The organism is Nocardia sp. NPDC052316 (genome assembly GCF_044547795.1).
Classification (GTDB): domain Bacteria; phylum Actinomycetota; class Actinomycetes; order Mycobacteriales; family Mycobacteriaceae; genus Nocardia.
Genome location: NZ_JBIUBB010000001.1, coordinates 573,186 through 798,445, shown reverse-complemented (window position 1 = coordinate 798,445; position 225,260 = coordinate 573,186). Strand labels below are relative to the sequence as shown.

Annotated in this window: 221 protein-coding genes and 1 riboswitch (2 of these 222 cut by a window edge); of the genes, 104 read left to right on the top strand and 117 right to left on the bottom strand. The window is 68.0% G+C overall.

Features of this window, described 5'->3' with window-relative positions; genetic code table 11:
- From ACIHA7_RS03685 to ACIHA7_RS03675, 3 genes are all read right to left on the bottom strand, one after another.
- Window positions 1–735: the 5' portion of a serine hydrolase domain-containing protein gene (locus ACIHA7_RS03685; protein WP_397285190.1), read on the bottom strand. 690 nt of this gene lie to the left of the window's left edge; only the first 735 of its 1,425 coding nucleotides appear in the window; the start codon lies at window positions 733–735; its stop codon lies beyond the left edge, outside the window.
- A gap of 104 nt (window positions 736–839) precedes the next feature.
- Complete coding sequence (locus ACIHA7_RS03680; protein WP_397285188.1) at window positions 840–1,151, bottom strand: helix-turn-helix domain-containing protein; 312 nt, start codon at window positions 1,149–1,151, stop codon at window positions 840–842.
- 1 nt (window position 1,152) lies between these two features.
- Window positions 1,153–1,554, bottom strand: a complete 402-nt coding sequence (locus ACIHA7_RS03675) for a type II toxin-antitoxin system RelE/ParE family toxin (protein WP_397285185.1) — start codon at window positions 1,552–1,554, stop codon at window positions 1,153–1,155.
- A 447-nt stretch (window positions 1,555–2,001) separates the two neighbouring features.
- Here ACIHA7_RS03675 and ACIHA7_RS03670 point away from each other — a divergent pair, with 447 nt between their 5' ends.
- Together ACIHA7_RS03670 and ACIHA7_RS03665 are read left to right on the top strand one after the other, a co-directional pair.
- Entirely contained in the window at window positions 2,002–3,408 is a 1,407-nt protein-coding gene (locus ACIHA7_RS03670) for a three-helix bundle dimerization domain-containing protein (protein WP_397285183.1), read from the top strand.
- Between the two features lie 129 nt (window positions 3,409–3,537).
- Entirely contained in the window at window positions 3,538–3,873 is a 336-nt protein-coding gene (locus tag ACIHA7_RS03665) for a hypothetical protein (protein ID WP_397285181.1), read from the top strand.
- Between the two features lie 78 nt (window positions 3,874–3,951).
- On the opposite strand, the gene ACIHA7_RS03660 is transcribed toward ACIHA7_RS03665, so the two are convergent.
- From ACIHA7_RS03660 to ACIHA7_RS03650, 3 genes are all read right to left on the bottom strand, one after another.
- Entirely contained in the window at window positions 3,952–4,566 is a 615-nt protein-coding gene (locus tag ACIHA7_RS03660; RefSeq protein WP_397285179.1) for a DUF305 domain-containing protein, read from the bottom strand.
- A gap of 84 nt (window positions 4,567–4,650) precedes the next feature.
- On the bottom strand, window positions 4,651–5,202 hold the full coding sequence (locus ACIHA7_RS03655) for a DUF6153 family protein (protein WP_397285177.1): 552 nt from the start codon (window positions 5,200–5,202) through the stop codon (window positions 4,651–4,653).
- A 58-nt stretch (window positions 5,203–5,260) separates the two neighbouring features.
- The gene (locus ACIHA7_RS03650) at window positions 5,261–5,839 is read right to left on the bottom strand and encodes a hypothetical protein (RefSeq protein ID WP_397285175.1); all 579 of its coding nucleotides are present in this window, start codon (window positions 5,837–5,839) and stop codon (window positions 5,261–5,263) included.
- A 164-nt stretch (window positions 5,840–6,003) separates the two neighbouring features.
- On the opposite strand from ACIHA7_RS03650, the gene ACIHA7_RS03645 reads away from it, so the two are divergent.
- The 3 genes from ACIHA7_RS03645 to ACIHA7_RS03635 all read left to right on the top strand — a co-directional run bounded on the left by ACIHA7_RS03645 (window position 6,004) and on the right by ACIHA7_RS03635 (window position 8,869).
- Window positions 6,004–6,609 carry a hypothetical protein gene (locus ACIHA7_RS03645; RefSeq protein WP_397285174.1) on the top strand — a complete coding sequence of 202 codons (606 nt, stop codon included), beginning with the start codon at window positions 6,004–6,006 and terminating at the stop codon, window positions 6,607–6,609.
- Window positions 6,610–6,727: 118 nt separating this feature from the next.
- Window positions 6,728–7,879 carry a class I SAM-dependent methyltransferase gene (locus ACIHA7_RS03640; RefSeq protein ID WP_397285172.1) on the top strand — a complete coding sequence of 384 codons (1,152 nt, stop codon included), beginning with the start codon at window positions 6,728–6,730 and terminating at the stop codon, window positions 7,877–7,879.
- Window positions 7,880–8,005: 126 nt separating this feature from the next.
- Window positions 8,006–8,869 (top strand): Bax inhibitor-1/YccA family protein, encoded by an 864-nt coding sequence (locus tag ACIHA7_RS03635; protein WP_397285170.1) that lies wholly within the window; start codon window positions 8,006–8,008, stop codon window positions 8,867–8,869.
- 94 nt (window positions 8,870–8,963) lie between these two features.
- Here ACIHA7_RS03635 and ACIHA7_RS03630 read toward each other — a convergent pair whose 3' ends face one another.
- From ACIHA7_RS03630 to ACIHA7_RS03620, 3 genes are read right to left on the bottom strand one after another with little or no spacing between them, the layout of a single operon-like run.
- The gene (locus ACIHA7_RS03630) at window positions 8,964–10,184 is read right to left on the bottom strand and encodes an acetyl-CoA C-acetyltransferase (protein WP_397285168.1); all 1,221 of its coding nucleotides are present in this window, start codon (window positions 10,182–10,184) and stop codon (window positions 8,964–8,966) included.
- A gap of 40 nt (window positions 10,185–10,224) precedes the next feature.
- Window positions 10,225–11,100, bottom strand: coding sequence for an SGNH/GDSL hydrolase family protein (locus ACIHA7_RS03625; RefSeq protein WP_397286492.1), 876 nt, complete (start codon window positions 11,098–11,100; stop codon window positions 10,225–10,227).
- Window positions 11,101–11,134: 34 nt separating this feature from the next.
- A complete protein-coding gene (locus ACIHA7_RS03620) occupies window positions 11,135–11,614 on the bottom strand; it encodes a hypothetical protein (protein WP_397285166.1) in 480 nt (159 codons plus the stop codon).
- Window positions 11,615–11,723: 109 nt separating this feature from the next.
- Here ACIHA7_RS03620 and ACIHA7_RS03615 point away from each other — a divergent pair, with 109 nt between their 5' ends.
- Window positions 11,724–13,115: a cystathionine beta-synthase gene (locus ACIHA7_RS03615; RefSeq protein ID WP_397285164.1), complete on the top strand. Its 1,392-nt coding sequence runs from the start codon at window positions 11,724–11,726 to the stop codon at window positions 13,113–13,115.
- A gap of 80 nt (window positions 13,116–13,195) precedes the next feature.
- Here ACIHA7_RS03615 and ACIHA7_RS03610 read toward each other — a convergent pair whose 3' ends face one another.
- Both ACIHA7_RS03610 and ACIHA7_RS03605 read right to left on the bottom strand, forming a co-directional pair.
- Window positions 13,196–14,002: a DUF72 domain-containing protein gene (locus tag ACIHA7_RS03610; protein WP_397285161.1), complete on the bottom strand. Its 807-nt coding sequence runs from the start codon at window positions 14,000–14,002 to the stop codon at window positions 13,196–13,198.
- Window positions 14,003–14,031: 29 nt separating this feature from the next.
- Window positions 14,032–15,420: a purine-cytosine permease family protein gene (locus ACIHA7_RS03605; RefSeq protein ID WP_397285159.1), complete on the bottom strand. Its 1,389-nt coding sequence runs from the start codon at window positions 15,418–15,420 to the stop codon at window positions 14,032–14,034.
- Window positions 15,417–15,532: riboswitch (TPP riboswitch) on the bottom strand. (Overlaps the previous gene by 4 nt.)
- Before the next feature lie 245 nt (window positions 15,533–15,777).
- Here ACIHA7_RS03605 and ACIHA7_RS03600 point away from each other — a divergent pair.
- Window positions 15,778–16,911: an AbrB family transcriptional regulator gene (locus tag ACIHA7_RS03600; RefSeq protein WP_397285157.1), complete on the top strand. Its 1,134-nt coding sequence runs from the start codon at window positions 15,778–15,780 to the stop codon at window positions 16,909–16,911.
- 92 nt (window positions 16,912–17,003) lie between these two features.
- On the opposite strand, the gene ACIHA7_RS03595 is transcribed toward ACIHA7_RS03600, so the two are convergent.
- Window positions 17,004–17,462 (bottom strand): DUF4254 domain-containing protein, encoded by a 459-nt coding sequence (locus ACIHA7_RS03595; protein ID WP_397285155.1) that lies wholly within the window; start codon window positions 17,460–17,462, stop codon window positions 17,004–17,006.
- Window positions 17,463–17,897: 435 nt separating this feature from the next.
- On the opposite strand from ACIHA7_RS03595, the gene ACIHA7_RS03590 reads away from it, so the two are divergent.
- On the top strand, window positions 17,898–18,773 hold the full coding sequence (locus ACIHA7_RS03590; protein WP_107660926.1) for a hypothetical protein: 876 nt from the start codon (window positions 17,898–17,900) through the stop codon (window positions 18,771–18,773).
- A gap of 79 nt (window positions 18,774–18,852) precedes the next feature.
- Here the strand turns inward: ACIHA7_RS03590 and ACIHA7_RS03585 are convergent, their stop codons facing one another.
- Both ACIHA7_RS03585 and ACIHA7_RS03580 read right to left on the bottom strand, forming a co-directional pair.
- Window positions 18,853–19,227 carry a DUF6401 family natural product biosynthesis protein gene (locus tag ACIHA7_RS03585; RefSeq protein ID WP_397285153.1) on the bottom strand — a complete coding sequence of 125 codons (375 nt, stop codon included), beginning with the start codon at window positions 19,225–19,227 and terminating at the stop codon, window positions 18,853–18,855.
- A gap of 212 nt (window positions 19,228–19,439) precedes the next feature.
- On the bottom strand, window positions 19,440–20,615 hold the full coding sequence (locus ACIHA7_RS03580; RefSeq protein WP_397285151.1) for an acyl-CoA dehydrogenase family protein: 1,176 nt from the start codon (window positions 20,613–20,615) through the stop codon (window positions 19,440–19,442).
- 187 nt (window positions 20,616–20,802) lie between these two features.
- On the opposite strand from ACIHA7_RS03580, the gene ACIHA7_RS03575 reads away from it, so the two are divergent.
- Entirely contained in the window at window positions 20,803–21,948 is a 1,146-nt protein-coding gene (locus ACIHA7_RS03575; RefSeq protein ID WP_397285149.1) for a cystathionine gamma-synthase, read from the top strand.
- Between the two features lie 144 nt (window positions 21,949–22,092).
- Here the strand turns inward: ACIHA7_RS03575 and greA are convergent, their stop codons facing one another.
- Window positions 22,093–22,587: a transcription elongation factor GreA gene (gene greA, locus ACIHA7_RS03570; RefSeq protein WP_040738717.1), complete on the bottom strand. Its 495-nt coding sequence runs from the start codon at window positions 22,585–22,587 to the stop codon at window positions 22,093–22,095.
- Between the two features lie 299 nt (window positions 22,588–22,886).
- Window positions 22,887–23,408: a DUF4307 domain-containing protein gene (locus ACIHA7_RS03565; protein WP_397285147.1), complete on the bottom strand. Its 522-nt coding sequence runs from the start codon at window positions 23,406–23,408 to the stop codon at window positions 22,887–22,889.
- A gap of 119 nt (window positions 23,409–23,527) precedes the next feature.
- On the opposite strand from ACIHA7_RS03565, the gene mca reads away from it, so the two are divergent.
- Entirely contained in the window at window positions 23,528–24,394 is an 867-nt protein-coding gene (gene mca, locus ACIHA7_RS03560; protein WP_397286490.1) for a mycothiol conjugate amidase Mca, read from the top strand.
- Window positions 24,394–24,660 carry a hypothetical protein gene (locus tag ACIHA7_RS03555; protein ID WP_397285145.1) on the top strand — a complete coding sequence of 89 codons (267 nt, stop codon included), beginning with the start codon at window positions 24,394–24,396 and terminating at the stop codon, window positions 24,658–24,660. Before mca ends, ACIHA7_RS03555 begins: the two co-directional genes overlap by 1 nt.
- Window positions 24,661–24,669: 9 nt before the next feature.
- Here the strand turns inward: ACIHA7_RS03555 and rnc are convergent, their stop codons facing one another.
- Window positions 24,670–25,401 carry a ribonuclease III gene (gene rnc, locus ACIHA7_RS03550; RefSeq protein ID WP_397285143.1) on the bottom strand — a complete coding sequence of 244 codons (732 nt, stop codon included), beginning with the start codon at window positions 25,399–25,401 and terminating at the stop codon, window positions 24,670–24,672.
- A gap of 407 nt (window positions 25,402–25,808) precedes the next feature.
- Here rnc and ACIHA7_RS03545 point away from each other — a divergent pair, with 407 nt between their 5' ends.
- The gene (locus tag ACIHA7_RS03545; RefSeq protein ID WP_397285141.1) at window positions 25,809–26,099 is read left to right on the top strand and encodes a hypothetical protein; all 291 of its coding nucleotides are present in this window, start codon (window positions 25,809–25,811) and stop codon (window positions 26,097–26,099) included.
- Window positions 26,100–26,114: 15 nt separating this feature from the next.
- On the opposite strand, the gene ACIHA7_RS03540 is transcribed toward ACIHA7_RS03545, so the two are convergent.
- The gene (locus ACIHA7_RS03540; protein ID WP_397286488.1) at window positions 26,115–26,507 is read right to left on the bottom strand and encodes a VOC family protein; all 393 of its coding nucleotides are present in this window, start codon (window positions 26,505–26,507) and stop codon (window positions 26,115–26,117) included.
- A gap of 432 nt (window positions 26,508–26,939) precedes the next feature.
- Between ACIHA7_RS03540 and ACIHA7_RS03535 the strand changes: the two genes are divergently transcribed.
- Window positions 26,940–27,518 (top strand): TIGR03086 family metal-binding protein, encoded by a 579-nt coding sequence (locus ACIHA7_RS03535; protein WP_397285139.1) that lies wholly within the window; start codon window positions 26,940–26,942, stop codon window positions 27,516–27,518.
- A 10-nt stretch (window positions 27,519–27,528) separates the two neighbouring features.
- On the opposite strand, the gene ACIHA7_RS03530 is transcribed toward ACIHA7_RS03535, so the two are convergent.
- Complete coding sequence (locus ACIHA7_RS03530; protein ID WP_397285137.1) at window positions 27,529–27,714, bottom strand: hypothetical protein; 186 nt, start codon at window positions 27,712–27,714, stop codon at window positions 27,529–27,531.
- Between the two features lie 344 nt (window positions 27,715–28,058).
- Here ACIHA7_RS03530 and ACIHA7_RS03525 point away from each other — a divergent pair, with 344 nt between their 5' ends.
- Complete coding sequence (locus ACIHA7_RS03525; protein WP_397285135.1) at window positions 28,059–28,979, top strand: serine hydrolase; 921 nt, start codon at window positions 28,059–28,061, stop codon at window positions 28,977–28,979.
- Here the strand turns inward: ACIHA7_RS03525 and ACIHA7_RS03520 are convergent.
- Window positions 28,931–29,875 (bottom strand): LysR family transcriptional regulator, encoded by a 945-nt coding sequence (locus tag ACIHA7_RS03520; RefSeq protein ID WP_397286486.1) that lies wholly within the window; start codon window positions 29,873–29,875, stop codon window positions 28,931–28,933. The genes ACIHA7_RS03525 and ACIHA7_RS03520 overlap by 49 nt on opposite strands.
- Window positions 29,876–29,997: 122 nt before the next feature.
- On the opposite strand from ACIHA7_RS03520, the gene ACIHA7_RS03515 reads away from it, so the two are divergent.
- The 3 genes from ACIHA7_RS03515 to ACIHA7_RS03505 all read left to right on the top strand — a co-directional run bounded on the left by ACIHA7_RS03515 (window position 29,998) and on the right by ACIHA7_RS03505 (window position 33,083).
- Window positions 29,998–30,936, top strand: a complete 939-nt coding sequence (locus tag ACIHA7_RS03515; RefSeq protein WP_397285133.1) for an MBL fold metallo-hydrolase — start codon at window positions 29,998–30,000, stop codon at window positions 30,934–30,936.
- A gap of 114 nt (window positions 30,937–31,050) precedes the next feature.
- On the top strand, window positions 31,051–32,151 hold the full coding sequence (locus ACIHA7_RS03510; RefSeq protein WP_397285131.1) for an FAD-dependent monooxygenase: 1,101 nt from the start codon (window positions 31,051–31,053) through the stop codon (window positions 32,149–32,151).
- A gap of 215 nt (window positions 32,152–32,366) precedes the next feature.
- The gene (locus tag ACIHA7_RS03505) at window positions 32,367–33,083 is read left to right on the top strand and encodes a DUF3558 family protein (protein WP_397285129.1); all 717 of its coding nucleotides are present in this window, start codon (window positions 32,367–32,369) and stop codon (window positions 33,081–33,083) included.
- 104 nt (window positions 33,084–33,187) lie between these two features.
- On the opposite strand, the gene ACIHA7_RS03500 is transcribed toward ACIHA7_RS03505, so the two are convergent.
- Entirely contained in the window at window positions 33,188–34,462 is a 1,275-nt protein-coding gene (locus ACIHA7_RS03500; protein ID WP_397285127.1) for an ATP-binding protein, read from the bottom strand.
- A 404-nt stretch (window positions 34,463–34,866) separates the two neighbouring features.
- On the opposite strand from ACIHA7_RS03500, the gene ACIHA7_RS03495 reads away from it, so the two are divergent.
- On the top strand, window positions 34,867–36,015 hold the full coding sequence (locus ACIHA7_RS03495) for a hypothetical protein (RefSeq protein ID WP_397285125.1): 1,149 nt from the start codon (window positions 34,867–34,869) through the stop codon (window positions 36,013–36,015).
- Window positions 36,016–36,900: 885 nt separating this feature from the next.
- Window positions 36,901–38,949 (top strand): thioredoxin domain-containing protein, encoded by a 2,049-nt coding sequence (locus tag ACIHA7_RS03490; RefSeq protein WP_397285123.1) that lies wholly within the window; start codon window positions 36,901–36,903, stop codon window positions 38,947–38,949.
- A gap of 5 nt (window positions 38,950–38,954) precedes the next feature.
- Here ACIHA7_RS03490 and ACIHA7_RS03485 read toward each other — a convergent pair whose 3' ends face one another.
- Window positions 38,955–40,541 carry an adenylate/guanylate cyclase domain-containing protein gene (locus ACIHA7_RS03485; RefSeq protein ID WP_397285121.1) on the bottom strand — a complete coding sequence of 529 codons (1,587 nt, stop codon included), beginning with the start codon at window positions 40,539–40,541 and terminating at the stop codon, window positions 38,955–38,957.
- Between the two features lie 96 nt (window positions 40,542–40,637).
- Entirely contained in the window at window positions 40,638–41,261 is a 624-nt protein-coding gene (locus ACIHA7_RS03480; protein WP_135237588.1) for a hemolysin III family protein, read from the bottom strand.
- A gap of 214 nt (window positions 41,262–41,475) precedes the next feature.
- Here ACIHA7_RS03480 and ACIHA7_RS03475 point away from each other — a divergent pair, with 214 nt between their 5' ends.
- Both ACIHA7_RS03475 and ACIHA7_RS03470 read left to right on the top strand, forming a co-directional pair.
- Window positions 41,476–42,255, top strand: a complete 780-nt coding sequence (locus tag ACIHA7_RS03475; protein WP_107659192.1) for an isoprenyl transferase — start codon at window positions 41,476–41,478, stop codon at window positions 42,253–42,255.
- Window positions 42,256–42,285: 30 nt separating this feature from the next.
- Window positions 42,286–42,900 (top strand): hypothetical protein, encoded by a 615-nt coding sequence (locus tag ACIHA7_RS03470; RefSeq protein ID WP_397285119.1) that lies wholly within the window; start codon window positions 42,286–42,288, stop codon window positions 42,898–42,900.
- Window positions 42,901–42,906: 6 nt separating this feature from the next.
- On the opposite strand, the gene coaA is transcribed toward ACIHA7_RS03470, so the two are convergent.
- Window positions 42,907–43,839: a type I pantothenate kinase gene (gene coaA / locus ACIHA7_RS03465; protein WP_107659191.1), complete on the bottom strand. Its 933-nt coding sequence runs from the start codon at window positions 43,837–43,839 to the stop codon at window positions 42,907–42,909.
- Window positions 43,840–44,074: 235 nt separating this feature from the next.
- Between coaA and ACIHA7_RS03460 the strand changes: the two genes are divergently transcribed.
- The gene (locus tag ACIHA7_RS03460) at window positions 44,075–45,271 is read left to right on the top strand and encodes a DUF885 domain-containing protein (RefSeq protein WP_397285116.1); all 1,197 of its coding nucleotides are present in this window, start codon (window positions 44,075–44,077) and stop codon (window positions 45,269–45,271) included.
- 331 nt (window positions 45,272–45,602) lie between these two features.
- Here the strand turns inward: ACIHA7_RS03460 and ACIHA7_RS03455 are convergent, their stop codons facing one another.
- Together ACIHA7_RS03455 and ACIHA7_RS03450 are read right to left on the bottom strand one after the other, a co-directional pair.
- On the bottom strand, window positions 45,603–46,052 hold the full coding sequence (locus ACIHA7_RS03455; RefSeq protein ID WP_397285114.1) for a nitroreductase/quinone reductase family protein: 450 nt from the start codon (window positions 46,050–46,052) through the stop codon (window positions 45,603–45,605).
- A gap of 18 nt (window positions 46,053–46,070) precedes the next feature.
- Window positions 46,071–46,529: a PaaI family thioesterase gene (locus ACIHA7_RS03450; protein WP_397285112.1), complete on the bottom strand. Its 459-nt coding sequence runs from the start codon at window positions 46,527–46,529 to the stop codon at window positions 46,071–46,073.
- 95 nt (window positions 46,530–46,624) lie between these two features.
- Between ACIHA7_RS03450 and ACIHA7_RS03445 the strand changes: the two genes are divergently transcribed.
- Window positions 46,625–47,257, top strand: coding sequence for a TetR/AcrR family transcriptional regulator (locus tag ACIHA7_RS03445; RefSeq protein WP_397285110.1), 633 nt, complete (start codon window positions 46,625–46,627; stop codon window positions 47,255–47,257).
- Window positions 47,258–47,266: 9 nt separating this feature from the next.
- Window positions 47,267–48,562 (top strand): serine hydroxymethyltransferase, encoded by a 1,296-nt coding sequence (glyA, locus tag ACIHA7_RS03440; protein WP_397285108.1) that lies wholly within the window; start codon window positions 47,267–47,269, stop codon window positions 48,560–48,562.
- Between the two features lie 36 nt (window positions 48,563–48,598).
- On the opposite strand, the gene ACIHA7_RS03435 is transcribed toward glyA, so the two are convergent.
- From ACIHA7_RS03435 to ACIHA7_RS03415, 5 genes are all read right to left on the bottom strand, one after another.
- Entirely contained in the window at window positions 48,599–49,342 is a 744-nt protein-coding gene (locus ACIHA7_RS03435; RefSeq protein WP_397285107.1) for an ESX secretion-associated protein EspG, read from the bottom strand.
- Window positions 49,339–50,568, bottom strand: coding sequence for a hypothetical protein (locus ACIHA7_RS03430; RefSeq protein WP_397285105.1), 1,230 nt, complete (start codon window positions 50,566–50,568; stop codon window positions 49,339–49,341). Before ACIHA7_RS03430 ends, ACIHA7_RS03435 begins: the two co-directional genes overlap by 4 nt.
- Window positions 50,569–50,590: 22 nt before the next feature.
- Window positions 50,591–51,175, bottom strand: coding sequence for a DUF3558 domain-containing protein (locus ACIHA7_RS03425; RefSeq protein WP_397285103.1), 585 nt, complete (start codon window positions 51,173–51,175; stop codon window positions 50,591–50,593).
- Window positions 51,172–51,561 carry a hypothetical protein gene (locus ACIHA7_RS03420; protein WP_397285101.1) on the bottom strand — a complete coding sequence of 130 codons (390 nt, stop codon included), beginning with the start codon at window positions 51,559–51,561 and terminating at the stop codon, window positions 51,172–51,174. The genes ACIHA7_RS03425 and ACIHA7_RS03420 overlap by 4 nt, the downstream gene beginning before the upstream one ends.
- Before the next feature lie 170 nt (window positions 51,562–51,731).
- Window positions 51,732–52,928, bottom strand: a complete 1,197-nt coding sequence (locus ACIHA7_RS03415) for an FAD-dependent monooxygenase (RefSeq protein WP_397285099.1) — start codon at window positions 52,926–52,928, stop codon at window positions 51,732–51,734.
- Between the two features lie 111 nt (window positions 52,929–53,039).
- Between ACIHA7_RS03415 and ACIHA7_RS03410 the strand changes: the two genes are divergently transcribed.
- Both ACIHA7_RS03410 and ACIHA7_RS03405 read left to right on the top strand, forming a co-directional pair.
- The gene (locus tag ACIHA7_RS03410) at window positions 53,040–53,771 is read left to right on the top strand and encodes a TetR/AcrR family transcriptional regulator (protein WP_397285096.1); all 732 of its coding nucleotides are present in this window, start codon (window positions 53,040–53,042) and stop codon (window positions 53,769–53,771) included.
- A gap of 53 nt (window positions 53,772–53,824) precedes the next feature.
- Entirely contained in the window at window positions 53,825–54,244 is a 420-nt protein-coding gene (locus ACIHA7_RS03405) for a limonene-1,2-epoxide hydrolase family protein (RefSeq protein WP_397285094.1), read from the top strand.
- A gap of 10 nt (window positions 54,245–54,254) precedes the next feature.
- Here ACIHA7_RS03405 and ACIHA7_RS03400 read toward each other — a convergent pair whose 3' ends face one another.
- Window positions 54,255–54,965, bottom strand: coding sequence for a helix-turn-helix domain-containing protein (locus ACIHA7_RS03400; protein WP_397285092.1), 711 nt, complete (start codon window positions 54,963–54,965; stop codon window positions 54,255–54,257).
- A 240-nt stretch (window positions 54,966–55,205) separates the two neighbouring features.
- On the opposite strand from ACIHA7_RS03400, the gene ACIHA7_RS03395 reads away from it, so the two are divergent.
- Both ACIHA7_RS03395 and ACIHA7_RS03390 read left to right on the top strand, forming a co-directional pair.
- Window positions 55,206–56,390, top strand: coding sequence for a cytochrome P450 (locus ACIHA7_RS03395; RefSeq protein WP_397285090.1), 1,185 nt, complete (start codon window positions 55,206–55,208; stop codon window positions 56,388–56,390).
- A 13-nt stretch (window positions 56,391–56,403) separates the two neighbouring features.
- Window positions 56,404–56,610, top strand: a complete 207-nt coding sequence (locus ACIHA7_RS03390) for a ferredoxin (RefSeq protein WP_397285088.1) — start codon at window positions 56,404–56,406, stop codon at window positions 56,608–56,610.
- Window positions 56,611–56,649: 39 nt separating this feature from the next.
- Here ACIHA7_RS03390 and ACIHA7_RS03385 read toward each other — a convergent pair whose 3' ends face one another.
- Entirely contained in the window at window positions 56,650–56,922 is a 273-nt protein-coding gene (locus tag ACIHA7_RS03385; RefSeq protein WP_107659177.1) for a hypothetical protein, read from the bottom strand.
- A gap of 316 nt (window positions 56,923–57,238) precedes the next feature.
- Between ACIHA7_RS03385 and ACIHA7_RS03380 the strand changes: the two genes are divergently transcribed.
- The 3 genes from ACIHA7_RS03380 (at window position 57,239) to ACIHA7_RS03370 (ending at window position 60,319) form a co-directional block, all read left to right on the top strand.
- Window positions 57,239–58,624 carry a PhoH family protein gene (locus ACIHA7_RS03380; RefSeq protein ID WP_135233215.1) on the top strand — a complete coding sequence of 462 codons (1,386 nt, stop codon included), beginning with the start codon at window positions 57,239–57,241 and terminating at the stop codon, window positions 58,622–58,624.
- 169 nt (window positions 58,625–58,793) lie between these two features.
- Window positions 58,794–59,360: an esterase gene (locus tag ACIHA7_RS03375; RefSeq protein ID WP_240772394.1), complete on the top strand. Its 567-nt coding sequence runs from the start codon at window positions 58,794–58,796 to the stop codon at window positions 59,358–59,360.
- 101 nt (window positions 59,361–59,461) lie between these two features.
- Entirely contained in the window at window positions 59,462–60,319 is an 858-nt protein-coding gene (locus tag ACIHA7_RS03370; RefSeq protein WP_397285085.1) for an acyl-ACP desaturase, read from the top strand.
- A gap of 347 nt (window positions 60,320–60,666) precedes the next feature.
- On the opposite strand, the gene ACIHA7_RS03365 is transcribed toward ACIHA7_RS03370, so the two are convergent.
- On the bottom strand, window positions 60,667–62,070 hold the full coding sequence (locus tag ACIHA7_RS03365) for a class II fumarate hydratase (RefSeq protein WP_397285083.1): 1,404 nt from the start codon (window positions 62,068–62,070) through the stop codon (window positions 60,667–60,669).
- A 190-nt stretch (window positions 62,071–62,260) separates the two neighbouring features.
- Window positions 62,261–63,304, bottom strand: coding sequence for a class II fructose-bisphosphatase (gene glpX, locus ACIHA7_RS03360; RefSeq protein WP_135233212.1), 1,044 nt, complete (start codon window positions 63,302–63,304; stop codon window positions 62,261–62,263).
- A gap of 191 nt (window positions 63,305–63,495) precedes the next feature.
- On the opposite strand from glpX, the gene ACIHA7_RS03355 reads away from it, so the two are divergent.
- Together ACIHA7_RS03355 and ACIHA7_RS03350 are read left to right on the top strand one after the other, a co-directional pair.
- The gene (locus ACIHA7_RS03355; RefSeq protein ID WP_397285081.1) at window positions 63,496–64,062 is read left to right on the top strand and encodes a DUF4245 domain-containing protein; all 567 of its coding nucleotides are present in this window, start codon (window positions 63,496–63,498) and stop codon (window positions 64,060–64,062) included.
- Between the two features lie 102 nt (window positions 64,063–64,164).
- Window positions 64,165–64,383 carry a hypothetical protein gene (locus ACIHA7_RS03350; protein ID WP_397285079.1) on the top strand — a complete coding sequence of 73 codons (219 nt, stop codon included), beginning with the start codon at window positions 64,165–64,167 and terminating at the stop codon, window positions 64,381–64,383.
- Here the strand turns inward: ACIHA7_RS03350 and ACIHA7_RS03345 are convergent.
- The 4 genes from ACIHA7_RS03345 to ACIHA7_RS03330 all read right to left on the bottom strand — a co-directional run bounded on the left by ACIHA7_RS03345 (window position 64,380) and on the right by ACIHA7_RS03330 (window position 67,063).
- Window positions 64,380–64,724, bottom strand: coding sequence for a VOC family protein (locus ACIHA7_RS03345; RefSeq protein WP_135233209.1), 345 nt, complete (start codon window positions 64,722–64,724; stop codon window positions 64,380–64,382). The genes ACIHA7_RS03350 and ACIHA7_RS03345 overlap by 4 nt on opposite strands.
- Window positions 64,721–64,969: an exodeoxyribonuclease VII small subunit gene (locus ACIHA7_RS03340; RefSeq protein ID WP_397285076.1), complete on the bottom strand. Its 249-nt coding sequence runs from the start codon at window positions 64,967–64,969 to the stop codon at window positions 64,721–64,723. Before ACIHA7_RS03340 ends, ACIHA7_RS03345 begins: the two co-directional genes overlap by 4 nt.
- A 2-nt stretch (window positions 64,970–64,971) precedes the next feature.
- On the bottom strand, window positions 64,972–66,204 hold the full coding sequence (xseA, locus tag ACIHA7_RS03335; protein WP_397286483.1) for an exodeoxyribonuclease VII large subunit: 1,233 nt from the start codon (window positions 66,202–66,204) through the stop codon (window positions 64,972–64,974).
- Window positions 66,205–66,385: 181 nt separating this feature from the next.
- Entirely contained in the window at window positions 66,386–67,063 is a 678-nt protein-coding gene (locus ACIHA7_RS03330) for a lipid droplet-associated protein (RefSeq protein ID WP_397285074.1), read from the bottom strand.
- A 163-nt stretch (window positions 67,064–67,226) separates the two neighbouring features.
- Between ACIHA7_RS03330 and ACIHA7_RS03325 the strand changes: the two genes are divergently transcribed.
- Together ACIHA7_RS03325 and ACIHA7_RS03320 are read left to right on the top strand one after the other, a co-directional pair.
- Window positions 67,227–68,237 carry a 4-hydroxy-3-methylbut-2-enyl diphosphate reductase gene (locus tag ACIHA7_RS03325; RefSeq protein WP_397285072.1) on the top strand — a complete coding sequence of 337 codons (1,011 nt, stop codon included), beginning with the start codon at window positions 67,227–67,229 and terminating at the stop codon, window positions 68,235–68,237.
- A gap of 600 nt (window positions 68,238–68,837) precedes the next feature.
- The gene (locus tag ACIHA7_RS03320) at window positions 68,838–69,785 is read left to right on the top strand and encodes an aminoglycoside phosphotransferase family protein (protein ID WP_397285070.1); all 948 of its coding nucleotides are present in this window, start codon (window positions 68,838–68,840) and stop codon (window positions 69,783–69,785) included.
- Window positions 69,786–69,795: 10 nt separating this feature from the next.
- On the opposite strand, the gene ACIHA7_RS03315 is transcribed toward ACIHA7_RS03320, so the two are convergent.
- Window positions 69,796–70,674 carry a DUF6542 domain-containing protein gene (locus tag ACIHA7_RS03315; RefSeq protein ID WP_397285068.1) on the bottom strand — a complete coding sequence of 293 codons (879 nt, stop codon included), beginning with the start codon at window positions 70,672–70,674 and terminating at the stop codon, window positions 69,796–69,798.
- A gap of 57 nt (window positions 70,675–70,731) precedes the next feature.
- Entirely contained in the window at window positions 70,732–71,889 is a 1,158-nt protein-coding gene (locus ACIHA7_RS03310; protein WP_107659166.1) for a DNA recombination protein RmuC, read from the bottom strand.
- Window positions 71,890–72,282: 393 nt separating this feature from the next.
- Here ACIHA7_RS03310 and ACIHA7_RS03305 point away from each other — a divergent pair, with 393 nt between their 5' ends.
- The gene (locus ACIHA7_RS03305; RefSeq protein WP_397285066.1) at window positions 72,283–73,461 is read left to right on the top strand and encodes an exonuclease SbcCD subunit D; all 1,179 of its coding nucleotides are present in this window, start codon (window positions 72,283–72,285) and stop codon (window positions 73,459–73,461) included.
- Between the two features lie 79 nt (window positions 73,462–73,540).
- Window positions 73,541–76,927 carry an AAA family ATPase gene (locus tag ACIHA7_RS03300; protein WP_397285064.1) on the top strand — a complete coding sequence of 1,129 codons (3,387 nt, stop codon included), beginning with the start codon at window positions 73,541–73,543 and terminating at the stop codon, window positions 76,925–76,927.
- Window positions 76,928–77,027: 100 nt separating this feature from the next.
- On the opposite strand, the gene ACIHA7_RS03295 is transcribed toward ACIHA7_RS03300, so the two are convergent.
- The 4 genes from ACIHA7_RS03295 to ACIHA7_RS03280 form a co-directional block, all read right to left on the bottom strand.
- The gene (locus tag ACIHA7_RS03295; RefSeq protein ID WP_397285062.1) at window positions 77,028–77,600 is read right to left on the bottom strand and encodes a methylated-DNA--[protein]-cysteine S-methyltransferase; all 573 of its coding nucleotides are present in this window, start codon (window positions 77,598–77,600) and stop codon (window positions 77,028–77,030) included.
- Window positions 77,597–79,210, bottom strand: coding sequence for a DNA-3-methyladenine glycosylase 2 family protein (locus ACIHA7_RS03290; RefSeq protein ID WP_397285060.1), 1,614 nt, complete (start codon window positions 79,208–79,210; stop codon window positions 77,597–77,599). Before ACIHA7_RS03290 ends, ACIHA7_RS03295 begins: the two co-directional genes overlap by 4 nt.
- A gap of 169 nt (window positions 79,211–79,379) precedes the next feature.
- Window positions 79,380–79,559 carry a YbdD/YjiX family protein gene (locus ACIHA7_RS03285; protein WP_194836379.1) on the bottom strand — a complete coding sequence of 60 codons (180 nt, stop codon included), beginning with the start codon at window positions 79,557–79,559 and terminating at the stop codon, window positions 79,380–79,382.
- 80 nt (window positions 79,560–79,639) lie between these two features.
- Window positions 79,640–81,934: a carbon starvation CstA family protein gene (locus tag ACIHA7_RS03280; protein ID WP_397285058.1), complete on the bottom strand. Its 2,295-nt coding sequence runs from the start codon at window positions 81,932–81,934 to the stop codon at window positions 79,640–79,642.
- Between the two features lie 370 nt (window positions 81,935–82,304).
- Between ACIHA7_RS03280 and ACIHA7_RS03275 the strand changes: the two genes are divergently transcribed.
- Genes ACIHA7_RS03275 through ACIHA7_RS03265 form a run of 3 tightly spaced genes read left to right on the top strand, consistent with a single transcriptional unit; the run spans window position 82,305 to window position 85,359 of the window.
- A complete protein-coding gene (locus ACIHA7_RS03275) occupies window positions 82,305–83,588 on the top strand; it encodes an ABC transporter substrate-binding protein (RefSeq protein WP_397285056.1) in 1,284 nt (427 codons plus the stop codon).
- A gap of 47 nt (window positions 83,589–83,635) precedes the next feature.
- Entirely contained in the window at window positions 83,636–84,511 is an 876-nt protein-coding gene (locus ACIHA7_RS03270; RefSeq protein WP_397286480.1) for a carbohydrate ABC transporter permease, read from the top strand.
- Window positions 84,508–85,359 (top strand): carbohydrate ABC transporter permease, encoded by an 852-nt coding sequence (locus ACIHA7_RS03265; RefSeq protein ID WP_397285054.1) that lies wholly within the window; start codon window positions 84,508–84,510, stop codon window positions 85,357–85,359. The genes ACIHA7_RS03270 and ACIHA7_RS03265 overlap by 4 nt, the downstream gene beginning before the upstream one ends.
- A 107-nt stretch (window positions 85,360–85,466) precedes the next feature.
- Here the strand turns inward: ACIHA7_RS03265 and ACIHA7_RS03260 are convergent, their stop codons facing one another.
- On the bottom strand, window positions 85,467–85,889 hold the full coding sequence (locus tag ACIHA7_RS03260) for a VOC family protein (RefSeq protein ID WP_397285052.1): 423 nt from the start codon (window positions 85,887–85,889) through the stop codon (window positions 85,467–85,469).
- A 4-nt stretch (window positions 85,890–85,893) separates the two neighbouring features.
- Window positions 85,894–86,736: a helix-turn-helix domain-containing protein gene (locus tag ACIHA7_RS03255; protein ID WP_397285050.1), complete on the bottom strand. Its 843-nt coding sequence runs from the start codon at window positions 86,734–86,736 to the stop codon at window positions 85,894–85,896.
- Window positions 86,737–87,148: 412 nt separating this feature from the next.
- Between ACIHA7_RS03255 and ACIHA7_RS03250 the strand changes: the two genes are divergently transcribed.
- On the top strand, window positions 87,149–88,072 hold the full coding sequence (locus tag ACIHA7_RS03250) for a zinc-binding alcohol dehydrogenase family protein (protein ID WP_397285048.1): 924 nt from the start codon (window positions 87,149–87,151) through the stop codon (window positions 88,070–88,072).
- A gap of 97 nt (window positions 88,073–88,169) precedes the next feature.
- Entirely contained in the window at window positions 88,170–89,249 is a 1,080-nt protein-coding gene (ychF, locus tag ACIHA7_RS03245; protein ID WP_135233193.1) for a redox-regulated ATPase YchF, read from the top strand.
- Window positions 89,250–89,264: 15 nt separating this feature from the next.
- Here the strand turns inward: ychF and ACIHA7_RS03240 are convergent, their stop codons facing one another.
- On the bottom strand, window positions 89,265–89,762 hold the full coding sequence (locus ACIHA7_RS03240) for a hypothetical protein (RefSeq protein WP_397285045.1): 498 nt from the start codon (window positions 89,760–89,762) through the stop codon (window positions 89,265–89,267).
- A 47-nt stretch (window positions 89,763–89,809) separates the two neighbouring features.
- Here ACIHA7_RS03240 and ACIHA7_RS03235 point away from each other — a divergent pair, with 47 nt between their 5' ends.
- Window positions 89,810–90,412, top strand: coding sequence for a MerR family transcriptional regulator (locus ACIHA7_RS03235; protein ID WP_397285043.1), 603 nt, complete (start codon window positions 89,810–89,812; stop codon window positions 90,410–90,412).
- A 225-nt stretch (window positions 90,413–90,637) separates the two neighbouring features.
- The gene (locus tag ACIHA7_RS03230) at window positions 90,638–91,078 is read left to right on the top strand and encodes a hypothetical protein (RefSeq protein ID WP_397285041.1); all 441 of its coding nucleotides are present in this window, start codon (window positions 90,638–90,640) and stop codon (window positions 91,076–91,078) included.
- Between the two features lie 45 nt (window positions 91,079–91,123).
- On the opposite strand, the gene ACIHA7_RS03225 is transcribed toward ACIHA7_RS03230, so the two are convergent.
- On the bottom strand, window positions 91,124–91,507 hold the full coding sequence (locus ACIHA7_RS03225) for a hypothetical protein (RefSeq protein WP_397285039.1): 384 nt from the start codon (window positions 91,505–91,507) through the stop codon (window positions 91,124–91,126).
- A 49-nt stretch (window positions 91,508–91,556) separates the two neighbouring features.
- Complete coding sequence (locus ACIHA7_RS03220) at window positions 91,557–91,817, bottom strand: VOC family protein (protein WP_397285037.1); 261 nt, start codon at window positions 91,815–91,817, stop codon at window positions 91,557–91,559.
- A gap of 231 nt (window positions 91,818–92,048) precedes the next feature.
- On the opposite strand from ACIHA7_RS03220, the gene ACIHA7_RS03215 reads away from it, so the two are divergent.
- Together ACIHA7_RS03215 and ACIHA7_RS03210 are read left to right on the top strand one after the other, a co-directional pair.
- Window positions 92,049–92,630, top strand: a complete 582-nt coding sequence (locus ACIHA7_RS03215; protein ID WP_397285035.1) for a TetR/AcrR family transcriptional regulator — start codon at window positions 92,049–92,051, stop codon at window positions 92,628–92,630.
- Window positions 92,631–92,738: 108 nt separating this feature from the next.
- Window positions 92,739–93,314 carry an NADPH-dependent FMN reductase gene (locus ACIHA7_RS03210; protein WP_397285033.1) on the top strand — a complete coding sequence of 192 codons (576 nt, stop codon included), beginning with the start codon at window positions 92,739–92,741 and terminating at the stop codon, window positions 93,312–93,314.
- Window positions 93,315–93,524: 210 nt separating this feature from the next.
- Here ACIHA7_RS03210 and ACIHA7_RS03205 read toward each other — a convergent pair whose 3' ends face one another.
- The 3 genes from ACIHA7_RS03205 to ACIHA7_RS03195 form a co-directional block, all read right to left on the bottom strand.
- A complete protein-coding gene (locus ACIHA7_RS03205; RefSeq protein ID WP_397285031.1) occupies window positions 93,525–95,360 on the bottom strand; it encodes a lipase family protein in 1,836 nt (611 codons plus the stop codon).
- Window positions 95,361–95,702: 342 nt separating this feature from the next.
- Window positions 95,703–96,020, bottom strand: a complete 318-nt coding sequence (locus ACIHA7_RS03200; protein WP_397285029.1) for a hypothetical protein — start codon at window positions 96,018–96,020, stop codon at window positions 95,703–95,705.
- Window positions 96,021–96,101: 81 nt separating this feature from the next.
- Window positions 96,102–97,004: a DMT family transporter gene (locus tag ACIHA7_RS03195; RefSeq protein WP_397285027.1), complete on the bottom strand. Its 903-nt coding sequence runs from the start codon at window positions 97,002–97,004 to the stop codon at window positions 96,102–96,104.
- A 64-nt stretch (window positions 97,005–97,068) separates the two neighbouring features.
- Between ACIHA7_RS03195 and ACIHA7_RS03190 the strand changes: the two genes are divergently transcribed.
- Window positions 97,069–97,899, top strand: a complete 831-nt coding sequence (locus ACIHA7_RS03190) for an AraC family transcriptional regulator (RefSeq protein ID WP_397285024.1) — start codon at window positions 97,069–97,071, stop codon at window positions 97,897–97,899.
- 46 nt (window positions 97,900–97,945) lie between these two features.
- Here ACIHA7_RS03190 and ACIHA7_RS03185 read toward each other — a convergent pair whose 3' ends face one another.
- Entirely contained in the window at window positions 97,946–98,428 is a 483-nt protein-coding gene (locus ACIHA7_RS03185; RefSeq protein ID WP_397285022.1) for a MarR family winged helix-turn-helix transcriptional regulator, read from the bottom strand.
- 75 nt (window positions 98,429–98,503) lie between these two features.
- On the opposite strand from ACIHA7_RS03185, the gene ACIHA7_RS03180 reads away from it, so the two are divergent.
- On the top strand, window positions 98,504–99,961 hold the full coding sequence (locus ACIHA7_RS03180) for an MFS transporter (protein ID WP_397285021.1): 1,458 nt from the start codon (window positions 98,504–98,506) through the stop codon (window positions 99,959–99,961).
- Window positions 99,962–100,116: 155 nt separating this feature from the next.
- Here the strand turns inward: ACIHA7_RS03180 and ACIHA7_RS03175 are convergent, their stop codons facing one another.
- Window positions 100,117–101,085: a helix-turn-helix transcriptional regulator gene (locus ACIHA7_RS03175; RefSeq protein ID WP_397285019.1), complete on the bottom strand. Its 969-nt coding sequence runs from the start codon at window positions 101,083–101,085 to the stop codon at window positions 100,117–100,119.
- Between the two features lie 92 nt (window positions 101,086–101,177).
- Here ACIHA7_RS03175 and ACIHA7_RS03170 point away from each other — a divergent pair, with 92 nt between their 5' ends.
- A complete protein-coding gene (locus tag ACIHA7_RS03170) occupies window positions 101,178–101,825 on the top strand; it encodes a TIGR03086 family metal-binding protein (protein WP_397285017.1) in 648 nt (215 codons plus the stop codon).
- A gap of 36 nt (window positions 101,826–101,861) precedes the next feature.
- Here ACIHA7_RS03170 and ACIHA7_RS03165 read toward each other — a convergent pair whose 3' ends face one another.
- The 6 genes from ACIHA7_RS03165 to ACIHA7_RS03140 form a co-directional block, all read right to left on the bottom strand.
- A complete protein-coding gene (locus ACIHA7_RS03165; RefSeq protein WP_397285015.1) occupies window positions 101,862–102,836 on the bottom strand; it encodes a glycine betaine ABC transporter substrate-binding protein in 975 nt (324 codons plus the stop codon).
- Window positions 102,833–103,615 (bottom strand): ABC transporter permease, encoded by a 783-nt coding sequence (locus tag ACIHA7_RS03160; RefSeq protein WP_397285013.1) that lies wholly within the window; start codon window positions 103,613–103,615, stop codon window positions 102,833–102,835. The genes ACIHA7_RS03165 and ACIHA7_RS03160 overlap by 4 nt, the downstream gene beginning before the upstream one ends.
- Entirely contained in the window at window positions 103,612–104,811 is a 1,200-nt protein-coding gene (locus ACIHA7_RS03155) for an ABC transporter ATP-binding protein (RefSeq protein ID WP_397285011.1), read from the bottom strand. Before ACIHA7_RS03155 ends, ACIHA7_RS03160 begins: the two co-directional genes overlap by 4 nt.
- Window positions 104,804–105,454 carry an ABC transporter permease gene (locus ACIHA7_RS03150; RefSeq protein ID WP_397286478.1) on the bottom strand — a complete coding sequence of 217 codons (651 nt, stop codon included), beginning with the start codon at window positions 105,452–105,454 and terminating at the stop codon, window positions 104,804–104,806. Before ACIHA7_RS03150 ends, ACIHA7_RS03155 begins: the two co-directional genes overlap by 8 nt.
- A gap of 105 nt (window positions 105,455–105,559) precedes the next feature.
- Window positions 105,560–105,952 carry a type II toxin-antitoxin system VapC family toxin gene (locus tag ACIHA7_RS03145; RefSeq protein WP_397285009.1) on the bottom strand — a complete coding sequence of 131 codons (393 nt, stop codon included), beginning with the start codon at window positions 105,950–105,952 and terminating at the stop codon, window positions 105,560–105,562.
- Window positions 105,949–106,212: a type II toxin-antitoxin system VapB family antitoxin gene (locus ACIHA7_RS03140; RefSeq protein ID WP_397285007.1), complete on the bottom strand. Its 264-nt coding sequence runs from the start codon at window positions 106,210–106,212 to the stop codon at window positions 105,949–105,951. The genes ACIHA7_RS03145 and ACIHA7_RS03140 overlap by 4 nt, the downstream gene beginning before the upstream one ends.
- A gap of 157 nt (window positions 106,213–106,369) precedes the next feature.
- Between ACIHA7_RS03140 and ACIHA7_RS03135 the strand changes: the two genes are divergently transcribed.
- From ACIHA7_RS03135 to ACIHA7_RS03125, 3 genes are all read left to right on the top strand, one after another.
- Window positions 106,370–107,020 carry a CHAP domain-containing protein gene (locus ACIHA7_RS03135; protein ID WP_397285005.1) on the top strand — a complete coding sequence of 217 codons (651 nt, stop codon included), beginning with the start codon at window positions 106,370–106,372 and terminating at the stop codon, window positions 107,018–107,020.
- Window positions 107,021–107,231: 211 nt separating this feature from the next.
- Window positions 107,232–108,455: a hypothetical protein gene (locus ACIHA7_RS03130; protein WP_397285003.1), complete on the top strand. Its 1,224-nt coding sequence runs from the start codon at window positions 107,232–107,234 to the stop codon at window positions 108,453–108,455.
- Window positions 108,456–108,721: 266 nt separating this feature from the next.
- Window positions 108,722–109,432, top strand: coding sequence for a DUF1906 domain-containing protein (locus tag ACIHA7_RS03125; protein ID WP_397285001.1), 711 nt, complete (start codon window positions 108,722–108,724; stop codon window positions 109,430–109,432).
- A 10-nt stretch (window positions 109,433–109,442) separates the two neighbouring features.
- Here ACIHA7_RS03125 and ACIHA7_RS03120 read toward each other — a convergent pair whose 3' ends face one another.
- Both ACIHA7_RS03120 and ACIHA7_RS03115 read right to left on the bottom strand, forming a co-directional pair.
- Window positions 109,443–109,802 carry a hypothetical protein gene (locus ACIHA7_RS03120; protein WP_397284999.1) on the bottom strand — a complete coding sequence of 120 codons (360 nt, stop codon included), beginning with the start codon at window positions 109,800–109,802 and terminating at the stop codon, window positions 109,443–109,445.
- 119 nt (window positions 109,803–109,921) lie between these two features.
- Window positions 109,922–110,707: a hypothetical protein gene (locus ACIHA7_RS03115; protein WP_397284997.1), complete on the bottom strand. Its 786-nt coding sequence runs from the start codon at window positions 110,705–110,707 to the stop codon at window positions 109,922–109,924.
- Between the two features lie 341 nt (window positions 110,708–111,048).
- Here ACIHA7_RS03115 and ACIHA7_RS03110 point away from each other — a divergent pair, with 341 nt between their 5' ends.
- The gene (locus ACIHA7_RS03110) at window positions 111,049–112,275 is read left to right on the top strand and encodes a mannosyltransferase (RefSeq protein WP_397284995.1); all 1,227 of its coding nucleotides are present in this window, start codon (window positions 111,049–111,051) and stop codon (window positions 112,273–112,275) included.
- Window positions 112,276–112,278: 3 nt separating this feature from the next.
- Here the strand turns inward: ACIHA7_RS03110 and ACIHA7_RS03105 are convergent, their stop codons facing one another.
- Complete coding sequence (locus tag ACIHA7_RS03105) at window positions 112,279–112,575, bottom strand: 4a-hydroxytetrahydrobiopterin dehydratase (RefSeq protein WP_397284993.1); 297 nt, start codon at window positions 112,573–112,575, stop codon at window positions 112,279–112,281.
- A gap of 97 nt (window positions 112,576–112,672) precedes the next feature.
- The gene (locus ACIHA7_RS03100; RefSeq protein WP_167768842.1) at window positions 112,673–112,849 is read right to left on the bottom strand and encodes a hypothetical protein; all 177 of its coding nucleotides are present in this window, start codon (window positions 112,847–112,849) and stop codon (window positions 112,673–112,675) included.
- A 153-nt stretch (window positions 112,850–113,002) separates the two neighbouring features.
- Between ACIHA7_RS03100 and typA the strand changes: the two genes are divergently transcribed.
- The 6 genes from typA to ACIHA7_RS03070 all read left to right on the top strand — a co-directional run bounded on the left by typA (window position 113,003) and on the right by ACIHA7_RS03070 (window position 119,866).
- Window positions 113,003–114,901: a translational GTPase TypA gene (typA, locus tag ACIHA7_RS03095; RefSeq protein ID WP_397284991.1), complete on the top strand. Its 1,899-nt coding sequence runs from the start codon at window positions 113,003–113,005 to the stop codon at window positions 114,899–114,901.
- 20 nt (window positions 114,902–114,921) lie between these two features.
- Window positions 114,922–116,715 carry an ABC transporter family substrate-binding protein gene (locus ACIHA7_RS03090; protein WP_397284989.1) on the top strand — a complete coding sequence of 598 codons (1,794 nt, stop codon included), beginning with the start codon at window positions 114,922–114,924 and terminating at the stop codon, window positions 116,713–116,715.
- Complete coding sequence (gene mshB / locus ACIHA7_RS03085; protein WP_397286476.1) at window positions 116,712–117,587, top strand: N-acetyl-1-D-myo-inositol-2-amino-2-deoxy-alpha-D-glucopyranoside deacetylase; 876 nt, start codon at window positions 116,712–116,714, stop codon at window positions 117,585–117,587. Before ACIHA7_RS03090 ends, mshB begins: the two co-directional genes overlap by 4 nt.
- A 180-nt stretch (window positions 117,588–117,767) precedes the next feature.
- The gene (locus ACIHA7_RS03080; RefSeq protein WP_397286474.1) at window positions 117,768–119,237 is read left to right on the top strand and encodes an amino acid permease; all 1,470 of its coding nucleotides are present in this window, start codon (window positions 117,768–117,770) and stop codon (window positions 119,235–119,237) included.
- A 45-nt stretch (window positions 119,238–119,282) separates the two neighbouring features.
- Window positions 119,283–119,441 carry a hypothetical protein gene (locus ACIHA7_RS03075; RefSeq protein WP_397284987.1) on the top strand — a complete coding sequence of 53 codons (159 nt, stop codon included), beginning with the start codon at window positions 119,283–119,285 and terminating at the stop codon, window positions 119,439–119,441.
- A 26-nt stretch (window positions 119,442–119,467) separates the two neighbouring features.
- Window positions 119,468–119,866 carry a hypothetical protein gene (locus ACIHA7_RS03070; RefSeq protein WP_397284985.1) on the top strand — a complete coding sequence of 133 codons (399 nt, stop codon included), beginning with the start codon at window positions 119,468–119,470 and terminating at the stop codon, window positions 119,864–119,866.
- On the opposite strand, the gene ACIHA7_RS03065 is transcribed toward ACIHA7_RS03070, so the two are convergent.
- Window positions 119,863–121,371 (bottom strand): PH domain-containing protein, encoded by a 1,509-nt coding sequence (locus tag ACIHA7_RS03065; RefSeq protein WP_397286472.1) that lies wholly within the window; start codon window positions 121,369–121,371, stop codon window positions 119,863–119,865. The two genes, ACIHA7_RS03070 and ACIHA7_RS03065, sit on opposite strands and share 4 nt — an antisense overlap.
- A 56-nt stretch (window positions 121,372–121,427) precedes the next feature.
- Window positions 121,428–121,925: a PH domain-containing protein gene (locus ACIHA7_RS03060; RefSeq protein WP_397284983.1), complete on the bottom strand. Its 498-nt coding sequence runs from the start codon at window positions 121,923–121,925 to the stop codon at window positions 121,428–121,430.
- Between the two features lie 261 nt (window positions 121,926–122,186).
- Between ACIHA7_RS03060 and ACIHA7_RS03055 the strand changes: the two genes are divergently transcribed.
- From ACIHA7_RS03055 to ACIHA7_RS03035, 5 genes are all read left to right on the top strand, one after another.
- Entirely contained in the window at window positions 122,187–124,787 is a 2,601-nt protein-coding gene (locus ACIHA7_RS03055; RefSeq protein WP_397284981.1) for a bifunctional FO biosynthesis protein CofGH, read from the top strand.
- A gap of 150 nt (window positions 124,788–124,937) precedes the next feature.
- Entirely contained in the window at window positions 124,938–125,261 is a 324-nt protein-coding gene (gene fdxA, locus ACIHA7_RS03050) for a ferredoxin (RefSeq protein WP_107659126.1), read from the top strand.
- Between the two features lie 7 nt (window positions 125,262–125,268).
- A complete protein-coding gene (dapC, locus tag ACIHA7_RS03045; RefSeq protein WP_397284978.1) occupies window positions 125,269–126,378 on the top strand; it encodes a succinyldiaminopimelate transaminase in 1,110 nt (369 codons plus the stop codon).
- Between the two features lie 77 nt (window positions 126,379–126,455).
- Window positions 126,456–128,090 (top strand): L-glutamate gamma-semialdehyde dehydrogenase, encoded by a 1,635-nt coding sequence (pruA, locus tag ACIHA7_RS03040; protein WP_397284976.1) that lies wholly within the window; start codon window positions 126,456–126,458, stop codon window positions 128,088–128,090.
- Between the two features lie 5 nt (window positions 128,091–128,095).
- Entirely contained in the window at window positions 128,096–129,052 is a 957-nt protein-coding gene (locus ACIHA7_RS03035; RefSeq protein WP_397286470.1) for a proline dehydrogenase family protein, read from the top strand.
- Window positions 129,053–129,074: 22 nt separating this feature from the next.
- Here ACIHA7_RS03035 and ACIHA7_RS03030 read toward each other — a convergent pair whose 3' ends face one another.
- Window positions 129,075–129,944 (bottom strand): oxygenase MpaB family protein, encoded by an 870-nt coding sequence (locus ACIHA7_RS03030; protein ID WP_397284974.1) that lies wholly within the window; start codon window positions 129,942–129,944, stop codon window positions 129,075–129,077.
- A gap of 156 nt (window positions 129,945–130,100) precedes the next feature.
- On the opposite strand from ACIHA7_RS03030, the gene ACIHA7_RS03025 reads away from it, so the two are divergent.
- On the top strand, window positions 130,101–130,733 hold the full coding sequence (locus ACIHA7_RS03025) for a TetR/AcrR family transcriptional regulator (RefSeq protein WP_135233162.1): 633 nt from the start codon (window positions 130,101–130,103) through the stop codon (window positions 130,731–130,733).
- A 39-nt stretch (window positions 130,734–130,772) separates the two neighbouring features.
- On the opposite strand, the gene ACIHA7_RS03020 is transcribed toward ACIHA7_RS03025, so the two are convergent.
- Window positions 130,773–131,480 carry a hypothetical protein gene (locus tag ACIHA7_RS03020; protein ID WP_397284971.1) on the bottom strand — a complete coding sequence of 236 codons (708 nt, stop codon included), beginning with the start codon at window positions 131,478–131,480 and terminating at the stop codon, window positions 130,773–130,775.
- A gap of 113 nt (window positions 131,481–131,593) precedes the next feature.
- Window positions 131,594–132,448, bottom strand: a complete 855-nt coding sequence (locus ACIHA7_RS03015) for an oxygenase MpaB family protein (protein WP_397284968.1) — start codon at window positions 132,446–132,448, stop codon at window positions 131,594–131,596.
- Window positions 132,449–132,593: 145 nt separating this feature from the next.
- Between ACIHA7_RS03015 and ACIHA7_RS03010 the strand changes: the two genes are divergently transcribed.
- Window positions 132,594–134,021: an acyl-CoA synthetase gene (locus tag ACIHA7_RS03010; RefSeq protein WP_397284966.1), complete on the top strand. Its 1,428-nt coding sequence runs from the start codon at window positions 132,594–132,596 to the stop codon at window positions 134,019–134,021.
- Window positions 134,022–134,122: 101 nt separating this feature from the next.
- Here ACIHA7_RS03010 and dapD read toward each other — a convergent pair whose 3' ends face one another.
- A complete protein-coding gene (gene dapD / locus ACIHA7_RS03005) occupies window positions 134,123–135,070 on the bottom strand; it encodes a 2,3,4,5-tetrahydropyridine-2,6-dicarboxylate N-succinyltransferase (protein WP_397284964.1) in 948 nt (315 codons plus the stop codon).
- 134 nt (window positions 135,071–135,204) lie between these two features.
- On the opposite strand from dapD, the gene dapE reads away from it, so the two are divergent.
- The 9 genes from dapE to ACIHA7_RS02960 all read left to right on the top strand — a co-directional run bounded on the left by dapE (window position 135,205) and on the right by ACIHA7_RS02960 (window position 145,567).
- Window positions 135,205–136,311 (top strand): succinyl-diaminopimelate desuccinylase, encoded by a 1,107-nt coding sequence (dapE, locus tag ACIHA7_RS03000; protein ID WP_397284962.1) that lies wholly within the window; start codon window positions 135,205–135,207, stop codon window positions 136,309–136,311.
- 248 nt (window positions 136,312–136,559) lie between these two features.
- Window positions 136,560–137,369, top strand: a complete 810-nt coding sequence (locus tag ACIHA7_RS02995) for a TIGR00730 family Rossman fold protein (RefSeq protein ID WP_397284960.1) — start codon at window positions 136,560–136,562, stop codon at window positions 137,367–137,369.
- Window positions 137,363–137,932 (top strand): TIGR00730 family Rossman fold protein, encoded by a 570-nt coding sequence (locus ACIHA7_RS02990; protein ID WP_397284957.1) that lies wholly within the window; start codon window positions 137,363–137,365, stop codon window positions 137,930–137,932. The genes ACIHA7_RS02995 and ACIHA7_RS02990 overlap by 7 nt, the downstream gene beginning before the upstream one ends.
- A gap of 15 nt (window positions 137,933–137,947) precedes the next feature.
- Window positions 137,948–139,705 carry a long-chain-acyl-CoA synthetase gene (locus tag ACIHA7_RS02985; protein WP_397284955.1) on the top strand — a complete coding sequence of 586 codons (1,758 nt, stop codon included), beginning with the start codon at window positions 137,948–137,950 and terminating at the stop codon, window positions 139,703–139,705.
- A 47-nt stretch (window positions 139,706–139,752) separates the two neighbouring features.
- Entirely contained in the window at window positions 139,753–140,637 is an 885-nt protein-coding gene (folP, locus tag ACIHA7_RS02980) for a dihydropteroate synthase (RefSeq protein WP_397284953.1), read from the top strand.
- Window positions 140,634–141,572: a glucosyl-3-phosphoglycerate synthase gene (locus tag ACIHA7_RS02975; RefSeq protein WP_397284951.1), complete on the top strand. Its 939-nt coding sequence runs from the start codon at window positions 140,634–140,636 to the stop codon at window positions 141,570–141,572. Before folP ends, ACIHA7_RS02975 begins: the two co-directional genes overlap by 4 nt.
- 280 nt (window positions 141,573–141,852) lie before the next feature.
- The gene (locus ACIHA7_RS02970) at window positions 141,853–142,320 is read left to right on the top strand and encodes a (2Fe-2S)-binding protein (RefSeq protein WP_397286468.1); all 468 of its coding nucleotides are present in this window, start codon (window positions 141,853–141,855) and stop codon (window positions 142,318–142,320) included.
- A complete protein-coding gene (locus ACIHA7_RS02965) occupies window positions 142,317–143,327 on the top strand; it encodes an FAD binding domain-containing protein (protein ID WP_397284948.1) in 1,011 nt (336 codons plus the stop codon). The genes ACIHA7_RS02970 and ACIHA7_RS02965 overlap by 4 nt, the downstream gene beginning before the upstream one ends.
- Entirely contained in the window at window positions 143,324–145,567 is a 2,244-nt protein-coding gene (locus ACIHA7_RS02960) for a xanthine dehydrogenase family protein molybdopterin-binding subunit (protein WP_397284946.1), read from the top strand. Before ACIHA7_RS02965 ends, ACIHA7_RS02960 begins: the two co-directional genes overlap by 4 nt.
- Window positions 145,568–145,907: 340 nt before the next feature.
- Here the strand turns inward: ACIHA7_RS02960 and ACIHA7_RS02955 are convergent, their stop codons facing one another.
- The 8 genes from ACIHA7_RS02955 to sigE all read right to left on the bottom strand — a co-directional run bounded on the left by ACIHA7_RS02955 (window position 145,908) and on the right by sigE (window position 152,133).
- Window positions 145,908–146,984, bottom strand: a complete 1,077-nt coding sequence (locus tag ACIHA7_RS02955) for an XdhC family protein (RefSeq protein WP_397284944.1) — start codon at window positions 146,982–146,984, stop codon at window positions 145,908–145,910.
- A gap of 90 nt (window positions 146,985–147,074) precedes the next feature.
- The gene (locus ACIHA7_RS02950) at window positions 147,075–147,296 is read right to left on the bottom strand and encodes a hypothetical protein (protein WP_397284942.1); all 222 of its coding nucleotides are present in this window, start codon (window positions 147,294–147,296) and stop codon (window positions 147,075–147,077) included.
- 22 nt (window positions 147,297–147,318) lie between these two features.
- A complete protein-coding gene (locus ACIHA7_RS02945) occupies window positions 147,319–147,891 on the bottom strand; it encodes a hypothetical protein (RefSeq protein WP_397284940.1) in 573 nt (190 codons plus the stop codon).
- A 149-nt stretch (window positions 147,892–148,040) separates the two neighbouring features.
- Window positions 148,041–148,898 carry a hypothetical protein gene (locus tag ACIHA7_RS02940; RefSeq protein WP_135233149.1) on the bottom strand — a complete coding sequence of 286 codons (858 nt, stop codon included), beginning with the start codon at window positions 148,896–148,898 and terminating at the stop codon, window positions 148,041–148,043.
- Window positions 148,899–149,051: 153 nt separating this feature from the next.
- Window positions 149,052–149,468 (bottom strand): Sec-independent protein translocase protein TatB, encoded by a 417-nt coding sequence (tatB, locus tag ACIHA7_RS02935; protein ID WP_397284938.1) that lies wholly within the window; start codon window positions 149,466–149,468, stop codon window positions 149,052–149,054.
- Window positions 149,469–149,501: 33 nt separating this feature from the next.
- Window positions 149,502–151,013, bottom strand: coding sequence for a S1C family serine protease (locus tag ACIHA7_RS02930; RefSeq protein ID WP_397284936.1), 1,512 nt, complete (start codon window positions 151,011–151,013; stop codon window positions 149,502–149,504).
- A 10-nt stretch (window positions 151,014–151,023) separates the two neighbouring features.
- Window positions 151,024–151,413: a zf-HC2 domain-containing protein gene (locus tag ACIHA7_RS02925; protein ID WP_397284934.1), complete on the bottom strand. Its 390-nt coding sequence runs from the start codon at window positions 151,411–151,413 to the stop codon at window positions 151,024–151,026.
- Between the two features lie 63 nt (window positions 151,414–151,476).
- Window positions 151,477–152,133, bottom strand: a complete 657-nt coding sequence (gene sigE / locus ACIHA7_RS02920) for an RNA polymerase sigma factor SigE (protein WP_397284931.1) — start codon at window positions 152,131–152,133, stop codon at window positions 151,477–151,479.
- Window positions 152,134–152,429: 296 nt separating this feature from the next.
- Between sigE and ACIHA7_RS02915 the strand changes: the two genes are divergently transcribed.
- The 3 genes from ACIHA7_RS02915 to ACIHA7_RS02905 all read left to right on the top strand — a co-directional run bounded on the left by ACIHA7_RS02915 (window position 152,430) and on the right by ACIHA7_RS02905 (window position 153,999).
- Entirely contained in the window at window positions 152,430–153,062 is a 633-nt protein-coding gene (locus ACIHA7_RS02915) for an O-methyltransferase (RefSeq protein WP_397284929.1), read from the top strand.
- Window positions 153,063–153,170: 108 nt separating this feature from the next.
- Complete coding sequence (locus ACIHA7_RS02910; protein WP_397284927.1) at window positions 153,171–153,398, top strand: hypothetical protein; 228 nt, start codon at window positions 153,171–153,173, stop codon at window positions 153,396–153,398.
- Between the two features lie 385 nt (window positions 153,399–153,783).
- A complete protein-coding gene (locus tag ACIHA7_RS02905; RefSeq protein ID WP_397284925.1) occupies window positions 153,784–153,999 on the top strand; it encodes a hypothetical protein in 216 nt (71 codons plus the stop codon).
- Here ACIHA7_RS02905 and ACIHA7_RS02900 read toward each other — a convergent pair.
- Genes ACIHA7_RS02900 through glgC form a run of 3 tightly spaced genes read right to left on the bottom strand, consistent with a single transcriptional unit; the run spans window position 153,980 to window position 156,928 of the window.
- Window positions 153,980–155,149 carry an MAB_1171c family putative transporter gene (locus ACIHA7_RS02900; protein WP_397284923.1) on the bottom strand — a complete coding sequence of 390 codons (1,170 nt, stop codon included), beginning with the start codon at window positions 155,147–155,149 and terminating at the stop codon, window positions 153,980–153,982. The genes ACIHA7_RS02905 and ACIHA7_RS02900 overlap by 20 nt on opposite strands.
- 19 nt (window positions 155,150–155,168) lie before the next feature.
- Window positions 155,169–155,669, bottom strand: coding sequence for a hypothetical protein (locus ACIHA7_RS02895; RefSeq protein ID WP_397284921.1), 501 nt, complete (start codon window positions 155,667–155,669; stop codon window positions 155,169–155,171).
- Window positions 155,670–155,713: 44 nt separating this feature from the next.
- Window positions 155,714–156,928, bottom strand: a complete 1,215-nt coding sequence (glgC, locus tag ACIHA7_RS02890) for a glucose-1-phosphate adenylyltransferase (protein WP_107659100.1) — start codon at window positions 156,926–156,928, stop codon at window positions 155,714–155,716.
- 138 nt (window positions 156,929–157,066) lie between these two features.
- Between glgC and glgA the strand changes: the two genes are divergently transcribed.
- A complete protein-coding gene (gene glgA, locus ACIHA7_RS02885) occupies window positions 157,067–158,224 on the top strand; it encodes a glycogen synthase (protein ID WP_397286465.1) in 1,158 nt (385 codons plus the stop codon).
- A gap of 209 nt (window positions 158,225–158,433) precedes the next feature.
- On the opposite strand, the gene ACIHA7_RS02880 is transcribed toward glgA, so the two are convergent.
- The 9 genes from ACIHA7_RS02880 to ACIHA7_RS02840 all read right to left on the bottom strand — a co-directional run bounded on the left by ACIHA7_RS02880 (window position 158,434) and on the right by ACIHA7_RS02840 (window position 166,221).
- Entirely contained in the window at window positions 158,434–159,285 is an 852-nt protein-coding gene (locus tag ACIHA7_RS02880; protein WP_397284918.1) for a putative RNA methyltransferase, read from the bottom strand.
- Window positions 159,272–159,439: a DUF3117 domain-containing protein gene (locus tag ACIHA7_RS02875; protein WP_011211259.1), complete on the bottom strand. Its 168-nt coding sequence runs from the start codon at window positions 159,437–159,439 to the stop codon at window positions 159,272–159,274. Before ACIHA7_RS02875 ends, ACIHA7_RS02880 begins: the two co-directional genes overlap by 14 nt.
- A 141-nt stretch (window positions 159,440–159,580) precedes the next feature.
- Window positions 159,581–160,192 (bottom strand): DNA-3-methyladenine glycosylase I, encoded by a 612-nt coding sequence (locus tag ACIHA7_RS02870; protein WP_397284916.1) that lies wholly within the window; start codon window positions 160,190–160,192, stop codon window positions 159,581–159,583.
- Window positions 160,189–160,509 (bottom strand): DivIVA domain-containing protein, encoded by a 321-nt coding sequence (locus ACIHA7_RS02865; RefSeq protein WP_387714969.1) that lies wholly within the window; start codon window positions 160,507–160,509, stop codon window positions 160,189–160,191. The genes ACIHA7_RS02870 and ACIHA7_RS02865 overlap by 4 nt, the downstream gene beginning before the upstream one ends.
- A 201-nt stretch (window positions 160,510–160,710) precedes the next feature.
- Entirely contained in the window at window positions 160,711–161,847 is a 1,137-nt protein-coding gene (locus ACIHA7_RS02860) for an Mrp/NBP35 family ATP-binding protein (RefSeq protein ID WP_397284913.1), read from the bottom strand.
- Window positions 161,848–161,866: 19 nt separating this feature from the next.
- A complete protein-coding gene (locus tag ACIHA7_RS02855; RefSeq protein ID WP_397284910.1) occupies window positions 161,867–162,727 on the bottom strand; it encodes a lytic transglycosylase domain-containing protein in 861 nt (286 codons plus the stop codon).
- 113 nt (window positions 162,728–162,840) lie between these two features.
- Window positions 162,841–164,031: a lytic transglycosylase domain-containing protein gene (locus tag ACIHA7_RS02850; protein WP_397284907.1), complete on the bottom strand. Its 1,191-nt coding sequence runs from the start codon at window positions 164,029–164,031 to the stop codon at window positions 162,841–162,843.
- Between the two features lie 350 nt (window positions 164,032–164,381).
- The gene (locus ACIHA7_RS02845; RefSeq protein ID WP_397284904.1) at window positions 164,382–164,942 is read right to left on the bottom strand and encodes a DUF1003 domain-containing protein; all 561 of its coding nucleotides are present in this window, start codon (window positions 164,940–164,942) and stop codon (window positions 164,382–164,384) included.
- The gene (locus ACIHA7_RS02840; RefSeq protein ID WP_397284902.1) at window positions 164,935–166,221 is read right to left on the bottom strand and encodes a magnesium transporter MgtE N-terminal domain-containing protein; all 1,287 of its coding nucleotides are present in this window, start codon (window positions 166,219–166,221) and stop codon (window positions 164,935–164,937) included. The genes ACIHA7_RS02845 and ACIHA7_RS02840 overlap by 8 nt, the downstream gene beginning before the upstream one ends.
- A gap of 57 nt (window positions 166,222–166,278) precedes the next feature.
- Between ACIHA7_RS02840 and ACIHA7_RS02835 the strand changes: the two genes are divergently transcribed.
- Genes ACIHA7_RS02835 through ACIHA7_RS02825 form a run of 3 tightly spaced genes read left to right on the top strand, consistent with a single transcriptional unit; the run spans window position 166,279 to window position 168,330 of the window.
- On the top strand, window positions 166,279–167,241 hold the full coding sequence (locus ACIHA7_RS02835) for an HpcH/HpaI aldolase/citrate lyase family protein (RefSeq protein WP_397284900.1): 963 nt from the start codon (window positions 166,279–166,281) through the stop codon (window positions 167,239–167,241).
- Between the two features lie 12 nt (window positions 167,242–167,253).
- Window positions 167,254–167,745 (top strand): general stress protein, encoded by a 492-nt coding sequence (locus ACIHA7_RS02830; RefSeq protein WP_107659091.1) that lies wholly within the window; start codon window positions 167,254–167,256, stop codon window positions 167,743–167,745.
- Between the two features lie 3 nt (window positions 167,746–167,748).
- Window positions 167,749–168,330 (top strand): suppressor of fused domain protein, encoded by a 582-nt coding sequence (locus ACIHA7_RS02825; protein ID WP_397284897.1) that lies wholly within the window; start codon window positions 167,749–167,751, stop codon window positions 168,328–168,330.
- Between the two features lie 6 nt (window positions 168,331–168,336).
- Here ACIHA7_RS02825 and ACIHA7_RS02820 read toward each other — a convergent pair whose 3' ends face one another.
- Window positions 168,337–169,407 (bottom strand): magnesium and cobalt transport protein CorA, encoded by a 1,071-nt coding sequence (locus tag ACIHA7_RS02820; RefSeq protein ID WP_397284895.1) that lies wholly within the window; start codon window positions 169,405–169,407, stop codon window positions 168,337–168,339.
- A 140-nt stretch (window positions 169,408–169,547) separates the two neighbouring features.
- Here ACIHA7_RS02820 and ACIHA7_RS02815 point away from each other — a divergent pair, with 140 nt between their 5' ends.
- From ACIHA7_RS02815 to ACIHA7_RS02800, 4 genes are all read left to right on the top strand, one after another.
- Window positions 169,548–170,402 (top strand): PHP domain-containing protein, encoded by an 855-nt coding sequence (locus ACIHA7_RS02815; protein WP_397284893.1) that lies wholly within the window; start codon window positions 169,548–169,550, stop codon window positions 170,400–170,402.
- The gene (locus tag ACIHA7_RS02810) at window positions 170,399–170,665 is read left to right on the top strand and encodes a hypothetical protein (protein ID WP_397284891.1); all 267 of its coding nucleotides are present in this window, start codon (window positions 170,399–170,401) and stop codon (window positions 170,663–170,665) included. Before ACIHA7_RS02815 ends, ACIHA7_RS02810 begins: the two co-directional genes overlap by 4 nt.
- A gap of 108 nt (window positions 170,666–170,773) precedes the next feature.
- Window positions 170,774–172,669 (top strand): FAD-binding protein, encoded by a 1,896-nt coding sequence (locus ACIHA7_RS02805; RefSeq protein ID WP_397284889.1) that lies wholly within the window; start codon window positions 170,774–170,776, stop codon window positions 172,667–172,669.
- Window positions 172,670–173,142: 473 nt separating this feature from the next.
- Window positions 173,143–174,339 (top strand): NADP-dependent malic enzyme, encoded by a 1,197-nt coding sequence (locus ACIHA7_RS02800; protein WP_397284887.1) that lies wholly within the window; start codon window positions 173,143–173,145, stop codon window positions 174,337–174,339.
- A gap of 4 nt (window positions 174,340–174,343) precedes the next feature.
- On the opposite strand, the gene ACIHA7_RS02795 is transcribed toward ACIHA7_RS02800, so the two are convergent.
- Window positions 174,344–174,565 carry a hypothetical protein gene (locus ACIHA7_RS02795; protein ID WP_397284885.1) on the bottom strand — a complete coding sequence of 74 codons (222 nt, stop codon included), beginning with the start codon at window positions 174,563–174,565 and terminating at the stop codon, window positions 174,344–174,346.
- Between the two features lie 41 nt (window positions 174,566–174,606).
- A complete protein-coding gene (locus ACIHA7_RS02790; RefSeq protein ID WP_397284883.1) occupies window positions 174,607–175,494 on the bottom strand; it encodes a glycine betaine ABC transporter substrate-binding protein in 888 nt (295 codons plus the stop codon).
- A 136-nt stretch (window positions 175,495–175,630) separates the two neighbouring features.
- Between ACIHA7_RS02790 and ACIHA7_RS02785 the strand changes: the two genes are divergently transcribed.
- From ACIHA7_RS02785 to ACIHA7_RS02755, 7 genes are all read left to right on the top strand, one after another.
- Window positions 175,631–176,623, top strand: coding sequence for an ABC transporter substrate-binding protein (locus ACIHA7_RS02785; protein WP_397284881.1), 993 nt, complete (start codon window positions 175,631–175,633; stop codon window positions 176,621–176,623).
- A 10-nt stretch (window positions 176,624–176,633) separates the two neighbouring features.
- Entirely contained in the window at window positions 176,634–177,797 is a 1,164-nt protein-coding gene (locus ACIHA7_RS02780) for an ABC transporter ATP-binding protein (RefSeq protein ID WP_397284879.1), read from the top strand.
- Window positions 177,794–178,462 (top strand): ABC transporter permease, encoded by a 669-nt coding sequence (locus ACIHA7_RS02775; RefSeq protein ID WP_397284877.1) that lies wholly within the window; start codon window positions 177,794–177,796, stop codon window positions 178,460–178,462. The genes ACIHA7_RS02780 and ACIHA7_RS02775 overlap by 4 nt, the downstream gene beginning before the upstream one ends.
- Window positions 178,459–179,175: an ABC transporter permease gene (locus ACIHA7_RS02770; RefSeq protein WP_397284875.1), complete on the top strand. Its 717-nt coding sequence runs from the start codon at window positions 178,459–178,461 to the stop codon at window positions 179,173–179,175. Before ACIHA7_RS02775 ends, ACIHA7_RS02770 begins: the two co-directional genes overlap by 4 nt.
- A gap of 239 nt (window positions 179,176–179,414) precedes the next feature.
- Complete coding sequence (locus ACIHA7_RS02765) at window positions 179,415–180,104, top strand: PadR family transcriptional regulator (RefSeq protein WP_397284873.1); 690 nt, start codon at window positions 179,415–179,417, stop codon at window positions 180,102–180,104.
- A gap of 61 nt (window positions 180,105–180,165) precedes the next feature.
- Window positions 180,166–181,647: a DHA2 family efflux MFS transporter permease subunit gene (locus ACIHA7_RS02760; protein ID WP_397284871.1), complete on the top strand. Its 1,482-nt coding sequence runs from the start codon at window positions 180,166–180,168 to the stop codon at window positions 181,645–181,647.
- A 122-nt stretch (window positions 181,648–181,769) separates the two neighbouring features.
- Window positions 181,770–182,075, top strand: a complete 306-nt coding sequence (locus tag ACIHA7_RS02755; protein ID WP_397284869.1) for a hypothetical protein — start codon at window positions 181,770–181,772, stop codon at window positions 182,073–182,075.
- A 33-nt stretch (window positions 182,076–182,108) separates the two neighbouring features.
- Here the strand turns inward: ACIHA7_RS02755 and ACIHA7_RS02750 are convergent, their stop codons facing one another.
- From ACIHA7_RS02750 to ACIHA7_RS02725, 6 genes are all read right to left on the bottom strand, one after another.
- Complete coding sequence (locus ACIHA7_RS02750) at window positions 182,109–183,677, bottom strand: molybdopterin-dependent oxidoreductase (protein WP_397284867.1); 1,569 nt, start codon at window positions 183,675–183,677, stop codon at window positions 182,109–182,111.
- Window positions 183,678–183,708: 31 nt separating this feature from the next.
- A complete protein-coding gene (locus ACIHA7_RS02745; RefSeq protein WP_397284865.1) occupies window positions 183,709–184,377 on the bottom strand; it encodes a hypothetical protein in 669 nt (222 codons plus the stop codon).
- Between the two features lie 239 nt (window positions 184,378–184,616).
- Window positions 184,617–186,410, bottom strand: coding sequence for an AMP-dependent synthetase/ligase (locus tag ACIHA7_RS02740; RefSeq protein ID WP_397284863.1), 1,794 nt, complete (start codon window positions 186,408–186,410; stop codon window positions 184,617–184,619).
- Window positions 186,411–186,529: 119 nt separating this feature from the next.
- Window positions 186,530–187,444, bottom strand: coding sequence for an alpha/beta hydrolase (locus ACIHA7_RS02735; RefSeq protein ID WP_397284861.1), 915 nt, complete (start codon window positions 187,442–187,444; stop codon window positions 186,530–186,532).
- Window positions 187,445–187,458: 14 nt separating this feature from the next.
- The gene (locus ACIHA7_RS02730; protein WP_397284859.1) at window positions 187,459–188,289 is read right to left on the bottom strand and encodes an SDR family NAD(P)-dependent oxidoreductase; all 831 of its coding nucleotides are present in this window, start codon (window positions 188,287–188,289) and stop codon (window positions 187,459–187,461) included.
- 73 nt (window positions 188,290–188,362) lie between these two features.
- Complete coding sequence (locus ACIHA7_RS02725; RefSeq protein WP_397284857.1) at window positions 188,363–189,898, bottom strand: flavin-containing monooxygenase; 1,536 nt, start codon at window positions 189,896–189,898, stop codon at window positions 188,363–188,365.
- Between the two features lie 68 nt (window positions 189,899–189,966).
- Here ACIHA7_RS02725 and ACIHA7_RS02720 point away from each other — a divergent pair, with 68 nt between their 5' ends.
- The 5 genes from ACIHA7_RS02720 (at window position 189,967) to ACIHA7_RS02700 (ending at window position 196,497) form a co-directional block, all read left to right on the top strand.
- Window positions 189,967–190,599 carry a TetR/AcrR family transcriptional regulator gene (locus ACIHA7_RS02720; protein ID WP_397284855.1) on the top strand — a complete coding sequence of 211 codons (633 nt, stop codon included), beginning with the start codon at window positions 189,967–189,969 and terminating at the stop codon, window positions 190,597–190,599.
- A 161-nt stretch (window positions 190,600–190,760) separates the two neighbouring features.
- Complete coding sequence (locus ACIHA7_RS02715) at window positions 190,761–191,378, top strand: LysE family translocator (protein ID WP_397284853.1); 618 nt, start codon at window positions 190,761–190,763, stop codon at window positions 191,376–191,378.
- Between the two features lie 56 nt (window positions 191,379–191,434).
- Window positions 191,435–194,875, top strand: coding sequence for an aminotransferase class I/II-fold pyridoxal phosphate-dependent enzyme (locus ACIHA7_RS02710; RefSeq protein ID WP_397284851.1), 3,441 nt, complete (start codon window positions 191,435–191,437; stop codon window positions 194,873–194,875).
- 10 nt (window positions 194,876–194,885) lie between these two features.
- Window positions 194,886–195,647, top strand: coding sequence for an SDR family NAD(P)-dependent oxidoreductase (locus ACIHA7_RS02705; RefSeq protein ID WP_397284849.1), 762 nt, complete (start codon window positions 194,886–194,888; stop codon window positions 195,645–195,647).
- A gap of 136 nt (window positions 195,648–195,783) precedes the next feature.
- Window positions 195,784–196,497, top strand: coding sequence for a GAP family protein (locus ACIHA7_RS02700; RefSeq protein ID WP_397284847.1), 714 nt, complete (start codon window positions 195,784–195,786; stop codon window positions 196,495–196,497).
- A gap of 127 nt (window positions 196,498–196,624) precedes the next feature.
- On the opposite strand, the gene ACIHA7_RS02695 is transcribed toward ACIHA7_RS02700, so the two are convergent.
- The 12 genes from ACIHA7_RS02695 to ACIHA7_RS02640 form a co-directional block, all read right to left on the bottom strand.
- Window positions 196,625–197,137, bottom strand: a complete 513-nt coding sequence (locus ACIHA7_RS02695; RefSeq protein WP_397284845.1) for a hypothetical protein — start codon at window positions 197,135–197,137, stop codon at window positions 196,625–196,627.
- Between the two features lie 29 nt (window positions 197,138–197,166).
- Entirely contained in the window at window positions 197,167–197,502 is a 336-nt protein-coding gene (locus tag ACIHA7_RS02690; protein ID WP_397284843.1) for a hypothetical protein, read from the bottom strand.
- The gene (locus ACIHA7_RS02685; RefSeq protein WP_397284841.1) at window positions 197,502–198,905 is read right to left on the bottom strand and encodes a hypothetical protein; all 1,404 of its coding nucleotides are present in this window, start codon (window positions 198,903–198,905) and stop codon (window positions 197,502–197,504) included. The genes ACIHA7_RS02690 and ACIHA7_RS02685 overlap by 1 nt, the downstream gene beginning before the upstream one ends.
- 3 nt (window positions 198,906–198,908) lie before the next feature.
- Entirely contained in the window at window positions 198,909–199,208 is a 300-nt protein-coding gene (locus ACIHA7_RS02680) for a WXG100 family type VII secretion target (protein WP_397284839.1), read from the bottom strand.
- Window positions 199,205–199,546, bottom strand: coding sequence for a WXG100 family type VII secretion target (locus ACIHA7_RS02675; RefSeq protein ID WP_397284837.1), 342 nt, complete (start codon window positions 199,544–199,546; stop codon window positions 199,205–199,207). Before ACIHA7_RS02675 ends, ACIHA7_RS02680 begins: the two co-directional genes overlap by 4 nt.
- A 210-nt stretch (window positions 199,547–199,756) precedes the next feature.
- Window positions 199,757–200,401, bottom strand: coding sequence for a hypothetical protein (locus ACIHA7_RS02670; RefSeq protein WP_397284835.1), 645 nt, complete (start codon window positions 200,399–200,401; stop codon window positions 199,757–199,759).
- A gap of 396 nt (window positions 200,402–200,797) precedes the next feature.
- Complete coding sequence (locus ACIHA7_RS02665) at window positions 200,798–204,583, bottom strand: multifunctional oxoglutarate decarboxylase/oxoglutarate dehydrogenase thiamine pyrophosphate-binding subunit/dihydrolipoyllysine-residue succinyltransferase subunit (protein ID WP_397284833.1); 3,786 nt, start codon at window positions 204,581–204,583, stop codon at window positions 200,798–200,800.
- Window positions 204,584–204,709: 126 nt separating this feature from the next.
- Window positions 204,710–208,390: an ABC transporter ATP-binding protein gene (locus ACIHA7_RS02660; protein WP_397284831.1), complete on the bottom strand. Its 3,681-nt coding sequence runs from the start codon at window positions 208,388–208,390 to the stop codon at window positions 204,710–204,712.
- A gap of 71 nt (window positions 208,391–208,461) precedes the next feature.
- Window positions 208,462–209,244, bottom strand: coding sequence for an ABC transporter permease (locus tag ACIHA7_RS02655; RefSeq protein ID WP_397284829.1), 783 nt, complete (start codon window positions 209,242–209,244; stop codon window positions 208,462–208,464).
- Window positions 209,241–210,248: an ABC transporter ATP-binding protein gene (locus tag ACIHA7_RS02650; protein WP_397284827.1), complete on the bottom strand. Its 1,008-nt coding sequence runs from the start codon at window positions 210,246–210,248 to the stop codon at window positions 209,241–209,243. The genes ACIHA7_RS02655 and ACIHA7_RS02650 overlap by 4 nt, the downstream gene beginning before the upstream one ends.
- Window positions 210,245–210,976: a hypothetical protein gene (locus ACIHA7_RS02645; RefSeq protein WP_397284825.1), complete on the bottom strand. Its 732-nt coding sequence runs from the start codon at window positions 210,974–210,976 to the stop codon at window positions 210,245–210,247. Before ACIHA7_RS02645 ends, ACIHA7_RS02650 begins: the two co-directional genes overlap by 4 nt.
- A 97-nt stretch (window positions 210,977–211,073) precedes the next feature.
- Window positions 211,074–212,096, bottom strand: coding sequence for a glutathione S-transferase family protein (locus tag ACIHA7_RS02640; RefSeq protein WP_397284823.1), 1,023 nt, complete (start codon window positions 212,094–212,096; stop codon window positions 211,074–211,076).
- A gap of 38 nt (window positions 212,097–212,134) precedes the next feature.
- Here ACIHA7_RS02640 and ACIHA7_RS02635 point away from each other — a divergent pair, with 38 nt between their 5' ends.
- A complete protein-coding gene (locus tag ACIHA7_RS02635; protein WP_397284820.1) occupies window positions 212,135–212,929 on the top strand; it encodes an enoyl-CoA hydratase/isomerase family protein in 795 nt (264 codons plus the stop codon).
- Window positions 212,930–213,021: 92 nt separating this feature from the next.
- Window positions 213,022–214,290 (top strand): class I adenylate-forming enzyme family protein, encoded by a 1,269-nt coding sequence (locus tag ACIHA7_RS02630; protein WP_397284818.1) that lies wholly within the window; start codon window positions 213,022–213,024, stop codon window positions 214,288–214,290.
- 7 nt (window positions 214,291–214,297) lie between these two features.
- Here the strand turns inward: ACIHA7_RS02630 and ACIHA7_RS02625 are convergent, their stop codons facing one another.
- Window positions 214,298–215,044, bottom strand: a complete 747-nt coding sequence (locus ACIHA7_RS02625; RefSeq protein WP_397284816.1) for a tyrosine-protein phosphatase — start codon at window positions 215,042–215,044, stop codon at window positions 214,298–214,300.
- 416 nt (window positions 215,045–215,460) lie between these two features.
- On the opposite strand from ACIHA7_RS02625, the gene ACIHA7_RS02620 reads away from it, so the two are divergent.
- The gene (locus ACIHA7_RS02620) at window positions 215,461–215,940 is read left to right on the top strand and encodes a TetR family transcriptional regulator (protein WP_397284814.1); all 480 of its coding nucleotides are present in this window, start codon (window positions 215,461–215,463) and stop codon (window positions 215,938–215,940) included.
- 84 nt (window positions 215,941–216,024) lie between these two features.
- On the top strand, window positions 216,025–217,203 hold the full coding sequence (locus ACIHA7_RS02615; RefSeq protein WP_397284812.1) for an amino acid deaminase/aldolase: 1,179 nt from the start codon (window positions 216,025–216,027) through the stop codon (window positions 217,201–217,203).
- A 1-nt stretch (window position 217,204) separates the two neighbouring features.
- Here the strand turns inward: ACIHA7_RS02615 and ACIHA7_RS02610 are convergent, their stop codons facing one another.
- Both ACIHA7_RS02610 and ACIHA7_RS02605 read right to left on the bottom strand, forming a co-directional pair.
- A complete protein-coding gene (locus ACIHA7_RS02610; protein ID WP_397284810.1) occupies window positions 217,205–220,570 on the bottom strand; it encodes an AAA domain-containing protein in 3,366 nt (1,121 codons plus the stop codon).
- A 259-nt stretch (window positions 220,571–220,829) separates the two neighbouring features.
- Window positions 220,830–222,623 carry a DEAD/DEAH box helicase gene (locus ACIHA7_RS02605; RefSeq protein WP_397284808.1) on the bottom strand — a complete coding sequence of 598 codons (1,794 nt, stop codon included), beginning with the start codon at window positions 222,621–222,623 and terminating at the stop codon, window positions 220,830–220,832.
- Between the two features lie 62 nt (window positions 222,624–222,685).
- Between ACIHA7_RS02605 and ACIHA7_RS02600 the strand changes: the two genes are divergently transcribed.
- Together ACIHA7_RS02600 and ACIHA7_RS02595 are read left to right on the top strand one after the other, a co-directional pair.
- Window positions 222,686–223,534 (top strand): carbon-nitrogen hydrolase family protein, encoded by an 849-nt coding sequence (locus ACIHA7_RS02600; RefSeq protein WP_397284806.1) that lies wholly within the window; start codon window positions 222,686–222,688, stop codon window positions 223,532–223,534.
- A 135-nt stretch (window positions 223,535–223,669) separates the two neighbouring features.
- Complete coding sequence (locus ACIHA7_RS02595; protein WP_397284804.1) at window positions 223,670–224,293, top strand: phosphoribosyltransferase; 624 nt, start codon at window positions 223,670–223,672, stop codon at window positions 224,291–224,293.
- 47 nt (window positions 224,294–224,340) lie between these two features.
- Here the strand turns inward: ACIHA7_RS02595 and ACIHA7_RS02590 are convergent, their stop codons facing one another.
- Both ACIHA7_RS02590 and ACIHA7_RS02585 read right to left on the bottom strand, forming a co-directional pair.
- On the bottom strand, window positions 224,341–225,114 hold the full coding sequence (locus ACIHA7_RS02590; RefSeq protein WP_397284802.1) for an ESX secretion-associated protein EspG: 774 nt from the start codon (window positions 225,112–225,114) through the stop codon (window positions 224,341–224,343).
- A protein-coding gene (locus tag ACIHA7_RS02585) for a hypothetical protein (protein WP_397284800.1) crosses the window boundary here: on the bottom strand, window positions 225,111–225,260 show its 3' portion. 1,164 nt of this gene lie beyond the right edge of the window; 150 of the gene's 1,314 nt are visible here — the last part of the coding sequence; its start codon lies beyond the right edge, outside the window; it ends in the stop codon at window positions 225,111–225,113. The genes ACIHA7_RS02590 and ACIHA7_RS02585 overlap by 4 nt, the downstream gene beginning before the upstream one ends.

Sequence of the window (225,260 nt, the reverse complement as noted above, 5' to 3'; positions counted from 1 at the left end):
CAGATCGGCGACGGTGCCTATCGGCGTGCCGCCGGCCGGCCCCCAGGTGTCGGGCAGCGTGAACATGCGAGTCGGCTCGGCCGTCATCGTCTCGGGATTCAGGAAATGCCCCACCGCGGTGCTGCGCAGGATGGCCTGCTCGGCCGAGGTGCTCGAATTCCGCATGCCGACGGGCCCATAGATATCGCGCTCCAGCAGTGCGTGATACGACAGCCCGGTCACCACCTCCAGCAGCCGGCCCGCGACGATCATGCCGCCATTGGAGTAGCTGAGCTGCTCGCCTGCCTCGAACAGGGTCCCGTTGTCCGCAAGGCCCGCCACGTACTTCCGCAGCGCGTCTGGTCCCTCGGCATCCGGAAAGTACAGGTCCGCGTCGATGCCATTGGTGTGCGACAGCAGATGCCGAACCAGAATCTTGTCCGCCGCACCCGGCGTGGACAGCGCGAACTCGGGAAGGTATCGCACCACTGGCGCGTCTAGCTCGAGCTGCCCACGCTCCACCTGCTGCAGGACGAGCGTGGTTGTCAGCACCTTGGCGACCGAACCGAACAGAAACCCGGTGTCCGCCAGCATCGGTGCGCCCGTAGCGACATTCGCCGTGCCATGCGCGACGACAACCTGCTCACCCGCCTGGTAAACACCGGCAACGAACCCGGGCACCCGGTTGGCCGAGCAGTAGGCGGCGACCTGTTCACGAATCTGAGCTTCGACGATCTGAAGTGCGTTGTTGTTCATGGCAGCAATTCTCAAACCTTGCCCCGGGGGCAAGGTCAAGCCCGGCCGTGCACCAACCTCGCGAACGCGTCGGCTGCGCGGTCGGCGAAGCCTGAGCGCCTCGATCAGGCCGCCCGCTGCGTGAACCGCACCGCCAGTTCCTCGCCGTGGAACGAAAGGTTCAACTCCGCCTCCAGCGCGATAGACAACCGATGCAGCAATGGCAGCGTCGGCGTCACATCGCCACCTTCCATCCGACTGACCTGCGGCTGCGTCATCCCGGCACGCCGAGCGAGCTCAGCCTGAGTGAGGCCGAGCGTCATCCGCCGGTCGTGGACCGCCTGGCCGAGCGCGAACGCGTCCGCAGCGGCGACATAGTCGGCGTCCGCCCGGTGTTCGGGCGGAATCTTCCAGCTGGTGTGCGTTCCCCGAGACATCTCACTCCTCCTCGAAGCTGCGGTCGTAGATATGGGTAGCGGGATCATGCTCTGTCGCGCATACCTTTTGGGCATGCAGGGCGCGGTCGACTTCCAGCCGTTCACGCATGCGTGTCTTCGCGAAGACGGTCAGCAATACCAGCCGACGGCCGGGAGCAAGCCAGTAACTTATGCGGATTGCCTTGCCGCTCAGATGGAACCGCAACTCGCGAACGGAGCCGCCTAGGTGCCGAGTCCATGGCTCTCCCAACGTTGTCGGGTTGTCAGCGAGACGGTCTGCTTTGAACTCGACCGCCCGGTACTCGGCTTTTGTCAGCGTGTCCAGCCACGCTCGCACCTCCGGCTCGAGCTCGATTCCGTACGGCTGGTTCTCGCCGTGCATCGAATATACCACGGAATGCATAACTGCTGCTCCCCCATTCTGTCCTCCCCTTTGACTCGGCTGCGCGGTATAGGGCAGCAGCCGAGTCGATGTCATTGGTTATTCGGAGACGCAGGGCTGCTGGGGTGGATATCGATCGAAGGGGTCGGCGACTCGCGCGCGGCCGGTGATTCTTCGGGGGCAAACGGGGGCGCAACGGGGGGTGGCTGGTTGGCGATGGTGTCTTGAATTCTGTGGGCGGGGTGGTTGGGGACTTGGGGTGTTGGCGATTTTGTGGTGGGCAAATGTCCAGTGCTCTGATCTGGGGCGACGGAGGGTGGGGTGGTCGTGGGGGGTGGGAGAGAGGGTGGTCAGGGGTGGTTTCGGGCGGGTTTCGGGGTGGGTGGGTTGGGGCTAGGGTTGGCCGGCGCGGTGGGGCTCGGTTGCCGTCGCGAGGATATGTCGGTTGCCGGATGCCTAGGAGATTTTGTGGTTGTCGACACTGTTCGGGAGGAACAGGCGCTGCGTCAGGTGACGGAGCGGTTGGTCGAAAACTTCGGCGGCACTTACTCTGCGGAGTACATCGAGGGGGCGGTCGCGGCGGCGCGGCGGCGGTTCGCGGGGCATCCGGTGCGGACCTTCATTCCGATTCTGGTGGAGCGGTACGTTCGTCGGCAATTGGCGGCCGCGGGGGAGGAGGCGGATACTGCCGTCGAACCCGAGACGGGCAGGGCGCGCAAGCCGAAGCACCAAGCGGCGGTTGATGATAGTTCGCCGGAAACATGGCTTGGGAGTAGGCGTTTCGCTCCGGCAGCCGTCGCGGCCGTGATCGCGGCGTTGGTGGTGGTGACCGTGGTCGCGGTGGCGCTGGCGGTGCGCCAGCCCGGTGGTGCGCCGAATACGGCAGCGCCGGTGGCGCCGATAACGGTGGTGCGCGGCGTGGTCGGGTCCGAGAAGATGGCATTCTTCCAAGACCCGAAAGTAGTTGCGGCGCTGGCCCGGCACGGGGTGAAGGTGGAGATCGAACCGGCGGGGTCACGGCAGATCGCGACGTCGATAGACCTCGCGAAGTACGACTTCGCGTTTCCGTCGAGCGAGCAGGCGGCGGAGCGAATCCAGCGGCAGCGCAACGTGACTGCGAAGTACATCCCGTTCTCGTCACCGATGGTGATCGCCACGTTCACGCCGATCGCCGAGCTGCTCGCGAAGGCGGGCGTGGTGCACCAGGGCGCGGTGTCGACCTTCGACATGGGCCCCTACCTGCGCATGGTCGGCAACAACACACGGTGGGACCAACTCGACGACAACACCACGTATCCGGTGCGCAAGAACGTACTGATCTCCACCACCGACCCGCGCAGCTCCAACTCCGCGGCCATGTACCTGGCGATCGCCGGCTACGTGGCCAACAACAACACCATCGTGCAGGGGTCGGACGCCGAGCAGAACATCCTGCCCACGGTGGCAAGGCTTTTCGTCGGCCAGGGCTACACCCAGAGCAGCAGCGAAGGCCCGTTCGAGGCCTATCTCGCGACCGGAATCGGGCCGACACCCATGGTGTGGATCTACGAGTCGCAATACGTGGACGCCAGTGTGCGCGGGCAGACCAAGCCCGACATGACGATGCTGTACCCGTCGCCGACCATTCTGTCCCGGCACACTCTGGTGCCGTTCGGCGAGCCGGGCGAGCGCCTCGGCCGCCTGCTGTCCACCGACCCCGACCTGCAACGCCTCGCCGCCGAGCACGGCTTCCGCACCGGCGCGACCGACCAATTCGCCGAAGTGACGGCCGCACACAACATCCCGGTGGCCAAGGACGTGCTCGACGTGATCACCACCCCCACCTACGACACCCTGGAACGGCTGCTCGACGGAGTCACCAAGTCCTACAACTGATCTGACCTACCCGAAACACCATGCCGGACAACGAGTGCGGGTCGTCCCGTTTCGGATGCGAAGATCAGGGCATCCCTGTCGCATCAGATACCGGCCGACCAGCCGGTATCGCGGCGTCGAGGTAGCAGCATGACAGTGGATGGCCCGTACGAGATCCCCCCGCTCGACAACGCGGCGGACATCTCCCGGACGACGGCGCCGCAGCCAGGCGAGACCTTGGCCGACACCCGGAACTGGGCAGGCTTCGGCTTGTTGTTCATCGGCGTGCTGCTCGCCGTCGCCGCCGCCGTGGTGGCGCTGTGGAGTTTCGGTACGGCGGCCCTGGTTCTCACGGTCTTGGCCGTGATGACGGTGCTCGCCGGCGTGGCGCTGATAGTCGTCGAGCAGTTACGTAGGCGCGCCCGCGACAGCGCGGCACCGGAGGACGCGCCCGCCTGGCAGGCAATCGTCCCGCCGGGATCCTGAGCCGGGATCAGTCGGGTCCGGTTACCTATCGCACCGAGTCCGTTGGGCCTCGGTGCGATAGGCGCCGATCGGTCAGGACTAGCCGAGCATCCCGCGCATCGTGTCGATTTCGGCACGCTGGCTGTCGATGATGCTGCGAGCCAAGGCCTTCGACTCCCCGTTGGTGCCCTGGGCGAGCTCGGTCTCGGCCATGGCGACCGCGCCGGTGTGATGCTCGATCATCATGGTCAGCCACTGGCGGTCGAAGTCCGGGCCGGACGCGGCCTGCAGGGCGTTCATCTGATCGGGGTTCATCATGCCCGGCATGGTGTGGCCGCCGTGGCCGCCGCCGGTGGTCGGTGCGGGCTTGCCGAAGCTTTGCAGCAGCGTGGTGATCTGCTGCATCTCCGGTGCCTGGGCCTGCTCCACCTTGGCGGCCAGCGCCAGCAACTGCTGGTTCTGGCTGTGGCTCGGCACCAGCTTCGCCATGTCGACCGCCTGCGCGTGATGCGGGTACATCATCTGCAGGAAGGTGACGTCGGCGTCGTTGAAGTCAGTGCGGGCCGTCGGCGCGCTCGATGGGGCGGGCGCGCTCGACGTGCTGTGCTGCATCCCGGACATGTCGTCGTTGTCGCTGCAGCCCGTCAGGACGAGGGCGGCGGCAGCGGTGCTCGCGGCGAGGACGGTGGTGATTCGGGTACGGCTGATGACCATGGTTGTGCTCCTTGGGAATTGCGCATGACTGGGTTTCGGGCAGGGCAACGCCGGCGACCGTCGAGAACGGTCGCCGCAGAGCTGTCAGATCCGCAGAATCGACAATTCGGCCAGGGTGAGCACGGTCCACGGCGGTGACCGTTCCCGCCGTGGTCGCCGATGACGCAGCCGCGCGACATCATTGCCCGGCCGATCGAGAGCCATCCGATAGAGCAGCACCAGTGCGAACAGCAGCACGGCAGCGGCCAGGATGAATACGCAACCGTGCATTCCGCCGTGGGTGCCGCCGCAACCGTCATCCGCGCAGTCCATGTCCGGTGCGGCATGTTCGCCGAGGGGCGAGGCGACGGACTGGGCGACGGTCGGCATCGCGGTGCTGGCCAGGTCATGACCGTCGTCGACCGCGTCGTGCCGGTCGACGAACACCACGGTCGCCGTCGCTTCGGTGGGCATCGCCACCGCAGGCAGCGGGACTGTGCTGTCCTTGCTGTCCGTCGAGTGATGGTCGACCGCACCGGCGTGACTCGGCGTCGCGAACACCACCGCATGCATGACGACGATCCCGGCGAGCAGCACCAGCACACCGAGCGCCCGGGCGAGCCCGGCGATGCGCGGTGATAGCTGCTGTTCGACCACGCGGCCAGTGTAATGACGGCGGCCAGGTCGATGGCAATACCCCCTGGCGGTACGGGTACTACTCGCTGGCGACGTCGATGACCAGCCGGGTCGGGTTGGTCAGCGTGGTGACGGTGAACCCGGGCCGGTCGCTGTTGACGCCGATGAACGACTGGGTGGTGCCCTCGAACACGGTGGTCCGATAGACCCCCGCGATGCCGGGCGCGCTCGGTTCGGTCGCGGGATCGGGTCCCGCGTAAGGCGTCTCGGCGCTGTCGAACGGGTAGGCCGAGCCGAGGATCTGCACCTCGAGGATCGACTTGCCGGCCACCTCGATCGGCTTGCCGCTGCCGTCCTGCACGGCCCGGTCGGTGTACTGCACGATCCAGCCGGGGGTGCCCTTGCCGCCGAGGTCGTAGACCACCCGATCGAAGCCGGGCTGGTGGCCGATGCGAATACCGGTGACGGTCAGGCCCGCGTCGCCGGATGCGGTGCCCCGCTTGGGCGCGGTGTCGCGCGGGGCGGTCGGCGCTTCGGCCAGGGTGCCCGTGGTCGAGGTGCTCGGCGCAGACGTGTTCGCGGTGGTTCCTGCGTCGTCGCCGCAGCCCGCGAGCAGCGCCGTCACCGCGACGATGGCCAACACCATCCTGTTACGCATGGGGCTGATGGTAAACGCCGGACGGGGCGTCGCGCGGGATTTGCGGGTTTCTCGATGTTTGCCGTCGGAATTTCCGCTCAGTGAACCGGTCGCGGGGCTGGCTCGTGGTTGTCGATGACCGGACGCGAATCGCGCGTCATCGATCGATCCGGAGGATCTGAAAAATGCTCTCGACCAAGCACTTCCAGCGAGCCGCACGGCCATTGGCCGCTGCCTCGGTGGTTCTCGCCGGTTTGCTGAGTGCGTGCACGAGTGCCGAGACGGCGCAGCCCGCGCCCTCGCAGGCGCCGACCTCGGCGGTGTCGGCCTCGGCCTCGGCGGCGGCCGGTGCGCCGCAGAACCAGGCGCCTGCCAAGACCCAGGACTGGCTGAAGATCTACCACGGAACGGCGCCGACCGGCACGAATGCGGTGCAACTGCGCCTCGCGGACAATAGCGCTGTCGGACAGCACGTTACGGCCGCCGACCGCGCGCTGTACCGATTCGACAAGGACACCGCCAAGCCACCCACCTCGAATTGCTCGGGTGATTGTGCCGCGAAATGGCCGCCGCTGATCGCGCAGCGCGGGCAGGCCGTGTACGCGGCGGGCGTCGATCCGCAGCTCGTCGGCTTCATCGAACGTGCTGATGGCGCATGCCAAGTCACCATCGCGGGGTGGCCGGTCTACTTCTTCGCCAAGGACACGAAGCCGGGCGACCTGCTCGGTCAAGGCGTCGGTGGGGTCTGGCACGCGGTGACCGCAACGGGTGGCAAGGCGGGTGCCAACTGAGCTGAACCCGTTGTGACGCTACGCTTTACGGCCGCTCGACCGGGGTACGCAATACGCGCCGGAACCGGTTTGCCGGGGCCGATGTGACGTTGGGGCAACGATCTAGCACACTTGAGGCGTGGCAGCCATCGAGGACGTTCTGAGCCGACTGCGGCGGTATCCAGATGTGGAGGCGTTAAACCTCTACGCTGTGGATGCCGCCGATCGGCTGATCCTCGATGTCGCCGACGAGGCGCTCGCCAGCACTGATAGCGGAAAGATAGCCATAGTCGGCGACGCGTACGGCGCGCTGACCATCGGCGCGATCACCGCTCACGACCTGCGCGGGGTCCGTGTGCACCAGGATCTGCTCACCGGCGAACTCGCTCTGGCCAACAATGCCCGCGCGCTCGGTCTCACCGACCGCTACACCGCGTATCCACTCGGCCGCGACTTGCTCGCCGATGTCCGGGTGGTCCTGCTGCGGCTGCCACGGGCGCTGGCCGGCCTGACCGAGGTCGCCGACGCCATCGCGCGCTACGCCGATCCCGAGGTGGTAGTGGTCGCGGGCGGCCGGGACAAGTATCTGACGAAGTCGATGAACGACGTGCTGGCCCAGTCGTTTTCCGAGGTCCGGGCCAGCCGTGGCCGGCAGAAGTCGCGCACCCTGCTGGTCAGCGGGCCGAAACCGGTCGGTGACCCGCCGTTCCCGGTGCGCGACCGGCTCGACGACCTCGATCTCGACGTGGTCGCCCACGGTGCCGCCTTCTCCGGCGCCCGGCTCGACATCGGCACCCGGTTCCTGCTCGAGCACCTGAAGTGGATGAAACCCGATGCGCGCGAGGCCATCGACCTCGGCTGCGGCACCGGGATACTGGCCGTGCAGCTGGCCAAGGCCAGGCCCGCCCTCCGGGTGCTCGGCACCGATCAGTCGGCGGCCGCGGTGGCCTCGGCCAAGGCGACGGTGGCGGTCAACGGCGTTGCGGACCGGGTGACGGTGGTGCGCGACGACGCGATGTCCTCGGCCGCCGACAACAGCGCCGACCTGGTGCTGTGCAACCCGCCCTTCCACGTCGGCGCCGCCGTGCACACCGGGTCGGCGATCAAGATGTTCGCCGAGACCGGACGGGTGCTTCGCCCCGGCGGCGAGCTGTGGACGGTGTTCAATTCCCACCTGAACTACCGTGGCGTGATCGAGCGCATGGTCGGGCGCACTGAGGTGGTCGGTCGCAACCGCAAATTCACGGTCACTCGATCCGTGCGTGGCCTACACGACGCGCAGCAGCGGTAGAGTCCGTTTTGTCCGCCTGCGCGCGGGTCTTTCGGGAACTAGCGCCGGGCAGTAAACGTTGTACCCAGCAGTTGGATATCGAGCGCGAGCTCGACGAACAGCGGCAACGACCAGAAAGGGACGCAGGTGCGTAGCACAAGCAATCCGGTTTTCCGAAACTTGCCCAAGCAAGAGGGCAATGGCTACGCCAACTTCGGCTCAGGCGTGGCCGGGGCGGGCCAGTTGGGTCAGCAGTTCGGTAATCAGTACGGACAGCAGTACCAGCAGCCGCAGCCATACCAGCAGGCGCCGGGCACCACCCGGGCGATGACCATCGACGACGTGGTGACCAAGACCGCCATCACGCTGGGTGTGCTCGCGCTGTCGGCCATCGTCTCCTACGGCTTCAGCAACGCCGATCCCTCGCTGGCGAAGTGGTTCGTCATCGGCGGCGGTCTGATCGGCCTGGTGCTCGTCCTCGTCGCGACCTTCGCCAACAAGATGGACAACCCGGTTCTGGTGCTGTCCTACGCGGTGTTCGAGGGTCTGTTCGTCGGCGCGCTGTCGTTCATGTTCACCGACATCAGTTTCGGCGGGGCCGGCGGCAGCGGGATGATCGCGCAGGCGGTGCTCGGCACCTTCGGTGTCTTCGCAGGCATGCTCGTCGTCTACAAGACCGGCGCTATCCGTGTCACGCCGCGCTTCACCCGGATGATCGTCGGCGCCATGATCGGCGTGCTGGTCCTGGTGATCGGCAACCTGGTCGCCAGTTTCTTCATCTCCGGCGGCCTCGGCCTGCGTGACGGTGGCCCGATCGCCATCATCTTCAGCCTGGTGGTCATCGCGATCGCCGCGTTCAGCTTCCTGCTCGACTTCGACGCCGCCGATCAGCTGATCCGCGCGCAGGCGCCGGAGAAGGCGGCCTGGGGCGTCGCCCTCGGCCTGACCGTCACCCTGGTCTGGCTGTACGTCGAGATCCTGCGCCTGCTGAGCTACTTCAACAACGACTAGTACCAAGCGGCTTCGACCGCCTGAGCTGACAACGGGTGGTTGCCGGAGACGGCAACCACCCGTTGTGCGTCCCGAGACGGAAGAGGGCGGTATCTCAGCTAAGCCGCTCGATGACCATCGCCATACCTTGGCCGCCGCCGACGCACATGGTCTCCAGACCGAACTGCTTGTCGTGGGTCTGCAGGTTGTTGATCAGCGTGGTGGTGATGCGGGCACCGGTCATGCCGAACGGGTGGCCCAGCGCGATGGCGCCGCCGGAGACGTTCAGCTTGTCCTCGTCGATCTTCAGCTCACGGGCCGAGCCGAGCACCTGCACCGCGAACGCCTCGTTGATCTCGACCAGGTCGATATCGTCGATCGACTTGCCCGCCAGGGCCAGTGCGCGCTTGCACGCCTCGATCGGGCCGAGACCCATGATCTCGGGGGACAGACCCGAGACACCGGTGGACACGATGCGGGCCAGCGGGGTGAGGCCGAGTTCCTTGGCCTTGGTGTCGCTCATGATGACCAGCGCGGCGGCGCCGTCGTTGAGCGGACAGCAGTTGCCCGCGGTGATCGTGCCGTCGGGGCGGAACACCGGCTTCAGCTTGCTGACCGCCTCGTAGGTGACGCCGGCGCGCGGGCCGTCGTCCTTGGACACCACCGAGCCGTCGGGCAGCGTGACCGGGGTGATTTCGCGCTCGAAGAAGCCGTTCTTGATGGCTTCCTCGGCCCGGTTCTGCGACCGGACGCCCCAGTGGTCCTGCTCCTCGCGGGTGATCCCGGTGAAGCCCGCGACGTTCTCCGCGGTCTGGCCCATCGCGATGTAGGCGTCGGGGATGAGGCCGTCTTCGCGCGGGTCGTGCCAGACGCCCGCGCCGCCCTCGGCGGCCTTCGCGGTGCGGGCCTGCGCGTCGGCGAAGAGCGGGTTCTGGGTGTTGGGCCAGCTGTCGGCGGAGCCGTTCTTGTACCGGGACACCGTCTCGACGCCGGCGGAGATGAAGACGTCGCCCTCGCCCGCCTTGATCGCGTGGAAGGCCATCCGGGTGGACTGCAGCGACGACGCGCAGTAGCGGTGCACGGTGGTGCCGGGCACCAGGTCGTAGCCGAGCTGGACCGCGACGATCCTGGCCATGTTGAAGCCGGACTCGCCACCGGGGGAACCGCAGCCGAGGATCAGGTCATCGATCTGGTTGGGGTCAAGGGCGGGTACCTTGTCGAGCGCCGCGCGGACGATCTGGGTGGTCAAATCGTCGGGCCGCATGTCGACCAGCGATCCCTTGGCCGCCCGGCCGATGGGGGAGCGGGCGGTCGAGACGATGACAGCCTCAGGCATGAGGACTCCTTTGTCTGAAGGAACGTGCGAACCGCGGTTGTTACTCGCGGGTTCCTATCGAATCTACGTCGCGCCCCAGGGGACTGGCAGCCGGGGTCGCCTCGCCCAACGCCTCGAGCAGGACCGGAAGTAGCTGGGCCGCGGCCAGCTCGTAACCAGCGGCCGAGGGGTGGAAACCGTCGGCCGCGAACAGGAGTTCGGGCTGGGCGCGGAATTCCGGAGCGAGCAGATAACCCATCGGCACCGGACGGCCGCCCGCGACGGCGGTGGCCACCGTCTGCGCCTTGGCCAGCCGGACGCTCCAGTTGTGCACCACCGTGCGCAGCGGCTGCGGAATCGCGGTCACCGTGCCGAGATTCGGGCAGGTACCGACCACCACCACACTGTCGGCCCGGCGCAGTCGCGAGACCGCGGCGGCCAATCTGCGCGCGGAGGCGCGCACCGAGTGCTTCTTGGTGATGTCGTTGGCTCCGATGAGAATGACCGCGGCGTCCGGCGGCGGCCCGGCCACGAACATGGCGTCCACCTGACCGGACAGGCCCTTGGAGGTGGCGCCGGAGATCGCCTTGGTGCTCAATCGAATTCGCTGTCCGGTAGCCAGCGCCAGGCCACGGGCCAGGCGGACGCCGGGTACCTCGTCGGCGACCGCGCACCCGACACCGGCCGCGGTGGAGTCGCCGAAGATCATCAGGTGCAGGTCCGCGTGCTTGCCGGTGCGCCAGCGTTCCGGCGTCAGGCAGCCCGCCGTGTAGATCCCGTCGGCTTCCGGCGGTTTCGAGGTGTCGCGGCCGATCACGCCACGCGCCGCGCCTGCCTGCGCCATCAATAGTCGAGAGGCCGCCCACCATGCGGTGCCCGCGCCGGAACCGGCCAAGACTGTTGCGGCACCGGTCACCGCGGCCGTCCGCCAGCCCATGCGTGGTGCACTCACACCAGAAAATGTACCGACTTCACGCAGTCGCGGCAGCCGGAGCGGGAACCTGGAACCAGCCGCGGGCGGGAATGTTCGCGTGATCGGTGGTGACGGTGACCTCGACCAGGCCGGGGCCGGTGTCCTGGAGCAATGAGTACTGCATGCTGCCGTAGAGACCGGACACGATGGTCTCCTCGTAGCTGCCGACCGCGCCGGTGCTGGTGTTGCGCCAGGCCACCGTGGTGCGGACCTCGCACAGCGGGGCCAGCGGATAGTCGCCCGGTCCGATGCCCGCGACGGGCAGCGCGCGCATATTGAGAATCGCCCGGCCCGGCCACGCCGGTCCGACATCGGCCCAGGTGCGGATGGTGGTGCCGCACCAGCCGCCGTAGGCGAGCGTTGGCACCTGCGGGAACTCGATGGTCGCTGCGTTCGCCTGCGCGCCCGGTCCGGCCAGCGCGGCAAGTGCCGCGCCGGCCAGCACAACGCCGGCCTTGGCGATGTTCGGCTGCTTCATGGTTCGGATCCTAAATGGGCGTTTGCTGGAATCCCGGTTTGTCGAGTCGGCGGGGCTTGCGCGTGGCGTGCGCGAACTCACACCGGGACCATCTGGAACTATGGGTCGCATGCGCATCGCCGACCATGTAGTGGACCTCATCGGCAATACGCCGCTGGTCCGGTTGAACTCTGTTGTAGGCCCGAACGCCGGACTGGTGGCGGCCAAGATCGAATACCTGAATCCGGGTGGTAGCTCCAAAGATCGGATCGCGGTCAAGATGATCGACGCGGCCGAGCAGTCCGGGGCGCTACGGCCCGGTGGCACCATCGTCGAACCCACCTCCGGCAATACCGGTGTCGGCCTGGCGCTGGTCGCCCAGCAGCGCGGCTACCACTGTGTCTTCGTCTGCCCGGACAAGGTGAGCGAGGACAAGCGCAACGTGCTGCGCGCCTACGGCGCCGACGTCGTGGTGTGCCCGACCGCCGTCGCGCCGGAGGACCCGGCCAGCTACTACAGCGTCTCCAACCGCCTGGTCGGCGAGATCGACGGAGCGTGGAAGCCGGACCAGTACTCCAACCCCGGCGGCCCGGACAGCCACTACGAGACCACCGGTCCGGAGATCTGGCGCGACACCGAAGGCAAGGTCACGCACTTCGTCGCGGGCGTCGGCACCGGCGGCACCATCACCGGCGTCGGCCGCTACCTCAAGGAGGTGTCCGGCGGGCAGGTCAAGATCATCGGTGCCGACCCGGAGGGCTCGGTGTACTCCGGCGGCACCGGACGGCCGTACCTGGTCGAGGGGGTCGGCGAGGACTTCTGGCCCTCCGCCTACGACCCGGCGATCCCGGACGAGATCATCGCGGTCTCGGACGCGGACTCCTTCGACATGACCCGGCGCCTCGCCCGCGAGGAAGGCCTGCTGGTCGGCGGCTCGTGCGGCATGGCTGTGGTCGCGGCCATCGAGGTCGCCAAGCGTGACCCGGACGCGGTCGTGGTGGTGCTGCTGCCCGACGGCGGCCGCGGCTACCTGTCCAAGATCTTCAACGACCAGTGGATGAGCTCCTACGGTTTCCTGCGCGAGCGCCTCGACGGCAGCACGGTCGAGCCGCTGGTCGGCGACGTGCTGCGCGGCAAATCCGGCGAACTGCCCGACCTGGTGCACACCCATCCCTCGGAAACCCTGCGCGACGCCATCGAGATCCTGCGCGAGTACGGGGTGTCGCAGATGCCCGTGGTCGGCGCCGAGCCGCCGGTGATGGCGGGCGAGGTCGCGGGCAGCGTGTCCGAGCGCGACCTGCTCTCCGCGGTGTTCGAAGGGCGTGCGCACCTGACGGATTCGGTCGGCAAGCACATGAGCCCGTCGTTCCCGCTGATCGGTGCGGGCGAGCCGATCTCGGCGGCGACCAAGGCATTGTCGGATACCGACGCGCTGATGGTCGTCGAGGAGGGCAAGCCGGTCGGCGTCATCACCCGCCACGACCTGCTGGGCTTCTTGAGCATCGGCACCCTCGGCCACTGAAAGCGCTTTCGCGCATACCTTTTCATTTTCCGCACCGGAACGGCATGCGATTCCGGTGCGGAAAATCAAGACAGCCTTGACTATTCGAGGCGGGCGCGCAGGGCCAGGGCGTCGCGTGGTGCCATGACTTTGGCGTCGTTGTCGAAGTAGCAGTAGACGTCGTGGCCGGCCGACCAGGCGCGGATCTTGGCGGCCCACATGTCGAGGCCCTCGTCGGTGTATCCGCTGACGTAGAGCTCGTCGTGACCGTGCAGCCGAATGTAGACGAAATCGGCGGTGACCTCCTCCATCAGCGGGTATTTGCCTGCGGCGTCGGCGATGACGAGCGCGATCCGGTGCTTGGTCAGCAGCTCGGTGAACTCCGGTGTGACGAAGCTGGGATGCCGGATCTCCAGCGCGTGCCGCAGCGGCCGGTCGGCGTCGGTGGTCGTGAACGCCGGGTCCACCCGATGATCGTGCCGTTTCGCGATCTCGACGGCGTGTGTGGTGCTGCGGGGGAGGTGGGTGAAGAAGGTGGCGAGCAGCTCCGGGTCGAACTGGAGGTTCGGCGGCAGCTGCCAGAGGATGGGGCCGAGTTTCGGGCCGAGGGCAAGCAGCCCGGAGGCGAGAAAGTTCGCCAGCAGCTCGTCACCGTCGCGTAGGCGCTTCATGTGCGTGATGAATCTGCTGCCCTTCACCGCGAAGACGAAGTCGTCCGGCGTCTGACTCGACCAGTTCTGATAGCTCGACGGCCGCTGCAGCGCGTAGAAGGAGCCGTTGATCTCGACGCTGTTCAGCTGCTCGGACAGGTAGGCGAGCTCGCGCTTCTGCGTGACGCCCTTGGGGTAGAAGACGCCACGCCACGGCGGATACACCCAGCCCGAGGTGCCGATCCGGATCTCACCCATGACTCCATCGTGGCAGCCGAGGCCCCCGGCTAGCCGGATTTGCCGACCGCGGCCCGCCGTTTCCGCAGCGTGGCGATCCGGCCGACGGCCCACGCGACCAGCACCGCGGCCAGGAACGACAGCAGCGACGCGCTCATCCACGCCTGCTTGGTGAAGTGCAGCTTCTCCTGCACATTCACCCAGAAGTCGGTCCACACACCGGCATCGCCCGGGTTGATGAGCTGATAGACCGAGAGTCCGGCCAGCCAGGCGGCGATCATCCCCCAGCGCGGTGGGGCATCGTCGGCGGTGTTCCACTCGCCCTGCGCGCGCAGGAAGAAGTCGGCGACCAGCACCCCGAGCAGCGGCACGAACACCGAACCGATCAGGCCGAGGAAGGCGAAGTAGTTCGCCATGTTCAGCTGCAGCGCGAGCAGCGTGATCAACGCGCCGAGGCCGATCGACAGGATCCGCCGGTCGACGCGCGGCGCGAGATTCTGGATCGAGAGCGCCGTGGAGTACACGTTGGCGAAGGACTGATCGGCCTCGCGCAACACGAACACGAAGAAGAACAGTCCGCCGAGACTCACCTGGAGGAACGGCGAGTACTGGCCGTCGCCGGTGGCCCTGGCCAGCGCGAACAGGCCGAGGGTGTAGGCGACGATCTGGGTGATCGCGTAGGCCCCGCTGGCCGCGCCGAACGCCGTGCCGGTGCTGCGCGAGTGCCGGGTGTAGTCGGCCGCGACCGGCATCCAGGAGATGGACACCGCGAGCGCGGCGTCGGTGGCGATCCAGAAGAGGTTCCAGTCGGCGCCGAACGGGCCGCTGCCGTGCGGACCCGGATTGGCCGACAGGTCGGGCAATCCGGTGCGGAAGAACTGGATATAGAACCAGACCAGCGCGATCACCACGCCGATCGTGACGAACCGGCGCAGCAGTCGCACCGAACCGAGCGGCCAGATGGTCAGCGCCGTGGTCAGCACGCCGGCGGCCACCACATAGAGCCAGTGCGGGCCGCCGCCGAACAACTCGTCGGCCGCATCGCCGATGACGATCAATTCGAAGGTGCCCCAGCCGATCAGCTGGGCGATGTTCAACGCGGTGGGCAGGTAACTGAGTTTGGCGCCGAACAGGCCGCGCAGCAGCATCATCGCGGGCTTGCCGGTCTTGGCGCCCGGCACCGCGGCCAGGCCGAGCATCAGCCCGCCGACGACGGTACCGACGATCATCGCGAGGATGCCCGCGGCGATCGAGATCTGCGGTACGCCATCGGAATTCGGTGCCAGCACGGTGTACGCGCCGGAGAAGGCGATGAGGCTGACACCCAGGTTTGCCCAGAATGCGCTCTGGTCCCAGAAGGACAGCACCTTCGGGGCGGGCTCATCGAGGGTGAAGGGGGCCTCGTGCCGTTCGGAGTTGTGCAGGGTCGATGCAGACATGCCCGAAACGCTCTTCCTACGCCGGCATTACCCGGACAGGTTCATGCGGTCGGCGAAGCGCTGGGGTCCGCCCTCTCAGCCCGGCCTTGCCCGAGCTCCCGCGGTGGGGGTGGTTCGGGCGAATAGTACACGGGGGAGCTCGGCGGCCACGGCGCTGCGCGCTCGGACGGCGGTGAGCTTCGAATTCGCTCGAGGGTTTATCTGTCTTTTATGGGGTAGTACGAATAGGGCGGCGAGCGGGCTAATGTCCGCTCTGAGCAGGGAATTGGCGTCCTGCGTTCAGGATCACACCAGCTGTTAACCCCGATAACGGAGATGTAACGGTCTGTTCATTAGTCACCGCAATGATTACTAGGTATGACGCGCAGGCAAGTGATCGGATGGGTAGCTCTGCTGGCCTCGGTGCTTGCCGGGGCGACGCTACTCGATCGGGTGCATTTTCCGGCGCCGCAAATGATTCTAGCGATCGTCGTCGGCGGGGCACTGGCGTTGGCCGGGAAGTTGCCAGCCCCGATGCCCCGGGAGCTGTCGTGCGGTGTGCAGTCCATGCTCGGCGTGTTGATGGGCAGCTACCTGGAGATCTCGCTGCTGTCGAGTATCGGGATGGCGCTGGTGCCCGTGCTGGCCGTCACGGTGGCCACGCTGCTGATCAGCCTGCTGGTCGCGGTGGTGTTCGCCCGGTTCGCCCACGTCGAGTTGCCGACCGCGACGCTCGGACTGCTGGCCGGAGGTTCCGCGGCCGTGGTCGCGGTGGCCGACGATATGGACGCCGATCCGCGGCAGGTGGCGTTCATGCAGTACCTGCGGGTCGCGCTGGTCGCGGTCAGCGCGCCTGCCCTCGGCGCGCTGCTGAACAAGAGTGGCGAGGGCCTGGTCACCGAGCATGCGACGCTCGGCGCCGCGGTCACCAATCCTGATCTGCCGTACTGGATGATCGTCGGGCGCGGCGATCAGGTCGCCGGATTGTCCATCGCGGTGATGCTGTGCGTGCTCGGCACCAGAGTGGGCAAGCGGCTCAACCTGCCGAGCCCCGCGCTGATCGGGCCGATGCTGATGACCGCGGTGCTCACCGCGCTCGGCGTCAGCCACGGGTACGCGCCGACGAATCTGTTCAAGGATCTGCTGTTCGTGCTCATCGGGTTCGAGGTCGGCACCCGCTTCACCAAGCCGGTCGTGCGTGAGATGGCCAGGATGATCCCCGGCATGACGGTCACCATCGTCGCGCTGTCCGCCATCGTCGCCGGCCTTGCCTTCGCCGTCGCCACCTTCGTCGACCTCCAGCTCTCCGACATCTATTTGGCCACTACCCCCGGCGGCATCAATGCCGTGCTGGCCACCGCCGAGTCGATGGACGCCAACCTGCCGTTGATCACCTGTGTGCAGAGCATGCGACTGCTGCTGATGGTGCTGATGCTGCCGCTGCTGGCGAAGGCGATGCGGTGGTTTTCGGCGCGGCAGTTGGGGATGCCGGAACCCGAGTTAGCGGTCTGACCCGGCCTGCGCGGACACTTTCGCGCGCCGTGCCGCGTTTTCCGTCGCGGTGTGGCGACAACTGTCCGTTCAGGCCGGGTTCCCCTGCGCCACTACACCTTCCGCACCGCGCCGATGATGAGATCGGTCCATTCGTCGGCCAGCGCGGCGAGGCGGTACCACGCCGCGTGGACCCGATCGTCGGACACGTTCTCGGCGGTGTGCAGCAGATGGCTGGCGTGCGCGTGCGCCGCGGCCATGCGATCGACCGTGGCACCGAGGGATCCGGTGCGCAGGTGCTCGGTGCACCCGTGGCGGGGCACCTGAGTGGCGACCCACTTATCGATGGCGGCGACCAATTCGGCTCTGCGGCAGTCGATTCCCGCGGCCGCGAGCGGATTGCCGTGGCGCTGCCGGTGCAGGATGGCCAACTCGCGGGCCAAGCCGATCAACGGGTGGTCGGTGCTCGGATCGCCCTGGCTGCCGGCGAAAGCGGCGACCAGCTCGCGCTGATCCGGCAGGGACCGGGCGGTGCCGCCCAGGCCGGAGAGGGCGTGATCACGCACGAACATCGCGGGCTCCCGGCGGGCAGTGGCGCGTCGCGGCGCGATCGTCCGGCCTTCGGCCGATGGGGTCGGCGGTCTGTGTGTTCATCGTGCTCCTCCGGGTGACGTCAGGCGGGAGGCATTGCCCTGATGCCGGATCCGGGATAAGCGTGCGCCACGCACCTCGGCGTGTCGGTGACATCGAGATGGCACAGCGATGACAGGTCGTAACAATCTTCTCCGCATCGCGTCGGGCCGCATTGTGAGGAAGACCGACCAGTTCGGGCGGCCGACTATGGACAGTACGGGCCCGCGTGCCGCTGCGGTGAGTAGTCGCGCCGAATGACTCAATGTGGCAAATTATCTGCAAACGAATGGTTCGAGTTATGCAGCCGGGGTATAACCGGCATTGAAGCAGCCTCGGCAAACGCCATGGCGTAATCGGATAGCGAAGGGATGGGCATGTACACCTCCAGTTTGGCTATCGATTTCCAGAAGGGGTTCTCGGACGCGTGGAGTTCGGTGGCCACGTTCGTCCCCAAGCTGGCCGGATTCATCGTCATCTTGCTCATCGGCTGGATCGTCGCGAAGGTCGTGTCGACGATCGTGGACAAGGTGCTCGACCGGCTCGGCTTCGATCGCCTGGTCGAGCGTGGCGGGCTCAAGCAGATGATGTCGCGCAGCCGCTACGACGCCTCCGATCTGCTGGCGAAGCTGGCCTACTACGCGATCCTGCTGATCGCGCTGCAGCTCGGCTTCGGCGTCTTCGGTCCGAATCCGGTGAGCGATCTGCTCGACGGCATCGTCTCCTGGCTGCCGAAGGCCGCGGTCGCGATCATCATCGTGGTTATCGCGGGTGCTATCGCATCCGCGGTGCGTGACCTGGTCGGCAACATGCTCGGCGGGCTGTCCTACGGCGCGATGATCGGCCGGATCGCCGCGGTGTTCATCTGGGGCGTCGGCATCGTCGCCGCGCTGAACCAGATCGGGGTGGCCATGTCGGTCACCATGCCGATCCTGATCACCGTGCTGGCCACCATCGGCGGCATCCTGGTGGTCGGCGTCGGCGGCGGCATGGTTCGCCCGATGCAGCAGCGCTGGGAGAACTGGCTCAGCGGGCTGGAAGAGGAGATGCCCGCGGTCAAGGGCCACGCGGAGGCCTACTCGCGCGGTCGGGAGGATGCCTCGCGGGAGCAGCTGTGGATGGATCAGCAGGCCACCCGTGGCCAGCATGCGCAGCAACAGCAGTGGGATCAGGGTGCGATGCAGGGTGGCGGCGGCTCGTACGAGCAGTCCGGTGAGTACATGGGGTACCGCGACCCGGGCGACCGGCGCTAGGCACCCGCTCGATTCGAATGACGAACGCGTCCGCCGTTGGCTCTCGGCCTACGGCGGACGCGTTCGTTCTATGGGTCGGTCAGGCGGGCTGCAGGGACGCGTGCAGGCACACGCTGGCCAGGCGCAGCTGCACCCAGTCGGCGTTCGCCCAGCTGCCGAGGTCGTCCGGTGCCGCGCCGGTCATCGGCGCACCGCGATCGGCCGCGGCCTCGCGCACGTGATCGAGCAGTCCGCGGGCGTAGCCGGCGAGCAGCACGCTCACCGGAACGCGCGCGGACTCCTCGACGCCGAGGGTGAGGATGTCGCGCACCGCGGCGGCGTGCTGATCCAGCGCGGCCGACAGCGCGGGCAGTTCCGCGGCCGCGGCGAGCGCCGGTACCCCGTGCGTCTTGTGCAGGCGGGTCAAAATCTTGCGCGCCGACACTTCGAGCAACGCGGGGCCTAGCAGAAACATGTTCCTATGCTAGCAACCGGCGTGTCTTTATAGAACTGTGACGCTTCACCCAGTCTGTTTTGCCGGGAAAGTGCGTTCCAGCAAATTACCCGCACGAAAATCATTGGGGCAGAACCGGTTAGCCGATGCCATTTGTAAACACGACCGACCGGTACGAATTTGGCCCGATCGAACGTCCGGCGCTAGGCGTTGCGTTCAGCCCGCGAACGGCGTCACCGGAAGGCGTTGGCGTCGGTGAGCGCCCGTCCGAGCACGAGCTGATGCACCTCCGCCGTGCCCTCGTAGGTGAGCACCGACTCCAGGTTGTTCGCGTGGCGCAGCACCGGATAGTCCAGCGTGATGCCGTTGGCGCCGAGAATGGTGCGGCACTCGCGGGCGATCGCGATGGCCTCCCTGGTGCTGTTCAGCTTCCCGGCGCTCACCTGCTCGGGGGTCACTACGCCACGATCCTTCAACCGGCCGAGGTGCACGGCCAGCAGCTGGCCCTTGCCGAACTCCAGGGCCATGTTCGCCAGCTTCGCCTGCGTCAGCTGATACGCGGCCAGCGGCTTGTCGAACACCTCGCGGGTGCGTGCGTACTCGATCGTCGCGGCCAGACAGTCACGGGCCGCGCCGAGCGCGCCGAAGATGATTCCGAACCGCGCCTCGCTCAGGCACGCCAACGGCGACGCGAGCCCGCGCGACTCCGGCAGCACGGCATCGGCGGGCAGCCGGACATCGTCGAAGTCCAGTTCGGCGGTCACCGAGGCGCGCAGCGACAGCTTGCGATGCATCTCCCGCGCACTGAATCCCGGCGTCCCGGCCGGCACCAGGAAGCCGCGGATCACCTGCTTGCCCTCGTCCTCGGTCTGCGCCCACACCACCGCGATATCGGCCACCGAGCCGTTGGTGATCCACATCTTCGAGCCGTTGAGCACCCAGTCGGTGCCGTCGCGCTTGGCCCTGGTCCGCATGCCGCCCGGGTTGGAGCCGAAATCGGGTTCGGTGAGCCCGAAGCAGCCGAGTGCCCGGCCCGCCGCCATCTCCGGCAGCCACTGCTGCTTCTGCTCCTCCGAGCCGTACTTGTGGATCGCGGTCATCGCCAGCGAGCCCTGGACCGACACCATGCTGCGCACGCCGGAGTCGACCGCCTCGAGTTCCTGGCAGGCCAGCCCGTACATGGTGGCCGACATACCTGCGCAGCCGTAGCCCTCCAGATGCATGCCGAGCAGCCCTACCTCGCCCAGCTGCGGCGCGATCTCGCGGGCCGGGAAAGTGCCTTCCTCGAACCAATCCGCGATGTGCGGTCGCAGGCGTTGATTCGCGAAGGTCGCGACGGCATCGCGGATCTCGCGCTCCTCGTCGGACAGCAGGGAGTCGATCGCGAACAGTTCTTCCACAGTCACCATGCGCTAAGCCTAAATGGGGAGGGCGCCGGTGAGATCAGGGTCACCGCAGGTGCTTCTCGGAAAATTTTCGGTGCAGCGGGCTCAGCTGCGGAACTAGATCGGAATCATCGGACGAATGCCGGACACGCGTCAACTGTGGAGCACCAGGGGGTTGCCCAGAAATCGCCCCTGATTAGGCTGGTCTGTTATGAGTGAGCTGGGGTTCTCCACACGGGCCGTGCACGCAGGATTCGATCCCGACCCGCAGACCGGCGCGGTGAACGTGCCCATCTACGCGAGTTCGACCTTCGCCCAGGACGGCGTCGGCGGCCTGCGTGGCGGTTTCGAGTACGCCCGCACCGGCAACCCGACCAGGTCCGCGCTGGAAGCCAACCTCGCCGCGCTCGAATCCGGTACCTACGGTAGGGCATTCGCCTCCGGCATGGCCGCCACGGACTGCGCCCTCCGCGCCACGCTGCGCCCCGGTGACCACATCGTCATCCCCGACGACGCGTACGGCGGCACCTTCCGGCTGATCGACAAGGTGTTCAGCCAGTGGGGCATCGAGCACTCGCCCGCACACGTCTTCGACGTGGACGAGATGCGTGCCGCGATCCGGCCGAACACCAAGCTGGTGTGGGTGGAGACCCCGACCAACCCGCTGCTCAGCATCGGCGACATCCCGGCGCTGGCCGACATCGCGCACGGCGCGGGCGCGAAGCTGGTGGTGGACAACACCTTCGCCACCCCGTACCTGCAGCAGCCGCTGCTGCTCGGCGCCGACATCGTCACGCACTCGACCACCAAGTACCTCGGCGGCCACTCCGACGTGGTCGGCGGCGCGCTGATCACCAACGACCCCGAACTCGACGCGGCGTTCGCGTTCCTGCAGAACGGCGCGGGCGCGGTCCCCGGCCCGTTCGACGCCTTCCTCACCCTGCGCGGCACCAAGACCCTGGCCGTGCGGATGGACCGGCACTGCGACAACGCGGAGACGCTGGCCGAGTTCCTGTCCCGGCACCCGGCGATTTCCCAGGTGATCTATCCTGGCCTGCCCGAGCACCCCGGTCACGCGATCGCCGCCAAGCAGATGCGCCGGTTCGGCGGCATGATCTCGGTGCGGTTGCACGGCGGCCCGGATGCGGCCCGCGACTTCTGCTCGCGCACCAAGGTGTTCACGCTGGCCGAGTCGCTCGGCGGGGTGGAGTCGCTGATCGAGCACCCGGCCGCGATGACGCACGCGTCCACCGAGGGCTCCGTGCTGGAGGTGCCCGCGGATCTGGTGCGACTGTCGGTCGGCATCGAGGACGCCGCCGACCTGCTCGCCGATATCGAGCAGGCGCTCGGCGGCTAGGAACCCACGGACATGACGAAACGGCCGCACCTGGAATCCGGGTGCGGCCGTTCGTGTCTCAGGGGAAGAACTCGGCCGTGGCGCGCTCTGTCGAGCTGCGCGCCGCTGCGTCCGGGGTGGGGCGCAGAGCGACGGCCGAAAACGTCAGCTGTGGTACGGCTCCGCGCTGACCAGGGTGACCTTCATGGTCTTGCCGTTGGGCAGGGTGTACTCGCGCGTGTCGCCGACCTTGGCATCGATCAGCGCACCGCCGAGCGGGGACGCGGGCGAGTAGGTCTCCAGCTTGGAGTCGTTCAGGCCCTCTTCGCGGGTGGCGATGAGGAACGTCTCGGTGTCGGACTCGTCGCCGTCGTAGTAGACCTTGACGACCGAGCCGGGGAGTGCGACGCCGGACTTGGTGGGCGCAACGCCGACCTTGGCGTTGTTCAGCAGCTCCTGCAGCTGGCGAATACGCGCCTCCTGCTGACCCTGCTCCTCGCGCGCGGCGTGGTATCCGCCGTTCTCCTTGAGGTCGCCCTCTTCACGGCGTTCGTTGATCTCGGCAGCGATAACGGGACGATTGGCGATGAGCGCATCGAGTTCGCCCTTGAGCCTGTCGTGCGACTCCGGGGTCAGCCAAGTCACTTGCGTCTCAGTCATCTCGATCACTCCCTAGTAGTTGTTCCCGGCAGGCCGGGATTCCCTGATAACTGCCGCAGTACCCACCCGTGAGGCGGGCACGCACCAGTCGACGGCTAGAGCGATCCTGGGAAGTTCATCGAACCCCGACAGACCCGGTTCCGGGCAAAGTTCGCAACCCGGAACAGATAGCGCTGGCCGCCAATGCAGCAAACACGGCTCCGAACCCCGGAACCGTGTATCAGGCCATTTTAGCATGAATCACAAACGCGCAGGTCGGAGTTAATTTCGAGGACAAACGCTGCGGCAAAAGCGGCAAATCACCCTGCTCGAAGATAGCTGGGTACCTCGGCGCTGCATCCGTAGATACTGCTCGACGCCGGTCGGGAGGACGCCTTGACCGTGGTGGTCTGTTCGATCGTGCCGCTGGTAGACGGCGCGATCAGGACCTCTCGACGGCCGACCTCGACACTGTCGCGCGCCATGGCCCGGACGAAGCACACCACCGGCCGTGCGGGATCTTTGCGGGTGACCTTGATTCGGATCGTCATCGTCGCGTCGTCGACCACGACGTAGCCCAGTTGTTCGAACTCGATGTCCTTGGGGCCGTACTTCTGGTAGCCGATGTAGGCGACGCCGCAGCCGAGCAATACCACGATGAGGCTGAGCGCCACCGGCAGCCAGCGGCGCTCGACCGGAGGTTTGGTGCCGTACCGGTCGGTCGGCCTGTTATGCGTCGCCGGAACCGTGACGTGAGCAGCGGCCGCGGATTCATCGGGTGCGTTCGCGCCGGATTCATCGGGTGCGTTCGCACCGGGCGAGGCTCCATCGCGCTGACTCACAAGGTCACTCCCGGGGGGTACGTCGGAACAAAAGTCGGTCGAATGGAACTATAGGGAACGAAGACCAGACACCCGCGAGCGAGAGCGATGGTGAACGAGACGTGAGTGGCCTTCGCCTCATGGCGGTGCATGCCCACCCCGACGACGAATCCAGTAAGGGTGCCGCGACGACCGCCCGATACGCCGACGAAGGACACGACGTCCTCATCGTGACGCTGACCGGTGGCGAACGCGGCAGCATCCTGAACCCCGCGATGGACACCCCCGGTGTCCTCGATCGGATCGACGAGATCCGCCGCGAGGAGATGGCCGCCGCGGCGCGCGCGCTCGGCGTGCGCCAGCACTGGCTCGGTTTCGTCGATTCCGGTCTGCCGGAGGGTGATCCGCTGCCACCGCTGCCGGACGGCAGTTTCGCGACGGTGCCGCTGGAGGAGTCCACCGAGGCACTCGTCCGGGTGGTCCGCGAGTTCAAGCCGCACGTGATGACGACCTACGACGAGCTGGGCGGCTACCCGCACCCGGACCACATCCGCTGCCACGAGGTGTCGGTCGCCGCGTTCGACGCGGCGGGTGACCCGCAGCGATTCCCCGACGCGGGCGAGCCGTGGACGCCGCTGAAGCTGTACTACGACCACGGTTTCACCGCCCGGCGGATGGAGGTCTTCGCCGAGGAGTACGAGCGGATGGGTGAGCCGTTCCCGCTGCAGGAGTGGCTGGACCGGATGCGCAAGTACGTCCCGGAGCGCGGCGACGTGTTCTCCAGGGTCACCACCCAGATCGACTGCGCCAAGTACTTCCCGCAGCGCGACGACGCCTTGCGCGCGCACGCCACCCAGATCGACCCGAACGGCGCGTTCTTCGCCATCCCGCTGGAGCTGCAGCAGCGGCTCTGGCCGACCGAGGAGTTCGAGCTGGCCAAGACCAGGGTCAAGACGGCGCTGCCGGAGACCGACCTGTTCGCCGGTATCGAGGACGAGCAGCGGTGATGCTGGTTCTGCTCGCCCAGACCCCAGGCACCCCGACCGGGCCGGAGTTCGGCAAGGCCTCCCCGCTCGGGTTCTTCATCATCCTGATCCTGCTCGCGGGCACGGTGCTGCTGGTTCGTTCGATGAACAAGCATCTGAAGCAGCTGCCCGCGACCTTCGAGCCGGACCACCCGGAACCGGATCAGGAAGCCGACGAGGGGACCGAGCGGGGCATCACCACCCGGCCCGACGAGGCCGAGCCGGACGGGCGGACCGAAAAGACCTGATACCCGGGGTTACTCGCTGTCCGGCGCCAGCGCGGCGTAGGCGGCAGCGGCGGCATTCTGCTCGGCTTCCTTCTTCGAGCGTCCGACGCCTTTGCCGTAGGCCACGCCGCCGACCACCGCCGTCGCGGTGAATTCCTTGTCGTGGTCGGGGCCGGTGGAGGTGATCTCGTAGCTGGGGACGCCGAGACTGTGTTCGGCGGTGTGTTCCTGCAGGCTGGTCTTCCAGTCGAGACCCGCGCCCATCTTGGCGGCACGCTGGAGCAGATCGTCGAACAGCCGCAGCACCACGGCGCGGGCGACGCCGATGCCGTGCTGCAGGTGCACCGCGCCGAGCAGTGACTCCATGCCGTCGGCGAGGATGCTGGTCTTGTTCCGGCCGCCGGTGAGTTCCTCGCCGCGGCCGAGGAGCAGGTGCGGGCCGAGGCCGCCGGGGCCGAGGCCGCGGGCGACCTCGGCACACGCGTGCATGTTGACCACCCGGGACCGGATCTTGGCCAGGTCGCCTTCGCTGCGTTGCGGATGCCGCAGATAGAGGTATTCGGTGACACTGAGACCGAGCACCGAGTCGCCGAGGAACTCCAGTCGCTCGTTGGTCGGCACGCCGCCGTTCTCGTAGGCGTACGAACGGTGCGTCAACGCCAAGGTCAGCAGTTCGTCGTCGAGTGGAACGCCGAGCGCGGCAAGTAGATCCGCGTGGTCGTCGGAGTTCGCGCTGCGGTACGCACCGGCGTCGTCGGTCATAAGCCGCACCGCGCCGCGCCGCGCGAGAGTCGGGGCCGCCCATGGGGCATCCGCAGGTCGTCGGCTGACCTGCGGGAGACAACGACTCCGGCGCCGCGGTGGGCCCTCAACGATCGCACGCTCGACCTTCCTGGTAGCACACCTGCATTGCGCTGCACGAACGTGAGTTTACCCACGTACGGGCAGTGCGAATGCCTGGTCCGAACCCAACATGCTACGGACGAAACGCCGACGCGGTGCCCGTAGTAACGGCAATGGTGGAACCGTAGGATGGAGCGATCTGCCCGGTCGCGTGGCGCAGCGGGAGCTGTGCTCGAAAGAGTAAGTGGGGGAAGATAAATGCCGAGGACACCGGCTCGACCTCCGATCTCGTCGAAGCAGTGATCGGTGCGACGGGGGTGGCGCCGATGACCACGGCGCAGGCGCGTGCCGCAGGCCCGCAGGCCGGATCGCCGGTCGGTCTGTGCGTGGTCGGCGGCGCCGACGGTTATCAGGTTTCGGCGATCGGGCAGGGGTTCGTCGGATTTCTCAGCTTCGCGGGGCCTGGTATCGACCGCGATCTCGCGTCGTCGCCCACCGAGGTGGATCCCAGCTGGATCGTCAACGGCATCGGGCGTGGCAGGGTGTGTGTCGTCGCATATCAGAAGGACGGCGGCGGATTTCATCAAATCGCCGTGGAGTGTCAGAACGTCGACTGACGGTCGGGCCTCGGATCAGTTGGGGCCGAGCAGATCCCACCGATTGCCCGCGATATCGCGAAATACCGCCACCGTGCCGTACGGCTCTTGCCGTGGCGCGGTGACGAATTCGACGCCATGGGAGACCATGCGGCGATAGGCCGCGTCGAAATCGGCTACCTGAAGGAAGAATCCGACCCGGCCCGCCGTCTGGTTGCCGACCACCTCGTCCTGCGCCGTACCGTCCGCGCGGGCGAGCAGCAGCCCCGTGTCGGCGCCGGGCGGGCGGACGACGACCCAGCGCTTCGGGCGCCCGTCGTTGGTCCGAGACGGAGTGTCCTCGATCAGGTCGAAGCCGAGCGCTTCGGTGAAGAAGGCGATCGCCGGATCGTAGTCCGCGACGACGAGGGTGCAGAGGTCGATGCGCATGGTCACGACATGGTAGGCCGGCGCTCGCCGGAAGGGGCTGGTCGCGCGATATGAACCGACAATGTGCGGCGGGTTGTTTCAATCGGGAGTAACAGGTTTGAACCACGCCTGAACTGGTTACCGAAATCTGTACGGCCGGGGCGGAAATCGGAAGTGATTGTCATCTGGGTGCCCGCTGCATAGCGTGCTCTACGGTCGCAAGGGGGTCTGCGCAACAGTTTTCAAACGTTGTGGGACGAGCGTTGCATGCGCCCCCACCGCATTGCAGACTGTATCCGAGATGTATTCGGATCGCGCATCCGCTTAATCCCCTGGCCACCGAGAAGCACACTGCTGGCAACCTATTTCGCCGCGAGCAGCTTTCGCAACGGCCTCCGTATGTCGCCCGCCTGTGTTACCAATTCAGCCAGACCGCTCGACCGAAGGAAGCTCATGGACAACGTGATCGGACAGATCGACCGTGCTCTCGATGCGACGAGCGTGATCGTCGCCGCCCTGGACGACAGCACCTTGGCCGCGCCGACGCCCTGCCGGGAGTGGGATGTGCGCACCGTGCTGAACCATACGGTGGGCGGCATGCACGTCTTCGCGGCCGCGTTGAGCGGCACGGATTCCGGCGCCGATCACGAATCCGATTGGCTCGGCGGCGATCCGCAGGGCGCCTACGCGGCGGCGGCGGAGGTGGACCGCGCGGCCTGGCATCGGCCCGACGCGCTGGACAACACCGTGCACAGTGCGCTGGGTGCGCTGCCCGCGTCGGCGGCGGCCCTGGTACACCTCACCGAGCTGGTGGTGCACGGCGTCGATCTCGCGGTGGCCATCGGCAGGCCCGATCTGGCCGATGACGAGTTGTGCGGCGAACTTCTCGCCACCATGCGGAGCAGGGGCGGCATCGACCAGTTCCGCGGCCCCGGCGTCTTCGATGCCGAGATCCCCGTCGCGGACGGGGAGCCCGGGCATCGTCGACTGCTCGGCTATGTCGGCCGGGAAGTGCTGGCCCGGACCTCGTAGCCGCCGCGCGCTAGCGGATCCGCACCACGGTCGAGGCCGCCAGCAGCAACAGCTCGCGGGCCGCGGCCTGCTGGTAGTCGAGCCGGCCCGCGTGATTGCGGTGGAGAGTGTGGTGCTCGGCATGCACCGAGGACGTCGCCGCACCGATATTCCGCGCTGCGTCGTCGTTCGGACGGGTGAAGGTGAAAATGCGCATGGCAATTCCGTCCTTTCCTTCATGGGCGGGCATTCGGTCCGATTTGCCGCGCGCTCACCGCATTTCGGGCATACGTCGGAAACGTAACCGGATACGGTGCGTGCGCGTTCGTACACGCCGGTGGTTCGCGGTCGAAAACGGACACCATCGGCTCGACGCATATTCGAACCGAGGCAGGTAGCGCTACCGGTCGAGCTGCCGAATCCGTCGATTCGGTCGAAACGACCGTTGTCCGCGCACCGGGCGCGTTGCGAACTGTATCCGGTCGAATTCGACCGGCGCATCCTATTTTTCGGCGACGCGGCCGGGTCGTGCCGCACCGGCTGCGTCCGGTCGCGCCCGATATGGCAGTTTGGGCAGTCGTGCAGGAGATCTTTCGCAACGTCGGCGTGCAGGGCTGGGTGCATGCCCGGTGCTTCGACTGCGGCGCGGAGGTAGGGTCGGGCGCCGACGAGCCGGTGGTGCTCGCATCGGTGGTGAAGGTGCCGCTGGTGCTGGAGTTCGCCCGTCAGGTGGCGGCGGGGCAACTGGATCCGACCGATCGGGTGCGCGCGGGCGGCGCGGACCGCCTCGGCGGGGTCGGTACGGCTGGTTGCCACGACGACGTCGACCTCAGTCTGCGTGATGCCGCCTTCTTCGCCATCACCCTGAGCGACAACACCGCTGCCGACCTGCTGTTCGAGCGGGTCGGGATCGACAATGTGCGCTCGCTGGTCCGCGAACTCGGGCTCGCGCAGACCCGGATCGTCGGCGCGCCACGGCAGATCGTGCAAAGCATGGCCGACGACATCGGCGCGCGGGACGCGGCCGAGTTCGCCGAGCGGTTTCCGGCGCTCGCGGCCTCGGAGATCCTGCGCAGCCAGGCGCTGGATCCGCACCGGACCACCGCGAGCACGCCGCGCGAGATGACGCGGCTGCTCACCCTCATCGGCGAGGACCGCGCGGGTCCGGCCGAGGCCTGCCGCTGGGTGCGCGATCTCATGCGCCAGCAGCTGAATTGGCACCGTCTAGCCGCCGCGTTCCGGCCCGAGGTGCAGGTGTGGGCCAAGACCGGCACGCTACCCGGCGTGCGCAACGAGATCGGTGTGCTCGAATGTCCGGACGGGAGTCGTTACGCCGTAGCGGTTTTCACCAGGGCGGATACGCTCGTCCAGCGGCTGCCCGAGGTGGATCGCGCGATCGGCGCCGCGGCCGCGCACGCGGTCGAGCGCATTGATCACGGCGTGCCGTACACCACGTTCCACGGTCGCTGCGCCACGTCCTGAACGGCTGCGGGCCGAGAGGTGCCGTCGCCCTGGACAACTCGCACGATCAGCTCCGCGAGCTCGGACACCAGGGGGTGCGGTGCGTGCGCGGGCCAGGCGAGCGAGAGCCGCCACTGCAACGTGCCCGCCGGCAGCGGCCGCCAGACGACCCTCGGCTCCTTCTGCGCCACCAGGCCCTGGTCGAAGGCGACGCCGCGGCCGGAAAGCACCATGCCGAGCACGAATTCGGGGTTGCGGGCGTGCTGCACCCTGGCGGGGCGGAAGCCGTGCTCCCAGCAGGTGCGCAGTGTCGCGTCGTAGAGACCGGGTGCGGCGGCACGCGGGAAGATCACCAGCCCGAGCCCGGCCAGATCGGCGAGGGTGAGCGAAGCGCGCACGGCCAGCGGCGAATCGCGCGGCAGCACCACCCCGACGGGGGTGTCGACAGCCGGGCCGAGCTTCAGGCCGACCACGTCGACCGGGTGTTGCAGCAGTCCCGCGTCGAGCTGCCGGTCGGCGAGCAGGCGGACCTGTTCGGCCGTGGTCAGCTCTTGCAGATCCACGCGCACCTCACGACTTTCGAACGCGGTGAGGATCGCGGCGAGCACCCGCCCAGCCAGTTCCGGAGGCACGCCGACGCGCAGCGCGTCCATCTCGCCACGATGCGCCTTACCGACCAGCGAGGTCGTGCGCTCCCAGCGGGCGAGCAGATCCCGGGACTCGGCGAGCAGGATCTGGCCCGCCTCGGTGAGCTCGACGCGGCGGCTGTCCCGGTCGAACAGCCGCGCGCCCAGATCGTTCTCGAGTTTGCGGATGCGTTGGCTCAGCGGCGGCTGGGCGATGCCGAGGCGTTCGGCGGCCCGGCCGAAATGTAATTCTTCGGCGACGGCGACGAAGTACCGGAGCTGACGCAGCATGTCCACGCTGCGACGATATCGTTTTCGATATCGCCGAGCGGGCCCGTCGGTCTTGGACAGCGGCGCCGATCCTGTGGTCTTGTGCCCGCATGACAGGTTTCGGACGGCGAGAATTCTTCGGTATGACAGCGGGCGCGTCGGTGCTCGCGGGTGTAGTCGCCTGTGGCGGAACGGAATCCGCGAATCGGGCGGTAGTCACCGGTGCGCCGGCACCAGGCGGCGTGACATTGCGTTGGTGGGGCAACAACGGCTGGGAAATCCGACTGCCAGGCGGCAAGACCGTACTGATCGACCCCTGGCTGACCAGGTTCCATACCGGAACCTATACCGACGCCGGCGCCGACCCGAACACTCCGATCACCGTCGACACGGCGCTGATCGACCGCTACGTGGACAGCGGTGAACTGCGCGCCGACCACATCCTGGTCACCCACGGGCACTACGACCATCTGACCGATGTGCCGTACCTGGCGAAGAAGACCGGGGCGACGGTGCTCGGCACCGAGACCCACCTGAATCTGATGGCGGCGCTCGGTGCTCCCGAGGATCAGCTAGCCATCGCCACCGGCGGTGAGTACCTGCGCTTCGACGGGTACACCATTCGCGTGCTGCGCTCGCTGCACTCGGCCTCCGGTGCCAGGGCCGAAGTGGCGTTCGCCGGTACGCGACCGGGTTTCGGTGCGGGAAAGCTGCCGGAGCCCAGGGTGATTCGTGACCTCGTCGAAGGCGGCACGCTGGCCTACCAGGTGAGCGGTGGCGGGGTGAGCGTGCTGAACCTCGGTGGCTCCAACTACATCGAATCCGAGCTGGCCGGTCTGCGCCCGGACGTGCTGCTGTTGCCCGCGGGTGGCGGCAAGATCGTCGACTACGTCGCGCGGCTACTCCAGGTGACCGGTGGCCCGCGCTACGTGGTGCCCACGCACTGGGACGACTTCGACTATCCACTCGCCGAACCGGCGCGTGACTGGGGCGGGCTCGAGGCGCTGCGCAAGGCGGTCGCGCAGACTGGTTCGGCAAGCAAGTTCGTCACCGTCGACCACCTGCAGACCTTCACGCCCTGAGGTGTGCGACCGGTGAAGTGAGCAGGTTCTGAACTGGCACATGGGCGCTGCCGGGGTGGACGGTAGGTGCCGTACCGGCTCGGGTGAGCCGGACATGCGCTACGAGGAGACCATATGCCGAATCCGCTGCACGTCCTTGTCGTCGGAGCCGGGGTCGCCGGGATGGCCGCCGCGGGCGCGCTGGAGCGGCGCGGGCTGTCGGTGGACCTCATCGAGCGACGGACCCAAAACCCCGCCGGGGCCGGACTCTTCCTGCCGGGCAATGCTGTTCGGGCGCTTGCCGAGCTCGGAGTCGGGGATGCGCTACGGGACGGTGTGCCGATTCGCAGGCAGCGCTTGCAGGACCATCAGGGTCGAACACTCGCCGAGATCGACATGGCCGCCCTGTGGCGCGACGTAGGACAACCCGTGGGCATCACCTACGACCGGTTGCGGACGGCGCTGGCAGAGAAGCTGCGGCTGCCCATTCGGACCGGTGTCACCGTGCGCACGCTCGACGAGTCCGAGGCCGGCGTGGCGGTGACGTTCAGTGACGGGACCAGTGGCAGCTATGACGTCGTGGTCGGGGCCGACGGGGTGCACTCCGAGCTGCGGCGCATGGTGAATCCAGCTGCCGAAGCTCGCTATGCGGGTCAGATCTGCTGGCGGTTCGTCACCGGCAATACCGCGGGTATCCACGACTGGACCGTGTGGCTCGGGCGCGGGGCGACTTTTCTCGCGGTTCCCGTCGGCGCGGACCGGCTGTACTGCTACGCCGATCTGTCCATGCCCGAACCGGCTGCCGCCGCGTCGGCGGGAATGCCACTGGCCGAACACTTTTCCCATTTCGGCGGGGAGGTTCGAGATCTGCTCGCCGGACCGGACGCACACTTCTCCACTATCGAGGAGGTCACCGACTCGACCTGGCGCACCCGGCGCATCATCCTCATCGGTGATGCCGCGCACGCGAGTTCGCCCAATATGGCTCAGGGCGTGGCGATGTCGGTGGAGGACGCGCTGGTCCTGGCCGAATCCCTCGGCGGCCCCGGCGAAATCGAGCAGCTGCTGGCCCGCTATCGGTTGCGGCGTCTTCCGCGTACCCGGTGGGTGCAGGCGCGGGCGCGGCGGCGCGACAGCACCAGGGGCATGACCCCGGTTGTGCGGGACGCGGTGCTCCGGCTGGCAGCATCCCGAATCTACGAGCGCGACTACGGTCTGCTCCGCGATCGGCCTTGAGCCACTGAAACCCCTGCTGCTCAGGACTTTCGCGCCTGACTGTGCACAGCCTCGACATGTCTCCGCCTGGGATCTAACGGTCTGGTAGGTGACTGCGCGTACTTAGGTGGCGTAACGAACTGGTCGTTCTATCGATACCAGAAGCACGCGCTGCGGATGCAGTGGCGACAACAGCCAATCGGTGGGGAAATCCCTTGGCAGTGAGGAACTTCGAGATGTTCACAAGGAATACCGCGCGCGGTGTCGCGGCACTGGCCTGTGGGGCGGCCATGCTGCTCGCCGGATGTGATGCCAACTCCGCGGATGCTCCGCCGAAGCCCGGCGCCAGCTCGTCGGCGACGAGCGCCCCCGCAGTGCCCGCGCCGGTTCCGGGGGACGCCGGCGCACCTGCCCCAGCACCCGCGCCTGCTCCAGCGCCCGCACCTGCACCGGGATCGGCGCCTGCTCCGGGATCCGCGCCCGCTCCGGCGCCCGCTGCCCCCGAGAGTCCACCTGCCAAGGTCGAACAGCCTGCGGCAGGCGCACTCTGGGACCCCTGCTCACTGCCGGAATCCAAGATCTCCGCTGCCGGCCTGGACACCTCCACGAAGAAGCGCCTGACCAACCCGAACCGTCCGACATGGCAGCTGTGCCAGTGGCAGGCCATCGACCGATCCTTCGAGTTGGTGATCGGCACCTCGGATCGCACCATCGACGACCTGCTCGAACCAGGAACGTTCCAGGATCTCCGCCGAACCGAGTACTACGGACGCCAGGTCGTCCTCTACCGCTCGGTCCAGGACACCCACAAACGAACCTGCAACCTCGGCACCCCCGCCCCCTTCGGCAGCAGCGAACTCGCCGTACGCACCACCAAGATCCAAACCGACGCCTTCGACACCTGCGCCGACGTACAGCGCGTAGGCGCCGCACTGCTCACATCGCTGCCCTGACCCGGACGCGCTAACCGCTCGGTCGCCGGGGCTCTACACCCCGGCGACCGAGGTGACCTCGCGGTCTGCGCGAGGCCGTCAACTAAACGGTACCGAGTCCACGCTCATTCGGGGTTTATCCACAGTCGATCGAGGGGCAGGACGTGCAACTTCTCTTCGTAGGTGTACGACTTCTGGCCGAGGTTGATGACTGCGCCGCCTACGAAGGCGCTGCCTAGTTTGTCGCGGAGCATCCGGAGTCCTTCGAAGTCGCGATCGGTCACAGTGCCTGCTGCTTTGACCTCGATCGCAGCGACAGACCCTGTGACAGTTTCTATTACGAGATCGACCTCTTGTTGATCGCGGGTTCGAAAATGGGAGAACTCAACCTGCTGTTCCGCCCAGCCGGCCTGCTTGATCAGTTCGTTCACGGTGAAGGTTTCGACGAGGTGGCCGAACTGGCTGAGTGTCGCGGGGATGCGGCTGGCCAGTTTCTGCTCCGTCAGTCCGGTGAGGTACGCGGCGAGGCCGGTGTCGACAGCATGGACTTTCGCGCTGCGAATAGTCCTTTGGGTAGCCGATCGAGTGAACGGTTCGATGCGATGGACGAGAAAGACCGCTTCGAGGAGGCCGAGATAGTCCTTGACCGTGCTCGAGTCGAGCCCGACGGCGTCGGCGATGTTCGCGATGTTGACTACTTGGCCCGTCTGGCCTGCGAGCCGCTGAAGTACTTGCGGCAGGACTTGCCGCTGACGGACTTTGCGGATTTCCATGACATCGCGCTCGACGACAAGGTTGACGAAGTCCCGGAACCATCGGTCACGAGAGCGACCAGGCTTGCGGGCCAATGCCAGTGGGAACCCTCCCGCCAATATGGACCGCTCGTAGTCGGCGCGGGTGCTCGTAGAAGAAGCGGCAGATACCAGTGCTGCCGGGTCGCTGACCAGCGCGTCCAGAGCCACCTCGCGAGACCCTGACAACTCGCCCTGCGAGAGTGGCCACATTGTCACAACGTGGGCTCGCCCGGTCAGCGACTGCCCGGCAGTTGGGAGTGACCCATAGCGAGTCGAGCCCGTCAGTATGTAGCGCCCCGGCCGCAGATCCTTGTTGAGTTCGGCCTTGATGGCGTCCAGAAGCAACGGAACATGCTGGAATTCGTCGATGCAAACCGGGGCCGGTCGGTCCGAGGCGACGAATAGCGCAGGGTCGGCAGAAACGGCTCGCCGGGTCTCCAGATCATCTAGATCAAGGACCTGTAGGCCCGCGATCCGGGCGCATGCGGAGAGTAGGGTGCTCTTGCCGACTGTGCGGGCGCCGGTCAACACGACCACGGGTTCGTCGCGGACCAGCTCGGCCAGCACTTCCTCCAGGTGACGTTCGATCAGCTTGGGCTCGGCCACAGTAGATCCTCTCTGATCCGACATCTGCCAGAGCTATAATCCCACATCTGCGCCACTTGAATCCCAGAATTGCCAGAGGTTTAGTCCAACATCTGCCGGAGGCTGTCAGCGACCTGCCCAGTAGGCTTCCGGCGACCGACTCTCGATGTCTAGCTGGTCATCGACATTGCCGACCGCGAGCGGCCGTCGAGCCGAGGCATCAACCCGGGATTGTCGTTCGACTCTTCGACCCATCAAGGTTGCTTTCGGTCCGGGACCCACCCGTGGACGCCCAGCCCGCCCGAATCTGCAGATGCATACTGGCAAACTCCGTACGCTGAGACTGCACGAAGTCCACCAGCGAAGAGCCTGCACGCCAAACCGACACCCTGACTTGATAACGACCTCGTCATTCTGGGGGAAGCATGGCTATTACCGAAGCTTTTCAAGAGTTCGAACAGAATCTCGACTTCGCGAGGCGTCTGACCTCCGGTGGGAAGCACTTCGAAGAGTTGAAGATTGGCTCCTTCGACATCAGCGATCTCTACCGCTCGGCATGGGTACAGGCGGTCTCGGCACTTGACCACTGGGTGCATGAGGAGATCTGTCAACGCGCTGTGGCTCTCGTTCAGCATCCTTCAGCGGCGAAACCGCGGAGGTTGAGAGATTTCGAGATCCCGCTCGAGCTCTTCGACCGAGTCCACCATCAGGATGCGCCACTCGCTGAGGCGTTCGAAGATCAGCTGCGGGTTTCCCTCGGTTGGAAGTCTTTTCAGCATCCCGACCGGATCAAAGAAGGCTTTGCCCTTGTCACTGATATTCCATTGTGGCCCACCGTATCGGAACGATTCAGCGCACGGCTACCGGACGGGGCGCGCACCACGGCACAGGATGTGCGTGAGCGACTACTTGCGATCACGACGCGACGCAACCGGATCGCGCACGCTGCTGATCGAGACCCCGGCGACCCCTCGCGGCGGGCACGGATAGACGCCCGCGAAGTCGAATCGATTATCGACTGGTTACACCTGCTGGCCAGTGCAATCCTTGAGGCGTTGCACAGCGACCAGTCGCCACTTGGCGGTCAGCCGTATCTCCTTGCACTTTCCGATGGGACCGCCCTGCGCTGGGTACTCGAGAACGATCGGTTCGCGTTCACCGCTACTGGTCAGGCCAAGGGCAAAAGGCTCGAAGTCGGCGACACATTGTTCCTCGTCACCACTAAGAGCTGCTGGGGTACTCCGCAGCGGGATACCACCCGAATCATCGGGATGGCGATTGTGGCTGGACAGGTCCGCGACTACCGTGAACCTGTCCAGATCGCTGGCCGGGAATTCGTCGCATCGTGCGCGGTGACGGTCGAGAATCTTGCGCCCATGCGGGCCGGAATCGACCTCCCTACTCTGATTCCTGCATTGAAGACATTTCCTGACAACGCAAACTACGGAATCAAACTCCGCAACACCCTGGTCCCGCTCAGCGCCGACGATGCTCTCCTAATTCGCGAGCGGCTTGCCGCCGTGGTCGGTGATCCTGCCGATCACGTGCCGGACTACCTCAATTGGACGGTCTGACGACGACGAATCCGGCTATCGGCCCAGTGACCGCCCTCGAGCATGAGTGGAATATCGGTGGTGCGGCGCTCTGAGTCTGCTGGGCACGCAATCCGTACACGGCTGCGAGGCTCCGGATACCGGTTCCATCAGTGAGAATCGGTGCGCAGCTCGTCCCCTGGTCTGATTTCGACGGTGAGCCGGTCATGATCACGGAAAATTACCACCGCCATCCATTGTCGCTCGCTCGTCCTGCCCCAGCGTAGGAGACTGCCTACCCACGGGCTCGCGTCATCCAGATCCCGACAGAACGTCCACTTCGACGGATCCTTCTCATCGCTGAGGCATACCGGGCATGCCACCCCTACGCCGGGAACGCGCTCGCGGAATCCGTACCCGTCGTATCCGTTGCAACGTGATGCTAGTTCGCGCTCCAGCACGTACAAGTGGCAATGCTCGCAATCAGCCGGGTGATGGTAGATAGTCCTGGCGTCGCGCCCGCTTTCGTAACCGAGAAAGACTATCGAACGCGGAGGCGGTGGCCGATCCGCTTCCGGTGGAACGCCGTTCACAAAGTCGCAAGATGGCGGCAGAACACCCATGAAGCCTCCGTACCCTCATGAAGTCTCGGACTGAACCATGCGCTTATAGCAGCCTTGCATGAAGCTCCGATGGGTGTCTAGGGAGTTGGTACCTGGATGTGCGAGAGCGGGGCTCGTGGGTGAGCGACGAGTATCAAGGCGCGGGGCAGGCCGGTGTCGTGTGCCGTGGCGCGATCGTCGGGGTCCGTGCACCTCCGGGGACCGGCATGCCACGCGCAAGCCCCGCACCTGGCTTGCCCGGGGGCAAGTTCGCATCATCGATCACCTGCACACCTGTGCCCCTCGACTGTGGCACGGTGGACTCATGAATCGGCTCGGGAACGCGACCTCGCCCTACCTGCGGCAGCATGCGGATAATCCGGTGCATTGGCGGGAGTGGGATGCGGGGGCGCTGGCGGAGTCGCGGGAGCGGGATGTGCCGATCCTGCTGTCGGTGGGGTATGCGTCGTGTCACTGGTGTCATGTGATGGCGCACGAGTCGTTCGAGGATGTGGCGACCGCGGAGTTGATGAACGAGAACTTCGTGTGTGTGAAGGTGGATCGGGAGGAACGGCCCGATCTGGACGCGGTGTATATGAATGCGACCGTGGCGATGACGGGGCAGGGGGGCTGGCCGATGACGTGCTTCCTGACGCCGGAGGGGGAGCCGTTCTACTGCGGTACCTATTATCCGAAGTTGCCGCGTGGGGGGATGCCGTCGTTCACGCAGTTACTCACCGCGATCACCGAGACCTGGCAGCAGCGGCGTGATGAGGTGCACAAGGCGTCTGCTCAGGTGACCGAGGCGCTGCGGGCGCAGGCCGGAGGGTTGCCCGACTCGGATCTCACGCTCAGTGCGGAACTGCTCGATCATGCGGTCGCGGCGGTGCTGCGGGATGAGGATCCCGAGCATGCGGGGTTCGGTGGGGCGCCTAAGTTTCCGCCGTCGGCGTTGCTGGAGGGTCTGCTGCGCAGTTGGGAACGGACCGGTGATTCGGCCGTCCTCGCTGCGGTGACTCGGACGGCCGAGGCTATGGCGCGGGGTGGGATCTACGACCAGTTACGCGGGGGCTTCGCGCGTTACTCTGTCGACCCGGCCTGGGTGATACCGCATTTCGAGAAGATGCTGTACGACAATGCTCAATTGCTGCGCGCCTACGGGCATTTGGCCCGGCGGGCATCTGCAAACGAGCCGGAGTCGTTGGCGCATCGGGTTACTCGGGAGACCGTGCAGTTCCTGCTCGATGACCTGGGCACCGAGCAGGGCGGCTTCGCCTCCGCCCTCGACGCCGACACTCATCTCGAACCGGGCAAGCCAGGGGTAGAGGGCGCGACCTATGTCTGGACGCCCGCCGAGCTGGTCGGTGAACTCGGACCGATCGACGGTGCTTGGGCCGCAGAGTTTTTCGGTGTGAGCACGGCGGGAAACTTCGAGCAGGGTACTTCGGTGCTGACCCGATACACCGATCCCGCGCCCGCCGATGCCGATCGGCTCGAACAGATCCGCGCCGCGCTGCGCAAGGCGCGCGACGGCAGGCCCCAACCGGACCGCGACGACAAGGTGGTCACCGCCTGGAACGGGATGGCGATCACGGCACTGGCCGAAGCGGGAGCCGCACTCGGCGCGGACGACTGGGTGTCCGCCGCGGTTCGCTGTGCCCGATTCCTGTTGTCCGAGCATGTGATCGACGGCCGGGTGCGCCGCGCCTCGCTGAACGGCGTCGCTGGTGCCTCGCCCGGCGTGCTGGAGGACTACGCCTGGCTCGTCACCGGTCTGCTGGCCCTGCATCAGGCCACCGGCGAACTCAGCTGGCTCGACGAGGCGCAAGGGTTGCTGGACACGGCGATTCAGCACTTCGCCGACCCGAACACCCCGGGCAGCTGGTTCGACACCGCCGACGATGCCGAAATCCTGGTCACCCGGCCCCGTGACCCCATCGACGGTGCCACTCCCGCGGGCGCCTCCTCGCTCGCCGAGGCGCTGCTCACCGCGGCCGCCGTCAGCGAGGCGGATCGGGCCGTCCCGTATTTCGCACTGGCCGAACAGACCCTCCAGCGTGGTGCCGTCGTGCTGGCACGCGCCCCGCGCTCGGCGGGCCAGTGGCTCACGGTCGCCGAGGCCGCGCTGCGTGGTCCACTTCAGGTCGCCATCGCCGCCGAAGCTGCCGGCGAGTCCAGTGCGCTGCTCGCCGCCGCCCGCGCCGCGGCGCCCGGCGGCACGATAGTCATTGCCGCCCCGCCGAACTCGGTTCCGCTGCTGGCCGACCGACCGCTGGTGCACGGTGAGCCTGCCGCCTACGTATGCCGCGGCTCCGTCTGCGACTTGCCGGTATCCACAGTCGCGGAACTACAGGAAGCCTTGGCGCGGCCGTAGCGGCGTCAGTCGGTTTCCGTTGCGGCGGTACGAACCTCAACCACCGCACTGCGCTCGATCGTCGGGTCGGCGGTCCCGGACGGTGCCATATCGGCACCAGGCACCGAGGCGGCCGGGTGGTCCAGATCGGTCCAGCAGGCCGTCGGCTTCTTCATGCCGCGCAGCAGGATCGTCTCGTAGAGCGTCCATTTCGCGCGCTCCTGGTCCGCGGCCGCCTCGATCACCGCGCCGCTCACCAGGATCCGGTGCGGCACCTCTTTGGCCTCGGTGGTGAGCCGCGCGGCCTCGTTGACGGCGTCACCGATGACGGTGTACTCCAGCCGAGTGTCGGTGCCGACGTCGCCCGCGAACACCCGACCGTGCGCGACACCGATGCCGATATCGAGTTCACCGGCCGCGACCACCTCGTCCCGGATCCGCCGAGCCGCGCGCAGAGCGGGAGTCGCGTTGTCCCGCAGGGCGATCGGAGCGCCGAAGATGCACAGCGCGGCGTCACCCTCGAACTTGTTGACCAGCCCGTTGTTCTCCTCGGTCGCCGTGACGACGGTCGCGAGCAACCGGTTGAGCTTGGCGACGAACTCCTCGGGCGGCAACCCGGTGGACAGTTCGACCGAGCCGGTCACGTCGACGAACAGCGCGGTCACCACCCGCACGTCACCGGTCAGATCCACCCCGCCCGCCAGCGCGCGCTCGGCCACCTCGGTGCCGACGTGCCTGCCGAACAGGTCACGCATGCGTTGGCGCTCACGCAGATTGGCGACCAGCTCGTTGACCGAGTTCTCCAGCCTGCCGATCTCGCTGGTGCTGCCCACCGGGACGCGCACGTCGAGGTCGCCACGGGTGATGCGGTCCAGTGCCCGGCGCAGGGTGCGCATCGGCGTGGCCACCGCGCGGGCCAGGAAGGCGGTGGCCAGCGCGCCGACCCCGAGTCCGACCACCGAGAGGTAGATGGCGGTGCGGACCCGATCGGACGGGTCTGCCACCGGATTGGCCAGCACCACGATCAGCATCAGCAGCGGCAAGGCCGCCGCGACGGCCCAGCTCACCACCACCCGGACCAGTACCGAAGAACTCCAGTGCATGGTGGGGCCGAGCACCGCGGCCACGATCGGGATGGTCGGCCGGATCAGCCGATCGACGATGAGGAACGTCAACCCGACCGATTCGAACCCGCCGAAGGTGAACAGGGCCGCCATCACCGCGGGATCGTTGTCGGGGGTGAGCTGCATCAGCATCACCGTGGCCACGATGACGCCGGTGATCCACACCACGAACGCGCGTGCGGTGATGGTGATCGGCAGCCGAAGCAGCTGCCGCGCCTCCTCCTCGGTCGGTTTGCGCCCCTGATCGAGCCAGCCGAAATGCGAGGACCGGTCCCGGATGGCGAGCGCTACCCCGGCCACGAAGCCGATCGAGGGATAGATACCCACCAGCGCGGTGGAGCGGATCCAGTCGGGGCCGAGCCTGCTGAGCGATCCGCTGAGCCACAGCTCGGTGATGATGACGGCCAGACCGCTGAGATTGGCGGTGATCACCACCGCTGCCAGCCCCGCGCGGGCTTTGAGGGCCCAGATGACCAGCCGGGCGATCATGGCGTTCGCACGCGCGCGACGGCCCGTCCGGGCAGCGCGACGCTGCGAACGGCAGTGACTAGGAACACGATCGAGCAGCTTAGCCGTTGGTGCTGGTCAGCGGAGGACGACGAGCCAGACCGCCACATAGTGGGTGAGCGCGGCCAGCACGGTCGCGGCGTGGAAGAACTCGTGATGCCCGAACACGGTCGGCCACGGGTTGGGCCACTTGGTGGCGTAGAGGATCGCGCCACCGCTGTAGAGCAGCCCGCCGACCAGCAGCAGGATCAGCGGCGCGATGCCGATCTGGGTGTTCAGCTGCCCGGCTACCGGCACGATCGCCCAGCCGAGCAGCAGGTAGAGCGGCACGCCGACCCAGACCGGAGCGGTGGGCCACAACAGTTTCAATGCGACACCGGCGAGCGCGCCCGCCCACACCACGAGCAGCAGCGTCTGTCCGGTGCGACCGGGCAGGCCGAGCAGCGCGAACGGCGTGTAACTGCCCGCGATGAACAGGAAGATCATCGAGTGATCCGCCCGCTTCATCCGGATCCTGGCCTGCGGCGTCGGCCAGGTCACCCGGTGATAGATGGCGCTGATGCCGAACAGTCCGCACACCGTCAGCCCGTAGATGGCGGTGGACCAGCCTGCGGTCGCGGAGAGGGTGGCGGCCTTGGCGACCAGCACGATGGCGGCGATCGCCGCGATGCCGACCGCCCAGGTGTGGATCCAGCCGCGCATCCTGGGTTTGACCAGTAGATCGGCCGCCGGTGTCTGCGCCGACCCCGAGTCTTCGGCCACTCGGGTGTCTGCCGCACCGAACGATTCGGACACGAGCTACCTCCTGGTTGAACTCACCGGTAACCTACGGAACCGTAGGTTGCGGTCCTCCGTCACTGTACCGGGAGCACCCGGTCGCTGCCGGGATCGCGCCGGTGAGGCGTAGGGTGGCCGCGTGGAGCTTCCGGTTCAGGTGCGGGGTTTGCCGTATCGCATCTACGAGGCCCGGCTCATGAAGCAGCTGGCCGGCAAACAACATCCCCGACACGTCGCGGTGATGTGTGATGGTAATCGGCGGTGGGCCCGGGAAAACGGATTCACCGATGTGAGCCACGGACATCGGGTCGGCGCGGTGAAGATCGCCGAGCTGGTCGGCTGGTGTCAGGCCGAGGGCATCGAGATGGTCACCGTCTATCTGCTCTCCACCGAGAACCTGCAGCGCGATCCGGACGAACTGGAGACGCTGTTCGAGGTGATCACCGACGTGGTCGAGGAACTCTCGGCGCCGGAACAGAATTGGAGCGTGCGGATCGTCGGCTCGCTCGACGGATTCCCGGAGCTGATCGCCAAGCGCATGCGCACCGCCGCCGAACGCACCGAGGGGCGCGACGGGGTGCACGTCAACGTGGCCATCGGCTACGGCGGCAGGCAGGAGATCACCGACGCGGTGCGCTCGCTGGTGCGCCAGGAGATCGCGGCGGGGGAGACCGGCGAGGATCTCGTGCAGTCGATCACCGTGAACGCGATCGGCCAGCACCTCTACACCTCCGGCCAGCCGGACCCGGACCTGGTCATCCGCACCTCCGGAGAACAGCGACTCTCCGGATTCCTGCTGTGGCAGAGCGCATACTCGGAGATATGGTTCACCGAGGCATACTGGCCGGAATTCCGGCGTGTGGACTTCCTGCGCGCACTGCGCGACTTCGCGGCACGGCACCGCCGCTTCGGGATCTGACACCCGCCCTGCGACATCGCGGGGCGCGTCATGAGTGAGCTCGACAGCCGCTCCGCCGAGCAGCGGCCCGCACCCGCCGAGTCGGCCGAGCCGGTGCCCTACATCAGCTACGAGGCGTTCGGCAGGCGGTTCCTCGAATACGCCGCCACCGAACAGCGCATCCTCGGCGCCTTCGACCAGTTGACCGGGGCCGCCTTCGATTTCGGCCCGATCGGCGTCGGTCCAGGCCGGTTGGCCAAGGCGAGTGCGCAGGTGCAGCTCGGGCAGGCCGAGGTGCGCCGCGACCTCGACGAGGTGATCTCCTTCGCGCTGAAGATCCCGCTGAGCGTCGACATGCTCATCGATCTCGCGCTGGACAAACACCGGTTCGAGGTGGACGGCCACATCCATCTACAGCTGATCGTGCGCGCCGCCGAACCGCTGCGCGTGGTCATCGACATCGCTACGCCGCGCTCCAGCGACGTGCGGATCAATGTCGCCACCGACACCATTCGCGGGCAACTGCTGCGCATCCTCGCCAGCGTCGACCAGGAGATCCGGCGATTCATTGCCCGCTATATCGCCAAGGAGATCGACAAACCGCACATTGCCGCGGCCCGCGATATCAACGTGGCGAAACGCCTCGACGAAGCATGGAAATTGTAAGCGGGATCACAATTTACGAAGGCGCAGTCTATTGATGCTGTGGTCGGCGTCCTTGCGTAAGACCAGGGTGGCGCGCGGCCGGGTCGGCAGAATGTTCTCCACCAGATTCGGGCGGTTGGTGTTGTTCCAGATCTCCTGGGCCGCGCCGGTCGCCTGGTCGTCGGTGAAGGCGGCGTAGTGGTGGAAATGCGCGTTCGGGTCTGCGAACGCGGTCTTGCGCAGCGCGAGAAACCGTTGCACGTACCAGTTCTCGATGTCCTCGATGCGGGCGTCGACGTAGATGGAGAAGTCGAACAGATCCGAGACCATCAGCCGCGGCCCGGTCTGCAGCACGTTCAGGCCCTCGACGATGAGAATGTCGGGCTGGTGCACGCAGTGGAACTTGCCGGGCACGATGTCGTAGGAGATGTGCGAGTACACCGGCGCGCACACCTCGGCCGCGCCTGACTTCACCTCGGTGACGAATCGCAGCAGCTTGCGGCGGTCGTAGCTCTCCGGGAACCCCTTGCGGTGCATGATGCCGCGCCGGGTGAGTTCGGCGGTGGGATAGAGGAATCCGTCGGTGGTGACCAGGTCGACGCGCGGATGGTGGTCCCAGCGGGCCAGCAGCGCCTGCAGCACGCGCGCGGTGGTGGACTTGCCCACCGCGACGCTGCCCGCGACCCCGATCACGAACGGCACCTGCTGATCGGGGTGGGTCTCGCCGAGGAAGGTCGCGGTCGCGGCGAAGAGCCGCTGGCGCGCGGCGACCTGCAGGTGGATCAGTCGAGCGAGCGGTAGATAGACCTCCGCGACTTCTTCGAGGTCGATCTGTTCGCCGAGACCGCGCAGGCCCCGCAGTTCTTCCTCGGTGAGCACCAGGGGAGTCGACTTTCGCAGTGTGCGCCACTGTTTCCGGTCGAATTCCACATACGGACTGGGCTCGCTCATTCGTCCCACTTACCCGACGCTCCAGTTCGGCAAACGCGTACACATACCGTGCCGGCTCCGTGTGATTCGGTCTAACTCTCGCCGCATAACCGAATTCTGCTCTGCCTCAACAGCGTGCGAAAAGCGGGGTACCGATAAGGGGGTAACCAGGTCGATGCCGACGGCTTTCCCCCGGGCGAGCGCGGGGCAGCCGTACGCGATTATGCCGCGCGCGGGCACCCGCACAGCGACTAATGTCGGGCGGATGGCAGCGCATCCACTGGTGACCGAGTACCTGCGGCTCGGCTTGGCCTTCGACCGGCTCGAGGACGGCTTCGTAGACGCGTTCACCGGCGATCCGGCACTGCGCCGCGCAGTGGAGAACGCCCCCGCGCCGGAGCCGAGGCAGCTGGCTCGCCGGGCGGCCGAGCTACGCGCGGAGCTGCCCGACGCCGGGCTGAGCGCGGAGCGCACCGAATTCCTCGACGTGCACCTGCGTGCGCTGGAATGCTCCGGCCGCAAGTTCGCCGGAGACGACATCGGTTTCGTGGACGAGGTCCGCGCCTACTTCGACGTCGACATCGCGCCGGGCGACGTCGACGCCTACCGGGACGCGCACCGGCAGATGGACGAGGTGCTGGTCGGCGACGGCCCGCTGGCCGAACGGATGGCCGCGCACCGGAAAGCAGACGAGATCCCGCCGGAGCGGTTGGCCGCCTGCGTCGAGGCCTTCTCCAGTGCCCTGCGCGAGCTGGTTCGTGACCGTTATCCGCTGCCCGACCACGAGCACGTCACCTACGAGGTGGTCGGCGACAAGCCCTGGTCCGGTTTCAACTACTACCTCGGCAACTTCCACTCCCGCGTCGCGATCAACTCCGACCTCAAGCAGCACATGACCCACCTGCCGACCCTGATCGCGCACGAGTCGTATCCGGGGCACCACACCGAGCACTGCCGCAAGGAGGCCGGGCTCGTCGCCGCAGGCCAGGCCGAGCAGACACTGTTCCTGGTGAACACGCCCCAATGCCTGATGGCCGAGGGCTTGGCCGACCTGGCGCTGCACTCCATCGTCGGTCCCGGCTGGGGCAAGTGGGCCCAGGAGATCTACGCCGACCTCGGCCTGCGCTTCGACGGAGAACGGGCGGAGCGACTCTCGACCGCATCGGCCCAGCTGATCAGCGTCCGTCAGGACGCGGCCCTGCTGCTGCACGATCGACACCGCAGCGAGGACGAGGTCGCCGAGTTCCTGCAGACCTGGAGCCTGGTCACCCCGGTCCGGGCCCGCCAGTCGTTGCGCTTCCTGTCCTCGCCGCTCTGGCGCGCCTATATCTCCACCTATGTGGAGGGCTACCGCCTGCTCGGCGACTGGCTCGACCGCGCCGTCGACGCCGACGAGCGAGCCGATCGTTTCCGTCGCCTGCTCGACGAACCGCTGACACCAGGCGCTATACGTCGCGGCTGACCCCGGAACGGATTCGCCCCCGCTGCCGGGCAGTGGCAACGGGGGCGAGTTCTCGGCGTACAGCGGCGGTATTACTGGATGACCGCGCAGTTGGTGCCGGAGGAGAGGGAACACATGATGAAGGCGAGCTGACGGAGCAGACCTTCGAGCGGGTTGGTGGGAACCGCGATCAGACTGAGCATAGAAACAATCCTCGTGATGTTGAGATGGACAACCTCACGAGATTAACCGGTCACATCCGAGCGCTTGTTACGGCTCCGCGCGCCCCGAAAACCGGTGTCGGGAGAAGCGTTGTCGGTAGTGCGCCATCGTCACGGCGTTGCAACGGGCTTCAGGCGTCGGCAAAGGTGATGCGCACCGAGATCGGGTCGCTTTCCAGCGCCTTCATGGTCCATTCCGCGGCGGACTCGGGCACGCGGCCCTTGGCGAAACTGCGGGCGCGCGCGACCACGTCGTCGTCGGGGACGAAGGCGGCGGTGCCGGTGTACCAGCGTTTGCCTTGGCGCAGGCGGACTTTCGGGTCAGCGACAATATTGCGAGCCCAGCCGGAGCGGCGGCCGTGCTGCGAGATGAGCCAGGCGCCCTGCTCGTCTATCGAGACGGTGACCGGAACGCGGCGTGGCCGACCGGTTTTCGCGCCGGTGGTCTCCAACTCCGCGAGCAGTGCGGAGCGGATGCCGAGACGGTCGAGCAGGCCGACGGCGGGGTTCGCCAGATAGCGGCCGATGAGGCGTTCGCGCCGGAACTTGCGGACGGCGGCGGCGGTGCTGCGTTCACGCATGGCGGTACTCCTGGTGTCTCAACGGTTTCCACGGAAGATGACGCAGGTGGTGGTGGCGTGCGCGACCAGGCGGCCTTGCTCGTCGACGACCCGGCCCTCCGCGGTCGCGGTGGTGCGGCCGACGTGGATGGTGGTGCCGGTGGCGATGAGCCGCTGGCCGTCGGTGGGCACGGCGCGGATGTAGTTGATCTTCAGTTCCAGCGTGGTGTAGCCGACGCCCGCCTCGAGCGTCGAGTGCACCGCGCAGCCCATCACCGAATCCAGCAGGGTGGCGCAGATGCCGCCGTGCGTGGTGCCGAGCGGGTTGGCGAACTCGGGCCTGGTCCGCAGCGCGAACACCACCTTGCCCTGCTCGAGCAGGTCCACCTCCATGCCGAGCAGGTCGCCGATGAACGGTGGCCGCCCCGGCGTGGTCATGGCGGTCCGGAGCAGCTCCAGGCCCGACAGTTGGGCCAGATCAAGTGTGGTGTCCGACATTGATTCGTCCTTTCGGTGAACCGATCGGTCCACATCTGTCATGATTGGAGCATGAACCGATCGGTTCACGCAAGCAGGAACCGGAGGGAGCCGGCATGCCAGGCCCACGCGCGCGGCTGATCGAGAGCGCCATCGAACTGGTGCGGGTGCAGGGCGTGCACGCGGCGGGTCTGACCGCTCTGCTCGACCGGAGCAAGGCTTCACGCAACTCGCTCTACCAGCACTTTCCCTCGGGAAAAAGCGAGCTGGTCGCCACCGCGACCAGCATCGCCGGTGCGCGCCTCACTGCCGTCATGGCGAAGATCACCGCGTCCCGGCCGCCCGATCGGTGGCCGGCGGCGCTGATCGGCTGGTGGGTCACCACCTTGCAGACCAGCGGCTACCGCGCGGGCTGCCCGATCGTCGGCGCGGCGCTCGCCGAATCCGAGCCCGACATCCAAGCCGCGGCCGGAGCCGCCTTCACCGACTGGCGTGACACGCTCGGGGCAGGCTTCGCCACCGCGGGCATGCCCGCCGCGGAAGCGAAGTCGTTCGCCAGTTTTGTGATCAGCGCGCTGGAAGGCGCCATCGTGCAGGCGCGCGCGGTGAAGTCGACCCAGCCGCTGACCGACGCGCAAAAGCACCTCTCGGTTCTGCTCGACCACTACCTCCCCGCCCCGGCCGAGGGCGACGGCGGGGTCGCGGCACCGGGCGAACCCCGTGCCGAACAGCACAGCGGCGGCCAATAGACTGAGGCCGTGACGCAGACGACGGCCTCGGTCAATACTCAGTCTCTCGGTGAGCTCGATCCGGAGCTCGCCGCCGCGATGGCGGGTGAGCTCGCCCGCGAACGAGACACGCTCGAGATGATCGCCTCGGAGAATTTCGTGCCGCGCGCGGTGCTGCAGGCGCAGGGCAGCGTGCTCACCAACAAGTACGCCGAGGGTTACCCCGGCCGGCGCTACTACGGCGGCTGCGAGCACGTCGACGTCGTCGAGACCCTCGCCCGCGACCGTGCCAAGGAACTCTTCGGCGCCGAATTCGCCAATGTGCAGCCGCATTCCGGCGCGCAGGCGAACGCCGCGGTGCTGATGGCGCTGATGAACCCCGGCGACCGGCTGCTCGGCCTCGACCTCGCGCACGGCGGGCACCTGACCCACGGCATGCGGCTGAACTTCTCCGGCAAGCTGTACGAGACGCACTTCTACGGCGTCAGCAAAGAAGACCACCGCATCGACATGGACGAGGTGCGCAAGACCGCGCTCGACGCCCGGCCCAAGGTGATCGTGGCAGGCTGGTCCGCCTACCCGCGCCAGCAGGACTTCGCCGCGTTCCGCTCGATCGCCGACGAGGTCGGCGCCTACCTGTGGGTGGACATGGCGCACTTCGCCGGCCTGGTCGCGGCCGGCCTGCACCCCTCGCCGGTGCCGCACGCCGACGTGGTGTCCTCCACCGTGCACAAGACCCTCGGCGGCCCGCGCTCCGGCCTCATCCTGGCCAAGCAGGAGTTCGCCAAGAAGCTGAACAGCGCCGTCTTCCCCGGCCAGCAGGGCGGCCCGCTCATGCACGCCATCGCCGCCAAGGCCGTCGCCTTCAAGATCGCCGCGGGTGGTGAGTTCAAGGAGCGCCAGGAGCGCACCCTGTCCGGCGCCAAGATCCTGGCGGAGCGGCTCACCGCCGACGACGTCAAGGGCAAGGGTGTCAGCGTCCTCACCGGCGGCACCGACGTGCACCTGGTGCTCGTCGACCTGCGCAACTCCGAGCTCGACGGCCAGCAGGGCGAGGATCTGCTGCACGAAATCGGAATCACGGTGAACCGCAACGCCGTTCCGTTCGACCCGCGCCCGCCGATGGTCACCTCCGGTCTGCGCATCGGCACCGCCGCGCTGGCCACCCGCGGCTTCGGCGACACCGAGTTCACCGAGGTCGCCGACATCATCGGCACCGCGCTCGCCGGTACCTCCGATGTCGAGACCCTGCGCGGCCGGGTGACCAAGCTGGCGCAGAGCGTTCCGCTGTACGACGGGCTGGAAGACTGGCGCCTGCTCGGCTGAGCCTGCGTCCTCGCGAATCCGTTGTCGGGCGCGCCGCTACGCGGAATCCATTCTGGCCCTGGCGCGGACGATCGCCTCGTCCAGATAGCGGATGATGTCGGCGCTGGTGCCGGGGCGGATCATCAAGGCGCGGTTGGCGGGGACCTCGTAGTAGCGGCCGTCGGCGGCATCGATCCAGCGGAGGCGGCCGGTGCGCAGCGGTTCGGCGTTGCGCGGGCCGAGCAGGACCGTCGCGGTGCCTCGGGTGCCGCAGGGCTGGCGCCAGAAGCGGCGGTAGCGTTCCTTCACCTCGCTCGCCTCGGCGTTGCCGAAGAGGTCGGGGCGTTCATCGGTGAGATCGTCGAGCAGAAAAGACTTTTCGCCGGTGGTGCCCGCGCCGGTGTTCGGTAGCAGGCGGACCAGCTCGGCCGCGAGTTGCTCGATTCGGCAGCGGCGCAATTGCACCCGGCCGCCGGTAGGGGCGGGTGTCTGCTGCGCGATCACGCCCGCTCCGCCGCGGGTGGCACAGCCGAACGCGCGCAGCTCCACGCCGTCGCGGGTGTTGTCGTGGCCGAAGAGTTCTATGCGCCAATCAGGTCGGGCGAGCACGGTGATGGCACGCGAGAGCGGGAGGCGTTCCGGGCGGGCCAGCTCGTCCCGGAATTCTTGCTGGTAGCTCTGGTACTCGCGCAGGCCGGGGAAGCGGCTGGTGAAGCGGAATGGAAAAGGTAAGCGGTCGAGGCCGGTACCGAACCAGGCCGCCGCGAACTGCTCGGCGGACAGCGACCACTGCGCCGTCATTTCTCGCCGATCACCGGCGGCACGGTCTTCTCCCTTTCGCCCAGTAGTTCTTTGGCGTGTTCGGCGGTGCGCAGGTAGCCGGGGGATTTGTGTTCGCCGTCGTCCTCGCCGCGCGCGCGAGCGCCGGGCGGGAACATGCCGGGATAGCCCGCCACGCCCGGAGTGCCCGGGCGGCCCGGGGTGGCGGCGGGTTGTGGTCCGGCGGCGCCGGTGGTGGTGGCGGGCGGCGCGGGGCGTGAGGTGCCGGGCTGGGCTTCGTTGCGCGGGCTCGCGGACGTGCTGGGGCTCGGAGAGGTGCCGGGGTTCGCGGAGGTGCCGGGGTTGGCGGAAGTGCCTGTCCTGCTCGGTGTTCCGTTGGCAGCGGCGGACGCCACCGTCGTCGGGGTGGACGGGAGCGTGGTGGCGGGGAACGCCGTAGCGATCGGACCGGCCGTGCCGGCCGGGGTAGTGACCGGAGAGTTCGTGGTGGCCGCGGCTGTCGTTGTCGAAGCCGGGGTGGTCGGCGCACCGTTGGTGCCCGGCTCCTGCGAAACCGCCTGCGGAGTGGTCTCTTCCGACGTGGGCTCGGCTTCGGGTGTACCGGCTTCCGTTGGGTCGTCGGCCTTGGCTGTCGCGGCCTGCTTGCTGGAATCCCCGGTGCCCGTGCCGTTGTTGGCGGCACTGGTGCTCGTGCCGGGGGTGGTACCGGGGTCGATACTGCTGTCACCGCCGGGCGTCGGCATGGAGATCGGGTTGATCGGCGGCGGCAGTGTCGGAATGGCGGGGGCGGTGGTCCCGTACGGCTGGATGTACTGGGTGGTCATCTCGTCGCGGGCTTGTTCTTCGCTGGAGTTACGCAGCTCGGCTCCGCGCGGATTGGTCGAGGTGTCCACCACGTCGGGCACCGACATCTTGAACTTCGCGGCCGCACTCGCCGCCTGCGACAAGGGTGTGCTCTGTGCGTTCAGAGTTTCTCCGAACTCACCGACCCTGGTCGCGTAGTCCCGGATGCCACGCACCGCACTGTCGGCCGCCGCACCCTCCCAATGCTGTTCGACCGCCTGCTTGATGGCCGTCTCGAATTGGTGACCGGCGTTCGTCACCGCCGCCGCGATCTTCGACCAGGCGTCGAACGCGCTGCCGAGCCCGGCCGGATTCATCTCGTCGGCCGCCTGCTTGATCTCGGCGTGCGTAAAGCTTTGCGCGTTCTCGGGATTGGTGATCGCGCGGCCGTCGGTCTGTCTCATGATCGCTCCCCCGTGGGGTTGTTCAGCTGCCCGCGGGCAGCAGTGGTGCGACTGCTTGGGCGATTTCGGTGGCGATATCGCAGGCGGCGAGGTTCCTGTTCGCCGGTGTCTGCGGCACGTTGGTCAGGATGTACAGCGAGCCGGAATGCATCTCGATGTTGATCGAGCACCCGCCGGGGACATCGGGTCGCGCTTCGTAGCGCACCGCTTTGCGAGGGCCGGCGGGGACCTCCACGGCGGCAGGGAATTTGTCGCGCACCTGGCCGAGTGTGTTGTTGGTCGTCTCGATGACGAACCCGTAGCCGGCCTTGGCGACATAGCGGCAGCCCTTCCAGGTGACCGCGCCCGCACTGTCCTGCTTGGGTTCCGGCGGCTTCGCATTCCACTGGCGCTGGGCGAGGAACTGCGGTGTCAGCGCCGCGCACGGGTCGAAGGCGGCGTGTGGATTCGACTCGGTGGATGTTTTCGGTACGGCCGACGATGTCGACGTGGCCGAAGTCGGTGTGCCCGCGGCCTTTTCGCCGACGCACCCGGTCAGCAGCAACAGTCCCGCCGCAACCGCGAAACCGCCACTGCGAGTGACGATTCGGCGGGAACCCGGATTCATACGCTGATCTCCCGCAGCTTGGCGGCGAACCCGGCGTCGGTGCGGACGTAGGTGTCGCGAATGGCGGTGAACATGGCCTGGATCTCTTGTGCGACGGCGATGTAGTCGGCGATGGTGTCGAACGCATTGTTGGGCCCGCCTGCGGCCTTCTCCCGGAACAGGGTGACCAGTTCGACGGCTGAGGACAATCGCGCATTGCCTTCGCCCAGGCCCCAATACGACCGTTCGCCGAGTTCGCGCGCGTCGGTTTGTACCGCCACCAGCGAATCGATCAACTCCTGACACGCCTTGTCGATATCGACGAACCCCTGCGGATCCATCCGTACCGTCAACGCCCCCGCCTTCGCCTCCTCGATGTACCCGGGAAACGGGCTGTCCACCGCCATCACCGTCCCCTTTCATGAGTGCCTCTGACCCTATAGACGCGCCCCGCCCCGCTTCGGTTCCATCGAAACACAGCGGATTCTCCGGTGCGACCGGATCGGCGCATCGACCCGGCATACCGGTCGCCCTCGTATGCGTGGGGAAGATCGAAAACTCCCTGCGGCCAACGCTTTCAGTTGATCTCGCGTTGCCGCACCATGGCCGGGTAGTCCTGCAGGTCGATGTCGTTGGCGGCCTTGTCGGCGTACTTCGCCATGAGGGTGAACAGGTGCGATCCGAGGAACCAGTTGCGCAGCCGGATGCCGAGCGCCGTCTTCGGCGCGAGGAACTTGCCCGTGTTGTTGTTGTCGGCGATCTTGGCGTAGTCCCGCATGATCTCGTTGTAGCGGGCGAAGGCCACCGCGTGATCGCCGTTGGCGACGGCGAGTTCGCCCGCGATGACGTACGCGCCCATGAGAGCGAGTCCGGTGCCGAAGCCCGCCAACGTATTTCCGTACGCCGCGTCACCGACCAGCGCGACCCGCCCCTTGGTGTAACCGCCCGCCATCCGCATCCGGCTGAGCGAGTCGAGGTAGATGTCGTCGACGTCGGCCAGCTCGCTGAGCATCTGCGGTACGTCCCCGGGCATGTCGGCGAAGACCTGCTCGATGATGCGCCGTTGAGCGGCGGTGTCGTCGCGGGAGTAGTCGAGTTCGGGGGAGGCGAACATGTAGAACTGTTGCGCTTTCGGTCCGCCGCTGATGGCGAGTTTGCCCGGCGCGTTGTGGCCGTAGGCGGTGGCGCGTGCCCGCGGTCCAGTCGCGGTCGGGACTGCGGGGGCCGCACCCGCGATGCAGTAGTAGTGGCCGAGATATTCGACGAAGTCCTTCTCCGGTCCGAAGGCCAGTCGGCGTACCCGGGAGTGGATGCCGTCGGCGCCGAAGACCAGGTCGTAGGTGCGCGCGGGCCCGTGCTCGAACTCGACGTGCACGCCGTCGGCGAGCTCGGTGAGCGCGCTGATCGAGTCGCCGAACAGATATTCGCAGTGTTGCGCGGTGTGCTGGTACATGATCTCGGCGAGGTCGCCGCGCAGGATTTCGAGGTCCCCGCCGGTGAAGTCGCCGGACATGGTGGCGAGCCGGTCGCCGTTCGCGTCGACGAAGACGGTGTCGGTGGTGCCGGTCCTGTGCCGCTCGATCTCCTCGCGGATGCCCATGCGATCCAGCACGGTCAGCTGGGTGCGGCCCTTGAAGTCGATGGCCTGACCGCCCGGCCGCACGCTTCGGGCCCGCTCGACCACGGTGACGGCGAAGCCGTAGCGGTGCAGCCAGTAGGCGAGGGCGGGGCCCGCGACGCTGGCGCCGGAGATGAGAACGGTCTGGTTACGCATGGGTGCTCCATCCACAAGTTCTGTGTCCATCGGATTCTGTTTCCGCCGGACGCAAATCAGCGTATGGTAGACACAGTTTTCGAGTCAAGCTGCCCTCGAAAGGATCCGGTCATGCCGACCCCGACCACCGTGCAGCTGCTGTGGGGCACCCAGCAGCGGCCCAAGCGCGGCCCGAAGCCCGCCCTCTCGCTGGAGGGGATCGTGGCCGAGGCGATCGCACTCGTGGACGCCGAGGGCCTGGCGAACCTGTCGATGCAGCGGCTGGCCGAGCGGCTCGGTTTCACCAAGATGTCGCTGTACCGATACGTGCCGAGCAAAGAGCAGCTGACCGCGCTGATGCTCGATGCCGCGATGGGCACACCACCGGATAACGCCGCGCTGCAGGATGTTCCGTCCGCCGAGCGCTGGCGCGCCGGGCTGCGCCGGTGGGGCGAGGCGATCTATCAGCGCTACAGCGCGCATCCCTGGGTGATCGAGCTGACCGTCGGCGCGCGTCCGTTCGGCCCCAACGAAATGGGCTGGCTGGAGAGCGCCCTCGTCGCGCTCGCGGACACCGGACTCACGGGTCCGGAGCAGCTCGACACCATCGTGCTGGTCAACGGCCACGTCCGCAGTCTGGTCCAGCAGACCCAGCCGCTCGGCGAGGACCCGAGCGCGCAGTTCGCCGAGATGGTGAGCGTGGCCGGCGATCGCTACCCGGCCGTCACGGCCGCTTTCGCGGCGGAGGCGGCGGCAACGAGCGCACCGCCGGACTCGGGCGGTTCGAACAACGCCCTGCACTTCGGCATCGAACGAGTGCTGGACGGTTTGGGCGTCCTGATAGCCCGCCGAGCCGGTGGCTGAATGGGCCCCGCAGGGACTCCCCACCGCCCCCGGCCACGGCCTATCGTCGGATCATGACCCAGGACCTCGAACTTCAGCAGGACGCGATCACCACGGTGCGGGAGTTCCTCTCCGCGCTCGAACTCGGCGCCGTCGACGAGGCGTTGGAGTTGCTGCACCCGGACGTCGTATGGAAGAACACCTCGCTGCCTGATGTCGGCGGCGGACTGGCGCGCAAGATACTGCGGAACCTGAATCGGGACCCGTTCGGTTTCGAGGTCGACGTGCACCACATCGCCGCCGACGGCAACATCGTGCTCACCGACCGCACCGACTTCCTGCAGTTCGGCCCGCTGAAGATCGGGTTCTGGGTGACCGGCACCTTCGAGCTGCGCGAGGGTCGAATCATCCTGTGGCACGACCACTTCAGCTGGGAGAACTTCCTGCGCGGCACCGCCGTCGGGCTGTGGCGCGCCGCGTTCTCCCGCGACTGAAGCGGCCGACTCAGTCCTGAGTTCGCTGCTGCTGCAGCAGTTCTCGCCAGCGCTCGGCGGAGCCGATCATGTCGTGGCCGACGAAGTCGAGGAATCGGCTGGTGTTGTACGCGCGTAGGCCCGCCGGGGTGTCGCTGCCGAGCAACTCGGCGCCGCGCCGGGTCACCGCGGCCAGCTCGCACACCTGTTGCGCGCTGACCATGGTCGCGTGGACCCAGATGTTGTCGTCGATGACGTAGCGATCCCGGCGGCTGCGAGCATCGCGTTCTCGTCGTACGAGCGCCTGGGTTTCGAGCATGGTGATGGCCGAGGAGATGGTGGCCGGGCTGACCCGGAGCCGTTGCGCCAGTTCGGCGGCGGTGAGGCTGCCGCTGTCGGTGGTGTAGAGGCAGGCCAGCGCGGCCGCCGCGGTGCGCGGAACTCCGGTCCTGGTGATCTGCGCGACGAACTGCGCCACGAATTCGTCGAGCACCACATCGCCTGCCGCCGGGGCACTTTCGGCGGTCGCGCCGCGCGATCGGTGTCGACGCGCGCGTAACTCGGTGGCTCGGTGCGCCCGCGCCGGGTGGTAGCGATTGGGTCCGCCGTTGCGGGTGACTTCCCGGCTGACGGTGGAGGTCGGCCGGTTCAGCTGCCTGGCGATCTCGGCGTACCCGAGCCCCTCCGCGAGACCCTCGCCGATCTGCCTGCGCTCGTCCTGGGTCAACCTGCCGCCCGGCATGAGTCGCCTCCCTCGCGATCGAGTGGTTCGTCGGGCCGAACCCGTTCCGGCGAGTATTGCGCTCAGTGGCAGGCCATTGCAATACCTAGGTCAGCCACGTGCATTCAGTGGCATATTCATTGCAATTCGATTGTGGAATCTACCTGCTGAAATGGCCTGATAGCCGACTTTTATCGTTGGAGAATAATTGAACGCAACGTAGCGTTCGGGCATCGCCGAAACTCGAACGAAGTAGGAATCATGGTCCATCAACCACTCTCCGAATCCGTCGAACTCCCCACCACGCGCCCGGCCGGTTGCCCCTTCGACCCGCCCGCGGAACTGGCCGCGCTGCGCCCGCTGGTGCGCATGACTTTCCCCGACGGCCATCACGGCTGGCTCGCTACCGGGCACGCGACCGTCCGCGCGGTCTTCGCCGACCCCCGGTTCAGCGTGCGCTACGAACTCGGGCACAACCCGCTGGCCGATGGCGGCCCGATGCCGCCTGCGATGCCGGGTGACCTGCTCGGTGTCGACCCGCCGGAACACACGCGCTACCGAAAGCTGTTGTCCGGCAAGTTCACCGTGCGCCGGATGGCTACGCTCACCGAGCGCGTCGAGCAGATCACCACCGACCATCTGGATGCCATGGCGCGCGACGGCGGCCCGGTCGATCTGATCGAAGCGTTCGCCTTCCCGGTCCCCGCGCTGGTCATCTGCGAGTTGCTCGGTGTTCCGTCGGTCGAGCGCGACACCTTCCGCGAGTTCGTCGCCGTGGCCAACGACATGGCCTCCTCCGTCGACGAGCGGATAGCGGCCTTCGCCGAGGGGGAGAAGTATCTGCGCACACTCGTGCTGGCCAAACGCGCCGAACCCACCGACGATCTGCTGAGCGACCTCACCGACACCGACTTGACCGACGACGAGCTCGCCGGCATAGGCACCCTCCTGCTCGGCGCGGGCCTGGACACCACGACGAACATGCTGGCGCTCGGCACCTTCGCCCTGCTGTCGCACCCCGATCAGCTCGCCGAGCTGCGCGCCCGGCCTGAACTCGCCGATCGGACCGTCGAGGAGCTCATGCGCTTCCTGAGCATCGTGCACACCACGTCGCGGACGGCGGTCGAGGATGTCGAGCTGGACGGTCAGCTGATCAAGGCGGGGGAGACGGTCGCGCTGTCGACGCAGGCGGCCAACCGCGATCCGGCCAGGTTCGACGATCCCGACACCTTCGACATCCGGCGCAACGCGGTCGGGCACGTCGGTTTCGGGCACGGCATCCACCAGTGCCTCGGCCAGCAACTCGCCCGCGTCGAGATGCGAGTCGCGTTGCCCGCCTTGGTGCGTCGCTTCCCGACGTTGCGGCTGGCCGTCCCGGCCGACGAGGTCCCGTTGCGACACGACATGGACATCTACGGCGTGCACCGGCTCCCGGTCACCTGGTAGGGGGCGGGCACCGATGAGGATCACGGTCGACCGGCACCGTTGCATCGGCGCGGGCATGTGCGCGCTGCTCGCACCCGAGGTTTTCGATCAGGACACCGATGACGGAAAGGTGCGGCTGCTCGATCCCGCCCCGCTGCCCGCTCGGCATGCGGTGGCACGCGAGGCCGAGCACGCCTGTCCGTCCGGCGCCATCGACGTTCTTACGGACGGAGCCACGTAAACGCAGGTCAGGATGGGTAGATCCCGCCGGACCGGTCACTCAGCTGTGCTCGTTCAGGTACTCCAGATAGAACGGCCGCAGCACCTCGGCGACCTCACCGTCGCCCGCGTGGATGTAGTCGTCGATCATCGGCAGCACGTACTTGATGTCGGCTTCGCTCTCGCCGAGGTTGCCCGCGGCGGCCTCGGCGGCCGGGATCGAGGTGAGCAACCGCCACAGGAACTTCACGTCCCCGTGTCGCACGGCCAGCTTCACCGCGCGATCGTGCAGTTCCTTCGACGACAGCTTCTCCAGGTCCTCGTTACCGGCCATGCCAGCGACTCTAACCGGCGCCGCCGATCGGCCGCGACGGCCCGGCCGTTCGCGTCGGCGAGTGAGGTTAACGACAAATTCACGGACACGCCTACCTGTGCGGGAGCGGGGAAGCGTAGTTCGGCGGTAGCGTCGATGGTGCGGGCCGCGGCGGTGTGGCTCGTACGGGAGGTCCTGACCGTGACTGAGCTATTCAGTACGAGGGGGCCGGCACCCGGCCCTCGTGGCATCTGACGGCAACGTCAGGTCCCATCAGGACGGACCGGTCCAGCGAGATCGTTCGTGCGGGTGCCGCGCGGACACAGAGGAGCCCACCGTGACTGCTTCACGCTCCGTTCCCGCTCCCTCGGCGCAATCCCGTTCCGCGAAAGGCGGAACCGCCGCGAAGGGGGCACACCCCTCGCATTCCCTCGCCAATACCTTCGTCATCGACACGTCGGTCCTTTTGTCCGATCCCTGGGCGTTCACCCGGTTCGGCGAACACGACGTCGTGCTACCGCTGGTGGTCATCAGCGAACTCGAAGGCAAACGGCATCACCACGAATTGGGCTGGTTCGCGCGGGAAGCCCTGCGCAACCTGGACGATCTGCGCCTGCTGCACGGCAGGCTGGATCAGCAGGTGCCGATCGGCACCGAGGGTGGAACGCTGCAGGTGGAACTGAACCACACCGATCCCGCGGTCCTTCCGGTCGGATTCCGCACCGACACCAATGATTCCCGAATCCTGGCCTGTGCACTCAATCTGGCGGCCGAGGGCCGTCAGGTGGTGCTGGTGTCCAAGGACATTCCGCTACGGGTCAAGGCGAGTGCGGTGGGCTTGCAAGCCGACGAATACCACGCACAGGACGTCGTCACCTCCGGCTGGTCCGGCATGGTGGAGCTCGACGTCAGCTCGGGACAGATCGACCAGCTCTACTCGGAGTCCGTGCTCGACCTGGACGACGCCCGGGAACTGCCCTGCCACACCGGAATCCGGTTGTTGGGTAGCAGTTCCAGCGCGCTCGGCCGGGTCACCCCGGACAAGCGGGTCCAGCTGGTGCGCGAACGCGAGGCGTTCGGCCTGCACGGCCGCTCCGCCGAGCAGCGCATCGCGCTCGATCTGCTGCTGGACGAGAGCATCGGCATCGTCTCGCTCGGCGGCCGGGCAGGCACCGGCAAATCCGCGCTCGCGCTGACCGCGGGCCTGGAGGCGGTGCTGGAGCGGCGAACTCAGCGAAAGGTGGTTGTCTTCCGCCCGCTCTACGCGGTCGGCGGTCAGGAACTCGGTTACCTGCCGGGCAGCGAGAGCGAGAAGATGGGTCCGTGGGCCCAGGCGGTCTTCGACACCCTCGACGGGCTGGCCAGCCGTGAGGTGATGGAGGAGGTGCTCGCCCGCGACATGCTGGAGGTGTTGCCGCTCACCCACATTCGCGGCCGGTCGCTGCACGACTCGTTCGTGATCGTGGACGAGGCACAGTCGCTGGAACGCAATGTGCTGCTCACGGTGCTCAGCAGGCTCGGCACCGGTTCTCGGGTGGTGCTCACCCACGACGTGGCCCAGCGCGACAACCTGCGGGTCGGCAGGCACGACGGCGTGGCCGCGGTGATCGAAAAGCTCAAGGGTCACCCGTTGTTCGCCCACATCACGTTGACCCGCAGTGAGCGCTCGCCGATCGCGGCGCTCGTGACCGAGATGCTGGAGGAGTACGGCCCCAACGCCTGAGTTGGCTGGTGTGTTTCCGCTCACAGTTGCCGGGTAATATCTCGGCGATAGCTGTTCGGTATGACCCGGCGTGTCCCTGGAGGATTCGCCGGGTCATTGCTGAACATCGGCCTAGGCTGCCAGCGGCGTCACCGAGTCGGCGACGTTTTCGGTAGCCACTTTCGAGAGGATGGAAATGCACCACTTCGCTCGACGAACGGCTGGATACACTGCCCTGCTCGCCGCCACCGGCCTGATCATCGCCGGCTGCAGCAGCAATGACGACGACGACAAGAACGACAGCGCGGCCTCGGCGGGAGCGTCGGCGGCCTCGGCGCTGATGACCACCACGGTCCCGATGGGCACCACCGAGGAGCACACCTCCGGTGCCGCGGAGGAGACCAAGATCGCGACGCAGCGTGGCGACATCGCCGTCTCCGGGCACATTTTCGACAAGTACGTGCAGACCGGCGGCCCGACCGGCCCGCTCGGCGCTCCGCTGGAGGCGCAGGAAGACGGACCCGACGACGGCAAGTACCAGGACTTCGTCGGCGGCACGATCTACAAGGCCAAGGACGGCCAGCCGCACATCGTGTGGGGCGAGATCCGCAAGGCGTGGGAAGACAACGGCGGCGCCAAGGGCAAGCTCGGCTACCCCACCAGCGACGAGAAGGACATCGCGGGCGGCAAGGAGAGCGACTTCTCCGGTGGCACCATCACCTGGGTCGACGGCAAGACGACCGTCACGCCGAAGTAGGTAGCCGGTTCGGCGCCCGGGACGGCTCAGCCGGTCCGGGCGCCCGTCCAGTCTCATCCAATGAATGCCCGCATTTCGGGCTCACCCGCTAGGTTGGCTAGGTGCAAACTCTCTTGACCGATCGCGAGTTGCTCGAATCCCTCGCGCTGGACGTGGAATCCATTCTGCGTCGCCACATCGACGCCGCCGACGGATGGCAGCCGCACGACTTCGTGCCGTGGGACGACGGCCGCAACTTCGCGTTCCTCCACGGGACCGACTGGGCGCCGGAGCAGTCCGAGCTCAGCGAGGTCGCCAAGCTGGCGTTGACCGTCAGCGTGCTCATCGCGGACAACCTGCCCTCGTACCATCGCGAGCTGGGCAAGTACCTGCGCACCGGCGCGTGGTGGCGCTGGGTCGGCCGGTGGACCGCCGAGGAGAACCGCCACGAGATCATGATCCGCAACTTCCTCATGGTGACCAGGGCGGTCGACCCGGTCGAGCTGGAGCGGATGCGGATGAAGCACATGACCGACGGCTTCCGCCGCCCCGGCATGCACCTGCTCGACGTGCTGGCCGCCTGCGCCTTCGAAGAGGTCGCCGCCGCCATCCGGCATCGCAACACCGCGGCGCTCGGCGAGAGCCCGATGGTCACCGCGATCGCCGAACGCATCGCCCTCGATGACGAGATGCAGGCGGTCGTGTTCGCCGAGCTGGTCGAAGCGGGCCTGAACGTGGCGCCCGATCAGGCGATGCGCGCCATCGCCGACCAGGTCGCCGACTTCAAGGTGCCCTCGGTGACGCTGGCCGACGGCCGCACCAGCGACGAGGTGCTCGCCGCAGCCGGGATCTACGACCCGGCGAAGGAGAACGAGTTGGTCTTCAAGCCGCTGCTGAAGCGGTGGAACGTCTTCACCCGGACCGACCTCGGTGAAGCGGGCGAAGCGGCTCGCGCCGAACTCGCGCATCTGCGCGACTGAATTATCCCCGGTCGGCGCGTGGATTTACCGCGCCGGCCGGATTTCTTTTCCTTTCCGCGTACATGTGATGAAACACACGCGGCATTGCCAGCGATTAGCTGAGTACATCCGCATTACGCGGAAGAAGGAAAGGAAAGAACCATGATCACTGCATTTCTCGCCGCTGTTTCCGCTCTGGCCACACTCGGCGCGGGCGCGTTCCTCGCAGCACTCGGCATCTTTTTGTGATGCCCCGCGCGGGTACGTCTGCCACGGCTGACCTACCCGCGCACTCGCTTGTTCGAGCGTCACGCCGGACCGGAATGAGGGTGTCCGGCGTGCCGCTCGACAGGCGTCGAATGTACTGACTATTTCTTGTCTTCGACCTTCGCCATGGACAGCACATCCAATCGGCGGTCGAGTTCTTCCTCGGTGAGCTTCTCATCGAGCAGACCGCGATCGATAACCGTCTGGCGAATTGTCTTCTTGTGCTTCAACGCTTCTTTGGCAACCGCCGCCGCCTCCTCGTAACCGATCGCCGAATTCAGCGGGGTGACAATGGAGGGCGAGGATTCCGCCAATGTGCGGAGGTGGTCCACATTGGCGACCAGCCCGCGCACACACTTGTCGGCGAAGAGCCGGGAAACATTGGCGAGCAAGCGAATCGACTCGAGCAGATTGCGCGCCATCACCGGGATATAGACATTCAGTTCGAAGGCGCCGTTCGCGCCGCCGAACGCGACGGCGGCGTCATTGCCGATCACCTGCGCCGCGACCTGCGTAACCGCCTCGGGCAGCACGGGATTGACCTTGCCGGGCATGATCGAACTGCCGGGCTGCAGATCGGGCAGCTGGAGTTCGCCGAGCCCGGTCAGCGGGCCCGAGCCCATCCAGCGAATGTCGTTGGCGATCTTGGTGAGGCTCACCGCGACGGTGCGCGCCGCACCCGACGCCTCGACCAGTCCGTCCCTGGCCGCCTGCGCCTCGAAGTGATCCCTGGCCTCGCGCAGCGCGTCGAGACCGGTCGACCGGACCAGCTCCGCAACGACCTTCCCGCCGAACCCGTCTGGCGCATTGAGGCCGGTGCCCACCGCGGTGCCGCCGATGGGCAGTTCGCCGAGGCGCGGCAGGGTGGCCATGAGCCGGTCGATGCCCGCGGCGATCTGGCGGGTGTAGCCGCCGAACTCCTGGCCGAGGGTCACCGGCACCGCGTCCATCAGGTGGGTGCGCCCGGACTTGACCACGGTCCGCCACTCGGTCGACTTGTCCAGCAGGGCCAGCCGCAGGTGCTCGAGCGCGGGCACCAGGTCGGTGATAATCGCCTCGGTCGCGGCGAGGTGCACCGCGGTGGGGAAGGTGTCGTTGGACGACTGCGACATGTTCACGTCGTCGTTCGGGTGCACGGTGACGCCGTTCGCCTTGGCGATCGAGGCGATCACCTCGTTGGCGTTCATGTTCGAGCTGGTGCCCGAGCCGGTCTGGAAAACATCGATCGGGAACTGGTCGTCGTGCTTGCCCGCGGCGATCTCGTCGGCGGCGGCGATGATGGCGTCGGCCTTCGCGGGGTCGAGCAGCCCCAGATCCCGATTCACCTTGGCGCAGGCGGCCTTCAGCAGGCCGAGCGCGCGGATCTGCGCGCGCTCCAGGCCGCGTCCGCTGATCGGGAAGTTCTCCACGGCCCGCTGGGTCTGCGCCCGCCACAGCGCGTCCACCGGGACCCGCACGTCTCCCATCGTGTCGCGCTCGATGCGGTATTGCGTCTCGTCTGCCATGTTTCCGACCATATGCCCGAGACGACCGCCGTGGGGCTGCCACGCCTGTAGTGATTCGCACACCCGTGGTTGCGTCGCGCGCGGAATATCTGTGTGCTGGTCGGCAGGTCGCGTTCGGCTCGCCTCGATGGGCCGAAAAGCAGAGACGCGCAGGGGATACCTGCGCGTCTCGGGGTCTCGATGTGCCGGATCAGGGCAGCGGGGGCACCGCATGCTCATCACCGATGAAGTCGACCGAGGAGTACTCGCGCAGCTTCGTCAGGCGGTGGTAGGCGTCGATCATCCGGACCGTGCCGGACTTGGAGCGCATCACGATCGACTGGGTGGACGCGCCGCCACCGTAGTAGCGCACGCCGCGCAGCAGGTCGCCGTCGGTGACGCCGGTGGCGCAGAAGAAGACGTTGTCACCCGCCACCAGATCCTCGGTGGTGAGCACCCGATCCAGATCGTGGCCCGCGTCGATTGCCTTCTGCCGCTCGTCGTCGTCGGTGGGGGCCAGCATGCCCTGCAACTCGCCACCCATACAGCGCATCGCGGCGGCGGCGATGATGCCCTCGGGCGTGCCGCCGACGCCGACCAGGATGTCGGTGCCCGAGTCGGGCCTGGCCGCGGCGATGGCGCCCGCGACGTCGCCGTCGGAGATCAGCCGGATGCGCGCGCCCGCGTCCCGGACCTGCTGGATCAGCTCGGCATGCCGGGGGCGGTCCAGGATGCAGACGGTCAGGTCCGACTTCGACAGGCCCTTGGCCTTGGCGACCCGCCGGATGTTCTCGCTGATCGGGACGGAGATATCGATCACGTCGGCGGCGTCGGGGCCGACCGCGATCTTGCTCATGTAGAACACCGCGGACGGGTCGAACATCGCGCCGCGCTGGGCGACCGCGAGCACGGCGATGGCACCGGGCGAACCCTTCGACATCAGCGTGGTGCCGTCGACCGGGTCGACCGCGAAGTCGACCTCGGGTCCGGTGCCGTCACCGACGAGCTCACCGTTGAACAGCATGGGCGCCTCGTCCTTCTCGCCCTCGCCGATGACGACCACGCCGCGCATGGACACCGAGTTGACCAACTGGCGCATCGCGTCGACCGCGGCGCCGTCGCCCCCCTCCTTGTCACCGCGTCCGACCCACCGGCCTGCGGCCATCGCACCGGCCTCGGTGACGCGGACCAGCTCGAGCGCGAGGTTGCGGTCCGGCGCCTCGCGGCGGCTCGGTGTCGGGGAAGATGCCGTCATTGCGGGGTGCCTCCTGTGCGTCGGTACAAAATCTATGCGCCGCGCGCGGGGTCCTCGGTGGTTACGCAAGCTGCATGACCGCGCGCGTCGGTCTGGACGATTGTCTCACCTGGACTGAGACGGGCGTACACCCTGCTCGGTCGATCGGGGTGCGTGCGGGAGCACCGGACGCGCGAGTGGATACTGAGTGCGTGTCCCCGCAAAAGCCACGCATCATGAACGACTACCGGGATCTGTTCTGGTCGCTGATCCCCCTCGTGTTGATCGCCGTGGTCTTCGCCGGCCTGGCGAGCCAATGCAGTTTCGCCGCAAAGGGTCCGACGCAGGGGCAGATCCCGCACTTCGATGCCAAGGCCGCGCTCACCTCCGACGCGCGCAGCCTGCCGTTCCCCATCCGGAACCCGGCCGTGCCCGCCGACTGGACCCCCAACTCCGGCAGCCGCGAGAACATCAGCGGCACCGGCGGCGGCCCGATCAGCACTGTCGGCTATATCACTAACCATGGCGCGTACATGCGCTTCAGCCAGAGCAGCGCGACCGAGGAAGCCCTGTCCCGATTCGTGCTCGGCTCCCGCTACGCCACCGGTACCGAGCAGATCGGCGACCAGAAATGGATCGTCTACGCCGAGCCGGGCTCGGAATCGGCCTGGATCAGCGACCTCGGCCAGGCCAGGGTGCTCATCACCGGCGCCGGTCAGCGTGAGTCGTTCGTCACGCTGGCCCAGGCCATCACCGCGGCCGCGCCGATCAAGCCCTGACCCTGGTGCGCGTCGAGCCCTGATGAATGGGGTCGTGCGCATCGGGAGAAGTCGTCGAATACTGCTTGGCGGGTGGGGATTCGGACGAACTCGGACAGCGCTATGAAGAAAACCATTGCAGGCCTCGCGGTCGCCGCCATGCTGTTGGCACCCGCGACGGCGACTGCCGCCGCTCCACTCGAACAGACCACGACGCTCGTCGCCGAGAGCGGTTCCGCCGCGACCGGTTCGGCCGGCGAATACCTGTGCAGACTGCTGCGGATGTTGCGCGCCGGGTGGGTGGACAGTTCGGGCGGCGGCCCGGCCTGCACGTTTCCCTAGCGGTGGTTGACCACGTTGACGATGGTGCCGCTGGGGTCGCGGACGAAGAATCGGCGCACGCCCCACTGTTCGTCGGTCAGCGGATAGACGATGTCGGCGCCCGCGGCGGTCATCGCCGCGTGCACGGCGTCCACGTCTTCGACCTCGACGCTCATGTTCGGCTGCAACTTCTCCGCGCCGGGGCCGATGAGCAGCACCTGGGCGGTGGGGTTGGCGGGGGAGGCCATCGTGACGACCCAGCCGAGGTCCATCGCCTCCTCGAAGCCGAGCAGCCGGTAGAAGTCGCGGCTGCGCTCGATGTCGGTGGTGTGGATGTCCGGCGTCGCCCGGCGGATCGTCACTTCTCGTTCTCCAGATCCGTGCGCGAGAGTGCGTCCTCCACGCGCTTTCTGGCACCGGCCAGGTGTTCCTCGCAGCGATTGGCCAGCGCCTCGCCGCGCTCCCACAGGGCGAGCGACTCATCGAGGTCCAGGCCGCCCTGTTCGAGCATCTTCACCACATTGACCAGTTCGTCGCGGGCGCGCTCGTAGCCGAAGGTGGCGATCTCAGCCAATTCGGTCTCGGCATCCTTGCCGGGGTCGGCCAAGGTCAGCTCCTCCTTGTTGCGGTGTTGTCCGGGTTGCGGGCGCCCAGCGCCTGGGTGCCCAACGCGGCTGCGGTGACGGCCCCGTCGGCGACCCTGATGCGCAGCTGGCTGCCGGCGGGCGCGTCCTCGATCGTGCGCACGACATGCCGTTCCGGGCCGGCGACGCGCTGCACGACAGCGTAGCCACGGGCCAGGGTGGCGGCCGGGCCCACCGCGGTCAGCTTCTCGCGCAGGTGCCGGGTCGCGGTGGCCTCGGTACGAATGAACTGTTCGGCACAGCGGCGGGTCGACGCGCGCAGGCGCTCGACTTCCTCACGGCGCCGGTCGATTTCGCGCAGCGGATCGGCCAGCACGGGGCGCGAACGCAGTTGGGTCAGCGCGCGGGTCTCGCGGTCGACCCAGCCGCGCAGCGCGGCGGCGGAGCGGGCCCGCATATCGCGCACACCGGCCAATTCCGCTGCGGCGTCGGGCACCACGCGCTTGGCGGCGTCGGTGGGTGTCGCGGCGCGTAGATCGGCGACGAGATCGCTGAGCGGGTTGTCCGGCTCGTGGCCGATCGCGCTCACGATGGGGGTGGTCGCGGCGACGATGGCGCGGCACAGCGCCTCGTCGGAGAAGGCAAGCAGGTCCTCAACGCTGCCGCCGCCGCGGGCGAGCACGATCACCTCGACGGCCGGGTCGCGGTCGAGCTGGGCGAGGGCCTCCAGCATCTGTGGCACTGCGGTCGGACCCTGCACCGCGGTATTGCGGATCTCGAAACGCACTGCGGGCCAGCGATTTCTGGCCACCGTCAGCACATCGCGTTCGGCGGCGCTGGCCCGGCCGGTGATCAGGCCGACGGTCTTGGGCAGGAACGGGAGCGGCCGCTTGAGCCGCACGTCGAAGAGGCCTTCGGCGGCGAGCAGGGCCTTCAGCCGCTCGATGCGGGCGAGCAGTTCGCCGATGCCGACCGGGCGAATCTCGATGACGCGCAACGACAGTGTGCCCCGACCGGTGAAGAACGAGAGCTTGCCGTAGACCACCACCCGGCTGCCTTCCTGCAGCGGGATCGGGGACTTGCGGATGAGGTCGGGGTCGCAGGTCACCGACAGCGACATGTCCGCGGACGGGTCACGCAGCACCAGGAACGCGGTGCGGGTGCCTGGGCGCAGGTTGATCTGGGTGATCTGGCCCTCGACCCAGATGCTGCCGAGCCGGTCGATCCACTGCGCGACCTTGATCGCGACGGAGCGCACCGGATACGGCTGCTCGGCGGAGTTGGCGGGCGCGGCCGAACTCGCGGGCGCGGCGGTGGCCTGCGCGGGCGGTTGGCCGGTGCGCTCCGGTTGACCGGGGGTCACCCGGCCAACCGTCGACGAAGGTGTGCGTGGCACCTGAGGCCCGAGACCCCGAGGAGGCTTACGCGCATGGTTTCGGTCACTGCGCCTGCACGGTGGCGATCCGATTCGTCAGCATGGTCACGAACGGTGCCCGGTTGCGGGTCTGCTGCTCGTAATCCAGCAGCGCGGTGAGGTCTTCGACGGTCAGCATGCGCAGGCGGGCACGCAGCTGAGCCAGGGTCATGCCGCCGTAGTCGTAGCGGGTGGCTACTTCGGGCACGCTGATCTCCGGCGCGGGGTCGGCCGCGGGGACGATCTCGAGCTTCGGTTCGGACGCCGGCTCAGCGGTCTCCGGCTCGTCGGCGCTCGTCGCCGAGGTGCTGTGTCCGTTGCCCTCGGCGGCGCGGGCGGCGGCCTCGGCGGGCAGGGTCTCGCGAGCCGTGAAGGTGGCGGCCTCGGGCTCGTCGGTGGCGTACAGGTCGAAGCGGCTGGTGCGCGCCGCGCCGCCGCTCTGGGTCGGCTCCGGGTCGAGGTCCTCGTCGAAGGTGGCCCACTCCGGCTGTTCCTCCGGAGAATTGGCCAATCGATCGAAGACCGCGTCGCCCTTGAGCGCGAGGCTCGTCACGAACTGCTGGACATGCATCGTCGTCTGCAGCAGCTGACTGATCGCGGTGATCGGTAAATTCATTGCGGCCGTGGGTAGCCGACGAGTCTCCTCGACGGCGTACACGGCGGCCCCGGCGGCTACCCGGGCCAGGAACGGTGGTCGAAACATGGTCCTAGCCTGCCCGAAATGGTGTGCTATGCAAAGGTCGGGGCTCACGAGAGTGATTCTGGCGTATCGCACGGCGCGGGCGGACCACGCCTCGCCGCAGGCCGCCGACTTCGGCGCACTGCCCGGACGGCGGATAGTCGGTCGGCGCACGTAAGCTGTCGGCATGTCCTCGGCCATACCCTTGAACGTCGGAATCACCCGCTCAGCGGGTGCCGGAACCGTCGATCCCGTCGGCGGCAAGCGGGTGCTGCTCGCCGAGCCACGGGGGTACTGTGCCGGCGTGGACCGAGCGGTGGAGACCGTCGAGAAGACGCTAGAGAAGCACGGCGCGCCGATCTACGTGCGCAAGGAGATCGTGCACAACCGCCACGTCGTGGAAACCCTGCGTGAGCAGGGCGTCATCTTCGTCGACGAGACCGACGAGGTGCCCGAGGGCTCGGTGGTCGTGTTCTCCGCGCACGGCGTCTCACCCGCGGTGCACACCTCGGCCGCCGCCCGGAACCTGCACACCATCGACGCGACCTGTCCGCTGGTGACGAAGGTGCACCAGGAGGCCAAGCGGTTCGCCCGCGACGACTACGACATCCTGCTGATCGGCCACGAGGGCCACGAGGAAGTCGAAGGCACGGCGGGCGAGGCGCCCGAGCACGTGCAGCTGGTGGACGGCCCCGCCTCGGTGGACAAGGTCACCGTCCGCGACGAGTCGAAGGTGATTTGGCTCTCACAGACCACGCTGAGCGTCGACGAGACGATGGAGACGGTGCAGCGGCTGCGCGAGCGCTTCCCCGCGCTGCAGGATCCGCCGAGCGACGACATCTGCTACGCCACCCAGAACCGTCAGGTGGCGGTGAAGGCGATGGCGCCCGAATGCGATCTGGTGATCGTCGTCGGCTCGCGCAACTCCTCGAACTCGGTGCGCCTGGTCGAGGTCGCGCTCAACGCCGGCGCCAAAGCCGCCTACCTCGTCGACTACGCCCGCGAGGTGGACCCCGCATGGCTCACCGACGTCCGCACCGTCGGCATCACCTCGGGTGCCTCGGTGCCGGAGATCCTGGTCCGCGGCGTGCTCGACATGCTCGAGGAGCACGGTTACGCCGATGTGCAGCCAGTGACCACCGCCAACGAGACCTTGGTCTTCGCGCTGCCCCGCGAACTGCGCACCACCCGCCGCTGACCCGCGCGACCACACCCTGAGGTTGAGCTGCGGCGAACCGCCCGGGTTGAGCTGCGCGACCATCCCGGGGTTGACCTGCGGCGAACCCGCCCGGGTTGAGCTGCGCCGGACCATTTGGCGTTGAGCGGGATGTCGGTGGCGTGGTGTCCCGTTGCGGCTGATGGAATTCGCGCGGGAAACGTGGTGGCGGGTCGACCCGGTGGGTGTTGCTATGTGTCCCGTTGAGGGTGGATGGCGTTCGCGGGTGGGACGTGGTGCGTGGTGCGTGGTCCGATCCGCTCGGTGCCGCCGTGGTGTCCGCTTGATTGCTGTCAGGGCCCGCCGCCATACGGCGAGCCGCCCGGCGCTGTGCTGCGGCGAACCATCCGGGGTTGTGCTGCGCCGAACCGCCCGGGGTTGTGCTGTGGCGAACCATTCGGGGTTGGGTTGTGGTGAACCATCCGGCGTTGAGCTGTGCCGAACCGTCCGGGGTTGAGCTGCCGAGCCGTTCGGCCGACTATGCCCGGCGGCGTTGTGTCGCATCAGCCTCCGAAGCCACACCGGACGCGCAGCGCCATAAATATGTCGCGCTGTGGCGGCCCGGCCTGACACCATCGCCGCATGCCAGCAGCCATGACATCCGATCAGCTCGCCGCCCGCACCAACCGAGCGGTCGCCGCGGCGGTCGACGCGGGCCGTGATCTCGGGCTGACCGTGACCGACCCGAAGGTCCTGCACGACGCGTTCTCTGTGGTCGTGCACCTCGCTCCAGCACCGGTGGTGGTGCGGGTGCCGACCGTCCTGCTCTCGCCCGACCTGGATCCGCAAACGACACGCCAGCGCTCGGAGCTCGACGTGGTGGCGTGGCTCGCGGAACAGGGCATTCCGGTGATTCCGCCGAGCCCGCTCGTGCCACGGGAACCCGTGCGGCGCAACGGTTTCTCGATGACGTTCTGGCAGTTCGTCGAGCTGGACGCGAGTGTCGAGCCCGACTACGCGCACAACTGCGGCCTGATCGCGGACCTGCACGCCGCGCTGCGCGGCTACCCGGGCGAGCTGCCATTCCTGTCCTCGGCCGAACCGGCGGTGGTCACGCAGAGCCTGGCCGCCCTCGCGCAGAGTCCCGACCTCATCGACCCTGCGGATCTCGATCGTGCGCAGCGGGAATGGGAGATCCTGGAACCGGTCATCCGGTCGCGTGCGGCGTTCGAGGCGGAGTTCCCCGGTATCGACCTCCAGCCGATCCACGGGGACGCTCCCGCGGTCAATATCGTGCACACCTCGGGTGGACCGTTGTATGCCGACTTCGAGCTGACCACGCTCGGTCCGGTCGAATGGGATCTGGCGTTTCTCGGCCCCGAATGCGAGGCCGCGTACAACGCCGCGGCACAGCGGCGCGGTCTGCGCCCGCTGGACGAACGCCTGATGCGGTTCATCAACGCAGTGGGCATGGCCAGAACGCTGGCCTGTCTCGCGGTGGTGCCGCAGCTGCCCATGCTCGCCGAGGCGTTGACACCGTCCATCGAGTATTGGCGGTCGATGCCGTTCGCAGGCGGCCTGAGCGACTGAACGACCGCGGTTATAGGTTCTCGGGCCTGCGGCGGTCGGTGCGGCTCGAATCCCGTTCGCGGTAGCGGACGTTGGGCTGCGGGTGCGGCGGCGGCAGATCGCTCCGGCGGCGCGGCGGATTACCGCGCGGCGGTTCGTTGTCCGCGCGTGGCGGCGCCGCGGCGGGGCGGGTGCCGGTGCGCGGAGCGGGGCGCCCCTCGCGGGGCCGGGCGGGGGCGGCGACCCGCGGCGGCGCGTCGGCCACCGGAGGCGCGGGCCGACGGGACGGCCGCGGGGTCTTCTCCTCGAGATCGTGCTCGAGGTCGTCCGCCTCGTCCTTGGGTCGGCGGGTGCGACGGCGGGCCGACTCGGCCAGGCTCGCCGCGCCGGTCCGGCCGGAGCGCGGGCGCTTGGTGGCGGTCCGGCCCCAGCTCTCGCCGCGCCGCGACTCCGTCGCGCGCTCGTCGGGCTCGCCGCGGCGCTGCATCATGATGCGCGCCCCACCGATCAGCAGCACCAGGGCGGTGGCGAGGAACATCGTGGGGAACCGCTCCACCAGCGGAACCGCCAGCTTCAGCAGGATCTCAGTGATCGAGCTCATCGCCACGCCGGTCAGCTGCTTGTAGGCGAGCGGGACGGCGATGAACAACAGCAACGGCGGCAGCACCATGGTGGTGAACAGGCCGCGATAGCGGACCGTCAGCACGGCTGCCAGACAACCGACGATGTACAGCGCGGCGAAGGTACCGGTCAGATCGGTACTGTCGCCGTTCGCATCGATCAAGAAACCCAGAAACGTGCAGGCAACCGCGATCAGGACCGCCGCACCCACCGGGAGACCCGGAACGGTCGGCAGTATCGAGCGTTGCGGCGCGGGCACCCGGGTTCGCACACGTTGGGAAGCAGCCACATTGTGAACACTAACCGTCGCCGCGCCGGAGGGCGTTATGGCACGGCGGTTACCCGGTTAATCAGCGGCGTCGGCGAAGCCCACCGCGCGTGGCCAGGAATCCACCCGCTGGATTGCCGGCACCTCCTCTTCCGCAATTTCCAGGTCGTGCAGTTTGCGTGCGGTGACCATGACCCGCGATTCCACCGACGCCACGGTGTAGTTGAAAGCGTCCACGGCCTTACCGAGTTGCGCGCCGAGCCGGTCCAGGTGCCGACCGGTCATGCCGAGCCGGGCGTACAACTCCTTTCCCAATTGCTGAACGGTCGCCATATCTCGCGACAGTGCTTCTTGCCGCCAGCTGAACGCGACCGTGCGCAACAAGGCGATCAAGGTGGTCGGCGTCGCGAGGATCACGTTCCGGCCGAACGCGTACTCCAGCAAGCCGGAGTCGGTGGTCAGCGCGGCGTCCAGGAACGGATCGCCGGGCACGAACAGCACCACGAATTCCGGCGCCGGATCGAAGGCGGCCCAGTACGCCTTGTCGGCCAGCTGGTCGATGTGCCCGCGTAGATGTTTCGCATGCCTGGTGAGATGCTCGGCCCGCATATCCGGATCGTCGACCGTGCTGGCGTCCAGATAGGCACTGAACGGGACCTTGGCGTCGACCACGATGTGCCTGCCGCCGGCCAGGTTCACCACCAGGTCGGGTCGGACGTTGCCGGTCCGGTCACCCGCGCCGTTGCCGCGGGCCGCGCGCGTGACCTGGGTGTCGAAGTCGACGTGCCTGGTCATTCCGGCGAGTTCGACCACGCGCTCCAACTGGATCTCACCCCAGCGTCCGCGCACCTGCGGCGCCCGCAGCGCGGCGACCAGCTGGCTGGTCTGGCTGGTCAGCTGCAACGAGGTGCGCTGCATGCCCGCCACCTGCTCGCGCAGGCCGGAGTACGCGTTGATCCGATGATGCTCGACCTGCTGGATGTGCTGGTTCAGCGCGCCGACCGCCTCGCGCAGCGGGTCGACCATGGCGCCGATCGCGTGCGAATGCCTGCGCGCCGCATCCTCGTTCGCCGCGGTGAGCGACTGCCGCAGCAGCCGCTCGTTGTCGGTGGCCGCGGCCAGTCTCGCCTCCGCCGCGGTGGCCCGATGCCCGGCGCGTGCGGCATGGCCGAGCCAGCCGAGCCCGACTCCGGCGGCGAATACCAGCATCAGTGCGACAAGCATCGGTGCGGTCATAGCGCCGATAGTGCCGCACGCCACCGACAAGTGCCGTCGGTTGGCAATTACGCAGCGCCGTGTCGGCAAATGAGGTGGTCAAGCCATGCATACGGCGCGATCGGTCATGACGTGGCAAACGAATTCGTGACCTGCCTCGCTTCGCGGCCGTCGATCGGGCGCTGCCCATGACGCGTCGCCGCGCGGAACCGCACCCAAAACTTCGCTCGCGGTGGCACTCTCAGCGCCCCGCCATGGCGACACGGGTCAGCTCCGGCAGCCGTGCGTACGCTCCGGAATAGCCATCGGAGTGCCGGACGAATCACCGCTGACACGCCGGAGAAGAGGGCGGCTATCCGACACGAGGGCCACGGCAATTGAATTGTGTCGGTGCGGTGGCCTACGGTTTCGCGGATGCGGATGCTGCACACCTCGGACTGGCACATCGGGCGCACGTTCCACGGGGTCGATCTGCTTGCCGACCAGGCACGTTCACTGGCCGCGATCGCGGAGCTGGTGGTCGAGGAGTCGGTCGAGGTGGTGGTGCTGCCCGGCGACGTGTACGACCGGTCCATTCCGAGTGCCGACGCGATCGCGGTGTGCAACCGAGGCTTCGAGGCCATCCGCGCGGCCGGTGCCCGGATCGTCGCCACCTCCGGCAACCATGACTCGCCCGCGCGGCTCGGCGCGGGCGCGAGCTTCGCGGCGGCGGGCGGGCTGTATCTGCGCACTACCGTCGCCGATGCCGACCGGCCGGTACTGCTCGAGGACGAGCACGGCCCCGTGGCGTTCTACGGCATTCCGTACCTGGAGCCCGACATCACCCGCGCGGAACTCGATGTGCCGCAGGCGCGTTCGCACGCGGAGATCCTCGACGCCGCCATGCGTCGGATCCGCGCGGACATCGCGCAGCGAGACGGCGTGCGCACAGTGGTGCTCGCGCACGCCTTCGTCGTCGGCGGCGAGGCGACCGGTTCGGAGCGCTCCATCTCGGTCGGCGGCGTGGAGACGGTGCCCATGGCCGCCTTCGACGGCATCGACTATGTCGCGCTCGGCCACCTGCATTCCCCGCAGACGCTGTCGGAGTCCGTGCGCTATTGCGGCTCCCCGCTGCCGTATTCGTTCGCGGAGAGCTCACATCGCAAGGCGGTGTGGATCATCGAGCTCGATGCCGCCGGCCTGCACTCGGTCGAACGGCGAGACCTGCCCCTGGTCCGCGGCCTGACCAAACTCACCGGAACACTCGACGAGTTGCTCACCGACGCGAGCCACGCGGCGGCCGAGGAGCACTACGTCTCCGCGGTGCTCACCGACTCGACCCGCCCGGTCGACGCGATGCGCAAGCTGCGCGAACGCTTCCCGCACGCGGTGCACGTCGAGTGGGTGCGCCCGGAGGGCAACCCGGAATTGCGCTACCGTGAGCGGGTGCACGGCCGCCGCGACACCGAAGTAGCGCAGAGCTTCCTCACCGACGTCCGCGGCGCGCCGAGCGCGGGTGAAATGGCGTGGCTGGAGCGGGCGCTCGCCGCTGCCGTCGCCGAACCGGACCAGGCGCTGACGGCCGCCGACTCGGCAGCGGAACTCTCGGCGTGAGGGCGCGGCTCGCCGCTCGCCCCGCGCTACCTCGGCAGGGTCGCCGCGGCACGATGCCCGAACACGGTGGTGCCGCCGGATGAGGCTGCACCGGCTGGAGATGACCGCGTTCGGCCCGTTCGCCGAGACCACGGTCGTCGACTTCGACGCGCTCGGCGCCGACGGACTCTTCCTGCTGCACGGGCAGACCGGCGCGGGGAAGACCACCGTGCTCGACGCGATCGCCTTCGCGCTCTACGGCCGGGTCCCCGGCGCCCGCGGCGAGAGCAAACGCCTGCACTCCGACCACGCACCGGATCAGACACCGCCGCAGGTGATCCTGGAGGCCACCCTCGGCGGTAGGCGGGTGCGCCTGACCCGCATTCCCGAGTTCGAACGCCCGAAGCTACGCGGCACCGGCATGCGCACCGACCCCGCCAAGGCGACGCTGGCCTGGCTGGACGGCCGCGGTGAAAACCTGTCCCGGATACCGGATATCGGCGACGAGATCATCCGGCTGCTCGGCATGAGCGCCGACCAGTTCTTCCAGGTGGTGCTGCTGCCGCAGGGCGATTTCGCGCGCTTCCTGCGGGCGGACAACGAGGATCGAGAGAAGCTGCTCGAAAAGCTCTTCGACACCGAACGATTCGGCAGCGCCGAACAGTGGCTCGCGGACAAGCGCCGCGCCTCCGCCGCCGACCTGGACGCGCGCAAGCAGGGCATCGACCGGTTGATCGCGCAGCTCGGCGTCGCGGGTGGCACGAGCGCGGCCGAGACGCTCGGCCCGCTGGAGGCCGTCGGCTGGTCGCAGGAGCTGCTCGCCACGGCGCGCACCGATCTGACCACCGCGGCCACGGCCGCCGAACGCTGCCAGCAGGAGTCGGCCCGAGTGCGGGGACTCGCCGAGGAGCAGCGCCGCCTGCACGAGCTACGCCGTCGAATGTCCACCGCCCGTAAGCAACTCGACGACTACGCCGCCGCAGCGGATCAGCGCGCCGCGCTACAGGCCGAACTCGAACTGGCCCGGCGCGCCGAGCCGGTAGCCGCGGCCATCGACGAGGCACGGGACGCGGTCATGGCGATGCGCCGCCGGGCGTCCGAGGCCCTCAATGCCAGTAAGCAATTGGCCGCCCGCCTGCTCGAGCCCGGTGCGGCCGATCTCGGTGGCACGGAACTGATCGAGCACGCGAATGTCGAGGCCGAGCCGACGGCGAACGCGGACATCAATCGGCCGTCCCGTGCGAATTACCCTGGCACCGGGACGGATCGAGTAGGTGCAGCCGACTCTGCGACCGCTCCCGGCCAGGCCGTCATCAAGGTCGACGCCGACATCGATGGCGCGATTCGCCGCTGGAGCGCGCAGATCGGCGCGCTGGACGAGGTGCGCGTCGACGCGACGACGGCCGAGCGGCTCACCAAGGAGCTGGCGGGGCTGCGTGACGAAGACGCGGCCCTCAACACCCAGGTGACAAAACTGACCCGGCTGCGCGAGCAGCTCCCCGGCTCCCTCGCCACCCTCGAGGCGCGCCTGCGCGAGGCGACCACTGCGGCCGCCACGCTGCCGACGTTGACCGCCGAGTGTGAACGTCTGCAGACGGCCGCCGCAGCGGCGGTCGAACTCGCTTCCCGCAGAACAGCTCTTGACCACGCGCGGGTCGAGTTCGAGTCGGCTCGTGCCGCACACAACGATGCCAAGGAGCGCGTCCTCGACCTGCGTGAACGCAGGCTGGCAGGCATGGCCGCCGAATTGGCGGCCGGGCTGACCGACGGCCTGCCCTGCACGGTGTGTGGCTCCGCCGATCACCCCGCGCCCGCTCGCCCCACCGCCAGCGCCGTCGCCAAGGAGGCCGAGGAGGCCGCGGTCGCGGCCGAACGCGCCGCTGAGGACGCGAGGGACCGAGTATTCGCGCGAATCACCGCCTTGGAGCGGGAGATCGAGGCGCTCACCGCCCGCGGCGGCGACGTCGACCGGGTGGAGTTGGCCGCCGCCCTGCGCGCCGCCACCGACCGCTACGAGGACACCGCCGAGCTGGCCGCCCTCGCCGACGGCCTGACCGCGGAACTCGGCCGACTGCGCACAGACGAGTCCCGCTTGCACGACGAACTCCGCGAATCCGATTCGCGCCGAAGCACTGTCGCCGCGAATGTCGCCACCCTGACAACCCGCCTCGCGGAACTCGACGACCGCCTCCGCGCCGCCGCGGGCGCGGACGAAACCATCGATCACCGCTACGCCCGCCTCACCGCCCTCGTCGCCGACGCCACCGCCCTGCGCGACGCGCGCGCCGATGCCGCCGCAGCCCGCGAGCAGGTCGCCGTGATCGCCGACCGCGTCGAAAACCTGGCCCGCGCAGCCGGTTTCGTACCCGAGCATGAGACTGCGGGCCGACCCGGTGTTGCTGGGGCTGGCGTTGCGGGCGCCGACGCGGCCGGGCCCGGCGCTGCCGCAGCCAACGTAGCTGGGGCCGGAGCCAACGTAGCCGGGGTCGGGGGCGCAACGGCGGACCCTGCTGAGGCCGACGTCGCAGGGGCCAGCGCTGCAGGCGCAGACGATGAGGTGCGGAGTGCCGATGGTGTGCAGGATGTTTCGACCGCGGCCCCACGAGATGACGTAGCGCGACTGACCGCGTACGCGCGAGTGGTCAACGCGGCGAGCCGGACTCCGCAACGGCAGTCCGACATCGAGGCGGAACTGACCGCCGCCGACCGTGCCCGCGCGCACGCACACGCCGTTCTCGCAGAACCGGAGATCCAAGCGGCCGCATCGATCGAACCCGGCGACCTGGGCGAGCTCGAAGCCGCCGTAGCGGCCGCGCAGACCCAGCTGAACGCCGCGGTTGCCGGGCACGCCGAGGCGAGCAGGCGGGTCGCCCTGCTCGAAGACCTCGGCGGCCAGCTCTGGGCAGCGGTGGATCGGATCGCGCCACTACAGCGCACGCATGACGAGCTGGCCGGACTCGCTGAAGTAGTGGCCGGTCGCGGCGAGAACAATCGCCGGATGTCGCTGCGCTCTTACGTTCTCGCCGCCCGACTGGAAGAAGTGGCGCAGGCCGGCTCGCTGCGTCTGCGCCGAATGTCGGGCGGCCGTTACGAATTCGTGCACACCGACAAGGCGGGCCCGCGCGGCCGCCGCGGCGGCCTCGGTCTGGACATCCGAGATGACTACACCGGCGCCATCCGCCCCGCCAAAACCCTCTCCGGCGGCGAAACCTTCATGGCTTCACTGTCTTTGGCGCTCGGCCTGGCCGACACCGTCGCCGCCGAATCCGGCGGCCTGGTGCTGGACACCCTCTTCATCGATGAGGGCTTCGGCGGACTCGACGCCGACACCCTCGACGCCGTGATGGGCGTCCTCGACGAACTGCGCGCGGGCGGCCGGGTGGTCGGCGTGGTCAGCCACGTCGACGAGATGCGCCAGCGCATCCCCAGCCGCCTGCACGTGCGCCGTGGCCGCAACGGTTCCCGGCTAGAGGCAACCGTGGCCTGAACGCGGTCGAAAGCAGACCTCAGAGGGTCTCTGGCGAGCGCGGTTGTGGGTGGCGATGCCGGAGTGCGCGGCTCGCGGTGGCGATTTCGGCGAGTGCGCCTCACGTGGTGGCGAACAGGGCGGACCGCGCAGCACCCTCGTGGTCGAGCAGCCAGCGCTTGATCGGCAGCCCCCAGCGGAACCCGCCGAGCGCACCGCCGATGCGGAAGATGCGGTGGCATGGGATGAACAGGGCGGCCGCGTTGCGCGCGCAGGCGTTGGCCGCGGCGCGGGTGGCGTCGGGGCGACCGGAGACGGCGGCGTATTCGGTGTAGGTGATGGGCGCGCCCGCGGGAACCTTGCGCAGGACTTCCCACGCGTGCAGCAGGAATTCGCCGGAGTGCTGGCGGACCGGGACGGTGTCGATCGCGGTGAGGTCGCCCGCGTGGTAGTCGGTGATGACGCGGGTGAGCTCGCCGAGCGAGTCGCGTCGGCGCAGCTCGGCCGGGCGCAAGGTCGGGTGGATGAGGGTGCGCAGGTTCTCCGCGTCGGCGGTCCATCCGGAGGCGAGCACGGCGCCGTCGGGGTCGATGAGGGCGGTGAACGGGCCGATCGGCGTGTCCGTGGTCGCGTAATCCGCGGTGGTGGTACCGATGCGGCGCTGGGAGGAGCGAACAACGGTGGGGGCGTTCATGCTTCGGCACTCGCTTTCGAGAAGGTGGACTTGGCGGCCTTGGCTCGGTCGGCACGATCGGTCAGCGCCGCCTTCCACAGGTGCATGGAGAGGTAGGACCGCCACGGCGCCCAGCGCGCGGTGTCGGTGAGGTCGATGCCGAGCACCGCGGCACCCTGGCGGACCACCAGGTCGGTGCTGAGCAGCACGTCCGGGTCGGCGAGCAGGCGCATGGTCACGTAGTCGGCGGTCCACGGCCCCACCCCGTCCAGGGCGAGCAGGTCGCGGCGGAGGTCCGCGGAAGTTCGGCCCTGATGCAACGCCAGTTCGCCACTGGCCAGGGCTTCGGCGGCACCGATGATCGAGCGGATCCGCCGGGTGGGGCCGGTGAGTACCTCGGCGCCGCGCTCGGCGATCACCGCGGGTGTCGGGAACAGCAGCGGTATCGGCCCCTCGACTCGTTCGCCGAGCGCCTCGACCAGCCGTGCTGTGTGCGTGGCCGCTGCGGACACCGAGATCTGCTGCCCGATCATGGTGCGCAGCAACAACTCCGGCCCATCGAGACAGCCAGGTACCCGGATGCCGGGGGAGAAGACAGGCCGGCGCACATCGCCCGCTTCGGGCGTGGTCTCGGCGTCCGGTGGCGAGCCCGCGCCCGCGTCCGGCAACCGAGTGGTGACCGGGTCGGCCGGCTCGGGCGCCGAAACCCGCTGTCCCGGAGCGACACCCAGTGCCTCATCGACGCCGATCGGGTCGGCGTCGAGGTCGAGCAGGTGCCGCAGCCTGGCGACGGTCGGTGCCAGGTCGCGCATGTCGTGCAGGGCCAGCTCGGCGCGCACGTGGTCGCGCTGGAAGCTGAGCCGCGTCGTCGCATGACCGTGCGGCGTGCGCAGGTTTCGGGTGTAGACGCGGTTCTCCCACAGCTCCATGCCCGGCGCCACATGCGACGAGAGAAACCACTCCAGCCAGGCCCGATCCAGTGGCTCGCGGTAGGGCAGCCGAAGGCTGAGCGTCCCGTTGACCGCGGGCACGGGGCGTCCGTTCGAGCCCGACTTCACGCGTTGCGCCTCGGCCCGCATGGTGGTCGGGCTGACCGCGAACACCTCGCGCACCGTGTCGTTGAACTGGCGGATGCTGGCGAACCCGGCCGCGAACGCGATGTCCGACATGGGCATCGCCGTCGTCTGGATCAGCAGGCGCGCGGTATGCGCCCGGTGCGCACGGGCCAGTGCCAGGGGGCCGGCACCGAGCTCGGTGGTCAACACGCGGGTCAGCTGCCGCTGTGAATAGCCGAGCGTGGCGGCCAACGCGGGCACGCCGCCGCGCTCGATCACGCCGTCGCCGATCAGTCGCATCGCGCGCGCGGCGAGGTCGGCGCGGGTGTTCCAGAGGGGCGAGCCGGGGGCCGCGTCCGGTAGGCAGCGGCGGCAGGCCCGGTAGCCTGCCTGTTGTGCGGCCGCCGCGGTCGGTAGGAACGACACGTTCGCCCGTTTCGGCGTGATCGCCGGACATGAAGGGCGGCAGTAGATTCCGGTGGTTCGCACCGCGGTGAAGAACTGCCCGTCGAAACGGGCGTCCCTGGTCGATACCGCGCGATAGCACAGGTCGAAATCGAATGCCGTGATCGTCACGCCAACCACAATGTCAGCTGAGCACAGCCTCCGCTAGCGGAAATCTGCCATCACCCCTCCGGCGGGGAGTGATCGGCCCCGAACGCGGACGGGCCGAGCCGCGCGTACGCGGCTCGGCCCGTCGGTCGGCAGGCAGAGCGGCACCCTCATCGCACCGCCCTGCCAGGCCTCAGCAGCAGCGGTTCGTCGGATTGTTGTCCGCGTCCGCGTGCCGGGTCCGCCAGTACTCCCGTTCCGTCGGCACCTCGCAACCGGGATGGTTGCGGGCCAGGTGGTCCACATACCGCCGGTAGTCCTGGCCGCCGAGAATCGAGTCGAAATACCAGACAACCCTGCGAAGCGCTGTCACGCAAGCGTTTCCAGCGTCGCGCAGGCGCCGCGGCACGGCCGATCGAGTCGACCGGCCGTCCCGCGCTGCGTTCCGCACGGTCAATGAACCGCTTTCGCGTGCGCGGCGCCGGGTGCGCGGACCTTGCCCGATTCGATCAGGGCGTCCCATTCCCGTTGCACCTCCTTCTCGGCGGCGGTCGCGAAGAAGGCCTTCGGCGCGAAGATCTTCGACGGTTCATCCTCGGACTCGCTGCTCGGCCCGCCGCCCGCGCGCCAGGCCCGCACGCAGACCAGCACGCCGACGATCGCCACGATCAGCACCAGCACCGCGAAGATGATCGACAGGCTGCCCTGGATGAAGGTGTTACGCACCACCTTCTCCATGTCTTCGACCGTCTTGGCGGGCGCCAAGATCTTCCCGGCGTCCAGCGCGTTGCTGTAGTTGCTGTGCTGCTTCCAGTATCCGATCTTCGGGTCGGCGGAGAAGATCTTCTGCCAGGACGCCGTCATCGTCACCGTCAGATCCCAGACCAGCGGCACCCCCGGGATCCAGGCCCACTTGATCAGGCCCTTCTTGATCACGATGGTCAGCACCACGGTCAGTGCGATCGCGGCGAGCAGCTGGTTGGAGATGCCGAACAGCGGATACAGCGTGTAGATGCCGCCGAGCGGATCGGTGACACCCATCAGCAACACCGAACCCCACGCGGCGACCACGATCGCCGAGCAGAGCCACGCACCCGGCCGCCAGGACGGATCCTTGAACTTGCGGGCGGGTCCGCCGAAGTTACCGAGCGAGTCCGACAGCATGAACCGCGCGACCCGGGTGCCCGCGTCGATCGTGGTGAGGATGAACAGCGCCTCGAACATGATCGCGAAGTGGTACCAGAAGGCCTTGAGCCCGGTGCCGCCGAGGAATCGGTGCAGCACCTCGGACATGCCGACGGCGAGCGTCGGCGCGCCGCCGGTGCGCGAGACGATGCTGGTCTCGCCGACGTCGGAGGCCGCCTTGTTCAGGTCGGCGGCGGTGATCGGATCGCCCGCCAGCCCAAGGCTGTTGGTGTAGGCCGCCGCCTTCTCTGCGGTGCCGCCGGTGAGGCCTGCGCTCGCGTTCATCGCGAAGTACAGGTGCTGGTCGATGATACTCGCGGTGATGATCGCCATCACCGCGACGAACGACTCCATCAGCATGCCGCCGTAGCCGATCATCCTGGCGTGCGACTGCTTCTCCAGCAGCTTGGGCGTGGTGCCGGAGGAGACCAGCGAGTGGAATCCGGACAGCGCGCCGCAGGCGATGGTGATGAACAGGAACGGGAACAGGCTGCCCGCGAAGGACGGGCCGTTACCGGAGAACGCGAAGTCCGAGACGGCGGGTGCCTTCAGCACGGGCATGGTGACCAGGACGCCGACCGCAAGCAGGACGATGGTGCCGATCTTCATGAAGGTCGACAGGTAGTCGCGCGGCGCGAGCAGCAGCCACACCGGCAGCACCGAGGCGATGAAGCCGTAGAGGATCAGGCCCCACGCGATGGTGGTACCCGACAGCGTGAACCAGTCCTGGCCCCAGCCGGATCCGGCGACCCAGTTGCCGGAGATGATGGCCAGCATGAGCAGCGCGAACCCGATGAGGGAGACCTCGCCGACCGCGCCGGGGCGCAGGTAGCGCAGGTACACGCCCATGAACAGGGCGATCGGGATGGTCATCGAGATGGAGAACACGCCCCACGGGCTGCCGCCGTGCAGCACCCCGTCCGGGCCCGGTGTCGCGGCCAGCGCGTTCACCACGACGATGCCGAGCACCGCGAGCAGGATCATCATGATCACCAGCACCGCGATGATCGCGGCCACGCCGCCGACCGCGCCGAGCTCGTCGCGGGCCATTTGCCCGAGACTGCGGCCCCGGCGGCGGGTCGAGGCCCACAGCACCAGGTAGTCCTGCACCGCGCCGGCGAAGACGACGCCGATCACGATCCAGATCGTGCCGGGCAGGTAGCCCATCTGGGCGGCGAGGACGGGGCCGACGAGCGGGCCCGCGCCCGCGATGGCGGCGAAGTGGTGCCCGAACAGCACCCGCCGGTCCATCGGCATGTAGTCCTTGCCGTTCTCCAGGATCTCGGCCGGTGTGGCCTGGTCGTCACGTGGTTTGACGATCTTGTATTCGATGAGCCTGGAGTAGAACTGGTAGGCGAGCACGTAGGTGCTCACCGCCGCGACCACGATCCAGACCGCGTTGACGGACTCGCCGCGGGCAATGGCGATGATTGCCCACGCGATCGCGCCGACTACCGCGATTCCGGCGAAGATTCCCTTTTTGACAGGGGTGATAGGCGAACGGTCCACGACACCCACGGGAGGTAGGTCGGGATCTGTCCGGAGGTATTCGATGGTCGCCATGCGAACTACTCTCCCGTGATATCGAGCTGGACTTGCTGAAACGTTCACAACGTAGCTGAACTGAAGCGGCTATGAGCCGCACTTAGTGAAGTCTGAACATTGCGACGCGGATCGAGGTCGCCGCGGCGACTCGTGCTGTGGGTTTCTCCGAGCCGGGGCTCGATCCGGTACGCGGCGGGTACGGGTGGCCCGCGGGGGCGTCAGCTGCCCGGTCGGCCGTTGTTCACGATCTCCGGGTGTTCGCGTGCGCGTGGGCGTGTTCCCTCGCACGGCGATGTTGCCACCCGTATGCTGCCATGCTGGCTCCGGCATTCGCCGATCGGTCCGTTCCCTGCCGAGGTTCACGTATCCACCGCTGTGGAGGAGCAACGTGTCACCGGTTCGTCGTCGCACCCTGCTCGGCTCGGCGCTGGCCGCCCCGCTGCTGGCCGCGACCGGTTGCGGTTCCGCCGACGACGCGCTGACCTTCTTCTTCCAGGCCAGGCCGGAAGAGGCACGAGTGCGGCTGGCGATCATCGAGGAGTTCCAGAAGCGGCACCCGGACATCAGGATTCGCACCATCATGTCCGGCCCGGACCCGCAGCAGCAGCTGCTCACCTACTGCGCGGGCGGCACCTGCCCCGACGTCGTGATGGCCTGGGAGCTGCTCTATGCCGGGCTCGCCGAGCGTGGTGTGCTGCTCGATCTGCGCACCCTGCTGGCCGGGGAGCCCGAGTATGCGGAAAGGTTGCGCGCGGACAGCTATCCGGCGTTGTACGACACCTTCAGCTACGCCGGTGGGCAGTACGCCTTGCCCGAGCAGTGGTCCGGGGTGTTCCTCTATTACAACCGGGAGCTGTTCGAGCAGGCCGGGCTGACGCCGCCCACGCGCTGGCACGATGCGTGGTCGTTCGACGAATTCCTCGACGCCGCGCGCACACTCACCCGCCACCGGCGGTGGGGCTTCGCGGATGCCTGGGTGCCGTACTACTCGGCGGCCTGCTTCGGCATGAACAACGGCGCGGACTGGTTCACGCCGTCGGTGGCGCCGACCAGGGCCAACATCGGGGATCCGCGTTTCGCCGCGGGGTTCCAGTTCTATGCCGATCTCGCGGTGCGGCATCGGGTGGCGCCGAAAGTGGCCGACCAGCTGTCGATTTCGGCACCGGACCTGTTCCGTGCCGGCCGGGCGGCGATGGTGCTCGGCGGGCACTGGTTGTACTCCGAATTCGCCGGGCAGGAGGGGCTTTCGATCGACGTGACGGTGTTGCCGGTCGGACCGCAGGGCGGGCCCGGTGCGATCACCGATGTCGGCAGCACCGGGTTGGCCATCGCGGCGGGCAGTCCGCGCGTCGAACAGGCTTGGGAGTTCGTCAAATTCGCTACCGGGCCGGTGGGGCAGGCCATCATCGCCGCCTCCGGATTGTTCGTGCCGGTGCTGAAATCCGCGATGGGTTCGCCGGGTTTCGCCGCCGCGCATCGGGAGATCCGCAACCTCGCGGTCTTCACCGAGGGGCCGGACAACTCCCGCCCGTTGCCGGTGACGCCCGCCTGGGGCAAGGTGTCCGCACTGCTGGAGCGTGGGAGCAACCGTGTCCTGCGCGGTGCCGCCACCGCCGACTCGCTCGGCGGCCGATTCACCGCCGACCTCGACGCGCTGCTGGACGCCCCGTGAGTGGCACCTGGCTGAGCAGGGCTCACCGTGGTGTGCCACGCACCGCGCTGGCACGCAAGCGCGAGCGGGCCGGATGGGCTTTTGTGGCACCGAATGTGGGGGCGGTGGCGGTGTTCCTCCTGTTTCCGCTGGGGTTTTCGCTGTATTTGAGTTTTCATTCGTGGGACTTGTTCCGGCCGATGCGGTTCGTCGGGGTAGCGAACTATCAGCGGCTGTTCGGAGCGGATCCGCTGTTCTTGATCGCCTTGCGCAACAGTGCGGTGTTCACCGTGCTGACGCTGGTGCCGACGGTGCTGCTCGGATTGGGGATCGCGGCGGCGTTGAACCGGAAGCTGGCCGGCATCGGGATCTTTCGGACGGCGGCGTTTCTGCCGCTGGTCGCGTCGACGGTGGCGATGGCGGTGGTGTGGCGGTTCATCTTCACCGAGGACGGGGTGCTGAATATCGGGCTCGGGTGGGCCGGACTGGGGCCGGTGCCGTGGTTGACCGATCCGGACCTGGCGTTGATTTCGCTGAGTGTGGTCACCGTGTGGAAGGGTGTGCCGTTCGCGACGGTCATTCTGCTGGCCGCGCTGCAAGGGGTGCCGGAGCCGCTGTACGAGGCGGCGAGGATCGATGGAGCCGGTGCGCTGCGGCGATTCTCCGCGATCACGCTGCCGTTGATCCGTGGGCCGCTGTCGTTCGTCTTCGTGATCACCGTGATCAACTCGATGCAGGCCTTCGACCAGGTGTACGCGCTCACCGGCAGCAACGGCGGGCCGGAGACAGGGACGTATCTGCTGGGGATCATGTTGTTCCAGAACGCCTTCGGGTTCTATGAGGTGGGGTACGCGTCGGCGTTGGCGTGGGTGATCTTCGCGATTCTGCTGGTACTCACCCTGGTGCAGTTGCGGTTTGCCCGGCGGGGCGCGGTGGAGCTGTGAGGGTCCGGACCGGGCGGCATGCGGTGCTGCGTCGGACGGTTCGTGGTGCGGGCATCTACGCGGTGTTGATCGGCATCGCGTGGTGTGCGTTGGCGCCCGTGCTGTGGGCGTTGTCCGGATCGTTGCAGCGGGACGGGGAGATCGTCGAGCGGACGTTGCTGCCGGCCGAGCCGCAATGGTCCAACTACCGGACGGTGTTCGAGCTGCTTCCGCTCGGACGCATGCTGATCAACACTGCGGTGTACGCCGTGTGTGTCACCGCGGGGCAGGTGTTCTTCTGCTCGCTGGCCGGATACGCGTTCGCGCGCTTGCGGTTTCGCGGTCGCGAGGTGCTGTTCGTCGCCTATCTCGGCACGCTCATGGTGCCGTTGACCGTGACGGTGATCCCGCAGTTCCTGGTGATGCGTGCGTTCGGCTGGGTGGATACGCCGTGGGCGATGATCGTGCCCGGGCTGTTCGGCAGCGCCTTCGGCACCTATCTGATGCGGCAGTTCTTCGCCACGCTGCCCGTGGAATTGGAGGAGGCGGCAATTCTCGACGGCTGCTCCGCCTGGCAGGTCTATTGGCGAGTGCTGTTGCCGCACACCCGTCCTGCCCTGATGGTGCTCGGGGTGCTCACCTGGATCACCGTGTGGAACGACTTCCTGTGGCCGTTGGTCATGATTCAACGCAATGAGATCGCCACTGCCACATTGGGATTGGTGCGCCTGCAAGGGCAGTATCACACGCAGTGGCCGATTCTCATGGCCGCCTCGATGGTCATTCTGGTGCCGCTGCTGGTGGTGTACGGGGTCGGTCAACGCGCGTTTATCCGCGGTATGGCCATGTCCGGACTCGGCGGTCGGTGAAAATATCTATGGCCCAGCGGTATTCAGGACCGCTGGGCCACAGGTCCCCAGGTGAACTTACGTTGTGCTCCCGGCTGCTCGCGGGTTCTTCGCCGCGGCGTGCTCGGCTATTCGCCCCAGTAGGTGCCGAAGCTCCAGAGGTTGCCCTCGGGGTCGCGGACGGTGAAGCCGCGCGAACCGTAGTCTTCGTCGCGCAGGCCGCGCAGCACCTCGGCCCCGGCGGCGGTGGCGCGCTCGAACAGCGCGTCCGGGTCCTCGCAGACAACGTAGGTCGAGTCGTTGCCGGGCACGCGCTTGCCGAACTCGCTCTCGTCCTTGCACGCGGTGCCGAACATCACGCCACCGCCGAGCGGCCAGCGCAGTTCGGCGTGCTCGACGATCGACGGGTCGTCGTCGCGGGTGTACATCGCGGTCTGTACGAAGCCGAAGGCTTCGACGAGGAAGGCGGACATGGCCCGTGCGTCACGGAAGGTCAGGGTGGGCCACACGGCGGTGCGGGTGGTGGTTTCGGTAGGTGCTGGATTTGTCATGCGCTCAGCGTCGTCCGGCGGACCGGTCGGTGTCTTGGACGGATGGAATCTCCTCGCTCAACCAGTGCGTCGGGCTGGTTCCGGCCAGCTCGGCGAAGTCGCGATTCAAGTGGGCTTGGTCGTAGTAGCCGCAGCTGGCCGCCACCTGCGCGATGGTGATGTAGGACGGGGTGTGCTCGAGCATCCGCCGCGCCCGCTCGAAGCGGGTGATGCGGGCCGCGAGCTTCGGGCTCAGGCCGAACTCGTCGTTGAATCGGCGCGCGAGATGCTGTCTGCTCCAACCGATCTCCTCGGCCAGCGCGCCGACGGTCAGTACCCCGCCGGACCCGACGACCGACCGCCACGCCCACGCCAACTCGGGTGCGACCACCCGATCGGGGTAGACGAGGCGGGTCAGTATCCGGTCGACGGTGGCGAAACGCTCCGGCCAGCCGAGCGGCTCCTGCAACCGTTCCCACAGCTCGCGGCCCACCGGACCGACCACATCGGCGCACTCCACCGAGGTATCCCAGAGCGCGGCGGCGGGCATACCGAACAGCGCCCGGCTGCCGAGCGGGGTCAACGCGATCGAGACACCCTCCTGGTAGCCCTCGTGCGCGATGAGCGCCGAGCTCGCCTGCAATCCGCTGACCGAACAGCGGTAGTCCTGCGGGGACTGGCTCGGATCCGTCTGCGCCACCACGTCGATGGACGCGCCGATGCTGACGATGAACGTCATATACGCCGACGGCAGACCGCGATGCAGCCCCGCCGCATACCCCACCATGCGATAGCCCAGGTACTGATCGATGAAGGGCGCGAGCATCGGCGCCGGCCGCGCCGTCACCATCTCGGTGCTCGGCTCCATGCAGGTCACGGTACCCCGCGCGGTGGTTATCGCAAGCGGGTCAATTGGCGACGTTGAGGTGCTTACCGATCGTGTGCGGGTCGGCCGCGAAGTCGAGCATGGTGGTGGCCAGACTACGAGTCGGGGCCGGATGTGACTCCTGCTCCGAATCGACTCGCCGAGAGTCTGGCGCGGACCCTGACGCGCGCACTGGGAACCGGCGAAATTTTGGATTGACCCGAGCCGGCCAACCGTGCGGCACCAGCGAACGGGACGTGCCGGAGTGGGTTCCCGAGGGTCGTCGCGGTGATGTCCCGTGGGTTGCTCGGATCGCCGACCGGTCGTGAGATGGCGCACTCGGGGCCGAAATCGAGTAGGAGCGCACAGCGGGGGCTGGTTACCGTTGCGTCTTCGCACGATCTCGGAGGTGTACATGCGGCGGGTCCAGTACGAGCACAGCGGTGGTCCTGAAGTGCTCGAGGTCGTGTCGGCCGAGGTGCCGACACCGGGGCCCGGCGAACTGCTGGTCCGGGTCGACGCGATCGGGGTGACCCTGCCGGTGGTGCGCAAAGTGCGCGAGCAGCGCGCGCCGATCGCGCTGGGTGGCGAGGTCGCGGGTGAGGTGGTCGCGGTCGGCGAGGGTGTCACCGGGTACGCGCCGGGATATCGGGTGACCGGGCTGGTGTTCGGGCACGGATACGCCGAGTACGCGCTGCTCGCCGCGGCGATGGCGACACCGATTCCCGACGGCGCGTCCGCCGTCGACGCGGTCGCGTTGGTGCGCAGTGGTTTGGTCGCGCTCGGGGCGCTCGAAGCGGCGAGCCCGAAGGAAGGCGAGTCGGCGCTCGTCACGGCGGCGGCCAGCGGCGTCGGCCATCTCGCGGTGCAGCTCGCGCGGGTGCGCGGGGCGGCGCGGGTCGTTGGTGCGGTCTCGGATCGGGCCAAGGCGGAGTTCGTGCTCGGGCTCGGTGCGGACGAGGTGGTCGAGTACGGGCAGGAGTCGTGGGGCGAGCCGGTCGACTACGCGCTGGATGCGGTCGGTGGCGAGCTGCTCGGGCCCGCTGTCGCGGCGGTCGCACCCGGTGGGCGTCTGGTCGCCTACAGCTCCGGCGGCGGCACGATCGAGGCTTACGACCTGCTGGTCGGCGCGAAGTCGGTGATCGGGTTCCAGATCGCTCGCATCGCGAAGGAGCAGCCGGATCTGTACGACCACTGGCGGCAGGAGCTGTGGCAGTACGTCGCTTCGGGGCAGCTGCGGCCCGCGGTGCACGCGGAGTTCGCGCTCGACGAGGCGGCCGAGGCGCACCGGGTGATCGAGGAGCGCGGCAACCTCGGCAAGGTCGTCCTCATTCCCTGACGTCCCGAAGCCGGGCTGCCGGACGAGCGCCGCGAGGTTTCTGCTGGGGACGGGCGCGGAGTGGTCGATCGGGGCTGCCGCGTAGACTCTCGTCCTCGTGAGTCTCACTCTTGGAATCGTCGGTCTGCCCAACGTCGGAAAGTCGACGCTTTTCAACGCGCTGACCAAGAACGACGTGCTGGCCGCGAACTATCCGTTCGCGACCATCGAGCCGAACGTCGGTGTGGTCCCGCTGCCCGACCCGCGGCTGAACACGCTGGCCGAGATCTTCGGTTCCGAGCGCATCGTGCCCGCCGTCGTGTCGTTCGTCGACATCGCGGGCATCGTGAAGGGCGCCTCCGAGGGTGCCGGTCTCGGCAACAAGTTCCTCGCCAACATCCGGGAGGCCGACGCCATCTGCCAGGTGGTGCGCGTGTTCGCCGACGACGACGTGGTGCACGTGGACGGCAGGGTCGATCCCGCCGCCGACATCGAGGTGATCGAGACCGAGCTCATCCTCGCCGACCTGCAGACCCTGGAGAAGGCGGTCGTGCGGTTGGAGAAGGAAGCCAAGATCAAGAAGGACCGCAAGCCGGTCGCCGAGGCCGCGAAGGCCGCGCAGGAACTCCTGAACAACGGCACCACCCTGTTCGCCGCAGGCAACAAGGTCGATACCGAACTGCTCAAAGAACTTTCGCTGCTCACCACCAAGCCCTTCCTCTACGTCTTCAACGCCGACGAGTCGGTGCTCACCGACGAGGCGAAGGTCGCCGAGCTCAAAGCCTCGGTGGCGCCCGCGGACGCGGTCTTCCTCGACGCCAAGGTCGAGGCCGAACTCCTCGAACTCGACGACGAATCCGCCCTCGAACTCCTCGAATCCATCGGCCAGACCGAACCCGGCCTGCACGCCCTCGCCCGCGCCGGCTTCCACACCCTCGGCCTGCAGACCTACCTCACCGCAGGCCCGAAAGAGTCCCGCGCCTGGACCATCCACCAAGGCGACACCGCCCCCAAAGCCGCAGGCGTCATCCACACCGACTTCGAACGCGGTTTCATCAAAGCCGAAGTCGTGGCCTTCACCGACCTCGTCGAAGCAGGATCGATGGCCGCCGCCAAGTCGGCCGGCAAGGTGCGGATGGAAGGCAAGGACTACGTCATGCACGACGGCGACGTAGTCGAGTTCAGGTTCAACGTATAGCTTCGCTCGGCCGACTCAACGGATGATTTCGGCGCGCACCCTCTCGTTCGGTGTCCCGATGCCCCAGAAGCGAACAGTGCCACCGACATTCAGGTAGGAGCCGGTACCGCCGGTGATCGCCATGTCGAGCGGCTCCGAGCCCCTGACCCACAGAGCCTGCATCGTGACCGAGCCGCTCTCCAGCTGCATCGTGAGCAGGCACTGCGCAGTGACCTTTTCGGCGTCGACATGTACGGCTTGGCAAGTGCCGCCTCCGCGTCCAACCTTCAACCCGTCCTTTATAGCGTTTCCGGAGAATACATCCATATCGCCGATACTCATTCCCGCGCGGTCGAGATCTGGGGCCGCGTACTGATCGTTCTCGACATGAAGTTCGAGTATCTCCACCTGGTTCGCCGCAGGGGCGCGTGTATCTCCATCGGCGGCTCCACAACCGCTGACTGCGATGGGCAGAAGCGATACGACACCGCATACGGTGAGCACCGTTTTGGCTCGCACCTTGTTGTTGAACATACGATTCCTAATCAGTTGGTAGGGACAGGATTACAGCAGCAGAGCCGGTGGGCTGGTTCGGTGAAGCGGCGGCGGTGAGTGACAGCGTGACCATCCAGCGTCGGCGGGTCACCGGAGTTTGCGATGCCGACCGCGATCATCGGTTTGCTCATGCCGCTAGCGTGCCGGTTAATGGACACATGAAGTCAAGTGCGATGGTGACCATCGGCGATCTGGCTCAGCGGTTCGGGCTCGGCACACACGTGCTGCGGTACTGGGAGAGCCTGGGGTTGCTGGAGCCTGCTCGCCGAAAGGGTGGCCAGCGGCTGTATGACCAGACGGACCTCGAACGCGTGGCGTTGATCCTGATGGGCAAGGAGGCTGGTCTCACGCTAGGGCAGCTGGCGACGGTGCTGTCCACCGCCGACCCGATGGAACACCGCGAACTGCTGTGCCATCACGTCGAAGAGCTCGAGCGGCGTATCGCGCAGGCACAAGCGGCCAAAGAATTGATCCAACATGCTCTCGCCTGCCCGCGCAGCATGAACGAATGTGAGCACGCGCGCGAACATATATCGGCTCGGATTCCACCTCTTCGCCCCGGGGCTCCTGGAGCACCCACCCGGGTCGAGTACGGCGCTTCAGGCACCTCCACTCTCAGCCACTGCTGAGGTGCGGTTCTCAATGCTTCGGCCCGAAACGTGGTCACGCTCTGCTGAAAGCACACGTTGGTCGGCTGCGCGACGTCGCCGAATTCGCTCAACGTATGGCTGCCTTGTGTTCGATTTCTCGAGCGGCCGTACCTACCTCCTCCGTTCCCTTCACTCTGCAATGAATGTGGTCATGGTCGCTATCGTTCTGCTTACCTGGGGCTCGACGCTGTTTGCGGAGGTGGGATGAGCGAACAAGCAAGGGCTGCGGTAGTAGCCGCGTTGATCGAGCTTGCGCGTAGCGCGGATGTTCGTGATCGGGCTGATGCCGGTCATGGTTTGGCCGCGTTCGCCGAAAGGGTCGATGCGCGAGAGGTGTTGGCTTCGCTGGTACTGGATGCCGACGACACGTTCGTAACCGTGGTCACGGCGGAGGCGCTGCTGCGTCGGAAAGATGTTGCGGGACTGGGGATAGTCGCCGCCTCGTTCGCTGGCGCGGATGGCACGCAGTCCGAATGGATCGGAACGGCTTTGAACGACGTGTATGGCGTGTTTGCCGACGAACGAGATGCGGCGATACGAATCTGCTCGACGTTGACCTGCGACCCGGACGCCGAAATCAAGCGTGGGGCAACAGAACTGATCAGCCTGCTGAACCGGATCGATCCTATTCTTCGTCCCATGTAATAGTGGTTGCTGAGACGATGCAGGCCCGGTGGAACCGGGGCGGGGTCACCACTCGCGTTCTTCGGATACGCCGATGATGTAGCCGTCGGCGTCTTGGAAGTAGAACAGTTTCATGCCGTGTTCGGTGTGTTCTTTGATCACGTTGACGAGGGGGCGGATTTTGGTGGTGAAGGCTTCGTGGTCTTTGACGGCCAGGTAGAACATGCCGAAGGCGCCGGTGGGGAAATTTGCGAGTTGGGGGAGCCATTGGCGCAGGTTTTCTGCGTTGTAGACCATGAAGGCGAAGTTGCCTTGCCAAGTGAGCATGCGGATGTCGTCCTCGGGGTTGTCGCTGCCGGGGGCGGCTTCGAAGCCGAGGCTTTCGTAGAAGGCGACGGATGCGGTGGTGTCCGCGACGCCTAAGCAGGGGGCTACGCCGGTTGCTTTCATGGGGGACTCCTTCTGTGGGTTGGGATTTCGGAGGGTGTCACGCCTCCGTCTAGCTGATGCAGAACGGTTGACCGGAGGGGTCGAGTAGGACGGTCCAGTTATCGCCGCCGAACTGGTGGTCGGGTTTGGTTGCGCCGAGAGCGAGGAGGCGTTGCTCGGCTGCCGCGACGTCGGGGAAGGCGAGGTCGAGGTGGAAGGGGAGTTCGTCGGCGGGCCAGTTCGGGGCGGTGAACTCGGCGACGGCTCGGCCATCGTCGGCCCAGAACGCGTAGGAGGAGACCGTGCCGGTGGGTAGGGCGGTGTTTGTCATGGCAGTTCACCATCGCTTTCCGTGCGTTGCCGAGCTGTGCGGAGGGGCTGGTCGCGAACGGCGGCATCATCAGGGCGCTCGCGCCGCTGGGCGAATGTCGAGCAAATCTCGTTGAGTACATTTGTACCTTAAGACGCGGGCATTGCAACAGGGGTTGTGACGCGTCTCGCATTAGGTACATATGTACCCTAAAGGTCATCTACCCGCAGAAAAAGCTCTGATGGAGGCGCAGTGGTCGAGGAACCAGCCGTCGAGGCCAAGCCTGTCCGGCGCCGACGGTTCGACCCGAACCGCCGCCGACGCATCGCGGAAGCCGCGATCCAGGTCATCGGCGAACGTGGCGTGGAGGGGCTCACGCATCGGGCGGTCGCCGAGGCGGCGGATGTTCCGATCGCCGGCACCACGTACCACTACAAGGACAAGGAAGACCTGCTCCAAGCGGCGCTGGAAATCTGCGTGGCCGACTATGCCGCGATCATGGCGGCCATCCCATCGAGCAATCCCGACCTGACGATCACCGATGTCATCGACCAGACGGCGGACGCGCTCATCGGATGCTTCACCACCGAGCGCACCCTCACGACTGTTCAGCTCGAGCTGTATGCCGCGGCTATTCGACGCCCCGCGCTGCGGCCGATCGCCGACCGCTTCATCGGGGCGACTCGCACGATGTATGCCCACTACACCGATCAGCTCACCGCCACTCTGCTCGCCGACACCGTGCAGGGAATTACGTTGCGCGGCATGGCAAGTGCGGCGCCGCCGACTCGGGACCAGATTCGTGATCTGCTCCTTCGCTGCCTGCCCCAGTAGTCGGCCCAAGCCGATATGCGAGCGGTCGCCGACGTGCCGACTTGACCTGAACCATTGTTGATGTTCGACGCTTGCAGTCGTCACCTGCACACGTCGAAAGGAATTGTCATGGCGGAAAATCCGGTTCAGCTCGCAGTGATCGTGGGAAGCACCCGACCGGGGCGGTTCGGTCCCACGGTCGCCAACTGGTTCGTCGAGCATGCCGAACAACGTGCCGACGTCGCGATCGATCTCATCGATTTGGCGGAAGACGAACTGCCCCAACATATGTCGAGCTCCGCAGTCACTCGCGCGGCGCAGTCCATCGGTGCCCGTCTGGATGCCGCCGACGGGTTCGTCATCGTGACCCCCGAGTACAACCACAGCTACCCGGCGCCCCTCAAGAGTGCGATCGATGATCACTACACCCAGTGGCAGGCCAAACCGATCGGATTCGTCTGCTACGGAGGCGTTTCCGGCGGCCTGCGCGCCGTCGAACACCTCCGCCACGTGTTCGCCGAACTCCATGCCGTCACCGTCCGCGACACCGTGAGTTTCCACGGGGCCGCCCAACTGTTCGACGCGACAGGCAAACCCGCGGACCCGAAGCCCCCGGCCGTGGCCGCCGACCAACTCCTCGACCAACTCGTCTGGTGGGGAGCCGCCCTCCGCTCGGCCCGCGCCGAACGCCCCTACGTGGCCTGATCAGCGCGTGGCGCGGTGCGGGCCCGGATGATCCTTGCGGCGGATACAGGCGACACCGGCGCGCGGAAGCACTGCGCCACAGCGTGGTTCACCGCGCTCACCGACGATCGGGCTCAGATAGTCGGCATCCACGCCAGGGCGGGCGCGCGCCGAGTCAGCGCGGATTCGGAACCGGGCACGTCCGTAAAAACGCACTGCGCGGTAGCTCTGCTAGTGACCAGTGCTGGTGAGCGTGGCGGGTAAGGGTTGGCCGCAGTTGTTGGGGGTGGGTGTGTTGGTGAGGCGGTCGGCGAACCATTGGATGACTCGGGGCGCGACGGCTTTTTCGTTGGCGTTGTCGTGGCCGACGCCGGGGTTCCACTGCGTGGTCACGGGGGTGCCTGCGGTGCAGTAGCGGTCGACGAGGGCGGCGGTGAATTTCGGCGGGACGAGGGTGTCGTCGAGGCCCTGGGCCAGGTAGACGGGGATGCCGGCCGGCATGTCGGGGGCGCGGTTTTCTTCGAAGGCGCGGCGCCAGGCGGGATCGGCGAGTGGATCGCCGTTGAAGTAGTCGCCCATGCCGGGGACGACGGTGAGGCGCGCAAAAAGTGCCGCGAAAGGTGTTGCGGCGCAACCGGCCGCCGCCATTTCCTGGTTACGCGCGGCGGCCTCCGGGGTGAGCAGTGCGTTGGGGTCGAGGTGGGGGTACGCCTTGGCGTACTGGGTGGTGAGGAAGGGGGTGACGGCCCAGCCGTTGAGGAGTTGCGGTGGACTCTCGCGGAGGATGCCGGCGATGTCGGAGGCGGGCGCGGTGGCGGCGTCGGCGACCAGGTGGAGTTCGGGTGCGTAGGTGGGCGATTGGGCGGCGGCGGCCAGGGAGATGAGGCCGCCCTGCGAGACTCCGTAGATCAGCATGTCGGTGCCCGCGTGCGTGTCGCGCAGGTTGCGGGCGGCGCGGGCGGCGTTCACGGCGTCGCGGCCCTGGTCGGTGGCGACGAGGTAGTGCTCGCCGTCGCCGGTGCCCGCGGCGCCGGCGTAGTCGCTGGCGGCGACCACCCAGCCGCGGTCGAGCGCGTCGTTCAGCCAGGGCATCGACGAGGCGATCTGCGACTGCCTGCTCGGCGCGCATTCGGCGCCGAGGCTGACGGTGCCGTGCGCGAAGTTCAGGATGGGTCGGTCGGTGCCGTCGGTGAGCGGCGTCCAGATCATGCCGGACGACACCGTCGGAGTGCCGTGCCGGTCCTGCGACCAATAGAGGATGCGCTGGCCGTGTCCGTGCACGCCGGGTAGCGACATCGACGCCGAACGGATCACAGCGCCGGGTGGGCCGGGTGAAATACCTTGTGGCACCTGGTAAAAGGCATCCAGCCGGGTTTGCTCGGCGTCCTGTCGGGCGGCCTGCGTGACGACCGTTCCGTACCAGCCGACCGCCACCGCCAGCACGATCAACTGCACGCTCACGGCGGCGGGCCGCCACCAGCGCAACGTGCTCGCGCGGGGCAGCGGAGCAGTGAGCCGGACACCGCGGACCACCATCGCCACACCGGTTATCAACAGCGTGACGATCGTCCAGGCAGTGAAATCCAAACCGGTCCGAAACGGCAGCGTCGCGAGGATCACGCCCGCGAGCACCTGCCAGCCCGCGAACGCCGCCGAAGCGACGAGTACATCGTCGCGGCGCGCACCGGCCATCAGCCCACAGACGCCGAGTCCGATCCAGCACACGCCGACCCAGATCAACGAGGTCGACACCGACATGGTCAGTGCGGCGATACCGAGCGCACCGAACCCGATAGCGACCACTGCCTCGACGCCTAGCAACCGTTCAGCGCGCACGTACTCAGCGGATTCGCGGTCCGGCAGCTTATTGCCGCTCCGCACCCACCACCACCGCGCGGCGGCCGACCCACCGAGCACCAGCATCGCGACCGCGACAACCACCCGCCCCGCGATGAGCGAGACACCGAAGGGCGAGTACAGCAGAACACCCGCCACGATCACCGTCAGTCCGGGCAGCCACCACGCGATCCCGCGTAAGTCCCAGGCCCGGGCCCTGCCGCCGGTCACGCGTGTGCCTCGCTGGTGAGCAACTCAACCGTGCGCGGGGATGCGCTGTGCCTGCCGTTCCCGCGCAGATGCCCGCTCACGGCAACGTCTCGCTGACGCTCGACTCCGCCGTGCGCGAGGGCGCACTGTGCCTTCGGTTCACTCGCTGACGCTCGCTCACGACCGCGCCTCGCTGACGCTCGACTCCGCCGTGCGCGAGGGCGCACTGTGCCTTTTGGTTCACTCGCTGACGCTCGCTCACACCGCGGCCTCCGTCCTTCGGTTACGCGGCAAAAAGCTGGATGCCGACAACTCTACGGACGGCTGACGAACGGTCGATGTGATCTTCGTCGGCCAATGGCGTCAGCGGTCCCGCCACCGCCGTCGCGCCCAATTTCGCGCCGCCGGGCTGACGGCGAGAATCGGTAGGAACAGGACGAATCCGACCAATGCGATCGGAATCAGCAGGTAGATGAGTAGTTCGCCGAGGACTTGCACGATGGTGGGAATCGCGAACGGGACCGCCAGTGCCGCGAGCGCGATCGCCGCCGGGTAGGCCCCGCCCGAGGCCGCGGCGATCGCCGCGATGGCGAATCCGGCCGCGAGGACGAGTCCCAGCAGGGCGACGAGGTAGTTGTCCCACCACGCGTGTTGTTTGGTGTGAATCGAAGCGCCTCCCAAGACGTCGGGTCCGACCCAGCCGCCGAGCCTAGCGCGGTGTCGCCGCCGCGACCGGCAAAGGCGCGGATCACAGTGTGCTGGTCAGGAACTCAGCGCAACAGGCTGGACGGGCGGCGGGGTCGCTGCGCGCGGCGTTTCCTTACGCGTGTTCAGCCACGCGCCGACGAACATCAGCGCCGCCCCGAGTCCTTGCACCGGCGCGATCGTTTCACCGAGCACAACCCAGGCGCAGGCTAATCCGAATGCGGGCACCAGGAACATCGCGGTCGCGGCGGTGGCCGGCCCGACCTGCCCGACGGCGCGGTAGTAGAGGACATACGCCAGCGCGGTCGGCAACACCCCGAGATAGGCCTGGTTGAGCCAGAATTCGAGACCGAGCTCGGACCACGCGACGTCCGGCAGCGCCGGTGCGGCGAACACGCCGAGTGCCATCGTGCCCGCCGCGGACGCGTAAACGGTGACGGTCGGTGCGGCGAGGCGAGTCAGGATCGGCGCGCCGAGCATGGTGTAGCAGGCCCAGCAGGCTGCGGCGCCCAGAAAGACAAGATCGCCGAGCAGCCGGTTCCCGCCGGACGACGGGATGCCGGCGAAGAAGACGACGCCACCGGTCACCGCGGCGGCAAGGCCGAGTGCGCGCGCACCGGACGGACGCGTGCGCGAGCGCACGGCCAGGACGGCGACGGTGATGACCGGCGCGGTCATCGGCACGATCACGCTGCCGTCAGCCGCGGGTGCGAGGGAGAGGCCGAGGAAGAACAGAACGTTGTAGCCGAAGACGCCGATCAGGCCGAGCCCGGCGACGCGGGTCGCCTCCTTCGCGGGCAGCCGGGGCAGCCGCAGCACGATCACCAGCACCACGGTGCCCAGCAAGAAGCGCAGGAACCCGGCGACCGCGTGCGGCACGTCGTGCACCGCCAGCTTCGAGGAGGCGAACGCGCTCCCCCACAACGCCATGACCAGCACAAGCAAGAGTCGAATACGCACGGTGGCGATCCTGGCTCCCAGACCGGTGCGCGGTATTGAACGCTGGTGCGGCGACAATGGTCCGGTGGCCGAGCAGGAGTGGGTGACGTACCGGCGGATGGCGCACCGCCCGGTGGAGGTGATGCACGCGCACTTCGAGCGGCACGTCTACCACCCGCACAGCCATGAGACCTATTCGTTCGGGCTCACCGAGTTCGGCGCGCAGAGCTTCGATTGCCGCGGTGCGTCGCGGGTCAGCGCGGCGGGCATGGTGATGGCGTTCAACCCGGACGAGCCGCACGACGGTCACAGCACCACCGAGCTCGGTTTCACCTACTCGATCGTGCACATCGGCACCGAGTTGATCACCGACCTGCTGTCCGATCAGACCGGACGCCCCACCGGCCTGCCGCTCTTCGCCGACCCGGTGCTGCCCGACCCGCTGTTGTCGTCGGCGCTGCATCGCCTGTGCGCCAGCCTGATTCAACCCGCCACCGAGCTGGCCGCGGACGAGGCGCTGGCCGCGTCGGTCGCCGCCATGGTGCGTCGCGGTGCGCGCCGGCCCCTGGTGAACTCGTCGGCCACCCTGCACGGCGGCGCGAGCGCCGACATCGCCCGCCGCGTCCGCGCCGTCCTCGACGACCGCTACCTAGACCCCCTCTCTATGGACGATCTAGCCGATGCCAGCGGCTGCAGCCGCTTCGCGCTCTACCGCGCCTTCCGCGCCAATTACGGCATGTCTCCGAGCGATTACCAACGTCTGCTCCGCCTCCGCGCCGCCCGCCGCCTGATCGCCGCGGGCCACCCCGTCGCGCGCGCCGCCACCGAATCCGGCTTCGCCGACCAAGCCCACCTCACCCGCTGGTTCCGCCGCTGCTACGGCATCACCCCCGGTATCTACGCCGCGGCCGCTTGAATCGCGAAACCTTCTCTCGCGCGGTCGATTCCACGAAAAAGATCGACTACCGGACCTCTGGTGGCCGCGGCCACGGGTTGTCTTCGATGTGTTCGACGGACTGGTTGAATCGGGCGATCAGTCTGCTCAGCTGGTCGACGTCGGTGTCGTCCCAGTCAGCGACGACCGTGCCGATGCCGTCGCGGCTTTGGCGGCGGTCGGCGGCCAGTATTTCGAGACCTTTGCTGCTGGCTTGGATTTTGCGGGCGATGCCGCCGTCGGGGTCGGGGACGCGGTCGACCAGTCCTTGCTTGAGCATCGCGGCGACCTGGCGGTTGATGGTGGAGATGTCGAGTTGGAAGGCTTCGGACAGCTCGCGCAGGCTCAGGGCGGTGTCGAACTCCAGCCTGGTGAGGATGAGGAAGGCCGAGCGGTCCAGCTGGAAGCCGGGGCGACGCAGCAGCGACGCGGGGAAGTGCCGGGCGAGCAGGGTCAGCTCGAAGACCAGGCGGGTGAGGGCCGCGTTGTCGGCGGGACCGGATTCGGACATGGCGCTCACTATGTCGTGTTCGTCACGACGATATCAAATTGTGCACGATACACATCGTGTGTAGCGTGCACATTCGTGACTGTTGCTGCCGACGCGTCTTCGACCGCCTCCGATACCGATGACCGACGGCGCCCGGTGCCTGCCGTGCTCATCGCGACCCTCGGTATGGTCGGTGTCGTCGTCTCGCTGATGCAGACGCTGGTCATCCCGATCATTCCGACGCTGCCCGACCTGCTGAACACCTCGGCGTCCAACGCCTCCTGGGTGGTCACCGCGACCCTGCTCGCCGGTGCGGTGGCGACGCCGATCAGCGGTCGCCTCGGCGACATGTTCGGCAAGCGACGGGTGCTGTTCGCCAACCTGCTCTCGCTGGTCGCCGGTTCGGTGGTCTGTGCGACCTTCTCCTCGTTGGTTCCCGAGATCATCGGGCGCTCGCTGCAGGGTGCGGCGGTCGGCGCGATCCCGCTGGGCATCAGCATCATGCGCGACGAGCTGCCCGCCGAGAAGGTGGGTTCGGCGATGGCGATCATGAGCGCGACGCTCGGCGTCGGCGGTGCACTCGGCCTGCCGCTCGCCGCGGTGATCGCGCAGAACGCGGACTGGCACATGCTGTTCTGGACCGCGGCGGGCCTCGGCCTGGTCTGTGCCGTCCTGGTCTTCGTGTTCGTGCCGGAATCGCCGGTGCGCACCCCGTCCCGGTTCGATTTCGGTGGCGCGCTGGGCCTTTCGATCGCACTGCTGGCGCTGCTGATACCGATCACCAAGGGTGCGGACTGGGGCTGGGGCAGCCCGACCACCCTGATCCTGTTCGCGGTGTCGCTGGTGGTGTTCCTCGGCTGGGGCTGGTTCGAGCTGCGTCAGGGCGCGCCGCTGGTCGACCTGCGGGTCTCGGCGCGGCCGCGGGTGCTGTTCACCAACGTGGCCTCGATCGCGGTCGGCTTCGCGCTGTACGGCATGTCGCTGACCTTCCCGCAGTTGCTGATGGCTCCCGAGCAGACCGGCTACGGCTTCGGCCTGAGCATGGTCAACGCCGGATTGGCGCTGGCGCCAACCGGTTTCGTGATGATCTTGCTCTCGCCGGTGTCGGCGAAGCTTTCGGCGGCCCGTGGTCCGAAGATCACGCTGGCGCTCGGCTCCGCGGTGATCGCGGCGGGCTACCTGTGCGCCGTGGTGCTGATGAACAGCGTCTGGGAGATCATGCTGGCCTCGATGATCGTCGCCGCCGGCGTCGGCCTCGCCTACGCCGCGATGCCCGCGCTGATCATGGGTGCGGTGCCGATCACCGAGACCGCGGCGGCGAACGGCCTCAACTCGCTCATGCGGTCCGTCGGTACGTCCACCTCGTCGGCGGTGATGAGCGTCGTGCTCGCGCACATGACCATGCAGCTCGGCGTGCACGTGTTCCCGTCCCGCGACGGATTCCACACCACCTTCCTCATCGCCACCGCGGCCGCCGTGGTCGCGATCGTGCTGACCACGCTGATCCCGATGCGCAAGGCGCCGGATGCGGCGGCGACGGTGGGACACGCCTGACCCGAACGGAATCGAGGCCGGCCCGAGTTCGCTCGGGTCGGCCTCCGCTGTTTCCGGTCAGTTGCGCCAGGGCCGCCCGCTCGAGCGCTGGCACCGCACCATGCTGTGTCCGTACCCGCCCGAATTCGGCGGCCGGGTAAGCCCAACCGGCACGGCTAGGGCGCGGTGGCTTCGGTGTAGCGGCGGGCCAGGGTGCGGATGTGGGCGACCAGCTCGGGCGGACCGTCGACGCGGAAGTCCATCATCAGCATGCTGAGGTAGATGGCGATGGTTTCCAGGGCGTCGGCGCCGGTCAGCAGCACGCAGGTGTCGGCGTCCACGGCTTCCACGACACCGACGGCGGGATTGATGCGGGCGATGACGGTTTCGGCGGGGGCCAGGACGGTGACCCGCGCGTGTACCTTCCAGCCGGTGCTGGCGATGTGCCGCATGACGAAGGCGACCAGGTCGTCGTCGGGCAGGGCGCGGGCGGCGAAGCGGCGGCTGCCTGGGCTCGCCTGCTGGATTCTGGCGACGGGAATCGCACTCCAGGAATGGGTTTCGAGACGGTAGGCGACCAGGTACCAGCGGCGCTGCCAGTTGATGAGTCGATAAGGCTCGACTTCCGCACGCTGCTCCGGATCGATCTGGTCGATGAAAACCGTCGCCCCGTCGCGGATCGCGCCGGCCAACGCGGTCAGGACCGCGGCGGGGACCGGTGCATCCGGTTCCCTGGAGCCGGTGGTGGCCGGTCCGATGGCGGTGGCTTCGCGGAGCGCGATCACCTTGCGCTGCAAGCGTTTCGGCAGGATCTGGTCCAGTTTGGCCAAGGCGCGAGTGACGTTGTCGCTGATATCCGCGATCCCGGTGGCGCCGTCCTCGGCCAGCCCGACGGCCACCGCGACGGCCACCGCCTCGTCGTCGTCCAGCAGCAGCGGCGGCATGGTGGTGCCGCGACCGAGCCGGTAGCCGCCGATCGCGCCGCGTTGCGCCTGCACGGGATAACCGAGTTCGCGCAGGCGCTGGATGTCGTTGCGCAGGGTGCGATCGGTGATGTCCAGCCGCTCGGCCAGTTCCCGGCCGGTGTGGGCGCGGTCCTGTAAGAGCGCCAGCAAACGCAGTACGCGCACTGTGGTCGGCGTCACATCTAGCCTCCGGAAAATTAGGAACGATACCAGCCTAATGGACTCATAAGCTCATGTCAGAAGCAAGGAACACCCACTCGAAAGGCCCGGACATGAACGCCACCAACACCGCCATCGCCACCCTGAACCCCGTCTGGCGCGCCGTGCTCGCCGAGTCCTACCGCGCCCTGGCAACCGTGGTCGCCGGCGTCCGCGACGACCAGTGGCAGCTGCCGACCCCGTGCTCGGAGTGGAATGTGACGCAGGTGGTGCAGCACGCCGCGGGCGATCAGCTCGCCTACGCCGCGGCCCTCGGCATCGGCGGCGGCCCGTCCGAGAACCCCTTCGCGCCGTCCGGCCACATCGACGGCGCGCCTGCCGTGCTGGTCGCCGACGCGATCGAGCAGACCGCCGCCGCCTGGGCCACCGTCGCCGACGGCACCGAATCCGTACCGACGCCGCTGCCGCACGGCGCACTCGCCACCCCGGTCGCCGCCGTGATGGGCGCGCTCGACGCCGCGGTGCACGCCTGGGACATCGCGATCGCCACCGGCCAGCCGTCACCGCTGACCGACGAATTGGCCGGTCATCTGCTCACCGCCGCGCGCACCGGACACCCCGCGCCCGGCAGTGGTGAAGAGGCGGAAATCGTTGAGCCGCTGCGCCAGTGGGGTGCCTACGCCGCGATCGTCGAGGGTGCGCCCGAGGACACCGCGGTCGCTCAACTGCTGCGCTACCTGGGGCGTGACCCGCAAGCCTGAGGACCGGATGCCCGTCCGCTGCGGCCGGCGGTCAGATCACCGAGCGGTGACGAACCCCTGCGCGACCATCCAGTCGCGGGCGACCTCGGCGGGCTCCCTGCCCTCCACGTCGACCTGACGATTCAGCTCGGTGATCTCCTCGTTGGTGAGGCGCTGAGAGATAGGCGCCAGAACGGTGGCGACCTGGGGGTGCGCGTCGGCGAAGGACTTCCGCATCACCAGCGCCGCATTGTATTTCGGGAAGAAGCCTTGATCGTCTTGCAGCAGCACGAGATTCAGCGCGGGGATACGGCCGTCGGTCGCGGCGACCGAGCCGAACCGGCACTGTTTGGCGTCGGCGGTGGCCTGATAGACCACGGCGTCCTGCACGATCTGCTTACGCACCTTGCCCGTGTCGATGTTGTACTTGCGGGCCAGGCCGGGGAATCCGTCTTGGCGCACGTTGAACTCGGTGCCGACGCAGGTGGCCGCGGCGGCAGGGTCTTTCGCGATCAACGCCGCGTAGTCCGACAGCGTCCTGACCCCGGTCTCCTCGGCGGTACGCGAGCTGGTCACCAGCGCATAGGTGTTGTTCATCGGCGCCATCGCGGTCCACACCATGCCGTGCGCGGCGAGGTCGGCCGCGCGGACCGCCTCGAACTGGCCGACCTCATCCGGGATCGGCGTCTCCTTGCCGAGGTAGTTGATCCACCCGGTGCCGGTGTAGTCGTAGGCGACATCGATCTGACCATGCAACTGGGCGTCGCGCAGACTGTTGGAGCCCTGGATGTTCGTCAGGTCACGCACCTCGGCGCCCGCCGCCGACATGGCGAACTCGATGAGGTAGCCGAGGATGTTCTGCTCGGTGAAGTCCTTGGACCCCACGATGATTCGGGCTCCTTCGAGTTCGGGCACCGGACCGATGCTGCCCGGCCCCACCCGAAGGGGCACCGCGCCACCGGATTCCAGTCCGCAGCCCGCCACCAGCAGCAGCCCGGCCGCCACCGCGAGGCCACGCCACCAGCGGTTCACTTCAACCCCCTCGGCCCGAGAAACTGCTCGGCGAGCGCGCCGAGCCAATCGACCAGCAGGGCCAGCGCGACCGCGAGCACCGCGCCGACCACCAGCGTGACGTTGTCGCGCAGCTTGTAACCGGTGTCGATGAGGATGCCGAGACCACCGGCGCTCACCAGGAAGGACAGCGTCGCGGTGCCCACCGCCAGCACCAGCGAGGTGCGCAGGCCGGCCAGGATATAAGGCACGGCCAGCGGGAACTCGATGCGGCGCAACACCGTTGCCGCCGACATGCCCTGCCCGCGCCCGGCGTCGGTGAGGGTCGGATCGACCTGCTGATAGCCGAGGATGGTGTTGCGCAGCACCGGAAGCAGCGAATAGAACGCGATCGGCGCGACGCCGATCCAGAAGCCGGTGGTGCGGGTGGCGAGATAGCACAGCACGATGAGGCCGACGGCGGGCGCGGCCGCGCCGATATTGGCGATGCCGACGAAAAACGGTGCCAGACGGCGGTATCCGGGCCGGGTGAGCAGGGTGCCGAGCGGCACGGCGACCACGACGACGATCAAGACGACGGTCGCCGTGATCAGCACGTGCTGCCAGGTGACGGTCGCGATATTGCGGGCATTGAGACTGGCTTGCTGGGTGGTGGTCAGGTCCCTGGCGAAGGCCCACACCAGCACGCCCGCGGTGAGCAGCAGCACGATCACCGGTTGGATGAGCAGCCTGAGGCGTTCGGCGCGGCGCTGGGTGGCCGACGCGGAGGTCGCGGGTGGTGTACCCGTGGCCGCCGTCACGGCGCGGCACCCGGTGCGGGGCGGCCGGAGCCGTGCTCGGCGCGCATCGCCGACAGGTGCGCGACCAGCGTGTCGATGGTGATCAGCCCGACGTACTCGCCGCGTTTGCCGGTGACCACCGCGTTCGCCGTCTGATCGGCGAGCAGGGCCTCCAGCGCGTCCTGCAGGGTCGACCGCAGCGACAGCGGTTCGCCGATGGCTGATCCGGTGCCGCGCAACGAGTTCGCGTGCGCCAGGTGCTCGGACGATACCCAGCGCAGCGGTCGCCGTTGCTGGTCGAGCACCAGCGCCCATGGCCAGTCCCGCCCGGCCAGCGCGGTGCGCAACACCTCGGCCGGCTCGTCTTCCGTGGCGGTCGGACACTGCCCCAGTTCGACATCGCTCACCCGGGTGAGGGTGAGTTGTTTGAGCGACGCGTCCGCGCCGACGAAGCCCGCGACCGTCTCGTCCGCGGGATCGGCGAGAATCGCCGCCGGGGTGTCGTACTGCAGGATGCGGGACTGGTTGCCCAGCACCGCGATTCGGTCGCCGAGCTTCACCGCCTCGGTGAAGTCGTGGGTGACGAAGACGATGGTCTTGCCCAATTCGCCTTGCAGCCGCAGCAATTCGTCTTGCAGCAGGCCGCGGGTGATCGGATCGACCGCGCCGAACGGCTCGTCCATCAGCAGCACCGGCGGGTCGGCGGCCAGCGCGCGGGCGACCCCGACGCGTTGCTGCTGGCCGCCCGACAGCTGCCGGGGGTAGCGATCGCGATAGGTGTCGGGGTCGAGGCCGACCAGATCCAGCATCTCGTCGGTACGGGCAGCGATCTTCTTACGGTCCCAGCCGATCAGGCCGGGCACCGTCGCGACATTCTTGGCGACCGTCATGTGCGGGAACAGTCCGGCCTGCTGGATCGAGTAGCCGATGCCGCGGCGCAGCTGGTCGGGGTTCATCGACGCGGCGTCGCGCCCGCCGATGGTGATGGTGCCTGCGGTGGGCTCGATCAGCCGGTTGATCATCCGCATGGTGGTGGTCTTGCCGCAGCCGGAAGGCCCGACGAGCACGACGATTTCGCCGGCCGGGATGGTCATCGACACCTGGTCGACGGCCGGATCGCGCTGGCCTGGATAGTGTTTGGTGACGCCGTCGAGCACGATCTCCTCGCCGGACACCGCCGATGGGATGGCGCCGGAACGGGTTTCGGTGTCAGTCACGGATTCCCCTCGAGGTGGTGAGACGTCCGACGAGGACGTAGATCCCGTCCAGTACGAGCGCGAGGACAACGATCAGCACCGTGCCGACCAGGGCCTGCGGCACCGCGTTCGGGCTACCGAGGCGGGCGAGCCCGGAGAAGATGAGGTTGCCGAGTCCCGGCCCCTTGGCGTAGGCGGCGATGGCGAGAATGCCCATGATCAGCTGCGTGCTGACCCGCATGCCCGCCAAGACCGCGGGCCAGGCGAGGGGGAGTTCGATGGCGGTCAGTATTCGCAGCCGATTCATGCCGACGCCGCGGGCCGCGTCGGTGACCGCGGGATCTACCGAGGACAGGCCGATGATCGTGTTGCGCAGGATCGGCAGCAGGGCGTAGAGCACCAGCGCGGTGATCGTCGGGGCGACACCGAGGCCGAGTATCGGGATCAGCAGGCCGAGCAGCGCGAACGACGGCACCGTGAGGATGGCGCTCGCCACGGCCGTCGCGATCGAGGAGCCGAGCGGGCTGCGGTGCACCAGGATGCCGATCAGCACCGCGACGACCGTCGCGAGCAGCACCGACTGCACCACTGCCGACACGTGCAGGTAGGAGTCGATGAGCAGCTGATGTCGCCGATGTACTACGAAGGTCCACAGCGTGTCCAGGGTCGTACCTCCCCGTCGCCCGGTGTTCTGGGAGGGTAGCGCGGATTCGGTTCGCCCGGACGGTATTCCGGGCGGCGGCGCGCCGCCCGGAACCGAGCTCCGTGGTCAGACCGCGGATCGGATATCGGTGTGGCCGAAGTCGTCGCCCTTGTACAGCAGCGGCTTCTTGGTGACGGTGGCGAGTGCGTAGGCGAAGCAATCGCCGAGGTTGAGCTGTGCCTTGTGCCCGCTGCCCTTACCGAAATCCCGATACGCGGCGCGTGCGATAGCGGCCTGCTCCAGCGAGACCGGAGCGAGGGCGATGTCGCCGTCGTTGATCAACTCCGCGAACCGGCGCGCGATGATCGGGTCCGGACTGCGATCTACTTTGATCGCCACTTCGAAGTGGTTGACCACCGACATCGACCGGCTCTCAGCCGCATCGAGCGCGTCGATGAAGCTGCTTCGTTCCGGTTCCCGGTTGATGATGGCGAGCAGGGCCGATGCGTCGACGATCATGCGGGCAGCCCCTGATCGTCGTAGAGATCATCGGTGGTGAGCAAGGTGCGGGTCTGCGGTGTCATCCTGGCGTCGATATCCGCCACGATCTCCCACAGTCGCGCCTTTCGGGTCTGTCGTGCCGCTTCGCGCTCGGCGTCCAGTTCTTTCAACATGCGTTTCAGTGCCTCCTCGACAACGCCGGTTTGGGACATCCCCGTCCGCTCCGCTGCCTCACGCACCAAGGCGTGCACCTTCTCATTTTTTATGTTCAAGCCCATTGGATTCTACCTTCCAGGACCGGGATGGTAGATAGTCTACCTCGGTACCTCTGTTCGGGAAAATGAATATTCGAGCGGGAACCGTACGGCCGCCTCGTTCGTCCAACTCAGCAAGGACCGACGACGGTCGCAAGCGCGATGAACCGGGGGAGAGATGGTGGAGCGACGGGTCAGCACCTCACATCGGGCGCGTTCGCGCACCGCGGGCGCCAGGCACGGCCGTCCGGACCGGCGCACCGGCCCGTGGCTCGCGGCGGCGCTCGTGGTCATCGCGCTCGTGGCGGCGGGTGCGATGGGAGTGCGCTGGTGGCAGGACCACTCGAACCCGGCCGCGATCGTCGGGCAGCGCGGCACCGAATTCCCCGCGATCGACCGATCGACACTGGACCGGGCGCAGGCTCGGATCGTCGCGGTGACGGAGCGGGAATTTCAGCACCCCGGCGCGGGCACCAAGTACGCCGAAGGAGTGACCGAACCGTGGTGCGCGGACTTCGTGAGCTGGGTGATGCGGGAAGCGGGCGCGCCGCTGGCGAACCCGAATTCGGGCTCGTGGCGGATCCCCGGGGTGTACACCCTTCAGGAGTACTACGCGAGCACGGGTCGGTTCGCGCCGGTCGGCTACCAGCCGCGCACCGGTGATGTCCTGTTGTACGACAGCAGCAGCCCGTTCGGCCAGCACACCAATATCGTGCTGAAGTCCGACGCGGGCACCGTGACCACCATCGGCGGTAACGAGTTCGGTCAGATCACCATTCACACCTTCGCGTTGGCGGCGGCCGGGGGAATTGTCGGATTCGGGCGATTGTGAGAACCGTTGTCGGCCAACGGCGGTCGGTGCGGGGTGCGCGGGTCGGGCGAGCCGCGGTGATAGCCCTACGATAGAAGTGGCGGCGCCCGGCAGCGCCGTCGCCGATCCCCGCCCTGCCTCCCCCTCATCGGCAGGACGGGGATCTCGGGTTCAGACTCGTGCAAGTTCCGGGCAATGTCGGTCGCGTAGCGTGTCGGGTGTCCATCGAGAGGTGAGGGTTCCGGAACAGCTGATGCAGCCGAGCGACGAAACGAGCAGCGATCCCGCCTGGATCGACTATGCCGACTTCGGCGAGCGCTTCGTCACCGCCGCGGTGACGAAGGATCGGATCGAGGCGGCGGTGGCCGGGATGACCGGCCGCGGCATGACGATCGGCCCGTTCTCGCTGGGTCCGGCCGGCCTCGCGGGCTTTGTCGCCGAGGGCAAGGTCGGCAAGCCGGAGGTGGTGCACAGCGGCCCGCACGTCACCTTCGAGGTCACCGTTCCGGTGTCGTTGGCGCTCAAGGTGCTGCTCGGCGGCAAGAAGTTGCGGTTGGAGGCACGCGTCGAGATCGAGTTGACGCTGCATGCGCGCACCGCCGATCCACTGCTGATCGTCATCGACATCCCGCCGGTCACCCCGCCCGATGTCAGCTTCGTGCTGCGCGCCCAGGCGGTCGACGCGGCCGGAGAAGTGCTGCTCGACCCGATCGCGGGGCTGGTGCAACGCGAGGTCGCCGCCAGGGTGAACGGCATGCTCGCCGACCCGCAGGCGCGGCGCAGCCGAGTCTTCGATGTCGAGGCCATCGTGAGCGGCACCCCCTCGGCGCACCGCGAGCGGGCCGAGTTCGACTGGATCGGCTACGACGAATTCGGGCACCGGTTCTTCTCCCGCATCGTCACCCGGGATCGGGTGTTCGATGTGGTGGAGCGGATGGCGGGACGACCGATCGAGGTCGGCCCGCTCAAAACCGGGCCGGGCAAATCGGCGACGGTCACCGTGCGCGGCAATGTCCGCGTGCCGCAGCTGGCCGACAAGACGGACACGCCACGCGCGTTCGACCTGACCCTGCCGGTCAGCCTCGATATCACCGTGGACGTGCTGAAGGCCAATCGCTATCGCGCCGACGTCGAGGTGCCGCTGGTGTTGACCGCGCGCGCCGCCGACCCGCTGCTCATCGTTATCGATGTGCCGCCGCCGGACCCGGAGGATATTCGGCTGGAGTTCAAGGCGCACGGTGTTCGTGCCGCGACGCTCGGTGCGCTCGCGGGGATCAAGAAGCAGGTGATCGCCCAGGTCGCCGGGGTAGTGCGTAAGGAGCTCGCCGACAGCTCGGGCCGGACCATCGACGTCGCCGCTCGTATCGGGTCGTCGGCGCCACGGAGCACCGCCGGCTCGTCCGCATCTGCGGAAGCGGACTCGGCCGACTCGGCAGCGGCGTCCAGCCGTACTTAGTCGGGCCTGCGCCCCGGCGGGTAACCGATTCTTGCGAAACCCAGGTTTTCGCGAAATTCGATGTGCCGGTCTCGGTATCCCGCGCCCGGCGCAGGTCTGTCCCGTGTGGCCAATGTGAAAGGGTGTGTCCCGTGGGTCTAGCGGTTCCCAAGTGAATATGGTGAAATGAGTACACGTTCGAGGCTCCCGGCGCGTACCGAATGTTTGGGGAAGGTGCGCCGGGCACGCTGCCAGCCATAGTCGGGGTTGCGCGAAGGAGTCCTGCGATGCGTTCGAGTTCTGTGTCCCGGCGTGAGCTATTCGGGTATGCCGCGGCCGTGGCCGCGCTCGGCGTGACCGCCGCGGCGGCACCCGCTACCGCCGCCGATGCCTACGGCACCCTCATCGACTACTCGGGCGGCGTGCCGTCGGCGGAGTCGATCAGGGACGCCGGGCACCTCGGTGTGATCCGATACGTCTCGGACCGACGGCCCGGCGCGGAGTGGATGGCGGGCAAGCCGCTGCGCGCCAACGAGGTGGAGCAACTGCACGAGGCCGGCCTGCACATCGTGTCCTGCTACCAATTCGGCAAGGGGCCCACCGCCGACTGGCGCGGCGGACTGGAGGCAGGCAAACAACACGCCCAGCGCGGACTCGACTTGCACCGTGCCGCAGGCGGTCCCGACAACGTGCCGATCTACGCCTCCATCGACGACAACCCGACCGCGGTCGAATTCGCCACCATGATCGCGCCCTATCTGCTCGGCTGGGAGTCGGTGCTCGGCAAGGAGAACACCGGCATGTACGCCAACGCTCCCACCATCGAACTGGCCCGCGTCGCGGGCCTGGGTTCCTGGTACTGGCAACACAATTGGGGCTCCAAGGGCGTCCTGCACCCCGCAGCGCACCTGCACCAGTTCGAGATCGACAAGCGCTCGCTGGACGGCATCGGCATCGACCTCAACAACATCCTCGCCGCCGACTTCGGCCAGTGGTAGCCCGCCAGACCTAAGTCTGGCAGTGGCTCAGCGGCGTTTCGCGCAGATCGGGTTCCTCCTCGGGCACCACCCGCAAGGTCGGGCGGGTGTCCGGTGCCTCGTGGTCGCCGAGCCAGGAGAACAGCGACCAGCGGGACAAGCCGGAGAACGCCGAGCCGAGGCTGGTGAACGAGAACGAGGAGATGGCCGACCCGAACGAGCCGATGGAGCCGATCGACAGCACCGAACCGACGCTGCCGATCGAAAGAATCGAGTAGGCCGAGCCGATGGACAGGATCGAGCCCTCGGATCGGATGGACAGTATCGATCGGTGCGAGCGCCTGCTCCGAATGGAGCGGCCGGGCCGTATCGAATGTTCGATCGTCGCCATAGTTAGCGGTCTACCACAGATCGCCACCCGCTCACGCGTCATCGCGGCGATTCGGCGGCGGTATGTCGTACAGACGACAAAGGCGGCGACCACAATGGGTCGCCGCCTTCAGCGGAAAATCATGCGACGGTGAAGAATCCGAGCGTCGGCAGGAACGAGCAGGTGCGCGGGTCGGCGCCGTCGGCCTTGGTGGTCAGCGAGCCGGACACCACCGCGACGACCCGGCCGGAGCCGGTGTCGGCGATCGCGGACAGCGTGGCCGGGCCACCCGGGTTGATCTTGGCCTCGTCGGTCAGCGGCTGGAAACCGGTCTGACGGGTGTCGAGGTTCATCCACTGCACCGTCATCGGCGGGTTCTGCTCAGCGGTCGGCGCCTTGGTGCCGAGCGCGGTGAACACGAATCCGGCCTGACCGGCCTTCGGTCCGGGCGGCGGCAGCTGGGCCGGGCCGGACACGGCGAGTGCGGTACCGATCGAGTCGGCGGTCGGGCCGATGCAGCCCTTGCCGATGGTCGGGTACAGGAACTGGGCGATGACCGGGCCGTCCTGCGGGAGTTCGGGGCCACCGCCGCCGCTGCCGTCCAGGAAGGTGATGATCCGTTCCAGGGTGGACTTGATCTGCGGCGGCAGGCCGAGCGTCGCGAGCAGCCTGCGGGCTTGATCGAGGATGGCGGACTGCGGACCAGCCGCGATATCGGCGGGGCCGGCGATCGAACCGATGATGGCGGGGGCCAGGGCGGCGAGGGCGTCGATCGGGACGCCTTCCGGAACCATCGGCACGGTGTTCGGGGACGCCGCAGGCGCGGGCGCGGGCGCCGCGACTGCTGTCGTCGGCGCGGCAAGCGTGGCACTCGCCGCGATGGCGAGCGCGGACAATGCAATCCGCGATCCTCGGGTGCGAAGCACTGGTCTAGCCGTCCTTACCTCGGGTACATCTGGGGCCGATGCTGAAAAGCCATCGTTTCGGGGGTCACTCTAGGGACATCGCGGCTATGTGTACAGCTGCAGCGCCCTAACTGATGGTGCGGACGATCAGTGTTATCAGACGTTAGCGCGCCTCAGGTGTTACTGGTGTTAAAGGTGATGCAAATGTTATCAGTGATTCCCGGGGAGCCGCTGATGCCATGGTGCGACGACCGCGATCGACGCTGCGGTTAATCTAGTCGGAGCCGTCCATCCTTGTCGCCGAACACTCGCATCGCCGGGTGCCGGGCCGACGTACCGCACCCGAGTCGAAAGCCTGCGATTTGAACCGTCAACTCCGATGGGCTGTCTCGGCACTCGGTCTGTCCGTGCTGGCCAGGCTGCTCTGGATGTTCTTGAACAAGAACGGGATCAACGTCGTCGACCTCCACGTGTACGTGGACGGCTCGGCGTCGCTGCTCACCGACCGGCTCTACGACTTCACCTACTCGGAGAAGACCCCGGACTTCCCGCTGCCGTTCACCTATCCGCCGTTCGCCGCCCTGGTGTTCTTCCCGCTGCACTACCTGCCCTTCACGGTCGTCGCGGTCGGCTGGTTGCTGGCCACCGTCGCGGCGCTCTATGTGGTCGTGCGGATCGCGCTGGAGTTGATCCTCGGCGCGCAGCGACTGCGCGAGCCGGGCTGGCAGGCCGCCGCCGTCGGCTGGACCGCGCTCGGGCTGTGGATGGAGCCGGTCCGGACCACGATCGACTACGGCCAGGTCAACGTCTTCCTGGTGCTCGGCGCGATGGTCGCGGTGCGCAGTTCGCGGTGGTGGCTCTCCGGCGGGCTGATCGGTGTCATCGCCGGAATCAAACTGACCCCGGCGATCAGCGGTCTGTACTTCGTCGCGCAGCGGCGCTGGCTCACCGTGGTGTGGTCGGCGGTGGTGTTCGGCGCGACGGTCGGCATCAGCTTCCTGATCGCCCCGCACATGGCGGACCACTACTTCGGCAAGCTGATCGGCAAGGCCGACCGGATCGGTCCGGTCGGCTCGGTGTGGAACCAGTCGCTGCGCGGCGCGCTGAGCCGAATCCTGGGCTACGACGTGGAATCCGGCCCGTGGTGGGTGGCGGGGGTCCTGGTCGTCGCGGTGCTGGCCCTGCTGGCCTGGCGGGCGCTCGCGTTCGACGACCGGATGGGCACGCTGATCATGGTGCAGATGTTCGGGCTGCTCGTCTCACCGATCTCCTGGTCACACCACTGGGTCTGGCTGCTGCCGACGGTGCTGTGGCTGCTCTACGGCCCGCTGCGGCGGGCGCCCGGCGCCAGGATCATGGCGGGCTATTGGCTGGTGACCACGCTGATCGGGGTGCCGTGGGTGCTCTCGTTCGCCCAGGATTCGATCTGGACCATCCCGCGACCGGCCGTGCTCGCCTGGCTCGGCACGGTGAACGTGCTCGGGGCGCTGGCGTTGTTCGTCTGGCTGATCGCGGTCGGCCGACGCCCGCGGTCGGACCCGCCGGAGACGGCGCGCGTGCTCGCCGGCGGCCGCACGCGCGCCGCTTAGCCGTCAGCCGAGCTCGGCGGCCAACTGGTCGATCTTGCGGGCCAGCTCGACGTCCAGCGCGGTGAGACCGCCGGAATCATGGGTGGACAGCGCGAACCCGACCTTGCGCCAGCGGATATCGATGTCGGGGTGATGGTTGGCGGCCTCGGCCGCTTCGGCGACCTGACGGACCAGCTCGATGCCCGCGAGGAAGCTGGGCGCCTGGACGGTGCGGGTCAGGACGTCGCCGTCCCTGATCCAGTCCGGCAGTTCGGCCAGGGCCGTGGCGAGTTCGGTTTCGGTCAGCAACGGAGCACTCATAACCCCGGTTCTACTCCTGTGCCGAGAGTGATGTCCGTCATTGCCGGATCGGTCGAGCGCAACGCGTCGCGCGGGCCGCGGCGGCGGCGCGAAAACGTCAGGCGGCGCGCGCCTGCTTGAGCGCTTTCTTGAGGTCCTTGCCGCAGATGCCTGCGGCTTCGCACTTCTTCATACGCATAATGACCACAGGGCATTTCAGGCAGCGCGTCTTTTTTCGACAGCACTTTTTCTTCGGTTTCAAGCGTGAAACCTGCTTAGCCTTGACCTTGCCCATGTCGGTTAGCATACCCTTAGTACGGTGCCTGAAGCGTAGGGGTGACCCGAACGCAGGTAGGGTGTATATGGCCGCAATGCCCGGTGAGTTTCGATTCTCCACCTGTTTGCAGGGGTCGGCCGGTACCAACACCTAACAGCAGGAGGATTCAGCGTGTCGTCTGCGCGCGATTTTCGCAACGTCGCCATCGTGGCCCACGTCGACCACGGTAAGACGACGCTGGTCGACGCCATGCTCCGCCAATCCGGCGCCTTCGCCGAACGAGCCGAGCTCGTCGATCGGGTGATGGACTCCGGTGACCTGGAGCGCGAGAAGGGCATCACCATTCTCGCCAAGAACACCGCGGTGCACCGCCATCACCCGGACGGTTCCGTCACCGTCATCAACGTGATCGACACACCGGGCCACGCCGACTTCGGTGGTGAGGTCGAACGCGGCCTGTCCATGGTCGACGGTGTCGTGCTGCTGGTCGACGCCTCCGAGGGTCCGCTGCCGCAGACCCGGTTCGTGCTGCGTAAGGCACTGGCCGCGTCGCTGCCGGTGATCCTGGTTGTCAACAAGACCGACCGTCCCGACGCCCGGATCGAGGAGGTCGTCGAGGAGAGCCACGACCTGCTGCTCGACCTGGCCTCCGATCTGGACGACTCCGCCGCCGAGGCCGCCGAGCTCGCGCTCGACCTGCCGGTGCTCTACGCCTCCGGCCGTGAGGGCAAGGCGTCGAAGGAGCGTCCGGAGAACGGGCACGCCCCCGACGCGGAGAACCTCGACGCACTGTTCGACGTGCTGCTCAACAACATCCCGGCGCCCAAGGGCGATCCGGCCGCGCCGCTGCAGGCGCACGTCACCAACCTGGACGCCTCGGCGTTCCTCGGCCGCCTCGCGCTGGTCCGCATCTACCAGGGCGAGCTGCGCAAGGGCCAGAACGTCGCGTGGATGCACGCCGACGGTGTCAAGCAGGTGAAGATCACCGAGCTGCTGCAGACCATCGGTGTCGAGCGTCAGCCCGGCGAGGTCGCCGTGGCCGGCGACATCGTCGCCATCGCGGGCATCCCGGAGATCATGATCGGCGACACCCTCGCCGACATCGACAACCCGGTCGCGCTGCCGCGCATCACCGTCGACGAGCCCGCCATCTCGGTGACCATCGGCACCAACACCTCGCCGCTGGTCGGCCGGGTGCAGGGCCACAAGCTCACCGCCCGCATGGTGAAGTCGCGCCTGGACCAGGAACTGGTCGGCAACGTTTCGCTGCGCGTGCTCGACATCGGCCGCCCGGACGCCTGGGAGGTGCAGGGCCGTGGTGAGCTCGCGCTGGCCATCCTGGTCGAGCAGATGCGCCGCGAGGGCTTCGAGCTGACCGTCGGCAAGCCGCAGGTGGTCACCAAGCAGGTCGACGGCAAGGTGCACGAGCCCTACGAAGAGCTCACCGTCGACTGCCCCGACGAGTACCTCGGCGCGGTCACCCAGCTGCTGGCCGCCCGCAAGGGCAAGATGGTGCAGATGGCCAACCACAGCGCGGGCTGGGTGCGGATGGAGTTCATCGTCCCCTCGCGCGGCCTGATCGGTTTCCGCACCGACTTCCTCACCGAGACCCGCGGCACCGGCATCGCCAACGCCGTGTCGCACGGCTACGCGCCGTGGGCGGGCGAGATCCGGGCCAGGCACACCGGTGCGCTGGTGTCGGACCGGTCCGGCACGGTGACCCCGTTCGCGATGATCCAGCTCGCCGACCGCGGCCAGTTCTTCGTCGAGCCGGGCGCGGACACCTACGAGGGCATGGTCGTCGGCATCAACCCGCGCGCCGAGGACCTCGACATCAACGTGACCCGCGAGAAGAAGCTGACCAACATGCGCAGCTCGACCGCGGACGTGATGGAGACGCTGGCCAAGCCGTTGCAGCTCGATCTGGAAGCCGCGATGGAGTTCTGCGCCGACGACGAGTGCGTCGAGGTCACCCCGGAGGTGGTCCGGGTGCGCAAGGTGATCCTCGGCGCGACCGAGCGTGGTCGCGAACTGTCGCGCCGGAAGGCTCGGGACCGGGCCGCGCTGTAAATCGCGGTAGAGTGCGCAGCGTGAGCTCGGGGGCTGTATCCAGTTGGCGTGGCGGCCCACCTGCCACGTGGCGCGCACTGCTGATCATCGTGACGGCGTCGTTGACGGTGTTCGCCGGTTGCACGGCGAACCCGCCACCGCCGATCGAGAGCACCGACAGCCCGAAGACCACGCCCGCCAAGCCGGGAAAGTCGACGGTGGTCGCGGCGATCGACACCATCGGTATCGGCTTCAATCCGCACCTGCGTTCGGATCAGTCGCCGGCCACGGCCGCGTTGAGCTCGATGGTGCTGCCGAGTCCGTTCCGTCCGGTGCCGAACCCGGCGGCGCCCAACGTCACCGACTGGGTGCCGGACACCTCGCTGATCAGCACGGCCGAGGTCACCGCGCAGGAGCCGTTCACCATCACCTACACGCTGCGCAACGAGGCGAACTGGTCCGACGGTGCGCCGATCGCCGCCGAGGACTTCCAGTTCCTGTGGCAGCAGATGATCTCCCAGCCCGGCGTGGTCGACACGGCGGGCTACCGGCTGATCACCGACATCGGCTCCGCGGGCGGCGGCAAGACGGTGACGGTGACGATGCGTGAGCCGTACCCGGCGTGGCGGCAGCTGTTCGCCAACCTGCTGCCGTCGCATCTGATGAAGGATTCGCCCGGCGGATTCCAGGACGGCTGGGTGCAGAGCATCCGGGTGTCCGGCGCGCAGTTCGCGATCAAGAACATCGACCGCGGCCGCGAGGAGATCCTGCTCGAGCGCAACGCCCGCTTCTGGGGCACCCCGGCCGCGCCGGATGAGATCCTGTTGCGGCGCGGCGGAACTCCCGCGCAGCTGGCGGAGTCGCTGCGCACCAACGACGCGCAGATGACGCTGGTGCACGGCGGCGTCGCGACGCAGGCGCAACTGGCTGCCATCCCGTCGGTGCGCACGGCGATCATGCCGCAGTCGCGGGTGCTGCAGCTCGCGCTCAACGGCCGGACCGGTCCGGTGAGCGATATCCGGGTTCGCCGCGCGGTGCTCGCGCTGCTCGATCCCGCGCTGCTTGCCACGGTCGGCGCGCAGACCGGCGGCTGGGTGGAACCGGCTCGCGCGCAAATACTTTCGCCGTCCGACCCCGGCTACGCGCCGACCGCCCCGCCGCGGCCGCCGGCCGAGGAGGCCTTCGCGTTGCTCGCGGACGCGGGCTACGGCCGTGCGCCGGAGCCGCCGCCGGTGAACTCGCCGACCTCGCCCGCGCCGACCCCGCGACCGGTCGCGAAAAACGGTAAGTCGCTGACCATGCGGATCGGCGCGGTGGAGGGCGACCTCACCGCGCTCGCGGTGGCGAACACGGCCGCCGACCAATTGCGCAGTGCGGGAATAGATGCCACGGTACGCAGCGTGGCCGCCGATCAGCTCTACGGCCGCGAGCTGGTCGAAGGAACGGTCGATGCGATAGTCGGCTGGGAGCGCGCGGGTTCCGACCCGGCCACCGTGCTCGCCTCCCGATATGGTTGCCCGCCACCGGATCCCGGCACGGGTACCGCGGGAACCGCACAGCAGAGCGCGGATCCGGCCCGGCGCGCGCCCGCCAACCTGTCCGGCGTGTGTGACCCCGCGTTGCAGTTCCCGATCGATGAAGCCTTGCGCGGCATCGAAACCGGCCGCGTCCTCGCCGACGCCGAGCCCAAACTGTGGGAGCTGGCCACGGTGCTGCCGATCGTGCAGGACAACCTGGTCGCCGCGGCAGGCCCCCGGGTCGACGGTGCGTCGCTCAGCGGCAGCATCCAGGTCGGCATCTTCGGTGACGCCGGACAGTGGCGCAAGATCCAATGACCGGCGGTCTGCTGCTGGTGCACGCGCACCCGGACGACGAATCCATCACCACCGGCGGCACCGTCGCGCACTACCGCCGCCGCGGCGTGCCGGTGACCGTGCTGACCTGCACCCTCGGCGAAGAGGGTGAGGTGATCGGGGACGAGTGGGCCCAGCTCACCGCCGACCGCGCCGATCAGCTCGGCGGCTACCGCATCCTCGAATTGACCAGGGCATTGCAGGCTTTGGACGCCGCGCCGCCGCGTTTCCTCGGCGGGGCCGGGCACTGGCGGGACTCCGGAATGGCGGGCACCCCGGCGGCGCAGGAGCCGCGCGTCTTCGTGAAATCCGGTGACGAGGCGGTGCGGGCGCTGACCGAGGTGATCCTGGAGCTGCGGCCCCAGGTGGTGATCACGTACGACCCGAACGGCGGCTACGGCCACCCCGACCACATCCGCGCTCACGAGATCACCACGGCTGCGATACCAGCCGCGGCCGAACGCGGTTGGGACACACCGAAATTCTACTGGACCGTCACCGACGCCGACATGCTGCGCCAGCACACCGCCGCACTGGCCAAACGGACCGTGGACGGGCTACCCGGCAGGCTGCCGCCGGGCTGGCGGCTGCCCGCCGAGGGTGAACTCGCGAGCGTGCCGAGCCGCACCGTGACGACCACCCTCGACGTGTCCGACGCGCTGGCCGCCAAACGCGCCGCGCTGCGTGCCCATGCCACCCAGGTGACGGTGGCGCCGTCCGGTCGCGAATTCGCGCTGTCCAACAATGTTGCTCAGCCGGTACTGCCGGAGGAGTGCTTCGTGCTTGTGCGCGGTCGCCGGGGTCCGGTCGGATCGGATGGCCGCGAACATGATCTGTTAGCTGGGCTTGAATAACGAACTTCTGTCGATTGTCCGGCTGGTCTTCCGCAGTTCCTGCCATATCACGGCATAATCTCCGAACGTGTCCTGAGCTGCAAATATTCGTAGCTTGAGGGTTGCTGTTACCCCGAAAACTTTCGCCGGGTACCGTTCGGCGTGATCTCGAATTCATCGATGTGGAGGGCGAAGCGGTTCATGACGGCGGTCGGCGACAAGGCGCACCTCAGCATCGAGGACGAGGGGTACCACAAGAGTCTCAAACCGCGGCAGTTGCAGATGATCGCCATCGGTGGCGCCATCGGCACCGGGCTGTTCCTCGGCGCGGGCGGCAGGCTCGCCAACGCGGGGCCCGGCCTGTTCCTCGTCTACGGCGTCTGCGGATTCTTCGCGTTCCTCATCCTGCGCGCGCTCGGTGAACTCGTGCTGCACCGGCCCTCGTCCGGGTCGTTCGTCTCCTACGCGCGTGAGTTCTTCGGCGAGAAGGCCGCGTTCGTGGCCGGCTGGATGTACTTCCTCAACTGGTCGATGACCGGCATCGCCGACACCACCGCGATCGCCCAGTACTTCCACTACTGGTCCGGGTTCAGCAGCATCCCGCAGTGGCTGCTCGCGCTCATCGCGCTGGTCGTGGTGCTCAGCATCAACCTGATCTCGGTGAAGTGGTTCGGTGAGATGGAGTTCTGGGCCGCGCTGGTCAAGGTGTTCGCGCTGAGCGCGTTCCTGATCGTCGGCACCATCTTCCTCATCGGCCGCTTCACCGTGCAGGGGCACCCGACCGGGCCGAGCGTGATCGCCGAGAGCGGCGGGCTGTTCCCGACCGGTGTGCTGCCGCTGGTCGTCGTGGTCTCCGGCGTCGTGTTCGCCTACGCGGCGGTCGAATTGGTCGGCACGGCGGCGGGCGAGACGGAGAACCCGGCCAAGATCATGCCGCGCGCGATCAACTCGGTGATCGCCCGCATCGCCATCTTCTACGTCGGCTCGCTGGTCCTGCTCGGCCTGCTGCTGCCCTACACCGCCTACACGGCCAAGGAAAGCCCGTTCGTCACCTTCTTCACCATGCTCGGCGTGCCCGGCATCGGCAGCGTGATGAACCTGGTGGTGCTCACCGCCGCGTTCTCCAGCCTCAACGCCGGGCTGTACTCGACCGGGCGCATCCTGCGGTCCATGTCGATGAACGGCAGCGCGCCGAAGTTCACCGGCGTGATGGGGCGCAACGGCGTTCCCTACGGCGGCATCCTGCTGACCAGCCTGATCGCGCTGGTCGGCATCGCGCTCAACGGTGTGGTGCCGGACCGGGCCTTCGAGATCGTGCTGAACATGGCCTCGCTCGGCATCGTCGCCTCCTGGGCCACCATCGTGCTGTGCCAGCTGCAGCTGTGGCGGTGGTGCAAGCAGGGCAAGGCGGAGCGGCCGTCGTTCCGCATGTTCGGTGCGCCCTATACGGGCCTGCTCACGCTGGTGTTCCTGTTCTTCGTGGTGGTGCTGACCGGTTTCGACTATCCGGTGGGCACCTGGACCGTCGCCTCGCTGGCGCTGATCATCCCGATGCTGATCGTCGGCTGGCTGGTCGCGCGCAAGCGGGTGCTGTCCATCGCCGAGGAGCGCGCCGGCTACACAGGCGAGTTCCCGGTGGTCGCCAATATCCCGATGGATGGGGACAAGTGATCATGCGGGTCCCGCCCGCGTCGACGCCGGAATAGACTCGTTCGCATGTACAACTGGTCGGTCCAGGACGCGATCGTCGCGTTCGTGGACAGCATGAAGCCGAACTGGCAGGCGCAACACGACCTGTACCTGAGGGCGCTGTACGGGTTCGTCGATATGCAGAGCCACCTGCTGACCCTCCTCGGCTTTCCGCCGGTGCCGTGAGGGCGGCCGTCGACGGTCAGGTGCCCGTGACATACCGGGAGTCACCCGCCGCCGCACCGCCCTGGCTGGCGCCGCTCACCTTGGCGGTGCTGGTGCTCGACGCGCTCATCACGCTCGCGCTGGAGGTGCTGTACCTGCCGTTCTACTTCGGCAGCATCGCGTTCCCGCTGTCGGGTGTGCTGGCCGGTGCCGTCAATGTCGCGCTGGTGCTCGGCGCCCGCGCCGTCTCGCCGCGGACCGCCGCGATGTTCTTACCCTTGGCCGCTTGGACTTTCGGGTTCCTGCTGTGCGCGAGCACCGGTCCGGGCGGTGACATCGTGCTCGCCAGCGACTGGCGCACCGTGCTGCTGCTGTTCTGCGGTCTGGTGCCGCCGCTGGTGTTCATCTACATTCGCGTCAATTCCGGGTTGTTCAGCAAGCGTTAGCGACGGCCCAGCTGGCCTGGGGTCACCGCATCGATGAGGGCCCAGGCTTCGTCGAGCGGAATATCGACCACGTGGTAGCGCTTCTTGCCCGCGGCGGCGGCTGCGACCAGGGTGGCGACGCCGGCCCGGCGCTGGAAGAACGTCTGCCGGACGGTCCAGCCGATCACGCCGGGCGCCTCCAGGCAGTCGCGGTCGCGATCCAGCGAGCCCGACCGCGTGATCAACCAGGTCGGGCTGGTGGGGGTCGCGGGGAGAACGGTGTGGCCGAGGCCGCGATAACGGTCCTCCGCCAGCGCGAGCGCGACCGGAACCAGCAGCACGGGCACCAGCCACCACCACGGCGAGAAGTCCGCGCCCGCAACCGAGAAGCCCAGCATGACCAGCGCCGCCACGGCGATCGGCGTCAGCGTGCGGGTGTGGCGTCTGCGGCGGGCGACCGGCCCGTGCGTGCGCAGCGGCGCGTTACCGGGGCTCGGGCCCGTGGCGGGCCGGGCAATGGTCTTGTCCTGGAACTCGTTCGGGGCGAGCAGGTGGCTCAAAGTGTGTTCGATGGCGGTGCGCGGGGCCTGGGGGAGGATCTTCTGGCGCGGGTTCTCCCCGACCATGATCGCCTCAAGCTCGGCGGCGCCGGCCAGGCGCAGCAGCAGCGGCTCGTTCACCGTCGCACCGCGGAAGCGGGCCAGATCCAGGGTGATCTGGCGGGTGGTGAACAGCCCGTGCCGCAGGTGCAGCGTCCGGCCGTCGTCGGTGACCCGCAGGCCGAAATACGTTGTCAGATAACGGGCGCAGGCGGCGAGGCTGACCACCAGCACGATCGCCGCGATGAGCACGATGGCGCCGAGGGCGATGATCACCGCGCCGCCGTTCTCCACCCACTGCACGGCGTCGGAACGGAACAGCACCTGGCCGACGCCGTACTGGAAGGCCAGACCGACGATCGGCGCGACGATCGCGAAGCCCGTCAACGACAGTGGCGCGTACTTAACCCAGCTCGGATTCCAATGGGCGATCTCGCGTCGGGACCGTGCCTCCGGGGCTTTCGCCATCGTGACACCGGTCGGGTCAACGGTCGGATCAGGTTGTCCGGCAACGCTGTGCGGCGTTCCGGTGTGCGCGAGCAGGGCGGTGCGCAGGTCGGGCACCAATCGCGCGTCCAGCGCGTCCAACTTGAACTTCTCGCCCGACTCCGCCTGCTGCCCGGTGCCGATGGCAAGCACCGCGAGCCCGAGGAGGCGGTGCAGCAGATCCGCCTCGATGTCCACCGACCGGATTCGAGACCGCGGCACCGCCAGCTTCTTGCGCTGAATCAACCCGGTGCGCAGTTCCACATGGGTCGGTCCGACCCGATAGGTCGTGGTGAACCAGCGGGTGAGCGCGAACGCGACGATCAGGATGAGCGGGAAGACGCTCCACACATGGTTGCCGCTGCTGGTGCCGAGGATTACCGAGCCGATCAGCACCGGAATGAACTTGATCACCTCGGTGACCGGGTGCACCAACAGCATTCGCTTATCCAGCCGCGACCACGGTCGATCCGTCTCCGGCGCTAGGGCCGCCTCGTTCACGTCGCGTCTCCACGATGCTGCGCGGCGATCCGGGTCAGCCGGGTGACCGTCTCCTCGGCCACCGGCAGGTCGAGGGCGGAGATCTGCACCGCGCCCGCGGACGAGGCGGTGGTCACCGTCACCGTGGCCAGGCCGAGCAGCCGCTCCAAGGGGCCGCGTTCGGTGTCCACCGTCTGCACCCGCGAGATCGGCGCGACCCGGCTCTCCTGCGACAGCCAGCCGACCCTGGTGTACACCGCCTCCTCGGTGACCTCCCAGCGATGCACCGCGTACCGCCACCACGGCACCACGGCGATGTGCAGCACCGCGAGCACCAGCGTCACCAGCAACACCACCAGCTGCCAACGCCGATGTTCGGAGTCGAGGATCGCCCAGACCAGCTGCGCCGCGAACGGAACCACCCAGACCAGTGCGCCCTGCACGGTCCACAGGAGTTTGGCCTTGGGGCTGGGACGCCAGGCCGGATCGGCCATGATCGTGCGCGGCTGGGACATGCTTGCCATGGTTCCATGAACTTCGGCCGCCGGGGCTGCCGATCGTATGCGGCGCGGCGGACCTGGCAGTCCTACCACACCGGTCGCCGCGGGATTTCGCGGTCGACGATGGAATAGGCCTGCGCTTCGCGCAGTTGTCAACGCTCACACGGTCCCTCGCTCGCAGAGGGCGCGTGGTGAGCGCAGCGTCCCGGCCCGGTGAGTCCCGGTCGCTACGCTCAGTCATTACATCGGAAGGAGACAGGTCCGGATGGTTAGCGCATGATCGAGGACGTGACTGAACTGCCGAACCCGAGCATTCCTACTGCACCGCCTTCGCCATCGGCCATGCGGAGGGCGCTGCGGCGAGCCCGCGACGGCGTCACGTTGAACGTGGACGAGGCGGCGGTGCTGCTGCATGCGACCGGCGACGACCTGCGGGATCTGAGTCACAGCGCTGCCAGAGTCCGTGACGCGGGGCTGGAGTCGGCGGGACGGCCGAAGACGATCAGCTACTCGCGCAATGTCTTCATCCCGCTGACCCGATTGTGTCGCGACAAATGCCATTACTGCACGTTCGTCACGGTGCCGGGCAAGCTGCGCGCCGAGGGCAAGGGCATGTTCCTCGAGCCGGACGAGGTGCTCGACATCGCCCGCCGCGGCGCAGCGCTCGGCTGCAAGGAGGCCCTGTTCACGCTCGGCGATCGCCCCGAGGACCGCTGGCCCGAGGCGGCGCAGTGGCTCGATGAGCGCGGCTACGACTCCACCCTGGACTACCTGCGCGCCGTCTCGATCATGGTGCTGGAGGAGACCGGCCTGCTGCCGCATTTGAATCCGGGTGTGATGTCGTGGGAGGAGATCTCCAGGCTCAAGCCGGTCGCGCAGTCGATGGGCATGATGCTGGAGACCACCGCAACCCGGCTGTTCACCGAGAAGGGCAACTGCCACTACGGCAGCCCGGACAAGGATCCTGCGGTCCGGCTGCGTGCCATCACCGACGCGGGCAGGCTTTCGGTGCCCTACACCACCGGGCTGCTGGTCGGCATCGGCGAGACGCTCACCGAGCGCGCCGAGTCGATCATGGCGATTCGCAAGCAGCACAAGGCGTTCGGGCACATTCAAGAAGTGATCATCCAGAACTTCCGGGCCAAGGACGACACTGCCATGCGCGATGTCCCCGACGCCAACATCGAGGAGTTCCTGGCCACCATCGCGGTGACCAGGCTGCTGCTCGGCCCGGACGTGCCGGTGCAGGCGCCGCCGAATCTGGTGTCGCACGAGGACTGCCAGGCGCTGATCGACGCGGGCATCGACGACTGGGGTGGCGTGTCGCCGGTGACGGTGGACCACGTGAACCCCGAGCGGCCGTGGCCGAACCTGGACACCCTGCGCGAGATCACCGAGGCGGCCGGCTACCAGCTGGTCGAACGGACGTCCGCGCATCCGAAGTATGTGCGGGCGGGCAGTCCGTGGATCGATCCGCGGATCGGCGTGCATGTCGCCGCGCTGAGCGACCCGGCGACCGGCCTGGCGAACCCGGACGCGATGCCGGTCGGCCTGCCCTGGCAGGAGCCGGACCAGTCCTGGGAATCCGCCGGACGAGTCGACCTCAACACCGCCATCGACACCGAGGGCCGCAACACCGAGAGCCGCAGCGACTCCGCGATCGGCCAGGATGTGGTCGGCGCGTTCGGTGATTGGGACACCATCCGCGAACAGGCCCGCGACCTCGCGATCGTCGCGCCGGAGCGGCTCGACTCCGAGGTGCTCGCGGCGCTGCGCGCGGCCGAGCAGGACCCGGCCGGGCTCACCGACGCCGAATATCTGGCCTTGGCCACCGCCGACGGCGCGAACCTGGAGGCCGTCGCCGCGCTGGCCGATCAGTTGCGCCGCGACACCGTCGGCGACGACGTCACCTACGTGGTGAACCGGAACATCAACTTCACGAATATCTGCTACACCGGCTGCCGGTTCTGCGCGTTCGCCCAGCGCAAGGGCGACGCCGACGCGTTCACGCTGAGCATGGACGAGGTGGCCGACCGGGCCTGGGAGGCGCACGTCGACGGCGCCACCGAGGTCTGCATGCAGGGCGGCATCGACCCCGACCTGCCGGTCACCGGCTACGCCGACATCGTGCGGGCGGTGAAGCAGCGGGTGCCGTCGATGCACGTGCACGCGTTCAGCCCGATGGAGATCGTCAACGGCGCTTCCCGCGGCGGGCAGAGCATCCGGGACTGGCTGGTCGCGCTGAAGGAAGCGGGCCTGGACACCATTCCGGGCACCGCCGCCGAGATCCTGGACGACGAGGTGCGCTGGGTGCTCACCAAGGGCAAGCTGCCGACCTCCGCGTGGATCGAGGTGATCACCACCGCGCACCAGATCGGCCTGCGCTCCAGCTCGACCATGATGTACGGCCATGTGGACAACCCGAAGCACTGGGTCGGCCACCTGCGCGTGCTGCGCGGAATTCAAGATGAGACAGGCGGTTTCACCGAATTCGTGCTGCTGCCGTTCGTGCATCAGAGCGCGCCGCTGTACCTGGCGGGGGCCGCGCGACCGGGCCCGACCAACCGGGACAACCGGGCCGCGCACGCGCTGTCGCGGATCATGCTGCACGGCCGGATCGACAACATCCAGACCAGCTGGGTGAAGCTCGGTACCACCGGCACCAGGGTGATGCTGACCAGCGGCGCCAACGACGTCGGCGGCACGCTGATGGAGGAGACCATCTCCCGGATGGCGGGCTCGCAGCACGGCTCGGCGAAGACCGTCGCGGAACTGGTGGACATCGCCGCGGGCATCGGCCGACCGGCCCGCGAACGGACTACCACGTATGGCGTTCCGCAGCACAAGTTTTCGGCACTGCCGCTCTCGGTCGGTTAGCCGCGTAGGCTTTCGGTGGCGCAGCACGTGAAGTGGCGCGCGGAACATCGGAAGTTAGGCAAGGCTGACCCGGAGTAGCGTGGGGTGTCCGGATAGGGTTTCGCTGGGCGGACTATCCCCGCAAGGTGAGGACAGACTAGGAGAACGGCAGTGCCGTACATCATCGCTGAACCGTGCGTTGACGTGAAGGACAAGGCATGCATCGAGGAATGCCCCGTGGACTGTATCTACGAGGGTGGTCGCATGCTGTACATCCATCCCGACGAGTGCGTGGACTGTGGTGCATGTGAACCGGTGTGCCCGGTGGAGGCGATCTTCTACGAAGACGACACCCCGGACCAGTGGAGCGGCTACGTGAACGCCAACGTCGACTTCTTCAACGAGCTGGGCTCGCCCGGCGGCGCGACCAAGGTCGGCCAGGTCGACCACGACCCGCCGTTCATCAAGGAACTGCCCCCCATGGCGAGCGAGTAGCTCTGCCGTGTCCGTTCGTGGCCGGGTCAGCAGTCTGCTTCCCGATTTTCCCTGGGACACCATCGCTTCGGTGAAGGCCAGGGCGGCGACCCATCCGGGCGGGATCGTCGACCTGTCGGTCGGCACCCCGGTGGACCCGGTCGATCCGCTCATCCGCGCGGCATTGGGCGCGGCCGCCGCCGTGCCTGGCTATCCGGCCACCCACGGCACGCCGGAGCTGCGCGCGGCCGCGGTCGACGCGCTGAAGCGACGCTACGGGATCACCGGCCTCGACCCGGCGGCGGTGCTGCCTGCGATCGGCACCAAGGAACTGATCGCCGGACTGCCCAGGCTGCTCGGCCTCGGCGCGGACGACCTGGTCGTCATCCCCGAGGTCGCCTACCCGACCTACGAGGTCGGGGCGCTGCTCGCGGGCACCCGGATCGCGCGCGCCGACGGGCTGACCCAGCTCGGCCCGCGCACGCCGGCCCTGCTGTTCGTGAACTCGCCGTCGAACCCGACCGGGCGCGTGCTCGGGGTCGACCACCTGCGCAAGGTGGTGGAGTTCGCCAGGGAGCGTGACGTGATCGTCGCCTCCGACGAGTGCTACCTCGGGCTGGCCTGGGAGGGCCGGGCGGTCTCCATCCTCGACCCCGAGGTGTCGGACGGCGACCATACGAACCTCCTTGCTGTGCACTCGCTTTCGAAGACGTCCAATCTGGCCAGCTACCGCGCCGGTTTCGTCGCGGGCGATCCCGCGCTGGTCGCCGAGCTGCTCGAGGTGCGTAAGCACGCGGGCATGATCGTGCCGTTCCCGATCCAGGCCGCGATGACCGCCGCGCTCAGCGACGACGCGCACGAGTCGCAGCAGCGGGAGCGGTATCGGGCTCGGCGCGAAGTGCTGCGAAAGGCCTTGCTGGCGGCCGGTTTCCGGATCGACCATTCCGAGGCGGGACTGTACCTGTGGTCGACCCGCGGCGAACCGTGCCGGACCACCCTGGAGTGGCTCGCCGACCGCGGCATCCTCGCCGCCCCCGGTGACTTCTACGGGCCGACCGGCGCCGAACACGTGCGGATCGCGCTGACCGCCACCGACGAGCGCATCGCCGCCGCCGCCGAACGACTGACCGCGGGCTGACCGACGGCCCCGACGACACGCCGAATTACTGTCGTCCGGCCCGGAGCCTCGGCAACGCCGGAGCGCTAGCCTGGGGTATGGACGCTGTCACGGTTGTTCCTACCCCGAGTAACGAGCCGGTACATTCGTACGCGCCGGGCAGCCCCGAGCGGGAACTGCTGGTTGCGAAGCTCGCGGAGATCGCCGCGGAATCCGTCGAGGTGCCGCTGGTGATCGGCGGTAAACACCGGCCGGGGATCGGGGAGCGGCACGATATCGTCGCCCCGCATCGGCACAGTCACGTGCTGGGAACGTATACCGATACCACGCATTCGGAAGCGCAGGGCGCGATCGACGCCGCGCTGGCGGCGGCCCCCGGCTGGCGCACCCTGCCGTTCGACGAGCGGGCCGCCGTTTTCCTGCGGGCCGCCGATCTGCTGGCGGGGCCGTGGCGGGAGACGCTGGCCGCGGCGACCATGCTCGGGCAGTCGAAGTCGGCGCAGCAGGCCGAGATCGACGCGCCGTGCGAACTGGTCGATTTCTGGCGGTTCAATGTGGCGTTCGCGCGGCAGTTGATGGCGCAGCAGCCGGAGTCGAGTGCCGGGGTGTGGAACCGGCTCGACTACCGGCCACTGGAGGGGTTCGTCTACGCGATCACGCCGTTCAACTTCACCGCGATCGCCGGGAACCTGCCGACCGCGCCCGCGCTGATGGGCAATACCGTGGTGTGGAAGCCGTCGCCGACACAGACGCTGTCCGCGTTCTACACGATGCGCCTGCTCGAAGCGGCCGGCCTGCCGCCGGGTGTGATCAACATGGTGACCGGGGACGGCGTCGACCTGTCCGAGGTGGCGCTGGCCGATCCTCGGCTCGCCGGGATCCATTTCACCGGGTCCACCAAGACCTTCCAATACCTGTGGCAGCAGGTCGGCGCGAATATCGGCCGGTATCACGGCTATCCGCGGTTGGTCGGGGAGACCGGCGGTAAGGACTTCATCGTTGCGCATGCATCGGCCGACCCGGATGCGTTGCGGGCCGCGTTGATTCGTGGCGCTTTCGAATATCAGGGCCAGAAGTGCTCGGCCGCCTCCCGCGCGTATATCGCCCGCTCGGTCTGGCGGAAGATGGGCGAGGACTTCCTGCATCTCACCGACGGACTGACCTACGGTGACGTGGCCGACCTGTCCAATTTCGGTGGCGCACTGATCGATCGACGGGCCTTCGACAAGAACGCGGCCGCGATCCGGCGCGCCAGGGACGCGGGAGTCACCATCCCCGTCGGCGGCGGCTGCGACGACAGCGAAGGGTATTTCGTCCGTCCGACGGTGCTGCTCGCCGACGACCCGCACGACGAGTCCTTCGGCACCGAGTATTTCGGGCCGATCCTGTCGGTGCACGTCTACGACGACGCCGAACCCGGCTCCTACGCGTCCATGCTGGCCGAGGTCGACACGGCGGCGCCGTACGCGCTGACCGGGGCGATCTTCGCGCAGGATCGTCAGGCGATCGAACAGGCCGGTGCCGCACTGCGTTTCGCGGCAGGCAACTTCTACGTCAACGACAAGCCGACCGGCGCGGTGGTCGGCCAGCAGCCGTTCGGCGGCGCCCGCGCCTCCGGCACCGACGACAAGGCGGGGTCCCCGCTGAACCTGTTGCGCTGGGTGGCGCCGCGCACGCTCAAGGAAACCTTCGCCCCGCCAACCGAATACACCTACCCGCACATGCAGGCGTGATCGAGGTGAATCCGCTGCGTCCCCTCATTCTCGCCGCGGCTGAGTCGCCGCGGTTGAAGCGGGCGCTCACCGGCATTCCGGTCACCGCCGATATCGTGCGGCGGTTCGTGGCGGGGGAGACCCGCATCGACCTGATCGGGGTGGCGCGGACGCTACTGGCCAGCGGGCGAATGGTGAGCGTGGATTTCCTGGGGGAGAACACCACCGACCGGAATCAGGCCGATGCCACCGTGGCCGAGTATCTCGCGCTGATCAACGATCTGGCCGCGCTGGATCGGCCGGCACTGCCGGGGATCGCGGTGCCGCCGGTGGAGGTGTCGGTCAAGCTGTCCGCGCTGGGCCAGGCCTTGCCGGTGGACGGCCCGGCGATCGCCACGGAGAATTTGCGCATCATCTGTACCAAGGCCGCGCAGGCCGATGTGTGGGTGACCGTCGACGCCGAGGATCACACCACCACCGCGGCCACGCTGGCTACCGTGCGTGCGTTGCGCGGCGAATTCCCGTGGCTCGGCGCGGTTTTGCAGGCTTACCTGCACCGGACCGAGTCGGACTGCCGTGAGATGGCCGGGCCTGGATCCCGAATCCGGTTGTGCAAGGGCGCCTATCGGGAACCGCCCGAGGTGGCCTTCCAACGGGCAGGCGAGGTGACCGACTCGTATCTGCGCTGCCTCGAAGTGCTCATGCGTGGCGAGGGTTATCCGATGGTGGCCTCGCACGACCCGGTGCCGATCGTCGCCGCCGAGGATCTCGCGGCGCGGATCGGCCGAGGCCCAGATCGTTTCGAGTACCAGATGCTGTACGGCATCCGCGACGCCGAGCAACTGCGGTTGGCCGCGGCGGGTAACGCGGTGCGGGTCTACGTGCCTTACGGCAGCCAGTGGTACGGCTATCTGACCAGGCGGCTGGCCGAGCGGCCGGCCAACCTCGCGTTCTTCCTGCGCGCCCTGGTCGGCAAGTCCTGACGGCCTACGCCGCCGAAACTGCCTACACCAGTGGCTTTCCCAGTCGCATCCGCCTGCGCAGGTCGAACAGGTAGACATTCAACGGAAATAGCCGGGCCTGCTTCGGCAGCCGATTGTGTACCAGGGAGATGCCCCGCAGCAGGCGATCGAAGCGGGCCTGGTCGCGTTCGGTCCAGTTCATCCGCATCTCGTCGCGCACATGCTGCGGCAGTAGCCCGGCCACGATGAACCGCTGCAGCTTGGCGAAGGTGAATCGGACCGGTCGCGGCATCATTTCGAGGTCGATGAGGCCGTCGAAGTAGTCACGCAGGGCGGGCTCGATGCGGTGCTGCGCCAGGGTCTGCTCCCACCACGGGAAGAACTCCGCGCGGCTGGCGGGCCACATCTCCGGCCGCATCTGCAGTGTGGTGCCGAGTCGCGCGCAGTACTGGTAGAGCGCCTCGGCGGTCGCCGGATCCAGCGGGCCGTGCATGCGGGTGTAGAGGTCGTCGATGCCCCAGTAGATCGTGCCCGCCACCCACAGCTGCAATTTCGGGTCGAAGGCGTTGTATTTGACCGGGCTCTGCGGGCCGGAGCGGATGGGGCGGTGCGAGCGGTTGACCGCCTCGCGGTAGGCCACGCGCTCTTCGTCGGAACCCATCATGGCGACGGCGATGTAGGTCAGCGTGGTGCGCAGCCGCTTGACCGGGTGCAGGGTGACCTTGCCGCTGTCCACGGTGCTCTCCAGCACGCCGCGGCCGACCGGGCGCAGGCTCAGCTGCATGATGACGTTGGCGGTGCCGCCGAGAAAGGCGGCCAGGCCGTCCATGTACTGCTCGACGCTGGCCGGCGTGAGGGGTTCGGCGAGCTGCGGAACCGAGTCGTGCGCGGGGGTGCGCAGCGGTGCGGTCATCGTTGACCTCGTCTTTCGGTGGCCGACCGCACTCCGAGGAAGCGATCGGATGAGAAGGTTCTTAACTCACCTTCTCATTGCCTTGTCGGCTGTGTCAATGATGCGCTGCAATGGTTCTTGTGTCATCGTTTCGGTGATCCGGATAGGCTGGCAGGCATGGCGAGGCTGAGCAGACTGCTGCCGCTGGTGCGGAGCGCCGGTCCGGAAGACCGCAATCAAGCCCGCGTGCTGGACGCCGCGATGCTGGCGTTTCTGGACTTCGGCATCAAGCGCACCAGCATGGTCGAGGTGGCCCGGCGCTGCGGTCTCTCGCTGGCCACGCTGTATCGGCGCTTCGCCAGCAAATCCGATCTGATCGAGGCGGTCGGCCTGCGGCAGACGCGCGAGTTCGTCGAGGAGGTCGACGCCGCCCTGCAGCGCCAGGTCGACCGCGACGCGGGCGCGCAGGAACAGATCATCGAGCTGTTCGCCGCGTTCATCACCGGCCTGCGGAACAACCGGCTCGTGCACCGGCTGCTGGCGACCGAGCCCGAACTGGTGCTGCCGTATCTCACCACAAAGGGCGCGCCCGTGCTCGAGCTCGGCCGGGACTACGTGGCCGAGTTCATCGCCCGGCTGCAGCAGGAGGGCAAACTGCCCCCGTACGACCCGGAGCCGTTGGCGGAGATGATCGCGCGCACCGCGTTGTCGCTGGCGTTGACGCCGCAGACCGTGATTCCGCTGCACGACGACGCGGCGATCCGGCAGTTCGCGCGCGATCACGTGGTGGTGTCGTTCCGGGTGCCCTGAATCGCTTCAGCCGCACCGCGATCGGTCGACTCGGCCGAGCTAGTTGGCCACGAGCAGGCCGACCGTGGCCATCGGAAACGCGGCCATGAGGTCGAGGGTCTGTTCGGCGGCGGTGCCGTGAGTGTGGGCGACCACCACGAAACCGGTGCCGTACGAGGCGGAGGCGACGTCGGGCGGGCCGATATCCGACCAGCCCCACTTGGTGCCGCGCACGAGCGGCCAGCGGGCGGTGCCCCAATCCTGTTCGGTACCGTCGGCGGCCGTGGCGCCCGCCGCGGCCATCCATTCGAAGATCGGCGATGCCGGGTCGGTACGCAGCTTGGTGATCAGGAAGTCGGCCACGTCCGCCGTGCTCGTCGCGGCCAGGCCCCACTCGCCGAAGGACTGGGTATCGGACAGCTCGTACTCGGCCGCGACGGCGTCGATCGCCTGCGGATACTTGGCCTCCGTCGCGCTCGCGGCACCGTCGTCGGAGTAGCGGATCATCTGCTCGGCGAGTTCGCGGTCGCGCTCGGCGCCGTCGCCGTGGCGCAGGGCGTAGTCGGCCAGGTAGAGCTTGACCAGCGACAGCGCCGCGCGGGACTCGTGCTCGTTCGGGGTGCTCCAGTCGCCGCCTGCCACGGTGCGGAACGAGAGGGCGGTGCGTGGCGGCACCAGGTCGGGCTCGAAGGGCTGCGCACCGGCGGTGGGCGGAGGAAAAGCGAAACAGAGTGCAATGGCGAGCACCGCGATGATCGCACGGTTCACGAGTCCTCCTATCCGCGTCCCCTTTGTGCCGAATGCCCGTCTTTGTTGAGATAACACTGCTCGACGCCGAAATGTCGGCAGGACATGCGCGGGCACGGCGAATTTGTGCCGGGCTACACCAGGCGCAGACCGAGTTTGCGGCGCAAGCGGAAGTCGAGCAGGTAGGCGTTGACCGGGAACAACCGGGCTTGGCGGGGCAGCATCGTCTCGGCGGTACCGAGGGTGCGCAGGATGCGCGCGAGGGCGCGGTCGTCGCGCGCGGACCAGGTGAATCCCATCTGGTCACGGAGGTGTGCGGGGAGCAGGCCGGTGACGAAGAAGCGGTGGAGGCGGGCGAACGGCAGTCGCAGCGGTAGCGGCAACATCTTCAGATCCACCAGATCGTGGAAGTAGTCGCGGATCGGTGGATCGATCGTGGTCATGGCCAAGTGCCGGTTCCAGTAGGCGGCGAAGGCTTTCCGGTCGGCGGGCCACATGTCCGGGCGCACCTGCAAGGTGGTGCCGAGCCGGGCGCTGTGCCGATAGAAGGCGTCGGCGGTCGCCTCGTCCATCGGCCCGTGCAGCCGCGTGTAGGTGTCCTGCGCGCCCCAGTACAGGCAGGCGGCCACCCACAATTGCAGTTCGGCATCGAAGGCGTTGTAGCGCACGGGGCTGGCCGCGGTCGAGTGCACCGGGCGATGCGAACGGTTGACCGCGGCGCGGTAGTCGGCCCGTTCGGCGTCCGTGCCGAGCATGGCGACGGCGAGATAGGTGATGGTGGTGCGCAGCCGCTTGACCGGGTGCAGCATGACGTTTCCGCTGTCGACGGTGCTCTCCACGACGCCGTAGCCGACCGGCCGGTTGCTGAGCTGCATGATGACGTTCGCGGCGCCGCCGAGCAGGCCGGCGATGCCGTCGATGAACTGCGTGATGTCGAGCTCGTCCGGCGGTTCGGTGTCGTGCGTCGATGCGCGAAGTGGCCTGGTCATCGTTGACCCCTGTCTCATTGAGAAGGCTATGCGGCAACTGTCTCACCGCCTCATCGGCTGTGTCAACCGTCACATCGAGCGGTATTCACCTGCAATCGGCCGAGGTTGCGTGAGCGCAGTGGTGTGCTCGAAGTAGTTTGGGCGCATGTCGTTCGGTCCGCCATTGCTGCTCAGTTCCCTGCACCCGCTCGCCGTCGCCAGCGGTGCGGACATCCCGGATGCCGTCACCATCGACGGGGTCACGCTGTCGCGCAGCGATCTGCTCGGCGCGGCGACCTCTGTCGCCGAGCGCGTGGCCAGGGCCGACCGGGTCGCGGTACTGGCCGAGCCGACGGTGACCACGGTGCTCGCGGTGGTCGGCTGCCTGATCGCCGGCGTGACCGTGGTTCCGGTGCCGCCGGATTCGGGCACCGCGGAGCTCGCGCACATCCTGGCCGACTCCGGGGCACAGGCCTGGCTCGGAAAGGCCCCCGCGGGTAGCGAGTTGCCGGTGGTGCCGGTGCGGGTGCACGCCAGGTCGTGGCACACCTATCCCGAACCCGACGCCGCGACAACCGCTTTCGTGCTCTACACGTCCGGGACGACCGGCTTGCCGAAAGGTGTTGTGCTCAGCCGCGGCGCCATCGCGGCCGGATTGGACGCGCTCGCCGACGCATGGTCCTGGACCGCGAACGATGTACTGGTGCACGGGCTTCCGCTGTTCCACGTGCACGGACTGATCCTCGGCGTGCTCGGCCCGCTGCGGGTGGGTAGCCCGCTCGTGCACACCGGCAAGCCGACCCCGCAGGCGTACGCCGCCGCGCCGGGCACGCTGTACTTCGGGGTGCCTACGGTGTGGTCGCGCATCGTCGAAGACCCCGGAGCCGCAAAGCAATTGGCCGCAGCCCGACTGCTCGTATCCGGTAGTGCGCCGCTGCCCGTTCCGGTGTTCGAGCGGTTGCGTGAACTCACCGGGCACGCGCCGATCGAGCGTTACGGCATGAGCGAGACCATGATCACGCTGTCCACCCGCGCCGACGGTGAGCGCCGTCCCGGCTGGGTCGGCACCCCGGTGCAGGGCGTACGGACTCGGCTGCGCGACGAGTCCGGCGCCGACGTCGCGCACGACGGCGAAAGCATCGGCGGTCTCCAGGTGTGCGGCCCGATGCTGTTCGACGGATACCTCAACCGGCCCGACGCCACCGCCGAAAGCTGGACCGAGGACGGGTGGTTCAAGACCGGCGATGTCGCGGCGATCGATCCGGACGGCTTCCACCGCATAGTCGGCCGGGAATCGGTGGACCTCATCAAGTCCGGCGGTTACCGCATCGGTGCAGGCGAAGTGGAGACCGTGCTGCTCGGCCATTCCGAGGTCGCCGAGGCCGCCGTCGTCGGCCTGCCCGACCCCGACCTCGGCCAGCGCATCGTCGCCTTCGTCGTCTTACGCGGCAGCGCGCCGGACTCGATCGAGCAGGACCTGATCGCCCATGTCGCGGAACAGCTCTCGGTCCACAAGCGCCCCAGGGAGATCCGCGTCGTCGACGCCCTGCCCCGCAACGCGATGGGCAAGGTGCAGAAGAAGCGCCTCACCTGACCTGCGCGGCACTCCGCACCTGCGCGTCTGGGAAAGCCGTCTGCGTCAGAACCGGATACCGGGCGCGGTGCGCGAGCGGCGAGTCGCGGTGGGCGTGCGGATCAGTCGTTCGCGTGCAGGGCGGCGTTGAGTTCGATGCCGGTTCCCTTGCGCGGCACCACTTCTACCGCTCCGGTGACGGAGTTGCGGCGAAACAGCAGGTTGTTCTGGCCGCTGAATTCGGCGGCCTTGACGAGCGTGCCGTCCGGGGTGCTGACCTTGGTGCCTGCGGTCAGGTAGAGGCCCGCCTCCAGCACGCAGTCGTCGCCGAGTGGAATGCCGAGGCCGGAGTTGGCGCCGAGCAGCGAGCGCTCGCCGATGGAGATGACGGTGGTGCCGCCGCCGGAGAGGGTGCCCATGGTGGAGGCGCCGCCGCCGATGTCGGAGCCGTCGCCGACCACGACACCCGCCGAGATCCGGCCCTCGACCATCGAGTTGCCGAGGGTGCCCGCGTTGAAGTTCACGAAGCCCTCGTGCATGACCGTGGTACCGGAGGCGAGGTGCGCGCCGAGGCGGACCCGGTCGGCGTCGCCGATGCGCACTCCGGAGGGCAGGACGTAGTCGACCATGCGGGGGAACTTGTCGACGCTGTACACGGTCACCGGACCGCGGGCGCGCAGCTTCGCGCGGGTGGTCTCGAAACCTTCCACCGCCGCCGGACCGTGATTGGTCCACACCACATTGCTCAGCAGTCCGAACTGACCGTCCAGGTTCACCCCGTGCGGCCGGACCAGCCGGTGCGAGAGCAGGTGCAGTCGCAGGTAGACGTCGTGCGCGTCGACCGGCGCGGCGGACAGGTCGGCGATCGTCGTGCGCACCGCGACCACATCGACGCCGCGCGCCTCGTCGAAACCGAGCAGCGCCGCGTACTCCGCGGGCGCGTCGTCCAGCCGCTTGGTCCCCGTCTCGGCGAACTCGCCGAGTTCCGGACTCGGGTACCAGGTGTCCAGGACGGTCCCGTCCGCGGTGACATTGGCGATACCGACTGCAGCTGCTCCCTGAGTACTCACGTCCACAGAGGTTACCGACCCATCGTCACCAGCGGTGACCCCGCTCCATCCCGGTGCCACACCCCACTGCGTGCTGCGGCCGACAAGGATGCGCGGCGGTGCCGTCGCGAGTGGGGCGGTCGTAGGGTGGGTAGGTGACCATTGACCTGCGGGCCGACCCGATTACGCTGACCGCCGCTCTCGTCGATATCCCGAGTGTTTCGCGGGACGAGGCGGTGATCACCGACCTCGTCGAGCAGGCGCTGCGGGAGCAGACCACTGGTTTCGAGGTGCTGCGGCACGGCAACGTGGTGCTGGCGCGCACGCATCGGGGACTGCCGACGCGGGTGGTGCTGGCCGGGCATCTCGACACCGTGCCGATCGCCGACAACGTGCCGGGGCACTTCACCGTCAACTCGGCGGGGGAGCGGGTGCTCTACGGGTGCGGATCGGTCGATATGAAGTCCGGCGACGCGGTGTTCCTGCATCTCGCCGCGACGGTCGCCGAACCGGTACACGACCTGACGCTGATCTTCTACGACTGCGAGGAGATCGCCTCGGAGTTCAACGGGCTCGGGCACATCGAGCGCGATCTGCCGGAGTGGCTCGCGGGTGACCTCGCCGTGCTCGGCGAACCGTCCGGCGGCTGGATCGAGGCGGGTTGCCAAGGGACGCTGCGGGTTCGGCTGTCCACCGCCGGGATCCGCGCACACTCGGCGCGGGCCTGGTTGGGCGACAACGCGATTCACCGTCTGGCACCGATCTTGCAGCGACTGGCCGACTATCGAGCCCGCGCGGTCGATATCGACGGCTGCGTCTACCGCGAGGGCTTGTCCGCGGTGCGCGTGTTCGGCGGGGTGGCGGGCAATGTGGTGCCCGACGCCGCCGAGGTCGACGTGAACTTCCGCTTCGCCCCGGATCGGACGGTCGCCCAGGCCATCGAGCACGTCCGCGAGGTCTTCACCGGTCTCGAGCTGACCTTCGAGGTCACCGACGCCGCGCCCGGCGCGCTGCCCGGCCTGACCGCCCCGGCCGCCAAGGACCTGATCGCCTCGGTGAACAGCCACGGCGGCGGCGGAGTGCGCGCCAAGTACGGCTGGACCGACGTCTCCCGCTTCGCCGCCCGCGGCATCCCGGCCGTGAACTTCGGCCCCGGCGACCCCAACCTCGCCCACAAACGCGACGAACACGTCCCCGTCGACCAGATCACCGCCGTCACCGCCATGCTGCGCACGTACCTGACCGGCGGCCGAACGGACTGATGGCCGTGGCCATTGCGCTGCTGACCTGAGCCGTGTCGGCACGCGGGTCCACGCGGCAAGACGGTCCGGTATTCAGCGGCGGACACCGCCGGCGCTCGCGGTGGGTGGCTCGTAGGCCGCGCGGATCGCGAGAACTTGCCGGACCGCAGGTTGCGGGTCCGTCTCGCGGGTGGGTCGGGTTACTGAACGTGGGACGACTTCTCGGCTCCGGGCAGGAGAGCCGCTCGCCGCCCGGTAGCGTGAACTGCATGTCCACTGACGCCGCTGACCGCGAGGTTGCCAACAAGCCGAAGTCGACAGCCAAGTTCCGCGGGCCAGTCATGTTCCGCCGCGACCGCAAGGACGGGATCGGCACCGCCGACCGCAATCTGCTGGATCGGCGCGGCGACACCGATTGGGTGCACACCGACCCGTGGCGCGTGCTGCGCATCCAAGCCGAGTTCGTGGAGGGTTTCGGCGCGCTCGCCGAGGTGCCGCGCGCGGTCACCGTCTTCGGTTCGGCGCGCACCGGACCGGACCATCCGGAGTATCAGGCGGGCCGGGCGATCGGTGCCGCGCTGGCCAAGGCGGGCTTCGCGGTGATCACCGGCGGCGGGCCGGGCGCGATGGAGGCGGCCAACCGGGGTGCGTGCGAGGCGGGCGGTTACTCGATCGGTCTCGGCATCGAGTTGCCGTTCGAGCAGAGCCTCAACGACTGGGTCGATCTGGGCATCAACTTTCGCTACTTCTTCGTCCGCAAGACGATGTTCGTCAAGTACTCCGAGGCGTTCATTTGCCTGCCCGGCGGCTTCGGCACCCTGGACGAACTGTTCGAGGCGCTCACCCTGGTGCAGACCCGCAAGATCACCCGGTTCCCGATCATCCTGTTCGGCAGCAGATACTGGGCCGGCCTGGTCGATTGGTTGCGGGATTCGCTCGGCGGTTCCGGCAAGATCTCGCCCGGTGATCTCGACCTGATCCATGTGACCGACAGTGTCGAGGACGTCGTGCAGATCATCCTCGCCAACGCCGAGGCGAACGGCGCGGAGGATGCGCTGGGGACGGAGGATCAGTGGTGACCGAGCCGGTGCAGCCGTACTCGATCTGTGTCTACTGCTCCGCGAGCACCGCTGATCCCGACTACCTCGCGCTGGCCGCGCAGGTCGGCGCCGAGATCGCCCGGCGCGGTTGGCAATTGGTGTCCGGCGGCGGCAATGTCTCGATGATGGGCGAGGTGGCGACCGCGGCACGGGCGGGCGGCGCGAACACCGTGGGCGTCATCCCGAAGCACCTGGTGCACCGGGAGGTCGCCGATGTCGACGCCGACGAGCTGATCGTCACCGACACCATGCGCCAGCGCAAGCAGACCATGGAGGACCGCGCCGACGCTTTCCTCACGCTGCCCGGCGGCATCGGCACGCTCGAGGAGTTCTTCGAAACCTGGACCGGAGGCTATCTGGGACAGCACAATAAGCCCGTGGTGTTGTTGGACCCGAACGGCTTCTACCGAGGCCTTTTCCAGTGGCTCGACGAACTTCACGACCGTAAGTTCGTGCCCCAGCCCGCCATGGACCGCATCACGGTGGTCACCGATCTACCGTCGGCCTTCGCGGCGTTGGAGGCGCGAGCGACACCTTCCTGATGAGGAGCATGGCAAGTGAGTGACCGCGTGAGCCTGCTGGACCTGGCCAAACACCTACCCGCGATGGCGCTCGACGCGCCGGGCATGCTGCGCAACGCGACGGGCATGCTGGTGCGGCCGCACGACAAAGCCTCGGTCGGGCTTTACTTTCAGCGCACCGCACACCGGCACCCGGATCGCCTGTTCCTGCGCTTCGAGGGCACCACCTACACCTACCGTGCGGCCAATGCCGCGGCGAACCGCTACGCGTCCGTGCTCGCCGCGCGCGGCGTCGGGCGCGGCGACGTGGTCGGTGTCCTGATGACCAACCGGCCCGAAACCCTGTTCGTGGTGCTGGCTTCGGTGAAACTCGGCGCCACGGTCGGCCTGCTCAACCACAATCAGCGCGACCAGGTGCTCGCGCACAGCTTCGGGCTGCTGAACAGCGTGGTCAACGTGATCGGCGAGGAATGCAAGGAGGCGCTGGACTCGCTGGCCGAGCCGCTCGCGAATGCGTTGTCCGCCAACGACTTGCAGGTCGCCGCAGAGACGGCCGACGCTACCGATCCGCCGGTGTGCGCGCAGATCACCGCCGAGGAGCGGGCTTTCCTCATCTTCACCTCGGGCACAACGGGTCTGCCGAAGGCCAGCGTGATGACGCACCTGCGCTGGACCAAGAGTATGGCGGGCCTCGGCGGACTCGGAATTCGCTTGCACGGCAACGACACCCTGTACTGCTGCCTGCCGCTGTACCACAACAACGCGCTGACCGTCGCGCTGTCGGCGGTGGTGTGCGCGGGCGGCACCTTGGCGCTCGGCAGGCAGTTCTCGGTGACGCGCTTCTGGGACGAGGTGATCCGCGAGCAGGCCACGGCCTTCATCTACATCGGTGAGCTGTGCCGGTATCTGCTGAACCAGCCCGCCAAGCCGACCGATCGGCAGCACCGGGTCCGGCTCGCGGTCGGCAACGGGCTGCGCCCGGAACTCTGGGACGAGTTCAAGCAGCGGTTCGGCATCAACCGGATCGTCGAGTTCTACAGCGCCAGCGAGGCGAACGTCGCCTTCATCAACGCGTTCAGCGTGGACCGCACCGCGGGCTTCGGGCCGCTGCCGTACGCGGTGGTCGAGTACGACGAAGAGACCGGAAAAGCCAAGCGCGACAACAACGGTCGGCTGCGCAAGGTCCGCACCGGCCGAGTCGGGCTCTTGCTGTCCAAGGTGACCGACCGCTCGCCGTTCGACGGCTACACCGACAAGGAAGCCTCCGAGGCGAAGCTGCTGCGCGACGGTTTCCAGGAGGGCGACGTCTGGTTCGACACCGGCGATCTGGTCCGTGACCAGGGCTGGCACCACATCGCGTTCGTGGACCGGCTCGGTGACACCTTCCGCTGGAAGGGGGAGAACGTCGCGACCACCGAGGTCGAGGGCGCGCTGACCCGATCCGACGCGCTCGCCGAGGCGGTCGTCTACGGCGTAGATGTGCCGGGCACCGACGGTAAGGCGGGCATGGCCGCGGTGACGTTGAGCCCGGACGCGGAGTTCGACGGCAAGGCGATCGCCGAGCTGGCCTACCGGCAGCTACCCGGCTACGCCGTCCCGCTGTTCATCCGCGTGGTCGACGAACTGGAGCAGACCTCCACCTTCAAGAGCCGCAAGGTCGAGCTGCGCAAGCAGGGCTACGCCGCCGACGGTGACGGCACCCTGTACGTCCTGGCGGGCCGCGCCGACGGCTACGTCCCCGCCTACGACGACTACGCCGAGGACGTGGCCGCAGGCCGCGCCCCGAAGAACTGAGCCTGCTGGCGCGGTACCGCTCGCACACCGGTCGGTACAGTCAGGGGATGTTCAGCACCACCGCAACGCCGCTTCCTACGCTGTGCGGCAAGCCGGTGGCGACCGATCGGGCGCTGGTGATGGCGATCGTGAATCGCACGCCCGATTCGTTCTACGACAAAGGCGCCACCTTCACCGACGCGGCGGCCATGGACGCGGTGGCCCGCGCGGTGGACGAGGGCGCGGATCTGGTCGATATCGGCGGGGTGAAGGCCGGCCCCGGCTCGCTGGTCGACGCCGCCGAGGAAGCGCGGCGGGTGATCCCGTTCGTCGCGGCCATTCGCGCGAAATACCCCGAGCTATTGATCAGCATCGACACCTGGCGGGCCGAGGTGGCGCTGGCGGCGGTGCGGGCGGGCGCCGACCTGATCAACGACACCTGGTCCGGCGCCGACCCGGATCTGGTGCGAGTGGCCGCCGACCAGGGCGTCGGGATCGTGTGCAGCCATACCGGCGGTGCGGTGCCGCGTACCCGTCCGCATCGGGTTCGCTACGCCGATATCGTGGCCGAAGTCACCGAGACCGTGGTGCGGGCGGCGGAAAACGCGGCCGCCGCCGGCGTGCGCGAGGATTCGATTCTGATCGATCCGACCCATGATTTCGGCAAGAACACTTATCACGGACTCGAGTTGTTGCGCGGAGTGGACGTTCTTGTAAATACCGGGTGGCCAGTCCTGATGGCACTCAGCAACAAGGATTTCATCGGGGAGACTCTAGGTGTCGATCTTTCCGAACGGCTGGAGGGCACATTGGCAGCAACAGCATGGTCGGCCGCCGCGGGCGCCAGAGTCTTCCGCGTCCACGAAGTCGCCGCGACCCGGCGGGTGGTGGACATGATCGCCGCGATCCAAGGCATCCGGCCCCCAGCACGCACCCTGCGAGGTTTGGTATGAAATTCCACCACCGCGAGCCCCACTGGGCGACGACGAATACCTGGGACACCCCCGACTGGACCGTCGACGAACTCGTCGCCGCCAAGGCGGGCCGCACCGTTTCGGTGGTGCTGCCGGCCCTGAACGAGGAAGACACCGTCGCCGACGTGGTGGCCAGCATCATGCCGCTGCTCGGCACCCTGGTCGACGAGCTGGTCGTGCTCGATTCCGGCTCGACCGACGCCACCGCCGAGCGGGCCGCCGCCGCGGGCGCCGAGGTGATCACCCGCGAGCAGGCGGTACCCGAACTGGACCCGGTGCCGGGCAAGGGCGAGGTGCTGTGGCGTTCACTGGCCGTCACCAGCGGCGATCTGATCGCCTTCGTCGATTCCGACCTGATCGACCCCGACCCCGCGTTCGTGCCGAAACTGCTCGGCCCGCTGCTCACCGTCGACGACATGCACCTGGTCAAGGCCTACTACCGCAGGCCGCTGCGGCAGGGTGGTGCGGTGGACGCGCACGGCGGCGGCCGGGTCACCGAGCTCGTCGCCCGCCCGCTGCTCGCCGCGTTGCGCCCCGAACTCTCGCAGGTACTGCAGCCGCTCGGCGGCGAATACGCGGGCAGTCGCGAGCTGCTCACCTCGGTGCCGTTCGCGCCGGGCTACGGCGTGGAGATCGGCTTGCTGCTCGACACCTACGACCAGCTCGGCCTGTCCGCGATCGGGCAGGTGAACCTGGGGGTGCGCACGCACCGCAACCGGCCGCTGGCCGATCTCGGCGTGATGAGCAGGCAGATCCTCGGCACCGTGCTCGGCCGCAGCGGCGTGCAGGACTCCGGGGCCGCGCTCACCCAGTTCCCGCTGATCGGCGACGCCTTCACCGCGCACAGCACCGAGGTGTCGCTGGCCGATCGGCCGCCGATGAATACGCTGCGCCCCGCGTGGGTAGCGGCCTGAGCACAGCCTGAGCAATGAACCCGGGCGCCGTCGGCGCTCGGGTTCACTGCCTTTTCGTCCAAACACCTGCGCTGACAACGGATGCGATTTGCGCATTCACACTTTTGCCCAGCGCGTTAGCTGATCGGACGCTAGGGTGGGGATGGTCTTACGTTCGCTTTCTGTATTTCACGGTGTTGCGCCCATCGCACGCTCATGAGCAGGAGATACGTCAATGACTATCGGTGAGCTACCCAAGCAGGACACGCGGCAACCAGAATTTGCCGGTCCCGATTACACGCTGGCGACATTGCGGGTGAACGGCCACGTTTTCCCGGTGGCTCTGGAACCGAGAGTCAGCCTGCTCGACGCCTTACGCGAATATCTCCGGCTCACCGGCACCAAGAAGGGGTGTGATCAGGGGGCCTGCGGGGCGTGCACGGTGTGGGTCGACGGCAAGCGCCAATTGTCGTGCCTCACCTTGGCATTGAGCGTGGAGGGGCGCGAGGTCACCACCATCGAGGGCGTCGCGGAAGGGGAGGAACTGCACCCGGTGCAGCGTGCGTTCATCAGCTGCGACGGCTTCCAATGCGGATACTGCACGCCGGGACAGATCATGTCGGCGATCAAATGCATCGAAGAGGGCCACACCGGTAGCGACGCGGAGATCGCCGAATGGATGAGCGGCAACATCTGCCGCTGCGCGGCCTATCAGAACATCAGGGACGCGATAAAGAGCGCAGAGACCGAGCTGGGGGAGACCGAATGAAGCCCATCGCCTTCGCTCGCGCCGAGACGGTCGACCAGGCGCTCGCCGCCGTGACCGCCCGCCCGAACACCGTATTTCTCGCCGGCGGCACCACTTTGGTGGACATGCTGCGGATCGGCGCGATGGAACCGGACAACGTCGTCGACATCAACCGGTTGCCGCTCACCGATCTGGAGCACCGCGAGGACGGCGGCCTGCGCATCGGCGCGATGGTCCGGATGAGCGAGGTCGCCGCCGATCCCGGCGTCGTCGAACGCTTTCCGTTCCTGTCCATCGCGCTGGCGAAGGGCGCTTCCGCGCAGATCCGCAACATGGCCTCGATGGGCGGCAATCTGATGCAGCGGGTGCGCTGCCCGCAGTTCCGCGATATCGCCTACGCCTGCAACAAACGCGACCCCGGCAGCGGGTGCGGCGCGCAGGAGGGGCTGCACCGCGGCAATGCCGTATTAGGCACCAGCGAGCACTGTTTCGCCATGCACCCCTCCGATATGGCCGTCCCGCTGACCGCCCTCGACGCCGTCGTACAGGTGCAGGGACCGCGCGGCACCCGCGCCATCGCCTTCGACGACTTCTTCCTCCTGCCCGGCGACACACCGCATCTCGAGCATCCGATCACCGCCGACGAGCTGATCGTCCGAATCGACGTGCCACCCTTGCCTTTCGCGCGGAACTCGCACTATCTGAAGGTGCGCGACCGCGAATCCTATGAGTTCGCCGCCGCTTCCGCGGCCGTGGCACTCGAGCTGACCGACGGCGTGGTGCGCGACGCCCGCATCGGTCTCGGTGGCGTGGCGACCAAGCCGTGGCGGGCCAAGATGGCCGAGACGCTGCTGATCGGCAAGCCCGCCACCAAGGAGACCTTCGCCGCCGCGGCGGCCACCGAGCTCGCGGCCGCCGACGGCAGCCACGAGATGAACCGGTTCAAAATCGAACTGGCACAGCGCACCATGGTGCGCACGCTGGAGACGGTCACCGCGCAGATCGCGCGGCGGGGAGGCCGGAAATGAGCGCGCCCACCGCCCCGAAGCTCGTCGGCCAGGGCCTGGATCGGATCGACGGGCACGCCAAGGTCACCGGCGCCGCACGGTATACCGCCGAGATCCCGATGCCGAACGCCGCCTACGGCGTGCTCGTCGGCGCGGAGATCGGCAGCGGCACAGTGACATCCATCGACGTCAGCCAGGCCTTGCGCGCCGGCGCGGTGGCGGTGCTCACCCACGAGAACCTGCCGAGGGTCCCGTCGGTGCCGCTGATGCCGTCCCTGTTCGGCCAACCCGCACCGGGACAGACCTTCTTTCCCATGCAGGACACCACGATCCACTACTTCGGCCAGCCGATCGCCGTCGTGGTCGCGGACACCTTCGAGGTCGCTCAGCAGGCGGCCAGGCTGGTCGAGGCCACCTACGACGCGAAGCCCGCACTGGTGCGGCTGGACGACGGACGCGACGAGCAATACCTGCCGGACAGCATCTTCGCGGGCATGGTCCCCGCGTCGCAGTCGCGCGGTGACTTCGCGAGCGCGAGCGCGGCCGCCGCGCACACCGTCGACGCGACCTTCCGGTTCGCCGCCAACCACCACAATCCGATCGAATGCTCGGTCACCGCCGCGATGTGGAACGGGGACTCGGTCACCGTCTACGACGCCACCCAGGGCATCGCGGCCAGCCAGCTGACCATCGCGGCCCACCTCGGCATCTCGCCGAGCAAGGTGCGCGTGGTCGCCGACTATGTCGGCGGCGGGTTCGGCGCCAAAGCCATGATGTGGCCGCACGTCACGCTCGCCCCGCTGATTGCGCGCGAGCTGGGCAGGCCGATCCGGGTGATCCTGAACCGCGAGCAGATGTTCTACGGCACCGGATTACGGGAAGAGCAGGAGCAGCGCGTCACCCTGGTCTGCGACGCCGTGGGCCGGTTCACCGGCCTGCGGCACCACAAGCTCTCCGTCACTTCGCATTTCGACGACTGGGCCGAGCCGTCGCTGGAGGCGGCGGGCAAGGCGTACGGAATCCCGCACTGGGAGGGGCAGTATCGGCTGATCAAGGGCAACACGATGACGCCGACCTTCATGCGCGGGCCGGGCGAGGCGTCCGGCATGATCGCGCTGGAATGCGCCATCGACGAACTCGCCGAACAGCTCGGTGTCGACCCGGTGGAACTGCGGCTGCGTAACCACGCCGCCGTCGACCCGGAGAGCGGAAACCCGTGGAGCTCGGACGGTTACCTCGACTGCCTGCGGCTGGCCGCCGAGCGCTTCGGTTGGGACGGCCGTGACCGGACCCCCGGATCACACACCGACGGCAACTGGCTGATCGGCTGGGGCGTCGGCACCGCGGGTTACCCGGTCTACGAACCGGGCCAACCGCAGCGCGCGCACGCACGACTGCGTTCGGACGGCTCGCTGGTCGTGCAGACCGGCACCCAGGAGTTCGGCACCGGCGTCGCGACCGCCATGTCCCAGGTCGCCTGCGACGCGATGGGTATGCCGTTCGATCGCATCCGCTTCGAGATCGGCAACACCGACTACCCGAACATCGCGGCCACCGTCGGCTCGATCGGCGCGAGCGCGGTCAGCGCCGCGGTGCACACCACCTGCACTCAGCTGCTCGCCCAGCTCATCGAGATCGCGGTCGCCGACATCGACTCGCCGCTGCGCGGCCGCACGCCCGATGAGATCGAAGGCGTCGCGGGCGTGCTGCGGCTGATCGACGACCCGTCGGTGTGCGATCTCTACGCGGAAGTGCTGGAGCGCAACCATCTTTCGGATATCGAGACCACCGGAAGCTGGCGGCCCGACACCACCCCGTCGGGCTACGCGAAGATGAGCTTCGGCGCTCAGTTCGCGGAGGTCGCGGTGGATCCCGAGCTCGGCCTCATCCGGGTCCGCCGGATGGTCGGCGCGTTCGCTCCCGGCCGGGTGCTCAACGCGAAGCTGGCGCGCAGCCAGGTGCTCGGCGGCATGAACTGGGGCCTGTCCCAAGCGCTGATGGAGGCGAGCCTGCCCGATCCGAGGGACGGTCGCTGGGCCAACGCGTCACTGCTGGAATACCTGCTGCCGGTCAACGCCGACGCCCCCGAGGTCGACATCTCCTTCGTGCCGGTCGATGACGCGGTGGTGAACCCGTTGGGCGTCAAGGGCATCGGCGAACTCGGCATGATCGGTGCCGCCGCCGCCATCGTCAACGCCGTGCACCACGCCACCGGCCAGAGCATCCGCGACATACCCCTGCGCATCGAACACTTGCTCTGAACTACCCTGCACCACCTCTCGGGATCCGCACGCCTCCGGGCGCGCGCGCATGCGGTGCGGATCCCGAGAAAGGGTGCAGCCTGGGGTTGCGCTCTGTTGGGTCGGCTCCGCCCGGGACGGCCGCAAGTGGTGCGGATCCCCAGAAAAGGGTGCAGCCTGGGTTGCGCTCTGTTGGGTCGGCACCGTCTCGGGGTGGCCGCAAGTGGTGCAGATCCCGAGAGCGGGAGCAACTTTGGGGCCGCACTCTCTGTCGAGGGCCGCACCGCCTCCGGGCGCCCTCATGCGGTGCGGATCCAGAGACGGGGTGCGCCTGTGACTGGGTGCGGGGCGTCGACCACGGTCAGCGGTGGATGGGGCCGTCGGTGCGATCCAGGGGGCGGGCCGAGGCGTTGCCGCGGTCGGCGAGGATCTGGGCGGCGATGGAGATGGCGGTCTCGTCGGGGGTGCGGGCGTTGAGGTCGAGGCCGAGTGGGCTTTTCAGGCGGGCCAGGCTGCTTTCGGTGACGCCCGCGGCGCGTAGTCGGTCGGTTCGCTCGGCGTGGGTGCGGCGGGAGCCGAGGGCACCGACGAACCCGATGTCCTCGATGCTCAGGGCCGCCACGATGGTCGGCACGTCGAACTTGGTCTCGTGGGTGAGCACGCAGACCACGGTGCGCCCGTCGACGCGCCCCGCCTCGTGTTCGGTGCGCAGGTACCGGTGCGGCCAGTCCACCACGACCTCGTGCGCGGACGGGAACCGGGCCGCGGTGGCGAAGGTTTCGCGGGCATCGACGACGGTGACCCGGTAGCCGAGTTGGCGGCCGGTGCGGCTGAGGGCGCGCACGAAATCATTGGCACCGGCCAGGATCATCCGCGCGGGGGTGGCGAAGACCTGCACGAAGACCCGCGGTCGCGGCGAGGCGTCGGCCTCGCATTCGTCGGCACCGACCACGCCGCTGTGGCCCGCGGCGAGCAGCGCGTGGATGTCGCGATCGACGCCGTGCCACGGCTCGGTCGAGCCGGTATGCGACAACCTCCACTCCGCCGTGGTGTCCAGCCGGGTGGCCAGTGCGACCGGGCTGCCATCGGTGATCCGCCGGTGTAACTCCGCCAGCATCGAGAGGTGGTCCGACCCTATCTGTTCGACGAAGACCTCGATCTCGCCGCCACAGGTCAATCCGACCGCGATACCGTCACCGTCGGCATAACCGAACCGGTCGGTCACCGCGTGGCCGGTGGCCAGCACCTGACGCGCCGTCTCGACGACCGCGGCCTCGATACAACCGCCCGACAGTGAGCCGACGACCTCCCCGGCGGCGGTGACGATCATCGCGGCCCCCGTTTCGCGCGGCCCGGGACCGGTCGTGTCCACCACCCGAGCCAAGGCCACCGGACCCCGCCCGGCGAGAGCAATCAACTGCTCGAGCATTGCGCGCATCAGCACGGATCCTCTCTCGAGCCGGCCCGCCGGAGTAGACCGGCTACCTCGAGCCTAGCTACTCGAAAGCTATTCGTCCGTGTGCGCGAGTCAGGACTCCCGTTGCTGCCCGCTCGCGTGCTCCATCTCCGGCGCGACCAGGCGTTCGGCCGTCTCGTCGGTCGCCGGAGCGTCCTCCTCGGCGAGTCGCCGTTGCAGCGCGGCGACGGTCAGGTGCCCCGGTGCCGCGGCGGGCCTGCGCAGCATGGTGACGATCAGGATGAGCAGGCCGAGCGCCAGGAGGGCGCCGCCTGCGATGGCGAGCGGATTCATCACTGCCTCCTCGGGACGCGCATCATTCGGTCGTTTCGCGCAGTGCGAGACCGGGTGGGACCGTGCCGGTGCGGAAGTAATCCGCGAAGATCTCGGCCGCGTCCTCGGCCGTGAAGACCTCGTCCTGGTAGATCCACGGTGCGGGCATGCTCTCCGGGACCTGCACGCAGATGCCGGGCTCGCCGTCGCGGCTGCCTGCCCGGCCGACGACACACCGGCGCGCCGCGCCATCGACGCGCGTGTGCATCTCGAGGATCAACGCGTCGGCCGAGCCGGTGCAGCGCAGATAGTTCTGGCCGGGTGCGGAGCTGATCGCGGGGGTGATGTCGGCCGGGCGCATCGGCGCGGGCAGGCGGGTCAGCTGAACGGAGAAGCGGTGGTGGCCGTCCAGCCTGCGCAGCGGGCGCAGGAAGTTGTCGATGCTCTCACCGGTGCCGATGAACAACTTCAGCCGGTCGCTGTAGGTGACCCGGTGGGTCGTGACGATCGGCTCGGCCGCGTCGACGGCGGCGGTCGGTGTCGGCTCCGCAGGCTGCCGTCGCGCCGTCCGGACCGTGCGCGCGGAACTGGCCGCCGTCGAAAGTTCAACACTCATCAGAGCTCACCTATCACGCATAGTTATCTTCTAGCTATTCAAGCATCGCACCGTGATTCATCTAAGGGAAGACCTGAGTGACCTGGGACACAATTCGGTCACGGTTGTCATCGGCCACCCCGCCGCGCCTGCGCGACCAGCAGCGGAGATCAGCGACGGATACCCGGTGCGGGCAACCGGGTTTCGGGATCGTGGCGATAGACCGGGGTGAGCAACTCGGCTTCCAGCGGTTCGCCGGTCGCCCGGTCGAACCGGCAGGCGACCAGCACCGAGAACAGATGGGTGCTCGCTCGTTCGTGCAGGGTGGCCAGCCGGGTAGCGAGCAAACGGATGGCACCGAGCGAACCCGGCGGGTGCATGCCGTCGATCATGAGCACGCTGCCGCGCCCGTCGGGACGGGGCAGTCGCGCCAGGTAGGCGATGTCGTGCGGGTCGGGTCCGCCCGGCCGATACACCCGTCGCGCGGCCCGGTCCTCGATGCCGCGCCTGGCGTCGCCCGCCCTGGCCACCGCGCGCCGCAGCCGCGGATCGGCCGCGATCAGCTGCCGCACGCTGGGCGAGAGCTCCGGCCCGCCGAGCACGATGAGACCGTCCCGGTTCAGGTCGACCGGTCTACCCGGTAGGAAGTGTTCGATCGATGCGGTGAAGCCCAGCTCGCGTAGTAGCTCGACGAGCCGATGCGGCGCCGCGGGATCCGGTGCGCCGATCACTCGGCCCGCCCGCACCTCCGGCACCAGCACCGTGAGCGTCCCGTGCCCGAAGAACAAGCCCTCCGGTGCGGGACCCTGGGTACTCACCTGATGGATTCGAGCGCGGGAAAGCCCGGCTGCCGCACCGATTCTGGCGAATGTCCAGCCCTCGGCGTGGAGCTCCCTGATCACCGCACGGCGGATCCTGGTGAGCTCGTTGATGGTCTGCTGGGCCGCAGCCACACCATCGGTGGCCGCCTTCAATCGCTCGACCTTGTCCTCGATCGCGAAAACGCGCGCCACGTCATCGGCCGACATGTGGGAAGTCTAGACAGCTGGACAGGCCAAAGTGTCTAGTTCGGTTGACACTGCGGCCTTCTCGTGACGCGTTCGTGCCGACATTTGTCGGAGAAATGGCAGTCCCGGCGGCGTCGCCCAGGCGGGTTATGTCGGTCCGCCAGGCGGGTGAACTCAGGTGGCGTCGGTGTCGATGGGGGGACGTTCGTTGCGCTCCAACGGCTTTTCCAGCTTGGGCATCGGATAGTCCGGCATGCCGCTGTTCGTGCCGTAGATGTCCTTATTGTCCGGCAGTGCGTCCTCCATATTGCGGAAGATCGAATCGTCGCCATTGAGAAGATGTTTGGTCACCATCGAGCGTGGGCTCATGCCGCGCAGCTCGTTCAGGTCGGCCAGCGGCTTGCGCAGGTCCTCGAACTCCGGGCCGAGCTCGTCCCTGAGCTGCGAGGTCGCGCCGCTGGCGTAGTCGCGTACTTGGCGCAGGCTGCGCGTGGTCCAGCGAACCGCGCCGGGCAGTCGCTCCGGTCCGAGGATCACGAGGGCGGCGACGAGCAGGATCATCATCTCGCTCCAGCCGATGTTGCTGAACACCTAATCAGGCTACCCGGCCATTCGACCAGCGGCTCAGTCGGATTCCAGGGTGGCCGTCACGTCCACTCGCCTGCCATCGCGGATCAACTGCACGTTCACCGTGTCGCCGATCTTGTGCATCTGCACCGCGACGACGAGCTCGTCGCGCGAGGTCACTTCCCGATCGCCGACCTTGACGATCACATCGCCCTCGACGATGCCCGCCTTGGCCGCGGGACTGCCCGGCGTGACATCGGCGACCCTGGCGCCGGAGATGACCTCGTTGGCCACGTTCTTGGTCTGCGCGCTCACGCCGAGCTGCGCGTGATGGATGGCGCCGTCGCGGATCAGCGTCTGCGCCACGCTGGTCACCCGGTCGACCGGGATGGCGAAGCCGAGGCCGACCGAGCCGCCGGACTCGCTGCGGATCGCGGTGTTGATGCCGATCAGCCTGCCCTCCATGTCGACGAGCGCGCCACCGGAGTTGCCCGGGTTGATCGAGGCGTCGGTCTGCACCGCGTCGATCACGGCCTTGGTGTCGCTGCCCTCGCCCTCCAGGTTCACGGGGCGGTGCAGCGCGCTGACGATGCCGGAGGTGACCGTCTCGCTCAGCCCGAGCGGCGAACCGATGGCCAGCACCTCGTCGCCGACCTGGACGTCGTCGGATTTGCCGAGCTTGGCGACGGTGAGGTTCTTGACGTCGACCTTGAGCACGGCCAGGTCGGTCTTCGGGTCGCGCCCGACGATGTTGGCAGGCACCTTGGTGCCGTCGGCGAACTGGACCTGGATGGTGGCCCGGTTGGACTTGTCCTGGGCGGCCATCGAGACCACGTGATTGTTCGTCGCGAGGTAGCCCTGGCCGTCGAGCACCACGCCGGAGCCGGTCGCGCCGTTGTCGCCGACGGTGACCCGGATGGACACCACCGACGGCAGCACCGCGTTGGCGACCTTGGCGATCTGGCTGTGCGGCTGCTCGCCGCCGTCGTCGCTCTGCTTCAGCGTCACATTGCGCGAGGTGAGGCTGGAGGCCTGCTCGGCGGTCAGCCTGCCGACCAGGCCGCCGAGCACGCCGACGGCGAGGGCGACGAGCGCGAGCAGCGCGAGGGCCTTGGGGGCGACGCGGGAACCGAACAGGACCTCGCGAGCGCTGAGGCGGTGGGCCTGCGGCAGCGGCTCGGCCTTGGGGGTCGGCACCGCGGGGGCGCCGAGCCTGGCGGCGGAGGTCGGGTCACGCCACGGATCGACCGGACCGGCCACCGGTGTGCTGGTATCGGCCACGTCGGGGTCGCGCTGCAAGAGTTCGGTGGAACCCTCCGGGCGACCGAACGCCTCGGCGAGCACGGCGTCCGGCGGGCGGTTCTGGGCGTCCTGGCCCGCCGTCGGGCCGGCGCCGCGGGGCAGCGGCTCGGCGAACGAGCCGGACAGGCCCGCGGGCCTGCGGAAGGCACGGGCGGTGTGCTTGTCGACATGGGGTCGATAGACCGGGCGCGGCCCGAGGACGGGCGCGTCCGGCGGCCGCAGGTTGCCCCTGTTGGCGCCTATGGTTCCCTCGCTACGCTCAGTCACTCGGGAAACTCTACTTGCGCCACCACGTGGTCCACCGAGTCGCGGCGAACGAATCGGTCAGAAAGCCGAAAACCGCCTCGTTGCGCGGAGTCCCGTGGGTACTCGAGGTCTGGCTGGACGCGCCGCCGGGCAGATCGGCGAGCGGAATTCGGGTCAGGCTGTCGTGCAGGCCGTGCGGAATCGAGATCGGGCCGGACTGGCGCAGCGCGATGCGCGCCTGCTGCTGTGCGTCGACCTCGGCCGCGCATTCCGGGCACTGAGAAAGATGTTGGGCGGCACGCAGATAGGCGTTCATCCGCAACTCGCCGTCCACATAGGCCGCGACCGCTTCGCTGGCCAGATGCTCGGTGGGACGGAATCGAGGCGGACGACGACCGGGCGTGCTGGAGTCGCCACTCATTCGGTGCTCACCCTTCCAACCGACATCATCCGATCCGTAGGGTGATGCCGGCTTTCGTCCAGCTCACCCGAGGCTTGCTTCAGCAGCGAGCCGCTGCTCACTTCCATTATGCGCAAGGTAGTCGCGCAGTGCCTGTCGCCCGCGATGAATCCGGCTGCGCACGGTGCCGAGCTTCACGCCGAGCGTAGCGCCGATCTCCTCGTAGGAGAGTCCTTCGATGTCACACAGCACGACCGCGGCGCGGAACTCGGGGGCGAGCGAATCCAGCGCCCGCTGCAGATCCGGGTCGAGGCGGGCATCGTGATAGGCCTGCTCCGGGTCGGGACCCTCGGACGGGACCCGGTCGTAGTCCTCGGGCAGCGCCTCCATCCGGATGCGGTTGCGGCGCCGGACCATGTCCAGGAACAGGTTCGTGGTGATGCGGTGCAACCAGCCTTCGAAGGTGCCGGGCTGGTAGTTGGACAGCGAACGGAACACGCGGATGAAGGTCTCCTGGGTGAGATCCTCGGCATCCTGTGCGTCGCCGGAGAGACGGTAGGCCAGACGGTAGACCCGGTCGGCATGCTCGCGAACCAGGTCGTCCCAGGACGGCATGGCCGCCCGGTCGCCGGTGGCATCGAAAGCAGCGGTACCGGTGAGATCGACGGCCTCCTCGGCGTCGGACTCGATCGGCAGGATCTGCTCGGGCAGGGTGGCGTGCTCACGCGCCGCATCGACCATGTGGATGGGGCTACCTCCTACTAGGGACCGTAAACTCGGAACTCGGCTCGGTTCCGAAATCTCTTTCGGAGGTGGAACCGTTACGTTCGGATACAACCGACAACCTGTGTGCCGTTGTTCCCGCGTCCCGTGTCGAAGGTCGACTGGTCTTGCGTTGCCCCTACTCTTTCCTGTCCTGATATGGCCTGGATATGGAGATGCTGAGGGACACCTGAGAAAACTGGCGGCGAGATTGCCCGGCGGGGCAGGAGTTCGGAACGCGCGGATACCAGCTGCCCAGCATTAACCTCATACCCGTGGCATCGAATTTGGAGCGAAATCTCGCCTACGTGGAGGAATCCGTCGTGGAAGACGAGATCCTCGTCAGCGCGCGTGAACGGGCCACCGAGCTCGGTGCGGTGCCGGTACCGCCGTCGGTGGGGGCATTGCTGAGCATGTACGCGCAGCTGCTCGACGCCAAAGCGGTGGTCGAAGTGGGTACCGGCGCGGGCATCAGCGGGCTGTGGCTGCTCGACGGCATGCGCGAGGACGGCACGCTGACCACCATCGACTCCGAGCCGGAGCATCAGCGCGCTGCCAAGGAGGCTTTCCGCGCGGCCGAAATTCCGCCGGCGCGCACCCGGCTGATCAACGGCCGCGCGCTCGATGTGCTGCCGCGCCTCGCCGACGGCGCCTACGACCTGGTGTTCATCGACGCCGCGCCGCTCGAGCATCCGCAATACGTCACCCAGGCGGTGCGGCTGCTGCGCGCGGGCGGGGCGATTCTGCTGCACAACGCGTTACTCGGCGGCCGGGTACCCGATGCGGCGCAGCGGGATCCGGCGACCCAGGCGGTGCGCGCGGCCACCCGCGCGATCGCCGAGGACCCCGAACTCACCAGCGTGCTGATCCCGGTCGGCGACGGTTTGCTCTGCGCCTCGCGCGGTTAGTCGCGCCGCGCATTCGGTGCCCATGGTGGATATCCATGTGTGACATGGGATTCCTTTGCCTCGCTCCGGGTACCCGATGAGCAGCCAATGGCGGCGGAGGTATAGCAAATGCGTGGATACGAACTGTTCGAAATCGGTCACGTCGGCCATGTCGTCGTAGAACAACGATCGAGTTGGTTGCGGCCCACGCTGTTCTTCTTCGGTCTGGTCATTGTCCTCGCGATCGTGGTGATGATCGTGGTGAGTAACACCGATTTCGATACCGGCCCCGCGAAACTCACCCCTACCCCCGGCCCCTGCGAACCGTTCTGTACGGCACCGCCGGCACCCAGGTAGATAATCCACCGCACCCGCACACCGGCAGGTGATGCGCGTTTTCGCGCTGCCCGCCGCGCGGGCGAATTCCCTTGCCGCACTGGGCATTGCACGCTCCGATCGGTGACGGATCATGGACTGCGAACGCTCGCAACGGATGTACGATGGCCGGTTGCCCTTCGAGAGGTCGCGTTCGGAACGCCGGGAATCGGTACCGAAGGCGCGCGGAGGTCGACCGGATCGCCGGTGACCGACCCCGGAGGGGTGGGCCGGTCACCGGCGCTGTCCTCGGCCGAGTCGCCGAATACAGCAACGGCGCGGCGACTCGAGGCGCATGCTGCTGGAGAGCACGTCCGTACCGAAGAGGTAGTGCCCGCTCGACGCCTGCGGAAGAGGTGTGACCCGAGTGATCTACTACATCTTGAACAACAGCGGTGACCAAGGGCGTCCGCCGATCCACTGGGGCGGGGCGATGATCGCGTTCGCCCTCGTCCTGGTCGGCGCGGTGCTGGTGGTCTACCTGGTCAGCACCGCCGATTTCGGGCAGCCCGCCACCTCGACGGTGCCACGCACGCCTGGCCCCTGCGCCCCGTTCTGTCCGGCTACGCCTGGGCCACGCTGATCGTCGCCGCGCCGACCAGCGCGCGAGCGCGGGACCACTGCGCGGCGATCGCGGCGAGCTGCGCGGCCTCCTCCGCCAGATTGTCGCCGGCACAGTGCGGCAGGGAGACAGCCCCCGTCGGCTCATCGCCACGGGCCTTGGCGGCACAGGCGCGCACGAGACGCACCGCGAGGTCCAAGGCCTCCCGTTCCGAGGTGGTGCCGGCGCAGGCGGTGATGGCGGCGCGTAGCTCCGGCGGCGTCGCGGTGGCGTACCTGGCCAGGATGAGCACACTGTCGCGGATCTCGATGACGGTGCGGTGCAGGAAGTATCGGCTGCGGTGCGCGGCGACCGGCGTCGCGGTGCGATGCACGATCTCGGGGCAGGCCTCGGTCAGGTCGAACCACAGCGGCAGCAACCGTTTCCGGCGCCGCGACCAGGCGTCGAGCCCGATCGTGTCGATGAGCCAAGCCGCCACCGGTACCGCGCCCATCACCAGGAACGGCAACGCCTGGAAGAACACCGCGTTGTTGTCGATGACGAGCTGCGCACGGGTCAGCCGGTTCTCGTGCCCCAGCGCGCGCAGGCCCGTGCTGACGAAGGTCAGGCTGAACATCAGGAAAACGGTGCAGCCCGCACCGAGGACCGTGGCGTGCAGTGCGCGTTCGCGGCGAGCGTGCTGGGTGCGCATCTCGGCGAGGCACACCCGGCCGAAGTGGAAGACCATCCAGTAGGACAGCGGCGCCAAGGCCAGCCAGAAGCCGAATTGGCCCCAGCCCGGCTGCTCGTACATGGTGAACGGGCTCGGCCCCTGTGCGGGCCCGCTGAAGAGCAGCCCTACCGCGCAGGACGCGCCCGCGAGCCCGTAGACGAGGGCGGCCGACTGCGCCCGACCCAGCATCGCGGCCGCAACCAACAGGCTCGCCGCGGTGCTGAACATGAACCCGATAGCACCGAACTGGTAGATCAACCCGATACTCAACCGTCCGCCGGTGAGCGCGCTGAGCTCGCCGCGCAGCGTCGGTTCGTGCGTCGTGAGGATCGCGGTCACCGTCATGAGCAACATGTTGAATCGGCGTTCCACCAGCGTGGTGCGGAAGCGCAACAGGCGGATCGTCAGCAACAGCCAGGAGGCCACCGTGATCGGCAGTGTCACGGCGGTCGGCAGCATCAGCGCGTATCCACGTTCCCTAGCGGCGGAAGATTGCCCGGCCCAGCGCCGAACCCGAACGGGGAACGTCGGTTTCGGACATCACCAGGGAAGCGAACAGCTCCGCCTGGCTTTCGAGAACGTCATCGTAGTCGGTCCGTGCCAGCACACGAAGGACAACGTCGGTGTCCACTTCGACGAACAACTGCTGCAGTGTGCGCAACCGCGACGAGGGGGACACATAGCCCGCGTGGTCCAGCAGCAGGTGCGCAATCTCGTGCAGCACAATGTGATCGGTGTGGTAGCCGGAGCTCGCCGCGTCATAGGCGACGAGGAAGCTGTCCGGTCGTTCGATGACCACCCCGCACGGAAATCCCCGTGCGGTCAGGTCCGGTTGCGGGAACAGCGTGATCGGCTTGCCGAGCAGCGTCGCGACATGATCGACGAAGGCTTGCAGGTGCCACGGTCGCGGTACGTCGAGCGAGGCGGCCAGCGTGCGGACCGGTTCCAGCGCGGGGTCGGACGGCGCGCGCCTGAACATGACACCATCTTCCGGGCCGAAAGGCCTTGCTGTCCAATGTTTCGCTACACCCAGACACCCTTGCCGACGGTGACGACGCCACCGTTGCTGATCGCGAAGCGCTCCCGGTCGCGCTCCAGGTCGACCCCGATGATCTCGCCCTCGCCGACCACCACGTTCTTGTCCAGGATGGCCCGGCGCACCACCGCGCCGCGGCCGATGCGCACACCCGGCATCAGCACGCTGCCCTCGACGGTCGCACCGTCGTCGATCACCACATTGGAGCTGAGCACCGAGTTGCGCACCGTGGCGGCCGACAGGATGCTGCCCGCGCCGACGATGGACTCCTGCGCCAGGCCGCCCTGGGCGAACTTGGCGGGCGGCAGGTTCTCCGCGGCGCCGCGGATCGGCCAGTGCCGGTTGTAGAGGTTGAACACCGGGTGCACCGAGACCAGGTCCATGTGCGCGTCGTAGAAGGCGTCGATGGTGCCGACGTCGCGCCAGTAGCCGCGGTCGCGTTCGGTCGCGCCGGGTACGTCGTTGTCGGCGAAGTCGTAGACGCCTGCCTGCCCGGAGGCGACCAGTGACGGGATGATGTCGCCGCCCATGTCGTGATCGGAGTCGGAGTTGTCCGCGTCGGCCTTGATCGAATCCACCAGCACCTTGGTGGTGAAGACATAATTGCCCATTGACGCAAAAGTGACATTGGGATCATCGGGCGTGCCCGGCGGATGCGCGGGCTTCTCCAAGAACTGGGTGATCAGGCCGGACTCGTCGGAGTCGATGCAGCCGAACGCGCTGGCCTCGCTGCGCGGCACCCGAATACCCGCCACCGTGACGCCCGCGCCGGACTCGATGTGATGGTTGACCATCTGTTCCGGATCCATCCGGTACACGTGGTCGGCGCCGAAAACCACGATGTAGTCGGGGTCTTCGTCGTAGATCAGGTTCAGCGACTGCATGATCGCGTCGGCGCTGCCGGTGTACCAGCGCGGGCCGAGGCGCTGCTGCGCGGGCACCGGGGTGATGTACTCACCCCCGAAACCGGACAGGCGCCAGGTCTGCGAGATGTGCCGGTCCAGCGAGTGCGACTTGTACTGGGTGAGCACGCACAGCCGCAGAAAACCCGCGTTGACCAGGTTGCTGAGGACGAAATCGATCAGTCGATAGGCGCCGCCGAACGGCACCGCTGGTTTGGCACGATCCGCCGTGAGTGGAAAGAGTCGCTTGCCCTCGCCACCGGCGAGCACGATCCCGAGTACGTGCGGCTGGCTCCTCACACCTGCCAAACTACCGGGTAACCGGCGCGCGAGTGGCCCCAGCGGTGGTGAACGTCTACTTTGAAGCGGGTGAGTTTCGGCACGGACACCGGTCGCTCGACGGCGGATTCCGGCGCGCACGACCGTCTTCGGGTCGCGATGCTGACCCGTGAGTACCCACCCGAGGTCTACGGCGGCGCGGGCGTACACGTGACGCAGCTGACCGCCCAGCTGCGCAGGTTGTGTGAGGTCACCGTGCACTGCATGGGTGTCGCCCGCACCGACGCCGTGGTGCACCAACCCGATCCCCAGCTCTACGCCGCCAACGCGGCGGTGCAGATGATGTCCGCGCAGCTGCGCATGGCCGACGCCGCGGGACAGGTGGACGTCGTGCACTCGCACACCTGGTACACCGGCCTGGCCGGGCATCTGGCCGCCACCCTCTACGGCATCCCGCACGTACTCACCGCGCATTCGCTCGAGCCTCGGCGGCCGTGGAAGGCCGAACAGCTCGGCGGCGGCTACCGGCTCTCTTCGTGGTCGGAACGCAACGCGGTCGAGCACGCGGACGCGATCATCGCGGTGAGCGAGGGGATGCGCCACGACGTGCTCGACGCCTACCCGGCCGTCGACCCGGACCGGGTGCACGTCGTGCACAACGGCATCGACGCGGGCGTCTGGTATCCGGGCCCGGTGGCGGCGGGCGCGCGACCGGTGCTCACGGTGCTCGGCGTGCGGACCGATCGACCGATCGTCGCGTTCGTCGGACGGATCACCCGGCAGAAGGGCGTCGGGCATCTGCTCGCCGCCGCCCGCGATTTCGACCCGGACATCCAACTGGTGCTGTGTGCGGGCGCGCCGGACACCAAGGAGCTGGAGGCGGAGACGGCCGCCGCGGTCGAGGAGCTGCAGCGCAGCCGGGGCAATGTGTTCTGGGTGCGCGAGATGCTGCCTACCGAGCAGATCCGGCAGATCCTGGCCGCCGCGACGGTGTTCGTGTGCCCGTCGGTGTACGAGCCGCTCGGCATCGTGAACCTGGAGGCGATGGCGTGTGCGACCGCGGTGGTCGCCTCGGACGTCGGCGGCATCCCCGAGGTGGTCAGCGACGGCAGCACCGGTCGGCTGGTGCATTACGACCCGGCTGCGCCGCAAGCGTACGAGCAGGCGTTGGCCGCGGCGATCAACGAGGTGGCCGGTGACCCGGTACTGGCCGCGGAGTTCGGGGCGGCAGGCCGGGCGCGAGCCATCGCCGAGTTCGATTGGTCGCGGATCGCGGCACAGACCGTCGACGTGTACGACCAGGTCCGCAAACTCTGATCCGAGGTGGGTTCACCGGTTGATGGTGCGGGCGGCTGGACCATCCGGCGCGGTCCGTGCATCGATCGCGGCAGCGGGGCCAGGTCGGATACGACGGCCGCAGGCTAGGTCGGGGGGCGACGGCAGCGGGTCAGGTCGGGGGGACGACGGCAGCGGGCCAGGCCGGGAGACGACCGTAGCGGGCCAGATCTGGGGACGAGTGCGACGGGCTAGGTCGGGAGATACGTGGAGACCAGGACCGAGGCGGTGACTTCGAGCGCATCGGGGAGGGTGGCGATGCGCGGATCCTCGGTCGCCGCATGATGGGCTGACGGCCCCATGCCGACGACGTTCGCCACGTCAACTCGCGTGAGTTTCATCGGATACTCGACCAGCACGCGTTCTGCCGCGGCGAAATGCCCGGACATGGCCGCGTTTAACCTGCGGTCCTTGTCCGGATCGATCGTCACCATGCCGAGTGGGCCGATCAATTCGCGTAGGTGCCGGTTGGTGGGGGTGGCGACGACGAATCGGCCGTCCGCATCGAGCACGCGGGCGACCTCGGCCGGATTGCGCGGGGCGAACACCGACAGCACGGCGCGCAGCGTGCCGTCGCGGACGGGCAGCCCACGCCACGCGTCGGCGAGGACCGACGCCGCCCGTGGATGGGCGCGGGCACAGCGCCGGGCGGCCGGCTTGGCCACGTCCAGCGCGATCCCGGTGCTCGAGGGAGCGGCGTCGAGCGCACCGGCCAGGTAATAGCCGGTGCCCGCGCCCACCTCCAGCACTGTGCCGGACGCATGCGCGTCCGGCCCGACCGCCTGTGCTGTCGCCGCGGCGATCGGTGCGAAATGTCCCCCGCCTTGAAAGGCGGCACGCGCGTCCAACATGGCCGCGGTGTCGCCGGTCATCTTCGTCGACGCGCCGGTCAGCAGGCTGACATAGCCCTGCTTGGCGATGTCGAAACTGTGCCCGCGCGCGCACCGCAATGCCCGATCGCGCGGCTCGAGTCCGAGCGCGCATTCCGGGCAGCACAGCAGGCCGGCCACAGCTGCCAGCGCTGAAGTATCAGCTGGTGACACTCTTCAGTTCGTCGCCGAGCGCCGCGGCCTCGTCCGGCGTGAGTTCGACGACCAAACGCCCGCCACCCTCGAGTGGAACCCGCATGACGATTCCACGCCCTTCCTTGGTTGCCTCGAGGGGACCGTCCCCGGTACGGGGCTTCATGGCCGCCATCCTCTGCTCCCTCCAGATCTGCGCGATATGCTGCGCACTTTCTTGGAACTCCAGTTGTCACCAACCAGCGAGCTCGCCGGCATTTGGCGAGCTACACCTGTCCCATTCTTCCCTATCGCGGATGTGGACGGATACCTGAGTTCAAAAAGTGACCGGTCGGACTGTGTCGGACACGTCACTACCGACCCAGCAATCGGCCAGGTGATCGTCTACCATCCCCGTCGCCTGCATCAGCGCGTAGGCGGTGGTCGGCCCGACGAAGCGGAACCCGCGCCGCTTCAATTCTTTTGCCAGAGCGACGGATTCGGGCGTGCTGGCGGGCACATCGGCACCGGTTTCCGGGCGCGGTCGCGGGTCGGGGGCGAAGGACCAGAGCAATGTGTCCAGTCCGATATCGAGGTCGCGGGCAACCCGGGCGTTGCCGATCGCCGCCTCGATTTTCAGCCGGTTGCGCACGATGCCCGGGTCGGCCAGCAGCCGCGCCACATCGGCCGCGCCGAACTCGGCGACCCGCGCGATCGAGAATCCGGCAAACGCCGCCCGGAAGGCCGGCCGCTTGCGCAGGATGGTGATCCAGGACAGCCCCGACTGGAACGCCTCCAGACACAGCCGCTCGAAGAGCGCGTCGTCGCCGTGCAGCGGCTTGCCCCACTCGAAGTCGTGGTAATCGCGGTACAGCTGGCTCTCCAGCGGCCAGGCACAGCGGATGCGGCCGTCGTCCTCGGCGCGGCGCAGCGGGTCGGGCGCGCTCATTTCGACTCCGGGGTGACCGGGGTCTGCCAGCGCGCGGCCTGCGCCTCAGCGAGCTGGTGCTGTAGCTCGTCGATCCGCGCGGCGAGCCGGGCCAGCGCCCAGTCCACCTCGGACGCCTTGTAGCCGCGCACCACCTGCTGGAACCGCAGCGCCCGCACATCGGCGCCGGAGACCCCCTCGGCCGGTAGTACCGTCGCCGTCGTCCCCTCCGGCAGCGGCCCCAACTCCTCGGCCCGCCCGAAGACCGCACTGGCGAGCAGGAACAGCACCGCGGCGACGAGACCGACGATCAGCACGTAGAGCAGCAACGTGAGCATGAGACGAGCTTATTGGCTGGGTCCGACACCAGGCACGCGGTGCCCACGCGGAAATCGGACGTCGAGGTCACCGGGGCAGCCGATTTCGTACGCGGGCAGGCAACTCGCCGGGCACGGGCTGGCTCATCCACTACCGCACCGCCAACCGCCGACGCGACCGCCATGGCAGCTGTGTCCGGCCCGAATCTGCGCAGCGGCGGGTTATCCGTGACGCGTTGTGTCGATGTTGAGGGACATGCCTGCCAGGCCGCGGCGGCGGACGGCCAGTTTGTCCGCGATGTCGAGCAGGGCCTTGGCGGCGGGGGAGTCGGGGCCACGCAGGACGATCGGCGAACCCTCGTCGCCCGCCTCGCGCACGGCCTGCTCGATCGGGACCTGGCCGAGCAGTGGCACGTCGGCGCCGACGGCGCGGGTGAGGCGGTCGGCGACCACCTGTCCGCCGCCGGAGCCGTAGAGCTCCATCCTGCTGCCGTCGGGCAGGTCGAGCCAGGACATGTTCTCCACCACGCCTGCGATCCGCTGCCTGGTCTGCAAGGCGATGGCGCCCGCGCGCTCGGCCACCTCGGCGGCGGCGATCTGCGGGGTGGTGACGACGAGGATCTCGGCGCCGGGGATCAGCTGGGCGATCGAGATGGCGATGTCGCCGGTGCCGGGCGGCAGGTCGAGCAGCAGCACGTCCAGGTCGCCCCAGAACACGTCGGCGAGGAACTGTTGCAGCGCCCGGTGCAGCATCGGGCCGCGCCACACCACCGGCGTATTGCCCTGGGTGAACTGCGCGATGGAGATCATCTTCACGCCGTGCGCCTGCGGCGGCATGATCATCTTCTCGACCTGGGTCGGCCGGGCGTCGGTGCCGAGCATGCGCGGAATGGAGTGGCCGTAGATGTCGGCGTCCAGGATGCCGACCGAGAGCCCGCGCGCGGCCATGGCGGCGGCGAGATTGACGGTGACGCTGGACTTTCCGACGCCGCCCTTGCCGGACGCGACCGCGTACACGCGGGTCATCGAGCCGGGCTGGGCGAACGGGATGACCGGGTCGGCCGAGTCGCCGCGCAGCTGCTTGCGCAGGTTGGTGCGCTGCTCGTCGTTCATCACGTCGAGGTCGACGGTGACCGCGCCGACGCCTGCGACGTCGGCAACGGCCTTGGTGACCCGCTGGATGATCTCGGTGCGCAGGGGGCAGCCCGCGGTGGTCAGGTAGACCTCGATGTGGACATTGCTGTCCGCACTGATCGCAATGCTCTTCACCATGCCCAGTTCGGTGATCGGCTTGCGGATCTCCGGATCGTCGACCTTCGCGAGCGCGCCCCGCACATCCGATTCCGTAACTACTGGCATGGCAGGAATTTTAGGCGTGTCAAATTCTGGGCAGGTCCCCGGCCCGTGGTGCGACGCCACTGCTGTAGGAGGTTTCCCAGGCCATGACGTTCGCGACGTAGGCCATCGAGTTGTTGTAGCGCAGGATCGCCTTGGACTGCTGGGCGAAGTCGCGCATGTTCAAACCGCCGTCGCACAGGTACTTTCCGGCGGTCAGTGCCGCGTCGAAGAGGTTCTGCGGATCGGCGATGCCGTCGCCGTTGCCGTCGGCGGCGTAGCGCTTCCAGGTCTGCGGCAGGAACTGCATCGGGCCGATGGCGCGGTCGTAACTGCCGAGGCCGTCCAGCTCGCCACCGTCGGAATCACGAATGACGTTGTTGCCCGCCAGGCTTCCGTCCAGCACCGGGCCGTAGACCGGGGTGAGCGGATTGCCGTCGGCGTCGGCTTTGCCGTAGGCGTGGGTGGATTCGACCCGGCCGATCCCGGCCAGCATCGACCACGGCATGTTGCAGGTGGGGTTGTCCGCGGCGAGGATGCGCTCGGCGTTCTCGTAGGCGGCGATCGCGATGCCGGGGACGCCCATCGGCCCCGCGGGCAGTGCAGCGGGCTGCCGACCATCCGCCAGCGCAACGGATTTCACCACCGGCGGCCCGCTCGGCTTCGCCATCTTGTTGACGACGAACTCGGTTTCGGCGGCAGGCTCCATCAAGGTCTGCGGCTGCGCGCCGACCGCGGCCTGATCGTCGGGGAGGTGTTGCTCCACCGCTGCCGCGGCCTGACTCGCGTTACCCACATCGGACGCGGCAGTGACTGCCACGAGTCCAGCGGGAACCAATCCGGTAAGTGCGATAACCGAGCTGCGCCTGACGGTGACAGCCGGTTGTTTTCGGTGACGCCCCACTGTGCGGTGACCCTCCAACGGCTCTTCGTGAGCCCTTCGTGATCTGACGAAGAGGAGACTACCGCATTCGAGACCCTTTTGTTACTGCTTCGTGACCTGCTTCGAGTTTGGCGTCAGCCTTGCGGGGCAGGGGGAAGCGGAATCACGATGCCGAAGGGCAACGTGATGCCCGGCGGCGGGGTCGGTGTCGCCGCGGCCTCGGGCTGGGCAGGCTCGATCGTCACCGTCGGCGGCGCGTCCGGCGTCGGCACCGTCCGCTGCTCGGGCGCGGGCACGGGGGCCTGCTGCGGCTGCGGTTGTGGCGCCTGCGCCTGCTGCTGCGCCTCGGGCGGCGCGCACACCGGCACCACGGGCGGCTGCTCCGGGTGCGCGGGATCCGGCGCAGCGGCCGCTCCCGCGCCGAAGGTCTGTCCGGGTGCGCCCGGCACGATCGCGGGCTCAGCGGGCTCGCCAGGGCGCGGCATGGGCGCCGGAATCACGGCGGGCTCACAGGGATTGAGCGGCTTCGGCGGCGGCGGGCAGAAGATGCCGCACGGAATCGGTGGCAGGCCGGGGATGGTGATCATCACCTCGGTCGGCGTCGGTGTCGTCGTGCTGGTCTGCGGCGCCGCGGGAGTGGTCGTGGTGGGCGCGGCGTTGGTGTAGGTCGCCGCGGTCATGTTCGGGCCCTGGGCGGCTGTGCTGCTGCCCGGCGGGATCAGATCGGGGGAGATGGTCACCTGGGTCGGCGCGCCACCGGTGCGGTAGGCCGCCGCCCAGCTGAGCACGTTGGCCGCGTAGGCGGTGGAGTTGTTGTAGCGCAGCACGGCGCGTAGTTCCTGCGCTTGGTCGCGCAGGTCCAGCCCGCCCGAACACAGGTACTTGCCCGCGGCGAGCGCGGAGTCGAAGACGTTGTTCGGGTCGGCGACTCCGTCGCCGTTTCCGTCTGCGGCGTACTGGCTCCAGGTGCCTGGCAGGAACTGCATCGGCCCCATCGCGCGCACGTAGCCGCCGCTGGCTGCCTTGATGATCTCGTTGCCCGGCAGCGTGCCGTCCAGTGCGGGGCCGTAGATCGGGGTGACCGTGGTGCCCGCGGCGTCGGTGCGCCCGCCACCCGCGTGGCCGGATTCGATCCGGCCGATGCCTGCGAGCAGGCTCCAGGACAGTCCGCAGCCGGGGGTGGAGGACTCGAGCGCGAGCTCGGCGTTGCGGTACGCGGCGAGCACCACCTCGGGAATGCCCAGCGCGCCGCCGATCAGCGGGAGCGAGATCTCCTGCAGCGGCACTCGTCCGGCGAACGGCGCCGAGCCGTCGGACGGGGTCATAGCCCGTAGTTTGCGGGGTGCTTCCTGGGTCACCGGCAGCAGGCCGACTGTCTTAGACAGTCCTGTTTCACTTGCTTTGCCGGTAGTGCCCGCCGGATTCGCGGACGACGCGAGCAAGGCCTCGGGGGCCTGGGGTGCGCCGGTGGGGGTGGTGGGGTCGGAGGTCGAGCCTGTGGCTACCAGACCAGCTACGACCAGGGCCGAGACGGTTATCGGAGCAGATATACGCATTCAGCCACACCAATCCTCTACGTCGTTTGAGCGGCTGTCCGGGACATCCCCTTCCCGAGCCGCTCGGGACAACGCTGTCCAGGTTACCCACCAGTCAGGTAGTTGTTCGGTATTTCCCGTCAATCATCAGCTACAGCCGGTGAAACCGGGGTGGACGCCTGCTTTCGGCCGGAGTTCTTCTTGCGCTGCGGGGAGTCGTCGCTCGCACCCTCGATCCGATCGAGTATCTCCTTCATCTCCTCCAATTCCCTGCGCAAATAGTCGCGAGTCGCCACTTCGCCGACCGCGATCCGCAACGCTGCGAGTTCGCGGGCGAGGAATTCGGTGTCCGCCTTGGTCTGGGCGGCCCGCATTCGGTCCTCCTCCAGGGAGACCCGGTCGCGGTTGTCCTGCCGGTTCTGCGCGAGCAGGATCAGCGGCGCGGCGTAGGCGGCCTGGGTGGAGAACGCCAGATTCAACAGAATGAACGGATACGGGTCCCAGCGTAATGCGACGACGAAGACATTCAGCGCGATCCAAATAATCACGATGATCGTCTGAATAGCCAGGTACCGGCCGGTGCCGAGGAACCGGGCGACCCGCTCGCTGCTGCGCGCGAGCGCCTCGGCATCCCACTCGATCCGGAACCTGGACTCGACCGGCGTCTCCAGCCGCTGCCGAGCGCCGCCTTTGTCAGTCATGCCGGACTATCCCTTCGTGCAGCTCTTCCTGGTCCCGCCAGTCGTCGGGCAGCAGATGGTCGAGCACGTCGTCGACGCTCACCGCGCCGAGCAGGTGGTTCTCCTCGTCCACCACCGGCCCGCAGACCAGGTTGTAGGTCGCGAAGTAGCGAGTGACCGCGGCCAACGGGACATCGGGGCGCAGCGGCGCCAGTTCCGCGTCGAGAATGCCGCCGACCAGATGGGCCGGTGGTTCGCGCAGCAACTGCTGAATGTGCACCGAGCCCAGGTAGCGGCCGGTGGGTGTCGCGGTCGGCGGCCGGACCACGAACACCATGGACGCCAGCGCCGGTGTCAGGTCCGGGTTGCGCACTCGCGCCAGCGCCTCGGCGACCGTGGTGGACGGGGTCAGGATCACCGGCTTCGGCGTCATCAGGCCGCCCGCGCTGTACGGCGAATGCTCGAGCAGCCTGCGCACCGGTTCGGATTCCTCCGGGTCCATCAGCGCGAGCAGCGATTCGGCCTCGCTGACCGGCAGCTCGCCGAGCAGGTCGGCGGCGTCGTCGGGGTCCATCGCCTCGAGCACGTCGGCGGCGCGGCGTACCTCGAGATGGCCGAGCAGATCGACCTGCTCGTCGTCGGGCAGTTCCTGCACGACATCGGCGAGCCGCTCGTCATCGAGGGCGATGGCGACTTCGATGCGCCGCTTCTCCGGAAGTTCGCGCAGCAGATGCGCGACATCGGCGGGGCGCAGGCCCTCGAACTGCTCCAGCAGCTGGGTGACCTCCTGGCCCGGCCGATCGATCTCGGTCGGCGTCAGCCCCGACACGCGGATCCAATCCACCACGTGCACGGTGCGGCGCCGCCCGATCCTGCGGTGCCCGCGCACCGCCACCCTGGTCACCCGCCAGTCCCTGGTGCGGGTCTGCTCCATGCCGAGATCGACCACCACCACATCGACCCCCGCGAGGTCGGGCAGGTCCGGATCCTGCACGCGCACCGCGGAATCCACGATCTGCGCGAGCGCGAGCATCTCGCCTGGTCGCTGAGTGAACCGGCGCAGGCTCACCGTCCCGGTGTTCAGCGTCACCACCCCCGGCTCGATCGCGGTGACCCGCAGGATGGGCACGAAAATCCGCCGACGGGTGGGCAATTCGACGACGAGACCGTGCACCCTCGGCTGTTGCCGGTCGTACCGGATGGCCACGACGACATCGCGAACCCGGCCGATAGACTCGCCGTCCGGCCCCAACACCACCAGGCCGGCCAGCCTGGCGACGTACACCCTGGTAGCTGCCATGCTTGCCAGGCTAGAGGTTCGCGGGCGGGGGGAACTACCTCGCCACGATCGACGGGAGTGATCTTGAAGCCGCGCCGTTCGGTGCTCGCCTGTCCCGGCAGCAACGAGAAGATGATCCAGAAGGCCAAGGGCCTGCCCGTCGACGAGGTGTTTCTCGACCTGGAGGACGCCGTCGCGCCTGCCGCCAAGGCCGAGGCGCGGGCGAATATCGTGGCGGCGCTCAACGACTCCGACTGGGGCACCCAGCTGCGCGTGGTCCGGGTCAACGACTGGACCACCCAGTGGACCTACGCGGACGTGATCACGGTTGTCGAGGGCGCGGGTACGGCGCTGGACGCCATTCTGCTGCCGAAGGTCACCGACGCGGGCCAGGTGCGCGCCCTGGATCTGTTGCTCACCCAATTGGAGAAGGCGAGCGGGCTCGAGGTCGGCCGCATCGGCATCGAACCGCAGATCGAAAACGCGTTGGGGCTCCGCAATATCGACGAGATCGCCACCGCGAGCCCGCGCGTGCAGGCGCTGGTCTTCGGGCCTGCCGACTTCATGGCGAGCATAAATATGCGCACCCTGGTGGTCGGCGAGCAGCCGGAGGGCTACGACACCGGTGATGCCTATCACCACATCCTGATGACAATCCTGCTCAGCGCCCGCGCGCACGGTCTGCAGGCGATCGACGGCCCGTACCTGCAGATTCGGGACGTGGACGGCTTCCGGCGGGCCGCGGCGCGCACCGCGGCACTCGGCTTCGACGGCAAGTGGGTACTGCATCCCGGCCAGATCGAGGCGGCCAACGAGATCTTCAGTCCGCGCCAGTCCGACTACGATCGCGCCGAGTTGATCCTGGATGCGTACGCCTTCCACACCTCGGCCGAGGGTGGGGCCCGCGGCGCGGTGATGCTCGGTGACGAAATGATCGATGAGGCAAGTGCGAAAATGGCTCAGGTGATCGCGGAAAAGGGCCGGGCCGCGGCAATGACGCGCACCACGCGTTTCACACCCCCGGGAATCCGGTCGGAATAGCAGAATAGAGACATGACGAATCCCTTGGGGAACTCGAATCGCGCACGGCAAGCGCTGCCGACGCCGCCGTCCGGCTGGCCGGTCGGCTCCTATCCCACCTACGCCGAGGCCCAGAAGGCCGTCGATTACCTGGCCGACAGCCAATTCCCGGTGCAGGACGTCACCATCGTCGGCGTCGACCTGATGCAGGTCGAGCGCGTCCTCTACCGGCTGACCTGGGGCAAGGTCATCGGTGGTGGCGTGGTGAGCGGAGCCTGGCTCGGCCTGTTCCTCGGCTTGCTGCTCAGCCTGTTCACCACCAGCGGCGCGCTCGGCCCGCTGCTGGTCGGTCTGGTCGGCGGCATCATCTTCGGCGTCATCTCCACCTCGATCCCGTACGCGGCGACCAAGGGGCAGCGCGACTTCGCCTCCACCATGCAGTTGGTGGCCGGGCGCTACGACGTGCTGTGCGACCCGAAGTCCGCCGAGCAGGCGCGGGACATGCTTGCGCGGCTGGCCATCTGAGGCATGGAGGTCGTATCGACGGTCCGCACCGGTGTGCTGGACTACTTCGGTGTGCAAGCGGCAGGCGTCGATTCGGCGTCGGTGACGTTCCTCGGCTTGGAACCCATCGAGATCCTGCGCATCGCCGACGGCGAGCTGGTGCACTACGCGACGGTGGGCGGCTCGCGCCATCCGATGGGCGATCCCACTGCGCTGCTTGCCGATCCGGTCAAGGGCCCGCGAGCCGAGCTGGTGCTCACCTTGCGCGGCACGGCAGGGGCGAGCTCGGGTCTGGCCAAGACGCTCGGTGTGCTCGCCGCCGCGCCCGCTGTGGAAGGTGTTGTGCTGCAAGCCGATGCGCTGATGGACCTGGGCGAGCCGATGTGGCATGGCGCGCCGTTCTCCGCGGTGTTGTTGGGCGACAGTGCGATTCCCGAGGTGGTGCTGCCCGAGCCTGCCGAGCCGGTGCGGTACTTCGCGGTGACGCCGGTGACCGCGACCGAGGCGGCCTGGGTGCGGGTGCGCGGGGCGCAGGCGTTGCGCGACGCGTGGGCCGAGGCGGGCATCGACGTGCGTGACCCCGAAAGGGGCGCCGCCAGCCTGTAATAGGGGCTAGAGCCAGTTGTTGCGCCGGAAGGTCGTGAACAGGCCGAAGCAGATGCCCAGGGTGACGACGATCACCAGCCAAAACCCCCACACCTCTTCCGATCCCGGGATGTGGGTGAAGTTCATGCCATAGAGACCCGCGATCATCGTCGGCACCGCCGCGATCGCCACCCAGGCCGAGATCTTGCGCATGTCGGTGTTCTGCTGCACGCCGATCTTGGCGAGCGCCGCGCTGATCAGCGCGCTCAGCGCGTCGTCGAAGTCGCTGATGCGTTCGGCGACGCCCGCGTGGTGGTCGGCCACATCGCGCATGTAGCGCCGAATCTCCTTGGGCAGCGGCACATCCGGCTTGTGCCCGAGCACCTGCAGCGGGACCGCGAGCGGATTCACGGCCCGGCGCAGCTCCACCACCTCGCGCTTGAGCTGGTAGATCGACTCGATAGCGACGTTGTTCCGCGGAGTGAAGACCTCTTCCTCCATCGCGTCGATGTCCAGCTCGACCGACTGCGTCACCTCGATGTACGAATCCACCACATGATCGGCGATCCCGTGCAACACCGCGCCGGTGCCGAGCATCAGCTTGGCCGGGTCGGCCTCCAGTTCTTTACGCAGCGAAGCCAATTCGGAATGCTCGCCGTGCCGCACACTCACCACGAAGTCCGGCGCGGTGAACACCATGATCTCGCCGGTCTCCACGATCTCGCTGATGCTGTGCAGTTCGTGCTCGACATAGGCGACCGTCCGCATCACCAGGATCAGTGTGTCGTCGTAGCGCTCCAATTTCGGGCGCTGGTGCGCGTGGACCGCGTCCTCGGCCGCGAGCGCGTGCAGCCCGAAGGTCTCGGCGATGTCGGCCATCTGGCCCTCGTCCGGGTCGTGCAGGCCGACCCAGACGAAGCCCGTGCCGCGGCTACGCACCTCGTCGAGGGCGTCGCGATGGGTGAATCTGCCGGGCAGCCGGTGTCCCTCGACGTAGACGCCGCAGTCCACGATGGCCCGTGCGGTCGGGACCGGGATGCGCGGCAGCAGCTGCCGCGGTCCACGGCCCGGACCACGGAACGACGGTATTGATGGCACACGGCGATGCTACGTCGCCTGCGTGTGCGGCAAGGGGCGCACGCCCGCGGCATCGAGTGGCGGGTCAGGGGGCGGGCAGCGGAGCGGCACCGCGCAGGGACGTGCGAGTGCCGCCGATCGAGCACTGTAAGACTGAAGGCGTGCGCATTGATCTGCATACCCACTCCACCGCGTCCGACGGCACCGACACCCCGGCGGAACTGGTTCGCAACGCGGCCGCCGCGGGCTTGGACGTCCTCGCGATCACCGACCACGACACCACGTCCGGCTGGACCGAGGCGGTCGAGGCGCTGCCGCGGGGTTTGACACTGGTCCGTGGCATGGAGATGTCGTGCATCGGCCTCGGCGAGGACGGCTGGCCGGTGCCGGTGCATCTGCTGGCCTATCTGTTCGACCCGACCGACCGCAGTTTCGCCGACGAGCGGGAGCGGTTGCGCGGCGAGCGGATCGAGCGGGTGCGCGCGATGGCCGAGCGGATGGTGGCCGACGGGTTGCCGATCGATCCGGATGCCGTGCTCGCCTCGGCCGGGCCGTCGGCCGGTCGGCCGCACCTGGCCAGGGCGCTGGTGGCGGCGGGTGTGGTGCCGAGTGTCGACGCCGCCTTCGAGGAGTTGCTCGCACCGCACGGCCCGTACTACGTGGAGAAGGCCGACACGCCGCTGCGGCGCGCGGTCGAGATGATCGCCACCGCGGGCGGGGTCAGCGTGATCGCGCATGCCCGGGCGCGCAAGCGCGGCAGATTGCTCGCCTTGGCCGACATCAGGGAGTTGGCCACGCTCGGACTCGGCGGTGTGGAGCTCGAGCACCCGGACCATTCGGCGCAGGACCGCGCGGTGCTGGCCGAGCTGGCCGCCGAGCTCGGCCTGTTCACCACCGGCTCGTCGGACTATCACGGCAGCAACAAGACCATCCGCCTCGGTGAGTTCACCACCGATCCCGCGCAATACGAGGTGCTGGTCGGCAAGGCGACCGGTGTGCCGGTGATCGCTTCGTGAGGCTCCTGCGTGGCCTGAGCGGGATCGTCGCCGCGGGCACCGTCGCGTTGATGCTGGTCATTGTCGGCACCGCGGTCATGGCGGGTCGCCGGGACTTCCCCGGTCCTGGCGTCGAGTCGGTGGCTTGGCATGTGGTGGTGGCTGTGATAGCCGTTGCGGCACAGATTTATTCGGACAAGCGTCGGGGTTTGGCTGCCTTTTCCGGATCTGCGGTTGTTTTTATCGTCGCTGGATTATTGCTGTGGACGCAGTGGTGGAGTTGATCTACGGGCGGCGTTATGCCATTCGGGTGACAACGGATCGAAAACGCCACCGCTAAATATTCCGCTAATGGTTGCGGCAACGTGAATTGTGGCCGAATATTTCTCATTGTGATTGAACTCGAGACGGACGTACTGGTTCTGGGCGGCGGCCCCGCCGGAACCTGGGCCGCCGTCTCCGCCGCCGCCACCGGCGCCCGTGTCGTGCTCGCCGACAAGGCCAGATGCGGCACCAGCGGCCCGACCGCGCACGGCACCACCTCGCTGTGGAACATCCCGCCCGGCCCGGCCAGGGACGAGGCGGTGCGCCGTGGCTACGCGCACGGCGGCGGACTCGGCGACCCGGTATGGATGCACCGGGTGCTGGAGGAGACGCACCGGCGGGTCGAGCAGCTGGCCCGCTGGGGCTATCGGTTCCCCGGCGCGGGACCAGGCTCTTCGCTGCGGGTGTACCTGGACGGCGCGAGTTATCTACGCCGGATGCGGCGCAGCGTGCTCGACGCGGGCGTGCGCGTCCTCGATCATCACCCCGCCCTGCAACTGCTCGTCGATCGCGACGGTGGCGTCGCCGGGGCCACCGGGGTGCGGCTGCACAACGACTGCCAGGCGTGGACGGTCCGCGCGGGCGCCGTGGTGGTGGCCACCGGTGGCTGTGCGTTCCTGTCCGGTGGCGCCGGCACCGATGTGGACACCGGCGACGGTCTGCTGTTCGCCGCGGAAGCGGGCGCCGAGCTCTCCGGCATGGAGTTCTCCAGTGCTTACGGCCTGACACCCGTTGTGCACCTGCGAAATTCCGCTCGGCCGAAGTCGGCGTCGGGGCTCGGGTTGCATTTCGCCACTCTGTACGACGAGTCGGGGGCGGTCCTCGAAGGTCACCGCGCCGCGGCCTTCGCCGCCATCGCCGACGGCCACCGGGTGTTCGCAGCACTCGACGACGTGCCCGTCGCGATGCGCGGCTGGCTGGCCGAGCATGGCCTGGTCGACCACACCGGCCGGGTGCCGCTGTGCGCGGTGCTCGAGGGCACGGTGCGCGGCACGGGCGGTCTGCGGGTGGCGAACCGCGACTGCGCGACCACGATCGGCGGGCTGTTCGGCGCGGGTGACGTGACCACCAGGGAGCTGATCACCGGTGCGGTGAGCGGCTTCGGCGGGCAGGGCGGCGCGTGGGCCATCGCCTCCGGGGTATGGGCAGGGGCGGGTGCGGCCAGGTACGCGCGCGCGGCCGACCTGCGCAGTCCGGTGCGGGAGGTGCCCGGCGCGGGGCTCAGCGAGGTGTCGCGGATCGATCCGCGCGCGGTGGTCGGGCTGGTGCAGGAGCACACGCTGCCGCTGCGACGCAGTTACTGGCGCAGCGCGGGCAGCCTGGTGGACAGCATCGGCGAGCTCGACTCGATGTGGCCAGGCGCCGAATTCGACCTGGGCGGCGCCGGGTTGGATCGGTTGCGGGCGCGGCAGGCGGCCGCGTTGCTTGCCGTGGCGCGGTGGACCAAATACAGCGCCTTGGCGCGGACGGAGAGCCGCGGCATGCATCGGCGCACCGATCATCCGGGGGCCGAGGCGGACTGGCGGGTGCGATTGATGTCAGGGGGCCTGGACAACGTGTGGGTGCGCCCGGACGCGCGCGAGATCGCGGCGTTGGACGCGGGCATGGTCGGTGCCACGGAGGTTGCTGTGCCGCCCGCCCGCGAGCCGGCGGCGCGGGGCAGGCGCGAGGCGCTCGTGCCCGAGGCGCACGAGCCGTCCGGCCGGCGCGAGACCCTGGTGTTCGACGCGCGCGGACCGGTCGTACGGCGGGAGACGCTCGTGCTCGACGCCCGTGGCCCGGCGGGCCGTCGTGAGGCGCTCGTGCTCGACGCGCGCGGTCCGGCCGTCGCGCACACGCGCGAGGTTGGTGTGCTGAGCACGCGGTCGGCGGCGATCCCCGACGCGCCGGAGATCCTGCCTGCGGACGACAACGCGGCGGCGCCCGCCGAGCACCTCACACCGGCCGACCCGATCGCGATGTGACAACTCACCGCCCGGTCGGCGCGGTACGCGAGTTTTCGCTTACCGCCTGGTAATTCCGTCGCAGTAGGCTGGGTGCGGGCAGGCGACACGGCGAGAACCAGACCGGTTTGGCAAGTCGCAGACCGTGCTGGCAGAATATGTCGGATTCCTTTACCTAAGCCACCGCCGGGTACTGGAGTTACGGAGATCTCCGCCTCGCGACGCACCGTCGCGACCCGAGGATCACGCCGCATGTTCTGTCCGGACCTACCCGTCCGGCTCCCGCTCCGCGGATCAGTGCCGCGCCACGTCAGCGAAATCGACAACGGGTTTTTTTGTGACCCGCCGTCACACGCGAAACGTACCGGTCTGCGCACTCGATGAGCGTAAAGAATCCACAGGAGCGGAGCCTGTGGAGCGACTGTAGACACTAATACCTATATACCCGGCGGTAACCGTCCCCCGGTTTGTCCGGCCCGAGCAGGAGTGAAATCGTGTCACCTGTGACTGACGCACCGAATGCCACTGCAAGTCTTTCCGAAATCACCCACGACGAGATTTTCGCGGGGCATCTCGGAGGCAAGCTCTCGGTAGAACTCAGCTCGCCGCTGGAAACCCAGCGCGACCTGTCGATCGCCTACACCCCGGGCGTCGCTCAGGTGAGCCGGGCCATCGCGCAGGACGCCGAGCTCGCCAAGCGCTACACCTGGACCGACCGGCTCGTCGTGGTGGTCAGCGACGGCACCGCGGTGCTCGGCCTCGGCGACATCGGCCCGCGCGCCTCACTGCCGGTGATGGAGGGCAAGGCGGCGCTGTTCAAGAAGTTCGCCGACCTCAACTCGATCCCGATTGTGCTGGACACCAAGGACGTCGACGAGATCGTCGAGACGGTCGTCCGGCTGCGCCCCAGCTTCGGCGCGGTGAACCTGGAGGACATCTCGGCGCCGCGCTGCTTCGAGGTGGAGAAGCGACTCATCGAGGCGCTCGACTGCCCGGTCATGCACGACGATCAGCACGGCACCGCCATCGTGGTGCTGGCCGCCCTCAACGGTGCGGCCAAGGTGCAGGGTCGCGCCATCGACGACATGAAGGTGGTGGTGTCCGGCGCGGGCGCCGCCGGTGTCGCGTGCACGAATATCCTGCTGGCCGCGGGCGTTCGGGACGTCACCGTGCTCGACTCGAAGGGCATCATCGCCCGTGAGCGCACCGACCTCAACGAGGTGAAGGCCGAGCTGGCCACCCGGACCAACCCGCGCGGGCTGACCGGCGGCGCGGCCGAGGCCCTCACCGGCGCCGACGTCTTCCTCGGCCTGTCCGCGGGTCTGATCGCCGAGGAGCTCATCGCCTCGATGGCGCCGGAGTCGATCGTGTTCGCCATGTCCAACCCGGACCCGGAGATCCACCCGGAGGTCGCGCGCAAGTACGCCGCGATCGTCGCCACCGGCCGCAGCGACTTCCCGAACCAGATCAACAACGTGCTCGCCTTCCCCGGCGTGTTCAAGGGCGCGCTCGACGCCGGTGCCCGCCGGATCACCGAGGGCATGAAGATCGCCGCCGCCGACGCCATCCTCAGCGTCGTCGCCGCCGAGCTGGGCCCGGAGAAGATCGTGCCGAGCCCGCTGGACCCGCGGGTTGCCCCCGCGGTCGCCGAGGCGGTCGCGGCCGCCGCGCGTGCCGAAGGTGTTGCCTAGCAACTCACTCGCTGGAAGGCGCTCTGTCCCGATCGGGGCGGGGCGCCTTTCGCGTGTCACGCTGCCGACGGTTCGACAGGTGGATCCAGACGTTCATGGCGATCATCGCGCACAGCGCGAAGACCAGGGACGCCGCGAAGAGGGGATTGCGGTCGGAGTTGGTCGCCCATACGAACAGCAGAATCGCCACGAGCGCCACATAGCCGCCGATGAACCTGATACTCACTGGTCAGACGTTAGCGATGTCCGGTGCCGACCGTGCGGTGTTTACAGCGAGTGGTCGTCGAGCCACTGGCGCGCCAGCTCCGCGGCCTTCGCGCCCTCGTCTCGGACGCTGCGGATCATCGCCGCGAGGTCGTCGGTGGTCAGTTCGCCCGCAACGTAATTGAGCTTCTTGATCTGCTGCTCGTCGAGCACACCCTTGCGGAACAGGGGCAGCACGTTCTCCGCGCGCAGGGCGTAGCCGGTGTCGGACAGGATCGTCAGCCCGTCGGTCGCCCCGGGTACGACTGAGGGTGGTCCGGTCAGTAGTCCGGCTTGAACCTGACCGTCCAGCAGCGCCTTTCGCAGCGCGGCCGGGTCGGGGAACCGCACGGTCGCGGCGCAGTCCGCCACCTGCTCGAGCGCGGGTGGCAAGGTAATCAGATCGGGGACGGGAGCCACGCCGACGGTGAGTGTGCCGCACCGCGGCACGAGATCGCCGACGGTGCGCACATTGTCGCGCGCCGCGGCCGCGCCACTGACCAGGACCCGCGGCCGCAGATCGGTGCCGTCGGCGGCATCGGTGACCACCAGCCCCTCGGGCAGCGACTTGCTCAGCGCCTTGCGCACCTGGTCGGGCGTGCGGTCGGCGGCGGTGGTGTCGAGGAAGGCCAGCAGCGCGCCGTTGTGCTCACCGACCAGGTCGACCCGGCCCGCGTCGAGCGCGGCCAGATAGTCCGCGCGCCCGCCGAGCCGCGCCTCGACCGAGGTGCGCGCCCCGGTGCGCGCCAATGCGCCCGCATAGATTTCGGCGAGCAGCCCCGACTCGATCGAATCACCGGCGCCGACCGTGATCCGCGCGCCCTGCGCATCGTTGCCGCAGGATACGGCCAGTGCGGCGGTCGCGACGACCAGTAATCGGGCCAGCATCCGCAGCGACGCGGGCAACACCATCCGGCGACACCAACTCTCCGAGAGACCGACAGAGCTAACAGGAACACCCTGAAGCGGGCAGTATGGACACCCAGAATGTACCGGTGGCTGTGCCGCCCCGGGACCTCGCACTGCCCGTCATGCCGGAAGGACTTCAGTGAAAACCTCGATCACCCCCGATGCCGCGCGGCACGGTCGGTCGGCGCTGCGGCTCACGCTGCGTGCCGTCCGATTCATCGTCGCCGCGACGGCGTTGGCCGCCGCCATGATCCTGTCCGCCTGCGGCAACTCCGACCCGCTCGCCAGCAAGGGCAGCTGCGAAGGCGACGGTCTCATCGTCGGCTCGGCGAACTTCCCGGAGTCCGAGACCGTCGCCGAGATCTACGCGGAGGTCTTGCGGGTCAACGGCTTCAAGGTCGAAACCAAGTTGAACATCGGTAGCCGGGAAGCCTACGTTCCCGCGGTGCGCCAGTGCGCGATCTCGGTGATCCCCGAGTACACCGGCAACCTGCTGCAGTACCTGGACAAGAACGCGACCGCGACCAGCGCCGCCGACGTCGACGGCGCGCTCGCCAAGGCCCTCGGTTCGGAGCTGGCCATCGGAACCCCGGCCCCCGGTGAGGATTCCGACGCGGTGGTCGTCACCAAGGCCACCGCCGAGCGCTGGAACCTGCAGTCCATCGCCGACCTGGCCGCGCACTCCGCCGAGGTGAAGTTCGGTGCGCCCGCGGAGTTCCAGGAGCGTCCGGGCGGCCTGCCCGGCCTGAAGAAGAACTACAACCTCGACATCGCTGCGAACAACTTCGTGCCGATCGCCGACGGCGGCGGGCCCGCCACGGTGCGCGCGCTGGTCGAGGGGCAGGTGACCGCGGCCGATATCTTCACCACCTCGCCGGCCATCACCCAGAACAACCTTGTGGTGCTTGCCGATCCGAAGCACAACTTCGCCGCGCAGAACGTGGTCCCGCTGTTCAACGCGGCCAAGAAGTCGGACAAGGCGCTGGCCGCCCTGAATGCGGCCTCGGCGAAGCTGACCACCGCGGAGTTGATCAAATTGAACGAGGCCGTCTCCGGTAGCAGCAAGACCGAGCCCAAGGCCGCGGCCGCGGCGTGGGTGGCCGCGCAGGGGCTGAACACCCCGACCGGGTAGGAGAAAAGCGTTGTCCGATATCGAATTCCGCGGTATCAGCAAGACCTATCCGGACGGCACGCACGCCGTCACCGACCTCGATCTGCGCATCGACTCCGGTTCGTTCACCGTGTTCGTCGGCCCGTCCGGCTGCGGCAAGACCACCTCGATGCGGATGATCAACCGGATGATCACGCCCAGCTCCGGCACCATCACCATTGCCGGACAGGACATTTCGACGGTCGACCCGGTAAAGCTGCGGCTCGGTATCGGTTACGTGATCCAGAGCGGTGGACTGCTGCCGCACCGCACGGTCGTCGACAATGTGGCGACCGTGCCGGTGCTGCGCGGTGATTCGCGCAAAGCCGCGCGTGCGGCGGCGCTGGAGGTGCTCGATCGGGTCGGGCTGGATCGGTCGCTGGCCGGCCGCTACCCGGCGCAGCTGTCCGGCGGCCAGCAGCAGCGCGTCGGGGTGGCCAGGGCGCTGGCCGCGGACCCGCCGGTGCTGCTGATGGACGAGCCGTTCAGCGCGGTCGACCCGGTGGTGCGGGCCGAGTTGCAGACCGAGATGCAGAGGCTGCAAGCCGAATTGCGGAAGACCATCGTGTTCGTGACGCACGACATCGACGAGGCGATCACCCTGGGTGATCGCCTCGCGGTGTTCGGCCGTGGCGGGGTGCTGCAGCAGTACGATCCGCCGGATCATGTGCTCGCCCAGCCCGCCACCGATTTCGTGGCCGATTTCGTCGGCCGCGACCGCGGCTATCGCGGGCTCTCCTTCCGATCGGCGCAGGACGTTCCGCTGCACGAGATTCGGACCGCGACGGCGGCGCAGGTACCGTCGCTGCGGCTGGACCGCGGCGACTGGGTGTTGATCGTGGACGACGAAGGTAAACCGTCCGGCTGGATCGACGTCTCCGGCGTGGAAGCGGTGCGCGGCGGACGTTCGCTGGTGGCGAGCACGTCCGCGGGCGGCTCGTTGTTCACGCCGACCGGCGACCTGCGGCAGGCCTTGGACGCCGCGATCTCCTCGCCCTCCGGAGTCGGTGTCGCCGTGGATGATTCGGGCGCTGTGCGCGGCGGCCTGCTGGCCACCGAGATCCTGCAACGGCTCGCCGATCAGCGCGCTGTCGAGGACGCCGAGCGCAACAGGCACTTCTTCGAACAGGAAGTGGGCGGCGGGGGATCGACGTGAGGTATCTGATCGACAACTTCGCCGAGATCATGGGGTTCACCAGAACCCATCTCTACCTGGCACTGGTGCCGCTGGTGCTCGGCTTGGTGATCGCGGTGCCGGTGGGTGCGCTGGTGCGCCGGGTCTCCTGGCTGCGCCGGATGACGGTGACCGTGGCGAGCCTGGCGTACACCATTCCCTCGCTCGCGCTGTTCGTGATCATCCCGCCGCTGGTCGGCATCTCGACGATCGACCCGTTGAACGTGATCATCGCGCTGACCGTGTACTCGACCGCGCTGCTGGTGATCGCGGTGCCCGCGGCGCTGGACTCGGTGTCCGACGAGGTGATCGACGCCGCCGACGCGGTCGGGTTCAGCTCGCTGCGGCGCACCCTGACCGTCGACATGCCGCTGGCCATCCCGGTTTTCGTGTCCAGCCTGCGCGTGGTGGTGGTCACCAACATCGCCATGGTGTCGGTCGGTGCGCTGATCGGGGTCGGCGGGGTCGGCAAGCTGTTCACCCAGGGCTATCAGCGTGACTATCCGGACGAGATCGTCGCGGGCATCATCGTGATCCTGGCGCTGGCCCTGATCTTCGACCGCCTCGTCTACGCGCTCGGCCGCTGGGCCACGCCATGGGTGCGGGCCGACGCGCGGTCGGCGCGGGCGAAAGGCGTTGCGGCATGAACCTTTTCATCGATGCCTGGCACTATCTCACCGACGGCGCGAATTGGAACGGCCCCTCGGGCATCGAACACCGTGTCGCCGAACACCTTTGGTACAGCTTTCTCACCATCGTCGCGTCCGCCGCGGTGGCGCTGCCGCTCGGTCTGGTGATCGGACACACCAAACGTGGGGCGGCCGTGCTCGTCGGTTTCGCCAACGCCATGCGGGCGCTGCCGACCCTGGGCCTGCTCACCTTTCTGGTGCTCGGCCTCGGCCTCGGTTTGATCCCGCCGCTGCTCGCCCTGGTGACCGTCGGCATTCCGCCACTGCTGGCCGGCGCGTACGCAGGCATCGCCAATGTCCCGGCCGATGTCGTCGACGCCTCGCGCGCCATGGGCATGACCGAGACCCAGATCCTGTTCCGGGTCGAGGTGCCTAACGCCATGCCGATCCTGCTCACCGGTCTGCGCGGCGCCACCCTGCAGGTCGTGGCCACCGCGACCATCGCGGCCTACGTCAACCTCGGCGGTCTCGGCCGCTACATCTTCGACGGCATCAGCCTCTACCAGTACGACCGTGTGCTCGTCGGCGCGCTGTTGGTCGCGGTCTTGGCCATGGTTCTCGATGGGGTGCTCGCCTTGGCCGTGTGGGCGAGCACGCCCGGCACCGGCCGGCTTCGTCGCGCGACTGTCCTGCCGGTCGCCCCTGATCTCAGCGCGCGAACCACCGGCTGAGCAGCCGAACAGTCCGGTTCAGCCCGGCTCCCGACTGATGTCGGGGGCCGGTTTGCTGTGCCCGCGATCACCGTTGTGCGCCGCTGCGGGGCCTTGCGATCACATTGTTCCGCGCCGTATATTCCACGTGGAGTATTAAGTGTGGAGTATGTCGGAAGCCGGGGCTATGTTCGCCTCGCGGGCCGATGGCTCGGCTCGTGCGGTGACCACCCGTGAGCGATCTACGGAAGGTGACGGAGATGGCGCAGCAAGCGCGTCCGACAGTGACGCCCCTGGCGATCGCTGTGCTCGCGCTGCTCGAGGAGCAGCCCATGCATCCGTACGAGATGTACCAACTGCTGATCGCCCGCCGGGAAGACGTGCTGGTCAAGGTGCGGCCCGGCTCGCTGTATCACACGGTCACCCGGCTGGCCGAGCACGGTTTGGTGCAGGCCGAAGGTGTGGACCGAGAGGGAAATCGGCCCGAACGCACCACCTACCGCATCACCGAGCACGGTCGCGCGGCGCTGCGCGGCCGGATCGCCGAGATCCTGCGCTATCCCGCACCGGAGTATCCGATTTTCCCGGTCGCCCTCGGCGAATCGCACAACCTGCCCGAGGAAGAGGTGCTCGCGTTGCTGCGGGAGCGGGCCGAGCACCTGAAAACCGAGCTCGCCGAGGTCGAGCTGATGATCGGCTGGGCGGGCGAGCGCGGGGTGCCGCGCCGCTACGTCATCGCGCTGCCGTACCTGCACGCCATGCTCGGCGCCGAGATCGCCTGGATCGAGAGCTTCCTCGTCGAATTGGCGAGTGGGGCACTCGAATGGGAGGACTTCGATCCGGCCACCGGCGATCGGCCCGGCAAGCAGCACCACGGCTGGACCAGTGACCACCTCACCGGGGCGCCGCCGGTGACCAAGATCAGGCGCGGCGCGGGCGCACCACCCTGAGGCCGCTCACCGACTTCGTTCGCCCGTCAGCGGGAACCTCCGAGATAGGACTGTCGAATCCATGACCACACAACGCAATCCGTGGCTGGCGCTCACCGCGCTGGTCGTCGGCTTCTTCATGATCCTGCTCGACATGACGATCGTCGCGGTCGCCAATCCGGCCATCATGGCGGATCTGCACGCCGACATCTCGAAGGTGATCTGGGTGACCAGCGCCTACCTGCTCACCTACGCGGTGCCGCTGTTGGTCACCGGCAGGCTCGGTGATCGCTTCGGCCCCAAGAACATCTACCTGATCGGCCTGGCCGTGTTCACCGCGGCGTCGCTGTGGTGTGGCCTGTCCGGCACCATCGGCATGCTGATCGCCGCGCGAGCCGCCCAGGGTATCGGCGCCGCGCTGATGACACCGCAGACCATGGCGGTGATCACCCGCACCTTCCCGCCGGACAAGCGCGGCGCGGCCATGGGACTGTGGGGCGGCGTGGCCGGCCTCGCGACGCTGGTCGGGCCGATCCTCGGCGGCGTGCTGGTCGACGGCCTCGGCTGGAAGTGGATCTTCTTCGTCAACGTGCCGATCGGCATCGTCGCCTTCGCGCTGGCCGCCTGGCTGGTGCCCGCGCTGCCGACCAACCGGCACAAGTTCGACATCCCCGGCGTGCTGCTCAGCGGCGTCGGCATGTTCCTGGTGGTGTTCGGCATCCAGGAGGGCAACAGCAACGACTGGTCGCTGCGGATCTGGCTGGTGATCGGCGCGGGCGTGCTGGTCCTGGCCGCGTTCGCGGTGAACCAGGCCCGCAATACCGGCGAGCCGCTGCTGCCGCTGAAGTTGTTCAAGGAACGCAACTTCGCGCTGTCCAATACCGCGATCGCCGCGATGGGCGCGACCGTCACCGCGTTCAGCGTGCCCTCCTACTTCTATCTGCAGGCGGTGCGCGAGATGTCGCCGACCGAGTCGGCGCTGGTGTTCGCGCCGATGGCGATCGTCACCCTGGTGTTCGCGCCGTTCGTGGGCCGGTTCGCCAACCGCCTGCATCCGCGCACCCTGCCGACCACCGGTTTCGTGCTGTTCGCGGTGTCGGTGTTCTGGTTCTCGGCGCTGATGACGCCGGACACGCCCATCGGGTGGTTCCTGGTGTCCGCCGCGCTGGCCGGTTTCGCGAACTCGTGCATCTGGGGTCCGCTCGCGACCACCGCCACGCACAACCTGCCGGTGCAGCAGGCGGGTGCGGGTGCGGGCGTCTACAACACCACCCGTCAGGTGGGTTCGGTGCTCGGTAGCGCGGCGATCAGCGCCTTGATCGCGGGGCGGATGTCGGCCAACGGACTGGGTGGCGGCAAAGTAGCCGAAGGTGGTGCGGGCCAAGGCCCCGTCCCCGAATTCGTCAAAGAATCGTTCAGTACCGCACTGGGGCAATCAATGCTGCTGCCCGCGGGCATCCTGCTGATCGGCGTTATCGCCTCGGCCCTGTTCATTCGGCACGGCAAACCCCCGGTGGCCGACCCGGAGGACACCCCTGCCAAGGCGGGGTCGCTGGCCGGCTGACAATTCGGTGCCACTGCGCCGCACGGACATTCGTTTCGTGGGCGCAGTGCCGCACGCGGACCGTAAGCTGTCCGCACGCCGTTGCCCAACGCGGCGTGGGAGCCGGTGGGGGTTGTGCAGGCATGGCAGAGAACTATCGCGTCGTTTTCCCGGACGGATATCACGCCCGACGAGAGGCGGAGACCGCGGACAAAGGGTGGCTCGATGTCGAAGTCGCATTTGCCGACGGCGCGGTATACCCGCTCTCCTTCTACGACCCGGCCCGATTGCGGCAAACAATCGAAGACGAGATCGCAGGCGGCAGTCTCTATTTCACCGAACCGAATCTGGTAATTCTCAAAAAGGTCACCACGGAGAACATCGAACTAGCGGTCGAAGATATGGTCGCCACCGGCTTCTTCGACAGCATCGAAGCCGAGCGGCGGTAGGGGTCGACCAGTGCGGCCTGGTGCGCCGGTAGCTCAGGTGACCTGGAGGGTGACGGAGGGGTAGCCGGTGGCGCCGTCGGGGACCACGTCGCGGCGTTCGGCGGACTGCACCTCGCCGGTGCCGTCGGTGGTGCGGGCGCGCAGGGTGTGCGGGCCCGGAGTGGCGTCCCAGTCGAAGGTCCATTGGCGCCAGGTGTCGATGGAGTGTTCTTCGGCCAGCTGGGCGGGTTGCCATGGGCCGTTGTCGATCTGCACCTCCACGGTGCGGACGCCGCGATGCTGCGCCCAGGAGACTCCCGCGACGACGGTGCGGCCCTGCTTGATTCGGCCACGGGGACGAGGGGTGTCGATGCGGGTGCCGGTTTTGACCGGGCCCAGGGCCGACCAGCCACGACGGGTCCAATAGGCGGTGGCGCGGTCGAAACGGGTGACCTCCAGCTCGGTCACCCACTTCGTCGCGGAGACATAGCCGTAGAGGCCGGGAACCACCAGCCTGGCGGGGTAGCCGTGCACCACGGGGAGTGGTTCGCCGTTCATGCCGACGGCGAGGATGGCGTCGCGGCCGTCGGTGAGGACCGACAGCGGAGTACCCGCGGTCCAGCCGTCGGCGCTGTGCGAGAGCACCATGTCCGCGTCGGGGTGCGGTCCGGCCTCGGCGAGCAGTTCGTCGAGCCGGTAGCCGAGCCAGCGGGCGTTGCCGATCAGGTCGCCGCCGACCGGATTGGACACGCACGCCAGCGTGACCAGCCGCTCCACGGCCGGCCGATTCGCCAAATCCGCCCAGGTGAGCCGGATTTCCCGGTCCACCATGCCGTGGATGCGCAGCGACCAGTCGTCCTTGGACACCTGTGGCACGACGAGTGCGGTGTCGATGCGGTAGAAGTCCGCGTTGGCGGTCAGGTACGGCGTGAGGCCGGGAACCCGCAGGTCGGCGCCCGGCGCGATCGGCACCTCCGGCGCACTCGGCTGCGGTAACTCGACCGCCGCCCGCTCGCCCGACACATCGCTGCGCCGCACCCCGAACAACCGCCCGCCGACGCCGGTGACCACCGCCAGACCGCCCACCACCAGCAGGCCTCGCAGCACCTGCCGTCGCTCCGGAGTCGCGGCCGCCTTCTCCGGCGTGCCGGTTGTGGATTTCCCTCCGGCGCTCGGAGTTTCAACGTCGCTCTGCGGCTCGGTGGCGTCGATCCGCCGAGTCAGCAACCGCAGCGCGTAGATGCCGACGCCGACACCGACGATGGTCGGTAGCGCACCGGACGCACTGGTCCGCGCGACCGCCGCGAAGACCGCGACCACACCGAAGACCGCGAGGATCGCCGAACCCGCCGCCCGCGACGTGCGTTCGAGCGCACCCGCCGCCGCGGCGACGACCACCGCGACCACCGCCATGCAGGCGTACAGCACCGCCTTGTCGCTGGTGCCGAAAGTGCTGATGGCCCATTCGCGAATGCCGTCGGGCGTGTGGTCGACCACCGTCGCGCCGAGGGCATTGAGGGGCGCGCTGTCGGCGCCGAAGAACGCCGCGAGCAGTTCCGCGACGCCGAGCGCCACACCTGCCGAGACGATCCCAGCCGCGACCCGCACTCGCAGATTGGCCATGAACTCGAGCGTACTGCCGGGCCGCCTCCGCCTACATCGATTCCCCTTCGGCGAACTCGTCGGCGAGGGTGTTCCAGAACATGAGTTCGTAGCTCTGGAAGAGCCGGGCGTAGAGGTGGGCCTCGTCGGTGTTCAGGCGGGCGGAGTCGATGCCCGCTTGGATGGCGCGCAGCGCTTGCTGTTCCACCTCGGGGGCGTCGGCGGCGAAGTGGTCGAAGAACGCGCAGGCCGCGTCGTCGAAGCCGTAGTGCTCGCGCATGCCCGCGGCGACGTCGCGGCAGTAGCGGCCGAAGGTGGCGAGGTTCGCGAAGATGCCCGTGGCGACCGCGGCGGGTTCGCCGTTCAACGCCAACCAGGCCATATAGGCGGGGTACGCCTGGCAGCCCGCGCGCGGCAGTTCGGTGCCCGGGTCCCGCCCGGCCGCAACGACCAGCGCGTGCAGCATCTCCTGGGCCTGCTGTTCACCCGGCGCGAGCATGCCGAAGAAGGTGCGGGAATGCGGATGGTCCGCGCGGGCCGCCAGCGCGTGGAAGCTGCGCCAGTCGCTACTGGTGATCCGCCACTGCTCGGTGGCGATCGCGGCGAACACCGCCCGCGCCGCTTTACCCGTGCTGATCAGTGGTACGAGCCGATTGTCCGCGTCCCGTGGCGTCAACTCCGCCTGGATCGTGGCGAGCAATTTCCTTGCGCCATCAGTCATCTCAGCAACCTCCCGGTTCGCGATGGGGTTGCTCTATTGAAACGTGAACAGGCGACGGCGCGACGTGAAAGTCCGAAAAGTCTTCTCGCAGCGAGGGTCTCGTGCCGAGCGGTGAGGTGCGAACCGGAGCGGCGCGCTGGATCATGGGCGCGCGAGTAACCCGGCGGGCAGGCCTGAGCCGAAACCGAAAGACGCCGCCCGCGAGGTAACCTCGCGAACGACGCCTCCAGGATTTCAGCTCAGCTGTAGATCTTCGCTACGTCGTCCGCGTGCTGCTTCATCACGACCGCGCGCTTGAGCGACAGCTTCGGGGTGAGCTCGCCACCCTCCTGGGTCCAGTCGACCGGCAGGATGCTGACCTTCTTGATCCCCTCGGCATGGGAGACCTTCTTGTTGGTCTCGGCGACCGCCGCGTCGATCTCGGCGACCAGTTCCGGGTTCTCGATCAGCTTCTCGATCGGGGTGTCCGCAGGCACGTTGTGGTTCTTCTGCCAGCCCGGCAGCGCCTCCGGGTCCAGGGTGATCAGCGCGGCGATGAACGGCTGGCCGTCGCCGACCACCATCACCTGACTGATCAGCGGGTGGGCCCGCAGCGAATCCTCGAGCAGCGCGGGGGACACGTTCTTGCCGCCCGCGGTGACGATGAGTTCCTTCTTGCGGCCGGTGATGGTGATGAACCCGTCCGCGTCGATGGCACCGAGGTCGCCGGTCTTGAACCAGCCGTCCTGGAAGGCTTCCTCGGTGGCCGCCGGGTTGCCCCAGTAACCGTCGAAGACCACCGAGCCGCGCAGCAGCAGCTCGCCGTCTTCGGCGATCTTGGCGGCGTGGCCCTGGATCGGCTGACCCACCGAACCGACCCGGATGTTCTCGGGGGTGTTCACGGTGATCGCCGCGGTGGTCTCGGTGAGCCCGTAGCCCTCGTAGATGGTGACGCCGACGCCGCGGAAGAAGTGGCCGAGGCGCGCGCCGAGCGGGCCACCGCCGGAGACCGCGGCGTCGCACTGGCCGCCGAGCGCGGTGCGCAGCTTGCTGTAGACCAGCTTGTCGAACAGCGCGTGCTTGAGCTTGAGCACCAGCCCCGGCCCGCCGTTGTCGATCGCCTCGCTCCAGGCGATGGCGGTGTCCGCGGCGGCGTCGAAGATCTTGCCCTTGCCGCCGTCGTGCGCCTTCTGCTTGGCGCTGTTGAACACCTTCTCGAACACGCGCGGCACCGACAGGATGAAGTGCGGCTTGTACGTGCCGAACTGGTCGACCAGGGTGGACCAGTCGGAGGTGTGCGCGACGGTCACCTTGGCGTCGAACGCGACCAGCGCGACCGCGCGGGCGAAGACGTGCGCCAGCGGCAGGAACATCAGCGTCTTCTTGCCCGGCCGGATGAAGGTGGCCAGCGCGATCCCGTCGGACCTGGACTCGGCGTACAGGTTGGCGTGGGTGAGCATGACGCCCTTGGGGCGTCCGGTGGTGCCGGAGGTGTAGATCAGGGTGGCGGCCGAGTCCGCGTTCACCTGCTTGCGCCGGTCGTGCACGAGCTGGTCGTCCAGCTCCGCGCCGCGGCTGATCAGCTCGTCGACGACGCCCTTGTCGATCTGCAGGGTCTCCTTCAGCTCCGTCAGCGCGCCGGCGTCGATCTCGTCGATGGTGGCGCGGTGCTTGTCACTGTCGACGATCAGCAGCTTGGTGGCGGAGTCCTGCAGGATCCACTTGGCCTGCTCGGCGGCCGAGCTGTCGTAGATGGCGACGGTGCAGCCGCCGACGGCCCAGATGGCGAAGTCGAGCACGGCCCACTCGTAGCGGGTGGGGGCCATGATGGCGACCCGGTCGCCGAGTTCGATGCCCGAGGCGATCAATCCCTTGGCGACGCCGGTGACGGTCTTCGCGAACTCCGCGGCCGTCACGTCCCGCCAGCCACCGCCGCCGGCAGGCACATTGAACAGCACCGCGTCGGGCGACTGCTCGGCATGCCGGAAGACGTTGTCGGAATTGTTCGCGTCGTCCGGAATGGTGTAGGAAGCCGGGACTTCGAACTCTCGCATCAGTGCCCTTCCACGTGGGTTTACTCGCCAGTAATCTACGACACCTGTGTCAGGGCCGTGAGGTCGACCACCAGAAACGGATCCGTGCGTAACACCCGAGCTACGGACCCGCTTCGTAGTTATCCTAAGTCCCGGACGTCGGCCGGTTGAATCGCTTCCCGCAGGAACGCGGCCAGTTCGCTGAGCGCCGCGGCGGCGGGAGCGACCAGTGCGGCCTGTAGTTGCGCAACGTGCCACAGGCCCGTGCTCTCGGTGAATTGCACCGATACCCCCGCCGCGCGCAGTGCGGCGACCAGGTCCCCGCATTGCCCGTGCAGCAACTCCTCGACGTCGACCTGGACGTAGGTCGGCGGCAACCCGACTAATACGCCGGTGAGCGGCGCGTAACCAGGATCACTCGAATCGCCGCCACCGAGATAGGCGGCGGCGCAGGCGCGCGACCACAGCCGGTTGATCACCAGGTCGCCGGCGCGTTCCGGGATCTGGTTCGGGTCGGTCCACGGCGCGATCAGCCCGAGCGCGGCCGGGGTGTGCCCGTGCCGGGCGATCAACCGCTGCGCGGTGGCCAGCGACAACCCGCCGCCCGCCGAATCACCGGACAGGGCGATCTGGTCCGGCCGGTAGCCCGCGCCGTCCACCAGCTCCAGGAACGCCGCCTCGGCGTCGTCGAGCGCGGCCGGGAACGGATGCTCCGGAGCCAGCCGGTAGTCGAGAACGTAGACGGCGGCACCGGTTCGGTGGGCGAGCCGGGCGGCCAGCGACCGATGGGTGGCGGGCGAGCCGACCGCGTAACCGCCGCCGTGCAGATAGAGCACCGCACCGTGCGGCGTCGGGGTGGCCGTGAGGCGTTCGGCGGGCCTGCCGCCGAGTCGAATCCGTTCAACGGTGGTGCCCGCAGGCACCAATTGCGCTACCGAGCCCAGCTCGAGCAAGCGGCGCTGCAGCCACCACGGTGCCCGCTGGTTCAGCGTGGCACGAAAGATGGGACGCAGCACCGCTCGCGCGACGGGCAGCGGAAGATGGATATCCCGCATGGGTCAAACTCGAATCAGGGTAGGAATGGGCGGTTCACGACGGCGGCGATGCGCTGGTAACCGGAGGCGGTGACCCGGACGAACACGTCGAGCAGCTTGGCCTCCCAGCCGATCAGCACCCGCCCGTGTCCCTTGCGCACGCCTTCGGTGATGGTCTGTGCGGCCATCTCCGGTGAGTGCATGGCCAGTTTCGCGTCGAACATCGAGGCGGCCTTCTTGCCGTCGATGCCCTCGGCCCAGGTGGCGTTGCGCGCGACGGCGGTCTTGATGCCGCCGGGGTGCACGCAGGTGACCTTGACCGGGTGCTTGCCGACCAGCATCTCCTGGCGCAGCGACTCGGTGAACCCGCGCACCGCGAATTTCGCCGCGTTGTAAGCGCTTTGGCCGGGGACCGCGATCAGCCCGAACAGGCTGGACACGTTGACCACGTGCCCCTCGCCGGACTCCATCAGGAACGGCAGGAATGCCTTGGTGCCGTTGACGACGCCCCAGAAGTCGACGTCCATGATGCGTTCGATGTCCTTGAACTCGGACTTGATCACCTCACCGTGGTAGGCGATGCCCGCGTTGTTGTAGATCTGGTGCACCTTGCCGAAATGGGCGTGCACCGCGTCGGCGTAGAGCAGCACGGCCTCGCGCTCGGCCACATTGATCCGATCGGATTTCACCTCGGCGCCGAGCTGTTCGCAGCGGCGTACGGTCTCGGCCAGACCGTCGGTGTCGATATCGGACAGCGCGAGTTTGGCACCGCGCTTGGCGAGGTTTTCGGCGAGTGCGCGACCGATACCGGAACCCGCTCCGGTGATCACACAAACCTTGTTCTGGAAGTAAGCGTCTTTGCTCACAGCTGCACCTCGCTGGCGCTCGGCTCCGCTGTGCGCAAAGCGCGCTGGCACATGATTCGTTCGCTGCGCTCACTCACTGGACAGCTCCCACTTTCACATCGGCACGGGACGATTTGGTTGTTTCATAGGCGGACAAGTCGAAATTCTTGGTGAGCCTACGGAATTCGAAGGTGAAGTCCGGCCACAGCGTGGTGTTGTTGCCGTGCTTGTCCAGGTACCAGCTGGCGCAGCCACCATTGATCCAGACGCTCTTGCTGAGCTTGCGTTGCAGGTCCACGTTGTATTCGTCCTGCACGTCGCGGCGCACCTCGACGGTCTTCAGCTTGAGCCGATCGACGGTGGCCAGCGCGTCGGCCACATAGTTGAGCTGCGACTCGATCATGTACACCATCGAGGTGTGGCCGAGGCCGACGTTCGGGCCGAGCAGGAAGAACATATTGGGGAAGTTGGCGATGGTCGCGCCCTTGTAGGCCTGCTGACCGATCTCGTCGAACACCTCGCTGAGGGTGCGACCGTCGCGCCCGGCGATGGTCTCGTAGGTGGGCGAGTCGGTGACGTGGAAGCCGGTCGCCACGATGAGCGCGTCGATCTGGCGTTCGGTGCCGTCCTCGGTGACGATCGAGTTCGCCCGCACCTCGGTGATGCCGTCGGTGACCACGTCCACGTTGTCGCGGCTGATCGCCGGGTAGTAGTTGTTCGAGATCAGCATGCGTTTGCAGCCGATCCGGAAGTTCGGCGTCACCTTGGCGCGCAGCTCCGGATCGCGGACCTCGTGCCGCAGCTTGGCCCTGGCGATCAGCTCGAACGCCTGCATCAGCGCGGGGAACTTGGCCAGGCCGACCACCTGGGTCTCGCGTGCGGCGTAGATGGCGGCGCGGGACAGCCGCTGGAAGCCGGGCACGTACTTGAAGGCGAGGTGTTCGGCCTTGGTGTACGGGCGATCGATGCGGGGGAGCAGCCAGGGTGCGGTGCGCTGGTAGACGTCGAGATGCGCGACCTTGTCCGCGATGGCGGGCACGATCTGAATGGAGGAGGCGCCGGTGCCGATGATCGCGACGCGCTTGCCGGTCAGGTCGGCGTCGTGGTTCCACCGGGCGGAGTGGAAGATCTCGCCCTCGAAGTCGTTGATGCCCTTGATGTCCGGCAGCGCTGGCTCGCACAGCGCGCCGATGGCGGAGACGAGGGTGTCGGCGACGAAGCGTCCCTGGGACGACTCGACTTCCCACTCGGCGGTGTCGTTGTTCCACCGTGCGCCGGTGACGTCGCAGTTGAAGACGTGCTTGTCGAGGACCCGGTACTTCTCGGCGACGCCCTTGATGTACTGCTGGATCTCCCCTTGGCGGGAGAACGAGCGCGACCAGTTCGGGTTGAGCGCGAACGAGTAGGAGTACAGGTGCGAGGGCACGTCGCAGGCGGCGCCAGGGTAGGTGTTGTCGCGCCAGGTGCCGCCGACATCGTGGCCGCGTTCGAGCACCAGATAGTCGTTTCGACCCTGCTGGCTCAGGCGAATGGCTAGGCCGAGGCCCGAGAATCCGCCACCGATGATGATCGTCTTGACGCGGCGGACGGGCCGGTCGCCGACAGCTTTGTCTGTAACCTTGCGACTCATATAACCGAGCGTAGAGGCTTATTGAGCGGCAGTCAACAGTATTGAATCACGTTCAGTAGGATGTTGATGTGAGTAGCAGTCGTTCCGGTTCAGGAGAGACCAAGCGCGTCCGGCTCAGCCCGGACGAGCGCCGACTACAACTGATCACCCTCGGCGCCGAGATGCTCGCCGAGCGCGCGCTCGAAGACATCTCCGTCGAGGACATCGCCAAGCAGGCGGGCATCTCCCGCGGCCTGCTGTTCCACTACTTCAGCTCGGTGCACGAATTCCACGAGGCCATCGCCCGGCAGGTCAGCGCCGAGTTCCTGATCGCGACGGCGCCCGACCGCAGCCTCGGCCTGTTCGACATGCTCCGCGACTCGGTCGAGCGCTACGTCGACTACGTCGAGCAGAACCGGGCGGCCTACCACGCGATCCTGCGCGGACCGTCGAGCTACAACCCCGGCATGGTCACCTACGTGAACGAATCCCGCAGCGCGATCGCTGAACTCGTACTCACCGAGATTCCGATTCCGCCGGACGATCCCGATCGGCCCCGGCTGTCGCTGGCTATTCGCGGGTGGATCGCCTTCGTGGAGGAAACAATTCTCACCTGGATGAGCGAGAAACCCATTCCGCGGGCACAACTCATCGAATTGCTGGTGGAATCGCTACCGGCGCTTGCGTTGAGCCCGGAACTTACCGCCGCATTGCGCGGTTGAACAACCCCCCGACCGGGGGCAAGTTGTTGTCATGCTGCACCCAGAATTCCTGTCATGACGCCCGCCGGGTGACGAGATAGCGTTTATCGCAATGCCTTCCGAGCGCATTGCGGCGAGGTTCGCCGCCGGGTACAGGGAGTTCAGGGGGAGGGGGCTCAACGATGTCCTCCATCACGCAATACGCCGCATTCGCCGGGGTGATGTTGGTGGTGTCGGCGTCCCCTGGGCCGGATCTCGCGGTGATCATGAGCCGGGCACTGAGCGGCTGGGCGGCCGGTGCCGCCGCGACACTCGGAGTGGCGGCCGGGATGTTCCTGTGGGTGCTCGCGGCGGTGACCGGAGTCTCGGCCCTGCTCGCGACGTCGTCGGAGGCGTTCACCGCGGTGCGGCTGCTCGGCGCGGCGTATCTGATCTTTCTCGGGGTGCACGCGTTGGTACAGGCGCGACGGGCAGCGGGTGGCGCGATGCTCGGACCCGTTGCCGCGCAGGGCTTCCGGCGTGATCTGGGGCGCGGGTTCGGTAGCAGCGTCCTCAACCCCAAGACGGCCGTCTTCTTCGTCGCGCTGATTCCGCAGTTCATTCCGGACGGCGCGACGGTCACCGACGCGGTGGCGCTTCCGTTGGTCGCGGTCGTGGTGGTGACGGCGTGGTTCCTCTTCGTCACCAGTGTGGTGACGTGGCTGCACGAGCGGTTCGCGCAGGCGCGGACGCGTCGGCGGATCGACACGGGGGTGGGTGTTGCGTTGGTGACCGTCGGAGTGGGAGTGGCCCTTCAGTAGGTAGCGCGGCGAAGGTTCGGCGCGACGATATGACGAGTGGGACAAAGCAATTGAGCATGATCAGCAATGACACCATCGGTATCGACAACACTTCGCTGCATCGCGACTATCGGTCCGGTGCTTTCGCGGCGCGCGTGGACTGGGAGCCCCAGGTAATCGCGGTGGCGCTGCATGCGCTGCTCGATCGGGTATTCGGCGCGCGGGGCAGTATTTTGGTCGCGACCGCGGCGCGGCTGCGGGTGGTCGATGTGTCCGGCGTCGATGTCGAGCGGCATACGCTGGCGGATCTGTGTGCATTGATCAAGGCTTCGCCGGTAGTGCGTGCGGTCGATATCGCGGCGGGACATCTCGTTTCCGATGTCGAACCGGCGCGGCACCTCGAGTTGATCGAGCGGTTCCGGCCGGTGACCGCGGTACATATCGGTAGCGGGGAAATCAGTGTTGCCCTACCGCAAGACGGTGATATCGATGTGCGCGAGGTCGTCGAGGTGATGTCCGGCGCGTGGGCACAGGGGGTTTTGGCCAAGGCCGAAGATGTTCTGCAAGACGCATTCACCGGGCCGAGTTTCGAGAAGCGTATTCGTGCCGACGAGCCGGACCTGTTTGTCACGCGTTTCGTCCAGATGGCTCGCGCCTATCCTTCGCGGATTGCCGTCGAAACGGCCACCAAAACAATCTCCTACGCCGAACTGGATCGTACTGCCGACGGCATCGCCGCTGACCTGCAGAAGCGCGGCGTGCGGGCCGGTGAGACGTTGCTGCTCGTGCCCAACCGGGACGAGACGCTCGTCGCGACCTTTGTGGCGGCGCTCAAGGCCGGGATCACCGTATCGATCGCTGATCCCGAGGCTCCCACCAGCTATATCGAGGAGTGTGCGCGGGTCGCGGGCGCCGATCATGTGGCCGATCTTGCCGGTGTCGGCATCTCAGGGGCGTTCACCGCGCTCGGTCTCCAATCCGCCGTCGAGCCCGATCGATACGAGGCCGAACGGTTTCGGCGCGACGATTGCGCGATCATCACCTTCACCTCGGGGACCTCCGGGACGCCCAAGGCGGTGCGTGGACGGTACGGCTCGCTCACCTACTTCTTCGATTGGATGGACGGCCGATTCGGCTCGCTGCGCGGCGCCAGGTTCGGTATGTGTTCGAGCATCGGCCACGACCCGTTGCAGCGCGACATCATGACCCCGCTCTACCTCGGCGGCACCATCGTGGTGCCCGAGCATCGGAGTTCGACCGTCACCGAGGCGTTTCCGGGTTGGCTGGCGGAGCATCGGGTGCAGGTCGTGTGCGTCAATCCGGCGGCGATCCGGCTGCTCGCGGGTGCCGAAGATCCGTTGACAGATCTGGCTGTCGTCTTTCTGGTCGGTGCGGCGCTGACCCGTGCGCAGGTGAAGACGGTGGCTCGGGTCGCGCCCGGCGCGCGCACCGTGAATCTGTACGGCTCTACGGAAACACAAAGGGCCGTCGGCTATTTCGAGGTCGATACCAGTGCCGCCGGGTTGGCGAAGGTGCCCGAGGTCATTCCGGTCGGTTCGGGGATGAAGGACGTCGATGTTCTGGTTGTCACGCCGGGGCGTCGAGTCTGCTTGCCGCTGCAGACCGGGCAGATCGTGGTGCGCAGTTCGCAAGTCGCGCTCGGTTATGCGGGGGATGCCGAGCTGACCGCGACGAAGTTCTGTACCGGAATACCGGAGGGCAACATGATTCCCGCCTATCTGACCGGCGACCTCGGTTACCGTTCGCCGCGCCACGGGGTGATGTTCGGCGGTCGCGCGGACCAGCAGGTCAAGATCAACGGCTACCGCATCGAGCTCGACCACATCTCGGAGAAGTGCCGGACCATGGCCGCGGTGAAGGACGCGGCGACCATCGGCTTCGAGCTCGACGGTGCTACGGCGTTGGCAGTGTTTCTTGTTCCGGTGGACGACTCGATTCAATTCGAGCCCATGGCCTTTCGGGCCGCGCTGGCGGCACGGGTACCGAAATATATGCTGCCGCAGCGGGTGCTGACGGTGACCGGTATGCCGATGACGCGCAACGGAAAGGTCGATGTCGCGGCCTTGCGTGCGATGTTGTCCGAGCCGAGGCCGAGTGGGGATACCACGGGTACGGCGGCACAAATCCGTGACTATCTGCGCTACACAACGGGACTCGATGAGCCAGACATGAACGCGCCGTTCGACGCCCTGGGCATCGACTCGCTCCGGTTCGCCGCGCTGCTCAGCAGGGTTGCCGGGCCCGGAGCGTCGCGGGCCGGTATAACCAACGCGCTCACCGCTGCCGAGCTGGTGGAAGCTCTCTCCGATGCCGGAGCTCGCAAGGCTGCCACCCCGCCATCCAGTGCGCCGACGCCGCCGCAGCTCGATGTGCGCGCGTTGCTCGGACCGGCCGCTGAGGTCAGCGAAACCACGATCCATTTTCGCGGTCGGCGCTTCGATCATCTGTGTTCCAACAGCTACCTCGGCCTGAACTCACACCCGGATATTCGTGCCGCGATGGTCGAGTTCGCCCGGAGTTCCTCGACTTTCGGCTCACACGGGTCCGGTGCGATCAACGGTTATACCGTCGTGCATCAACGATTGACCGATGCGTTACGGTCCCTGCTGCAGTGCGAGGCCATAACCCTGTACAGCTCCGGCTATTTGGCGAACGTCTCCGCCATTCCCGCGATCGCCGGGCCCGACGACGCGTTGTTCATCGATGAGCGGTGCCATCGCTCACTGCTGGACGGCTGCCTGCTCAGCGGTGCCGCCCTGCACATCTATCGGCACAACGACCCCGATGACCTGCGTGGGCAGCTGCAGCGCTTTCCCACCCGCGGACGGCGAGTCATCGTGTGTGAGGCGATCTTCGGTGTCGGGGGGGACATCGCCGACCTGCCCGGCCTCGTCGCCTGCGCCCGGGACGCGAACGCTGTGCTGTTCGTCGACGAGGCATCGTCGGTGGGCCAGCTCGGTCCGGGTGGGCGTGGCATCGAAGCGCACTACGGAATGCCGGGAAGTATCGATGTCCGGGTCGGTTCGCTGGCCAAGGCTTTCGTGGGTGGGGGCGGGTTCGTCACCAGCTCGGGCGAGTATGCCGAGCGACTGCGCCGACATCGCGGGGCTACGTTCTCCACCGTGATCTCGCCGATGGCGGCTGCGCTGGCCGCCGAGTCCGTCGAACTGCTGCTGCGCAAGGGGGATACGTTGATGGAGCGGCTCGCGACGAATCGAGCGACCTGGACGACCGCGCTGCACTCGGCCGGATTCGATACCGGGGTCTCCGCGACCGCGATTGTGCCGCTGCTGTTTTCGGATGCGGGGGATACCGCCCGTTGGTTCCATGCGGCGCTGGATGCCGACGTGTTTCTGCTGCCGCTGTCCGGGGCATGGAGTTCGCGGCCCGGTGGTGCGTTGCGGTCGACCGTCACCGCGGCACACGATCCAGAAGTGCTGATCGATGTGGCGGAACGGTTGCGGTTTGCGAAGTCTCGCATGGCCGCTTCGGAATAGGTTGGACACCATGGGAAATCGTTCGGTGCACGTGGTGGTAGGCGGGACCAGGGGGATCGGGGCTGCGACCGTCGAACTACTCGCCGCCGACGCACGCAACCACGTCGTGTTCTGCGGACGGGATCGCGCCGCCGGGCACGACCTGTCCGAAAAGCTCGGCGACAATGTCGAATTCATCGCTGCCGACGTCACCCGCCCCGCCGACGTCGATTCCTTCTTCGACGCCGTCGAGAAGTACGCGAGCGACTTCGCCGGCGCCTTCAACGCCGCGGGCGTGATCGGCACCGACACCATCCTGCGCGGTGCCCGTTTCCACGACTCCACCGAAGCCCAGTTCGACACCGTCTTCGATGTCAACGTCAAAGGTCTCTGGCGCTGCCTGCGCCGCGAACTGCGCATGATGTCCGTCAACGCCGCAGGCGCGATCGTCAACTGCTCGTCGGTCGCCGGACTGCGTGCCGCCGACAGCCTCTCGGTCTCCTACACCGCCAGCAAACACGCCGTCGTCGGCCTCACCCGCGCCTTGGCCGCCGAATACGCCCGAGACGGCATCCGCATCAACGCCGTCTGCCCCGGTGTCATCGACACCGACATGCTCGGCGGTCTACACGACCAACTCCTCACCCACCTACGCGCCAAGAATCCTGGCGCCCGCATCGGCGATCCCGTGGAAGTGGCCGGGGTAGTGGAGTTCCTACTGTCGGAGCGAGCGTCCTACATCAGCGGAGCTGCGATCCCCGTCGATGCCGGTGGGTTGTACGGGGCGCTCTGATGTACTGCGGTGCGCGGACAAGCTCATTCGGGACGTCCGCCCCTGACACCACCGCAGGTCCTCCCTTCGTCGGACGCGGCGGCACAACCGGATACGCCAGCATCAGAACCGTGTCGTACACCCGAACGGAACACCGATGACTCTCCCGCTCGTCGCCGCGCTGATCGCCCTCGCCCTCGTCGACAGCACCAGCTTCGGCACCCTGCTCATCCCCATCTGGCTACTGCTGACCCCCGGCCGCCTCCGCCCAGGCCGCATCGCCGTGTACCTCGCCACCGTGGCCGTCTTCTACTTCGCCGTCGGCGTACTGCTCGTCCTCGGTGCCGACACCGCACTCACCGCCCTCCGCACCGGCTCCCTCGACCTCCCCGAGCTCCCCCTCCGCATCGCCCAACTGATCCTCGGCCTCCTCGTCTTCGCCCTCAGCTACCGCCTCGAAGCCAGAGCCAAACGCCAAGCAGGCCAACCCGGCAAGATCCACCGCTGGCGCACCAAAGCAATGTCGGGCACCGGCAGCCCCCGCAGCCTGATGAGCCTCGCCCTCGCAGCCGCCGCCCTAGAGGTAGCAACCATGCTCCCCTACCTGGCCGCCATCGCCCTCATCGCCAACGCCAACCTCACCTGGCCCCTAACCGCCCTAACCCTCGCCGCCTACTGCGTCCTGATGACCGTCCCCGCCCTAGCCCTAGCCGCCGCCCGCCTAATAGCCCACCACCGAATAGACCCCCTCCTCCAACGACTCAACGACTGGCTGACCAAACACAGCGCCACAGCCATCGGCTGGGCTGTAGGCGGCATCGGAATCTGGCTAACCCTCAACGCCGCCGCCAACCTCATCTCCACCGGGTAACCACCCAGGCCCGCCACGGCTTAACGCACAAAGCACCTTCTTGACGCATACTGCAGCCTTCGTCAAAAGCCAGTTCCATACGTCAAGTCGTCAACGCGCGATTCTGTTGTGTTCCGGAGTGGTGGCGTCAGTCGTTGATATCGTCCGAATCATAATTTATCGCGAGGTTATCTGGCTTCGGTGGCCACGGTGGTGCCGTGATACGTCTCCCAGTCCAACGATCGACCTGCACAACAGGGTATTCGACTTGATCCTGCATGCCAGATCGGTCCGACATCAACGTCTCGCCTGAGAAGATTCCGAAGGCAGCGTCCGGCTGCCGATAGGACACGAACATGTTCCATCCGTTGCGGAAGCCCACACGAAGGCAGCCGGATTTGAAAAGTACTGCGGAAACTATTGGCGCAGAGATATTTCGCTCGACTTCAGCCGGCCGCCAGTGGGTGATCACGTGCCGATCGGGATGGTCTGGTGCCAACGACCGCGGAGATAGCTCCGTCTCGTAGCTTGCAACGATCCGAAACGCTGAATCAAGTGACAGCTCGAAATGGTCTGCGCCCCATTCGATATGTACCACCTGGCTGTCCCGTAGCGGTCGCAACAGCCACCGATCATCGTATTCCTTAATTTCCCTGATCATCCCCGCCCGTCCATCCCTGGTTCCTGCCGCTACGTACTCGGTGAAAGGTGCGTTTGCATGAATTCGACAAGTTCGTCCAGGACGCTTTCTATACCGTTGCGAACCGGCTCCTCGGTCGGTCGACCGGCATTGATGTCTTCCCGGAGTGTGAGTATGCCTGCCAGTAGGGCCGATTCGAGCCGCGCTCGCTGAGCGTCCGACAGTGAATAGAGTGATATGTCATCAAAGAGTTCGCTCATTTCGAGCTCTTTGATGTCGGCTGAATCTGTCAGCTTTTTTGTGGCACGTGTGACGATCATCCTGTAGACGGCCTTGCGAACGCTGAAGATATCTTCGGCCGCTGGCGAAAAGCTGATTGTTGTCATCAGAATCCAATCCTCAATATCTTCGCCTGTTTGTCGGCGGGGAGGGAATCAACGTATCGCTTGACGTCGGCAATCGCCTCATCGCTGAAACCGGTCAGGTCGATGAGAGTGGCATCGGTCGACTTCGTCAGATGGTGGTCTACTGATCTATTGAACTTCTCCGCCGCCTCGGGGCTCCAGTGGTCCGACGCTTTGGGGTTGCCCATTTGATCGTAGATCTTTCCGTCCTTGTCGACGTATTCACCGTCTCTCTCCTCCGCGGTGGCCCGTAGTCCCAGCTCAGGGTGCGCCTGTTGCGCCCGCTCGAGGGTTGCTTGCTCGGCCTCACTCAGGCGGCCGAAGTTCGGGTCCTCCGCGGGGTTGTTGGCACCTGGGTGGGGATGATCGCCGTCACCATCGATCAGCACTCGCATGGCGATGATGGAGGCTAGGGAGGTGAGGGTGGTGCCTAGGTCGGGGACTTTGTCGAAGGAGTTGATTACGCCGACGGCTCCGGCGGCGGCGGTGGCCAGGCCTACTGCTTTCAGGAGGTTGCTGCCCTGGTAGACGGTGCGGATTGTGTTGATGGTGTTGGTGACTATGACGCCGACGCCGCCGGCTCCTGCTGCGGCGCTGCCGCCGAAGGTGAAGAAGGCGGCGGCTGCGGCGGCTACTACGGTGAGGCCGATGGCCCATTCGGCTTGGGTGATCGAGGATTCGATGTTGCCGCGTACTTGGACGGTGCCTGCGTGGTAGTCGGCGACCGGAGCGGCCAGGTTTTGGGTTGCGGCGGCGACCTGGGTTGCGCCGTTGCGCAGGGTTTCGAGGCGGTCGAGTAGTGGGGAAAGATTTTTCTCGTCTTCGATCTTGTCGAAAAGGCCGATGATCGTGGTGATTCGGGCGGCGGCGCCGGTGACGGTCTCGTGGTTGGCGAAGGTGGTCCAGGTGGTCGAGGCCTTCTCGAGTTTCTTGATGTCGCCGTTGGGTAGCTTTCCGAACTGCTCCAGGATTTGGGCGATCAGAAGGTCGAAGAGCTCCTGGACGCCGCCGTGGTGTTCGATGCCGATTCCGTTGTCGCGCACCGAGGTCGGGATGGTGACCTGATATTGCGGTACCTCGCGGACATCGGGGCGAGGGGGTGGCGGATTGCTGTTGTTGCCGATGCCGTAGTTGTAGCCGGTTGCGTACAGCACGTAACCGAAGTTGGTGAGGGCATCGGCCAGGTTCGTGCACGACTGCATGGTGTCGCGCGCGGTGCGGTCGTACTTCTCGCCCCACTCTTTGCATCCGGGTGCGTCGCCGGCCATGCCCGCGCACTCGCCTTTGACGGCGTCATGCACCGGTTTGTCGGCGAGGCGGAGGTCGGCGGCGAGGTCGTGGCATTTCTTGGCGGCGTCGTAGTAGGTCTGCCAGTCGATGCGCACGGCTCAACCCCCTTGCAGCATCTTGCTGTTGAGTTCGATCGCTCGGGTATAACGCCCGTGCGCCTTCTTCGCCGCATCGCTCATCTCGCGCACCCCTTCGACGAACTCGCGCGCGCCGGTAGCCCATTGCCGGTGGGCGTCGGAATACGCTTCGGCGGCAGCACTTTCCCAGCCGGTGCCGTGCAGTGCCGCGACGCGGTCGTCGATTTCGTCGAGATGCTCGGCGACGAATCCGGCCAGTCCGGCGAGGCGGGCGACGATCTGGTCCAGATGCTCGAGGTCGACCGAGAATTCCGAGCTCATGGCAGATCCAAGGTGGAGGTGTTGAGTGCGGCGGCGTTGTTCGCGTCACGGGCCTGGTACGTGTCGGCGGTGACGCCGAGTTTCTCCGCCATGCCGGTCAACGCCGACATGATCGCCACGCCCCCGTCTCGCACGTCGGTCCAGCCGTTGGCGAACTCGGTGGCCGAGTCGCCGGTCCAGCTTCCGTTGGTCAATGCGTCCACGTCTTTGGCGGCGGAATCCAACGCCGAGCGCAGCGCCTCGGCCAACTCGTAGACGTATTTTCCGACGTCGCGCACCTGCTCGGGAACGACCGAAACCTGCTGACCGGATGTTGTCGGCGTACCCCCGTCGCTCATGGTGGCGAAGTTTACTGACGGCACTGTGCCCTGTCGACCACGGAAAACGGCGCTGTCGACCACGGAAAACGGCGCTGGCTACCACGGAAACGACACTGGCAACCACGGAAAACGCCGAACGCCGGGTCGGCTCCGCGGGAAAGCGGAGTCGACCCGGCGTCGTTTCAGTGAATCAGTTGGTCGCTTCGAAGGTCGGCGACGAGCTGATCATCAGGGCAGAACCTGCGGGATCACGTGCGGAGCAGCCGCACCGAGGATCGCGCCGATCACGGCAGCGAACACGACGTAGCTGATGCCGCTGGCCACCACGCAGGCGAAGTAGCCGATGACGAAGGCGAGCACGGCGGGGATGCACAGGACGGCCGCGATGCCGAGGCCCACCAGGGCGCCGGCGGCGAGACCGTTGGCGACCGGGTCGTGGTTCTGTGCGTCCGGGTTGGTGGCGATGGGCTTCAGGTCACCGGTGGCGGTGACGTTCTTCAGCTCAGCGGCGGCCTCCGGGGTCACCTGCGGGGTGACGACCAGGGTCTTACCGTCCGCAGATACCTGCGGAGCCAGCGAAATCGTGTTGCCCGCAACCGTCTTCAGCGTCATCGGGAACTCGGTGACCTGCGCACCGGTGGTGGACTCCACGCGCACCGTCGACGAATCCGCGGCCAGGGTGAACTTGCCGCTGTTCAGCTCGGTGGAGATGGACTTCAGGTCCGGTGCCGTCGTGGTCTTGTATTCGACGCCCTGCTCGTTACCCGTCGCGGTCAGGCTCTCGGCCCACCGTGTCTGCTGCGCGGCGTAGTCGGTTGCGGACGCGGTGCCCGCGTTGGCGAGGCTGGCCACTACCGCGAAGGGCAGAACCACGGTAAGGACCTTGCGGACAGTCTTGTGGAACATTTCGGTATCTCTCCCGCCCCCGATCACCATGGAACGCCTTGTCCCCCAGTCGAATCGAAGCGTTGATGTTGTTCGAACACCGATATTCATATCCGACGCCGCTCCGAAAACCGGAATTATGTGACGAGTGCCACATTTCGTACCGCGAAACCGCCTACTTTTCGGGCATAGTCGACCGAATTCGTGCGAAATGAGGACTTCGATCTGCGGGCAACTCCGCGTAACCCACGAAGCGGGGATTCGCTTGCGGGCCAAGCATTTCGGCGGCAGGCGGAAAGCCGAGAACTGTCAGCAAGCAGTCAATCCTGAATACCCATCGATCCGGGCTCGATAAACGCCGAACGCCGGGTCAACGCTGAGCTACTAGCTGGTCGGCTCGAAAGCTTCGGCGACGATCTCCGCCTGCTCCACCGCGTGCACCTTGCTGGACCCCGAGGAGGGGGCCGACATGGCGCGGCGGGAGATGCGGCGCAGTTTGCCGAGGCGGTCGGGCAGGACCTCCGGAAGGTTGAGGCCGAAGAAGGGCCAGGCGCCCTGGTTGGCCGGTTCCTCCTGGACCCACACGATGTCGGTCGCGTTGGTGTAGCGGTCGAGCGACTCGTTCAGGCGGTAGGTGGGCAGCGGGTAAAGCTGCTCGATCCGCACGATCGCGACGTCTTCGCGCTTCTGCTTGGCCTTTTCGGCGGCCAGCTCGTAATAGAGCTTGCCGCTGGTCATCAGAATCCGCTTCACCTTGCTGCGGTCGCCGATGCCCTGCTCGTAGGCGGGCTCGTCGAACACCGAGCGGAACTTGCTCTCGGTGAAGTCCTTCAGATCCGACACGACGGCCTTGTTGCGCAGCATCGACTTCGGGGTGAAGACGATCATCGGGCGGCGGATGCCGTCCAGTGCGTGGCGGCGCAGCAGGTGGAAGTAGTTCGCCGGGGTGGACGGCACGGCAACCGTCATCGAGCCCTCGGCGCACAACTGCAGGAACCGCTCGATGCGACCGGAGGTGTGGTCGGGACCCTGACCCTCGTGGCCGTGCGGCAGCAGCAGCACGACGTCGGAGAGCTGACCCCACTTTGCCTCACCGGAGGAGATGAACTCGTCGATGATGGACTGCGCGCCGTTGACGAAGTCACCGAACTGCGCCTCCCACAACACGAGTGCGTTCGGGTTGCCCAGCGAGTAGCCGTACTCGAAGCCGACGGCGGCGTACTCGCTCAGCGCCGAGTCGTGCACCGCGAACCAACCGGGGTTGGTGCTGCCGATGTTGTGCAGCGGGGTGTACTCCTCGGCCGTCTTGCGGTCGATGATCACCGAGTGCCGCTGGGTGAACGTGCCGCGGCGCGAGTCCTGACCGGTCAGGCGCACCGCGCGACCCTCGTCGATCAGGGTGCCGAAGGCCATCAGCTCGGCGAAGGCCCAGTCGACCTTGCCCTCGTAGGCCATCTCGCGGCGCTTCTCCAGCACCGGCTTGACGCGCGGGTGCACGTTGAAGCCGTCGGGCACGTTCAGGAACGCGTCGCCGATGCGCTGCAGTACCGCCTTGTCCACGGCCGTCTGCACCGTGGTCGGGACCTTCTGGTCGTCCTCGACCGACTCACTCGGTTCCGGCGTGTACTTCTCCAGCTCGCGGACCTCGTTGAACACCCGCTCCAGCTGACCCTGGTAGTCGCGCAGCGCGTCCTCGGCCTCTTTCAGCGAGATGTCGCCACGGCCGATCAGGCTCTCGGTGTAGGCCTTACGCACCGAGCGCTTGGTGTCGATGACGTCGTACATCGACGGCTGGGTCATCGACGGGTCGTCGCCCTCGTTGTGGCCACGGCGCCGGTAGCAGACCATGTCGATGACGACGTCCTTGCGGAACTTCTGCCGGAAGTCGACCGCGAGACGGGCCACCCAGTCGCAGGCCTCCGGATCGTCACCGTTGACGTGGAAGATCGGCGCGCCGATGAACTTCGCGATGTCGGTGGAGTACTCGGTGGAGCGGCTGTTCTCCGGCGCGGTGGTGAAGCCGATCTGGTTGTTCACCACGATGTGGATGGTGCCGCCGACGCGGTAGCCGCGCAGCCCGGACAGGTTCAGCGTCTCGGCGACCACACCCTGACCCGCGAACGCGGCGTCACCGTGCAGCATGAGCGGCATGACGGAGTAGCCGTCCGGGCCGTCGCCCTTGTCCAGCAGGTCCTGCTTGGCGCGGACCAGACCCTCGAGCACCGGGTCGACCGCTTCGAGGTGCGAGGGGTTCGCGGTGAGCGAGACCTCGATCTCGTTGTCGCCGAACATCTGCAGGTAGGTGCCGTGCGCGCCGAGGTGGTACTTCACGTCGCCGGAGCCGTGCGCCCCCGCCGGGTTCATGTTGCCCTCGAACTCGGTGAAGATCTTCGAGTACGGCTTGCCGACGATGTTGGCGAGCACGTTGAGGCGACCGCGGTGCGGCATGCCGATGACGACCTCGTCGAGACCATGCTCGGCGCACTGGTCGATGGTCGCATCCATCATCGGGATGACGGCCTCGGCGCCTTCGAGCGAGAAGCGCTTCTGCCCGACGTACTTGGTCTGCAGGAAGGTCTCGAAGGCCTCCGCCGCGTTCAACCGGTTCAGGATGTACTTCTGCTGCGCGACCGTCGGTTTGACGTGCTTCTGCTCGACCCGCTCCTGGATCCACTGCAGCTGCTCGGTCTCCAGGATGTGGGTGTACTCCACCCCGACGTGCCGACAGTAGGCGTCGCGCAGGACCGAGAGGACCTCGCGCAGCTTCATCTGCTCCTGGCCGTGGAAGCCGCCGACGTTGAACGTGCGGTCCAGGTCCCACAGCGTCAGGCCGTGCTGGGTGACGTCGAGGTCGGGGTGGCTGCGGAACTTGTCCTTGACCAGCCGCAGCGGGTCGGTGTCGGCCATCAGGTGGCCGCGGTTGCGGTAGGCGGCGATCATCTCGAGCACGCGGGTGCTCTTGTCGACGCCGCGTTCGCGAATGTCCTTGCGCCAGCGCACCGGCTCGTACGGCACGCCGAGGCCGTGGAAGATCTCGTCGTAGAACTCGTCGGAGATCAGCAGCTGGTGGATGGTGCGCAGGAAGTCGCCGGACTCCGCGCCCTGGATGATGCGGTGGTCGTAGGTGGAGGTGAGCGTCATCAGCTTGCCGACACCGATGTCGGCGATGCGCTCGTCGCTCATGCCCTGGAACTCGGCCGGGTACTCCATCGCGCCCGCGCCGATGATGGCGCCCTGGCCCGGCATGAGGCGGGGCACCGAGTGCACGGTGCCGATGGTGCCGGGGTTGGTGAGCGAGATGGTGACGCCGCTGAAGTCGTCGGCGGTCAGCTTGCCGTCGCGGGCGCGGCGGACGATGTCCTCGTAGGCGGTGTGGAACTGGCCGAAGGTCATCGACTCGGTGCCCTTGATGGCCGCGACGACCAGCGATCGGCTGCCGTCCTTGCCGGGCAGGTCGATGGCGAGACCGAGGTTGGTGTGCGCCGGGGTGATCGCGTTCGGCTTCCCGTCGATCTCGGCGAAGTGCCGGTTCATGTTCGGGAAGGCCTTGATGCCCTGCACGATCGCGTAGCCCAGCAGGTGGGTGAACGAGATCTTGCCACCGCGGGTGCGGGCCAGGTGGTTGTTGATGACCAGCCGGTTATCGATCATCAGCTTCGCCGGGATGGCGCGCACGCTGGTCGCGGTCGGAATCGACAGCGACAAGGCCATGTTCTTGGCGACCGCCGCGGCGGCGCCGCGCAGCACCTTGGCCTCGTCGGCCGGGGCGTCCGTCTTCGGGGCGCCGGAGGTGGGCGCCGCGTTGGAGGTCGGCGCGGGCGTGGTCTGCGGCGTGCGCGCGGTGGTCTTTGCCGGAGCGGGCGCGGGGGCCGCGGGCTTGGCCTGCGCGGGTGCGGCGGCCTTGGGCGCCGAGTTCGCCTTGGGGGCCGAGTTCACCGGCGCGGGTGCCGGAGCCGGGGTCGGCGCCTGCGCGGGAGCGGCCGCGGCCGGGGCGGCCGAGCTGTTACCGGAATCACCCGTGGCTTCGGGCGTGTAATCGGCGAGGAACTCGTGCCAACTCTCATCGACCGAAGATGGATCTTGCTTGAACTTCTGATACATCTCATCGACTAGCCACTGGTTCTGTCCGAACTGGGAAGTTGAGCTGCTCACAGCAGGTGTTCGCCTCATTTCGTTCTTCGCGCTGCGACGTTTGTGACGTGCCCGGCACGGGGATCAGCGGATGCGCGCCGATGCGCCCTATCTGAGGATAGGCCCAGCAGCAAACCGACGGAGCGACTGACCACCCGACAAACCTCACCTCATAGAAGACGACTTGTCCGTAACCGAGAATATTCCCCCGGTTTCACGTGCCGCTGCCCACAGTCGGGCATACCCGCCACCTGCGGCAAGCAACTCGACGTGAGTGCCGATTTCGGCGATCCGGCCGTGTTCGACGACGGCGATGCGATCGGCTCGCGCCGCCGTACCGAGCCGGTGTGCGACGAGGACGGTGGTTCGCCCTCGGGTCAAGGATCGACTCGCGGCGAGCACCGCTGCCTCGGCGTCCGGATCGAGGGTAGCCGTCGCCTCGTCGAGCAGTAGTAAGTCGGGGCGCACAAGCTCCGCGCGGGCCAGCGCGACCAGCTGTCGCTGCCCCGCCGACAGGCCGCGCCCGCGCTCGCCGACGGGTTGGCGCAGGCCGAGCGGCAGGGCCGCGATCATGTCCGTCGCGCCGACCGCCGCGGCGGCTTCGGCGATGTCGGCGTCGGTCGCGCCCGGCTTGCCGAAGGCGATGTTGCTCGCGACGTCACCGCTGAACAGGTGCGCTTCCTGCGGGACGATGCCGAGGCGGGCGCGGTAGTCGGTGAGCCGGTAGTCCCGGATGTCGGTGTCGTCGACCAGGATCGCGCCGGTGCCGTCCGTGTCTGGCGGCAGGTCGTAGAGCCGGGCGAGCAGCTTGACGATGGTCGACTTGCCCGCGCCGGTCGGGCCGACCAGCGCGAGGGTGCTGCCCGCGGGGATCCGCAGCGAGACGTCGGCCAGCGCGAGTTTCTCGACACCGGGGTAGTGGAAGCGCACCTCATCGAGGACGACCTCGCCGCGCAGCCCGTGCTCGATCGGGACCGCGTCGGCTCGATCGCTCGCGATCGCCGAGGGCGTGCGCAGCAACTCGCCGATCCGGCGCAGCCCGACCCGTGCCTGCTGATATCCGTCGAACACCTGCGACAGCGCGAGCACCGGCGCGAACAGCAGCTCCAGATACAGCACGAAGGCGACCAGGGTGCCTGCCGTCGTGGTACCCGCCGCCACCTCGCGTGCCCCGACGAAGACGACAACGGCCAGCGAGATCCCCGACCAGGCGGTGATGAACGGGAAGTACAGCGCGATCGAGGTCTGCGCGCGCATCCGGCTGTGCCGGTATCGATCGGAGTACTCGGCGAAGCGGCGGGCCGCGACCGGCTCGTGCCGATTGGCCTGGACCGCGCGCAGGCCCGCGACGTTCTCCTGGAAGTCGGCGTTCACGGTGGACACGTTCTCCCGCGAGACGGTGTACGCCGTCGACGCGAAGCGCCGGAACAGTGCCGTCGCCACGAACAGCGGCGGCAGCGTGGCCAGCACCACCAGGGCCAGCGACACGTCGATCACCAACAGCGCCACGGCGATGCCCACGAAGGTCAACCCGCCGATCAACGAGGTGGCCAGCCCGGTCTGCAGGAACGTGGACAACGAGTCGAGGTCGGTCGTCATCCGCGTCATGATCCGGCCGGACAGCTCGCGCTCGTAGTAGTCGAGCCCGAGCCGCTGCAGGTGTGCGTAGCTGCGGATGCGCAGGCCGTAGAGCACCCGCTCGCCGGTCCGCGCGGTGATCAGGGTGTTGGCCGCGCCGACCAGCCAACCCCCGGCGACCAAGGCGATGCCGAGCCCGGCGGCCAGCCAGAGTGCCCCGGCATCGCGGCCACCGACGCCGGTGTCGATCGCGAAACGCACGATCGGGGGGAAGGCGACACCGACCAGTGCGTCGAGCAGCAGCAGGGCGACAGCGGCGAGCACCAGCGCGCGCACCGGCCGCAGCAGCCTGGTCAGCCGGAACTCCGGATCGGGCTGCCGCAGCCGTTGGTCGTCCAGCTTCGGCTGCTCGGTGGCGGGTGGCAGGCGCGCGATTTCCCGGCGCAGCTCAGGCGTTTCCGTGAGGTCGGCTGCGGCCGCGGCGAAGGTGTGGCCCGCGCTGCCGTTGGCGGCGGTGGCCGGCATCGCGGCGGATGCCGTGTGTGCGGTCAGCTGGGCGCCCACCGGCGCGGGCAGCCGGATCACCCGATCGGCGTGGGCGAGGGTCGATTCGCGGTGCGCGAGGATCAGGGTGGTGCGCCCCGCTTGATCGGGCAGCGTGCCGAAGATCGCCGCCTCGGTGATCGCATCCACCGCGGAGGTCGCGTCGTCGAGCACGAGAATGCGCGGCCGCGCCAGCAGCGCCCTGGCCAGCGCGATGCGTTGGCGTTGCCCGCCGGACAGCGTCAGGCCGCGTTCGCCGACCACCGTGTCGTAGCCGTCGGGGAGTTCGCGGATGAAGTCGTCGGCCGCCGCCGCCTGCGCGGCCGCCCTGATCTCGGCGTCGGTGGCCTCCGGGCGGCCGATGGCGATATTGGCAGCGATGGTGTCGGAGAACAGGAACGGGTCGTCGAACACCACGCCGATGGCGCCGCGCAGGTCGGCGGCGCGCAGGTCCGCGAGGTCGACGCGGTGCGCAGGCTCGGCGCCGAACAGGCGAATGTGGCCCGCGTCGGGTGTGTAGAAGCGGGGGAGCAGCAGCGAGAGCGTGGTCTTTCCCGAGCCGGCCGGCCCGATGATCGCCACCGTCTCGCCGGGCCGCACGGTCAGGTCGAGTTCCCGCAGCACCGGCTGGTCCTGGTCGAATCCGAAAGTCAGCGAGTCGATCTCGATGCCGAGCGGGCCCGCGGGCAGCGGCGTGGGTTCGGGTGGATCGGTGAGCACCGGCGCGGTGTCGATCACCTGGTACACGCGCTCGGCGGCGGCGCGGGTCAACTGCGCGAGGACCAACGCCCCCGAGATGATCCGCGCGGTACCGCTCATCGTCGCGACGTACGCGGCGAAGGCGACGAACGTGCCGATCCCGATCGCCCCGTGCAACGCGAGCAGCCCGCCGACCACGATGACGCCGACCATGCCGAGTTGCGGAATGGCGGCCACCGTCGGCGCGAAGCGGGAGTTCACCGCCGCCGCGCGCATCCGCTCGGCATACAGGGTGCGACTGTGCTTTTCGAGCACGTCCACCATCCGGGCTTCCTGCCCGAACCCCTTCACCACCCGGACACCGGTGACGGTCTCCTCGACATGCTGGGCGACATCGGCGGCGCGCTGCTGTGCGGACCAGGTGGCCGCGTAGAGCCGCGGCCGCAGCCGGTAGACCACCAGCGCGATCGCGGGCACGATCAGCAGCGCGAGGACGGCGAGCGGCGGCGACAGCCACATCATCACCACCGCGGCCAGCACGAACTGCACCACCGCCATGCTCGCCAGCGGCACCATCGCCAGCAGTCCTTGCACCAGTTGCAGATCGGTGATCGACCGCGACACCACCTGGCCGGTCCGGATCGCGTCCTGCCCGACCCCGTCCAGCCGTTGCAGCGACCCGAGCAGGTCCACCCGCAGCGCGTGCTGCACGTCCAACGACAGCTTCCCCGCGAGCAACCGCCGACCGAATCCGGCCGCGAACCGACCGACGGCGAGCAGCACCAGCAGCCCGGCGACGACACCGATCACAGCGGTTTGGCCGGTCCCGGCGGCGTCGATGGCGCGCTTGGTCAGCAGTGGCCCGGCGATCTCCACTGCGGCACCCGCCAGCACGGCCGCGCCCAGGCCGGCCAGCGTGCCGCGGTGCGTCCGGCTCTCGCCCCACAGCCGACGAATCCAGCCGGGGCCGCCCGGGTCGCGCTCAGCCGACCCGGTGTCTTCGCCTGCTTCGACAACCCCGCCCATAACCATCCACGGTAATGACGCGCACCGACACGTCGTTGTTCCCGCTGGGCGGTTTCGTCAGGTGGCAGGGGTCAGAGGTCGAGCCTGCGCAGGTTCCACCAGGCAGCGCCGCCGATGCCGATGGTCCACAGCAGCAGCACCACGATGGCGGCGGGTGTCGGCGCGAGGAAGTCGCTGTCGGGGTAGGACCCGACGGCGATGGTGCTGATGGTCGCGGAACCGGGGAACAGGGTGACGAACCCGGTGGCACCGACGCCGTTGGCGATCAGCCAGAGCAGCGGCTCGGCGATGACGAACCAGCCGAGCATGATCGCGATCACGGTCGACGACGAGCGCAGCAGGAATCCGAGGCCCGCGCCGATCAGCGACCAGCAGACCGCGGCGAACAGCCCGCCGCCGAGCACGGCCGCCAGATCCAGGTCGAAGTCGAACTTGCCTCGGCCGAAAGCCGCGAGCGTCAGCACGGAGACCACTTCCATCGCCACCGCGACCGCCAGCGCGAACACGCCGGTAACCACCAGTTTCGCCGCGGCGAGCCGGTCGCGGTCGCCGGTGAACAGCGCGGTGATCGGCATGGTGTGGTGCCCGTACTCGCCGCCGCTGCCGATCGCGCCGAACACCGCCGCCGCCACGACCACCACTGCGAGGCCGATGTACAAGCCCAGGGTCGCGGTGCCGGTAATGGGTTCGCCGCCGGGATCGGCCTTGCCCGCCATGAGCGCGCTGGCCATGCTCGCGAGGAGCGCGACCACCAGCGGCACCCAGGCGAGCAGCCGGTTCCCCGGCAGTGTGGCGACCTTGCGCACCTCGGAGTTGACCGAGGGTACGAGCTCCGGCGGCAGAATCGTGATCATCGAGGAATTCCGTAGGGCATCGGCGTCGGATGGTGAGCGGTCCCGGACAGGCCGGGGTAGGGCGAGATCGCCGGCGCCGGAGGTTTGGTCAGCGAGGCCAGCACCCGATCGGGATGGATCAGATCGGGAATGATGCTGTCCAGCCGCACCTGCGCGGCCGTCGCGGCCGCCCTGATGTCGGCCTCGGTCGCCTCGGCCACCGCGAGTCGCCCGTCCGGCCGGATCACGGCATCGGTGAAGCCACGCGCGGCCAGCACGGTCGCCAGGGCGATCGGGGTCGACGCCGCGACGACGAGCCGATCGGGGTGACCGCGGCGCAGCCGCGCCGGACTGCCCTGATACACCACCGCGCCGTTGCTCAGCACGATGACGTTGTCCGCACCGGGCAGCACCGCGGCGAGGCTCGCGCTGGTCACCAGGGCGCTGCCGCCGCGCTTGGCGTGCCTGCGCAGAAAGTCTTGCAGCCAGCCACGTTCCGCGGCGTCGAGGCCGTCCATCGGTTCGTCGAGCACCAGCAGCGGCGGGTCGCCGAGCACCGCGGTCGCCAGTGCCAGCCGCGTCTGCTGACCGGCCGACAGCGCACCGGCCTTCGAGCGGGCCATGTCACCGAGCCCGACCAGCTCGAGCACTTCCTCGACCCGGCTGTCCGGCACGCCGACCGCCGCCGCGTACACCCGGAGGTGGTCGCGCGCCGTTCGCCGGGGATGCAGTCCACGCGGGGCGAGCACTCCGCCGACGACCCGGGCCGAACTGCCCGCGTCACGCTCCGCGTCGCCGCGTGGCCGGCTCGTCCCCGGCCCGCCGACCGCTGCGGTTCCCGAGGTGGGTTCGAGGAGCCCGAGCAGAGTCCGCGCGATGGTGGTCTTGCCCGCACCGGGCGGCCCGACGAGGGCGGCGGTGGTGCCGGACGCGACGGTGAAACTCACGTTCTCGACGGCGGAGGCCAGACCGTAGCGCTTGGTCATGGCGTGCACGGCGAAGGCGAGCGGTGCCACCCCGGTCACTGCGGCTTGGTCGGCGATTGCGGCTGCGACGGGTCGATCGCGGTGAGCGGATCGGCGTCCACGATGAGATGCCGGTCGGCGGGCCAGACCACCGGTGGCGGCCCGAAGGCCTGACGTGCGTTCTTGATCGTGGCCTTGCCCATCGCCCGGTTGCCGACGCCACCGATCACCGCGCCGATGCCCGCGGGCACCACCTTGCCCGCCATCAGCGCGGCACGGCGGGTGATGAAGCGGACGATGAACCGCTTGAGCAGCGAGTCGTTCATCGACGAGAGACCGGGAATGCGGTTGGCGAACACCGTGCCCCAGTTCTTGGCCGACGTGCCGACGGTCTTCTGCACGATATCCATGCCGCCCTCGCCGAGGACGACGGCGAGCACCAGCGCCCTGCGCTGCTCCTTGTCCTCCGGCGAGATGCCGTGCACGGCCGCCACCGCCAGGGTGAACACGGCTGAGGCCTCCATGAAGAACGTGGTCTCCGCGCTGACCGCCGCGACCGCCGCGACGGTGCCGACGCCGGGCACCGCCGCTGCCGCGCCGACGGCGCCACCGCTGCCGGTCACCGCGAGCAGGTACTGGTTCTCCAGGCGCTCGATGATCTGCGCTGGGCTCTCCGACGGGTGGGAGCGCCGGATCCGGTCGACGTACTTGGCGACCGCGGGCGCCTGCATACGCGACCCTGAATCGAGTAGCTGGACCACCGTCTTCTCGAACGCGCCTTTGAACATCGGCGGCACCCTCCTCTTCGGTCTGCTGGTTGAACTCTATGGCACCTATGCCAACCAGCTCGTCATGACAACGAAGTACCCAGCCCGGTCGGTTCCATCAGTTCGGCTGGTGCAGCGCGGGCACGCGCTCGGCCAGCGGCGGCGGGGGCGGGGGTGTGCCGTCGCCGAACGGATTGCCGCCCAATGCCTCCCGGCCGTGCGGGGTCAGCCAGTTGGCCAGCTCCGGTCCCTTCGGCACGATCCCGGTCGGATTGATGTCGCGGTGCACCACGTAGTAGTGCTCCTTGATCTGCGCGAAGTCGGTGGTGTCGCCGAAGCCGGGGGTTTGGTAGAGGTCACGCGCGTACGCCCACAGCACCGGCAGCTCGCTCAGTTTCGAGCGGTTGCATTTGAAGTGGCCGTGATAGACCGGGTCGAACCTGGCCAGCGTGGTGAACAGCCGCACATCGGCCTCGGTGATCGTGTCGCCGACCAGATAGCGTTGCCGCGCAAGACGTTCGGAGAGCCAGTCCAGCCGGGCGAAAAGCCGGTCGTAGGCGGCCTCGTAAGCGTCCTGCGAGCCTGCGAAACCGCAGCGGTAGACGCCGTTGTTGACGTCGCGGAACACCGCCTGGTTCACCTCATCGATCTCGGCGCGCAGCGCTTCGGGGTACAGCTGCGGCGCGCCGGGCCGATGGAACTCGGTCCACTCGGTGGAGAAATCCAGGGTGATCTGCGCGTAGTCGTTGGTCACCACCTGTCCGGTCGGCACGTCCACCACCGCGGGCACCGTGATGCCGCGCGGATAGTCCGGGAACCGGGCCAGGTACGCGTCGCGTAGTCGGGGGATGCCGAGCACCGGGTCGACGCCGCCGGGATCCAGATCGAAGGTCCAGCTGAGCTTGTCGTGCGTCGGCCCGCACAATCCCAGCGAGAGCACGCCTTCCAGGCCGAGCAGGCGACGCACGATGAGCGTGCGGTTGGCCCACGGGCAGGCCCGTGCCGCGACCAATCGGTAGCGTCCCGGCTCGACGGGGTAGCCGTCGCGGCCGTCGGCCGTGATCCGGGTGGTGATGTAGTTCGTGTCCCGCTTGAACTCGCCGGGCTCGACGTAGGAGCCGCTTTCCGCCGACTTGGTCACCTCGACAGTCTGGCAGACGAAGGTCTTACGCTGACCGAATGACCGATTCGAAGGCCACGCGCCTGGAACGCGAAATCACCGACGGCGGCGCCGAGGTAGCGACCCTGACGCTCGCCAATCCGCCGCTGAACCTCTTCGACCGGGCGATGCTCGACGCCCTCATCGAGGACTTCGCCGAGCTGTCGGCGAACCCGCCGCGCGCGCTGCTGCTGCGCGCCGAGGGCAAGCTGGTCTCCGGCGGCGTCGACGTGCACGTCTTCGACGGTTTGTCGGTGGACCAGGGCGCCGAACTCTGGCGGACCCTGTTCGCGCAGATCATCCACCCGGTCGAGGCGCTGCCGTGCCCGGTGGTGTTCGCCGCGCACGGGCTCACCCTCACCGCCGCCTTCGAGATCGCGCTGGCCTGCGACATCATCCTGGCCGCGCCGAAGGCGAAGTTCGGTCTGGTGGAGACCGTGGTCGGCCTGACGCCGTCGATGGGTGGCCCGCAGCGGCTTGCCGAACGCGCGGGCTCGGGCCGGGCGCGCGAGTTCGTGATGACCGGCGACCTGTACGACGCGGCGACGATGGCGCAGTGGGGCGTGGTGAACGCCGTGCACGACGATGTCGACACGGCCGCAAGGGAATTGACGCACCGCCTCGCGCAGGGGCCGACGCTGGCGCACGCCGCGACCAAGAAGATCATCGAGGCGTGGCGTTCCGGCGGTGTCGCCCATGCGGATTCGGTGACGCCGGAGGTGTCCGGCGCGCTGTTCGACACCGCGGATCTGCGGGGTGCGGTGCGCAGCTTCCTCGAGGTCGGGCCGGGGAAGGCCACCTACACGGGGCGGTGACAGCTAGGACACGTTCGTCGCCTCTGCCCGCGAAAATGTGACTCTCGTCATATAGTCGCAGTGCCTGCTGACTCGAGGCGTGCGGAGGACGGATGTCGCAGTTGCTCGTCGAATACCCCCTGACCCATCCGCATGCCCGTGAAGCCCCGCTGGCGCGCGGCGCCGACGGGGTGCTGCGCTACGGCAACCTGACCCCGGCGCTCACCGAGCTACTGGACCTGCAGGTGCACGCGTTCTCCACGCGGGAGGCCGTGGTCGAGGTGGGTGGCCCGCGGCTGACCTACCGGGAGCTGTGGCACTCCGCCTCGCGCATCGCGGGCGGGCTGCAGGAGCACGGCATCGGTTACGGCGACCGGGTCGCCGTGCACATGCCCGCGGGCGTGCGCTGGGTGCAGGCGTTTCTCGGCGCCCTGCTCAGCGGCGCGGTACCGGTGCTGGTGCACGACGGCTTACCGGACGCGGTGGCCGAGCGGGTGATCGCCGACAGCAGCGCCGATTTCGTGCTCGGCCGCGAGATCGCGCGCGGCGCGGAGCTGCCCGACGGTGCCGCGTTCATCGATGACGGTGCGGCACTGGGGGATCTGGCACTGCTCAGCTACACCAGCGGCACCCCGCGCTGCGCGGGCACCGCGCCAAAGGGCGTGGAGCTGACCAACGAAAACCTGCTTTCGGCAATACGTTCGGTGGTCGCCGCGCTCGATCTGCCGACCGACGGCCTGCGCAACCTGGTGCTGCTGCCGCTCGCCCACGCCAGCGGCTGCGTGGACCAACTCTTACCGACCTTCGCGGTCGGCGGCACCGTGGTGCTGGCGCGCGACACCCGAGGGCTCGCGGAAGCCATTGTGGCCGAACGGATCGACATGGTGTCGGCGACGCCGCGGATCTTCGCGGGCCTGCTGCCCGAGCTCGCCGCGTTGCGGGCCGACGGCGTGCACACCGAGGGCATCGCCAGGATCAGCAAGGCGGGCCATCGGGGCGAGCGGGCCGTGACGCCCGCTACCCCAGCCGATTTGGCCGTGGCACTGCGCGAGATGTTCCCGGTCGCCCGGCAGTGGTCGATCTGGGGCGCCACCGAGACCAGCGGCATCGGGCTGGCCGTGGACGACGCGGCGGAGTCGGCCGACGACGCCGACACCGTGCTCGGATTCCCGTTCGGCGGAACCGAACTGGCGCTGTGGGGACCGCGGGCGCAGGCGGGCCACGGCGAATTACTGTGCCGCGGCCCGAACGTCTGCCCGCGCTACTGGAACGACCCGACGACCACCGCGGCCCGCTTCACCGGGACCTGGTTCCACACCGGCGATCAGGTAACCATCGACACCGACGGCCTGGTGCGCCGCGACCTGGCGCAGGCCGAATAATCCTGCGTCACTCCAACATCCGCTCGCGCAGCCGTGCGCGCAGCTCCGGGGTGATCCCGGCGGCCGTCAAGTAGGAGTCCACATCACCGTGCAACTCGTGCATGGATGCGGTAGCGGTGCTGAGGTATTCCTCGCGCACGCCGAGCAGATCCACCGAGAGTTCTTCGCCGCCGAGCAGTTTCGTCGTCATCATGGCGCGCAGGGCGGGGATGGCGCCGTTGCTCAGCAGGAAGTCGGCCTCGACGTCGGCCTCGGTCACGCCGACCGCGCGCAGCAGGGTGGCCACGGCCCAGCCGGTGCGGTCCTTGCCCGCCGCGCAGTGCACCAGCACCGCGCCCTCGCCGCGCGCGATCGATTCGGCCAGCGCGGTGATCGCGGCATGGGCTTCGGGCAGCGCGGGGAACATCCGGTAGACCTCGAGCATGTGCGCGAACGCGCCCTGGGCGTCGGTGTGGTGCGGCGGCGCCTCGGCCATCCTGGCGTCGAACGGCGTGACGTTCAGGCGGACGCCCTCGGGCAGCCGGTCGCGGCCGATGTGGTCGATCTCGCGTTCGCCGCGCAGGTCGTGCACGTCGCTGACGCGCAGTTCGCGCAGGGTGGCCAACCCGGCGTCGTCGAGTCCGGTCAGCTGGGCCGAGCGCAGCAGCACGCCGGGACGGACCTTCGCCCCGTCGTCGGTGCGCAGCCCGCCCAGATCGCGGAAGTTGAAGGTGCCGGAGATGAAGTACTGATCGGCTGGCGGCGAGAGAGTCACCGACTCAGGCTATCCGGCCGCAGGCGCCGCGCGGGTGTCGTTTCCGGATCGGACTCGACACGGACAGTTGACCGTTTTGCGTGCTTCACCTGTGTGATCGGCCACAGGATTCGGGGCACGTCGGTACGCGCCCGTACAGTGGACAACGGTCTGCTTGTCAGCCGGGCAGGGCTGAGAGTGACCCCGAGAGAGGGAAATCCGGGCAGGGCTCGATGGCACCCCTACCATTCCGTTTGGGTAACAAAACATTCTTGCGGTCTGGAAATACCCATTGAACCTGTTCTCAAACCCCGAAAACCCTCTACCATTGATGAACGTTGGACCGGGCAGCCTGGGATTTCCGGCGGAGTGCCCGCCATGTTCGACGAGTCGCGCCGACGAGGGTGCGCGAGATCTTTTCGCCGAGGGAGTCGTCGTTGAGCGTACGAGGAGACACCGCAGTGGTTCGGCTGCGGCCGACCATCTGCGAGGCCGTCGAGAAGGCGGCCGCGTCACTGGATCACGGAGGGGTGCGCGCGCTACGGGTGCTACTGCACGCCGGCGTGAGCGCGTACTGGCCGTTGGTGAAGGCCGCCCCATCCAAGCAGGTACAGGCCTATGAGGCCACGGTGCAGACCTTGCGTCAGCGCTGGGAGGTGCAGACCGACTGCATCGCCGACCCCGCCGCGACCGCGGTCTATCGAGAGATGGACACCGAGGTCGCCGCCTTTCTGCAGCTGTGCGCCGACCGATCGGGTGTGCAGTGGCTCGAGCCGGTGGAGGCCATCGCGACCTACGCGGTCTCGGTGTTGCAAGGCACCGTGTTGCGCTGGCTCGCCGATTGCAATGACGAAACAATGCTGGTGGTACTCGACGATCTGGTGAGCAGCCTGGCCACCCGCGCCGCCGAGGTCTAGTCCCCGCCGGGTGCGCGGTGACCTCGGAAAATGGGTTGCCGCAAGTACTGGACGTGTGACCAGTTTGGTGGTTGAGTTGATGGGGTGACGGACACGTCCCCCATCGCGGGGCTGCACGCGGCCACCGCCGAACTCGACCCGCCGCTGGCCGCCCTCGACCTGACCGCCCTGCGCGCGAACGCCGCCGACTTGGTGCGCCGCGCGAACGGTGTGCCGATCCGGGTCGCCAGCAAATCCGTGCGCTGTCGCGCCGTCCTCGAAGAAGTGCTCGGCGGTGAGCTCACCGCCTCGGGTGGTTTCGCGGGCCTGATGAGCTACTCGTTGCCCGAGGCCATCTGGCTGGCCCGGCGCGGCGCCCGCGATATCCTGCTCGGCTACCCGACCGTCGACCGGGCCGCGCTGGCCGAACTCGCCGCCGACGAGACGCTGTGCCGCTCGATCACCCTGATGATCGATGATGTCGCCCAGCTCGACCTGATCCGTGCCGCTCTCGGCACCGACCTGGTGCGGCCGCGGGTGTGCCTTGACGTCGACGCCTCCCTGCGGATCGGCCCGATCCACCTGGGCGTGCGCCGTTCGCCGATTCGCACGCCCGAGCAAGCCGCCGCCCTCGCCGCGGAAGCCTTGCGCCGCGGGTTCGAGGTGGTCGGCGTGATGACCTACGAGGCGCAGATCGCAGGCATGCCGGACAGCAATGTCGCGCTGCGCCTGATGAAGCGGGCCTCCGCCGCGGAGATCACCAAGCGCCGCAGGCGGGTTCTCGACGCGGTCCGCTCGGTGACCGGCAAGCTGGAGATCGTCAACAGCGGCGGCAGCGGGTCGATCGAGGTCAGCATCGCCGATCCGGATGTCACCGAGGTGACCGCGGGTTCCGGGCTCTACGTGCCGACCCTGTTCGACCACTACCGGTCCTTCACCCCGAGGCCCGCACTGTTCTTCGCCACCTCGGTGCTGCGCCGCCCGAGCCCTTCCATCGCAACGGTTTTCGCGGGCGGCTACATCGCCTCCGGCCCGACCGGTCCGTCTCGCGTACCGATGCCGGTGTGGCCCAGCGGTTTACGGCTGATCGGCACCGAGGGCGCGGGCGAGGTGCAGACCCCGCTGGCCGGTGCGGCGGAACTGCGCATCGGCGACCGGGTGTGGTTCCGCCACGCCAAGGCGGGCGAACTGTGCGAGCGCTTCGAGAAGGTGCATCTGGTCGACGCGGACGGCACCAGAACCACCGTGCCCACCTATCGCGGTGAAGGCAACTGCTTCGGCTGAGTCATAGCCGTAAGAACCCGGCGAGCTCGGGCATCTCCTCCGGGCTCGCGGGCAGATACTCGCTCAGCAGCGGTGAGCGGATGATGATCGCCTTCCACATCGCGCGGCACAGCGCGGCATGGATCAGCGCGCGCGACAACAGGAATGGCATGCCGTAGGGCGCGTCGGCCGGGCTGGATGTGGTCATCGAGAGCAGGACAACGGCGGCCTCCCTGCCGCGGAACCGGTCCGGGGTGCCGACCAGCACGTCCTCGATCTTGGCCCGGGCGAGCAGCGTTCGGATCCGCCCGACCTGCGCCGCGTACGGCGCGACCACGAAGATGTCGTGCGGATGCAGCCGCCGGGTGATCGCCCCGATGGTCCAGTTCATCGCGAGCAGCGCGCGCACCCGGCGCACCACCTCGCGCGCCTCGGCCGCGGACTCGGTGGCATTGCCGTGATGGGGCACCAGCACGGTGCTCACGCCGGGCGACTCACCATCGAGTTCCCTTGCCAGCGTGACGGTTTCATTGGCGCGCAGCCGTCCGTCGTAGTACAGCCGGGAGATCGGATCGCACACCTGCGGATGCATCCGCCAGGTGCGGTCCAGGAAGTAGCCGCGTTCACCGGGCAGCGTGTGCCGCCCCTCGGCGAGCCAGCCGAGCGCCGATTCGCCGACCGGTTCCGGATGCGCGCTGTGCGTGACGGGCGGCACCGGATCGCCGAGCAGCAACAGGTTTCGCGCGCTGACCCCGACCGCGACCGCATCGGCCAGTGGGAACCGGCCCGCGTCGGCGATCACCAGCAGATCGAGCCCCGCCCTCGGCACCATCGTCTCGTTCGCGAAATCCGTTGGGGTGCCGCCGAGTACGCAGCCGCTGATGGCGTTGTCGAGGAACCGCGCGTACCGGGAGGCGTCGATGACCACCCACTCCGGCGCCACCGACTCGACGTCCTTCTTGGCGACCAGCTCCGGCAGCACGCCGACCCGCACGACCGCGTCCAGCAGGTTCTCCACCGTCGAATGGGTCTGCCCGACAATGCCGATCCGCCATTTGTGCCGGGTGACCAGCCGCTCGAGCACCCTGGCTGCGGTGGCGGTCTTGCCGGTGCCCGACGGGCCTTGCACGGCGAGGTAGGAGTGGTCGAGTTCGCGCATCGCGGCGGTGATCGCCGCGGCATGGTCGCCGTGCACCTCCGGCAACGCGGCGCCGCCGCGTAGCCGGGGCGGGCGGCGGGCGAGCAGGTCGAACACGGCGCCCTCGGGTATCTCCGGGAGCGCGACGAGCAGCTGCTGGGCGGCGAATTCGACCGCGGTTTCGGCGTTCCAGTCCCACGCGGGTAGGCCGGGAGCGATCGCGGTGGGTAGTTCGTCGTACGGTTCGCAACCGTCCGGCAGCAGCTCTTCGAGCCGGACCGCGTCGTCGAATTCGGCGTCCACCGAGCAGCCGAGCACCGTGGCGACGGCGGTGGCCCGGCGCCCGACGGCGGTGACCATGCCCGCGGCTGCGGGCCGGTCGTAGAAGGTGTAGACGGTGGTGCCCGGCGTCAGCACGGTGGCCGGTCCGGGGCCGCCCGCACTCCAGCTCGACCCGATCCGGCCGGTCAGGGTGAGGTAGCGCCGCATGGTCGGGCGGTCCGGGCTGCGATGCCACTTGGTGTCGACGGTGCCCCATTCGGCGACCAACACCCCTGGGGCGTCGGCCCATTCGTCGACCGGGTGGCTGAGCCGATCGACGTGCGCCCACCACAGCGGCTGCCGTTCGCGCCGGTGGTAGCCGAGCGCCGCGGCCATCATCGCGGCGACGTGGCGCGGTTCGTCCTGTGCCGCGGCGTATTCGGCGAGCGCCGCCTCGAACGAGGAGGGGCGCGAGGGCGGGATGGGTTCCAGTCCGTCGGGGCCGGCCACCTGACACCAGGATCCGGTCCGCTCCAGCGTCACCGCCTGCGGGTCGATGCGCTGTTCGGCGGCTCGGTCCAGCAGCCAGTCCCGTAGGCGCAGCACGGTCAGGCAGTCCCGTTCGGCGTCGGCCGAGTGCGCCGCGCCGGGCAGCAGGCGCGCCAGCCTGCTCAGCCGATAGGAGCGTTCCCCGATGATCAGCGCGTTGCGCACGATCGGATACAGGTCGACCAGCACGCCGTCGCACAGCAGTTCGTCCACGATCTCTTCGCCGACGCCGGTGCTGCCGGTGCAGTGCAGCAGCGCGGTACGCACCGCGACGGTGTAGTGGTAGACGTGCATGTCCGGATACATCCGCCGCCGCTGCGCGAGATAGTCGAGCACCTCCGCCAGCGCGCGCCGCTGTCCGGCGGCCTCGCTGTCCGGGTCGCCGTCGCTGCCGAACGGTCCGCGGAAGGTCAGGTGCACGGTGCCCGGCCCGCCGACGTCCACGGCCAGCGGGGTGCGCCCGCCGCCGACGACGGTCAACGAGAGGTCACCGGCGGAGGGCGGCGGCAGGGCGCCGAGTGCGATCGGGTCGACCAGGCTGTGCGTCGGCTGCCCGGAATCCTCGCGGCGCAGCTGGATTTCGGCTTGCCTGCGCAGCGCGGTGAAGGTCCGCGGTGGCACGCCGCGTACCGTGCTCTCGGTGCTGACCAGCCGGTCGATGGTGCTCACGCCCGCTTCGCGGAGCCGGGCCCGCGTGGTGGTCGGCATACCGGCGACGAGGAGCAGGTCGCGTGCGGCCGCCGCGGCCGTCGTGCACGTCGCGCAGCGTCCGCAGGCCAGATAGCGCGGATCACCCCACTGCGCGGGTAGGAGTTCGCTCAGCTTCTCATCCAGGATGCGCTCGACTCGGCGCCTGCGCGCGCGGTACACCGGGATCAGATCGCTCAACGCGTATGCGGTGTTGTCCTCGCCGAGATGCAGCCGGATCAGCGGGCCGGTCAACGATCCGCTGTGGTCCACCGCGTCGGCGCAGGCGGCGAGTTCCAGTGCGGCGCCGACGCGGTCGGCCTTGCGGTGCGCGGTGCCGTGCACGGTGTAGCGCACCCGATGACCGGCGCGCACCAGAAAATCGCAGGAACAGTCGAAGGTCCCATCGAAGAAGGTGGCGCCGTGGATCACGTGCACGCCGGCCCGCAGCGCCGCGATGGTCTCGGCGTGCGCGGCCGAGAGCGCCGCGATCAGTGCCTGGCCGCTGTCCGACTTGTCCTGCGGGCGTTGGATCTCCACCATCGAGCCGCCGAAGCGATCCCGGAAGTCACTGAGCCTGCGATCGCGCGAGTCGTCGAACCAGGTGCGCGGCTGGGGCGCCCACTCGGCGGTGGTCGCCGGATCGGCCGCGACGGTTCCCAGTTCGGCGTCGAGGGCGCGCAGCAGCGCGAACTCACAGCGCGCCGCGCGCACGAGGTCGACGGCAGAGCAGACGACACGATCACCGAACACGAACAAACGCGGCCCTCCTGTGTCTTGCGGGACACCCGCACCCGGTCCGTAACGACGAACGGGCTGCGCGATTGTCGCCCATCGACACCTCGGGCCGCTGCGGGACATCCGCATCCGGCCTGCATCGATGAGCGGGCAGCGCCATTGTCGCTCATCACGTCTCGAGTTTTCGCAGGACACCCGCTGCCGTCAGCACTAATTACGTACCGGACGGCAACACTCTAGCTAGCGAGGCTGACCTCGCCGTACTCTCCCCGGTTCAGGAGCGTGGCTTACGCCGCTCCGGCCGCTTCGCGTTCCCGCCCTCGCGGCGCGGGCCACGGGGCGTGAACGTACGCTGCCCCGGCGGACCCTGGTCCGGGGTGAGCTGGATGAGGACGCCGCTGATCCTGGTGCGGCGCAACGCTTCCAGCGTCTCCGGGGGCAGGTCCGCGGGCAGCTCCACCAGACTGTGGTCGGGCCGGATGCTGATATGCCCGAAGTCGCTGCGGCGTAAACCACCCTCGTTGGCGATGGCGCCGACGATCGCGCCGGGCACCACGCGGTGCCGCTTGCCGACCGAGATCCGGTAGGTGGCCAGCTCGGTGCCGTTGGCGCGGCTGTGCGAACCGAAACCGGTCCGATCGTCCTCACCCTCGAACCGGCGCGGCCGATCCGGGCGTTCGCGGCGCTCGCGCACCGGCTCCGGCGGCTCGGGCTGCATCAGGAAGTTGTCGCCGTCGCGCGACAGCACGGCCAGCGCCGCCGCGATGTCGACCAGCGGAATGTCGTGCTCGCGTTCGTAATCCTCGATGAGCCTGCGGAACAGCGCCAGGTTCGACGAGGTCAGGCTCTCGGTGATGTCGTCACCGAACTTGGCGACGCGCTGCGCGTTGACGTCATCGACGCTGGGCAGCTGCATCTCTTCCAGCGGATGCCTGGTGGCCCGCTCGATCGACTTGAGCAGGTGACGCTCGCGCGGCGCGACGAACAGCAGCGCCTCACCGCTGCGCCCGGCCCGGCCGGTGCGGCCGATGCGGTGCACATAGGACTCGGTGTCGTGCGGGATGTCGTAGTTCACCACGTGCGAGATGCGGTCCACGTCCAGACCGCGCGCGGCGACGTCGGTGGCGACCAGGATGTCCAGCGCGCCGGACTTGAGCTGACCGATGGTGCGCTCACGCTGGTTCTGTGCGATGTCGCCGTTGATGGCTGCTGCGGAAAAGCCCCTGGCGCGCAGCTTTTCGGCGAGCTCCTCGGTGGCCTGCTTGGTGCGCACGAAGATGATCATCGCCTCGAACGACTCGACCTCGAGCACCCTGGTCAGCGCGTCCAGCTTGCGCTGATGCGAGACCTGCACCCAGCGCTGGGTGATGTTGGTGGCGGTCGACGTCTTCGACTTGACGGTGATCTCGACCGGGTTGTTCAGGTACTGCTTGGAGATCTTGCGGATCGCCGCGGGCATGGTCGCCGAGAACAGCGCGACCTGCTTGGTGGACGGCGTGTCCTTGAGGATGCGCTCGACGTCCTCCTGGAAGCCCATCTTCAGCATCTCGTCGGCCTCGTCGAGCACCAGGTACTTCAGCTGCGACAGGTCGAGGGTGCCCTTCTCCAGGTGATCGATCACCCGGCCCGGCGTGCCGACCACCACGTGCGCGCCGCGGCGCAGGCCGGACAGCTGCACACCGTAGGCCTGGCCGCCGTAGATCGGCAGCACGTTCAGCCCGGGCATGTGCGTGGCATAGCGGCCGAACGCCTCGGCCACCTGGATGGCGAGCTCGCGCGTCGGCGCGAGCACCAGCGACTGCGGGAGTTTGCCGGAGGTGTCGAGACCCATCAGGATCGGGATGGCGAACGCCGCGGTCTTGCCGGTGCCGGTCTGCGCGAGGCCGACCACATCGGCGCCGCTGAGCAGTGGCGGAATCGTCGCGGCCTGAATCGGCGACGGCGACTCGTAGCCCACATCGGCGATGGCCGCGAGGATGCGGTCATCGATCCCGAGATCGGCGAAAGTCGGGCCGTCGGTGTCCCTGTCGTTGTCGCCAGGAACGCTGTCGACCTGATTGGTACTCATTGACCAGGAGTTTACTGCCTCGTGCTGGCCTGCCCGGCCACCGCCCCAATACGGTGAGACGTATGCAACTGGATAGCTCCGAAACGAATCAGACCCCAGCACCGAACCAGCTGGACGTGGCGGTCGTCCAGTTCGCCCCCGGCACCGATCCGTCGGCCAACCTTTCCGCGCTGCGCGAGCACGTGCGCAGCGCGCGCGATCGGGGCGCCCGCGTGGTTGTCGCGCCGGAATACTCGATGTTTGCCGTCACCCGGCTCGATGAGCGGGTCGTGGCCGTCGCCGAACCGCTGACCGGGCCGTTCGTCACCGGACTCGGCGCGATCGCCCGCGAATTCGGGGTGCATCTGGTAGCCGGAATGGTGGAGCAGGGCGAGCCCGGCGGCGGCCGGATCCGCAACACGCTCGTCGTCCTCGGGCCCGACGGAACCCTCGCCACGGTGTATCGGAAGGTCCACCTCTACGACGCCTTCGGACACCTGGAATCGGAGACGGTGGAGGCGGGCCCGATCACCGAACCGGTCACCTTCGATGTGGCGGACGTGACATTTGGTTTGCAGACCTGTTTCGATCTGCGCTTCCCCGAGGGCATCCGCCGGGTCGCCGCCGCGGGCGCCCAGGTGCTTGTGCTGCCCGCGCAGTGGATCCCCGGCCCCGGCAAGGTCGACCAGTGGACGACGCTGGTGCGGGCGCGCGCCATCGAGAACACCGTCTACGTGGTCGCGGCCGACCAGGCGGCGCCGCGCGGGGCCGGGGCGTCGATGATCGTCGATCCGACGGGGGCCGTGCTCGCCGAGATCGGTGAGGAACCCGGCGTGCTTACCGCGACTGTCGATCTGGGCCACCTGGCCGAAGTTCGCACCACCAATCCGAGCCTTGCGTTGCGGCGGTTCGCTATTACGGAGCGCGGCTGACGTAGTGGTGCGCAGGGGCAGCAGTATCGCTTTGCGGTTCCCGGGTGATGGTGGTCGGGTGGCGGGGCAGCGGTATCGCTTTGCGGTTCCTCGGGGGTGGTGGTCGGGTGGCGGGTGGGCGTAGCGTTTTGATGGATGATCTACCCCGATCGGACACAGGCCGGTCGCGCGCTCGCCACGCATCTGGAGGACTTGCGCGCGGCCCATCCGCTGCTGCTCGGTCTGCCACGTGGCGGAGTTCCGGTGGCCGCCGCGGTGCGCGACGTCATCGGCGGTGATCTCGACATTCTGCTGGTCCGTAAGGTCGGTGTGCCGTGGCAGCCGGAGCTGGCGATGGGTGCCATCGGCGAGGACGGCGTACGCGTGCTCAACCCGGATGTGGTGTCGCACACCGGGATACTCCAGCGGGAGTTCGCCGAGATCGAGGCTGCGGAACGGGCGGAGCTGGAGCGGCGGCGGGCGGTGTGGCGCGGCGACGCGAAACCGATCCCGCTGGAGGGGCGCACCGTGGTGATCGTGGACGACGGCATGGCCACCGGCGCGACCGTGGTGGTCGCTTGCCGGGTCGCGCGCCTGCATCAGCCGAGTCGCGTCGTGGTCGCCGTGCCGGTCTCCTCCGCCGAGGCGGTGCACCGCGTTGCCGCCGAAGCCGACCAGGTGGTCTGCCCGCTGGTTCCGCAGTCGCTCGGCGGTGTCGGCACCTCCTACGAGGACTTCCATCAGCTGGAGGACGCAGAGGTCACCGCCCTGCTCAGCTAGGCCCGGTGCCGAAGCCTCGCCGGAACTCGGACAGCGTCGGCGAGTTCTTACCAGCGCTGGGCGTAGGTACTGGTGCGCTCAGCGGCGGTGACCATCGGGCGCAGCTGTGCGATCAGGCCGTGCGCGGTGACCGGCACGATGTCGACGTCGGCACCGGTGCGCACCGAATACCGGCCGTCGTCGCACACGTCGATCCAGCAGAGCACCCCGAATGGGCGCAGCTCGCCGTCGCCGCGCCGGGCCGACACCACGATCTGGCCGATGCCGTCCCTCGGCTGCCGCAGCATCCGGCGGATGCGGGCGGGCACCGTCGGTCCGGCGACCGGCACGGTGACCAGGTCGCGGCTGTCCTCGCCGACGCGCGCCAGTGGGGCGGTCAGCCGGGGTGTGGTGCCCGGCGAATTCTCCGGCAGCATCGAAACCACCCGGGCGGTCAGACTTTTCACACTGCCGACGAACAGCCGGATGTCACCGCCGTGGTCCGCGGTCGCGCCGGGGCGCTGCGCGGCCACCACCGCGACATTGCCCGCCGCGGCACCGAGCACCCGCACCGGCCGGACGGCCGCGTCGTCCGGCCCCGACGCGCTGTCGCGTTCGCCGTACACCTCGATCCGCAGTTCCGGCGCGCCGAGCACCCGCAGTGCCGCCTCCAGGTCGGCGTCGAGCACTCGATCGCACCAGCTGTGCAACGCCGGTAGCTGCGCGTCCCGCTCCTCGGTGTCGCGCGCGGAGAGCCGAACGGCCAGCGGATAGGGCATCCGATCGCCGTCGGTGCGCGCCCAGGCCAGCGCGAACTGGTCCGGCGTCAGCGTCCAATTCACTCCAACTCGGTCCACTCGCCGAGCACCGGTGGCGTGGTCGGATCGATGGCGCCGATCAGCTCGCCGTTGTCGTCGGCCGGTTCGAGGAAGGTGGGCAGGTCGTCGAAGTGGAAGTCGTCTTCGTCTTCGTCGTCGTAGCGGGTGGC

Bases quoted from the DNA above. Each gene is read 5' to 3' on its own strand.
- ACIHA7_RS02695 (WP_397284845.1), bottom strand. From the start codon at position 197,137: ATGATCAGGGAAATTAAGGAATACGATGATCGGTGGCTGTTGCGACCG.
- ACIHA7_RS03295 (WP_397285062.1), bottom strand. From the start codon at position 77,600: ATGAACGCCCCCACCGTTGTTCGCTCCTCCCAGCGCCGCATCGGTACC.
- ACIHA7_RS02860 (WP_397284913.1), bottom strand. From the start codon at position 161,847: ATGCCAGTAGTTACGGAATCGGATGTGCGGGGCGCGCTCGCGAAGGTC.
- ACIHA7_RS02845 (WP_397284904.1), bottom strand. From the start codon at position 164,942: ATGACTGACAAAGGCGGCGCTCGGCAGCGGCTGGAGACGCCGGTCGAG.
- ACIHA7_RS03425 (WP_397285103.1), bottom strand. From the start codon at position 51,175: ATGAATCCGGGTTCCCGCCGAATCGTCACTCGCAGTGGCGGTTTCGCG.
- ACIHA7_RS03280 (WP_397285058.1), bottom strand. From the start codon at position 81,934: ATGGCGACCATCGAATACCTCCGGACAGATCCCGACCTACCTCCCGTG.
- ACIHA7_RS03600 (WP_397285157.1), top strand. From the start codon at position 15,778: ATGACGCGCAGGCAAGTGATCGGATGGGTAGCTCTGCTGGCCTCGGTG.
- ACIHA7_RS03620 (WP_397285166.1), bottom strand. From the start codon at position 11,614: ATGAAGCAGCCGAACATCGCCAAGGCCGGCGTTGTGCTGGCCGGCGCG.
- ACIHA7_RS03460 (WP_397285116.1), top strand. From the start codon at position 44,075: ATGGCAGCGCATCCACTGGTGACCGAGTACCTGCGGCTCGGCTTGGCC.
- ACIHA7_RS03065 (WP_397286472.1), bottom strand. From the start codon at position 121,371: ATGCTGTTGGTGCACCCGGTCACCGAGGTGATCAAGTTCATTCCGGTG.
- ACIHA7_RS03650 (WP_397285175.1), bottom strand. From the start codon at position 5,839: ATGCGTAACAGGATGGTGTTGGCCATCGTCGCGGTGACGGCGCTGCTC.
- ACIHA7_RS03545 (WP_397285141.1), top strand. From the start codon at position 25,809: ATGACCACGGCGCAGGCGCGTGCCGCAGGCCCGCAGGCCGGATCGCCG.
- ACIHA7_RS03510 (WP_397285131.1), top strand. From the start codon at position 31,051: ATGCCGAATCCGCTGCACGTCCTTGTCGTCGGAGCCGGGGTCGCCGGG.
- ACIHA7_RS02830 (WP_107659091.1), top strand. From the start codon at position 167,254: ATGACGAATCCCTTGGGGAACTCGAATCGCGCACGGCAAGCGCTGCCG.
- ACIHA7_RS03395 (WP_397285090.1), top strand. From the start codon at position 55,206: ATGGTCCATCAACCACTCTCCGAATCCGTCGAACTCCCCACCACGCGC.
- ACIHA7_RS02700 (WP_397284847.1), top strand. From the start codon at position 195,784: ATGACTCTCCCGCTCGTCGCCGCGCTGATCGCCCTCGCCCTCGTCGAC.
- ACIHA7_RS02655 (WP_397284829.1), bottom strand. From the start codon at position 209,244: ATGATCACGATTCTGCCGCCGGAGCTCGTACCCTCGGTCAACTCCGAG.
- ACIHA7_RS03025 (WP_135233162.1), top strand. From the start codon at position 130,101: ATGGCGAGGCTGAGCAGACTGCTGCCGCTGGTGCGGAGCGCCGGTCCG.
- ACIHA7_RS03220 (WP_397285037.1), bottom strand. From the start codon at position 91,817: ATGACAAACACCGCCCTACCCACCGGCACGGTCTCCTCCTACGCGTTC.
- ACIHA7_RS03555 (WP_397285145.1), top strand. From the start codon at position 24,394: ATGCTGGTTCTGCTCGCCCAGACCCCAGGCACCCCGACCGGGCCGGAG.
- ACIHA7_RS02975 (WP_397284951.1), top strand. From the start codon at position 140,634: ATGAAATTCCACCACCGCGAGCCCCACTGGGCGACGACGAATACCTGG.
- ACIHA7_RS02635 (WP_397284820.1), top strand. From the start codon at position 212,135: ATGACCGATTCGAAGGCCACGCGCCTGGAACGCGAAATCACCGACGGC.
- ACIHA7_RS03185 (WP_397285022.1), bottom strand. From the start codon at position 98,428: ATGTCCGAATCCGGTCCCGCCGACAACGCGGCCCTCACCCGCCTGGTC.
- ACIHA7_RS03530 (WP_397285137.1), bottom strand. From the start codon at position 27,714: ATGCGCATTTTCACCTTCACCCGTCCGAACGACGACGCAGCGCGGAAT.
- ACIHA7_RS03490 (WP_397285123.1), top strand. From the start codon at position 36,901: ATGAATCGGCTCGGGAACGCGACCTCGCCCTACCTGCGGCAGCATGCG.
- ACIHA7_RS03060 (WP_397284983.1), bottom strand. From the start codon at position 121,925: ATGTCCCAGCCGCGCACGATCATGGCCGATCCGGCCTGGCGTCCCAGC.
- ACIHA7_RS02945 (WP_397284940.1), bottom strand. From the start codon at position 147,891: ATGAGTGTTGAACTTTCGACGGCGGCCAGTTCCGCGCGCACGGTCCGG.
- ACIHA7_RS03300 (WP_397285064.1), top strand. From the start codon at position 73,541: ATGAGGCTGCACCGGCTGGAGATGACCGCGTTCGGCCCGTTCGCCGAG.
- ACIHA7_RS03485 (WP_397285121.1), bottom strand. From the start codon at position 40,541: ATGATCGCCCGGCTGGTCATCTGGGCCCTCAAAGCCCGCGCGGGGCTG.
- ACIHA7_RS03625 (WP_397286492.1), bottom strand. From the start codon at position 11,100: ATGGGCTGGCGGACGGCCGCGGTGACCGGTGCCGCAACAGTCTTGGCC.
- ACIHA7_RS02910 (WP_397284927.1), top strand. From the start codon at position 153,171: ATGCGTGGATACGAACTGTTCGAAATCGGTCACGTCGGCCATGTCGTC.
- ACIHA7_RS03450 (WP_397285112.1), bottom strand. From the start codon at position 46,529: ATGTCGGACACCACACTTGATCTGGCCCAACTGTCGGGCCTGGAGCTG.
- ACIHA7_RS03375 (WP_240772394.1), top strand. From the start codon at position 58,794: ATGGAAATGCACCACTTCGCTCGACGAACGGCTGGATACACTGCCCTG.
- ACIHA7_RS03675 (WP_397285185.1), bottom strand. From the start codon at position 1,554: ATGCATTCCGTGGTATATTCGATGCACGGCGAGAACCAGCCGTACGGA.
- ACIHA7_RS03415 (WP_397285099.1), bottom strand. From the start codon at position 52,928: ATGCGTAACCAGACCGTTCTCATCTCCGGCGCCAGCGTCGCGGGCCCC.
- ACIHA7_RS03535 (WP_397285139.1), top strand. From the start codon at position 26,940: ATGGACAACGTGATCGGACAGATCGACCGTGCTCTCGATGCGACGAGC.
- ACIHA7_RS03660 (WP_397285179.1), bottom strand. From the start codon at position 4,566: ATGGTCATCAGCCGTACCCGAATCACCACCGTCCTCGCCGCGAGCACC.
- ACIHA7_RS03520 (WP_397286486.1), bottom strand. From the start codon at position 29,875: ATGCTGCGTCAGCTCCGGTACTTCGTCGCCGTCGCCGAAGAATTACAT.
- ACIHA7_RS02595 (WP_397284804.1), top strand. From the start codon at position 223,670: ATGATCTACCCCGATCGGACACAGGCCGGTCGCGCGCTCGCCACGCAT.
- ACIHA7_RS02850 (WP_397284907.1), bottom strand. From the start codon at position 164,031: ATGACCCCGTCCGACGGCTCGGCGCCGTTCGCCGGACGAGTGCCGCTG.
- greA (WP_040738717.1), bottom strand. From the start codon at position 22,587: ATGACTGAGACGCAAGTGACTTGGCTGACCCCGGAGTCGCACGACAGG.
- ACIHA7_RS03495 (WP_397285125.1), top strand. From the start codon at position 34,867: ATGGCTATTACCGAAGCTTTTCAAGAGTTCGAACAGAATCTCGACTTC.
- ACIHA7_RS02705 (WP_397284849.1), top strand. From the start codon at position 194,886: ATGGGAAATCGTTCGGTGCACGTGGTGGTAGGCGGGACCAGGGGGATC.
- ACIHA7_RS03410 (WP_397285096.1), top strand. From the start codon at position 53,040: ATGCCGACCCCGACCACCGTGCAGCTGCTGTGGGGCACCCAGCAGCGG.
- ACIHA7_RS02735 (WP_397284861.1), bottom strand. From the start codon at position 187,444: ATGCGGGATATCCATCTTCCGCTGCCCGTCGCGCGAGCGGTGCTGCGT.
- ACIHA7_RS02900 (WP_397284923.1), bottom strand. From the start codon at position 155,149: ATGCTGCCGACCGCCGTGACACTGCCGATCACGGTGGCCTCCTGGCTG.
- ACIHA7_RS03100 (WP_167768842.1), bottom strand. From the start codon at position 112,849: ATGGGCAAGGTCAAGGCTAAGCAGGTTTCACGCTTGAAACCGAAGAAA.
- sigE (WP_397284931.1), bottom strand. From the start codon at position 152,133: ATGGTCGATGCGGCGCGTGAGCACGCCACCCTGCCCGAGCAGATCCTG.
- ACIHA7_RS02940 (WP_135233149.1), bottom strand. From the start codon at position 148,898: ATGTCGGCCGATGACGTGGCGCGCGTTTTCGCGATCGAGGACAAGGTC.
- ACIHA7_RS03325 (WP_397285072.1), top strand. From the start codon at position 67,227: ATGTCCTCGGCCATACCCTTGAACGTCGGAATCACCCGCTCAGCGGGT.
- ACIHA7_RS03400 (WP_397285092.1), bottom strand. From the start codon at position 54,965: ATGCCGGGCGGCAGGTTGACCCAGGACGAGCGCAGGCAGATCGGCGAG.
- ACIHA7_RS03575 (WP_397285149.1), top strand. From the start codon at position 20,803: ATGAGTGAGCTGGGGTTCTCCACACGGGCCGTGCACGCAGGATTCGAT.
- ACIHA7_RS03120 (WP_397284999.1), bottom strand. From the start codon at position 109,802: ATGGCGACGATCGAACATTCGATACGGCCCGGCCGCTCCATTCGGAGC.
- ACIHA7_RS02760 (WP_397284871.1), top strand. From the start codon at position 180,166: ATGACCACACAACGCAATCCGTGGCTGGCGCTCACCGCGCTGGTCGTC.
- folP (WP_397284953.1), top strand. From the start codon at position 139,753: ATGTTCAGCACCACCGCAACGCCGCTTCCTACGCTGTGCGGCAAGCCG.
- ACIHA7_RS02745 (WP_397284865.1), bottom strand. From the start codon at position 184,377: ATGACTGATGGCGCAAGGAAATTGCTCGCCACGATCCAGGCGGAGTTG.
- glpX (WP_135233212.1), bottom strand. From the start codon at position 63,304: ATGACGGCATCTTCCCCGACACCGAGCCGCCGCGAGGCGCCGGACCGC.
- ACIHA7_RS03480 (WP_135237588.1), bottom strand. From the start codon at position 41,261: ATGCGCGGCTGGATCCACACCTGGGCGGTCGGCATCGCGGCGATCGCC.
- ACIHA7_RS03255 (WP_397285050.1), bottom strand. From the start codon at position 86,736: ATGGAGCCGAGCACCGAGATGGTGACGGCGCGGCCGGCGCCGATGCTC.
- ACIHA7_RS02665 (WP_397284833.1), bottom strand. From the start codon at position 204,583: ATGAGGCGAACACCTGCTGTGAGCAGCTCAACTTCCCAGTTCGGACAG.
- mca (WP_397286490.1), top strand. From the start codon at position 23,528: ATGGCGGTGCATGCCCACCCCGACGACGAATCCAGTAAGGGTGCCGCG.
- mshB (WP_397286476.1), top strand. From the start codon at position 116,712: ATGACCGGCGGTCTGCTGCTGGTGCACGCGCACCCGGACGACGAATCC.
- ACIHA7_RS03665 (WP_397285181.1), top strand. From the start codon at position 3,538: ATGACAGTGGATGGCCCGTACGAGATCCCCCCGCTCGACAACGCGGCG.
- ACIHA7_RS03420 (WP_397285101.1), bottom strand. From the start codon at position 51,561: ATGGCGGTGGACAGCCCGTTTCCCGGGTACATCGAGGAGGCGAAGGCG.
- ACIHA7_RS02925 (WP_397284934.1), bottom strand. From the start codon at position 151,413: ATGAGTGGCGACTCCAGCACGCCCGGTCGTCGTCCGCCTCGATTCCGT.
- ACIHA7_RS03610 (WP_397285161.1), bottom strand. From the start codon at position 14,002: ATGGGTGAGATCCGGATCGGCACCTCGGGCTGGGTGTATCCGCCGTGG.
- ACIHA7_RS03630 (WP_397285168.1), bottom strand. From the start codon at position 10,184: ATGCCTGAGGCTGTCATCGTCTCGACCGCCCGCTCCCCCATCGGCCGG.
- ACIHA7_RS02895 (WP_397284921.1), bottom strand. From the start codon at position 155,669: ATGTTCAGGCGCGCGCCGTCCGACCCCGCGCTGGAACCGGTCCGCACG.
- ACIHA7_RS03080 (WP_397286474.1), top strand. From the start codon at position 117,768: ATGACGGCGGTCGGCGACAAGGCGCACCTCAGCATCGAGGACGAGGGG.
- ACIHA7_RS03580 (WP_397285151.1), bottom strand. From the start codon at position 20,615: ATGGTGACTGTGGAAGAACTGTTCGCGATCGACTCCCTGCTGTCCGAC.
- ACIHA7_RS03540 (WP_397286488.1), bottom strand. From the start codon at position 26,507: ATGCGCATCGACCTCTGCACCCTCGTCGTCGCGGACTACGATCCGGCG.
- ACIHA7_RS02605 (WP_397284808.1), bottom strand. From the start codon at position 222,623: ATGAGTACCAATCAGGTCGACAGCGTTCCTGGCGACAACGACAGGGAC.
- ACIHA7_RS02715 (WP_397284853.1), top strand. From the start codon at position 190,761: ATGTCCTCCATCACGCAATACGCCGCATTCGCCGGGGTGATGTTGGTG.
- ACIHA7_RS02955 (WP_397284944.1), bottom strand. From the start codon at position 146,984: ATGCGCGCAATGCTCGAGCAGTTGATTGCTCTCGCCGGGCGGGGTCCG.
- ACIHA7_RS03125 (WP_397285001.1), top strand. From the start codon at position 108,722: ATGCGTTCGAGTTCTGTGTCCCGGCGTGAGCTATTCGGGTATGCCGCG.
- ACIHA7_RS02875 (WP_011211259.1), bottom strand. From the start codon at position 159,439: ATGGCGGCCATGAAGCCCCGTACCGGGGACGGTCCCCTCGAGGCAACC.
- ACIHA7_RS02645 (WP_397284825.1), bottom strand. From the start codon at position 210,976: ATGTTCAAAGGCGCGTTCGAGAAGACGGTGGTCCAGCTACTCGATTCA.
- ACIHA7_RS03310 (WP_107659166.1), bottom strand. From the start codon at position 71,889: ATGACCGCACCGATGCTTGTCGCACTGATGCTGGTATTCGCCGCCGGA.
- ACIHA7_RS03515 (WP_397285133.1), top strand. From the start codon at position 29,998: ATGACAGCGGGCGCGTCGGTGCTCGCGGGTGTAGTCGCCTGTGGCGGA.
- ACIHA7_RS03010 (WP_397284966.1), top strand. From the start codon at position 132,594: ATGTCGTTCGGTCCGCCATTGCTGCTCAGTTCCCTGCACCCGCTCGCC.
- ACIHA7_RS03330 (WP_397285074.1), bottom strand. From the start codon at position 67,063: ATGTTTCGACCACCGTTCCTGGCCCGGGTAGCCGCCGGGGCCGCCGTG.
- ACIHA7_RS02960 (WP_397284946.1), top strand. From the start codon at position 143,324: ATGAGCGCGCCCACCGCCCCGAAGCTCGTCGGCCAGGGCCTGGATCGG.
- ACIHA7_RS03105 (WP_397284993.1), bottom strand. From the start codon at position 112,575: ATGAGTGCTCCGTTGCTGACCGAAACCGAACTCGCCACGGCCCTGGCC.
- ACIHA7_RS02630 (WP_397284818.1), top strand. From the start codon at position 213,022: ATGTCGCAGTTGCTCGTCGAATACCCCCTGACCCATCCGCATGCCCGT.
- ACIHA7_RS03505 (WP_397285129.1), top strand. From the start codon at position 32,367: ATGTTCACAAGGAATACCGCGCGCGGTGTCGCGGCACTGGCCTGTGGG.
- ACIHA7_RS03455 (WP_397285114.1), bottom strand. From the start codon at position 46,052: ATGCGTGAACGCAGCACCGCCGCCGCCGTCCGCAAGTTCCGGCGCGAA.
- ACIHA7_RS03385 (WP_107659177.1), bottom strand. From the start codon at position 56,922: ATGGCCGGTAACGAGGACCTGGAGAAGCTGTCGTCGAAGGAACTGCAC.
- ACIHA7_RS02675 (WP_397284837.1), bottom strand. From the start codon at position 199,546: ATGAGCGACGGGGGTACGCCGACAACATCCGGTCAGCAGGTTTCGGTC.
- ACIHA7_RS03015 (WP_397284968.1), bottom strand. From the start codon at position 132,448: ATGACCAGGCCACTTCGCGCATCGACGCACGACACCGAACCGCCGGAC.
- ACIHA7_RS03585 (WP_397285153.1), bottom strand. From the start codon at position 19,227: ATGTTTCTGCTAGGCCCCGCGTTGCTCGAAGTGTCGGCGCGCAAGATT.
- ACIHA7_RS02710 (WP_397284851.1), top strand. From the start codon at position 191,435: ATGATCAGCAATGACACCATCGGTATCGACAACACTTCGCTGCATCGC.
- ACIHA7_RS03305 (WP_397285066.1), top strand. From the start codon at position 72,283: ATGCGGATGCTGCACACCTCGGACTGGCACATCGGGCGCACGTTCCAC.
- ACIHA7_RS02965 (WP_397284948.1), top strand. From the start codon at position 142,317: ATGAAGCCCATCGCCTTCGCTCGCGCCGAGACGGTCGACCAGGCGCTC.
- ACIHA7_RS03405 (WP_397285094.1), top strand. From the start codon at position 53,825: ATGACCCAGGACCTCGAACTTCAGCAGGACGCGATCACCACGGTGCGG.
- ACIHA7_RS03260 (WP_397285052.1), bottom strand. From the start codon at position 85,889: ATGACAAATCCAGCACCTACCGAAACCACCACCCGCACCGCCGTGTGG.
- ACIHA7_RS03230 (WP_397285041.1), top strand. From the start codon at position 90,638: ATGAGCGAACAAGCAAGGGCTGCGGTAGTAGCCGCGTTGATCGAGCTT.
- ACIHA7_RS02680 (WP_397284839.1), bottom strand. From the start codon at position 199,208: ATGAGCTCGGAATTCTCGGTCGACCTCGAGCATCTGGACCAGATCGTC.
- ACIHA7_RS03525 (WP_397285135.1), top strand. From the start codon at position 28,059: ATGGCAGTTTGGGCAGTCGTGCAGGAGATCTTTCGCAACGTCGGCGTG.
- ACIHA7_RS02765 (WP_397284873.1), top strand. From the start codon at position 179,415: ATGGCGCAGCAAGCGCGTCCGACAGTGACGCCCCTGGCGATCGCTGTG.
- ACIHA7_RS03320 (WP_397285070.1), top strand. From the start codon at position 68,838: ATGCCAGCAGCCATGACATCCGATCAGCTCGCCGCCCGCACCAACCGA.
- ACIHA7_RS03055 (WP_397284981.1), top strand. From the start codon at position 122,187: ATGATCGAGGACGTGACTGAACTGCCGAACCCGAGCATTCCTACTGCA.
- ACIHA7_RS02870 (WP_397284916.1), bottom strand. From the start codon at position 160,192: ATGAGCGCGCCCGACCCGCTGCGCCGCGCCGAGGACGACGGCCGCATC.
- ACIHA7_RS03145 (WP_397285009.1), bottom strand. From the start codon at position 105,952: ATGATCGTCGACGCATCGGCCCTGCTCGCCATCATCAACCGGGAACCG.
- ACIHA7_RS03430 (WP_397285105.1), bottom strand. From the start codon at position 50,568: ATGAGACAGACCGACGGCCGCGCGATCACCAATCCCGAGAACGCGCAA.
- ACIHA7_RS02865 (WP_387714969.1), bottom strand. From the start codon at position 160,509: ATGCTCACGTTGCTGCTCTACGTGCTGATCGTCGGTCTCGTCGCCGCG.
- pruA (WP_397284976.1), top strand. From the start codon at position 126,456: ATGGACGCTGTCACGGTTGTTCCTACCCCGAGTAACGAGCCGGTACAT.
- ACIHA7_RS03210 (WP_397285033.1), top strand. From the start codon at position 92,739: ATGGCGGAAAATCCGGTTCAGCTCGCAGTGATCGTGGGAAGCACCCGA.
- ACIHA7_RS02840 (WP_397284902.1), bottom strand. From the start codon at position 166,221: ATGGCAGCTACCAGGGTGTACGTCGCCAGGCTGGCCGGCCTGGTGGTG.
- ACIHA7_RS02755 (WP_397284869.1), top strand. From the start codon at position 181,770: ATGGCAGAGAACTATCGCGTCGTTTTCCCGGACGGATATCACGCCCGA.
- ACIHA7_RS03645 (WP_397285174.1), top strand. From the start codon at position 6,004: ATGCTCTCGACCAAGCACTTCCAGCGAGCCGCACGGCCATTGGCCGCT.
- ACIHA7_RS03590 (WP_107660926.1), top strand. From the start codon at position 17,898: ATGTACACCTCCAGTTTGGCTATCGATTTCCAGAAGGGGTTCTCGGAC.
- ACIHA7_RS02950 (WP_397284942.1), bottom strand. From the start codon at position 147,296: ATGAATCCGCTCGCCATCGCAGGCGGCGCCCTCCTGGCGCTCGGCCTG.
- ACIHA7_RS02995 (WP_397284960.1), top strand. From the start codon at position 136,560: ATGTCCACTGACGCCGCTGACCGCGAGGTTGCCAACAAGCCGAAGTCG.
- ACIHA7_RS03615 (WP_397285164.1), top strand. From the start codon at position 11,724: ATGCGCATCGCCGACCATGTAGTGGACCTCATCGGCAATACGCCGCTG.
- ACIHA7_RS03470 (WP_397285119.1), top strand. From the start codon at position 42,286: ATGAGTGAGCTCGACAGCCGCTCCGCCGAGCAGCGGCCCGCACCCGCC.
- ACIHA7_RS03170 (WP_397285017.1), top strand. From the start codon at position 101,178: ATGAACGCCACCAACACCGCCATCGCCACCCTGAACCCCGTCTGGCGC.
- ACIHA7_RS03030 (WP_397284974.1), bottom strand. From the start codon at position 129,944: ATGACCGCACCGCTGCGCACCCCCGCGCACGACTCGGTTCCGCAGCTC.
- ACIHA7_RS03365 (WP_397285083.1), bottom strand. From the start codon at position 62,070: ATGGCAGACGAGACGCAATACCGCATCGAGCGCGACACGATGGGAGAC.
- ACIHA7_RS03075 (WP_397284987.1), top strand. From the start codon at position 119,283: ATGTACAACTGGTCGGTCCAGGACGCGATCGTCGCGTTCGTGGACAGC.
- ACIHA7_RS03140 (WP_397285007.1), bottom strand. From the start codon at position 106,212: ATGGGCTTGAACATAAAAAATGAGAAGGTGCACGCCTTGGTGCGTGAG.
- ACIHA7_RS02740 (WP_397284863.1), bottom strand. From the start codon at position 186,410: ATGCGAGAGTTCGAAGTCCCGGCTTCCTACACCATTCCGGACGACGCG.
- ACIHA7_RS03390 (WP_397285088.1), top strand. From the start codon at position 56,404: ATGAGGATCACGGTCGACCGGCACCGTTGCATCGGCGCGGGCATGTGC.
- ACIHA7_RS02690 (WP_397284843.1), bottom strand. From the start codon at position 197,502: ATGACAACAATCAGCTTTTCGCCAGCGGCCGAAGATATCTTCAGCGTT.
- ACIHA7_RS03435 (WP_397285107.1), bottom strand. From the start codon at position 49,342: ATGACGGCGCAGTGGTCGCTGTCCGCCGAGCAGTTCGCGGCGGCCTGG.
- ACIHA7_RS02825 (WP_397284897.1), top strand. From the start codon at position 167,749: ATGGAGGTCGTATCGACGGTCCGCACCGGTGTGCTGGACTACTTCGGT.
- ACIHA7_RS03240 (WP_397285045.1), bottom strand. From the start codon at position 89,762: ATGTTCAACAACAAGGTGCGAGCCAAAACGGTGCTCACCGTATGCGGT.
- ACIHA7_RS03595 (WP_397285155.1), bottom strand. From the start codon at position 17,462: ATGTTCGTGCGTGATCACGCCCTCTCCGGCCTGGGCGGCACCGCCCGG.
- ACIHA7_RS02660 (WP_397284831.1), bottom strand. From the start codon at position 208,390: ATGGGCGGGGTTGTCGAAGCAGGCGAAGACACCGGGTCGGCTGAGCGC.
- glgA (WP_397286465.1), top strand. From the start codon at position 157,067: ATGCTGACCCGTGAGTACCCACCCGAGGTCTACGGCGGCGCGGGCGTA.
- ACIHA7_RS03445 (WP_397285110.1), top strand. From the start codon at position 46,625: ATGCCAGGCCCACGCGCGCGGCTGATCGAGAGCGCCATCGAACTGGTG.
- ACIHA7_RS03350 (WP_397285079.1), top strand. From the start codon at position 64,165: ATGAAGAAAACCATTGCAGGCCTCGCGGTCGCCGCCATGCTGTTGGCA.
- ACIHA7_RS03250 (WP_397285048.1), top strand. From the start codon at position 87,149: ATGCGGCGGGTCCAGTACGAGCACAGCGGTGGTCCTGAAGTGCTCGAG.
- ACIHA7_RS03680 (WP_397285188.1), bottom strand. From the start codon at position 1,151: ATGTCTCGGGGAACGCACACCAGCTGGAAGATTCCGCCCGAACACCGG.
- ACIHA7_RS02790 (WP_397284883.1), bottom strand. From the start codon at position 175,494: ATGGTGTTGCCCGCGTCGCTGCGGATGCTGGCCCGATTACTGGTCGTC.
- ACIHA7_RS02725 (WP_397284857.1), bottom strand. From the start codon at position 189,898: ATGAGTCGCAAGGTTACAGACAAAGCTGTCGGCGACCGGCCCGTCCGC.
- ACIHA7_RS02600 (WP_397284806.1), top strand. From the start codon at position 222,686: ATGCAACTGGATAGCTCCGAAACGAATCAGACCCCAGCACCGAACCAG.
- ACIHA7_RS03605 (WP_397285159.1), bottom strand. From the start codon at position 15,420: ATGTCTGCATCGACCCTGCACAACTCCGAACGGCACGAGGCCCCCTTC.
- ACIHA7_RS02770 (WP_397284875.1), top strand. From the start codon at position 178,459: ATGAACCTTTTCATCGATGCCTGGCACTATCTCACCGACGGCGCGAAT.
- rnc (WP_397285143.1), bottom strand. From the start codon at position 25,401: ATGACCGACGACGCCGGTGCGTACCGCAGCGCGAACTCCGACGACCAC.
- ACIHA7_RS02750 (WP_397284867.1), bottom strand. From the start codon at position 183,677: ATGGCCAATCTGCGAGTGCGGGTCGCGGCTGGGATCGTCTCGGCAGGT.
- ACIHA7_RS03225 (WP_397285039.1), bottom strand. From the start codon at position 91,507: ATGAAAGCAACCGGCGTAGCCCCCTGCTTAGGCGTCGCGGACACCACC.